Origin of the sequence: Nitrosovibrio tenuis, assembly GCF_900109785.1 — a bacterium.
In the GTDB taxonomy this organism is placed as follows: domain Bacteria; phylum Pseudomonadota; class Gammaproteobacteria; order Burkholderiales; family Nitrosomonadaceae; genus Nitrosospira; species Nitrosospira tenuis_A.
The window spans coordinates 1-230,686 of record NZ_FOBH01000003.1 but is presented as its reverse complement, the minus strand read 5'-3'; the positions used below and the strand labels follow the sequence as shown (position 1 = coordinate 230,686).

General features: G+C 53.9%; 201 protein-coding genes, 1 tRNA gene, 1 other RNA gene and 6 pseudogenes (1 of these 209 cut by a window edge). 105 read left to right on the top strand and 104 right to left on the bottom strand.

The window, feature by feature from the left end; translation table 11 throughout:
• Together BMX00_RS05850 and BMX00_RS05845 are read left to right on the top strand one after the other, a co-directional pair.
• Window positions 1-962, top strand: partial view of a cation-translocating P-type ATPase gene (locus BMX00_RS05850; RefSeq protein WP_090828064.1) — the end only. 1,702 nt of this gene lie to the left of the window's left edge; 962 of the gene's 2,664 nt are visible here — the last part of the coding sequence; the start codon falls outside the window, past its left edge; its stop codon occupies window positions 960-962.
• A gap of 240 nt (window positions 963-1,202) precedes the next feature.
• The gene (locus BMX00_RS05845) at window positions 1,203-3,638 is read left to right on the top strand and encodes a Lon protease family protein (protein ID WP_245727777.1); all 2,436 of its coding nucleotides are present in this window, start codon (window positions 1,203-1,205) and stop codon (window positions 3,636-3,638) included.
• Window positions 3,639-3,695: 57 nt separating this feature from the next.
• Here BMX00_RS05845 and BMX00_RS05840 read toward each other — a convergent pair whose 3' ends face one another.
• Window positions 3,696-4,256, bottom strand: a complete 561-nt coding sequence (locus BMX00_RS05840; RefSeq protein ID WP_090828063.1) for an HPF/RaiA family ribosome-associated protein — start codon at window positions 4,254-4,256, stop codon at window positions 3,696-3,698.
• A 251-nt stretch (window positions 4,257-4,507) separates the two neighbouring features.
• Between BMX00_RS05840 and polX the strand changes: the two genes are divergently transcribed.
• The 3 genes from polX (at window position 4,508) to BMX00_RS05825 (ending at window position 7,526) form a co-directional block, all read left to right on the top strand.
• The gene (gene polX, locus BMX00_RS05835; RefSeq protein ID WP_090828062.1) at window positions 4,508-6,289 is read left to right on the top strand and encodes a DNA polymerase/3'-5' exonuclease PolX; all 1,782 of its coding nucleotides are present in this window, start codon (window positions 4,508-4,510) and stop codon (window positions 6,287-6,289) included.
• A gap of 69 nt (window positions 6,290-6,358) precedes the next feature.
• Window positions 6,359-7,003 carry a phosphoribosyltransferase gene (locus tag BMX00_RS05830; protein ID WP_090828061.1) on the top strand — a complete coding sequence of 215 codons (645 nt, stop codon included), beginning with the start codon at window positions 6,359-6,361 and terminating at the stop codon, window positions 7,001-7,003.
• Window positions 7,004-7,025: 22 nt separating this feature from the next.
• Entirely contained in the window at window positions 7,026-7,526 is a 501-nt protein-coding gene (locus BMX00_RS05825) for a hypothetical protein (protein ID WP_090828060.1), read from the top strand.
• A gap of 63 nt (window positions 7,527-7,589) precedes the next feature.
• On the opposite strand, the gene BMX00_RS05820 is transcribed toward BMX00_RS05825, so the two are convergent.
• From BMX00_RS05820 to BMX00_RS05815, 3 genes are all read right to left on the bottom strand, one after another.
• Window positions 7,590-8,144, bottom strand: a complete 555-nt coding sequence (locus BMX00_RS05820; RefSeq protein WP_090828224.1) for a YMGG-like glycine zipper-containing protein — start codon at window positions 8,142-8,144, stop codon at window positions 7,590-7,592.
• A gap of 7 nt (window positions 8,145-8,151) precedes the next feature.
• The gene (locus tag BMX00_RS14975; protein ID WP_177171780.1) at window positions 8,152-8,733 is read right to left on the bottom strand and encodes a hypothetical protein; all 582 of its coding nucleotides are present in this window, start codon (window positions 8,731-8,733) and stop codon (window positions 8,152-8,154) included.
• A 178-nt stretch (window positions 8,734-8,911) separates the two neighbouring features.
• Window positions 8,912-9,322, bottom strand: coding sequence for a hypothetical protein (locus BMX00_RS05815; protein ID WP_090828059.1), 411 nt, complete (start codon window positions 9,320-9,322; stop codon window positions 8,912-8,914).
• Window positions 9,323-9,963: 641 nt separating this feature from the next.
• Here BMX00_RS05815 and BMX00_RS05805 point away from each other — a divergent pair.
• The 5 genes from BMX00_RS05805 (at window position 9,964) to BMX00_RS05785 (ending at window position 16,965) form a co-directional block, all read left to right on the top strand.
• The gene (locus tag BMX00_RS05805; protein WP_090828057.1) at window positions 9,964-11,187 is read left to right on the top strand and encodes an MFS transporter; all 1,224 of its coding nucleotides are present in this window, start codon (window positions 9,964-9,966) and stop codon (window positions 11,185-11,187) included.
• A 77-nt stretch (window positions 11,188-11,264) separates the two neighbouring features.
• A complete protein-coding gene (locus tag BMX00_RS05800) occupies window positions 11,265-12,284 on the top strand; it encodes a molybdate ABC transporter substrate-binding protein (RefSeq protein ID WP_090828056.1) in 1,020 nt (339 codons plus the stop codon).
• Window positions 12,285-12,567: 283 nt separating this feature from the next.
• The gene (locus BMX00_RS05795) at window positions 12,568-13,275 is read left to right on the top strand and encodes an ABC transporter ATP-binding protein (RefSeq protein WP_090828055.1); all 708 of its coding nucleotides are present in this window, start codon (window positions 12,568-12,570) and stop codon (window positions 13,273-13,275) included.
• Between the two features lie 7 nt (window positions 13,276-13,282).
• Window positions 13,283-15,847 (top strand): FtsX-like permease family protein, encoded by a 2,565-nt coding sequence (locus tag BMX00_RS05790; protein WP_090828054.1) that lies wholly within the window; start codon window positions 13,283-13,285, stop codon window positions 15,845-15,847.
• A complete protein-coding gene (locus tag BMX00_RS05785; RefSeq protein ID WP_342707146.1) occupies window positions 15,847-16,965 on the top strand; it encodes a lipocalin-like domain-containing protein in 1,119 nt (372 codons plus the stop codon). The genes BMX00_RS05790 and BMX00_RS05785 overlap by 1 nt, the downstream gene beginning before the upstream one ends.
• A 372-nt stretch (window positions 16,966-17,337) precedes the next feature.
• Here the strand turns inward: BMX00_RS05785 and BMX00_RS14720 are convergent, their stop codons facing one another.
• Complete coding sequence (locus BMX00_RS14720; RefSeq protein WP_218141501.1) at window positions 17,338-17,481, bottom strand: hypothetical protein; 144 nt, start codon at window positions 17,479-17,481, stop codon at window positions 17,338-17,340.
• Here BMX00_RS14720 and BMX00_RS05780 point away from each other — a divergent pair.
• The gene (locus BMX00_RS05780; protein WP_218141500.1) at window positions 17,471-18,934 is read left to right on the top strand and encodes an MFS transporter; all 1,464 of its coding nucleotides are present in this window, start codon (window positions 17,471-17,473) and stop codon (window positions 18,932-18,934) included. The two genes, BMX00_RS14720 and BMX00_RS05780, sit on opposite strands and share 11 nt — an antisense overlap.
• Window positions 18,935-19,063: 129 nt before the next feature.
• Here BMX00_RS05780 and BMX00_RS14970 read toward each other — a convergent pair whose 3' ends face one another.
• The 16 genes from BMX00_RS14970 to BMX00_RS05705 form a co-directional block, all read right to left on the bottom strand.
• On the bottom strand, window positions 19,064-19,198 hold the full coding sequence (locus BMX00_RS14970; RefSeq protein ID WP_281245894.1) for a hypothetical protein: 135 nt from the start codon (window positions 19,196-19,198) through the stop codon (window positions 19,064-19,066).
• 52 nt (window positions 19,199-19,250) lie between these two features.
• Window positions 19,251-19,529, bottom strand: coding sequence for a hypothetical protein (locus BMX00_RS05775; RefSeq protein ID WP_090828053.1), 279 nt, complete (start codon window positions 19,527-19,529; stop codon window positions 19,251-19,253).
• Window positions 19,530-19,628: 99 nt separating this feature from the next.
• Complete coding sequence (locus BMX00_RS05770) at window positions 19,629-19,799, bottom strand: DUF3330 domain-containing protein (RefSeq protein WP_090828052.1); 171 nt, start codon at window positions 19,797-19,799, stop codon at window positions 19,629-19,631.
• Window positions 19,800-19,880: 81 nt separating this feature from the next.
• On the bottom strand, window positions 19,881-21,377 hold the full coding sequence (locus tag BMX00_RS05765) for an NADH-quinone oxidoreductase subunit N (protein ID WP_090828051.1): 1,497 nt from the start codon (window positions 21,375-21,377) through the stop codon (window positions 19,881-19,883).
• On the bottom strand, window positions 21,374-22,876 hold the full coding sequence (gene nuoM, locus BMX00_RS05760; protein WP_090828050.1) for an NADH-quinone oxidoreductase subunit M: 1,503 nt from the start codon (window positions 22,874-22,876) through the stop codon (window positions 21,374-21,376). Before nuoM ends, BMX00_RS05765 begins: the two co-directional genes overlap by 4 nt.
• Window positions 22,873-24,846 (bottom strand): NADH-quinone oxidoreductase subunit L, encoded by a 1,974-nt coding sequence (gene nuoL, locus BMX00_RS05755; protein WP_090828049.1) that lies wholly within the window; start codon window positions 24,844-24,846, stop codon window positions 22,873-22,875. The genes nuoM and nuoL overlap by 4 nt, the downstream gene beginning before the upstream one ends.
• Before the next feature lies 1 nt (window position 24,847).
• Window positions 24,848-25,198, bottom strand: coding sequence for an NADH-quinone oxidoreductase subunit NuoK (gene nuoK / locus BMX00_RS05750; protein WP_090828048.1), 351 nt, complete (start codon window positions 25,196-25,198; stop codon window positions 24,848-24,850).
• The gene (gene nuoJ / locus BMX00_RS05745) at window positions 25,185-25,736 is read right to left on the bottom strand and encodes an NADH-quinone oxidoreductase subunit J (protein WP_090828047.1); all 552 of its coding nucleotides are present in this window, start codon (window positions 25,734-25,736) and stop codon (window positions 25,185-25,187) included. Before nuoJ ends, nuoK begins: the two co-directional genes overlap by 14 nt.
• Before the next feature lie 46 nt (window positions 25,737-25,782).
• Window positions 25,783-26,298 carry an NADH-quinone oxidoreductase subunit NuoI gene (gene nuoI, locus BMX00_RS05740; protein ID WP_090828046.1) on the bottom strand — a complete coding sequence of 172 codons (516 nt, stop codon included), beginning with the start codon at window positions 26,296-26,298 and terminating at the stop codon, window positions 25,783-25,785.
• Window positions 26,299-26,327: 29 nt separating this feature from the next.
• A complete protein-coding gene (nuoH, locus tag BMX00_RS05735; RefSeq protein ID WP_090828045.1) occupies window positions 26,328-27,281 on the bottom strand; it encodes an NADH-quinone oxidoreductase subunit NuoH in 954 nt (317 codons plus the stop codon).
• Window positions 27,274-30,165 (bottom strand): NADH-quinone oxidoreductase subunit NuoG, encoded by a 2,892-nt coding sequence (gene nuoG, locus BMX00_RS05730; protein ID WP_245727774.1) that lies wholly within the window; start codon window positions 30,163-30,165, stop codon window positions 27,274-27,276. Before nuoG ends, nuoH begins: the two co-directional genes overlap by 8 nt.
• A complete protein-coding gene (gene nuoF, locus BMX00_RS05725; protein ID WP_177171779.1) occupies window positions 30,116-31,411 on the bottom strand; it encodes an NADH-quinone oxidoreductase subunit NuoF in 1,296 nt (431 codons plus the stop codon). Before nuoF ends, nuoG begins: the two co-directional genes overlap by 50 nt.
• A complete protein-coding gene (gene nuoE / locus BMX00_RS05720) occupies window positions 31,389-31,895 on the bottom strand; it encodes an NADH-quinone oxidoreductase subunit NuoE (RefSeq protein WP_090828044.1) in 507 nt (168 codons plus the stop codon). The genes nuoF and nuoE overlap by 23 nt, the downstream gene beginning before the upstream one ends.
• 34 nt (window positions 31,896-31,929) lie before the next feature.
• On the bottom strand, window positions 31,930-33,711 hold the full coding sequence (gene nuoC, locus BMX00_RS05715) for an NADH-quinone oxidoreductase subunit C/D (RefSeq protein WP_090828043.1): 1,782 nt from the start codon (window positions 33,709-33,711) through the stop codon (window positions 31,930-31,932).
• 50 nt (window positions 33,712-33,761) lie between these two features.
• The gene (locus tag BMX00_RS05710; protein ID WP_425433871.1) at window positions 33,762-34,355 is read right to left on the bottom strand and encodes a NuoB/complex I 20 kDa subunit family protein; all 594 of its coding nucleotides are present in this window, start codon (window positions 34,353-34,355) and stop codon (window positions 33,762-33,764) included.
• 52 nt (window positions 34,356-34,407) lie between these two features.
• The gene (locus BMX00_RS05705) at window positions 34,408-34,851 is read right to left on the bottom strand and encodes an NADH-quinone oxidoreductase subunit A (RefSeq protein ID WP_090828219.1); all 444 of its coding nucleotides are present in this window, start codon (window positions 34,849-34,851) and stop codon (window positions 34,408-34,410) included.
• A 235-nt stretch (window positions 34,852-35,086) separates the two neighbouring features.
• On the opposite strand from BMX00_RS05705, the gene BMX00_RS05700 reads away from it, so the two are divergent.
• Entirely contained in the window at window positions 35,087-35,806 is a 720-nt protein-coding gene (locus BMX00_RS05700) for a hypothetical protein (protein WP_143053049.1), read from the top strand.
• 272 nt (window positions 35,807-36,078) lie between these two features.
• Here the strand turns inward: BMX00_RS05700 and BMX00_RS05695 are convergent, their stop codons facing one another.
• Window positions 36,079-37,422, bottom strand: a complete 1,344-nt coding sequence (locus BMX00_RS05695; RefSeq protein WP_090828041.1) for a cytochrome P450 — start codon at window positions 37,420-37,422, stop codon at window positions 36,079-36,081.
• Window positions 37,412-37,591, bottom strand: a complete 180-nt coding sequence (locus BMX00_RS05690; RefSeq protein WP_143053048.1) for a hypothetical protein — start codon at window positions 37,589-37,591, stop codon at window positions 37,412-37,414. The genes BMX00_RS05695 and BMX00_RS05690 overlap by 11 nt, the downstream gene beginning before the upstream one ends.
• Window positions 37,592-37,894: 303 nt before the next feature.
• On the opposite strand from BMX00_RS05690, the gene BMX00_RS05685 reads away from it, so the two are divergent.
• The gene (locus BMX00_RS05685; protein WP_090828039.1) at window positions 37,895-38,257 is read left to right on the top strand and encodes an MTH938/NDUFAF3 family protein; all 363 of its coding nucleotides are present in this window, start codon (window positions 37,895-37,897) and stop codon (window positions 38,255-38,257) included.
• Window positions 38,258-38,563: 306 nt separating this feature from the next.
• On the opposite strand, the gene BMX00_RS05680 is transcribed toward BMX00_RS05685, so the two are convergent.
• From BMX00_RS05680 to djlA, 3 genes are all read right to left on the bottom strand, one after another.
• Window positions 38,564-39,675 (bottom strand): IS3 family transposase gene (locus tag BMX00_RS05680; protein WP_090828038.1). Its coding sequence is split into 2 segments (ribosomal slippage): window positions 38,564-39,426 and window positions 39,426-39,675, totalling 1,113 coding nucleotides; the frame shifts between segments, so codons are not numbered across the junction.
• Window positions 39,676-39,780: 105 nt separating this feature from the next.
• Window positions 39,781-40,539, bottom strand: coding sequence for an MIP/aquaporin family protein (locus BMX00_RS05675; protein ID WP_245727772.1), 759 nt, complete (start codon window positions 40,537-40,539; stop codon window positions 39,781-39,783).
• Window positions 40,540-40,711: 172 nt separating this feature from the next.
• Entirely contained in the window at window positions 40,712-41,485 is a 774-nt protein-coding gene (gene djlA / locus BMX00_RS05670) for a co-chaperone DjlA (protein WP_090828037.1), read from the bottom strand.
• A gap of 156 nt (window positions 41,486-41,641) precedes the next feature.
• Between djlA and BMX00_RS05665 the strand changes: the two genes are divergently transcribed.
• The 4 genes from BMX00_RS05665 (at window position 41,642) to ettA (ending at window position 46,208) form a co-directional block, all read left to right on the top strand.
• The gene (locus BMX00_RS05665; RefSeq protein ID WP_090828216.1) at window positions 41,642-42,361 is read left to right on the top strand and encodes a glutathione S-transferase family protein; all 720 of its coding nucleotides are present in this window, start codon (window positions 41,642-41,644) and stop codon (window positions 42,359-42,361) included.
• 168 nt (window positions 42,362-42,529) lie between these two features.
• Window positions 42,530-43,699: a papain-like cysteine protease family protein gene (locus BMX00_RS05660; protein ID WP_090828036.1), complete on the top strand. Its 1,170-nt coding sequence runs from the start codon at window positions 42,530-42,532 to the stop codon at window positions 43,697-43,699.
• A gap of 223 nt (window positions 43,700-43,922) precedes the next feature.
• Complete coding sequence (locus BMX00_RS05655) at window positions 43,923-44,336, top strand: hypothetical protein (protein WP_218141498.1); 414 nt, start codon at window positions 43,923-43,925, stop codon at window positions 44,334-44,336.
• Between the two features lie 207 nt (window positions 44,337-44,543).
• On the top strand, window positions 44,544-46,208 hold the full coding sequence (gene ettA / locus BMX00_RS05650) for an energy-dependent translational throttle protein EttA (RefSeq protein WP_090828035.1): 1,665 nt from the start codon (window positions 44,544-44,546) through the stop codon (window positions 46,206-46,208).
• 69 nt (window positions 46,209-46,277) lie between these two features.
• On the opposite strand, the gene BMX00_RS05645 is transcribed toward ettA, so the two are convergent.
• Window positions 46,278-46,610, bottom strand: coding sequence for a hypothetical protein (locus tag BMX00_RS05645; protein ID WP_090828034.1), 333 nt, complete (start codon window positions 46,608-46,610; stop codon window positions 46,278-46,280).
• A gap of 351 nt (window positions 46,611-46,961) precedes the next feature.
• Here BMX00_RS05645 and BMX00_RS05635 point away from each other — a divergent pair, with 351 nt between their 5' ends.
• Entirely contained in the window at window positions 46,962-47,651 is a 690-nt protein-coding gene (locus BMX00_RS05635; protein WP_090828032.1) for a formylglycine-generating enzyme family protein, read from the top strand.
• A gap of 16 nt (window positions 47,652-47,667) precedes the next feature.
• Here BMX00_RS05635 and murA read toward each other — a convergent pair whose 3' ends face one another.
• The gene (murA, locus tag BMX00_RS05630) at window positions 47,668-48,918 is read right to left on the bottom strand and encodes a UDP-N-acetylglucosamine 1-carboxyvinyltransferase (RefSeq protein ID WP_090828031.1); all 1,251 of its coding nucleotides are present in this window, start codon (window positions 48,916-48,918) and stop codon (window positions 47,668-47,670) included.
• A 359-nt stretch (window positions 48,919-49,277) separates the two neighbouring features.
• Here murA and BMX00_RS05625 point away from each other — a divergent pair, with 359 nt between their 5' ends.
• From BMX00_RS05625 to BMX00_RS05585, 9 genes are all read left to right on the top strand, one after another.
• On the top strand, window positions 49,278-49,667 hold the full coding sequence (locus tag BMX00_RS05625; protein WP_090828030.1) for a RidA family protein: 390 nt from the start codon (window positions 49,278-49,280) through the stop codon (window positions 49,665-49,667).
• 30 nt (window positions 49,668-49,697) lie between these two features.
• A complete protein-coding gene (gene recG / locus BMX00_RS05620) occupies window positions 49,698-51,773 on the top strand; it encodes an ATP-dependent DNA helicase RecG (protein WP_090828029.1) in 2,076 nt (691 codons plus the stop codon).
• Window positions 51,737-52,681, top strand: coding sequence for an ABC transporter ATP-binding protein (locus BMX00_RS05615; protein ID WP_245727770.1), 945 nt, complete (start codon window positions 51,737-51,739; stop codon window positions 52,679-52,681). Before recG ends, BMX00_RS05615 begins: the two co-directional genes overlap by 37 nt.
• Window positions 52,682-52,829: 148 nt before the next feature.
• Window positions 52,830-54,236 (top strand): polynucleotide adenylyltransferase PcnB, encoded by a 1,407-nt coding sequence (gene pcnB, locus BMX00_RS05610; protein WP_090828028.1) that lies wholly within the window; start codon window positions 52,830-52,832, stop codon window positions 54,234-54,236.
• Window positions 54,237-54,239: 3 nt separating this feature from the next.
• Window positions 54,240-54,755, top strand: coding sequence for a 2-amino-4-hydroxy-6-hydroxymethyldihydropteridine diphosphokinase (gene folK, locus BMX00_RS05605; protein WP_090828027.1), 516 nt, complete (start codon window positions 54,240-54,242; stop codon window positions 54,753-54,755).
• Window positions 54,752-55,393, top strand: coding sequence for a deoxynucleoside kinase (locus BMX00_RS05600; protein WP_090828026.1), 642 nt, complete (start codon window positions 54,752-54,754; stop codon window positions 55,391-55,393). Before folK ends, BMX00_RS05600 begins: the two co-directional genes overlap by 4 nt.
• Before the next feature lie 48 nt (window positions 55,394-55,441).
• Window positions 55,442-56,233: a 3-methyl-2-oxobutanoate hydroxymethyltransferase gene (panB, locus tag BMX00_RS05595; protein WP_090828025.1), complete on the top strand. Its 792-nt coding sequence runs from the start codon at window positions 55,442-55,444 to the stop codon at window positions 56,231-56,233.
• A 13-nt stretch (window positions 56,234-56,246) separates the two neighbouring features.
• On the top strand, window positions 56,247-57,083 hold the full coding sequence (gene panC, locus BMX00_RS05590) for a pantoate--beta-alanine ligase (RefSeq protein ID WP_090828024.1): 837 nt from the start codon (window positions 56,247-56,249) through the stop codon (window positions 57,081-57,083).
• A gap of 742 nt (window positions 57,084-57,825) precedes the next feature.
• Window positions 57,826-58,599, top strand: coding sequence for a Crp/Fnr family transcriptional regulator (locus BMX00_RS05585; RefSeq protein ID WP_090828022.1), 774 nt, complete (start codon window positions 57,826-57,828; stop codon window positions 58,597-58,599).
• Window positions 58,600-58,700: 101 nt separating this feature from the next.
• On the opposite strand, the gene BMX00_RS05580 is transcribed toward BMX00_RS05585, so the two are convergent.
• Both BMX00_RS05580 and BMX00_RS05575 read right to left on the bottom strand, forming a co-directional pair.
• The gene (locus tag BMX00_RS05580) at window positions 58,701-61,598 is read right to left on the bottom strand and encodes an aconitate hydratase (protein WP_090828020.1); all 2,898 of its coding nucleotides are present in this window, start codon (window positions 61,596-61,598) and stop codon (window positions 58,701-58,703) included.
• Window positions 61,599-61,749: 151 nt separating this feature from the next.
• A complete protein-coding gene (locus BMX00_RS05575) occupies window positions 61,750-62,529 on the bottom strand; it encodes an SDR family oxidoreductase (protein ID WP_218141497.1) in 780 nt (259 codons plus the stop codon).
• Window positions 62,530-62,960: 431 nt separating this feature from the next.
• Between BMX00_RS05575 and BMX00_RS05570 the strand changes: the two genes are divergently transcribed.
• Window positions 62,961-63,689, top strand: a complete 729-nt coding sequence (locus tag BMX00_RS05570; protein ID WP_090828018.1) for a PGAP1-like alpha/beta domain-containing protein — start codon at window positions 62,961-62,963, stop codon at window positions 63,687-63,689.
• A gap of 14 nt (window positions 63,690-63,703) precedes the next feature.
• Window positions 63,704-65,152, top strand: coding sequence for a hypothetical protein (locus tag BMX00_RS05565; protein WP_177171778.1), 1,449 nt, complete (start codon window positions 63,704-63,706; stop codon window positions 65,150-65,152).
• Here the strand turns inward: BMX00_RS05565 and BMX00_RS05560 are convergent.
• Together BMX00_RS05560 and BMX00_RS05555 are read right to left on the bottom strand one after the other, a co-directional pair.
• Complete coding sequence (locus BMX00_RS05560) at window positions 65,149-66,639, bottom strand: bifunctional 2-methylcitrate dehydratase/aconitate hydratase (RefSeq protein ID WP_090828016.1); 1,491 nt, start codon at window positions 66,637-66,639, stop codon at window positions 65,149-65,151. The genes BMX00_RS05565 and BMX00_RS05560 overlap by 4 nt on opposite strands.
• A gap of 178 nt (window positions 66,640-66,817) precedes the next feature.
• A complete protein-coding gene (locus tag BMX00_RS05555; RefSeq protein WP_090828014.1) occupies window positions 66,818-67,297 on the bottom strand; it encodes a hypothetical protein in 480 nt (159 codons plus the stop codon).
• A gap of 345 nt (window positions 67,298-67,642) precedes the next feature.
• On the opposite strand from BMX00_RS05555, the gene BMX00_RS05550 reads away from it, so the two are divergent.
• On the top strand, window positions 67,643-69,292 hold the full coding sequence (locus tag BMX00_RS05550) for a tetratricopeptide repeat protein (protein WP_090828012.1): 1,650 nt from the start codon (window positions 67,643-67,645) through the stop codon (window positions 69,290-69,292).
• Between the two features lie 558 nt (window positions 69,293-69,850).
• On the opposite strand, the gene prpC is transcribed toward BMX00_RS05550, so the two are convergent.
• From prpC to BMX00_RS05535, 3 genes are read right to left on the bottom strand one after another with little or no spacing between them, the layout of a single operon-like run.
• On the bottom strand, window positions 69,851-71,005 hold the full coding sequence (gene prpC, locus BMX00_RS05545) for a bifunctional 2-methylcitrate synthase/citrate synthase (RefSeq protein ID WP_090828011.1): 1,155 nt from the start codon (window positions 71,003-71,005) through the stop codon (window positions 69,851-69,853).
• Window positions 70,998-71,900: a methylisocitrate lyase gene (gene prpB, locus BMX00_RS05540; protein ID WP_177171777.1), complete on the bottom strand. Its 903-nt coding sequence runs from the start codon at window positions 71,898-71,900 to the stop codon at window positions 70,998-71,000. Before prpB ends, prpC begins: the two co-directional genes overlap by 8 nt.
• Before the next feature lie 30 nt (window positions 71,901-71,930).
• Window positions 71,931-72,920 (bottom strand): malate dehydrogenase, encoded by a 990-nt coding sequence (locus tag BMX00_RS05535; protein ID WP_090828006.1) that lies wholly within the window; start codon window positions 72,918-72,920, stop codon window positions 71,931-71,933.
• 393 nt (window positions 72,921-73,313) lie between these two features.
• Here BMX00_RS05535 and sdhC point away from each other — a divergent pair, with 393 nt between their 5' ends.
• The 23 genes from sdhC to tatC all read left to right on the top strand — a co-directional run bounded on the left by sdhC (window position 73,314) and on the right by tatC (window position 95,010).
• Entirely contained in the window at window positions 73,314-73,691 is a 378-nt protein-coding gene (sdhC, locus tag BMX00_RS05530) for a succinate dehydrogenase, cytochrome b556 subunit (RefSeq protein ID WP_090828004.1), read from the top strand.
• Window positions 73,685-74,032, top strand: a complete 348-nt coding sequence (sdhD, locus tag BMX00_RS05525; RefSeq protein ID WP_090828002.1) for a succinate dehydrogenase, hydrophobic membrane anchor protein — start codon at window positions 73,685-73,687, stop codon at window positions 74,030-74,032. Before sdhC ends, sdhD begins: the two co-directional genes overlap by 7 nt.
• Before the next feature lie 73 nt (window positions 74,033-74,105).
• Window positions 74,106-75,869: a succinate dehydrogenase flavoprotein subunit gene (gene sdhA, locus BMX00_RS05520; RefSeq protein ID WP_090828000.1), complete on the top strand. Its 1,764-nt coding sequence runs from the start codon at window positions 74,106-74,108 to the stop codon at window positions 75,867-75,869.
• An 87-nt stretch (window positions 75,870-75,956) separates the two neighbouring features.
• Window positions 75,957-77,462: a glucose-6-phosphate dehydrogenase gene (gene zwf / locus BMX00_RS05515; protein ID WP_090828212.1), complete on the top strand. Its 1,506-nt coding sequence runs from the start codon at window positions 75,957-75,959 to the stop codon at window positions 77,460-77,462.
• Window positions 77,463-77,529: 67 nt separating this feature from the next.
• Window positions 77,530-78,225 (top strand): succinate dehydrogenase iron-sulfur subunit, encoded by a 696-nt coding sequence (locus BMX00_RS05510; protein ID WP_090827998.1) that lies wholly within the window; start codon window positions 77,530-77,532, stop codon window positions 78,223-78,225.
• Window positions 78,222-78,458: an FAD assembly factor SdhE gene (locus tag BMX00_RS05505; RefSeq protein ID WP_090827996.1), complete on the top strand. Its 237-nt coding sequence runs from the start codon at window positions 78,222-78,224 to the stop codon at window positions 78,456-78,458. The genes BMX00_RS05510 and BMX00_RS05505 overlap by 4 nt, the downstream gene beginning before the upstream one ends.
• Window positions 78,459-78,489: 31 nt before the next feature.
• Window positions 78,490-79,791: a citrate synthase gene (gene gltA / locus BMX00_RS05500; RefSeq protein WP_090827993.1), complete on the top strand. Its 1,302-nt coding sequence runs from the start codon at window positions 78,490-78,492 to the stop codon at window positions 79,789-79,791.
• A gap of 16 nt (window positions 79,792-79,807) precedes the next feature.
• Entirely contained in the window at window positions 79,808-82,639 is a 2,832-nt protein-coding gene (locus BMX00_RS05495) for a 2-oxoglutarate dehydrogenase E1 component (protein WP_218141509.1), read from the top strand.
• A 14-nt stretch (window positions 82,640-82,653) separates the two neighbouring features.
• Window positions 82,654-84,021, top strand: a complete 1,368-nt coding sequence (gene odhB, locus BMX00_RS05490) for a 2-oxoglutarate dehydrogenase complex dihydrolipoyllysine-residue succinyltransferase (protein WP_090827989.1) — start codon at window positions 82,654-82,656, stop codon at window positions 84,019-84,021.
• Between the two features lie 71 nt (window positions 84,022-84,092).
• Complete coding sequence (gene lpdA / locus BMX00_RS05485) at window positions 84,093-85,556, top strand: dihydrolipoyl dehydrogenase (protein WP_090827987.1); 1,464 nt, start codon at window positions 84,093-84,095, stop codon at window positions 85,554-85,556.
• Between the two features lie 268 nt (window positions 85,557-85,824).
• Window positions 85,825-86,469 carry an ATP phosphoribosyltransferase gene (gene hisG, locus BMX00_RS05480; RefSeq protein WP_090827984.1) on the top strand — a complete coding sequence of 215 codons (645 nt, stop codon included), beginning with the start codon at window positions 85,825-85,827 and terminating at the stop codon, window positions 86,467-86,469.
• A 42-nt stretch (window positions 86,470-86,511) separates the two neighbouring features.
• Window positions 86,512-87,831 (top strand): histidinol dehydrogenase, encoded by a 1,320-nt coding sequence (gene hisD, locus BMX00_RS05475; RefSeq protein ID WP_177171776.1) that lies wholly within the window; start codon window positions 86,512-86,514, stop codon window positions 87,829-87,831.
• A gap of 68 nt (window positions 87,832-87,899) precedes the next feature.
• Window positions 87,900-88,982 carry a histidinol-phosphate transaminase gene (hisC, locus tag BMX00_RS05470; protein ID WP_090827982.1) on the top strand — a complete coding sequence of 361 codons (1,083 nt, stop codon included), beginning with the start codon at window positions 87,900-87,902 and terminating at the stop codon, window positions 88,980-88,982.
• Window positions 88,983-89,029: 47 nt separating this feature from the next.
• On the top strand, window positions 89,030-89,617 hold the full coding sequence (hisB, locus tag BMX00_RS05465) for an imidazoleglycerol-phosphate dehydratase HisB (RefSeq protein ID WP_090827980.1): 588 nt from the start codon (window positions 89,030-89,032) through the stop codon (window positions 89,615-89,617).
• 25 nt (window positions 89,618-89,642) lie between these two features.
• A complete protein-coding gene (gene hisH, locus BMX00_RS05460; RefSeq protein ID WP_090827978.1) occupies window positions 89,643-90,359 on the top strand; it encodes an imidazole glycerol phosphate synthase subunit HisH in 717 nt (238 codons plus the stop codon).
• Between the two features lie 41 nt (window positions 90,360-90,400).
• Entirely contained in the window at window positions 90,401-91,177 is a 777-nt protein-coding gene (hisA, locus tag BMX00_RS05455) for a 1-(5-phosphoribosyl)-5-[(5-phosphoribosylamino)methylideneamino]imidazole-4-carboxamide isomerase (protein WP_090827976.1), read from the top strand.
• A gap of 243 nt (window positions 91,178-91,420) precedes the next feature.
• The gene (gene hisF / locus BMX00_RS05450) at window positions 91,421-92,179 is read left to right on the top strand and encodes an imidazole glycerol phosphate synthase subunit HisF (RefSeq protein ID WP_090827974.1); all 759 of its coding nucleotides are present in this window, start codon (window positions 91,421-91,423) and stop codon (window positions 92,177-92,179) included.
• 31 nt (window positions 92,180-92,210) lie between these two features.
• On the top strand, window positions 92,211-92,600 hold the full coding sequence (gene hisI, locus BMX00_RS05445) for a phosphoribosyl-AMP cyclohydrolase (RefSeq protein ID WP_090827973.1): 390 nt from the start codon (window positions 92,211-92,213) through the stop codon (window positions 92,598-92,600).
• Window positions 92,597-92,923, top strand: coding sequence for a phosphoribosyl-ATP diphosphatase (locus BMX00_RS05440; protein WP_090827971.1), 327 nt, complete (start codon window positions 92,597-92,599; stop codon window positions 92,921-92,923). Before hisI ends, BMX00_RS05440 begins: the two co-directional genes overlap by 4 nt.
• Window positions 92,924-92,925: 2 nt before the next feature.
• Entirely contained in the window at window positions 92,926-93,279 is a 354-nt protein-coding gene (locus BMX00_RS05435) for a histidine triad nucleotide-binding protein (RefSeq protein WP_090827969.1), read from the top strand.
• A 9-nt stretch (window positions 93,280-93,288) separates the two neighbouring features.
• Complete coding sequence (gene tatA, locus BMX00_RS05430; RefSeq protein ID WP_090827967.1) at window positions 93,289-93,516, top strand: Sec-independent protein translocase subunit TatA; 228 nt, start codon at window positions 93,289-93,291, stop codon at window positions 93,514-93,516.
• A 152-nt stretch (window positions 93,517-93,668) separates the two neighbouring features.
• Entirely contained in the window at window positions 93,669-94,100 is a 432-nt protein-coding gene (gene tatB / locus BMX00_RS05425; RefSeq protein ID WP_090827965.1) for a Sec-independent protein translocase protein TatB, read from the top strand.
• 103 nt (window positions 94,101-94,203) lie between these two features.
• Window positions 94,204-95,010, top strand: a complete 807-nt coding sequence (gene tatC / locus BMX00_RS05420; protein ID WP_090827963.1) for a twin-arginine translocase subunit TatC — start codon at window positions 94,204-94,206, stop codon at window positions 95,008-95,010.
• A 220-nt stretch (window positions 95,011-95,230) separates the two neighbouring features.
• Here the strand turns inward: tatC and BMX00_RS05415 are convergent, their stop codons facing one another.
• Window positions 95,231-96,424 carry a Do family serine endopeptidase gene (locus BMX00_RS05415; RefSeq protein WP_090827961.1) on the bottom strand — a complete coding sequence of 398 codons (1,194 nt, stop codon included), beginning with the start codon at window positions 96,422-96,424 and terminating at the stop codon, window positions 95,231-95,233.
• A gap of 54 nt (window positions 96,425-96,478) precedes the next feature.
• Between BMX00_RS05415 and BMX00_RS05410 the strand changes: the two genes are divergently transcribed.
• On the top strand, window positions 96,479-97,228 hold the full coding sequence (locus BMX00_RS05410) for a Nif3-like dinuclear metal center hexameric protein (RefSeq protein ID WP_090827959.1): 750 nt from the start codon (window positions 96,479-96,481) through the stop codon (window positions 97,226-97,228).
• A 155-nt stretch (window positions 97,229-97,383) separates the two neighbouring features.
• Here the strand turns inward: BMX00_RS05410 and BMX00_RS05405 are convergent, their stop codons facing one another.
• Window positions 97,384-97,848 (bottom strand): DUF2269 family protein, encoded by a 465-nt coding sequence (locus BMX00_RS05405; RefSeq protein ID WP_090827957.1) that lies wholly within the window; start codon window positions 97,846-97,848, stop codon window positions 97,384-97,386.
• Window positions 97,848-99,125 (bottom strand): SDR family oxidoreductase, encoded by a 1,278-nt coding sequence (locus BMX00_RS05400; protein ID WP_090827955.1) that lies wholly within the window; start codon window positions 99,123-99,125, stop codon window positions 97,848-97,850. Before BMX00_RS05400 ends, BMX00_RS05405 begins: the two co-directional genes overlap by 1 nt.
• A gap of 200 nt (window positions 99,126-99,325) precedes the next feature.
• Between BMX00_RS05400 and BMX00_RS05395 the strand changes: the two genes are divergently transcribed.
• The 10 genes from BMX00_RS05395 to BMX00_RS05350 all read left to right on the top strand — a co-directional run bounded on the left by BMX00_RS05395 (window position 99,326) and on the right by BMX00_RS05350 (window position 112,097).
• Window positions 99,326-99,838, top strand: coding sequence for a hypothetical protein (locus tag BMX00_RS05395; protein WP_177171775.1), 513 nt, complete (start codon window positions 99,326-99,328; stop codon window positions 99,836-99,838).
• A 340-nt stretch (window positions 99,839-100,178) separates the two neighbouring features.
• Window positions 100,179-101,504 carry an ergothioneine biosynthesis protein EgtB gene (egtB, locus tag BMX00_RS05390; RefSeq protein ID WP_090827954.1) on the top strand — a complete coding sequence of 442 codons (1,326 nt, stop codon included), beginning with the start codon at window positions 100,179-100,181 and terminating at the stop codon, window positions 101,502-101,504.
• 96 nt (window positions 101,505-101,600) lie between these two features.
• Window positions 101,601-102,143 (top strand): inorganic diphosphatase, encoded by a 543-nt coding sequence (locus tag BMX00_RS05385; protein WP_090827952.1) that lies wholly within the window; start codon window positions 101,601-101,603, stop codon window positions 102,141-102,143.
• Complete coding sequence (locus tag BMX00_RS05380; RefSeq protein WP_090827949.1) at window positions 102,140-103,078, top strand: CHAD domain-containing protein; 939 nt, start codon at window positions 102,140-102,142, stop codon at window positions 103,076-103,078. Before BMX00_RS05385 ends, BMX00_RS05380 begins: the two co-directional genes overlap by 4 nt.
• Window positions 103,079-103,124: 46 nt before the next feature.
• A complete protein-coding gene (locus BMX00_RS05375; RefSeq protein ID WP_090827946.1) occupies window positions 103,125-103,925 on the top strand; it encodes an inositol monophosphatase family protein in 801 nt (266 codons plus the stop codon).
• A 151-nt stretch (window positions 103,926-104,076) separates the two neighbouring features.
• Window positions 104,077-104,457: a hypothetical protein gene (locus tag BMX00_RS05370; protein WP_090827944.1), complete on the top strand. Its 381-nt coding sequence runs from the start codon at window positions 104,077-104,079 to the stop codon at window positions 104,455-104,457.
• Between the two features lie 142 nt (window positions 104,458-104,599).
• Window positions 104,600-105,760: a zinc-dependent alcohol dehydrogenase gene (locus BMX00_RS05365; RefSeq protein WP_090827942.1), complete on the top strand. Its 1,161-nt coding sequence runs from the start codon at window positions 104,600-104,602 to the stop codon at window positions 105,758-105,760.
• Window positions 105,761-106,231: 471 nt separating this feature from the next.
• Window positions 106,232-110,131, top strand: coding sequence for an NAD(P)-binding protein (locus BMX00_RS05360; protein ID WP_245727768.1), 3,900 nt, complete (start codon window positions 106,232-106,234; stop codon window positions 110,129-110,131).
• Between the two features lie 15 nt (window positions 110,132-110,146).
• Entirely contained in the window at window positions 110,147-110,953 is an 807-nt protein-coding gene (locus tag BMX00_RS05355; RefSeq protein ID WP_090827940.1) for an amidohydrolase family protein, read from the top strand.
• Between the two features lies 1 nt (window position 110,954).
• Entirely contained in the window at window positions 110,955-112,097 is a 1,143-nt protein-coding gene (locus BMX00_RS05350) for a glycosyltransferase (RefSeq protein WP_090827938.1), read from the top strand.
• On the opposite strand, the gene BMX00_RS05345 is transcribed toward BMX00_RS05350, so the two are convergent.
• The 8 genes from BMX00_RS05345 to rtcA form a co-directional block, all read right to left on the bottom strand.
• A complete protein-coding gene (locus BMX00_RS05345; RefSeq protein ID WP_090827936.1) occupies window positions 112,094-113,068 on the bottom strand; it encodes a YihY/virulence factor BrkB family protein in 975 nt (324 codons plus the stop codon). The two genes, BMX00_RS05350 and BMX00_RS05345, sit on opposite strands and share 4 nt — an antisense overlap.
• Before the next feature lie 772 nt (window positions 113,069-113,840).
• Window positions 113,841-114,146, bottom strand: a complete 306-nt coding sequence (locus BMX00_RS05335; protein ID WP_090827932.1) for a hypothetical protein — start codon at window positions 114,144-114,146, stop codon at window positions 113,841-113,843.
• Between the two features lie 36 nt (window positions 114,147-114,182).
• Complete coding sequence (locus tag BMX00_RS05330; protein WP_090827930.1) at window positions 114,183-114,548, bottom strand: hypothetical protein; 366 nt, start codon at window positions 114,546-114,548, stop codon at window positions 114,183-114,185.
• Between the two features lie 152 nt (window positions 114,549-114,700).
• Window positions 114,701-115,081, bottom strand: coding sequence for a hypothetical protein (locus BMX00_RS05325; RefSeq protein WP_090827928.1), 381 nt, complete (start codon window positions 115,079-115,081; stop codon window positions 114,701-114,703).
• Window positions 115,078-115,686 (bottom strand): hypothetical protein, encoded by a 609-nt coding sequence (locus BMX00_RS05320; RefSeq protein WP_090827926.1) that lies wholly within the window; start codon window positions 115,684-115,686, stop codon window positions 115,078-115,080. Before BMX00_RS05320 ends, BMX00_RS05325 begins: the two co-directional genes overlap by 4 nt.
• A gap of 197 nt (window positions 115,687-115,883) precedes the next feature.
• A complete protein-coding gene (locus BMX00_RS05315; protein ID WP_090827924.1) occupies window positions 115,884-117,368 on the bottom strand; it encodes a tyrosinase family protein in 1,485 nt (494 codons plus the stop codon).
• A gap of 1 nt (window position 117,369) precedes the next feature.
• Window positions 117,370-117,633 carry a hypothetical protein gene (locus tag BMX00_RS05310; RefSeq protein WP_090827922.1) on the bottom strand — a complete coding sequence of 88 codons (264 nt, stop codon included), beginning with the start codon at window positions 117,631-117,633 and terminating at the stop codon, window positions 117,370-117,372.
• A 228-nt stretch (window positions 117,634-117,861) separates the two neighbouring features.
• Window positions 117,862-118,911, bottom strand: coding sequence for an RNA 3'-terminal phosphate cyclase (rtcA, locus tag BMX00_RS05305; RefSeq protein ID WP_090827920.1), 1,050 nt, complete (start codon window positions 118,909-118,911; stop codon window positions 117,862-117,864).
• A gap of 218 nt (window positions 118,912-119,129) precedes the next feature.
• Here rtcA and BMX00_RS05300 point away from each other — a divergent pair, with 218 nt between their 5' ends.
• Window positions 119,130-119,384, top strand: a complete 255-nt coding sequence (locus BMX00_RS05300) for a DUF504 domain-containing protein (RefSeq protein WP_090828209.1) — start codon at window positions 119,130-119,132, stop codon at window positions 119,382-119,384.
• Window positions 119,385-119,491: 107 nt separating this feature from the next.
• Here BMX00_RS05300 and BMX00_RS05295 read toward each other — a convergent pair whose 3' ends face one another.
• On the bottom strand, window positions 119,492-119,812 hold the full coding sequence (locus BMX00_RS05295) for a YacL family protein (RefSeq protein WP_090827918.1): 321 nt from the start codon (window positions 119,810-119,812) through the stop codon (window positions 119,492-119,494).
• Window positions 119,809-120,393, bottom strand: coding sequence for an EndoU domain-containing protein (locus tag BMX00_RS05290; protein WP_090827916.1), 585 nt, complete (start codon window positions 120,391-120,393; stop codon window positions 119,809-119,811). Before BMX00_RS05290 ends, BMX00_RS05295 begins: the two co-directional genes overlap by 4 nt.
• Window positions 120,394-120,535: 142 nt before the next feature.
• Between BMX00_RS05290 and nfi the strand changes: the two genes are divergently transcribed.
• The gene (gene nfi / locus BMX00_RS05285; RefSeq protein WP_245727765.1) at window positions 120,536-121,282 is read left to right on the top strand and encodes a deoxyribonuclease V; all 747 of its coding nucleotides are present in this window, start codon (window positions 120,536-120,538) and stop codon (window positions 121,280-121,282) included.
• A 59-nt stretch (window positions 121,283-121,341) separates the two neighbouring features.
• Here nfi and BMX00_RS05280 read toward each other — a convergent pair whose 3' ends face one another.
• Entirely contained in the window at window positions 121,342-122,247 is a 906-nt protein-coding gene (locus tag BMX00_RS05280) for a M28 family peptidase (RefSeq protein ID WP_090827914.1), read from the bottom strand.
• Between the two features lie 242 nt (window positions 122,248-122,489).
• Here BMX00_RS05280 and BMX00_RS05275 point away from each other — a divergent pair, with 242 nt between their 5' ends.
• The 3 genes and pseudogenes from BMX00_RS05275 (at window position 122,490) to BMX00_RS05265 (ending at window position 124,125) form a co-directional block, all read left to right on the top strand.
• Window positions 122,490-123,032 carry a THUMP domain-containing protein gene (locus BMX00_RS05275; protein WP_218141496.1) on the top strand — a complete coding sequence of 181 codons (543 nt, stop codon included), beginning with the start codon at window positions 122,490-122,492 and terminating at the stop codon, window positions 123,030-123,032.
• Window positions 123,033-123,125: 93 nt separating this feature from the next.
• The gene (locus BMX00_RS05270) at window positions 123,126-123,470 is read left to right on the top strand and encodes a hypothetical protein (RefSeq protein WP_218141495.1); all 345 of its coding nucleotides are present in this window, start codon (window positions 123,126-123,128) and stop codon (window positions 123,468-123,470) included.
• A gap of 182 nt (window positions 123,471-123,652) precedes the next feature.
• Window positions 123,653-124,125 (top strand): annotated as a pseudogene (locus BMX00_RS05265) (putative molybdenum carrier protein).
• Window positions 124,126-124,217: 92 nt separating this feature from the next.
• Here BMX00_RS05265 and BMX00_RS14835 read toward each other — a convergent pair.
• From BMX00_RS14835 to BMX00_RS05250, 4 genes and pseudogenes are all read right to left on the bottom strand, one after another.
• Complete coding sequence (locus BMX00_RS14835; RefSeq protein WP_245727763.1) at window positions 124,218-124,364, bottom strand: hypothetical protein; 147 nt, start codon at window positions 124,362-124,364, stop codon at window positions 124,218-124,220.
• A 2-nt stretch (window positions 124,365-124,366) separates the two neighbouring features.
• Window positions 124,367-125,218 carry a Fic family protein gene (locus tag BMX00_RS05260; RefSeq protein WP_245727755.1) on the bottom strand — a complete coding sequence of 284 codons (852 nt, stop codon included), beginning with the start codon at window positions 125,216-125,218 and terminating at the stop codon, window positions 124,367-124,369.
• 81 nt (window positions 125,219-125,299) lie between these two features.
• Window positions 125,300-125,785: pseudogene (locus BMX00_RS05255) on the bottom strand (VOC family protein).
• Window positions 125,786-126,090: 305 nt separating this feature from the next.
• A complete protein-coding gene (locus BMX00_RS05250) occupies window positions 126,091-126,810 on the bottom strand; it encodes a PEP-CTERM sorting domain-containing protein (protein ID WP_090827908.1) in 720 nt (239 codons plus the stop codon).
• Between the two features lie 386 nt (window positions 126,811-127,196).
• Between BMX00_RS05250 and hflX the strand changes: the two genes are divergently transcribed.
• Window positions 127,197-128,549: a GTPase HflX gene (hflX, locus tag BMX00_RS05245; RefSeq protein WP_090828207.1), complete on the top strand. Its 1,353-nt coding sequence runs from the start codon at window positions 127,197-127,199 to the stop codon at window positions 128,547-128,549.
• Between the two features lie 203 nt (window positions 128,550-128,752).
• On the opposite strand, the gene BMX00_RS05240 is transcribed toward hflX, so the two are convergent.
• From BMX00_RS05240 to BMX00_RS05185, 12 genes are all read right to left on the bottom strand, one after another.
• On the bottom strand, window positions 128,753-130,981 hold the full coding sequence (locus BMX00_RS05240) for a sensor domain-containing protein (protein ID WP_245727746.1): 2,229 nt from the start codon (window positions 130,979-130,981) through the stop codon (window positions 128,753-128,755).
• Between the two features lie 454 nt (window positions 130,982-131,435).
• Window positions 131,436-134,225, bottom strand: a complete 2,790-nt coding sequence (locus BMX00_RS05235) for a restriction endonuclease (RefSeq protein WP_090828205.1) — start codon at window positions 134,223-134,225, stop codon at window positions 131,436-131,438.
• Between the two features lie 8 nt (window positions 134,226-134,233).
• A complete protein-coding gene (locus tag BMX00_RS05230) occupies window positions 134,234-136,228 on the bottom strand; it encodes a site-specific DNA-methyltransferase (RefSeq protein ID WP_090828204.1) in 1,995 nt (664 codons plus the stop codon).
• Between the two features lie 670 nt (window positions 136,229-136,898).
• Entirely contained in the window at window positions 136,899-138,665 is a 1,767-nt protein-coding gene (locus BMX00_RS05225) for a DUF927 domain-containing protein (protein WP_090827906.1), read from the bottom strand.
• A gap of 10 nt (window positions 138,666-138,675) precedes the next feature.
• Window positions 138,676-138,927, bottom strand: a complete 252-nt coding sequence (locus BMX00_RS05220; RefSeq protein WP_090827904.1) for a helix-turn-helix transcriptional regulator — start codon at window positions 138,925-138,927, stop codon at window positions 138,676-138,678.
• 144 nt (window positions 138,928-139,071) lie between these two features.
• Window positions 139,072-139,689 carry a hypothetical protein gene (locus BMX00_RS05215; protein ID WP_090827902.1) on the bottom strand — a complete coding sequence of 206 codons (618 nt, stop codon included), beginning with the start codon at window positions 139,687-139,689 and terminating at the stop codon, window positions 139,072-139,074.
• Between the two features lie 8 nt (window positions 139,690-139,697).
• Window positions 139,698-140,909, bottom strand: coding sequence for a tyrosine-type recombinase/integrase (locus tag BMX00_RS05210; protein ID WP_090827900.1), 1,212 nt, complete (start codon window positions 140,907-140,909; stop codon window positions 139,698-139,700).
• Between the two features lie 163 nt (window positions 140,910-141,072).
• Window positions 141,073-141,434, bottom strand: a transfer-messenger RNA (tmRNA) gene (ssrA, locus tag BMX00_RS05205).
• Between the two features lie 226 nt (window positions 141,435-141,660).
• A complete protein-coding gene (locus BMX00_RS05200; protein ID WP_090827898.1) occupies window positions 141,661-142,308 on the bottom strand; it encodes an HAD-IA family hydrolase in 648 nt (215 codons plus the stop codon).
• 141 nt (window positions 142,309-142,449) lie between these two features.
• Window positions 142,450-143,154 carry a bifunctional 2-polyprenyl-6-hydroxyphenol methylase/3-demethylubiquinol 3-O-methyltransferase UbiG gene (gene ubiG / locus BMX00_RS05195; RefSeq protein ID WP_090827896.1) on the bottom strand — a complete coding sequence of 235 codons (705 nt, stop codon included), beginning with the start codon at window positions 143,152-143,154 and terminating at the stop codon, window positions 142,450-142,452.
• Window positions 143,155-143,158: 4 nt separating this feature from the next.
• Window positions 143,159-144,511, bottom strand: coding sequence for a TRZ/ATZ family hydrolase (locus tag BMX00_RS05190; RefSeq protein WP_090827894.1), 1,353 nt, complete (start codon window positions 144,509-144,511; stop codon window positions 143,159-143,161).
• Between the two features lie 67 nt (window positions 144,512-144,578).
• On the bottom strand, window positions 144,579-145,253 hold the full coding sequence (locus BMX00_RS05185) for an OmpA family protein (protein WP_090827892.1): 675 nt from the start codon (window positions 145,251-145,253) through the stop codon (window positions 144,579-144,581).
• A gap of 312 nt (window positions 145,254-145,565) precedes the next feature.
• Between BMX00_RS05185 and gyrA the strand changes: the two genes are divergently transcribed.
• The 7 genes from gyrA to BMX00_RS05150 all read left to right on the top strand — a co-directional run bounded on the left by gyrA (window position 145,566) and on the right by BMX00_RS05150 (window position 155,103).
• On the top strand, window positions 145,566-148,139 hold the full coding sequence (gene gyrA, locus BMX00_RS05180) for a DNA gyrase subunit A (protein ID WP_090827890.1): 2,574 nt from the start codon (window positions 145,566-145,568) through the stop codon (window positions 148,137-148,139).
• 123 nt (window positions 148,140-148,262) lie between these two features.
• Window positions 148,263-149,357, top strand: coding sequence for a 3-phosphoserine/phosphohydroxythreonine transaminase (gene serC, locus BMX00_RS05175; RefSeq protein ID WP_090827888.1), 1,095 nt, complete (start codon window positions 148,263-148,265; stop codon window positions 149,355-149,357).
• A complete protein-coding gene (locus tag BMX00_RS05170) occupies window positions 149,350-150,549 on the top strand; it encodes a phosphoglycerate dehydrogenase (protein WP_090827886.1) in 1,200 nt (399 codons plus the stop codon). Before serC ends, BMX00_RS05170 begins: the two co-directional genes overlap by 8 nt.
• 47 nt (window positions 150,550-150,596) lie before the next feature.
• Window positions 150,597-151,664, top strand: a complete 1,068-nt coding sequence (pheA, locus tag BMX00_RS05165; protein ID WP_090827884.1) for a prephenate dehydratase — start codon at window positions 150,597-150,599, stop codon at window positions 151,662-151,664.
• Window positions 151,665-151,725: 61 nt separating this feature from the next.
• Window positions 151,726-152,907 carry a histidinol-phosphate transaminase gene (gene hisC / locus BMX00_RS05160; protein WP_245727744.1) on the top strand — a complete coding sequence of 394 codons (1,182 nt, stop codon included), beginning with the start codon at window positions 151,726-151,728 and terminating at the stop codon, window positions 152,905-152,907.
• Window positions 152,904-153,920 (top strand): 3-deoxy-7-phosphoheptulonate synthase, encoded by a 1,017-nt coding sequence (gene aroF, locus BMX00_RS05155; RefSeq protein ID WP_090827881.1) that lies wholly within the window; start codon window positions 152,904-152,906, stop codon window positions 153,918-153,920. Before hisC (BMX00_RS05160) ends, aroF begins: the two co-directional genes overlap by 4 nt.
• 235 nt (window positions 153,921-154,155) lie before the next feature.
• Window positions 154,156-155,103, top strand: a complete 948-nt coding sequence (locus BMX00_RS05150) for a prephenate dehydrogenase (RefSeq protein ID WP_177171774.1) — start codon at window positions 154,156-154,158, stop codon at window positions 155,101-155,103.
• Window positions 155,104-155,147: 44 nt separating this feature from the next.
• Here the strand turns inward: BMX00_RS05150 and lpxA are convergent, their stop codons facing one another.
• A complete protein-coding gene (gene lpxA, locus BMX00_RS05145) occupies window positions 155,148-155,930 on the bottom strand; it encodes an acyl-ACP--UDP-N-acetylglucosamine O-acyltransferase (RefSeq protein WP_090827880.1) in 783 nt (260 codons plus the stop codon).
• A gap of 148 nt (window positions 155,931-156,078) precedes the next feature.
• On the opposite strand from lpxA, the gene BMX00_RS05140 reads away from it, so the two are divergent.
• The 6 genes from BMX00_RS05140 (at window position 156,079) to BMX00_RS05115 (ending at window position 162,648) form a co-directional block, all read left to right on the top strand.
• Window positions 156,079-156,348, top strand: a complete 270-nt coding sequence (locus BMX00_RS05140; protein ID WP_090827878.1) for a Wzt carbohydrate-binding domain-containing protein — start codon at window positions 156,079-156,081, stop codon at window positions 156,346-156,348.
• Between the two features lie 8 nt (window positions 156,349-156,356).
• Entirely contained in the window at window positions 156,357-157,199 is an 843-nt protein-coding gene (locus BMX00_RS05135; protein ID WP_090827876.1) for a PIG-L deacetylase family protein, read from the top strand.
• Between the two features lie 7 nt (window positions 157,200-157,206).
• Window positions 157,207-159,075: a glycosyltransferase gene (locus tag BMX00_RS05130; RefSeq protein WP_090827874.1), complete on the top strand. Its 1,869-nt coding sequence runs from the start codon at window positions 157,207-157,209 to the stop codon at window positions 159,073-159,075.
• Window positions 159,072-160,088 carry a Gfo/Idh/MocA family oxidoreductase gene (locus BMX00_RS05125; RefSeq protein ID WP_177171771.1) on the top strand — a complete coding sequence of 339 codons (1,017 nt, stop codon included), beginning with the start codon at window positions 159,072-159,074 and terminating at the stop codon, window positions 160,086-160,088. Before BMX00_RS05130 ends, BMX00_RS05125 begins: the two co-directional genes overlap by 4 nt.
• Entirely contained in the window at window positions 160,085-161,200 is a 1,116-nt protein-coding gene (locus BMX00_RS05120) for a DegT/DnrJ/EryC1/StrS family aminotransferase (RefSeq protein WP_090827867.1), read from the top strand. Before BMX00_RS05125 ends, BMX00_RS05120 begins: the two co-directional genes overlap by 4 nt.
• Window positions 161,201-161,427: 227 nt before the next feature.
• Entirely contained in the window at window positions 161,428-162,648 is a 1,221-nt protein-coding gene (locus BMX00_RS05115; protein ID WP_090827865.1) for a nidogen-like domain-containing protein, read from the top strand.
• 188 nt (window positions 162,649-162,836) lie between these two features.
• On the opposite strand, the gene BMX00_RS05110 is transcribed toward BMX00_RS05115, so the two are convergent.
• A complete protein-coding gene (locus BMX00_RS05110; protein ID WP_090827863.1) occupies window positions 162,837-163,124 on the bottom strand; it encodes an encapsulin-associated ferritin-like protein in 288 nt (95 codons plus the stop codon).
• A gap of 826 nt (window positions 163,125-163,950) precedes the next feature.
• Entirely contained in the window at window positions 163,951-165,267 is a 1,317-nt protein-coding gene (locus BMX00_RS05100; RefSeq protein ID WP_218141494.1) for a class-III pyridoxal-phosphate-dependent aminotransferase, read from the bottom strand.
• 154 nt (window positions 165,268-165,421) lie between these two features.
• Here BMX00_RS05100 and BMX00_RS14830 point away from each other — a divergent pair.
• Window positions 165,422-165,579: pseudogene (locus BMX00_RS14830) on the top strand (transposase); the annotation flags it as partial.
• Between the two features lie 22 nt (window positions 165,580-165,601).
• Here BMX00_RS14830 and BMX00_RS05095 read toward each other — a convergent pair.
• Complete coding sequence (locus tag BMX00_RS05095) at window positions 165,602-167,014, bottom strand: aminotransferase-like domain-containing protein (protein ID WP_090828202.1); 1,413 nt, start codon at window positions 167,012-167,014, stop codon at window positions 165,602-165,604.
• 213 nt (window positions 167,015-167,227) lie between these two features.
• Between BMX00_RS05095 and BMX00_RS05090 the strand changes: the two genes are divergently transcribed.
• Together BMX00_RS05090 and BMX00_RS14715 are read left to right on the top strand one after the other, a co-directional pair.
• Window positions 167,228-169,543, top strand: a complete 2,316-nt coding sequence (locus BMX00_RS05090; protein WP_090827859.1) for a sensor domain-containing protein — start codon at window positions 167,228-167,230, stop codon at window positions 169,541-169,543.
• Window positions 169,544-169,838: 295 nt separating this feature from the next.
• Window positions 169,839-170,087 (top strand): hypothetical protein, encoded by a 249-nt coding sequence (locus BMX00_RS14715; RefSeq protein WP_218141493.1) that lies wholly within the window; start codon window positions 169,839-169,841, stop codon window positions 170,085-170,087.
• 252 nt (window positions 170,088-170,339) lie between these two features.
• Here BMX00_RS14715 and BMX00_RS05080 read toward each other — a convergent pair whose 3' ends face one another.
• Complete coding sequence (locus BMX00_RS05080; protein ID WP_090827855.1) at window positions 170,340-171,716, bottom strand: hypothetical protein; 1,377 nt, start codon at window positions 171,714-171,716, stop codon at window positions 170,340-170,342.
• A 190-nt stretch (window positions 171,717-171,906) separates the two neighbouring features.
• Window positions 171,907-172,117: pseudogene (locus BMX00_RS15090) on the bottom strand (integrase core domain-containing protein); the annotation flags it as partial.
• A gap of 38 nt (window positions 172,118-172,155) precedes the next feature.
• On the opposite strand from BMX00_RS15090, the gene BMX00_RS14315 reads away from it, so the two are divergent.
• Window positions 172,156-172,302: a CBS domain-containing protein gene (locus tag BMX00_RS14315; RefSeq protein ID WP_143053047.1), complete on the top strand. Its 147-nt coding sequence runs from the start codon at window positions 172,156-172,158 to the stop codon at window positions 172,300-172,302.
• Window positions 172,303-172,601: 299 nt separating this feature from the next.
• On the opposite strand, the gene BMX00_RS05070 is transcribed toward BMX00_RS14315, so the two are convergent.
• The gene (locus BMX00_RS05070) at window positions 172,602-172,835 is read right to left on the bottom strand and encodes a helix-turn-helix domain-containing protein (protein WP_218141492.1); all 234 of its coding nucleotides are present in this window, start codon (window positions 172,833-172,835) and stop codon (window positions 172,602-172,604) included.
• Between the two features lie 379 nt (window positions 172,836-173,214).
• On the opposite strand from BMX00_RS05070, the gene BMX00_RS05065 reads away from it, so the two are divergent.
• A complete protein-coding gene (locus BMX00_RS05065) occupies window positions 173,215-174,036 on the top strand; it encodes an SDR family NAD(P)-dependent oxidoreductase (protein ID WP_090827847.1) in 822 nt (273 codons plus the stop codon).
• A gap of 100 nt (window positions 174,037-174,136) precedes the next feature.
• Here BMX00_RS05065 and BMX00_RS05060 read toward each other — a convergent pair.
• Window positions 174,137-174,892 (bottom strand): annotated as a pseudogene (locus BMX00_RS05060) (IS3 family transposase); the annotation flags it as partial.
• A gap of 71 nt (window positions 174,893-174,963) precedes the next feature.
• On the opposite strand from BMX00_RS05060, the gene BMX00_RS05055 reads away from it, so the two are divergent.
• Window positions 174,964-175,245 carry a hypothetical protein gene (locus BMX00_RS05055; protein ID WP_090827845.1) on the top strand — a complete coding sequence of 94 codons (282 nt, stop codon included), beginning with the start codon at window positions 174,964-174,966 and terminating at the stop codon, window positions 175,243-175,245.
• Window positions 175,246-175,338: 93 nt separating this feature from the next.
• Window positions 175,339-175,728, top strand: coding sequence for a hypothetical protein (locus BMX00_RS05050; protein WP_090827843.1), 390 nt, complete (start codon window positions 175,339-175,341; stop codon window positions 175,726-175,728).
• Between the two features lie 257 nt (window positions 175,729-175,985).
• On the opposite strand, the gene BMX00_RS05045 is transcribed toward BMX00_RS05050, so the two are convergent.
• Window positions 175,986-176,072 (bottom strand) — tRNA-Ser (locus BMX00_RS05045).
• A gap of 134 nt (window positions 176,073-176,206) precedes the next feature.
• Here BMX00_RS05045 and BMX00_RS05040 point away from each other — a divergent pair.
• Window positions 176,207-176,902, top strand: coding sequence for a Bax inhibitor-1/YccA family protein (locus tag BMX00_RS05040; protein WP_090827840.1), 696 nt, complete (start codon window positions 176,207-176,209; stop codon window positions 176,900-176,902).
• Between the two features lie 183 nt (window positions 176,903-177,085).
• On the opposite strand, the gene rlmD is transcribed toward BMX00_RS05040, so the two are convergent.
• The 6 genes from rlmD to BMX00_RS05010 all read right to left on the bottom strand — a co-directional run bounded on the left by rlmD (window position 177,086) and on the right by BMX00_RS05010 (window position 182,632).
• Complete coding sequence (gene rlmD / locus BMX00_RS05035) at window positions 177,086-178,399, bottom strand: 23S rRNA (uracil(1939)-C(5))-methyltransferase RlmD (RefSeq protein ID WP_090828201.1); 1,314 nt, start codon at window positions 178,397-178,399, stop codon at window positions 177,086-177,088.
• Window positions 178,400-178,413: 14 nt separating this feature from the next.
• Complete coding sequence (locus BMX00_RS05030; RefSeq protein ID WP_090827838.1) at window positions 178,414-179,187, bottom strand: 3'-5' exonuclease; 774 nt, start codon at window positions 179,185-179,187, stop codon at window positions 178,414-178,416.
• Window positions 179,188-179,328: 141 nt separating this feature from the next.
• Window positions 179,329-180,216: a cysteine synthase CysM gene (gene cysM, locus BMX00_RS05025; RefSeq protein ID WP_090827836.1), complete on the bottom strand. Its 888-nt coding sequence runs from the start codon at window positions 180,214-180,216 to the stop codon at window positions 179,329-179,331.
• Window positions 180,217-180,435: 219 nt separating this feature from the next.
• Window positions 180,436-180,726 carry a ComEA family DNA-binding protein gene (locus tag BMX00_RS05020; protein WP_090827834.1) on the bottom strand — a complete coding sequence of 97 codons (291 nt, stop codon included), beginning with the start codon at window positions 180,724-180,726 and terminating at the stop codon, window positions 180,436-180,438.
• 88 nt (window positions 180,727-180,814) lie between these two features.
• Entirely contained in the window at window positions 180,815-181,273 is a 459-nt protein-coding gene (gene ssb / locus BMX00_RS05015; RefSeq protein ID WP_090827832.1) for a single-stranded DNA-binding protein, read from the bottom strand.
• Window positions 181,274-182,632: an MFS transporter gene (locus tag BMX00_RS05010; protein ID WP_090827830.1), complete on the bottom strand. Its 1,359-nt coding sequence runs from the start codon at window positions 182,630-182,632 to the stop codon at window positions 181,274-181,276.
• Between the two features lie 140 nt (window positions 182,633-182,772).
• Here BMX00_RS05010 and uvrA point away from each other — a divergent pair, with 140 nt between their 5' ends.
• From uvrA to BMX00_RS04985, 5 genes are all read left to right on the top strand, one after another.
• Complete coding sequence (gene uvrA / locus BMX00_RS05005) at window positions 182,773-185,619, top strand: excinuclease ABC subunit UvrA (RefSeq protein WP_090827828.1); 2,847 nt, start codon at window positions 182,773-182,775, stop codon at window positions 185,617-185,619.
• Between the two features lies 1 nt (window position 185,620).
• A complete protein-coding gene (locus BMX00_RS05000; protein ID WP_090827826.1) occupies window positions 185,621-186,937 on the top strand; it encodes a glycerate kinase type-2 family protein in 1,317 nt (438 codons plus the stop codon).
• 150 nt (window positions 186,938-187,087) lie between these two features.
• A complete protein-coding gene (phoB, locus tag BMX00_RS04995) occupies window positions 187,088-187,792 on the top strand; it encodes a phosphate regulon transcriptional regulator PhoB (RefSeq protein WP_090827824.1) in 705 nt (234 codons plus the stop codon).
• Window positions 187,793-187,831: 39 nt separating this feature from the next.
• Window positions 187,832-189,151, top strand: coding sequence for a phosphate regulon sensor histidine kinase PhoR (phoR, locus tag BMX00_RS04990; RefSeq protein WP_090827819.1), 1,320 nt, complete (start codon window positions 187,832-187,834; stop codon window positions 189,149-189,151).
• Window positions 189,152-189,203: 52 nt separating this feature from the next.
• A complete protein-coding gene (locus BMX00_RS04985) occupies window positions 189,204-189,761 on the top strand; it encodes an NUDIX domain-containing protein (protein WP_090827817.1) in 558 nt (185 codons plus the stop codon).
• A 208-nt stretch (window positions 189,762-189,969) separates the two neighbouring features.
• On the opposite strand, the gene dnaJ is transcribed toward BMX00_RS04985, so the two are convergent.
• From dnaJ to purB, 4 genes are all read right to left on the bottom strand, one after another.
• Window positions 189,970-191,079: a molecular chaperone DnaJ gene (dnaJ, locus tag BMX00_RS04980; protein WP_090828200.1), complete on the bottom strand. Its 1,110-nt coding sequence runs from the start codon at window positions 191,077-191,079 to the stop codon at window positions 189,970-189,972.
• A 240-nt stretch (window positions 191,080-191,319) separates the two neighbouring features.
• Window positions 191,320-193,251, bottom strand: a complete 1,932-nt coding sequence (gene dnaK / locus BMX00_RS04975; RefSeq protein ID WP_090827815.1) for a molecular chaperone DnaK — start codon at window positions 193,249-193,251, stop codon at window positions 191,320-191,322.
• Window positions 193,252-193,343: 92 nt separating this feature from the next.
• Entirely contained in the window at window positions 193,344-193,925 is a 582-nt protein-coding gene (grpE, locus tag BMX00_RS04970; protein ID WP_090827813.1) for a nucleotide exchange factor GrpE, read from the bottom strand.
• Between the two features lie 238 nt (window positions 193,926-194,163).
• On the bottom strand, window positions 194,164-195,534 hold the full coding sequence (gene purB, locus BMX00_RS04965; protein ID WP_090827811.1) for an adenylosuccinate lyase: 1,371 nt from the start codon (window positions 195,532-195,534) through the stop codon (window positions 194,164-194,166).
• Between the two features lie 341 nt (window positions 195,535-195,875).
• On the opposite strand from purB, the gene BMX00_RS04960 reads away from it, so the two are divergent.
• The gene (locus BMX00_RS04960) at window positions 195,876-196,484 is read left to right on the top strand and encodes a glutathione S-transferase (protein ID WP_090827807.1); all 609 of its coding nucleotides are present in this window, start codon (window positions 195,876-195,878) and stop codon (window positions 196,482-196,484) included.
• Between the two features lie 9 nt (window positions 196,485-196,493).
• On the opposite strand, the gene mnmA is transcribed toward BMX00_RS04960, so the two are convergent.
• Together mnmA and BMX00_RS04950 are read right to left on the bottom strand one after the other, a co-directional pair.
• Complete coding sequence (mnmA, locus tag BMX00_RS04955; protein ID WP_090827805.1) at window positions 196,494-197,582, bottom strand: tRNA 2-thiouridine(34) synthase MnmA; 1,089 nt, start codon at window positions 197,580-197,582, stop codon at window positions 196,494-196,496.
• A 5-nt stretch (window positions 197,583-197,587) separates the two neighbouring features.
• Window positions 197,588-198,034: an NUDIX hydrolase gene (locus BMX00_RS04950; RefSeq protein WP_090827803.1), complete on the bottom strand. Its 447-nt coding sequence runs from the start codon at window positions 198,032-198,034 to the stop codon at window positions 197,588-197,590.
• A gap of 350 nt (window positions 198,035-198,384) precedes the next feature.
• Here BMX00_RS04950 and icd point away from each other — a divergent pair, with 350 nt between their 5' ends.
• Window positions 198,385-199,638: an NADP-dependent isocitrate dehydrogenase gene (icd, locus tag BMX00_RS04945; RefSeq protein WP_090827801.1), complete on the top strand. Its 1,254-nt coding sequence runs from the start codon at window positions 198,385-198,387 to the stop codon at window positions 199,636-199,638.
• A gap of 101 nt (window positions 199,639-199,739) precedes the next feature.
• Here icd and cspE read toward each other — a convergent pair whose 3' ends face one another.
• Entirely contained in the window at window positions 199,740-199,943 is a 204-nt protein-coding gene (gene cspE / locus BMX00_RS04940) for a transcription antiterminator/RNA stability regulator CspE (protein ID WP_090827798.1), read from the bottom strand.
• A 299-nt stretch (window positions 199,944-200,242) separates the two neighbouring features.
• Here cspE and clpS point away from each other — a divergent pair, with 299 nt between their 5' ends.
• Window positions 200,243-200,551, top strand: a complete 309-nt coding sequence (clpS, locus tag BMX00_RS04935) for an ATP-dependent Clp protease adapter ClpS (RefSeq protein WP_090827796.1) — start codon at window positions 200,243-200,245, stop codon at window positions 200,549-200,551.
• Between the two features lies 1 nt (window position 200,552).
• Window positions 200,553-202,811, top strand: a complete 2,259-nt coding sequence (clpA, locus tag BMX00_RS04930; RefSeq protein ID WP_090827794.1) for an ATP-dependent Clp protease ATP-binding subunit ClpA — start codon at window positions 200,553-200,555, stop codon at window positions 202,809-202,811.
• A 97-nt stretch (window positions 202,812-202,908) separates the two neighbouring features.
• On the opposite strand, the gene BMX00_RS04925 is transcribed toward clpA, so the two are convergent.
• From BMX00_RS04925 to ovoA, 8 genes are all read right to left on the bottom strand, one after another.
• Entirely contained in the window at window positions 202,909-203,130 is a 222-nt protein-coding gene (locus BMX00_RS04925) for a dodecin family protein (protein WP_090827792.1), read from the bottom strand.
• Window positions 203,131-203,688: 558 nt separating this feature from the next.
• A complete protein-coding gene (gene cphA, locus BMX00_RS04920; protein ID WP_090827791.1) occupies window positions 203,689-206,256 on the bottom strand; it encodes a cyanophycin synthetase in 2,568 nt (855 codons plus the stop codon).
• Window positions 206,253-208,553: a cyanophycin synthetase gene (locus BMX00_RS04915; protein ID WP_218141491.1), complete on the bottom strand. Its 2,301-nt coding sequence runs from the start codon at window positions 208,551-208,553 to the stop codon at window positions 206,253-206,255. The genes cphA and BMX00_RS04915 overlap by 4 nt, the downstream gene beginning before the upstream one ends.
• A 613-nt stretch (window positions 208,554-209,166) precedes the next feature.
• Window positions 209,167-209,640 carry a cyanophycin metabolism-associated DUF1854 family protein gene (locus tag BMX00_RS04910; RefSeq protein WP_090827789.1) on the bottom strand — a complete coding sequence of 158 codons (474 nt, stop codon included), beginning with the start codon at window positions 209,638-209,640 and terminating at the stop codon, window positions 209,167-209,169.
• Window positions 209,637-211,919, bottom strand: coding sequence for a cyanophycin metabolism-associated ABC transporter (locus BMX00_RS04905; RefSeq protein WP_090828198.1), 2,283 nt, complete (start codon window positions 211,917-211,919; stop codon window positions 209,637-209,639). Before BMX00_RS04905 ends, BMX00_RS04910 begins: the two co-directional genes overlap by 4 nt.
• A gap of 226 nt (window positions 211,920-212,145) precedes the next feature.
• Window positions 212,146-213,051, bottom strand: coding sequence for a DMT family transporter (locus BMX00_RS04900; RefSeq protein ID WP_090827787.1), 906 nt, complete (start codon window positions 213,049-213,051; stop codon window positions 212,146-212,148).
• Entirely contained in the window at window positions 213,048-214,292 is a 1,245-nt protein-coding gene (locus BMX00_RS04895) for a MalY/PatB family protein (RefSeq protein ID WP_245727741.1), read from the bottom strand. Before BMX00_RS04895 ends, BMX00_RS04900 begins: the two co-directional genes overlap by 4 nt.
• Window positions 214,289-216,442, bottom strand: coding sequence for a 5-histidylcysteine sulfoxide synthase (gene ovoA, locus BMX00_RS04890; protein ID WP_245727725.1), 2,154 nt, complete (start codon window positions 216,440-216,442; stop codon window positions 214,289-214,291). Before ovoA ends, BMX00_RS04895 begins: the two co-directional genes overlap by 4 nt.
• Window positions 216,443-217,482: 1,040 nt before the next feature.
• On the opposite strand from ovoA, the gene BMX00_RS04885 reads away from it, so the two are divergent.
• The 3 genes from BMX00_RS04885 (at window position 217,483) to BMX00_RS04875 (ending at window position 220,528) form a co-directional block, all read left to right on the top strand.
• Complete coding sequence (locus BMX00_RS04885) at window positions 217,483-218,355, top strand: alpha/beta fold hydrolase (RefSeq protein ID WP_090827781.1); 873 nt, start codon at window positions 217,483-217,485, stop codon at window positions 218,353-218,355.
• 65 nt (window positions 218,356-218,420) lie between these two features.
• Window positions 218,421-219,032, top strand: coding sequence for a Slp family lipoprotein (locus BMX00_RS04880; protein ID WP_245727723.1), 612 nt, complete (start codon window positions 218,421-218,423; stop codon window positions 219,030-219,032).
• Window positions 219,033-219,259: 227 nt separating this feature from the next.
• The gene (locus BMX00_RS04875; protein ID WP_090827779.1) at window positions 219,260-220,528 is read left to right on the top strand and encodes a hypothetical protein; all 1,269 of its coding nucleotides are present in this window, start codon (window positions 219,260-219,262) and stop codon (window positions 220,526-220,528) included.
• A gap of 247 nt (window positions 220,529-220,775) precedes the next feature.
• Here BMX00_RS04875 and BMX00_RS04870 read toward each other — a convergent pair whose 3' ends face one another.
• From BMX00_RS04870 to BMX00_RS04860, 3 genes are all read right to left on the bottom strand, one after another.
• Window positions 220,776-221,165, bottom strand: a complete 390-nt coding sequence (locus BMX00_RS04870) for a TIR domain-containing protein (protein ID WP_090827777.1) — start codon at window positions 221,163-221,165, stop codon at window positions 220,776-220,778.
• A gap of 88 nt (window positions 221,166-221,253) precedes the next feature.
• The gene (locus BMX00_RS04865) at window positions 221,254-221,643 is read right to left on the bottom strand and encodes a RidA family protein (protein ID WP_090827775.1); all 390 of its coding nucleotides are present in this window, start codon (window positions 221,641-221,643) and stop codon (window positions 221,254-221,256) included.
• 55 nt (window positions 221,644-221,698) lie between these two features.
• Window positions 221,699-222,136, bottom strand: a complete 438-nt coding sequence (locus tag BMX00_RS04860; RefSeq protein WP_090827774.1) for a hypothetical protein — start codon at window positions 222,134-222,136, stop codon at window positions 221,699-221,701.
• A gap of 657 nt (window positions 222,137-222,793) precedes the next feature.
• Here BMX00_RS04860 and epsA point away from each other — a divergent pair.
• A complete protein-coding gene (epsA, locus tag BMX00_RS04855; RefSeq protein ID WP_090827772.1) occupies window positions 222,794-223,522 on the top strand; it encodes an XrtB/PEP-CTERM-associated transcriptional regulator EpsA in 729 nt (242 codons plus the stop codon).
• Between the two features lie 116 nt (window positions 223,523-223,638).
• Here epsA and BMX00_RS04850 read toward each other — a convergent pair whose 3' ends face one another.
• The 6 genes from BMX00_RS04850 to BMX00_RS04825 all read right to left on the bottom strand — a co-directional run bounded on the left by BMX00_RS04850 (window position 223,639) and on the right by BMX00_RS04825 (window position 229,041).
• Window positions 223,639-224,550 carry a PfkB family carbohydrate kinase gene (locus BMX00_RS04850; RefSeq protein WP_090827770.1) on the bottom strand — a complete coding sequence of 304 codons (912 nt, stop codon included), beginning with the start codon at window positions 224,548-224,550 and terminating at the stop codon, window positions 223,639-223,641.
• A gap of 95 nt (window positions 224,551-224,645) precedes the next feature.
• A complete protein-coding gene (locus BMX00_RS04845) occupies window positions 224,646-225,998 on the bottom strand; it encodes a nicotinate phosphoribosyltransferase (protein WP_090827768.1) in 1,353 nt (450 codons plus the stop codon).
• Window positions 225,967-226,572: a nicotinamidase gene (locus tag BMX00_RS04840; RefSeq protein WP_090827766.1), complete on the bottom strand. Its 606-nt coding sequence runs from the start codon at window positions 226,570-226,572 to the stop codon at window positions 225,967-225,969. The genes BMX00_RS04845 and BMX00_RS04840 overlap by 32 nt, the downstream gene beginning before the upstream one ends.
• Window positions 226,573-226,630: 58 nt before the next feature.
• Window positions 226,631-227,071 (bottom strand): universal stress protein, encoded by a 441-nt coding sequence (locus BMX00_RS04835; RefSeq protein WP_090827764.1) that lies wholly within the window; start codon window positions 227,069-227,071, stop codon window positions 226,631-226,633.
• A gap of 37 nt (window positions 227,072-227,108) precedes the next feature.
• Window positions 227,109-228,536 (bottom strand): RtcB family protein, encoded by a 1,428-nt coding sequence (locus tag BMX00_RS04830; RefSeq protein WP_090827762.1) that lies wholly within the window; start codon window positions 228,534-228,536, stop codon window positions 227,109-227,111.
• An 88-nt stretch (window positions 228,537-228,624) separates the two neighbouring features.
• The gene (locus tag BMX00_RS04825) at window positions 228,625-229,041 is read right to left on the bottom strand and encodes an archease (RefSeq protein WP_090827760.1); all 417 of its coding nucleotides are present in this window, start codon (window positions 229,039-229,041) and stop codon (window positions 228,625-228,627) included.
• A 388-nt stretch (window positions 229,042-229,429) separates the two neighbouring features.
• Here BMX00_RS04825 and BMX00_RS04820 point away from each other — a divergent pair.
• A pseudogene (locus tag BMX00_RS04820) lies at window positions 229,430-230,466 on the top strand (IS3 family transposase); the annotation flags it as partial.
• Between the last annotated feature and the right edge of the window lie 220 nt (window positions 230,467-230,686).

Here is a 230,686-nt window from a genome sequence, read left to right as displayed (position 1 = left end):
GCATGTCACAAATCCAGCTTCAATTGGCATTGGATGCAGAGGAAATCATCTTTGCCAGGGTAGGTGCGGATCAGAAAATCCGCATCGTACAAGCGTTGAAGAACAAGGGCGAAATCGTGGCGGTAACCGGCGACGGCGTCAACGATGCGCCAGCGCTGAAAGCTGCAGACGTCGGAATCAGCATGGGTATCTCCGGCACGGACGTTGCCAAGGAATCTGCCGACATCATCTTGCTCGATGACAATTTTGCCAGCATTGTCGCGGCGATCGAGGAAGGCCGGACGGTGTTCGAAAACATCCGCAAATTCATGACATATATTTTTACCTCGCTTGTTCCCGAGCTCATTCCGTATCTGGCATTCGCTCTGTTCAAAATCCCTTTGCCCCTCACTGTCGTGCAAATCCTCGCGGTTGATCTCGGCACTAATATGCTACCCGCATTGGCGCTGGGGGCCGAGGCGCCTCGCGATGACGTGATGCGCAGGCCGCCGCGCGCGCGCAGCGAGCGGCTGCTGAGCTGGCCGCTATTGTTGCGTGCTTATCTTTTTCTGGGCTTGCTGGAAGCGGCGGCGGCGATGGCTGCGTTCTTTTATGTGCTACACGGGGGCGGCTGGCACTACGGGCAACCACTGGATTCCGATAGTACGCTGTACCTGCAGGCCACCACTGCATGCCTGTCAACCATTATCGTGATGCAGGTGATGAATGTATTTCTTTGCCGTCACCCCAGAGAATCCGTTTTTCATTTCCCATGGTTTGCCAATCGCTTGCTGCTGCTGGGTATCGCATTGGAAATTACCTTGATCCTGTTGATTGTTTACACGCCCCTGGGCAACAGTTTGTTCGGTACTGCGCCTATAAGCGCCGCTGTCTGGCTACATGCTATCCCGTTTGCCTTTGCCATGCTCGCTCTAGACGAGTTGCGCAAGGTGTTATTGCGACGTTTCTCCAAACCAGTCTGATCATCGGTAGGAAAAACGGATTAATACCCGACTTGCACCGGTTTTCGGCCGACTCTTATATTGAAAGAGAGCAGTTGGAGCCAGCCAGAAACACGTTCTCAGGGCGGTGTGCAATAAGACGCTTAGCACGATTTATGCTTGAAGCTGCACGAAGCCATTGCGTGAGCTATTATTGAACAAACCTCTGAATAAATCGTTCATCGAGCACGCCTCGCCTGTAGATTAGCCCCAAGCCGACCTTTGCCAACAATCTTTCCTCCCCTAGACCCCAAACTGCTGCACCACCCCTGCGATCCGGATCAGTTCAAATTTGACACCACGGCAGATTTGGAAGATCTGACGGAAATCATCGGACAGGTACGCGCCATGGATGCGCTGCGCTTTGGCGCCGGCATCCGCCACGAAGGCTACAATCTTTTTGTGCTCGGCCCTTCAGGCATGGGCAAACGCAGCGCCGTGCGCCAGTTTCTGGAAAAAAAAGCCAGCGATGCGCATAAGCCGGACGACTGGTGCTATATCCATAACTTTAGTCAGCCACACCGCCCCCGGGCACTCAGACTGCCCTTCGGGAGGGGCACCGAATTGCGCCGGGATATGGAGGAGTTGGTGGATTATCTGCGTAGCGCGATCCCCACGCTATTCGAGAGCGATGAGTATCGCGCAAAGGTTGCAGCAATTCAGGCGGAGTTTCAGAAGCAACAGGAGCAGATAATCAAGGGGTTGAGCGATGACGCGGAAAAGCAGGGAATAGCCCTGCTGCGCACTTCAGAGGGGTTTGCATTCGCGCCGACGCGGAACGATGAAGTGATTGCGCCGGAGGAATATGAAAAACTGCAGGAAGAGGACAAGGAGCGGATAGAGGCCGCCATCGCCGGGTTACAGGAACGACTTGAAAAGATTCTAAGCCACATGCCGCAATGGCGACGAGAGCGCAGCGAACGCATCAAACAATTCAACCGGGAAATTGCGCTGTCTGCGGTCGGGCATCTGATAGATGAATTACGCGCCAGCTATGCCGATCTGCCCGAGGTGCTGAACTATTTCGACGATGTGCAAAAGGACATGGTCGAACATGTGGAGAATTTTCGAAAAAAAGAGGAGTCCGCGAACATTTCCGCCATGACTTTTGCGGGTCACCGTTTCCACAATTATGAGGTGAACGTACTGGTTTCGAATGGCAAAAAATCCGGAGCACCCATCATAACCGAGGAAAACCCCACCTACACCAACCTTATTGGGCGTGTGGAACATCTCGCCCATCTCGGCGCCCTGGTCACGGATTTCACGCTGATCAAACCGGGCGCCCTGCACCGCGCGAACGGGGGCTACCTGCTGCTGGATGTACGCAGGGTGCTGCTGCAACCATTTGCCTGGGAAGGCCTGAAGCGAGCATTGCAGTCGCGCGAAATTCGTATTGAATCTCCAGGGCAGATGTACAGCCTGATCAGCACTGTATCGCTGGAGCCGGAGCCTATTCCCCTGGATGTCAAAATAGTCCTGTTCGGCGATCGCATCTTTTATTACCTGTTGCAGGAATACGATCCCGATTTCTCAGAGCTGTTCAAGGTTGCGGCGGACTTTGAGGAGCACATCGAGCGCAATGCAGATACTCTTCTGATGTATGCCCGCCTGGTATCGACGCTGGCTCGCAAGGACACCCTGTTGCCCTTCCATCGCGACGCGGTGGCAAGAATCGTCGAGCATAGTGCGCGTCTGGCGGGCGATTCTGAGCGGCTATCCACGCATATGCGCAGCGTGGCCGATCTGCTGCGCGAGGCTAATTACTGGGCCCGTGAAGCGGATCACGAAGCGGTGGCCGCCGGCGACGTGCAACGAGCAATCGATGCCCAAATTCGCCGCCAGGACCGCGTGAGAGATCGGCTGCATGAAGCGATCCTGCGCGGTACTTTAATGATAGATACGCAGGGTGCGGTAGCGGGACAGGTCAACGGTCTTTCGGTAATTGAGCTGGGCAGTTTCGCCTTTGCCCAGCCAACCCGCATTACCGCCACGACGCGATTTGGTGAAGGCGAACTCGTCAATATCGAACGGGAAGTGAAGCTCTCCGGCCCTATCCATTCCAAGGGCGTGCTGATCCTGTCCTCTTTTCTCGCAGCACGTTATGCTAGGAACCAGCCGCTGGCGCTCTCCGCCAGCCTGGTGTTCGAGCAATCATATGGCGCGGTGGAAGGCGATAGCGCCTCAATGGCTGAATTGTGCGCGCTGATTTCCGATCTGGCCAATGCGCCGGTCAAGCAATCGCTGGCAGTGACCGGCTCGGTAAACCAGCTTGGCCAGGCGCAGGCGATCGGCGCGGTGAACGAAAAAATCGAGGGATTCTTCGATATCTGCGCGGCACGCGGATTAACCGGAGAACAGGGTGTGATAATCCCTTCCGCCAACGTCAAGCATTTGATGCTGCGCCAAGATGTGGTAGCGGCTGCCACGGCGGGGCAATTCCGGATATATGCCATTGAACACGTGGATCAGGCTATTGCGATCTTGACCGGCTTGCCAGCCGGGGAGCTCGCCGCAAACGGCGAATATTCCGAGGGAAGCATCAATCGCAGCGTTGCGGCGCGGCTGAGCGAACTGACCGAGATCAGCAAGTCATTTATGCGACGGTCTCAAAAAAATCGGAAGAGGAGGAAAATCGGGTTTAGTATTCCGGCGTAAATCCAGATACTGCCCTGCCTGATTCAAAAGCAGATAATTCGATTTATGTCGTCAGAATTATCCCTCCTCTCCTTCTCCACCGTGATGTTTGCCGGTGCTTACACGTTTTGCCTGAAAACCCTCGCCGCCAATATCCTCCAGGAACTGGACCTCGCTGCCTTCCGCCAGTTTGTCAAAATCATGGCCGGCAAGATTGTCGCTGTGAAAATATAATTCCTGCCCGGCCGGTGTTTCGATAAAACCGTAACCCTCCCCTGGAACCAGGCGTTTTACCCTGCCGTGCAACACGGGCGCATGCGCCTTGATATTGCCGCGCTGGCGACGCCCGTAGTCCTCGAGTTGACGCTTGGCGGCATCGAAGGTATCGCGCAGCGCGACATACACGTCCTCATCCGCTTCGCGGTTCACCGCCATTTCTTTACCCGGCACGGTGATATCGAGGCGCACATTGAATGCGCGGCCTTGATGTTTGTGCTTGTGGGGAACTTCAATCACTACCCGGCAACTCATGATATGCGGGTAAAACGCCGCAAGCTTCTCCGCTTTTTGCCGGACGTGACTCTCCAGTGCTTCAGAATGAGGTACATCGCGCGCAGTAATCTGGAATATGAAATTCATAAGTGTTTCCTCTGGATGAGATGACTCCTGTTTGTCGGCTATTCCGATGGAACAGGCTGGACGGATGGCTTCTGCATGTCAAACGGCGCATTGGCGCAACCATAATTCATTATAGTAGCTTCAGGAGCCACCTCCAGCCCACCCCGTCAAAGTGGATGATTCCCTGGAATGTACTAGACTGAAAGGGATGAAAAACCGTATGGCGCCGTTGATAAATGTCAAAACGAGTATTAAGTCCCCGTTAATATCCCATGCCGAGCCATAACGCCGACATTGCCGCCGTCTTCGAGGAAATTGCCGACCTGTTGGAAATCGAGGGAGCAAATCCATTCCGCATACGCGCCTACCGAAATGCCGCGCGCACTATTGGCCAGCTTGCCACCGAAGCATACGTACTGTTGGAAAAGCATGAGGATCTGACAACCCTTCCGGGGATCGGCCGCGACCTTTCCGACAAGATAAAAGAAATCATCTCTACCAATCGGTGCGGATTGCTGGAACGTCTGCGCACGGAATTCCCTCCCGCAGTCGCTGAGCTTCTGAGAATACCGGGTCTGGGCCCCAAGCGCGTCAGGCATCTCTATCACGATCTCGACGTACAAACCGTTGAGCAACTCTATTGCGCCGCTCGAGACGGTCGTATTTGCGCATTGCCCGGTTTTGGCGAAAAAATGGAACTCAAAATCCTGCAGGCGATTGAAGCGCACGGCAATCAGGTACGCCGCTTCAAGCTGGCGGTGGCAGCACAATATGCCGAAGCGTTAAAAGCCTTCCTGGAAGGGGTGCCTGGAGTCACGCAGATAACTATTGCTGGCAGTTACAGGCGCATGCGCGAGACAGTCGGCGATCTCGATATCGTCGCGGCGGCAACATCTGCTGGCGCTGTAATGCAGCGTTTTTTAACCTATGATGAAATCGCCGAAACGCTGGCGGTCGGCTCCACGCGCGCCAGCGTCATCCTCAAATGCGGCATGCAGGTCGATCTGCGCGTAGTAGCCGATGAAAGTTACGGAGCCGCCCTTCACTACTTCACCGGCTCCAAGGCACATAACATTGCCATCCGGCACATGGCACAAAAACGCGGACTGAAAATCAACGAATACGGCGTATACCGAGGCACGACCCGTATTGCGGGCGAAAGTGAGGATTCGATCTATCGCGCCGTCGGGCTGTCTTATATCCCGCCTGAATTGCGGGAAAACCGCGGCGAACTCGAGATGGCACGCGGGGGGCTCCTACCCCGCCTGGTGGAGCTGAGCGATTTGCGAGGGGATTTGCATGTCCATACCAAAGCGACTGACGGCCACAATACACTGCGTGAAATGGCGCTTGCAGCCAGATCGCATGGCTGGGAATACATTGCCATCACAGACCATTCACGCCGCATTACCGTCGCACACGGTCTCGACCCATTGCGGCTGGCACGGCAGTGTACTGAAATCGATGCCCTTAACCAGGAGCTGGAAGGCATTACGGTGCTCAAGGGGATCGAAGTGGATATTTTGGAAGATGGCAACCTCGACCTGCCCGACCATGTCCTGGCAAAACTCGATCTGGTTCTGGGTGCCGTACACAGCAAATTCGAGCTCTCGCGAGCGAGACAGACTGACCGAATACTGCGCGCCATGAACCATCCGCATTTCACCATGCTCGCGCATCCGACCGGAAGGCTTATCCAACAGCGCGAACCTTACGATGTGGACATGCCCCGTATCATTCGTGAAGCAGGTCGCCGCGGCTGTTTCCTGGAACTGAACAGCCAGCCGGATCGCCTCGACATGCTTGATACTTATTGCCAGATGGCGAAGGAGGAAGGCGTGCTGGTCAGCATCAATTCCGATGCGCACAGCACTTTTCAGTTCGATAACCTGCGCTTCGGCATCGGCCAGGCGCGGCGTGGCTGGCTGGAAAAACAACACGTGCTCAACGCTCGTCCGCTCAGCGAGCTGAATGCCTTCATTAACCGGACCCATAAGGAAAGCACAGTAGCAGGCAGGAAGACATCTACCTACCGCTATAACGAGAAAATATGAATTAGGCTGGACAAAGGCTTAATCCATTGGCGCGGGCCCGTGCGGAACAGACATACATTGGAGGTGCCTATGATATTTGAAAATCGCACCGCGGCAGCCAGGCAGCTTGCCACGGCGCTCTCCGAATACCGCAGTAAAAATCCCCTGGTTCTGGCAATTCCCCGGGGCGCGGTGCCAATGGCCAAGATCATTGCCGATGAGCTGAATGGAGAATTCGATGTGGTACTTGTGCGTAAGTTGGGAGCACCCGGCAATCCTGAGTTTGCCGTTGGTTCAGTGGATGAGTCCGGCTGGGTTTACGTTGCGGATTACGCCGAGCGAGTAGGAGCGAGCAAAGAATATATAAAAAAAGAAGTTGCCCGGCAACTCGAAACCATACGGCAGCGCCGCAACGAGTACACTCCAGTGCGCCCGCCCATCGACCCAGCGGGGCGTATCGTGATCGTGGTGGATGATGGACTTGCTACCGGTTCCACCATGATTTCGGCACTGCATGCGCTCCGGGCAAAGAATCCGGCTGAGCTGATTTGCGCAGTTCCCGTAGCGCCGCCCGATACGGTGGAAAAAGTGAGCGACCATGCGGATCGCGTCGTGTGCCTGTCCTCTCCCCTTAATTTTCAGGCAGTAGCTCAATTCTACCGGGAGTTTCCGCAGGTGACGGACGAAGAGGTTATTGCTCTGCTTTCCGCTGAACGTCACCCATCCACGCGTTAGGTTAACGCCGAGGAGAAAAGCCATGATTCGTTATCCTGTTGATGTGTCCGCTCGCGTCAGCCCCAATCTTTCATCGCTGATCGAAAGCCGGGTAGCCGACCCGGATGCCGAGCAACCCGTAACGCTCGCTTCGGTGCGCGCCTTTATAGCGGGCTTGCTGCCCCCTTCATTGGATGAGACGGAAAGATTGCATCACTTCGACATTGATGAATCCCTACTTGATGAGCTCGACGCACTGATTGCGGAATATGGCGGTGATGTGCTTGCCATCGATTTCGCGGAGAGTAACGCAAGCGAACCGCTATCCCGAGTGATCGATGCGGTACTGGGCGACGAAAACCGGGAAAATCCGCCCACTCTCGGAGCTATCAGAGATGCAATCGCTTCAGGTCTGCCCGCTAAGCTGGTCGGTGACGGCGATCTGGAAGATGATGAAGATGAAACCCTGCTTGCAGAGATTGAAGCGTTGATCAGGCGCCACGGTGAAGACGCCTTGGCAGAGCAGTTTTTACGCTATGAGTAATTGCAAATCCGCGCCCCGAAGTACTCTACTCACTGGCATTCCACTGCCATTCTATGTCCCGCTTCATCTTGGCGGCGGTGGGGGTGAGTAGCCTGAAGGCGGTGGAGGAGGCGGATTGCCTGTGGGTGGCGGGGGAGGAGGAGAACTCATACTTTGTCCACGGCCACCGGCGGCAGAGTTGTCCATAATTTGTCCCGCTATGGGCACACGATGACCTTTGGCATACATGCACTGCACATAACCCATATCATAGCGTTGCTGACCTATCTCTCCTGAAGCCCTGGCACTACTGCTTCCCGTCAGTCCGCCCAGCGCGAAACCACTGCCCGCACCAATAGCGGCCCCGGTTCCTCCTCCAATTGCCGCACCTGCGGCCGCCCCGAGCGCCGTGCCTACAGCGGCGCTTCCTACCCCGCTGGATATGGAAGCCTCATTCGGCGTAATCCCCTTCACCTGTTCGGTGGCATACTGTTTGCAACTCAAGTCATCGACGCGGAATTGATCGAAATTTTTACCGGAACCTGGCAGAACCATCACGCTGGGACCGGAAGGGATGCTTACGCAGGCACCCAGCGATAATGCTGCCAGCAAAGTGGATAATCTGAACATTTTGCGCATGAGGATCCTATGGTTGATCAGAGGGCCGGGGCGCCACCTGCAGCCAGCCTTCGACGCATTCGTTGACGTAGGGATAATACCCCTCCGGATTTCGACAGTAATACCAGTAATTATTGGGTTGCTGTGCAGATGGCTCCAAGTCCTGGCGCTGGACATACACTGGCGGCGCGGAAGGCACGGGCGGATAATAAGGTGCACCCCAACCATAATAAGACGCACCCCAACCATAATAAGGCCCGCCCCAACCCCAACCATAATAAGGCCAGCCCAAACCATACCCCAAGCCCAATCCCAGGCCCACGCCAGGGAAGAAACCAAAACCGCGATGATGATGGCCGCCCCAGTGACCGCCCCAGTGACCTCCGCCAGGGTGTCCCCCGCCCCAATGACCTCCTCCTCCAAAGTGTCCACCTCCCCCATGCCCGCCCCCTCCACCACCGCCACCATGCCCGCCGCCACCACCATGCCCGCCGCCGCCACCACCGCCACCACCGCCACCACCACGCGCCCATACGGAATCATAGGGGGTGCACGCGAGCAGGATCAGGGCAATGCATATCGATCCCATCTTCTTGGCATGACTTTTCATAAAATGCGCTGGTCTGTTAAGAGGAACAAGAAAGAGGAACAAGAGGAACCCGTAAATGAATTTTAAATATCAATTAGACCAGGTCAGGTCAATACGAGTTTCCACGCTGCCAAAATAGGTATTTAGGTATTGTCCGTTATGCGACGAGCCGAGAAGTTTAAGCAAGCCGCCATATAAATCATCGCAACCAGAATCCGCTTACCTTTCCATCTTTCATGGCTATAGTGACAAGAATGTCGTCATTGTTGTCCTTGAACTCCACTTTCCATAAATAGACTATGAATCCCTGCTGATTGAGGCTGGTTAGAAATTTGCTGGTGTATCCTTGCTTGAGGCGCGAGGCAAGTGCCTGGCGGACGCTGTCGAGCATTTCTTGCGTCATTCCGCTTCGGAACGTTGGATCTCCAGATGCCACAAAGTCAGTCAACGAGTTATCTTGAATGGCGGAGAGCATGTTTTTCATCGTCGTTTCAACTGACGATGGCGCTTGTGCCAACGCAACGTGCGATGCCGATCCAATGAGCAACAAAACAAAAAAAATAAGGCGGCGTGCGAATGGGAACAGTGATCCGGGAGAGGGCTGTCTCATAGGATTCTCCACTGCATAAAATTGAAAGGAACAGGTCTTGGTGGAACCAGTCAAGCTGACCGCTCTGGGTTTAAAGTAAGGTGTTTCTGTTTTATAGGTTATGGAATTTTGAATAGCAAATTATCCATACGACTGCGGAAAAATGGGGCGCATTCACTGTAACGTTTCTTGACACCGCTATCATCGTTGAAACGCAAGCGAGGCCTCCGGCGTGCCCCTGCATCGCGCGCGACCATTCCTGATCTGCCATGCCGGTTGGCAATCTGTTGCCACTCATTTGCCAACCGAGTGCTCCATGAGGAACTTGTTCAGAGGTCCTTAAATCGCGTTTCCATCCGGATGGTACGCCATCCCAACCATGAAACTTTCAGGGTGAGAAACGTGGACAACATCATTTTAGATGGCAAGAAGGGGTCAACATGCTCATGATAACGGTGAGACAGGTTTTGTTATTGACGTAATGTCCGATAATTTCAGTCACGTGACCGCTCCGAACCCAAATCCAGCAGTTGACTGTTTATCTTGCAGATTATCGCTCTGATCCAAAATGAGTTTTTGCAACACTCGACCTTCACTTTTTTGATGAGTTCGCTACAGGGTTCGCCACAGGATTCGCTACAAGGCTCATTTAGATTGAATAGATGAAATCACCAATTCTTAACCGTGTTTTATGGGTCCGGGGCCTACGGGCATTTGCCGACGGATACGTCAGCCTGCTTCTGCCAATTTACCTGATCGAGCTGGGCATGAGCCCGTTCCAGGTTGGCGTCATCACGACCGCAACATTGATCGGCTCCGGCTTGCTGACTTTCCTGGCTGGTTTTCAGGCCTATCGTTTTGCATATCGAACTTTGCTTCTGATTGCCGCCATGCTTATGGCTGCAACCGGGTTCGGGTTTGCCGTACTATCAAGCTTCTGGCCTTTATTGCTGATCGCTTTCGTTGGTACATTGAATCCTTCCAGTGGGGATGTGAGTGTATTTTTGCCGCTCGAGCATGCGGTGCTTTCCCAATTTGTCGAAGATCGGCAGCGCACCGCAGTTTTCGCGCGCTATAGCCTGGTCGGCGCATTGGTAGCAGCCGTCGGGGCGCTAGCAGCCGGGTTGCCTGGCGTGATGAGCTCCGCTATAAAAGTAGAAACTCCAGTTGCGCTGCAAATGATGTTCGCGCTCTACGGCGTAATCGGCTTGCTATCCATGGCAATTTACGGGACCCTGCCGGGCGATGCGGTTACCGCGAAGACACAAGCTGCGCGCAAGCCGCACCATGTTCCATTGCAGAAATCCAGAAAGCTGGTCTATACGCTCGCCGGGTTATTCAGTCTGGATGCCTTTGGCGGCGGCTTTATCGTTCAGTCGATGCTGGCCTTATGGCTGTTCCAGAAGTTCGAGCTTTCCGTCGCGGTGGCCGGAACTATTTTTTTCTGGGCAGGCCTATTCTCTGCCGTCTCTTACCTGGCGGCGGTTCGCATTGCCGACCGGTTCGGATTGGTCAATACCATGGTCTTTACGCATTTGCCCGCAAATATACTGTTGATTCTCATACCCTTCATGCCTACATTGGGCTGGGCTATCACATTGTTGCTTATACGAAGCCTTCTTTCTCAAATGGATGTGCCAACGCGAAGCTCATATGTCATGGCCATCGTGCCTCCGTCGGAGCGCGCGGCTGCAGCGAGTATCACGACCGTTCCGCGCAGTCTGGCATCTGCTGCCGGTCCCCTTCTGGCTGGATATCTGCTGACCATTTCCTCTTTTGGCTGGCCGCTGGTGATCGCAGGGGGCTTGAAAATAACCTATGATTTATTGCTGCTGAGAATGTTTCGAACGGTGCGTCCACCCGAGGAACGCGTCTTGCATGACTAGCATTTGGACGCGTCACTGCTCCGAGATCCGCCAAAAGAGCTCAGTCAGCAGCGCAGCTCCGACTGGAGGGGTATTCAATGACATGCCGATTACACTGCCTGTTCATCATTACCGCACTCATGATCAGCAATGTGGAGGCGTCGGACACATATGATCCAACCGAAGCCATTCCGTGGCGAGCGGAACGCCCTGGTCCCTTGAAGCCGAATGCCACCCACTATGAAGTGGCCAAATCGAACTATCTACTAGATTTTCATGGCAATCCGAACGAGCCGGACCTGGCGATTTTCATGGCAGGAAATCAATATCGCGCGGTACCAGATTTAATCGCCGCATTTCGTGAATGGGCCCGCCAGCAAGATTCATTCAAAATGCTCAAACTGGATAACATCTTTTATGCAACGCTACCGCCAGGCCGATTGCTGGACGCGATGGCATCGGGTCAGTTGGTGGTGGGTAATATGTGGTTCGATGTGAGACCTGGACGATTGTGGCCCGACGTATTCATGACTGGACCGCGCCAGCAGAAACGTCTGTTCGACGATGGCCACATCGACAGTTATACGATTTATGCCCGCAATCGAGGCATTGTGCTTCTGGTCAGAGCGGGGAACCCGAAGAACATCACATCAGTGAAAGACCTACTGCGTAATGACGTGCGGGTTGCAATTTCCTCGCCTCAGCGTGAACCGGCATCCTTTGAGAATTATGCCAAGACGTTGCGAGGACAGGGCGGAACGGAGTTGCCACGACAGGTGCTGGCAAAATCCACGACAATTTCTCCCCGTGCAGTTCAACATCGAGAAAATCCACAATTCATCGCCGATGGGAAAGCCGATGTGGCGCCGATGTATTTTCACCTTGGCGACTATTTGAAGAGAACAATGCCGCACTTATTTGATTATGTTGTGTTGCCGCCCGAAAGTAATTACGTTGATTCGCTCGGAATTGCCAAGATCAAAGGTACGAAGCGAGAAACCGCGGCACAGGCATTTATCGAATTCATCCGCACTGACGCGGCGGCGGCAATTTATGAACAGCACGGCTTCGATTTCGTCGCACCAGCGGAACGTGCAAACATCATTCAGTCCAACTAAGCCGCGGCCGCTTTCATGGGTAGAGCTCGGCAAGTCCGCTCGGGCACCCTTCGCTGTTCGCTCCGCTTCTGAGCAGACCCTCGGCTATGCTGCTGCGGGCTACCCACGCAGCGGAATACGGGCGCTCGAGCGCCAACGAGGTACAATAAGCCTTTCCGGCGCTCACCCATCTCATGCGACAACTCACCATCATCGTCAGCTATGTCCGCTGCGCGGACGCAACAAAACTATCCTTAACCACAACGGCCAAGCATCGCGCCGCGCGGTCTGGGTGCTGAAATCCATGCTGGAACTGCGCCATATTGGCAAAGCCTACGCTAATGGGCGACAGGTGCTGACAGATTTGTCCTACACGTTTGCCGCGGGTGAGTATGTGGCCATAATGGGCGAGTCCGGCGTCGGAAAATCGACACTATTGAATCTGATTGCCGGCCTGGATGCGCCTGATACCGGTGAGATATTGATTGACGGCATCGCGATCGCTTCGTTGGATGACGATGCGGCCACCCGCCTCCGGCGCAAGGAATTTGGATTTGTTTTTCAGGCATTTCATATCCTGCCGCATCTGACGCTGAGCCAGAATATCGCCCTGCCCTTGCTGCTGAATAGCGTCCCGGTGGAACGCGCTATGGAACGCACCGAACAAATGCTTGACGCTGTGGGCCTGCACGGCAGAGGCGACCATTTTTCCCGCCAGCTGTCGGGCGGTGAGCTGCAACGGGTCGCGATCGCGAGGGCGCTGGTGCATCGTCCCAACTTGATTCTGGCTGACGAACCGACGGGCAACCTGGACCCGGATACCGCACAGGATATCCTCAGGCTGATGCGCGCCGAGATCAAGGCAAACGGTGCGTCCGGCATCATGGTCACCCATTCGCATGCGGCCGCTGCCACGGCGGACCGCGTTCTGGTGCTGGCAAAAGACGGACTGCATCCGGTGGCATCGGAAGACCAGGCGGATTCCTACCGTACCGCGCAAGGCACCGGGTGAACAGGGGATGAATAAGAGTACGCTGTCTCGCTGGCTGTTGTCGGGCGAATGGCAGGCTCATCGGACACAGGCCGCTGTTGCAATTATTGCGATTGCCCTAGGGGTGACGCTTGGCTTTGCGATTCACCTGATCAACGCAGCCGCCTTCAACGAATTTTCTGCCGCCGCCAGGAGTATTTCAGGTCAATCCGACCTGCAAGTGCGCAGCCCGCGAGCGACCTTCGATGAATCGCTATATCCCTTTCTTGCACAGCATGATGGTGTCGAGCTTGCCAACCCGGTACTGGAGCTCGACGTTGCTATTCCTGCCGCTTCGGACGAACGAAAAGCCGCCACTTTGAAAATTCTCGGACTGGATATTTTTCGCGCTTCAGTCATGGCACCGGATCTGATCGGGATTCCGGGTGAAGACAAGTTGTTCGACGTCCTGGGGGATGACGCCATTTTTCTTTCCGCCGCAGCAATGGAATGGCTGGGGGTCAAGCAAGGCGATACCCTTCAATTGCGCGTCGGAACCCAAACTATCACGCTACGGATTGCCGGCGGCCTGAGACGCGTCCAGGCGGGCCGGCGCCTCGGCGTTATGGATATCGGCGCGGCGCAATGGCGCTTTCGGCGTATGGCGCAATTGTCGCGTATCGAGCTGAAACTGATGCCGGGTGTCGATCGAGGCGCTTTTAAAGCGGCACTGGAAAAGGAGCTCGAGCCGCGCGGGCAGTATCTGATCACTGAAACCGCCGATCAGGAAGCGCGGGTCGCCAACATGTCACGCGCATACCGCGTGAACCTGAACATGCTTGCAATGGTTGCGCTGTTTACCGGCACGTTTCTGGTATTCTCGACGCAGGCATTATCGGTCGTACGGCGGCGTCATCAGTTCGCACTGTTGCGAGTGCTGGGGCTGACACGAGGTCAACTTCTGGGGCAGGTGTTATTCGAGGGAGCCGTCCTCGGCGTTATCGGTTCCCTCGCCGGACTCGCCTTGGGCTATGCAACCGCTGCAGCCGCACTGCATTATTTTGGCGGAGATCTTGGCGGCGGGTTTTTCCCCGGGGTGAAACCGAGCGTCCATTTCGACCCGCTGGCTGCGGTGATCTTTTTTATCGTGGGATTGAGCATTACATTGCTAGGCAGCGCTGTTCCGGCTTGGGAAGCCGCAAGCACGCAGCCCGCGCCGGCGCTCAAATCGGGAAGTGAGAATGTGGCGCTCTCCAAGCTGGGCAGCCCCTGGCCCGGATTGCTCTGCCTGGCCTCTGGGGTCCTGTTGACGCAATTGCCGCCGGTTTCGGATTTACCGGTTTTTGGCTATCTGGCAGTGGCGCAGTTACTGGTAGGGGGTATTGCCCTCATGCCCCGCCTTTCCGCATTGATTTTCTCCGCGGTATTTTCGATGATGAACCGGCGCACGTCCGGGACCATGCCCACCCTGACAACCGTGGCACTGGCACGGCTTGCCAACGCACCCAATCAGGCAGCGATCGCACTGGGAGGCGTGCTGGCAAGCTTTACCCTGATCGTTGCAATGGGAATCATGGTGGCCAGTTTCCGCGTATCGGTCGACGATTGGCTGAAGCATATCCTTCCTGCGGATCTCTATTTACGCACGGCCACGGGCGGGGACGCGCGCGGCCTCACTCGCGACGAAATGGAAGCGCTCGCGCACACGCCCGGCATCGTCCGCGCCGACTTTCTTCGCACGTCGCAACTGACGCTCAATCCGGACCGTCCTAACGTCGCACTGATTGCCCGCCCTATTGATGTTGCGGAACCGGAAAACATTTTACCTTTGACGGGTGAGGTGATTGCGCCCGGCCTGCTTCCCAAGAATGCCATACCTATCTGGGTATCCGAAGCAATGGTTGATCTATATGGTTATACGCTAGGCAAACAGGTGACGCTACCGATAGCCATTCCCGCGCCGACTTTCATTGTCGCGGGGGTTTGGCGGGATTATGGCCGGCAATTCGGCGCGATACAGATACGGCTGGGAGATTATCAGGCGCTTACGGACGACCCATTGGTAAATGACGCCGCCCTCTGGCTGCAAAAAGGTGTAACGCCTGAACAGGTGATTGCATCGATGAAACACTTACCATTTGGCGATGCGCTGGAGTTTTCGGAGCCGGGACAGATACGCGCGTTAAGCCTGAATATATTCGACCGCAGCTTTGCTGTGACATACCTGCTCGAAGGTGTCGCGACCATCATAGGACTTCTCGGTGTGGCGACCAGTTTTTCAGCACAAGCGCTGTCACGCATCAGGGAGTTCGGCATGCTGCGCCACATCGGCATGACGCGCCGTCAGATCCTCGGTATGCTGGCCGTCGAAGGCGGCCTTCTGACCGCGCTGGGAACCATCCTGGGCTTTACGCTCGGCTGGTGCATCAGCCTGATCCTCGTCTTTATCGTAAATCCGCAGTCGTTCCACTGGACAATGCAGATGAGCCTGCCGTGGAAAGAATTGCTGGCCGTGGCTTTTATATTAATGGCGTCAGCCGCCATGACCGCGTTGGCGTCTGGACGCCGTGCGGTATCGGGAAATGCAATACGAGCGGTGCGGGAAGATTGGTAATGCGATTTTTAAAACGTAATCTCAGAATGATGCCAACCTCACCGCAGTATTTGTTCACTATGTGTTTTATTGTTTGCTGCCTGGCTGGTACGGCCGGCTTTGCGGCGCCACCCCAGTTCTCGCCAGTGGTTCAAACCATACCGCTCACTTTTCCCCGAGACTTCGGCGCCCATCCCGATTTCCGCAACGAATGGTGGTATGTGACAGGCTGGCTGGAAACTCCCGACAAAAAACCGCTCGGTTTCCAGATCACGTTTTTCCGCGTGGCAACCGAACACGACCGGGCTAACCCGAGCCGTTTCGCACCGAACCAACTCATCATTGCGCATGCGGCGTTGTCCGACCCGGCCCTCGGCAAACTGCTGCACGATCAAAAGGGCGCGCGCGAGGGTTTTGGCTTGGCCTACACCAGGCAAGGCAATACTGATGTAAAGCTGGACGATTGGACCATGCTGCGCGAAGAAAATGGGCGCTATCAGACGAGTATAAAAGGACGGGACTTTACGCTGAATTTCACGCTGTCTCCCCCCCAGCCGCCGATGCTGCAAGACTACCAGGGCTTTTCCCGAAAAGGACCGCGACCGGAACAAGCCAGCTATTACTACAGTGAACCTCAGCTAAAGGTCACCGGTACCGTTACGCGCAACGGCAAGGAAGCAGCCATCAATGGCATAGCCTGGCTCGATCACGAGTGGTCCACCGCTTACCTCGACCCGAGCGCCACCGGATGGGATTGGGTCGGTGCCAATCTCGACGATGGTTCTGCCCTGATGGCATTTCAAATCCGTGGAAAAGATGGTGGCAAAGTGTGGGCATACGCGGGAATTCGCGATGCTTCCGGCCGCTTCACCCGGTTCGAGCCGGATCAGGTGCAATTCGAACCGCAGCGCACCTGGCAATCACCCCATACCGATGCAACCTATCCTGTTGCAATGCGGATTCAAACCGGCTCGACCACATGGCTGCTCACTCCATTAATGGATGACCAGGAACTCGACTCCCGACAATCGACCGGGGCGGTCTATTGGGAAGGCGCGGTGACCATCACACGCGATGGCCAACCCGCCGGCCGCGGCTATCTGGAATTGACCGGATATGTGGAACCCCTGAAGCTTTGAATGCGACAGGGTCGAAAATCTTCGCTGATCGACAAACGCTTGCCTCAAAGTACTGGGTGAGAGCCTCAGGTCCCCGATGAGCGCACGTCCGCTCCTGCCAGGTTTCAAATGCCCCACGACGAGCCATGCGATAGTCTTGGCCACCGTGAGTGGGGATGGAGAATGCAAAACAGGTCGCCGATGGAATAATGAAGCTTATCCCCGATCTGTATTCGCAGCGGAAGCCAGCCAAATTCGCTCGCCAGCCAGGAACAAATGCCTCGCCAGGCAGGCCTACTGAGCTGGAATTTTCCATTTTAGACCGGTACTGAAACCAACCGATGCGGATCACAGACACAGCAGTCGGGACCGAATGCCCCGTCGGCGCAACGATCACGACATGCCGATGATCAGTCTAACGCGGGGGCCATGTGATGAGGGAGTCATCCGCAGTGCGGCGGATACGACCGGCTGCGCCGAGCGCGCCCGGCCTTGGGTCCTGGCCACGACCATTCTGGGCTCGAGCATGGCTTTCATCGATAGCTCTGTAGTCAACGTAGCCCTTCCGGCTATTCAAGCCGATCTGGCGATCACTGTCGGGGGAGCGCAGTGGGTCGCGAACGCGTATCTGCTGATGCTGGGCTCGCTCATCCTGGTCGGCGGTTCGGCAGGCGACCGTTTCGGACGGCGCCGCGTGTTTGCGCTCGGGATCGCCATCTTTACGGCTGCTTCCATCAGCTGCGGATTGGCGCCAAACATCGGCGCTCTGGTTGCGGCGCGTGCTGTGCAAGGCGTTGGCGGCGCGCTTCTCGTCCCCGGTAGCCTCGCCATCATCAGCGCGGCCTTTCCGGCCGATGAACGAGGCAAGGCGATCGGCACCTGGGCCGGATTTTCGGCCCTCACCACGGCTGCCGGGCCGGTGCTCGGAGGCTGGCTGGTGGACGCACTGTCCTGGCGCGCGATCTTCTTCATCAACGCTCCAATCGCCTTGCTCACGCTCGCACTCGCTTTCCGGCATGTGCCGGGGAGCCGCGGCACCTCCGATGGCAGGGATGTCGATTGGGTCGGAGGTGTTCTAGTGACGCTCGGGCTGGCGGGGTTGGTCTATGGTCTCACCGCCGCACCCGATTCCGGCTGGACGGACCCGTTGGTCCTCGGCGGCATCATCGGCGGTGTGCTGATAATCGCCCTGTTCGTCCGACACGAAGCGGCGACACCGTTGCCGATAATGCCGCTCGAGCTGTTCCGGTCTGAGGTGTTCAGCGGCGCCAACGCGATGACGTTGTTGCTCTATTTCGCACTGGGTGGCGCCATGTTCTTCCTGCCCTTCAATTTGATCCAAATCCAGGGCTATTCAGCGACGCTCGCCGGCGCCGCCTTTCTGCCCTTCACTCTGATCATGGGCATGACGTCGCAGTGGTCGGGCGGCCTCGTCGGCCGCTATGGCGCGCGAAAACCGCTGACGATCGGGCCGATTATTGCGGCAGCTGGTTTCGCGCTCTTTGCTGTTCCTGGCAGCGACGCATCCTATTGGACGACGTTTTTCCCCGCGATGGCGGTGCTCGGATTAGGCATGGCGGTCAGCGTAGCCCCGCTGACGACGACCATCATGGGCGCCGTCGAGGAGCGATATGCGGGCACAGCATCGGGCATCAACAACGCGGTCTCGCGTGTCGCCGGAATGCTGGCGATCGCGCTCCTCGGCGCGCTCGCCAACGGCGTCTTCGGATCAACATTGGATGCACACATGACCCGGATGCAAGTGCCTGCGGAAATCCGAGTCGCTTTGGATGCCGAGGTTCCGAAGCTGGCGGAAGCGAAGGTGCCGCCGCAGGTCGTTGGAGAGCAGCGACGGGCGCTCGAAGAGGAGCTGAAACAAGCCTTCGTGCAAAGCTTTCGCGTCGTGATGCTCGTGGCAGCCGGCCTTGCACTGACAAGCGCGCTGTGCGCTTTCCTGACGGTCGGCCCGCACGGCAAGACTACCCGGTAATCGAGGGAAAGCTGCGTTCTCGCTGGCATCCGTTGGCTCTCAGTGTGCCTTTCCGCTCTGCCTGAGGCGCGATTTGCTCGTTCAGTTCACAATGAAACACGTCCGCGTGTACTAGCCGGCCGAAGTTTCTTATTCGCTCACGCGCATAAGCAGATCGAGCGTTGCTTCAAGTCTGATGATACGCTTCGTCAGATTTTCAATCTTTCCCTGCTGAGTGTTGATTATGGTACTTTGGCGGACCACTTCATCCTCCAGCTTTATCATTGAGGTCAGGACACCTCATACGCGATCCGTAACGCCTATAAAACATCCCTCTCTATATTTTAAGATGCTTTATAGCTTCCATTACGGCTATCCGCTTATTGCTGGCTTCCACAAACGCCAGCACGTCGCCAATGGAGTCAGATTCCCAGCCTGCCGCAGCGTTGGCCTTATCGTCAAGAATGCCTAATGCTTCATCCGCTTTGACATGCTCATCTGAGTGATCCTGAGACGCATCAATTCCCCAACAGAAATTCCCAGTTTTTTTAGCTTTAAGCAGATCACTTTTCGGGGTGGCCTGAACCACAATTCTTTCAGCCGCCGTCGCTGCCATGGTCCACCTCCTTTTCACGACCGTCATCCCTCGTCCATGTACGGTACCTATATATTTTCCGGCCTGCAAAGTGGGCTGGTGGGTCCTGACCCGATGTCCTCATTCCGAAGCTCTTCCTTGCTTCCTCCATTCCGAGTAACACTCCAGCCCGCAAAAATGCAGGACGTAGTCGGTCGCTTCTTCGTTCACTGCCTCGGATACAGGGATCTCCTTGAAGCATACTTCACATGAAATCGTATCGGGGTCGGACGGTATTTCCGGGTCACGCATTTTTACATTTCCCTTTTCCTTTTCCTTACCTTCTAAAAGCCCCTCATGTTATGTTGGAACAGAGCAACCGAATACGGGCAATCAACTTAAATTAACAACCGTTCCTTCAAGCACATCAATAAGCTGAGCCGGAAAGACGCCCAGCCATATAAGTAATAACGCCAGCGCCGCCAGCATCACACTTTCCACAAGAGAGGGTGATGCAACGGGCCTCATGGTTGGTTCAGTGATTGCCTGCGAGCCCGGCGCACACATCACTGCGATAATACGCAGGTAATAGAAGAGCCCGATGGTGCTACCAATAACCAATGCAATCACGGGTATCCACAACGATGCTTCCACGCCAGCAGCCAATATATAGAACTTGCCGATAAAGCCCATCGTCAGCGGAATTCCGGCCAGCGATAATAGCATGGCGGTAAAAACCCCCGCCAGCCACGGTCTATGCCAGAACAGACCGGCATAATCCGCAAGCCTGTCGCTATCCCGTTCCGCTACGCCACCGGACCCATCATTGTCCCCGCCATTGAACCCGCCGGACCGTACCGTTACCACGCCGAACGCACCCAGCATGGTGACAAAATAGGCCGTAAGAAAATAAGCTACCGCCTCGATTGCCAGCGGATCAAAAGCCAGAAACCCGACCAGCAGATAGCCAAGCTGGGCAATGGAAGAATATGCAAGAATCCGCTTGATGTTATCCTGTAACAGGGCGAGCAGGTTGCCAACCAGGATCGACGTGACGGCAACCAGGCTCAATGCGAATGTGATCTGATGCGACTGGTACGCTCCCGCCATCAGGAAATAGCGCAGCAGCAGGGCAAGCATGGCGCCCTTTGAAACAGTGGCGATGAATGCGGTAATGGGCGCGGGTGCACCTTCATAGACATCCGGAGTCCACATATGGAAGGGCACCAGGGCCAGCTTGAATCCGACACCTGTCACAATCAGCGCGAGCCCCGCCAACCCGTAGAGCTCCAACGCCTGATCCGGCGCGGTAAGCATTGTTCCGATTTTCGCAAACTGCATCGTTCCAAGCTGGGCGTAGACCAGCGCCATGCCGAACAAAAGCAATCCGGATGAGAACCCTGCCAGGATCAGGTACTTGATTCCCGCTTCGAGAGGACGCTCTGTGAACCGCGGATAGGCGATCAATGCAAACAACGAAATGCTGAGCAGTTCCAGACCCAGGAGAAACGAAGCAAAATGGCTGCTTGCCACGAGAACCCCACCGCCAAGGGCGGCCAGCAGTAACAGGATGTAAAGCGCTTCATGCCGGCTTTCGTTTCCGCCGAAGTAGCGGTAACACAACACCGCGACGACAAAGGTCGCGACAACGATGAGCCCGATAAAAAACAGCGCATAGTGATCCAGTACCAGCAGAGCTGTGACCTGACGAGACGCGATGCTCTGAGGCAGAAACAATGATGTAAATGACAGAATCAATCCGAGGAGCGTCAACATTATGACTGGCCGGGGATTGCGATAAAATGCCGCGGCCAGCATCACCACTACCGCGGATACAGCAAGAAGGATGAGCGGCGACAAGGCTATCAGATCAGGATATATTGAATTCATTCCATGTTCGCCTGATGCTGACTGACAACAATCGCAGGCGGACTATTTGCGGTGTTTGGCGCGGCATCCAGCACCGGCTGCGGGTACAACCCCAGCCATAGGGTAATGGCCGCCATTGAATACAAGGTCGCCATTTCCCGGCCTGACAGATCATGTAGTTGCCAACCATGCGTATTCTCGCCATGAAAAGTTTTCTGCACCAGCGCAAGCGCATACACGACACTGGCGACAAATGCCACGGCCGCGACGGACGCCAGCACGCTGCTGGCGCGGTATAATCCCATCAGTATCAGGAATTCCCCGACGAAATTACCCATTCCCGGCAGCCCAAGCGCGGCAATGGCAAAAAACAATCCCATTGCCGCCAGCCGCGGCATGACGCTCCACAGGCCTTCAAAGCGACGCATATCGCGTGTGTGGGTCCGCTCCTGCAAAATTCCTGCGATTACAAACAGTGCCCCCGTACTGATGCCATGCGCGATCATTTGCATTACCGCGCCTCCAAGCGACCAGGGATTCCAGGCGAATATTCCAAGCACCACGAAACCCAGGTGACTCACGCTGGTGTAGGCCACGAGGCGCTTGAAATCCGTCTGGGCGAACGCCAGGAAAGCGCCATAGAGAACTCCGGCTGCTCCCAACGCCATCGCCACCGGGGCAAAATACCCCGCCGCCTCGGGAAATAGCGGAACAACGAAGCGCAATAGCCCGTAGGCTCCGGTTTTCAGCAGCACCCCTGCAAGAATCACGCTTCCTGCTGTCGGCGCCTCGGTATGTGCGTCCGGCAGCCAGCTGTGAAATGGCACGATGGGCGTCTTGACTGCGAACGCAATGAAAAAGCCGAGCATGATCCACAGCTCGGTGGAGGGAGACATGGCCGTATTCAACAGCTCGAAATAATCGAATGTCAGGACTCCAGTGCTGCGGTAGTGGACGAATACCAGCGCAAGAATTGCCACCAGCATGAGCAGACCGCTCCCCTCGACGAAAATGAAGAACTTGATCGATGCATACAGCCGCTTCTCATGGCCCCAGATCGCAATCATGAAATACATCGGCACCAGCATCAGCTCCCAGAAGAAGAAAAATAGAAATAGGTCCAGCGCAAGGAATACGCCGACCGCCCCTGCCAGAGTCCATAGCAGGTTGAAGTAAAAGAACCCGGCACGCTCCTGGATTTCCGTCCAGGAACATGCCACCGATACCATCCCCAGAAAAGCGGTCAGCACGACCAGGATGAGGCTTATTCCATCCATGGCCAGATGAAAGCTCACTCCGAAACGCGGAATCCACTCCGCCCTGATCTCGCCAAGCCACCCCACGTGAGCGGGAAGAGCCATAGCGCTGGCAGACTGCAGCCAAAGCCATATCGCCAATACGAGCTCGACCCCCACCGTGGCCAATGCGAGCCACTTTGCCGCGCCTGGATGCCAGCGATCCGCCATCCACGACAGCAAACCGCCCGCTACCAGGATGAAAATTAATGCAGTGAGGATCATGCGAATACCCCCATGAATATAATACCGATCGATCCGGCGGCAATCGCCGCCGCGTAGCGGCGTACCTGTCCGCTTTGCGTTGCACTCAAGGCACGATAGAGAAACAGACAAAGCTCGGCCAGGCCGCTGTAGATATTGTCGATCACGTCGTGCCGATCGATCTTCTGGAGCCACCTGAGGGTGCATGAAATCGCCATGCTGTAGATATTGTCGATCACGTCATGCCGATCGGCGTACGCAAGCCAGAGATAGGGCCGTATGATCAGATTGTCATAAAGCCAGTCGAAACCCCAGCCGGATCCCCAAAACTTCCTGATTCTTGCCAATACTGGAATCAGCATCAGGCTATGGATAAAGTATGGATACCGCAGGAACAGCAGATATGCCAAAGCGATACTGCCAAGAGAAGCAGCAATTGCGAGCAGCTCCAGAATGGTTTGGTCATTTTTACCGTCATGAATGACCTGAGCCGGCGGCAAGGCATGCTGAACAAAGTCGGAAAACAGCGTTAAATTGCCGAGAAAAGGTGGGGTTTCAATCCATCCGCCAGTCAGAGAGAGGGTTGCAAGGACTACGAGCGGTATGGTTATGCGCAAGCCCGGCCGCTTGGTTTCGAGAGGCACGGCAGTCCTCGCTTCGCCAAAAAAAACGAGAAACACCACGCGAAAGATGTAGAAGCCGGTAAGTATCGCGCCCGCCCAACCCGCCACCCATAGCCATGAATTTCCTTGCGCCGATGACCAGACTTGCCACAGGATCAGGTCCTTGCTGTAGAAGCCCGCAGTAACGAGCGGCAGCGCCGCGAGCGATGCGCTGCCAATCAGAAAAGTCCAGAATGCGACGGGCAGTTTTTTTCTCAGTCCACCCATCCGGAAAATGTTATGTTCCTCGTGCAGACTCCTGATGACCACCCCTGCGCTCAGGAACAGCAAAGCCTTGAAGAAGGCGTGCGTCATCAGGTGAAAGATCGCTGCGGACCAGGCGCCCACTCCTAGCGCGAGGAACATATAGCCGATCTGGCTGATGGTCGAATACGCGAGCACGCGCTTGATGTCTTTTTGGGCAAGTGCACTGAACCCTGCCAGCAGCAGGGTAAGGGCGCCTATTACTGCTACCGCCAGTTGTACGGGTGGCGCAAGCGAAAAGAGCGCATGCGTGCGGGCGATCAGATATACACCTGCCGTTACCATCGTCGCAGCATGGATCAGCGCGCTCACCGGCGTGGGGCCGGCCATTGCGTCAGGCAGCCACGTCTGTAGCGGGAGCTGGGCAGATTTGCCCACCGCACCGGCAAGCAAAAGCGCTGCAGCGAGAATAGCGAGCTCCGACCCCTCCGGCCACTGCTGCGTCACGCGCTGCATCAACGGCTGGATATCAAGGGTTCCCAGATGAGTAAACAGCAGAGAAAGGCCGAGCGCCATAGCGGTATCGCCGATCCGGGTCACGATAAACGCTTTGCGCGCCGCGCGCCCGTTATCAGGGTCCCGATACCAGAATCCGATCAGCAGATAGCTGCACAATCCCACTCCTTCCCAGCCCAAGTAAAGAAACAGCAGGTTGTCAGCAAGCACAAGGATGCACATCGAGCCGACAAAGAGATTCATGTAGGCGAAGAAGCGCGCGTAGCCTTCATCGTTAATCATGAATTCTGTGGAATACAGATGGATCAGAAAGCTGACGACAGTCACAACCAGCACCATCACTAGCGATAACGCATCGAGGTAAAAGCCAATCTTCGGTGAGAAATCGGCTGTGGCGATCCAGACCCATGCTTCCTGCTGAAAAGCGAGACCCGGCGGTCTTGCAGCGATGAAGTCGATCGCGATCAGAATGGCGATGAGTGCCGAGAGAGCCACGGAGCCAGTTCCAATTACCGCGACACTGCGCCGGCTCAAGTGGCTTCCGCCCAGTGCCAGCATCAGGAAACCGGCCAGAGGCAGCGTGGGAATAAGCCAGAGCAGGGGTAACACGTTATCCCCGCATCTTGCTCACCGCGTCTGCATCGAGCGTCTGGAAGCGGCGATGCAACAGCAGCAGCAATGCCAGGCCGACAGAGACTTCAGCCGCCGCCACAGACAGGATAAAGATGAACATTACCTGACCGTCGGCCTGCGCCCAGTGCGAACCGGCGACCACGAAGGCAAGCCCGGCGGCGTTCAGCATGATCTCGATCGACATCAGGATGAAGATCAGGTTGCGTCTGACCAGGATGCCGACCATTCCCAGCACGAAAAGGATTGCGGCGAGCAGCAGGCCGTGATGCATGGGAATAGCGGCCGCAACAGTGGTAGCGGCGGACGCGACAGCCTCAGCCGTGCTCATGGCCGTGGCTGTCCGAAAGGGACTCAGAATGTGAACTCCAAGCTGACTCGGTGTGCCAGCCGAGATGACATGCGCCGACCAACCCCGCCAGTAACAGCAGCGAAGCCAGCTCGACACCGAGGAGATAGGGTCCGAAGAGCGTAATACCTACTTCCCGGGAGTCGACCGCTGCCCTGCCGGCGATTGCGGCGCCTTCGTTCCCCACAAGGATATAAATCAGTTCAGCCAGCAGTAACGCCGACAGTATGGCGGGGCCCATCCACATGCCGGGCCTCAACCATTCGCGCTCCTTAACCGCTGCGGCATTGCCGAGGTTAAGCATCATTATCACGAACACGAACAGCACCATGATGGCGCCTGCGTAAATGATGACCTCCAGTGCAGCGACAAACGGCGCCCCCAGCACAAAAAAAACCACCGCAACGGCGAGCAGGGACACGATCAGGTAGAGCAGCGCATGCACGGCACTCGCCCGTGTAACGACCATCAGCGTGGCTGCAACGGCAACTGCTGCGGATAAGTAGAATGTCGCTTCCATGGCCTCCCTCCCAATCAGGAATCAAGATACTCATTAAGGTACGGGATCAAGGCAACAGCGAACGTGGGTCTACGGGCGGCGCCTCGTTCTCGGCATCACCCTTGTGCTTGCCGCCGATTCCAACCCCGGCTACCCGGTAGAAGTTATAGCCAGGGTATTTGCCGGTGCCATCGATTAAAAGGTCCTCTTTTTCGTACACCAGGTTTTTCCGGTTGTATTCGCCCATTTCGAAGTCGGGTGTAAGCTGGATCGCATCGGTAGGGCATGCTTCCTCGCAATACCCGCAGAAAATGCAACGCGAAAAATTGATCCGGAAGAATTCAGGGTAGCGCCGCCCATGCTCATCCTCGGTTGCCTGCAGTGCGATGCAATCCACCGGACAGGCCGCCGCGCAGAGGTAGCATGCAACGCATCGTTCCTCCCCATCCGGATCGCGGCTCAGGATGATGCGTCCGCGCCAGCGCGGCGGAATCTTGGGCTTCTCGTCCGGATACTGAATGGTCACCCGGCGGTGGAACATGTGCAGAAAGATGATCCACATTGTCTTCAGGGAATTCCACATGCAATCTTCTCCCGAGCTACCTGAACAGGTTATGCCGCAGACAATACGACCGCGCCGGTGATCAACAAATTGACAAGCGTGAGCGGTAGCATGACTTTCCAGCCGTAGGCCATCAGTTGATCATAGCGGGGCCGTGGCAATGCCGCCCGCAGCAGGACGAAGCAGGCGATGACGATAAAAGTCTTGAGCAGAAACCAGACCAATGGAGGCAGTAGCGGTCCCAGCCACCCACCGAAGAATAAGGTGACGATCATTGCCGAGATAAGGGTGATGCCGACGTATTCACCAATGAAAAACAGGCCGAACTTCATGCTGGAGTATTCGGTGTGAAAGCCAGCCACCAGCTCGTTCTCCGACTCGGGCAGATCGAAAGGTAGCCGGCGCGCTTCGGCGATGCCCGCTACGGTAAAAGTTGCCAGGCCAAGGATCTGGGGTACGCAGAACCAGAGATTTTCCTGCGCGGCGACGATATCGCGCAGGTTGAACGAACCGGCGAGCATGACAACGCCCATCAGCGCCAGGCCCATGAAAACCTCGTAGCTCAACATCTGTGCCGCCGCGCGAAAACCGCCGAGCAGCGAATATTTGTTGTTGGACGCCCATCCGCCCAGTACGACGCTGTAAACGCCAAGCGAAGACATGGCGAGAAAAAACAGTAACCCGATGTTCAGGTCGACCACACCGATGTCCGGCGCGATCGGCACCACGGCAAATGCAAGCAGCGCAGTGACGGCAACTATTGTCGGCGCCAGCACGAACACCGCCTTGTCGGCGAATGGCGGCACCCAGTCCTCCTTGGTAAGGAGCTTGATCGAATCGGCAACAATTTGCAGAATACCGAACGGCCCCACCCGGTTCGGGCCGTAGCGGTCCTGCCAGACGCCGAGCAAACGGCGTTCGATCCAGGACAGCAGCGCCGAGAAAGCAAACACGGCAGCGAGAATCAAGATCAGGTTCGCCCAGATACGCGCCGATTCACTCATGGCGTCCCTCTTCTATCCGGTTCTCCTTCCTCGCCCTTCTTATCTTGCCGAATGCCGGCAATCCGATGCCCGCAAGACCGCCCGGACTTGGCAGACCGACGGGCAGCCCAGCAGTGCCGCGTTGCAATTCTGGTTTCAACCGCACCGGCAGCCAGTACGCTCGCGGAATTTCCTCGGGGAAGCCGGGTGAAATTTCCATAAGCTCGGGCCCAAACAGCAACTGCGCGTCATCCCCCGCAGCCAGGCGAAGATCGACCGCATCGTCGGGGTTGAGCGCCAGATACGGTTCAGTACTGAGCTCGGCGATAGGAGGCGCCAGGATACTCAACTCCTCCGAACCAAAGATGTGGTGCAGCGGCAACAGCAGCCATTCGCCCGCGCGCAGCTTGAAGCCAGCCGGTACATTTTGAAAATAGGCGACTTTTTTTCCTTGCAGCGGCTCGATCAGGCGCTCGCCCGGGTCGCCGCCCTTGAGCGGGCCGCCCACTTCGTCCTGGAACTTGTTTAACGCCTGCACTGAATTCCAGCCGGGCGCCCAGAACCGGGGAATAAGCGACGGCGGTGGATGGCCCGGATAGCCTTCCATGGAAAATGACAGAGGGCTATCCGGATCACCCGGCTGTTCGGGTTCCTGGATGCTTACGTTGGCATGCATGGCGGTGCGCCCGCTATACCGATGAGGCTCGCGTGGAATCTTCTGTCCCTCTATACGGAAAGCCGCCGGGGGAGCAGCGCGCAAAATGGGTTCGAGGTTCGGAATTGCCGCGGCACACGCGGCAGTGACGTCATCCAGGCTTGGCCATCGCGCTTCATCCCCGCGGCCGACTGAAACCATAATGTCGCGCAGCCAGCGCCAGCTCTCCTGGATATCGCCCGCAATGCCGCCCCAAATATCATCCTTGATATCATTCCCAGGTACGAATACCTGAAAAAAGCGCTGCGCCCGGCCTTCGTTATTCAAAAGTGTGCCATCCGCCTCGGCAAAGGTTGCTGCCGGTACCACCACGTCAGCCTTCGCGCTGGTCGCATGCTCGATATGATCCACGACCACAACATTTCGGGCCGCGGCGAGAAGCCGATCGACCATGGCGGCATCCGTTCGCCGGTAAAGATCATTTTCCAGAATGATGAGCGTGTCCACCGCGCCGTCGTCCAACGCTTCCAGTGCGTTTTCGAGACTGCCACCTCCGAGCATCACGGCGCCCAGGCTGTTGCATTCGGGAACCGCGTAGCAGAGCCCGGCAGCGTGGCCGGTGCTGCAAAGCGCCCATGCCACATTGGCTGCCGCCTCAACAACAGCTCTATCCCCGCAACCCATGCCGGAAATGATCAGCGGACGCTCAGCCGCCTTCAGCTTTTGAGCAATTGCGTCGGCGAGTGCCTGGGTCGTATTGGATACGTCCGATACTTGCGGCGCGGATGGATCGAGTGCGTGCGCTACTGCAAAACCCAGACGGGCGAGCTCCTCAGGGGGACCGCGGAAGGTCCGGGTGGCGATATCATCGATTCGGGTATCCGCCACGGTGGCGATAAACAATGGCCCGCGCTCTTCCTGCACCGCCTCGCGCACCGCATGATCATTCCAGAGCGGAATACCCATTTTTTTCGCCATCTTTTCCGGTTGCCGGCGCACCGCCTGGCGCAGAGCCAGCCCGAGCCGCGGTGCGGTATTGGCCACATCCTCACCCAATACCAGCACCGCATCCGCCAATTCCACTTCATGCAATGATGGCGTGCGAGCAGGACCTTTTTTTAAAATATCCAGAATGGAAGCAAGCAGGCGGGAATCCCTTTCAGATAGTCCGAGATAAAACTGGTCGCGTCCAACGAGAGTGCGCAGCGCAAAATTGGCTTCGATCGAAGCCCGGGGAGAACCGATGCCGATCGCCCGGGCTCCGCTGGACAGGATTTCGCCTAAAAGCTGGAGCGCGTCGCGTTTGCTGGCAAGTTGCAGCGGTGCGATTCCATGTTTTCGCAGCAAGGGTTGCCTGATCCGGCGCCTGCTGTTGACGAAGTCATAACCGTAGCGGCCGCGGTCGCACAGGAAGTAACCATTTACCGCGCCGTTGAAGCGGTTGCGGATACGGCGCAGCGTGCCGTAACGCTCGCCCGGAATCGTGTTGCAACCGAGTCCGCAGTGCACACACACCGATGGCGCCGTTTGCAAATCCCACTTGCGCGTATAGTGCCGCTTCAATGTCTTGTCGGTAAAAACGCCTGTAGGGCAAACCTCCACTAGGTTACCGCTGAATTCGCTTTCGAGAACCCCATCCTGATAGCGACCGAAATAAACCTGGTTGCGCAGCACTAACGCGTCAAAGTCGCGTCCGCCCGCATAGTCCCGGTAGAACCGCGTACAGCGATAGCATTGAATGCAGCGATTCATCTCGTGGTTAACGAGAGGCCCGAGGTCCTGATTATGGAACGTGCGCTTGCGGCCATGGTAGCGGCGATAAACATGGCCGTTCATCACGGTCATGTCCTGCAAATGGCATTCGCCGCCTTCGTCGCACACCGGGCAATCATGCGGGTGATCCACCATCAGCCATTCCACAACGCTGGCGCGAAACTCTCGCGCCTCGGAATCATCAATGGAAATCCGAATCCCGTCTTTGGCGGCAGTCATGCACGCCATGACAACCTTGCCACGCTTGTCTTCCTCATTCTTGAACTGCTTGATTGCGCACTGGCGGCATGCGCCTACCGACCCGAGCGCGGGATGCCAGCAGAAATAAGGCAGGTTGAATCCCAGCGAAAGGCACTCCTGCAACAAGTTCTCGCCATCTTTCGCGGGATAGGGACGGTCGTCGATATGGATAGTCGTCACCTTCGCCTCACATTTGCATACCGTGGCCGTGTTCACGCCAGGGACAGCGCTTTTCATGGATATGGCGCTGAAAATCATCGCGGAAATACTTGAGACCGCTTTGCAGGGGCTCGGCTGCGCCCGGTGCCAGGGCGCAGAAGGTATGGCCGGGACCCAGGAGATGCGTATGGGATTCCAGCAGTTCAAGGTCGGAAGTCTTGCCGCGGCCCTCCTCCATGTCCTGTAATATCTGTTCGATCCAGGAAAGCCCCGACCAGCAGGGGGTGCACCAGCCGCATGATTCCTGGGCGAAGAAATGCTCTAGATTGAGCAGCATGCCAACCGGGCAAGTCTTGTCATCAAGGACAATCATGGTGCCGGTGCCGAGACGGCTTCCCACTGCCTGCATCGAGTCGAAATCCATTACCGCGTCGAGGTGCTCGGTGAGGACAAAGTCGGTCGAGGCGCCGCCCGGAAGCAACCCGCGAAACTGGTATCCATCGCGCATGCCCCCCGCGTGTTCTTCCAGAATCTCCCGCAGAGGGGTGCCCATGGGCAATTCCCATAACCCCGGATTCTTCACTCTCCCGCTTGCCCCGTACAGCTTGGTGCCGCCATCGCCGCTGCGGCTCAAGCTCTTGAACCATGCGGCGCCGTGATTCAAGATATGCGGAAGGTTGCATAAGGTTTCCACGTTATTGACAATGGTGGGCTTGCCCCACAGGCCGCTCACCTGGGGATACGGGGGCTTGGCGCGTGGATTGGCGCGCTTGCCTTCGAGAGCATTGAGCAACGCAGTCTCCTCTCCGCACATGTAACGCCCGGCACTGACGTGAAGGTGCATCTCCAGGCTGTATGCCGAGCCCAGGATGTTTTTACCCACGTAGCCGTGGCGGTACGCTTCCGCAATCGCCCGCTCCATCCTCCGGGCGGGCAGCTTGTATGCCCAGCGCAGAAATACGTAGGCCACATCGGCCTGGATCGCATAGGCGCTGATAATGATGCCTTCGATCAACTGGTGAGGATCGCCTTCAAGCAGCAGGCGGTCCTTGAATGTGCCCGGCTCCATCTCGTCGGCATTGCAAACAAGATACTTCGGGCGCGGCGCATCGTCGCCCATCGGTACGAAACTCCACTTCTGCGCGGTTGGAAACCCTGCCCCACCGCGGCCGCGCAGGTTTGATTCCTTCACCATTGCCTGAACTTCCGCGGGAGACATACGCAGAGCCTTGCGCAGCGCGGCATAACCGCCGGTCTTCTCGTACTGTACGAGATCAGGCGGCTCCTTGCCCGGTGAAATGTTACGGGTCAGCGGTGTTTCCATCGGTTGATTTTTTTTCTTCCTGTTGATAACTGGCAAGAATTTCATCGAGCCTGGCGGGATCCAGGTCCTGGTAATGCGCGTCATCCACCATCATGACAGGAGCATGGTCACAAGCGCCGAGGCACACATTCGGCAACAGGGTAAAGCGGCCATCGGCAGTGGTCTGGCCCAGCCCGATGCCCAGCCGATTCGTCAGATGCTGGCGCAGGCGTTCGTAACCCATGATCCAGCAACTGACGCTATCGCATAGCAGAATGACGTGCTTGCCCACTGGCTTGCGGAAAATCATGTTGTAGAAGGTAGCAACACTCTCCAGCTCAGCCGGCGTTATCTGTAACGCCTCGGCCACGTCCGCAATGCCCTCATCCGATACCCAGCCGCGATGCTGCTGTACGACCTTGAGCGCCTCGATGCATGCCGCCCGATTATTAGGGTAGTGCCGCGCGTGCGCCTCTATTTCTCTCCTCTCCTGTGCACTCAGCATTTGTTCCCCTCAGCGTCCATATTAACGATCCACCTCAGCGGTCCACGTCGGCCATGACAAAATCGATGCTGCCCAGAATGGCGATCAAATCGGAAATCATCAGCCCGCGGCTGATCAAAGGGATCATCTGCAGATGTGGAAAGGAGGGCGTGCGAATCCGCACGCGGTAAGCCATGGTATTGCCGTCGCTAACCAGGTAATAGCCATTGTTCCCCTTGGTCGCTTCGATGCCCACGAATGCTTCCCCGGGAGGAATGACTGGCCCCCAGCTCACACCCAGGAAATGGTCGATGAGCGTTTCGATGTCATGCAAGGTTTGCTTCCTGAGCGGCGGTGTGGTGAGCGGATGGTCCGCTTTATGCGCGCCAGCCGGCATGTTCTCCAGGCACTGCTCGATAATGCGCAGGCTCTGGCGAATCTCCTCAGCGCGAACGGCACAGCGGTCGTAGCAATCGCCATGCTGGCCGGTGGGTATGTCGAACTCGAACTGGTCGTATCCTGAATACGGCCGTGTCTTCCTGAAATCCCATTCGAAGCCGCAGGCGCGCAGGTTGGGGCCTGTTACTCCCCATTCGATCGCCTCATCCGCCGAGTAGCTGCCGACGCCGCGCGTTCGGGCTTTCAGGATGCGGTTCCCCAGGGCGATCTTGTCATACTCATCAAGCCTCGACGGCATATAGTCCAGGAAGTCCCGCACCAGACGATCCCATCCTTGCGGCAAATCCTGAGCCACGCCGCCGATGCGATACCAGCTCGGGTGCATGCGCCCTCCACAGATAGCCTCGACGACATCGAATACTCGCTCGCGATCGGTGAACATAAAAAATACCGGCGACAGCGCTCCCAGATCCTGGGCAAAAGTACCGTAGAACACCAGATGGCTTGCAACGCGAAAAAATTCGGCCATCATCACGCGCATCACCTTTACCCGGTCAGGCACTTCAATGCCCGCCAATTTTTCCACCGCCAGCACGTAGGGAAGGTTGTTCATCACCCCTCCTAGGTAATCCACGCGGTCGGTGTAGGGGATGTAGGTATGCCAGGATTGGCGTTCGCCCATCTTTTCCGCTCCGCGATGGTGGAAGCCAATTTCTGGCACAGCGTCAATAATTTCCTCACCGTCGAGCTGCAGCACAATACGAAATACGCCGTGCACCGCGGGATGGTTCGGCCCCAGGTTGAGGAACATGAAATCGGTGCCGTCGTGAACCCGGCGCATTCCCCATTCTTCAGGGTGAAAACGCAGCGTCTCCTGCTCGGCTTCTTCCTTCCCCTCGGACAAATGGAATGGTTCCATCTCAGTCGCACGAGCCGGATGGTCCTTGCGCAGGGCGTGTCCCTGCCACCAGGGGGGTAGCAGAATTCGACGCAAATGCGGGTGTCCGTCAAAGACGATCCCGAACATGTCCCATATCTCACGCTCGTACCAATTAGCGGCGGGCCAGATATCGGTAATCGTGGGCATTGCCAAGTCCGGTTCGACGAGCGCAACCTTGAGACGGATGTCCGCATTACGCTCGAACGACAGCAGGTGATAGATGACTGTGAACTGGCTTGCTGGCTGGTCGTCGCGATACGCTCGCGTACGCTCGTCGATCGCCGTCAGATCGTACAGCATGCGGTAAGGCCGTTCCGCTTCCAGCTTCAGGTAGCGCAGCACGTCGCGTACCCTGTTCCTGGAAACCCATTGTGTGGGAAGGCCATCTCCGGTCTTTTGCACCAAACCCATCGGCCCGCCCGGATTGCCGGTGCTTGGGGCACCGAAGCGGTCCTTCAGTTCCTCCAGCACATCTGAAGCGCCTCGTACATTGGGCATATTCGGCATATCCCGCTTTAAAGCAACGTTGGAGGCTGCGCTCACTTCTTTTATACTTCGTCCGGACTGCGCAGCGTGGTGACCCGCATTCGGCTGGCCCGCTTGAGATCCCGCTGCGATCCCCCGGCCGGCCGCTCGATCCCCTGCGGACCGATCACCCAGCTCAACGGGCGCTTTTCCTTGCCGATTGCATCCTGAAGCAGATTGAGCCCCTGCATGAATGCGTCGGGCCGGGGCGGGCAACCGGGAACATAAACATCCACGGGAAGGAATCTGTCTACGCCCTGCACCACACTGTAAATGTCATACATTCCGCCCGAATTCGCGCACGAACCCATCGAAATCACCCAACGCGGTTCAAGCATCTGATCGTAAAGCCGCTGGAGCACAGGCGCCATCTTGATAAACACCGTGCCGGAAATAACGATGAGATCAGCCTGACGGGGAGAGGCGCGGATAACTTCGGCACCGAACCGGGCAAGGTCATACTTGCTGGTGAAGCTGGTCGCCATTTCCACATAACAACACGACAGGCCAAAGTTGTAAGGCCAGACGGAATTCTTGCGGCCCCATGCGACAAGGTCTTGCAATCGCGTCAGCAACACGCTGCGGCGGCCATCTTCTTCGAAACCGTTATCACGGATTATTGAAGACCCTGACGACCCAGGGACTGCCTCAGCCGGCTTGTCCGAAGGCTTACTTAGAGACCATCGCATGGTTTGGGCTCCTTGCATCTTTGGCAGACCTGCGGGTTGAATGTCTGGCGGGACCCCAATCCAGGGCACCCAGCCGCCATAAATAAGCGAGGGCCGCTCCCAGAACAGCTATGAAAATGACAGCCTCGATATAACCGGCCCAGCCCAACTCACGAAAAGCGATGGCCCAGGCAAAAAGGAACACGGCTTCCACATCGAAAATCACAAAAAACACCGCGATCAGATAGAATTTGGCGGACAGGCGCAAGCGCGCAAGACCAACAGTGACAATACCGCTTTCAAAGGGCTCATCCGCTGCGCCTGCCTTATGGCGTTCCCCAATGACATACGAAAGCGCCATGATTCCCGCAACCAGCGTGACGACGAGGAAGAAGTATGCAACCAGGGGCCAGATTTCTGTTGCTTGTGTTGCGGAAGCATTCAAGGATTAGGCTCCTTTGGGCTTGGTCCTTTGATTGATCGCACGGACCGGCAGGGGAGCCGGGGAGGAGGCGAGACTTCAGAGTGAAGCTCAGTATTTACGATCACGCAGCAAACTTCTGTACGATAGCCAACAAAAAAGTTGGCCGCCCGTTACGTCGCTCGATTCCCCGATGTGAAGATCCCGGGTTTCGCGAGCCTGCACTTTCTACCTTATTCTCTACTTATCCTTTAATCAGTTGAGACCCATCAAGGGCGATCAGAACCGGAAAGATTGGACGAACAGACTTTTCGTCTGGTCGCTATTGCTGTTTTTGATGCCGGGCCGGGTGGCTTCGGCAAACGATGACCGGTTTAAGGCCGATTGCGAAAAACTGATCGGGGCCGGCAAGGTGGTGGTTACATATACGGATATCGTTCCGGCCGAGGACAGTTCGCATACGATCAAATCGCTTCAATCAATGTCGGGAAAGGCCAATGATGCGTATCACAGTGTGTATGGTTTGACGCATGCCGAACCGGCCTTCAGATACGAAATCAACACGAGATGGCGGATCAGCCCGGAAGGTCAAACCTGCATGGTTGCCGATGTTTCGGTCAAACTGGGGTTTTCGGCAATGCGCGTATACCTCGCCCGGGAGCTTCAGGATAGCTGCAGGAAAAATATCGTGCGCGAACATGAATTGGAGCATGTGTCGACGTGGAGGTCGCATTTCCGGATCGCGGCTAAAATGCTGGAAGACCCGTTGCGCACGGCCTTTTCTCAACCGCGTTATTACCCATCCCAAACTCAGGCGCAAGCCGATCTGAAACCCTGGGTGGAAGGCGTGCTTCAGCCTTTTCAAAAACAGTTGATGAATGGCGCCGCAGCTGCTCAACGCGCGATCGACTCACCGGCTGCCTACCAGCGCGTAACGCAGCGCCTGCGCACCTGTCCCCCGAGCGCTAATGGCTCATGATATTCCACCCTTTGAGACCTCATCCGACAAACAATTCAGATTCGAATTGCCGCTAAGTGCCGATTGCAACTTTCGCCGCGGGACGAAATGTGCCAGTTTCGGACCTTCGCTCATAACCGGGCGACTGTCTGATTTTGTATAGCGAAAGCGTTCCATCCAACCCCGGCAAATGAGGCGAAGGGGTACTTGAAAGGGTACTTTAGAGCCAGTGCATCTGGCTCGGCGCCAAGCCCCAGCTTGGGTAGATAACAGAGCAGAACTGAAGATTGATTTTATCGCCACGTTATCCGGACTGGAATTCCACCTTTGGGCCGAAGGGTGACCGCCATTTCAATCTCGACTTCATCAGTGTCAAGCAACTGTAAATCACAGTGCTGAACTATCATGCTTAGCAAAAGTTGGCTTTCCAGTAATGCAAAATGACTACCGATACAGATGCGCTCCCCTGTCCCGAAAGGCATAAACGAAAACCTCCGATTTTCGGGTATTAAAAAACGTTCAGGGTCAAACTGCTCCGGTCGTCGCCAAAAATCAGGATGATGATGAAGATTGAAAATGCTGAATATTACAAGTCTGCCAGCCTTTAAAAAATAGCCATCAACCTCGGTATCTTTCTTAACTTTACGCAGCAGAATGCCAGCAGGCGGACGAAAACGCATCGATTCATTTAATACGGCTCTGGTATAAACAAACTGCTGCAAATCTTCGGCGTTCGGTATTCTTCCTTGCAGCAAACCGTCAAGCTCCTGATGCAGTTTAGCGAGTACGTCTGGATGCCGGGCGAGTAAATATAAGGTCCAGCTCAATAAATTCGCGGTGGTTTCATGGCCTGCACTAAAAATGGTAATGACTTCATCACGAATCTGCCTGTCAGTCATTTTTTCACCAGTGTTGTCATGTGCTTTTAACAACATATCCAGCAAGTCGTTCTGCGCAGATGATGCGGTGCGGCGTTGATCGATGATTCCGTAAGTGACATCATCAATTATTCCCAATGCCTGTTTGAATTTTTGATTGGCGGGGGTGGGTACATACAACGGGAGAGTCAAAGGATTCAGGAGGGTTTTAGAGGCATACTTTAGTAAAGTTTCCAAAGATGGAGCGATATGCTCTATTCTGTCCAGAACACTGGTGCTGAACATGGTCTGGGTGATCACCTCCAATGTCAGCCGCGTCATTTCCTCTGCGAGGTTAATCTCGGCGCCGTCACCCAACTTCCGCCATCTATCCAGCATATTGCTGCCGGCGATGGCGATTTGTGGCAACAGCGCGGTTATGTTGCTTCTCTGAAAAACCGGCTGCATTAATCGCCGCTGTCTTTGCCATACATCCCCCTGGCTTGTTACTAATCCCTGACCTAAAACCAATGCCAGACCAATTGGTTTTTTAGGATGGTAGTTTTTTATAAAAACATCGCCTTGTTTGATCAAGGCTTGCTCAATCAGCTTTGGGTGACTGAATAGATAAAATTGGCGGGTAGCCAATCTGAAGCTGACCAGGTCGCCATAGTCTCGCTGCCAGTCACAAAGGGCTTGAAACGGATTCGCAATCATCTGGCTTAAATTGCCCAGCAGATAATCGCCTTTGACCTGTGGAATTGTTTTGTTATGCGGCATCGTCAATGCAGTTATAAATTTTGATGACGGTTTCATTAGCATTCAATTCAGCGTATGCATCAATCAGATGCAATAAGCCAAACAAAAGTAAACTCACTGTCTGTTCTTGTTCAGTTTTCCAATTTGTTGCTTCTAGCGGCAAATGAGTATAGCCGACATTCAAAGCCATCAAGTCTCGGTAAGTCATGGACACCATATGACCCAAAGCCGCCATCGGAGACCGTAGAGTCCACACTGTCAAAACCTCCGTCGTCCGTATGCTATATTGAGTAGCTGGGTAGCACGACATGCCGAAGTTCTTCCAGATTTCCCGCTACGTAGATAGAAATGCCGAGATACAAAACGCTCGAAAACTTGGGAACTCAGGCGAGATTCGGGCGTCACCTATGCCCGAAATATGTAGGTCTGCCGCACACATGAGCCGCGCACATGAGCCGCCCCAGAATACAGAGCATCCTCAGGAGTGCCATCATTGAAACCCACAATTGACGGTACCAAATTTGGCTCCATCACCATAGATGGGTCTGATATCGAACATGATGTTCTCATCCCGCTTTCAGGTGAGATCAAGAAGAGAAAGAAAAAGCTATCCAAGGCAGTGTTCGGGACATCTCACATCATCTCACTTGAAGAGGCTGAGCATATATTCGAAAAGGGGGCTGAACGGCTTATCATTGGCTCAGGCCATAGTGGCAATGTAACGCTCTCTAAAGAGGCGTCCCAGTACTTCAGGAAAGAGGAGGTCCGGGTTGATCTCTCACCCACTCCCGATGCCATCCACGAGTGGAACAAGGCCAAAGGCTCAACCATCGGACTCTTTCATGTTACTTGCTGATCTCTGGTAATCGAGCATAAGAGTCAGGTTGACAGTTGTGCTCCCCGCCGATACTTCCACCGCCCCTATGCACCGCTTGTGTTTCCCATAGCACCGGTTGATCTCGACCCAATGATGGCAAACAAGTGCCGTCGTTGCCCATGAAGTCAACATGACATTGGAGGCTTAACCATATCTGTGTTTCCACGAGTATGGTCATCAATGAATCAAGTGAGAATTTATATTGACGTTTCCCCGGAAACTGGACAGTTCCAAACTACAGGCGGACCGCTTCTGACGTTTCCCCGGAAACTGGACAGTTCCAAACTACAGGCGGACCGCTTCGTTGGTTTGCACTGACCTTTTTTTGACGAACTCGCTCGGGGTCAGGTGGCCGAGTGAGCCATGAGGGCGGTGATGATTATAGTCGTCCTGCCAGGCCTTCAGTTTCTCACGGGCATCGTACAGCGTGATGAATTCGTGGACGTTAAGGAACTCATCGCGCAGCCGCCCGTTGAACGACTCGATCAACCCATTATCCGTGGGTTTACCCGGCCGCGTGTAATCGAACTTGACGCCCCGGCGATATGCCCACTCATCTAGAGCCTTGGACGTGAACTCCGTGCCGTTGTCCACGGTAATTGCCTTGGGCCATCCACGCTGTGCTGCAAGCCGGTCCAGGGCTTGGCCAACGCATCGCCCAGACAGCCTGAAGTTGGCCTCCAGGCACACACTCTCGCGACTCCACTGATCAATGACGGTGAGGATGCGAAATGCCCGGCCGTCGAGCATCTGGTCGTGGACAAAATCCATGCTCCAATGCTGATTCGGGCCGGTGGGTGCCTGAGGCTTGCCGCGCAGTAGCGCGATGCGCTTGCGGCGTTTGACCTTCATGCGCAGTTGCAGCCCCTGCTGGCGGTACAGCCGATACACGCGCTTCTTCCCCACCTGCCAGCCTTCGCGCTTGAGCATCACCAGCACCCGCAGGTAGCCGAACCTGGGACGACTCATCGCGATGTCGCGAATACGCTGGCACAGCGCGCTTTGATCACGCGCCGTGCTCCTGGCATACCACACCGAGCGCCGCAGTAGCGCCAGGCCACATGATCGCTGCACACTGATCTTGAAGCGCTCCTGCATCCAGGCTGCCAACTCGCGCCGTTTGGCAGCCTTCAGAGTTTTTTTCGCACCACCTCCTGCAGGATCTGCTTGTCCAGCGTCAGGTCGGACACAATGCGCCGCAGCCTTGCATTCTCATCCTCGAGCTGCTTGAGCCTGCGCAACTCGCTCACCCCCAAGTCGGCGTACTTCTTCTTCCACGTATAGAACGTGGCCTCCGACACACCGAGCTGCCGGCACACATCAACCACCGCACTGCCGCTGTCGGCCAGCCGCAGTGCGTAGGCAATCTGCTCCTCCGTGAATCTCGACTTCTTCATCGCTTCTCCTTGCCCCTTCGGGCCTCGGGAAGCAATCCTACCTCCAGTTTTAACCTGTATCAATTTTCCGGGAGAACGTCACTATTATTTATTGTGTGTCGCACTTCACAACAGTGTAAAAACAAAAGCAGCCACAAGCCCGCCAATGATGGGACCGATTACTGGAACGTACGCGTAACCCCAATCACTATCCCTTTTGTTGGATATTGGCAGTATGGCATGCATAATGCGCGGCCCCAGATCGCGCGCAGGGTTCACGGCAAAACCTGTTGGTCCACCCAGCGACAAGCCAATACCGAAAAGCAGCAAAGCCACAGGCAATGCATCCAATGCGCCGAGACTAGCCTGTGGCGAAGCAATGCTCATAATGCCGAATACCAGTACGAATGTGCCAACAGCTTCTGCAACAAGATTGTCAATCGGGCTTCTTATCGCTGGCCCCGTACAAAACGCAGCCAGTTGCGCGTCTGAATCCGTTGTTTGATCGAAATGTTGGCGGTATGTAATCCATACGATAAGTGCGCCCAGCATGGCGCCCAACAATTGCCCCACAGCATCAACCGGTACTTCGCCCCATGAAAATTTGCCAGCGGCAGCTAAACCAATGCTTACTGCGGGGTTCAAGTGCGCGCCACTGCTCGTCGCGACTGCATAAACGCCAACGAATAGCGCAACACCCCAACCCGCTGCAATCGTCAGCCAGCCGCTATTGTTGCCTTTTGCTTTACTCAATACCACATTGGCTACTACACCATTGCCCAATAAGACTAACAGGCAGGTCCCAATCAATTCACCGAGAACAGGAGTCATCATCATAATCACCCTTAAGTTAAGTGCGAAATACCCATCTTCGATTCCGTTCATGGAATATACCTTTCCATGAAGTTTGCCTACTCATAAACCCGCGCCATTGCGCGAAACACGGAAGTTGCCTCAGGGAAGCCCTACATCAAGCGCACACTCGGCACCTACTGGTACATATTCAGATTCACTTCCTTGAACCAAAACCGGGAAAAATTGTGCTTGTCTATCCCATCTATATATTTCGACTCTTTTTAATCAGGTCATAAGCGGCTTGCACCTCCTGCGCCTGGGCGGTAGCCACCTTAATCATATCTTCGGGAAGACCTTGGCCCATCAATTTGTCAGGGTGATACTGGCTCATCAGTTTCCGATAGGCGCGTTTGATTTCCTGATCGCTGCTTTCCTTGGTTACGCCCAATGCCTTGTAAGCATCATCCAAAGCACTGGCGGAAGTAGGCTGCCCGCCCGCAAAGTGCGACTGGTTTAGAATCATATCCAGCAGTTGCCTGAACGCAAGCTGATCATAACCCAGGCGAAGGGCAAAACTCTTCAACAAGCTCTCCTCGGCCGGGTCCAGGCGCGCATCCGATACAGCCATGACGATGAGATAAACCAGCAGCATTTGCTTCAGGCTGTTCGTATGTCCGCAAACGGCCATGAATTCGTTCAGTTGCGGTTCAAAATCAAAGTCCGCCGCCGCGCCCTGCTTGAACAGCGCGATGGCCTGTTGCCGATGCTCCGGGGTCATCCCCAGCTTTTGTATGAAATCCTCCACATGCGAAATTTCAGTCTGGGAAATATGCCCATCCGCCTTGGCAAGTTTTCCCATCAGGATAAAAACCGTTTGGATAAAAACGGTTTGCCGATGAGCGTTCGTGAGTGGGTTAATCGCGCCGGCGCCGTATGCAATGTAGCGGTCGATAAAACTCCCGACGATATAGCCGAGCAATGCACCAAAAATACCGAGGAAGTAATAGCCTAACAAGGCGCCTATTATTTTGAACAAGGGAATATTCCTGCGATTAGATGTAAAAAGATGCAATCATGAGTTCACGTGATTATCATGCAATGGCGCAGCAAAATAATATCAGGATATGATGGGGTAAACGATCCGCCGCCACACAATTCAGTGCATGCGAAATATCCATTAAAGGAGAGAACCATGATTGAGTTGCATTCCAGCCCTACGCCCAACGGTCAAAAAGTGATGATCATGCTCGAGGAAACCGGTCTCGAGTGGAGACACATCGATGTCAATATCGCGCTTGGCGAACAATTTCAGCCTGACCACTTGAAACTCAACCCCAATAACAAGATTCCCGCGATTGTGGATACGGATGGCCCTGGTGGCGGGCCGTACGTCGTGATGGAGTCGGGCGCTATCCTTTTCTATCTCGCGGAAAAAACCGGGAAGTTTCTGCCCAGGGACGCGCGCAAGCGCTATGACACGCTGCAATGGCTATTTTTTCAGGTGGCGCACATCGGGCCGATGTTTGGCCAGGCCAATCACTTCAACAGGCAGGCCAGGAATAATGAATACGCCAGAGACCGGTACAACAATGAGTCGCTGCGCCTGTACCAGGTGCTGGATAATCGTTTGCGCGGGTGCGCATGGATAGCTGGTGATGAATATACCATTGCTGACATTGCCACCTATCCATGGTGCAAAGGGCACGCGGATCGAGGCGTGAACAGGGCTACTTTTCCCCATTTCATGCGCTGGTTCGAAGCCATGGAAGCGCGGCCCTCAGTGCAACGCAACAACGAATTGGCAGCCGAGATTCGCGCGCGCATGGATAAGGCGGCGGAAGGGCGCCAGGCAATCGACATCTACGATACGAAGGATAATTCCCAGCGCCTTGCCCGTGCCACGTCGCGCTAGATGAAAAGCGGGCGATAGCCCGAACCCAATGAATTTGCTTTTTGTATGGCCTGAACTATAACAATTCATGAGCTTCACTCAATGGCAGGACGATCAGGACCGATGGTATCCTGTTGTGTCTGCCTGCCCAGCAGGAAGCTCGTCAATGCCAGCTAACATGGGAGATAAATGATGAATCTGTCCGAATACATTTCTGTAACCAGCCGCCCCTATGGCTCCCTGTTGCAGGAAATCAACATATCCGGGAAGCTTTTCGTATCGAAGCGGTTGGCTTTCAATATGCAGATGCAGACCCAATCCAACTGGTGCTGGGCCGCCACATCCACAAGCGTATCGCATTTTTACTGGTTCTGGAGCACATGGTCGCAATGCCGCATGGCGAATGGGGAACTCGGGCATAGCGATTGCTGCAACAGTCCGGTTCCTTCGGCATGCAATGTCCCGTGGTATCTTGATAAGGCTTTAACGCGCACAAATAATTTTGTAAGCATTACCGGACAAGTGAGCTTTCAGCAGGTACGCGATGAAATCAATGCCGGTCGTCCGGTAGGCGCCCGAATCGGCTGGAACGGCGGCGGCGGCCACTTCATGGTGATCTACGGGTACAGCCGATTTTTTGGCATGGAGTATTTCGATATCGATGACCCGATATATGGAAAAACGCACCTTGCCGTATCGGATTTTGCGAGTAATTATCAGGGAAGCGGCACCTGGACCCATACTTATTTTACGAAGAGCTATTTCAAAATGCCCATTAAATACCTGATCCCGGCCGAACCGGTACTCCAGCTTATCCGCGAGGCTCGCCCACTACTGAGGTTGAAACAGGATGCCATCTCAACGCCCGAACGTGATGCCGCTGATGAAGGCCGTGCGGCTCTTGGAATGGCCCAGCGCGTCTATACCCTTGGCCTGGATGCGCTAACCGGAAGACAGGCGGGAACACCCCAGCCCGTTGGCCTTCGAGTTTTTGAAACAGCCGCGGATACGCCCCGAGCCTTTTTTGATGTCAGCGAGGAGGAACAACCGCGTCTGCTGCAAATGTCCGCGTCAGAGTCCCAGTTATCTCTGTTCACGCGCGGCTTGGCGGCAGCGCTTGCCGCCGCGGGCGAGAATGAACAGTCGAGCGAACTGAGACTGTTCCGCGTCCCGGCCCTCAATTTCGAGGCATTATGGATTCATCACGAAGGCGAGACCGAAGGTAAGGATATGCTCATCCCGCTGCATACCGTCGGCCAGTTGCCACAATTCAGAGCCGTACCCTTGCAGGACGCGCTGAGCGCTTTGCGCGAGGCAGCGCGGCCACTGACGAATATGGATGACACGATGGGAGCCTGAGCGTTGGAGCCTGTCGGGGCCTCATACTCTTCAACGTGAGTGAACAACTTTTGAAAAATGTTATCTAAGAAAAGCAGCCTGCCGCAGCCTGCCGAACTTACTGTTGTATGTCTGCCATTAGTATTGCCAGGGCAAGCTGTTTTGTTTTAATTTTGGAGCATATGAAAAGAGCGTACACCGGAATACGATAAGCATCCCCAGTGAATAAACGGATGAGGAGGCTATGACATCTTTCAAAAGATTCATGCTTTTTGGGTCTCTGTCGGCATTGTTGAGCATGCCCCATTTTGGCTGCGCTCCCTACATGGCTGCAACACAGCCAAGCGCCAAGAACACTGAGTTGTTCAGGGTCGGAACATCTCGAAACGCGCTACTCGCTGAGTTCGGTGCGCCCGCTGTGACTGAAGTCAGGAACGGCAGGCAGCATGAAGTATTCAGGTTTGTTCAAGGGTACAGCACGGCAGCGAGAAGTGGCAGAGCGCTTCTTCACGGTGTCGCGGATGTGGCCACGCTCGGGTTATGGGAGGTGGTCGGCACCCCTACCGAAGCAATTTTTAGCGGAGACGAGATGGCTTACGACGTCACTTATGATAAGGACGATGTCGTGGATCAGGTAACGGTTCTGAAATTGAAATAAAATCCTCAAAGACAACTCGACCGCCATTTTTTCGGTATCTCCATCCTCAAGGTCAGCTCAAAGTCTGCTTAAGTCGACCTAGGGACGTAGGTCAACTTGGGTCGCCGTAAGTCAACTTAGGCCGCTGCGCTTGCCTCAACTATAAAATTCCGGAAGCGGGCCCTAATGCGTTAAACTTGGACCATTCTCTTACGCTGGCATCTTCCTATGGCTCAATATGTTCTCACCATGAATCGCGTGGGCAAGATCGTCCCGCCCAGGCGAACAATTCTCAAGGATATTTCCATCAGCTTTTTTCCCGGCGCGAAGATTGGTCTGCTGGGTCTGAACGGCTCCGGCAAATCCACCGTCCTGAAAATCATGGCGGGAGTGGATAAGGACATCGAGGGGGAAGTTACAGCGATGCCCAACCTCAATATTGGCTATCTTCCCCAGGAACCTCAACTCAACCTCGAGCAGACGGTACGCGATGCAGTGCAGGAAGGGCTGGGTGAGCTATTCAGCGCCCAACAGAAGCTGGACGAGATATATGCCGCTTATGCCGAGCCGGATGCGGACTTCGACGCACTGGCCACCGAACAAAGCCGGCTGGAAGCCATCATTGCCACGAGTGGGGGAGACACCGGTCAACAGATGGAAATCGCTGCCGATGCGCTACGCCTGCCCGAATGGGACGCAATTATCAAGGATCTGTCAGGTGGCGAAAAACGCCGTGTGGCGTTGTGCAAGCTATTGTTGTCCAAGCCTGACATGTTATTGCTGGATGAGCCCACCAATCATCTGGATGCCGAGTCGGTGGAGTGGCTGGAGCAATTTCTCACCCGCTTTCCTGGCACTGTAGTAGCTGTCACGCATGACCGTTATTTTCTCGACAATGCGGCGGAGTGGATTCTGGAGCTTGACCGCGGTCACGGCATTCCATGGAAAGGAAACTACAGTTCCTGGCTGGAGCAGAAGGAAAACCGTCTGAAACAGGAAGAGTCGACCGAGTCCGCGCGCCAGAAAGCGCTGAAAAAAGAACTCGAATGGGTGCGGCAGAATCCCAAGGGACGCCAAGCGAAATCGAAGGCGCGTATTGCGCGCTTTGAAGAACTTAATTCTCAGGAATATCAGAAACGCAACGAAACCCAGGAAATATTCGTTCCCGTTGCCGACAGGCTGGGCAATGAAGTCATCGAGTTCAAAAATGTTTCCAAAGCCTACGGCGATCGGCTGCTGATCGATAATTTAAACTTCAAGGTACCGCCTGGAGCCATTGTGGGGATCATCGGCCCCAACGGCGCGGGTAAATCCACGCTGTTCCGCATGATCACAGGAAAGGAACAGCCGGACTCCGGCGAAATTGAGATGGGTACAACCGTCAAAATAGCGCACGTGGATCAGTCGCGCGACGCCCTGGAGGGCGGCAAAACCGTATTTGATACGATTTCAGGCGGCCATGACATTCTTACCGTCGGTAAGTATGAAACGCCGGCGCGCGCTTACCTTGGCCGTTTTAACTTCAAGGGAGCGGATCAGCAGAAAATCGTCGGCAACCTTTCCGGCGGAGAACGCGGGCGACTTCACCTCGCGAAAATGCTCATTTCCGGCGGTAACGTGTTATTGCTCGACGAACCTTCCAATGACCTGGACGTGGAAACCCTGCGCGCGCTGGAAGACGCACTGCTGGAGTTCGCAGGTTGCGTACTGGTTATCTCGCACGACCGCTGGTTCCTCGATCGTATAGCCACGCATATCCTCTCTTTCGAAGGCAATTCCCAGGTTGCGTTTTTCAACGGGAATTATCAGGAGTATGAAGCCGATAAGCGCAAGCGTCTCGGTGAGGAAGGCGCGAAGCCCAAACGGATCAGGTATAAACCAATTAACCGATGACCTGACTTATCGGCATATACCCTGGATGCCGGCAGTATGGCTAGGCTATAGCTTGAGTCCCAGGCTCGGCTAATAGCGGTCCTCGCGCTTGGGACCCGTGCCGCTACTTCCTTTATCCTCCTCATACCGCTCGATCCCGTCGGTACTATATCGTGAATTGTCCCGCTTTTTGGTACTGGTGCTGGTTGAACTCTTACCTTCTTTCATGTGCAGTCTTTCCTTTATGCTTCTGTCCGTGTTCCTGCCGTCCGTATCCCTCACACCTACGTCGGTGGGCGATATCTCATCCGGTATGTCACGCTCCCCTGCACCCCCTGCATGAACCAACCCGGCGCTGGTCATGGTAAAGACCAACGTGCTGGCCAGTACTAATGATTTTGCTTTTACTATCGAAGATTTCATGGCTTCCCACTCCTCTGTCAGACCTCAGCGATATTGCTGCCTTTAAATAATACCATCACTGTAAAAAGATTCCGTACGCCAGCCCACGCAGGCGCCAGGCATAGGGCATGACCAGACAGTTATATCGGCCTCGCCAGGCTGGCCGATCGCGTAAAGAGAAGGAAGGATTGCCATTAGACGAGTAGCTCAACCACTGCCAAAAGACAGGCCGTCCCACCGATACCGAGCGGTCTGTACGCCTTTCCGCAAGCCATACGGGCTAACTGGTCTGTTATCATCCGGTTTACCCGCTTGGCGTAGCTGAGCGTTAATAAATGGTGGGGCTCGTCAAATTTAAAGGGTTTTTTGTTCATGAAATCGGTTTATTTCGCATCTCTGCTTGCCTCTATCTTTATCTTTGCCGCATCTGCTGAAGTTGAAGTATTTGCATCCAACAAAGATACCAAAGCGTGTGCGGATTGCCCCGAAATGGTACCCATTCCGGGCAATAAATTCGCCATCGGAAAATATGCAATAACTTACAAGGAATGGGACGCCTGTGTGGCAGACGGTGGCTGTGGCGGATATCAGCCATCAGACAATGGTTGGGGACGCGGCAGCCGGCCTGTGGTCAATGTGAGCTGGAACGATGCACAAGCCTTCATTCAATGGCTGTCGCGAAAAACCGGCAATACCTACCGCCTCCCGACTGAAGCGGAATGGGAAATCGCCGCTCGAGCCGGCGCCACTACTGATTATTACTGGGGCAATGATGTGGGCCGCAATAATGCCAACTGCGATGGATGCGGAAGCGAATGGGATAACAGGAAAACCGCGCCGGTGGGCAGCTTCAAGCCCAATGCATACGGTCTATACGATACGATGGGTAATGTATGGCAATGGACGGACAGTTGCTGGAAAAGCAATTGCGCAAAGCGCATGCTGTGCGGAGGCTCGTGGAACCACAGGCCGGAGGACATGCGCGCCGGCATGTGCAACTGGTTCGATGCCAACAAGCGTATGCGTTACCTGGGGTTTCGCCCTGCCGTGGCTCTCCCCTGAGATATTAACGCGAGTGCTAGTTCGCGCGCCTGATCGTCGCGCCCAACAGTGACAGCTTGTGCTCGATATGCTCGTAGCCGCGGTCGAGGTGGTAGATGCGATCGATGATGGTTTCCCCTCTGGCGATCAATCCGGCAAGCACCAGGCTCGCGGATGCACGCAAATCCGTAGCCATGACATTTGCGCCATCCAGGCTGGCCACGCCGCAGACCACGGCGGTGTTACCCTCTACCTTGATGTCCGCATTCATGCGTTTGAGTTCCTGTACATGCATGAAGCGATTTTCGAATATGGTCTCGGTAATAATTGCGGTCCCAGCCGCAATGCTGTTCAGTACCATGAATTGCGCTTGCATGTCAGTCGGAAAAGCCGGATAGGGTGCAGTCCGCAGATTCACGGACTTCAACGGATTATTCATTTTCAGGTGTATCCAGTCGTCGCCAGACTCGATCGCAGCGCCCGCTTCCATCAGCTTGTCGAGTACCGAGTCGAGGGTATCGGTGCGCGTTTCCTTGAGCTGGATTTCGCCCCCGCTGGCCGCAGCCGCGACTAGAAATGTTCCGGTCTCGATCCGGTCGGGCATGACGCGATATGCAGTAGCATGCAATGCCTTAACCCCTTCAATCGTAATGATGTCCGTGCCAACACCGTGAATTTTTGCTCCCATTGAAATGAGACAGTGTGCAAGATCCGATACTTCCGGTTCGCGCGCCGCGTTTTCCAATACCGTTATCCCATCGGCCAGGGTGGCTGCCATCATCAGGTTTTCGGTGCCTGTAACGGTTACGATGTCCATGACAATATGTGCACCGTTTAAACGTTTTGCCTTGGCATGAATGTAGCCGTGTTCGATATCAATCTCGGCGCCCATCGCCTGCAAACCCTTGATATGCTGATCAACCGGCCTCAAGCCGATCGCACAACCACCCGGTAGAGATACTTTCGCCTCACCGGCGCGAGCCAGCATCGGCCCCAACACTAAAATTGCCGCTCGCATGGTTTTGACCATCTCGTAAGGCGCAACCAGATTGGAAAGATGCGCAGCCGCCAGTTCGGTCCTTTTACCGTCCACCGCGATACTTATGCCCATCTGTCGAAGGAGGCTCAACATCGTCGTGACGTCATTAAGATAGGGGACGTTATCGATACTGAGCGTTTCCCGAGTAAGCAGGGAAGCGCACAGGATAGGAAGTGCCGCGTTTTTTGCACCTGAAATGCGGACTTCGCCGGAAAGAGGCACGCCGCCGCGGATAATCAGTTTTTGCATGGCTATAAGCTTGTTGGACGAGTGTTCACATACTTCTGAATAACAATTCCGGCTCGAAAAGGATGGGTTTCAGTTTTTTGGCGATCATTCAATTCGATTTGATATCCCAGTGAGGCTGCTTCCGTGAGTTATATGTGAGTTCTTTGCGATTTTGCGGAGTTAATGGAAGAGTTGATGGATGTGCCTGCGATTCAGGAAACCACAAAATTCCACAGAATGACTTGCTGGGTTTATGCTTGGGGTTAACGAGTTGAAATATGCCAGAGTTCCCTTCATCATATCGCAAAGGACATCTTCATGGTTTTCAAATTTGCAATCTAATGACGCCGGACGGCGTCAACTATAACTCAGGAGATCAAATGAAAAAAAATACAGTCCAAACAAATGATGCGCCCCGGCCCATCGGCCCCTATTCACAGGGAATACGTGTAAGCGGTGGAGCCACAGTTTACCTTTCTGGCCAGATCGGCCTGGACCCCTCCACGATGCAGATGGCGACCGGAATCGAGGAACAAACCCAGCAGGTGTTTTCAAATCTCCAGGCGGTGGCTGTGGCCAGCGGAGGCAATCTGAGCGATATAGTCAAACTGAACGTATATCTAACCGATCTTTCGAACTTTGAAAAAGTAAACGGAATTATGGCAACGCACTTTAAGGCGCCATATCCCGCGCGAGCAGCGATAGGGGTAGCGGCCCTGCCGCGCGGAGCACTGGTGGAGGTCGATGCGGTTCTGGTATTACAGGAGTGAGCGGTCGCATCCCCCATACGTCGGAGCCCAATGCCACCGCTCACGCAATTTCCCATCAGCAAGGTGGTAGAGGAGAAACTCATCAAGCTTGGCATTACGGATGAGTTCGACCTGTTGATGCATTTGCCGTTGCGCTATGAAGACGAAACGCATCTTTACCCGATCAATGATGTGCCCTTAAGCAGGATAGTACAGATAGAGGGCATCATTTGCCGCAGCGAAATCATATATCGTCCACGGCGGCAGCTCGTATGTCAGGTAGAGGACGGCAGCGGCGTGCTCTTCATGCGCTTCCTCAATTTTTATGGCAGTCAGGTCAAAGCGTACTCCCCCGGCACGCGCGTGCGCTTGCTGGGAGAAGCGCGCCCCGGTTTCTTCGGAACTGAAATGGTTCATCCAAAATGCCGCGTCGTTCGCGAACAGGAACCGTTAGCCGACGCGTTGACACCGGTTTACTCAACCACTGCGGGTCTTTCCTCCGAGACGATACGCAAGCTGATCCGCGGCATGCTGGGGCGAACGTTGAGTAACGGCGACCCGCACTTGGCAGAGACCCTGCCTGATCCGATTTTGGAGCGATTGGAACTGCCTGGTTTCAGGAACAGTGTTATTTTTTTGCATCAACCCTCGGCGGACGCGCCAGCGGCCTTATTGGAGCGGCGTACCCATCCCGCCTGGCGTCGGATCAAGTTTGATGAATTGCTGGCACAGCAACTGTCGATGCGCATGCACTACCGTCGCCGCCGCAGCGGCAGCGCGCCTGTTCTCCTCGCGAGAAATCAATTGACAAATATGCTATTGGAATCATTGCCTTTTGAACTCACTGGCGGACAGAAGAAGGTTGTTTTCGAAATCAGCCGCGACTTGGCTGCAACCCATCCAATGCAGCGCCTGTTGCAAGGCGACGTGGCAAGCGGTAAAACCGTTGTTGCGGCGCTGGCTGTGCTACAAGCTGTTGAAAATAACTATCAGGCGGCGTTGATGGCGCCTACCGAGATTCTGTCCGAGCAGCATTATCAGAAACTTTCCGCCTGGCTTGCTCCCCTGCTCGCTCCACTCGGTGCGACTATCGCCTGGGTGTCCGGCAACCAGAAAAAGAAACAGCGGGAAATCATGCTCGCCAACATTGCCGAGGGGCGCGCCATGCTTGCCATTGGCACCCATGCATTGTTCCAGGAACAGGTCGAATTCAATAAGCTGGGCCTTGTCATTATTGATGAGCAGCATCGCTTTGGGGTACACCAACGCCTCTCCTTGAGAAAAAAAGGCAGCGGGGCCTTCGAGACGCCGCACCAGTTAATGATGAGCGCGACCCCCATTCCGCGCACGCTCTCGATGAGCTACTACGCAGACCTGGATGTATCGGTTATAGATGAAATGCCTCCTGGTAGAATCCCCGTGGTGACCAGGCTGGTGGCGGATATTCGGCGCGATGAGGTTACCAGCCGCGTCCAGGATGCTTGCCGAGCCGGAAAGCAGGCCTACTGGGTATGCCCGCTCATCGAAGAATCCGAAGCTCTGCAGTTAAAAACTGCCCTGGAGACAAGGGAAAGACTGAGCCTGACTTTTCCTGATTTAAAGATCGGTTTGGTACACGGGCGGCTCCCGCTCCGCGAAAAATCGGCCGTGATGGAGTCGTTCACCCGAGGTGAGATTCAACTATTGGTCGCGACCACCGTCATAGAGGTAGGCGTTGACGTGCCCAACGCGTCGCTGATGGTGATTGAACATGCCGAGCGCATGGGATTGGCGCAATTGCATCAATTGCGAGGCCGGGTGGGGCGAAGCGGTGCAAGCGGAACATGCATATTGCTGTATCAGAAGCCTTTGTCAGAAAATGCCCGGGAACGCCTCAAGGTTATTTTTGAACATACCGATGGTTTTGAGATCGCCCGTCAGGACTTGCGGCTTCGCGGCCCCGGCGAATTCCTGGGTTCGCGCCAGAGCGGCGTCCCCATGCTGCGTTTTGCCGATCTGGAGCAGGATATGGATTTGCTCGATGCCGCCCGCGCCGTTGCAGAGGATTTACTGTGCAATCATCCCGAAGCTGCAAGAAAACATCTTGAGCGATGGCTTGGAAGAAAAAGCGAGTACCTCCAGGTATAAATCCATTATCGATATCTTTTTTCGTATTCAGTCTTCGAAGCACCGGCTTCGTCAGCCTGGTTGCAATCCGGTATATTGCTGAGAACCTGATCGAACTTTCCGACGCTAGATATTGCTGCTCGATGGTATTGCAAGCCCATAATCTAACCCTGAAATATCCTGGCAAAATACTATGCCGGGGCCTGAGCTTGAACATTGATGCGGGTCAGTGCTGGGCCGTACTCGGGCAAAATGGTTGCGGAAAGAGTACCTTGTTGCATGCGCTCGGAGGCCTGCATAACGTAAGTGGCACGGAGTCACCTGTAACGGTGGCAGGAAAAGCGCAGCATGCCTGGTCTCGGCGCGAACTCTCACGCAATCTGGGCATCCTCCTGCAGGAGGAACCAGGCGAGTTCTGGGGAAGCGTGCGCGATTATGTGTTGCTGGGCCGCTATCCACATGTCAGGAGCATGCTCGGCTGGCAAGCCGTGGATCATGATATCGCTACTCAAGCTATCGAGCGCATGGAATTGACCGGCCTTACCCATCGCCCCCTTTCCACGCTTTCCGGCGGCGAACGCCAGCGTGCGCGCATTGCCTTGTTGCTCGCGCAATCGCCGTTTTGCTATCTGCTGGATGAACCGCTGCAACATCTCGATTTGCGCCATCAATTTGCCGTCATGATGCTGTTTAGCGAATTGGCGAGGCAGGGAAAGGCAGTTGTGATGGTGCTACATGATATTGCGTGGGCCAGCCGTTACTGCAGCCACGTGCTCATGCTGTTCGATAATGACGGAGCGATTGCCGGACCCACCGCGCAAGTACTCAACCAGGTCAATCTCGAAGCACTTTATCAGTGCGATATGAATGAAATCAGGGTGAACGGCGAGCGTCATTTTGTGCCGGCGCATGCGATGCCGAGTGTATAATCCTACATCCGGCGGTTGATCGCTTATTTTTTGTTTAGCGCCATGGTTCGCAAAGACTTTTTGCGTCACTTGACCTTCACCTTTTTGGTGAGTTCGCCGCAGGGCGGATTTAGGATAGTTTGGAGCTTGATGCCATTTATAGTTCGTAATGATCCGTAAACTTCTTCGCCGCGTTTTCAACCGCAACACACCTGCTTCCACCTCCGCTGGGCAATCCCCTTCTTCCGGGCTGCGTATCATTCCTCGTGAACAACACGGCATCTCACGCGACCATATCAATGCATGCGCGTTGAAAGTTACAGCGGCGTTGCAGGAGGCAGGGCATTCCGCCTTTATTGTGGGTGGTGCGGCACGCGACCTGATCCTGGGATTGGAGCCCAAAGACTTTGATGTCGCAACAAATGCCACGCCTGAGGACGTGAGGGCGATATTCCGGCGCTCGCGCATTATCGGGCGCCGTTTCCGGCTGGTACATGTCATGTGCGGAGCTGAGACGGTCGAAGTGTCCACTTTCCGCGGCGGCGCGTCCGGCAACGGGGGTGACGATGTCGCACCGGATACGCATATTGACGAACATGGACGCCTGCTGCACGACAATGTGTTTGGTACCCAGGAAGAGGATGCGAGGCGGCGCGATTTTACTGTCAATGCACTGTTTTTCGATCCCATCCATGAAGAGATCTGGGATTACCTGAACGGCTACGAAGACATCACGGCGCGACGCTTGCGCATCATTGGCGACCCCGTGCGGCGGTATCGTGAAGATCCCATCAGGATGCTCCGGGCCGTCCGGCTGGCAGCCAAGCTGGAGATGCAGCTCGACCCCGATACCGCCGCACCTATTGGAGATCTTGCTCCGCTGTTACGCAACGTGCCTCCGTCGCGGCTGTTTGATGAAATGTTGAAGCTGCTGCTATCGGGCCACGCACTCACTTGTGTAGCCGAATTACGGAAACGCGGACTCCATCATGGCTTGCTTCCCATGCTGGACGTCATACTGGAGCAGCCGTTGGGCGAACGATTTATTACGCTCGCGCTTAAAAATACCGACGAACGCGTACGTCTGGAAAAACCGGTATCCCCCGGTTTCCTGTTCGCCGCGCTGTTGTGGCATGAAGTGCTCGCGGCCTGGAACATTCGTCAGGCTGCGGGGGAAAAACCGATTCCCGCTCTATATCAAGTCATGGATGACGTGCTGGCGGTACAAAACAAAAATCTCGCGATTCCGCGCCGGTATGACGCTATCATGAAAGAAATCTGGGCAATGCAGCCGCGTTTCGTGGGCCGATCGGGCCGCAAGCCATTTCGTCTGTTGGAGCACCCGCGCTTTCGAGCCGCATATGACTTCATGCTGTTGCGTTGCGAGAGCGGCGAGGTGGATATGGAACTGGGCAAATGGTGGGAATCGTTCCAGCGCGCCAGTTCCAGCGAGCGCGAAGCCATGCTGATCAAGGACGAACTTACGAAAAAACGCAGGAGAAGCCGCGGGCGTCGCAAATCCCCACCTATCGACACGGCAGACACCACTCGTTCAGCGGCGGATTTGCCGGAATAATCGATGGGGTGTATCAGTTCCTCGCATCATGCCGGTTGCCGGGCTTTTATAGCGCTGGGCAGCAATCTGGATGACCCGGTATCCCAGGTGCGCAGAGCTTTTGACGAGCTGGCGCGGCTTCCTTCAAGCCGCCTGCTCATGCATTCCTCACTTTATCGCAGTGCGCCGATGGAGCGTCTCGATCAGCCCGATTTCATCAATGCGGTGGCACAAATTGAAACCGGCCTTTCACCTTATGACCTGCTTAACGCCCTGCTCGAAATTGAACATCGCCACGGGCGTGTGCGAGAGTATTCCAATGCACCGCGAACACTGGATCTGGACATACTGATGTATGACGATCTGCAATGCAATGATCGCTACCTGGTTCTGCCGCATCCGCGCATGCACCAAAGGGCGTTCGTTCTGCAGCCGCTCCTGGAAATTGCTCCAGACGTCCGCATTCCGGGCCATGGCGCTGCTGCGGAATTGCTGGCCGCATGCGCAGGACAGTGGCTCGAACGAGAACAGCACCAATGAAGCTGGAAGAATATCGCCATATCATTATTGAGGGTCCGATAGGAGTAGGGAAAACCAGCCTGGCGCGGCGGATGGCGGACCATTTGCGCGGCGAACTCCTGCTGGAAAAACCGGGCGAGAATCCGTTTCTGGGAAAATTCTACGAGGATATTCCCCGGTACGCGCTACCGACGCAATTGTTTTTTCTGTTCCAGCGCGCTGATCAATTGGGCGGGTTGTCTCAGGGAGACATGTTCGCCAAGCCGATCATCAGCGATTTTATGTTCGACAAGGATCCGCTATTCGCCCGGCTTACACTGAATGATGCGGAGTACGACTTATACCGTAAGATCTATTGTCATCTCCAGCCTAAAGCGCCCCCCCCTGGATTGGTTATTTATTTACAGGCATCTCCCTCCACCCTGATTGAGCGGGTGAAACGGCGTGGCAATGCGTTCGAGAAATATATTTCCGAGGAATATTTGCGGCGACTGGCCGACAGCTATGCCCGTTTTTTTCATCTGTACGAAGATGCGCCACTCGTGGTAATCAACAGTGAAAATCTCAATTTTGCCGATAGCCAGGCGGACTTTGACTTATTGTTACAGCAGATAGACAAGATGCGCGGTCACAGGGAATATTTCAATCGCGGAATTTAAGGAATTTTTAATGGCCCTTACGCGATCAAACTAAATGAGGAGTCCGATATGCGTACTACACAGGATGCTTTGCAAAAAATGCGGGATGATGGCGAGAAAATTGCCATTCTCACCTGTTATGACTCAAGTTTTGCCACGTTGCTGGAAAACGCGGGCGTAGATATTCTGCTGGTGGGCGATTCGCTGGGCAACGTGTTGCAAGGTGAAGAGAGCACTTTGCCGGTAACGCTCGATGACATGGTATACCACACCCATTGCGTGACGCGTGGTTCAAGTAAAGCATTTATTATGGCTGACATGCCCTTCGGTACCTCCCAGGTGAGTCCGGAGGACACGTTCGAGAATGCCGCCGAACTCATGGCGGCTGGAGCGAGTATGGTCAAGATCGAGGGCGGCTGCGTGATGGCGGAAACGGTTGAATTTCTCACCCGCCGTGGAATCCCCGTTTGCGGCCACATCGGTTTGACGCCCCAGTCGGTACACCAGTTGGGCGGTTATAAACTACAGGGCAGAACTGACTATCAGGCAAAACAGTTGTTGGAAGATGCGGTTGCCCTGGAAAATGCGGGTGCCGGCATGCTATTGATGGAAGTGGTCCCCGCCTCGGTTGCAAAACAGGTTACCGAAAAGCTATCCATTCCTACCATTGGTATTGGCGCGGGCAGGGATTGCTCTGCGCAAGTGCTGGTCCTGTACGATATGCTCGGCATCTATTCCGGCAAGAAGGCCCGATTCATGAAAAATTTCATGAGCGGAGCAGGAAGTATCCACGAGGCAGCGGCTAATTACGTCAAGGCGGTGAAGACTGGAGAATTTCCCGGGCCCGAACATATTTTCTGATTCCAGGTCGAGCGTGGAAATCATCACTGACATCGCATCTTTGCGCGCTCGCCTCAAACACGAGTCTTCCATTGGCTTCGTGCCGACTATGGGCAACCTGCACGAGGGCCATTTATCCCTTGTCCAAACCGCGCAACAGAAAGCGGATCGCGTGGTAGTGAGCATTTTTGTGAACCGTCTGCAATTCGCGCCGGCGGAGGATTTTGACCAATATCCTCGAACGCTGGCCGATGACTGCAAACTGCTCAAAAATCGCGACGTCCATATCGTGTTCGCACCAGGCGAAAAAAGCCTGTATCCAGTGAAGCAGGAGTTCATGCTCGATCCTCCCCCGGTAACGGACATGCTGGAAGGCCAGTTTCGCCCGGGATTTTTCCGCGGCGTATCGACCGTGGTATTAAAACTTTTCAATATCGTACAACCGCAAGTGGCAATATTTGGGAAAAAGGATTATCAGCAACTGCATCTTATGCGTGAATTGGTACAGCAATTAAACGTACCAGTGGAAATTGTGGCGGGAGAAACGGTACGCGCCGCGGATAACCTGGCGTTGAGCTCTCGCAACCGTTATTTGACGCATGAGGAACGTGCCGAGGCAACGCGGTTGTATCAGGTTTTATCGCAGGTCAAACAGAGAGTAGAGGGTGGCCGCCGGAATTTTCATGATTTAGAGGAAAATGCAAAGAAAATTCTATGTGGACACGGGTGGAAGGTTGATTATATCGCCCTTCGGCATCGCGATACCCTGGCTCCAGCGTCCGAGTGCGACCAAAATATAGTGGTACTCGGAGCAGCAAGGCTGGGTAAGACCCGGCTGATAGATAATTTGGAAATAGACGTCAAGACCTGATCGAAAAGATCAGCGTTTTGAATAAGGCCGGTTTTTTTGGCAGAGTTGCCGTATTCCCCCCCTCACTGCTCTACTATCCATTCGGTTTCCCTGTATGTTTCCCTATCCCCGCTTCCATCCCTGCCATCTAAGAGCTGTTAAGTTGCCCCTTTCCTTGGCAGTCATTTTTCGTTGCTCGTTTAATCACCTCATTTAAATTTTTTGAAAAGCTGCTCAAGGCCACCAATAAGCCAGCTTCCGGGGCCGGCCTGTAAAGGTTGCTCAATAGCCTATCCGAGTCTATCCCACGTTTCGATTTCTGCGATTAAGTAATTGATTCATAATTACATAATGGTATGTCGGTAGCTGAGTCATAATCCTGTCATGGTACGTCGTGATTTAACGACATATAATAATCGGTTGTTATCAACGAATTACTACTTCCCACGGATCTTGTGTTGCTGAAAAGCAACAGCAATCCGCCTATTGTTAGTCATCCGTAATTTAAGCTCTTGTTTAAGCGTGCTTTATTATCCTGGCACGAAAAATGCTTTTAAGTAACTAAGTGCCGGGTTGCTGACCGCTGGAACAAACCAGACCTTACCCGTGTACCGAATCTCGAATAGAGGATCCTCTAAGCGGGGAAGAAAGCGAACAAAAATACCGAACAAGAATACGCCGATAAAAATATGTTGAGATAGAGGCGTTTCGTAATAGCCCCGACCTGGGGCTTATCCAGAGATTCTCTTACAGGAGGTGTTTTATGTTTCTCTTGCAAAGCCCAAAGCAAAACCGAATCCTTGCAGCCCTGCCCCCGGAAGATTATGCACGGCTTCTTCCGTATCTCGAATTTGTATCAATGCCGTTGGGGCAAACCATTTATGAACCACGCGCCGCTGTTACTCATATGTATTTCCCCACCAGCAGTATTGTGGCGCCGTTATATGCCATAGAGAACGGGGCATCGGTACGGCTTGCAATTATCGGCAATGAGGGGCTAACCGGTATATCCGCTCTTTTGGGCGGTGGCGGCACGCCAGCCGGAATCGTGGTGCAAAGCGCGGGAAATGGTTACCGGATCAAGGCGAACACTTTAAAAAAGGAATTCGACCGGGGCGGTAATTTACAGCATGTGATATTGCGCTATACCCAGGCGTTGATTACTCAAACCTCGCAGAATGCGGTATGCAATCGTCACCATAATATAGAGCAGCAGTTGTGCCGTTTCCTGTTAATGAGTTTAGACCGGCTGTCAGGCGAAGAAATGCAAATGACACACGAGCAGATAGCGATCATGTTGGGCGTTCGGCGGGAAAGCGTAACCCAAGCTGCTCTTAAATTGCAAACGATCGGAGCGATCCGGTATAGCCGTGGCCATATCACTGTACTGGACCGTGAAGAGCTGGAGGACACCGTATGCGAGTGCTATGCCGTCGTTAATGACGAATATGACCGGTTGTTATGGAATCATGTTCCCGACACTGTTCAGGAGCCCGCTAAGCCAAGCACAAGCAAGCAATTGTGGTCAGTAAACTGAGGAGAGCCCCGGGCTACTCGGCGGGAACCAATTCCGCCCTCCCCTAAACGTGGTTCAAGCTGAGTAGCCCGGCTTGTCGTATGAAAGCCGTGATGATAATGTCACTTTGTCATAAGATGTCTGAGAACGTATGGCAGTATCCCGCCATGCATGTAATAGTCTACCTCTATACCCGTATCTATTCTGCATAATAAGTCCACTTCTCGGCGCGAACCATCGGCGCCGCGAATAACAAGTGACACGCTCTGCTGAGGGCGAATGTCTCTCAACCCCAGAAGGTCAAACTGTTCATTGCCTTTGATGCCCAATGACTGAACGCTGTCATTTTCCTTGAATTGCAGCGGCAGCACACCCATGCCCACGAGATTGCTCCGATGTATGCGTTCGAAGCTCTTCGCGATTACCGCCTTGACACCGAGCAGCTGAGTTCCTTTTGCTGCCCAGTCGCGGCTTGATCCCGTGCCATATTCTTCGCCTCCAAATACCACTGTCGATACGCCATCCGCAATATATTTCATGGCTGCATCATAAATACTCATCTGCTGGCCATCCGGCTGATGCAGGGTAATTCCACCTTCACTGCCCGGTATCATCAGGTTTTTGATGCGCACATTGGCAAAAGTGCCGCGCATCATCACCTCATGGTTGCCCCGGCGCGCCCCATAACTGTTGAAGTTCATCCTGGATACGCCATTTGCAAGCAGATACTTGCCCGCGGGGGAAGTTTCTTTTATTGAGCCAGCAGGGCTGATGTGATCGGTGGTTAATGAATCGCCAAATATGGCCAGCGCGCGGGCATCTTGTATTCCCCCCGGTTGCGAGGGCTGCATGGAAAAATCCTGAAAGAATGGCGGCTCGGCAATATAGGTGGATTTCGGCCAACTATAGATCTGCCCCGAGACTGATGGAACATTGTTCCACAACAGCTGATTCTGGGTAAGGTTGCTGTAGAGCCGGCGAAACGTTTCCCCATCGGCGGCAAATTTGATCAGTGCGCGGACTTCGTCGTCGCTCGGCCAGACGTCCTTGAGCCAAACGGGTTTTTCGCCCTCGCCGAGCCCCAGCGGCTCGTTCGTCAAATCCTTCAGCATGGTACCTGCGATGGCATACGCCACGACCAGGGGGGGAGACGCCAGAAAATTGGCGCGGATGTTTGGGTGAATTCGTGCTTCGAAGTTGCGGTTGCCCGAAAGTACCGCGGCACAGACCAGATCATTCGTCACCACGGCTTCCTCGATCGGTTCTGATAGCGGTCCAGAGTTGCCGATGCAAGTGGTGCAACCATAGCCTGCGAGATTAAAACCGAGCTTCTCCAGATAAGGTAACAGGCCCGTAGCCGTCAGATACTCCGTCACGACGCGCGATCCAGGCGCAAGCGAGGTCTTGATGTGCCGTTTAACCGCCAGCCCTTTTTCTACCGCTTTCTTTGCCAGTAACCCCGCTGCCAGCAGCACACTGGGGTTGGAGGTATTCGTACAGGATGTGATGGCCGCAATCAGAACATCGCCATTGCCCAGGTCGAAGGGTCCATTTGATATGCATTGCGGCGCCTCTTCCATATTCAGTATCGGGCGATTACTGACCATTTCAGTGAGGTTCCGCGCACTTCCAGGTTGCAGGTTATTACCCATCTCCGCCTGCTTCCGTGCACTCCCGGGTTGCGATGAAACATCGCCTGTGCCTCCGTTATCCGGCCCTGCGCCAGCAATACCCGTTTCGCCATGTATATCTTTTTCCACGCAATTGCGCACCGGATAGCGTTGGTCCAGACCCGCCGTATCTTTTCCATAACCCCCACCTGTGACGGGCTTGGCAAAGAGTTCGACAAACCTTGATTTTACGTTGCCGATTTCGATTCGATCCTGAGGCCGCCGGGGTCCTGCCAGCGAAGGCGCAACCGTACCCAGATCAAGCTCCAGTTCCCGTGTGTAGTCGATGTCGCCTTTGCGCGGAACACCATACAGATTCTGGGCCTTGAAATAAGACTGAAATGCCGCGATTTCCTCTTCGCTACGTCCGGTGTCCCTGAAATACCCGATTGTGGCGTCATCCACCGGAAAAAAACCCATCGTGGCGCCGTACTCAGGTGACATGTTGGCGATCGTGGCACGATCGGGCACGGTTAGCGATGCAGTCCCTTCGCCAAAAAATTCGACGAACTTGCCCACTACATTCGCTTTACGCAACATTTCCGTAATAGTCAGCACCAGATCGGTAGCGGTAACACCGGCAGGCAAACGACCCGTCAAATTAACCCCAACGACGTCCGGTGTGAGAAAGTAAACCGGCTGCCCCAGCATTCCGGCTTCGGCCTCGATTCCGCCGACGCCCCAGCCTACCACGCCGATGCCATTGATCATCGTGGTATGAGAATCGGTACCAACAAGGGTGTCGGGATATGCCACGCCATCTTTCATGTGCACGCCGTGGGCAAGATATTCGAGGTTCACCTGATGCACAATTCCGATTCCGGGAGGGACAACCTTGAATGTATTAAATGCCTGCATGCCCCATTTTATGAATTGGTAGCGCTCATTGTTGCGGCGGAACTCGATTTCCATGTTGATTTCGAGCGCCTGTTTGTCGCCGTAATGATCGACTTGGACCGAATGATCAACCACCAGGTCAACGGGCACTAGCGGTTCAATAAGCTTGGGATCCTTTCCCATCCTTTGCGCCACACTGCGCATGGCCGCCAGATCGACCAGGAGCGGTACACCGGTAAAGTCTTGTAACACGATGCGCGACACGACAAACGGAATCTCATCCATACGCGCCGCGTTGGGTTTCCAGTCGGCCAACCGTTTCACATGGGCGTCAGTGATCTTATCGCCATCGCAATTGCGCAAGACGGACTCGAGCACAATGCGAATGGAAACGGGCAGCCGTGAAATCTTCCCCAAGCCGGCTGTTTCCAAAGCAGGAAGAGAATAGAACTTTGCTTTTCCACCTGCCGGAAGAGAAATGTCTTGAAGCGAATTGAAAATATTATGGTTCATGGTGATACTCCTGGGATCTCAGCGAGATCGGTTATTCGGGTATGCCTCAATGCGGTTTCTGCAAATGAAGCGAAGGATAATTGCGGAGTGCAGGAATAATTAATAGTTCTGCAAATGCTCAGACCGAAAACTGTTTATAGGGCATAGCGGGCTACTTCTCAACCGAAACCATGATTCTCGGTCTGTATTCTGGAATCCCGGCTTCTACCACGCTGCCAGCGAAACTTTGATAAGCGCTTCCCACACGTTTAGCCATTGAATCGGGAAATAGATGAAAATCCCCCGCTTTCAGCGCGGCAACTATTCCCTCGGCAACAACTGAAGGGGGTTCGGCGGATCCTGTCAAGCCAGCAGCGTTACCCATGTCAGACCCGATAAGGCCAGGGTGCACGCTCAGCACTGCAATGCCCTGCTGCCCCAGCAATTCGTGCAATGCCTGTGTGAGGGAATACGCGGCAGCCTTGCAAGCGGAGTGAGTCGCGAAGTTGGGAGCGCACACCAACGATGCAACGGAGTTGAGCTGAACTAAGGCCCCGCCGCCGTTTTGCTTGAGAGCGGGGACAAAGGCCTGAGCCATTCGGATAAGGCCGAGTACGTTGATCTTCATCCCAAGCTCTAGCGCATCAATGGCATTGCCGTCCAGCGGAGTCGAAGCCATGAACACAGCCGCGCTATTGACCACCACTTGGATATCCGCCGCCCTGCCGGCCATTGCTGTGATGGTCTCGGGCCTAGCCAGGTCTAATTGGACAGGAAGAACCCTGTCACCGTAACGCTCGATCAGGGGTGCAGCAGAGTCGAGGCGGCGAACTGCCACATAGACTCTAGCTGCTCCATGATCCAGGAAGGCATCGACTATGGCCTTGCCGATACCCCTATTCGCTCCTGTGACGAGCGCTATCTTATCCTTGATGTCACAAGTTATTTTCAATTCAGCTGTTCACGTCGATTTAGAGAATCATTGCAGCGCCTGCCTGGTTTAATCCCTGATATGTCGTTTAATTATATTCCCATCGACCCATGCGACTCTACCTATTGCCGGAAATTTTTTCGTTAAACGGCTCTTGTGCTCGTGCATGTCGGCAATAATCCATCTACACCTATAGCATGCCGCACGGGCATGCCTATCAAACAATTATCGAGTGAGGAGATATCCCCTCGAAGAGAACTGCGCGCGGCCATGTTACACGCATAACGGCCATCCAGAATCAAAAAATCGTGTAATATGAAACAGATGGCGGCCGAAATACTCATCTGAACCGTGAGCTATATGCGGTCCGAGTCAACCTCAACACAAAAACGGCATTCTCCGCAGCAGAGCCGCCACATTCTCTATCTGATGATTTCTTATGAGCTGGACTTATGGTCCGTCCGGTAGTCGTGCTGCTGCACGGTTTCCTCGGTTTCGTGAAATGGGGGCCTTTCGAATATTTTCGGGGCGTAAAAGACGCGTTGTGTCACGTGGATATTGACCCGCTTACGCCGGAAGTGCCGACCGCCGGCACAATAGCGGAGCGTGCGGAGGTGCTGGCCCACAAACTCTTTCGGAGCAACACTCCTGCTTTCGCATTGGTTGGACACAGCATGGGGGGGCTGGATGCCCGGTATTTGATTACCCATCTTGATCCGGATCGGCGTATCAAAAGCTTGATTACCGTTTCCACCCCGCATCAGGGTTCACCTCTGGCACGATGGTTCCTCGAATCGCGCGGACCGATTCAAGCTTACATTCGACACATCGGCGACCCAGGTCTGCGCGAACTGACCCCGGAAGCCTGCAGGGCGATGCACATTCCCGACCGCGATGATGTGCATTATATGTCTTATGCGAGTTGCCGCCCGCCTGGCGAGCTTCCGTTCTGGCTCCGGCCCTACGGGCGTGCGATTGATGAAGATAACGATGGACTGGTGCCCGTCAGTTCCGCCCAATGGGGACAATTCCGTGGTGTGGTACGCTCGGATCACATCGAGCTTATCGGTTGGAGCCTGGGATTACCTGATGCTCAATCCGGGCGGCCATTTGATCACCTGGCTTTCTGGACGCGAGTCGCCGCCGAAGCAACCGCTGCTGCAGAGCGCGACAACATTTAATAAAGGATAAAAGCATGGACCAGCCAGAGGATAGGAAAGGGGGGAAAAAATGGCATATGCCCTGGTTCGACTGGCTGGTATTTGTGCTGCCCGCAGCGCTTTTCATTGGTCTCGGGCTGGAATCCGCCTTGGTCCCCGCGCCACCTGCGGGGAGCCCTCAACATTCCGATTTTCGAGCGGTAGCGCACTGGTTTGATCCGGTATTTTTCCAATACAACCTGGTCATGGCCTTGCTGGTGGTATTGGTCGTGCCATCGCTTGCGCTAAGCTATATCCAGGCCATGGCAAATCGGAAAGAGCGCCGCTTGTATCGCGATGTTCCACCCGAGCGCCGCAGCGAGGTACGCAGGAGGATGGGACGCCGGGCTTCCTTCAGCACATACCGCGGCAGCGTCTGGCTGACCATGACTGTCGTGCTGCTTGGCGTGTCGATCCTGCTCCTGTTCAAACCCGTTTCTTCAGCTGCCGGGATGGGTTTGAATTTCAGCCTGGGCTCGAATATGTTGACGATGGGGCCGTTCGTCGAGCTGTTCGAGAAAGACCCCCAAGCCTACTATTCCCATCTCGTTCGCAACATGATCGCTTTCCAGTTCGGCTTTCTGGGGGCCTATGTATATTTTATCGGATCTGTTGTGCGCGCCTATTTCACGCTCGATCTGACCTCCCACACCTTTGTGGACGGCGCCATTCGCATGATCGTCGCCAGCATCCTCGCCCTCGTACTCTCCTTCGCTTTTGATTTTTTTGCGTTCACCGCTGACGCCAGGCCCGCTGTCTCAGGCGCCACAACGAATAATCATCACGCCGAGTCCACTCCTGCTACTGAATCTACCGCCGCCACAGCCTCAAGTGGTGCGAGCGGCTCAACGACCGAGTCTAATATGGCAGGGTTAGCGATACCGGCTAGCCTGAGCCTGTTGCCGGTCGTCGCCTTTTTCTTCGGCTTCTATCCCAAACGCGCGTCGCTGGCAATCGAACGAATAGCGCTCAAAACGATGAGGAATATTATTCCCACAGATAGCTACCGCGCATTGCCTCTCTCCATGCTTGCAGGAATGAGCTATACCCATGAATTGAGGTTGGAGCGGGAGGGTTTCGACAACGTTGAAAACCTGAGCACCGCGGATGCGGTGGATCTCGCCGTGCGCACCTGTTTCAGCTACACCCAGTTGCAGCAATGGATAGATCAGGCCTGGCTCGCGTCTCACCTGCGCGAAGATTATCCAGACTTTGTCCGCCGGACAGGCATTTCAACCAGTGAGGAGTTGCGCTGCTTTTTGTACGCCAGCGATTCCGCCAAGGTTGATGGAGTGGACCAACTCGTATCAGCGCTGACGACCGACCCCGTGGCCGCTGCGTCCTGGAAAGTGCGGCTGACTGCCCTTAAAACGCTGCTCGAGGCGCGTCAAGCCCCTTCACAGAAGGTAGAGGTTCCGCGCCCGGACGGGCCGAAAGCGGATTAAGATCTCGCTAATGGCGCCGGCGGTTCTCGGAAAACGTCAGGGTTCCACATGTCAACAAACTCGTTGACCGCCATCTTTTCCAGGCCTTCTCGATCGAGGTAGAGATCGATTATCTTTTTTTGCTGCTCTGCCGAAAAGACGCGCGCAAGGTTGGTTTCGAATTTCGCTTCCAGTAAGGGAATGCCTTCCTTGCGACGAAGCCGATGGCCAATGGGATATTCCATCACGACCTCATCCAGTCTTTCTCCATCCTTGAATTCCACCGTTAGACCGTTGGCTATGGAGCGTTTTGCGGGATCGTGGTAGTCGCGGGTGAATTGCGGGTCCTCGACGCAGGTTATCTTTTCACGCAACGCGTCGATGCGCGGATCGGCGGCAACGGTGTCTTCATAATCCGCAGCGGCAAGCCGGCCAAAAATAAGCGCCACCGCAACAATATACTGGATACAGTGATCGCGGTCGGCATAATTGTTGAGCGGCCCTTTCTTGTCGATAATGCGTATTGCGGCCTCGTGCGTGCGTATGGTAATCCTCTCAATATCGCTTATTCGGTCTTTCACCCAGGGGTGTAATTGCATAGCGCACTCCGCCGCGGTCTGGGAGTGAAATTCCGCAGGAAAAGAAACCTTGAACAAGATGTTTTCCATTACGTATGAGTCCCACTGCTCGATCCGCCTTTGAAACCTGAACGGCTGTCCCTTGAACAGTACATCGTAAAACCCCCAGGTTTTGGCAGTGAGTGCTGTGGAATAACCCATTTCTCCCTTGAGCGTCATCAGCGCAAGCCAGACCGCGCGGCTGGTGGCATCGCCCGCCGCCCAGGACTTGCGTGAACCCGTATTGGGCGCATGGCGATAAGTGCGCAGAGCTTGTCCGTCTACCCAAGCCTGTGAAAGCGCATCGGTAATCTGATCACGGCTGCCGCCCAGCAGATGCGTGATCACCGCAACCGACGCAACCTTCACCAATACCACGTGATCCAACCCGACCTTGTTGAAACTGTTTTCCAACGCGAGGCAACCCTGGATTTCATGTGCCTTGATCATTGCCGTCAGAACATCCCTCATCATTAACGGCTGTCCACCCTCAGCCACGGCATTACGCGCGGACCAGTCCGCAACCGCGAGGATGCCACCCAGATTATCCGAAGGATGCCCCCACTCGGCTGCAAGCCAGGTATCGTTGAAATCCAGCCAGCGAATGATCGTCCCGAGGTTGAATGCAGCCTGTACCGGATCGAGCTGGAACCGCGTGCCAGGCACTCTCGCTCCATTCGGGACAATTGTGCCGTTCACAACAGGGCCAAGCAGCCTGCTACAGGCGGGATAAGTGAGCGCTTCCATTGCGCACCCAAGCGAATCCATCAAACAATAATGCGCGGTCTCGTACGCCAAGTCACTTTCAATTTTGCGATTGACGACGTAGTCGGCAATATCGACAAGCACCTGATCGGGCTGGGGACGTGTATCAGGGATAAGGGATGACATTGAGGAATATCTGGGATTATTTTGCGCCGGCGACCCGGCTCGCGCGCTTCGGTCGCCGCGAACTTCTCAGTTGACGCGATACTTATCGAAATATCTCGTATATCTCGTTATCAGACCTGAGGGCGGGATCCGGGATATGATTGAACGAATATATATTGGCTAATGTAGACCAAGTAATTCAGTCGGCAATATGCTCGGCTTCGCGTTCCGGACATTGGCACAGCTCATCCAATATCTCTCGCTTGAATATATAAAATGACAATGGTATTAACCCCTTGTCAAAAACAATAGCGAGCGCACCAATCAGGTATTCAACGATGCGCCACCCCTTGCTCTTTTTCAAATTGCAGTAATCCAGGTCAACGCAGACCTTCTGCCGGAACATTTCGCTGAACCGTAGAAGCTGCGAATCAATTACCAGAACCATATCGTTTTTTAAGTTATTAAACGAGTCCGTAGGCAAATCGACAATCGCCTCAATATCCGTAAGGTCGATCTCGAATCTGGACTCTATTTCATCTCTTGCGCTTCGGAATTCCTCCAACTCCACTAGGCTTTGACGAGCGAGTTCCCAGTCTTCGGTGGCAAGGTATTCCATGGCCACGTCGGCCGAAATGCTGTGGATAACCAGTTCCTGGGTAGCGGTACCGTTTGCCATTTTCTACTCCTACAAAAATACGCAGCGGATATCTGGAATAATTTTTTCTTATTCCACAGCCTCAGCATAGCATATGCCCATCCATCCAACATCAGCTTACCGATTACTCAGCTTTACAAGGGACGTCGTATGCTCTTCTTCAATATTAGAAATGAGCTCATCGCCGGCCTTTCTGGTACCGATCACCCCACCTGAGCCATATAATGACGAGCTTGACTTATAGGCGGGATGCGCTATAAAAATTAGCGGATACAAAGCAATGCACCGCCCGCTTCCCGAACCCTTTCCCTACAGCTTTGCCCGCGAAACGAGGCTCGCCTGGGATCACTGTTAAGGAAAAATAACATGATTTTGCCAAAAACGATGCCATGGATGCTAGCCATAATACTCTGCATTGGAGCATCCGGAGGGCGGGGACATGATGAGCACGACGCCTTAGGCAATGTTCCACCTGAGAAATTAGGCAAGGTGAGCTTCCCGGTCAGTTGTAACATCGCGGCGCAGAAGGAATTCAACCGGGGCATGGCACTATTTCATTCCTTCTGGTTCGACCCGGCAATTAAGTCATTTGGCAGAGTGCTCCACCACGATCCGGAATGCGGCATGGCTTACTGGGCCATTGCCATCACGTCGATGGGTAACCCGTTTACGTGGCCGCCCATACCAAAAGCGTGGACAGCGGGCGCATCGGCCGTGGCCGACGCCCAGCACCTGGGCGTCAAGACCGAACGCGAAGGTGATTATATCGCCGCGCTGGCCGCACTATTCAAGAATTGGGAAACGACCGACTACCGACCGCGGGTATTGGCCTTCCAGAAAGCGATGGAAGGTGTGGCAGCACGCTACCCCGAAGATATTGAAGCACAAATCCTTTATGCTCTCGCGCTCGACGCTACAGCGCTGCCTACCGATAAAACTTTCGCTAATCAGCTCAAGGCAGCAAATATCCTGGAACCATTATTCGAGAAATATCCGGATCATCCGGGGGTCGCTCACTATCTGATCCACACCTACGATTATGCCGAGCTGGCCGAAAGAGGTCTCCCCGCAGCCCGAGCCTATGCCAGGATCGCACCCTCGGTGCCGCATGCGCTGCACATGCCGTCACACATCTTTAGCCGCGTCGGTCTGTGGCATGAGATGGCGGAGAGCAATCGCGCCTCTTATCTTGCAGCCAAGAGTGAGCTCAAGGAAGCGACCCTTGGCATTGGCACATACGACGCGCTGCACGCAATGGATTACATGGTTTTCGCCTATCTCCAGCAAGCGCAAGATAAGGCAGCCAAACGCCTTGTGGATGAAGCCGCGTCGACCCGCAAGGTCAATGTGGAAAATTTTCCCGCTGCTTATGCCTTCGCCGCTATTCCAGCACGCTTTGCGGTGGAACGCGCTGACTGGAAAGGCGCTGCTGCGCTCGAGCTGTCCCCCGCCGGGCTTGCCTGGAGCAAGTTTCCTCAAGCTGAAGCAATTCTCGTCTTCGCCCGGGGCATGGGTGCCGCGCGCAGCAGAGATAATGCGGCTGCGCGGAAGGACGTCGCACGACTGAAGGCACTCAAGGACGCCATGGCAGCGACCAAACTGGACTATTGGGCGGGTCAGACAGACTTTCAAATCAAAGCAGTCAATGCCTGGCTTGCCCTCGCGGAGAACAGAAACGACGAGGCGGTGTCGCTGATGCGTGCCGCCGCAGAAGCTGAAGAAGCAAGCGACAAACACCCGGTGACTCCGGGAAATGTCGCGCCTTCTCGCGAGCTGCTCGGAGAAATGTTGCTAGCGCTCGGCCGTCCGGCACAAGCGTTCGCCGAGTTCGAACGTTCCCTGAAGCGCGATCCCAACCGCTTCCGCAGCACTTACGGTGCCGCTCGCGCTGCGGAAGCGTCAGGCAACCAAAAAGTAGCCCGCAACTATTACGCCAAACTTCGAACCATGGCGGCCGATCATGATACCGAGCGTCCCGAACTGGAGCAGGCCAAGGCCTTTCTGGTAAAACATTGACCACAGCGCATCGTTCTTTAAGGTTCGGCACAGTGGGCTGACGTGAAGGAAAAATCAAACCCTGTAATAACAATTCAGCCTGAGCCGCAAGCATTCGCAATGCTGAAAGCCTTCACGCAAACCGACGGACTCCACTTTCATCAGTATCGTGATTGTCCTTGCAATGCGTCTTCCGAGCATCCATTACCGGCGGATCAGGTGTAGCAGTCCCCAGATCAAAGTCACAGTGACTTGGATATTGGGAGCTGACTGCGGCGGTAATTCCGTAATGTGGGCTTCAAGTTCCAGGAGTGGCATCGGTCTTGTCGCACGGGCTGTTAATCAAGACACCTGAGATGGGGAAAACTTTATGATCTTGCCCGGAAGTTCCTTCCAAATTTCATGCGAAGAAGCCAATATCCGCGTGCACAGATCCGACAATAAGGGTCATAAAAGATGCATGAAGGAAGATCTAGCCCATTCAGTCCGAGACATACATGTAACGATGAGAATGTATTAATTTCAAACTTGAAAATCAGCTCATTATTAGACAATTAAGGCAAATTAATCTACCTAGGATTATGCTCGTATCGAAACCGGCTCAAACTCCCGCTCTTCCGGGCCGATGTAATTTGCCGAGGGCCGGATGATCTTGTTATCGACCCGCTGCTCGATGATGTGCGCCGCCCAGCCGCCGGTCCGGGCAATCGCGAACAGTGGCGTGAACATGGCAGTTGGCACGCCCATCATGTGGTAGCTCACTGCGGAGTACCAGTCGAGGTTGGGGAACATTTTCTTGATGTCCCACATCACTGATTCCAATCTTGCGGCCACATCGAACATTTTCGTATCCCCCGCCTCCATCGAGAGTTTTCTCGCCACTTCGCGGATGACTCTGTTGCGAGGATCCGCGATGGTATAAACCGGGTGGCCGAAGCCGATAATGATTTCCTTTTCGGCCACGCGCCGGCGAATATCCGCCTCGGCCTCATCCGGGTTGCTGTAGCGCTTCTGGATATCGAACGCGGCCTCGTTGGCACCGCCATGTTTGGGTCCCCGCAGGGCGCCGATGGCGCCAGTGATGGCCGAGTAGAAATCAGACCCGGTGCTTGCGATCACGCGCGCGGTAAAAGTGGATGCATTAAACTCATGCTCGGCGTACAGGATCAGCGAGGTGTGCATCGCTCTCACCCAGGATGGAGGCGGCGGCTTGCCATGCAGCAGGTGCAGAAAGTGCCCGCCAATGGAATCATCATCGGTCGCTACTTCTATGCGTTGATGTTGATGGGAATGATGGTACCAGTAGAGCAACATGGAGCCGAGGCAGGCCAAGAGCTTGTCCGCCAAGTCGCGCGCACCCTCGATAGAGTGTTTTTCCGCTTCCGGCAGCACCGTCCCTAATGCGGAAACACCGGTACGCAGAACATCCATAGGATGAGCCGTTGCCGGGATCGCTTCCAGGACAACCTTCAAACTCTCGGGCAGATTGCGCAGATTCTTGAGTTTTGCCTTGTATGCATCCAGCTCTGCCTGAGTCGGCAACTTCTCATGTATCAGCAGATAGGCGATTTCTTCAAATTCGCAGGTATCGGCTACGTCGAGAATGTCGTAACCGCGATAATGCAGATCATTGCCCGTTCTGCCAACGCTCGAGATGGCGGTATTGCCGGCCATCACTCCCGACAACACTACAGATTTCTTGGCTCTGGGCAGGCTACTATCAGCTTTATTCATTCTCTGGTTTTATTATGTGGGGACTGGAAAACAGCTTGTTCAGTTTCTCTTCGTACGCATGGTAATCGATAAGGTCATACAGTTCAGCCCGAGTCTGCATCTCGGCAATCATATTTTTCTGAGAGCCCTCGGTGCGTATTGTCCGGTACACGTTCAGCGCGGCCGCACTCATGGCGCGAAAGGCGGAGAGCGGATAAAGCGCTATCGCCACATCAACCTGGGCCAACTCCTCGACAGTATAAAGAGGCGTTACGCCAAACTCGGTCATATTTGCGAGAACAGGCACGTTGATGGCGGCTGCAAACTTCCGGTACGTTTCCAGCTCGGTTACCGCTTCGGGAAAGATCATGTCCGCGCCCGCCTCCACATAAGCGCATGACCGCTCGATTGCTGACTGCATTCCCTCCGCCGCAAGCGCATCGGTTCGTGCCATGATGACAAAGTCAGGGTCGGTCCGTGCGTCCACTGCGGCCTTGATGCGATCCACCATTTCGGCTGCGCTAACAAGCGCCTTGCCCGGACGGTGCCCGCAGCGCTTGGCCTGCACCTGATCCTCGATATGCATTGCTCCTGCCCCGGATTTTATGAGCAACTTCACCGTGCGAGCGATATTGAACGCGCTTGCCCCAAATCCCGTATCCGCGTCCACCAACAGCGGCAGCTCGGCCGCATCCGTAATCCGGCGCACGTCCGTCAGCACATCGTCGAGAGTGGAAATGCCCAGATCGGGTACTCCGAGCGAGGCAACCGCTACACCAGCGCCTGAAAGATATATCGCTCTGAAGCCGGCTGCTTCCGCGAGGCGCGCGGAATAGGCATTGATGCAGCCCGCCACCTGCAAGGGCCTCTCCTGGCTAAGCGCGGCGCGAAAACGGAAACCCGCTGAGGCGATCATGGAAGTTATGGTGAAATGCCGAGGAAAACGTCAGGAGTTAAGAAGCAAGTGCTTCACGGATTCTCGCTCTTCCATCAGTTCGCGATAAGTGATATCCATTTTTGTCCTGTCGAATTCGCTTATCTCCAGAGCGGGCACGAGCTGATAAGCGGATCCGCTGCAAGTTACCGGGAAACCGTACATGACGCCCTCCGGAATACCGTAACTGCCATCCGATGGAATGCCCATCGATACCCAATCGTCTTCGCGCGTCCCGAAGACCCAATCCCGGACATGGCCGATAGCAGCATTTGCGGCGCTGGCGGCACTCGACAGACCCCGTGCAGCAATGACTTCGGTGCCACGGTTTTGCATATGGGGAATAAAATAGTTTTCCACCCATTCTGGATCGTTGACGAGATCCCTGACTTTGCCATCATCCGCCTCCGCATGATTAAGGTCGGGATACTGCGTGGGCGAATGGTTGCCCCAGACGATCATCTTTCTTATGCTGGAGACCGGCCTCCCGATTTTGGCAGCAACCTGCGATAAGGCCCGGTTGTGGTCAAGCCGCATCATCGCTGAAAAGTTGCCGGGGTTCAGGCCAGGCGCGTTTTTCATCGCTATGTAGGCGTTGGTATTGGCGGGATTGCCGACGACTAAGACCTTGACGTCCCGGCAGGCGGCTTCATCCAGCGCCCTGCCCTGGGTCGAGAATATCACGCCATTCGCTTCCAGAAGATCCCTGCGCTCCATACCCTTGCTGCGGGGGCGCGCACCGACCAGCATGGCTATGCCCGCATCCCGAAAAGCACTTCTCGGATCGTCGGTTGTCGTAACGCCAGTCAGTAGCGGGAACGCGCAATCCTCCAACTCCATCAATACACCTTTGAGTGAAGGCAACGATTGCGGTATATCCAACAATTGCAGAATGATGGGCTGATCCCTACCCAGCATCTCGCCAGCCGCTATTCGGAACAACAGACTGTAACCGATCTGGCCAGCGGCACCTGTAACCGCGATGCGAACGGGAGGTTTCATTCTTGCGCTCCTGTAGGAGATTTGTCAGAAATTTCCTGAGCTACTTTCCACGAACCGGTTGCTTAATAGCCCGAGAGTCCCCCGGATTTCCGCTGGATTTCCGTTTTCCGGGAAAAGGCGACACGTTCATTTGGGTCCGGCTCATCATACGTCACGGATAGTCAAGAACGAGCCAGAAGAGCGAACCCTCCCTCCCATTTCATGCTCGAGTCATACCTGGAACAACATGCTCAGCGGCTGACTATAGAAACATTCACCTGGACTGTCAATTGAGTGAAGGCTCGCGTTGTGCTGAAACGAGATCGCGACAGCCAGTTTTGGTCCTGCTCAGTTGTATCCCCCCGTGTAACGGTCTAAACTTGAACAGCTTCGTACCGGCACGGAAACGAACAATTGCAAAAAAAACCCCCAAAGCACCTTAATCTGCTGGAAATCAAGCAGCCGCTACCGGCTGTGGTTTCAATACTGCATCGCGTAAGTGGCGCGCTGCTGTTTTTCCCCGGCATCCCCCTGCTCCTTTCCAACCTGGAACTGCTCCTGGATTCCCCTCAAGGTTACGCACAGTTTCAATCTCTTTTCGAAAATCCCTTATTCAAAACCGGGCTGATACTTGCCTTGTGGGTTTTTCTCCTCCATCTCTTTGCGGGCATTCGTTTTCTCGGTCTGGATCTACACTATGGGATTAAGCTTGAGCAAGCGCGTTTGACCAGCAAAATCGTCCTGGCAGCCGGATTTATCCTCACATTGCTGATCGGAATGTCCATATGGTGAAGCGCATGGTTACCGGTGCGCATTATGGCCTGCGTGACTGGCTGGCGCAGCGCATAACCGCCGTGGTAATGGTCGTCTTTATCTTGTGTCTGGCCGGGATACTGCTGATCTCGCCACCCCATGATTATGCCGGGTGGAAAGCCGTATTCAGTAACCAATGGATGCGTATTGCGTCTTTTCTATTTCTTGTCAGCCTATTCTGGCATGCTTGGGTGGGTGTGCGAAACATTCTGATGGACTACGTTCACGCGACCGGCATCCGCCTGAGCTTACAGATACTTGTTATATTGTCGTTGCTGTTTTATACCGTCTGGTCTGTGGAGATTCTGTGGGAACTGTAAATTATTCGGGCTGGCATAAGGGACGGCAAGAGGGAAGGCATGAGGATGGGCATCGAATTGGCGTGGAGTTTGTGTGGCGATAGCTAAGAGAAAGTTTGATGCGGTCATTGTAGGCGCTGGCGGTGCCGGCATGCGCGCCGCGTTGCAATTGTCTGAAGCGGGGCTTAAGGTCGCAGTGCTATCTAAAGTATTCCCCACGCGTTCCCACACGGTGGCGGCGCAAGGGGGTATCGCAGCCGCCCTCGGGAATGTCACTGAGGACAATTGGCACTGGCATATGTACGATACCGTGAAAGGTTCCGATTATCTCGGGGATCAAGACGCCATCGAATTCATGTGCCGCCAGGCCAGCGAAGTGGTGTACGAACTGGAACATTTCGGCATGCCATTCGATCGCCTGGAGAACGGCAAGATCTACCAACGTCCATTTGGCGGCCAGTCGCAGAATTTTGGTGGAGCGCAGGCTACCCGCTCGTGTGCAGCGGCGGACCGCACTGGCCATGCCATGCTGCACACGCTCTATCAGCGCAATGTGCAAGCCAATACCCAGTTTTTTGTCGAATGGATGGGCCTGGACCTGATTCGCGATGAAGAGGGCGATGTATGCGGCATTACAGCGCTGGATATCGAAACGGGCGAAGTCATGGTGCTTCAGGCAAGAGCCACGCTGTTCGCAACCGGCGGAGCCGCGCGCATATTCAGCGCCAGCACGAACGCATTCATCAATACCGGCGATGGACTCGGCATGGCGGCGCGCGCCGGGATTCCGCTGGAAGACATGGAGTTTTGGCAGTTTCATCCTACTGGCGTATACGGAGTAGGCGTTCTTATCAGCGAGGCGGTGCGCGGAGAAGGTGGCTACCTGCTCAATAAGGATGGCGAGCGCTTCATGGAACGCTATGCACCGCATGCCAAGGATCTGGCCAGCAGAGACGTGGTATCCCGTGCGCTAACCATGGAAATAAAGGAAGGACGAGGATGTGGCAGGGACGGCGATCATCTGCTGCTAAAGCTCGACCACCTGGGCGCAGACGTCATCAAGACACGGTTGCCGGGCATCCGGGAAATCGCAATGAAATTTGCCAATGCCGACCCGATTCATGATCCGATTCCGGTTGTGCCCACCGCCCATTATATGATGGGTGGGATTCCGACCAATTTTTACGGACAAGTGGTGGCGCCCTACAAGACAGGACCCGAGGAGGTGGTGCAGGGACTGTACGCTGCCGGGGAATGTGCCTGCGTTTCCGTGCACGGCGCCAACCGCCTTGGAACCAACTCCCTCCTGGACATTCTGGTGTTCGGCCGCGCCGCCGCCAGTCAGATGGTTGAAGATCTGAAAAAGTCCCCGCATCATAAGCAGCTCCCCGCGAATGCCGTTGACAACGCGCTCGCCCGGCTTGCCCGCCTGGATGGGCAAAAAGATGGCGAAAGCGTAGCCCAGGTCAGCGATGCCATGCGAAGGACCATGCAAGCGCATTGTGGCGTATTTCGCTTCGCGGACATGCTCAAACAGGGCGTTATAAAGATCGGTGAAGTGGCGGAACGCGCCAGGCATACCGAGATCAGGGACAAGAGCAGAGTGTTCAATACCGCCCGTGTGGAAGCGCTGGAGCTCGACAATCTGATCGAGGTAGCCATAGCGACCATGGTATCGGCCGAGGCGCGCACTGAAAGCCGCGGTGCTCACGCGCGCGATGATTTTCCGCAGCGGGATGACGATAAATGGCTCAAACATACCTTGTATTTCAGGGAGGACCGGCATCTGGATTACAAGCCCGTCCGTTTAAAACCGCTGACGGTGGAATCGTTTCCTCCCAGCGCGAGGACATATTGATAACAATATATGAGCGGTATGGGCAGTGCCACTACTCACGCTTCACGATGCGCGCAGGTCGGCGATGAGGGATAAAACATGCTGGACATGAAAACTATCGAGCCATGTGTTGTGGTGATTTTCGGAGCAAACGGAAATTTGTCACGGCGGAAGCTGATCCCTGCTCTGTTCCGGCTGGATGTTGCCAAACGACTGCCTGAAAAAATGGCCATAGTGGGTTGCAGCCTGGAGCCGTGGAACGATGACCAGTGGATCGAAGAAGTTTCTGGCATGTTGCAGTCACGTTTTCCCGGCGGGCTCGACGAGGAGGTGTTCAAGCGTTTCCGCGCCAGGCTGCACTATCATCCCAATCCCCCCGGGAGCGGTGATGCTTATCAGAATCTACAGAAAAAACTGGAAGAAACTCCGGGGTTCTCTCCCAATCTCGTCTTTTATATGGCGGTACGACCTTCCGAGTTTCCGTCAATTATCGACAAGCTTGGTACGGTAGGCCTCCTCAAGCAGAATAAGGGCTGGTGCCGTGTAGTGATCGAAAAACCGTTCGGCTATGACCTGCTCAGTGCCCAGACCCTGCAAAGGAGCCTGTACCATCACTTGAATGAGCCGCAAATTTATCGCATCGACCATTATCTCGGCAAAGGCACTGTCCAGAACGTGATCGTGTTTCGCTTCGCCAATATATTGTTTGAGCCGCTATGGAATAACCACTATATCGACCACGTGCAGATTACCCATTCCGAAACATTGGGCGTCGAGGGGCGGGCCGATTATTACGAGGGAGTCGGCGCATTGCGCGATATGATTCAGAGTCATTTGTTGCAGTTGCTGGCATTGGTGGCCATGGAACCACCGGTAACGCTATCCGCAGAGCATTTGCGGGATGAGAAAGTAAAAGTGCTGAAAGCAATACGGCCGATCACGCAGAATTCAGTACACGCCCATGCGTTCCGCGGACAATATACCGCGGGAATTATTGACGGCAAACCCGTGCCTGGCTATCTGGATGAGCCGGGCGTGGCGCCGGATAGTACTACCGAAACGTATGCAGCGCTGAAACTGTTCATCGACAACTGGCGTTGGGCGGGAGTCCCATTCTACCTGCGCACTGGCAAACGCATGGCGGAAAACAGTTCAGCAATCTGCATCCGCTTCAAAAGTCCTCCACGTGATTTACTGCGCCACTCGCATCGCGAATTGCCGCATCCGAACTGGATCCTGCTGGGCATTCAACCTGATGATTGTCTAAAGATGGAGATCCAGGTCAAAGTACCGGGACTTGACCTGAACACCCGTACTCTCAGTTTGGACGCAACCTATCGCAAGAGCAGCGAAGAGGATTATGACGCCTACGAAGGCTTGTTGCTGGATGTCATGCAGGGCGATCACTCCCTGTTTCTCCGCATCGATGAAGTGGAATGGGCATGGCGCGCGGTGGACCCCATCATCAAGGTATGGGCAATGGAACGTGGTTTTATCAATGGCTATCAGGCGGGAAGCTGGGGCCCGCGAGGCACATACCGTTTGTTCGACAATGAGGATCAGTTCTGGCGCCACTCCCTGAATCCGGAAGGCGGCGACCTGCAGGCCTACTGAATTTCACCCTTCCACTGATTTCAAGCCGGTATTCTTTGCAACACGTTAGATAACCGAGGTATCAGACATGAATTTCTCGATCTACCGTTTCGATCCCGACAAGGACGAAAGACCGTACATGCAGAATTATGACATTATGCTGGAGCCGGCAGACAGAATGCTGCTGGATGCGCTGGTGCGGATAAAGACCGTGGACGACAGTTTGAGCTTGCGCCGTTCCTGCCGGGAAGGAGTATGCGGATCGGACGCAATGAACATTAACGGCCGCAATGGATTGGCATGCATCACTCCGGTAGCGGGACTGAAGGAGCCGGTAACATTGCGCCCCTTGCCCGGATTGCCGGTGATACGCGACCTGATCGTGGACATGACGCAATTCTTCAAGCAATATCATTCTATCAAGCCTTATCTCATCAATAATGATCCGCCGCCGGAAACCGAGCGGTTGCAATCACCCGAAGAAAGGGCCGAGCTGGATGGACTCTACGAATGCATCTTGTGCGCATGTTGCTCTACCGCATGCCCCTCATTCTGGTGGAATCCTGACAAATTCGTCGGGCCAGCGGGATTGTTGCAGGCGTATCGCTTTCTCGCAGATAGCCGCGACCAGGCTACCGCCGAGCGGCTGGATTACCTCGAAGATCCGTATCGTCTGTTCCGCTGCCACTCCATTATGAATTGCGTGGACGTATGTCCCAAGGGTTTGAACCCAACCAGTGCTATTGAGAGTATTAAGGATATGATGATCAAACGGACAGTATGAGGGAACTGGAGCGTGCCCGCTGGCGCTGCCGGCGCGGGCTACTGGAACTGGATGTTATCCTGCAACGCTTCGTGGATGAGCATTACGCTCGACTGGATGAAGCCGAGCTCCGGCAATTCGAGACTTTGCTGAACCTTTCGGATAGTGACTTATGGGATATGATTGTGCAGAAGGAGGCAGACGATGAAAGTTCACAATCGGTACTGCGCCTGTTGCGAACGGTTAGACAGTAGTCTTTGAGAAATAAAAATACTAGGGAACAATATGGAAAATAAACGTGCAGCGGTACTCGATCTAGGCAATGGCAGCCAGCCGCTTGAATTTCCCATCCTGGCCGGGACCATGGGCCCGGACGTAGTGGATATTCGCACTCTATATTCTAGAGCCGGCGTATTTACTTACGACCCCGGTTTTCTTTCCACCGCCAGCAGCAGCTCCAAAATAACGTTTATAGACGGCGATAAAGGCATTCTCCTTTATCGCGGTTATCCGATCGAACAGCTGGCAGTACAGTGCGATTTTATGGAAGTGTGTTATTTGCTGCTGAACGGAGAGTTGCCCAACGCCCAGCAAAAAACTTCTTTCGACCTCACCATCAAGGAACATACGATGGTGCATGAGCAACTGGCGCGTTTTTACACGGGCTTCAGGCGGGATGCTCATCCGATGGCGGTCATGGTTGGCGTGGTCGGCGCGCTGTCGGCTTTTTACCATGACGCGATGGATATTTCGGATGCCTCGCACCGCGAGCTGTCGGCTTTTCGCCTGATAGCGAAGTTGCCGACAATTACCGCAATGGCATACAAATACAATATTGGCCAGCCATTCGTCTATCCGCGCAATAGTCTTAATTACGCGGAAAATTTCATGCATATGATGTTCGCCACGCCTGCTGAGGAATATAAGCCCAACCCGGTGCTGGCACGGGCGCTGGATCGTATATTGATTCTGCATGCCGATCACGAGCAGAATGCTTCGACTTCGACCGTGCGGCTTGCCGGCTCCAGCGGGGCGAACCCATTTGCCTGCATTTCCGCAGGTATTGCATGCCTTTGGGGACCGGCACATGGCGGAGCAAACGAGGCCTGCCTGAATATGCTGGAAGAGATCGGCGATGAATCCCGCATTGGCGAGTATATTAACCGCGCCAAAGACAAAAATGACCCCTTCAGACTGGTAGGATTTGGGCACCGGGTATATAAGAACTTCGATCCACGCGCGAAACTGATGCGTGAAACCTGCCATGAGGTGCTGGATGAACTTGGGTTGCATGACGACCGTTTATTCAAGCTGGCACTCAGATTGGAGAAAATCGCGCTGGAGGATGAGTATTTCATTGCCAGAAAACTCTACCCCAATGTCGATTTTTATTCAGGCATCGTGCAGCGCGCATTGGGCATCCCCCCTTCGATGTTCACCGCCATATTTACCATGGCGCGCACGGCAGGCTGGATTGCTCAATGGAATGAAATGATTTCCGATCCCGAATACAAAATAGGACGACCGCGCCAGCTTTACACGGGTGCCACCACGCGTGATGTGGTGCCCCTTGCATTACGCACGTAAACCGCTTTTACCAATGATGAGCTCCTCGGGCCAGCAGTTGCTTATGGACGTGAACCACTCTCTCCTGTCAGGCGGGAATGCACCCTTCATTGAAGGACTATACGAAGCATATCGGCGGCAACCGGAATCTGTTCCGCCGGAATGGCATGACTATTTCGATCAGTTGGAAAAAGCGGAGGAAGCGGCGGGCCCCGCTGGTTCTAATACGGAGGCGGTGCGTCGCCGGCCCGCTGCGGCTACTGGAGCAGCGCAAGACGAGCTCATCCTGACAACCGAGCGTAAGCAGATAGCGGTACTGCAGCTGATCAATGCTTACCGCTTTCTCGGTGTGCGCAACGCCGATCTCGACCCTCTCAAGCATCAGGAAAAACCCCACGTCCCGGAACTCGACCCCGCATACTACGGCTTGACTGAAGCGGATATGAGCACTGTTTTTGGCACCGGTTCATTGGTGGGCGCCCCCCGTGCGCCGCTTGGTGAAATCCTGCAAACGCTCCGGCAAACCTACTGCGGCACTATCGGGGTCGAGTATATGTATATTACCGACACCGAGCATAAGCGCTGGATACAGAACCGCATTGAGGGTTCCCGCGCGCAACCCCGTTACTCCGCTGAGTATAAAAGGCATATCCTTGAACGCCTCAGCGCGGCGGAAGGTTTGGAAAAATACCTGCACACCCGCTATGTCGGCCAGAAACGCTTCTCTGGCGAAGGCGCCGAGAGTCTGATTCCGCTATTGGATAACTTGCTGCAACGCGCCGGCGGGATGGGCGTGCAGCAGCTGATTATCGGCATGGCTCACCGGGCACGGCTCAACGTATTGGTTAATACCCTGGGTAAACTACCAGCCGATCTGTTCCAGGAATTCGAAGGCAAGCATGCGCAGGAGTTGACCGAGGGCGATGTGAAATACCACCAGGGCTTCTCCTCGGCGGTGTCCACTCCAGGCGGCGTGATGCGTCTCTCGCTGGCATTCAATCCCTCACATCTGGAAATCGTGGATCCGGTGGTAGAGGGCTCGGTACGCGCCCGCCAGCACCGCCTGAAGGACAGAGATGGCGACTTGGTTTTGCCGGTGCTGTTGCATGGCGATGCTGCATATTCGGCTCAGGGGGTAGTAATGGAAACCCTGAATCTTTCGCAGACGCGCGGTTTTGGCACCGGGGGCACGGTGCACATCATCATTAACAACCAGATCGGTTTCACAACCTCCGATCCGCGCGACGCACGCTCCACGCTGTATTGCACTGACGTGTCAAAAATGATCGAGGCGCCTATTTTTCATGTCAATGGCGATGATCCGGAAGCGGTCGTCATGGTGACAGAAATCGCGCTCGATTTTCGGATGAAGTTCCACAAGGATGTGGTCGTGGACATGGTCTGTTTCCGCACGCTCGGCCACAATGAGCAGGATGAACCGATGGTGACTCAGCCTCTTATGTACAAGCTGATTGCCAGGCATCCCGGTACGCGCAAGCGCTATGCCGACAAACTGGAAGCTGAAGGCGTCATCAAACCCGGCGAGGCTGAGCGGATGGTAAAAGCCTATCGCGACGATATGGATGCGGGCCGCAACCCTAACAAGACCATAGTGTATGGCTACAAATCGCCGGATGCGGTGGACTGGACGCCTTTCCTGAAGAACAGCAAGTGGGATATGCAGGTCGAAACCGGCCTTCCTATTGCGGATTTGAAGAATCTGGCCGAACGGCTAACCGACATTCCAGGCAAATTCAAGTTACACCCGCGCGTGGAAAAAATCACCGCTGACCGCCGCTCAATGGCCGAGGGAAAGCTCCCGCTGGATTGGGGAATGGCGGAAAACCTGGCGTACGCGGCGCTTTTGAAAGATGGGTATGCGGTACGCATTTCAGGGCAGGACTCGGCGCGAGGAACATTTTTTCACCGCCACGCCGTACTGCACGACCAGAACCGGGAACGATGGAACGAAGGCGCGTATATTCCTCTGCGCCATATCGCGCCGGGGCAACCCGATTTCACCGTGATCGATTCGGTATTGTCGGAGGAAGCAGTGCTCGGCTTTGAATATGGTTACGCCACCGCGGAACCGGATGAGCTGGTGGTATGGGAAGCGCAGTTTGGTGATTTTGCCAATGGGGCGCAGGTCGTGATAGACCAGTTCATCGCATCCGGTGAAGCCAAGTGGGGGCGGCTATGCGGCCTGGTCATGATGCTTCCGCACGGCTATGAGGGTCAGGGACCGGAACACTCCTCAGCCCGGCTGGAGCGCTATCTGCAATTATGTGCCGAATATAATATTCAGGTATGTGTCCCCTCCACGCCGGCGCAGATGTTTCATGTGCTGCGGCGGCAGATGCTCCGCCCGCTGCGCAAACCTCTCGTCCTCATGAGCCCGAAAAGCCTGCTGCGCCATAAGGAATCGGTATCGAGCCTCACGGATCTCGCCGATGGCAGGTTTCAGCCCATCATTCCCGAAACCGAAAAGCTCGATTCCTCAAATGTCCGACGTATGATCGCCTGCTGCGGCAAGATTTATTATGATCTGGTGGCTTATCGCCGCGAACAAAAAATCGAAGATGTTGCGATTATCCGGATCGAGCAGTTATATCCTTTTCCGCATGATGATTTCCAGGTTGAGGTCGAGCGCTACCCGCGAGCCAGAGATATACTCTGGTGTCAGGAGGAACCTGGCAATCAGGGGGCCTGGCACCGCATACAGCATTATCTGCTGAGGCACATGCGCCCCGATCAAGTGCTGGGTTATGCATTGCGGTCATCGTCCGCCTCCCCGGCGGTAGGATATCTGGCCAAACACAATCTTCAGCAGAAAGAATTGGTCGCGGCGGCGTTTCGCGAGGAAATTTAATAAGAGGAGAGCTTATGCTCGTCGACGTCAAAGTTCCATTGTTATCCGAATCGGTCGCAGAAGCTACACTGCTCTCGTGGAAAAAAAAAGAGGGTGAACGCGTCGAACGCGACGAAAATCTGATCGAAATTGAAACCGATAAAGTCGTATTGGAACTCCCCTCTCCTGCCACAGGCGTGCTGGCCAAAATCATCAAGGGCGACGGAGCGACTGTAACGAGCGGCGAGGTCATTGCCTCAATCGATACCGAAGCCGCAGCCTTATCGGCCGCTATGGGTGCGGAGCCCGTTTCGGTCCCGCCCGCTCCTGCCGCCGCAGAGCCTGCCCAACCGTCCCAAGTGAAACTTGAGCCCGAGCCGAAGCCCGAGCCCGTATCTGAGCCTAAGCCGGAAGCGAAGCCTAAGCCCGTGCCGGAGCCTGTGGAGCTTCCCTCGGCAGGTGCGCCAACCGCGGCGATGATGCCCGCCGCGCGGAGCGCCGCGGCGCAGGCACACCTTGAAGCAGGAGAAGTAAGTTCGATCCAGGGCACTGGCCGCGGCGGCCGGATCACCAAAGAAGACGTATCGGCCCATGTGGAACATAAAGCCGCACCACCCATGCCCCCTGCGCCCTCCCCCCAGCCCGTTCCTTCTGTTCCCCCTGTTTCAGCCAAGCCCGTCTCCCCGCCGGTACCAGCGGGCGATCGGCTTGAACGGCGGGTTCGAATGTCGCGGCTGCGGGCGCGTATCGCCGAGCGACTGGTGCAGTCCCAATCCACCGCGGCAATCCTCACCACCTTCAACGAAGTCAACATGCAACCGATCATGGACTTGCGTGCCCGCTATAAGGAAAAATTCGAGAAAGAGCACGGTGTCAAGCTCGGCCTCACGTCGTTTTTCGTCAAGGCAGCGGTCGCCGCGCTCAAAAAATTCCCCATTGTCAACGCATCGGTGGAAGGGGAGGACATCATCTATCACGATTATTATGATATTGGAATTGCAGTGAGCAGCCCACGCGGGCTGGTTGTTCCTATTCTGCGTAACGCGGAATCCCTGTCGCGGGCCGAAATTGAAAAGAAAATCGCCGATTTTGGCAAGCGTGCTCAGGACGGCAAACTTACCATTGAGGAATTGACCGGCGGCACCTTCTCAATCACCAATGGTGGCGTATTCGGTTCAATGCTTTCCACCCCCATTATCAATCCGCCGCAAAGCGCCATTCTAGGCATACACGCCACCAAGGATCGCCCGGTGGCCGAGAATGGCCAGGTGGTGATACGTCCAATGTGTTACCTCGCGTTATCCTATGATCATCGAATCATAGACGGGCGCGAGGCTGTGCTTTCCCTGGTGGCGATGAAAGAAGCACTGGAATATCCGATGAGCCCATTGCTCGAAGGCTGAGCGCATCGCAGCCCACCTTGCTCCTTAAAGGAATTATTTCACCATTTTATGTTATTTTCATAATCAGGAATATGTCACAATCTTTTGATGTAGCAGTAATAGGCGCTGGTCCGGGCGGCTATGTGGCGGCGATTCGTTGCGCCCAGCTAGGGCTCAATACGGTCTGTATAGACGAGTGGAAAAACCCTCAGGGAAAACCCAGCCTGGGCGGCACCTGCCTGAATGTCGGCTGCATACCGTCCAAGGCGCTGCTGGAGTCGTCGGAGAATTACGAACGCGCCGCGCGTAAGTTCTCGGCTCATGGTATTACGGTGGAAGGACTATCGATGAGTGTTCCCGTGATGATTTCGCGCAAGGACAAGATCGTCTCCAACTTCACCGGCGGGGTCGCCATGCTGTTCAAGAAAAATAAAGTAACCTCGATGCATGGGCGTGCGATGCTGCTTGAGAGTAAAAAAAATGAGAATGACGAGAACAGCATCTTCTGGCGGATCGAGGTAAAGGACGGGGATAAGGCGGAGACCATTCAGGCAAAACACATTATCATTGCCACCGGTTCAACGCCCCGCACGTTATCGTTCGCACCTGTGGACAATAAGCGAATACTGGACAATACCGGTGCACTGGCGCTGACAGAAGTGCCCCAACGGCTGGGTGTGATTGGCGGTGGGGTGATCGGCCTGGAAATGGGTAGCCTATGGCGAAGGCTCGGCGCGGATGTCACCATTCTGGAAGCCCTGCCCCAGTTTCTGATGGCAGCCGACGAGCAGGTGGCGAAAGAAGCGCGGAAAATCTTCACCCGGGAATCGGGCCTGGTGATAAGGACTGGCATCCAGATAAGCAGTATCAGGACGAGTGAAGGAAATATTACGGTCGAGTATACTGATGCCGCGGATGCCGAGGGTAATCTACAAAAACTCGAAGTGGATAAACTGATCGTCGCAGTCGGCCGGGTTCCAAATACCGCCGGCCTGGGCGCGGAAAACGTCGGCCTGAAACTGGATGATCGTGGTTATATTGAGGTCGATGCCAGTTGCCGCACGAACCTGCCCAACATATACGCTGTCGGCGACGTGGTACGCGGGCCCATGCTGGCGCACAAGGCGTCCGAGGAAGGCGTCGCGGTGGCCGAATCCATTGCCGGCCAGGCGGGCCATGCGAACCTGGACGCTATCCCTTGGGTGATCTATACCTCGCCCGAAATTGCCTGGGTGGGCAAGACCGAGCAGGAATTGAAAGCAGCCGGGATTCAATATAAATCAGGGCAGTTTCCTTTCATGGCAAACGGACGCGCGCGCGCGCTTGGGGAGACGGGTGGTTTCGTCAAGATGCTGGCAGATGCGGACACGGACCGCATCCTCGGCGTTCACATGATCGGCCCCTACGTTTCCGAAATGATTGCCGAAGCCGTAGTGGCAATGGAATTCTCCGCTACCAGCGAGGATATCGCCCGCATTGTTCATGCTCATCCTTCCCTATCCGAAGTGCTGCACGAGGCGGCGTTGGGCGTGGACAAACGGGCGATCCATATATAAAACCAACTTTCTGTGGAACTACGAGCGATACGCCTTTGCGAAAAGCGGGAATCCTGTGGATTTTCGCCCCTGCCAAATCCCATTTTTTACCATTTTCCCAGGGAATATCCCCTGAGATTCTGTTTTCGCGGAACGACCATTCGTATGGACGGATGGGGACTTTTGGAGACGCTATCTGGAGCCCTCGGCATAGCCATTGCATCCTGCAGCTGTCCAGCGCGCCGACGTACCTGCTTTAGAGTAAAATGCGGCTTTTCCCAAATTGCCCATGATGAGTATCACGATTGCCCTTTCCAAGGGCCGTATTTTTGACGATACTGCGCCGCTCCTGAAAGCGGCAGGAATTGTCGCGCTGGATGATCCCGAGACTTCACGCAAGCTGATCCTCGCCACCAATCGCGATAATGTACGGCTTATCATCGTACGCGCTTCGGATGTGCCTACCTATGTGCAATATGGCGCGGCGGACATGGGCATTGCCGGCAAGGACGTATTGCTGGAGCACGGTGGCGCCGGACTTTATCAGCCGCTCGACTTGAATATCGCCCGCTGCCGTATGATGGTAGCGGTACGGGATGATTTCGATTACGAATCCGCAGTCGGCAGAGGAGCCCGAGTGCGTGTGGCGACTAAATATTTCCAAACCGCGCGCGAACACTTTGCAGAAAAAGGTATGCACGTGGATCTCATCAAGCTCTATGGTTCGATGGAACTTGCCCCGCTGGTAGGGTTGGCGGATGCGATTGTGGATCTGGTGTCAAGCGGGAACACGCTCAAGGCTAACCATCTCAAGGCTGTGGAAGAGATCAGGCCGATTTCCGCGCGCCTCGTCATCAACCAGGCGGCTTTGAAATTGAAGCGGGAGATAATACAGCCGATGCTGGATGCTTTTTCAGCCGCAATCCCGCAATAAAACAGAAAACAGCGCTACGAAAGAAACCTGAAACCTTTTCCCATGATTCAGATTAAACGATTACGCTCCACCGACGTTGGTTTTAACGATGCGGTGGAGAAACTGCTGGCCTTTGAAGATGCTCAGGATGCGTTAATATACGCGACGGTTTCGGCTATTCTTGCAGACATAAAAAAACGTGGCGACAAAGCCCTGCTGGAGTATACCCTCCGTTTCGATCACCTGGACGCGACGGCGGTGGCGGAGCTTGAATTGCCTCATGACCGCTTGCAGGAATCCCTGCGGAAATTGCCTGTGGAGAGGCGTGACGCGCTGGAGTACGCCGCCAGGCGAGTACGCGCCTATCATGAAAAACAATTATTGCAATCGTGGAGCTATACGGAGCCTGATGGTACGCTGCTCGGCCAGAAGATAACACCTCTGGATCGTGTCGGGCTCTACGTTCCAGGCGGAAAAGCATCCTATCCTTCTTCCGTACTGATGAATGCAATCCCGGCTAAGGTGGCCGGGGTGAGTGAGCTCATTATGGTGGTTCCCACGCCCGGCGGTGATACCAACGATCTGGTGCTGGCTGCGGCAGCGATTTGCGGGGTGGACCGGGTATTTACCGTTGGCGGCGCTCAAGCTGTCGGCGCCCTCGCCTATGGCACCCAAACCGTGCCGCGAGTGGACAAGATTGTCGGTCCCGGTAATGCGTACGTGGCAGCAGCCAAGCGCTGCGTATTCGGCATTGTGGGCATCGACATGCTCGCGGGCCCCTCCGAAATTCTCGTCATTTGTGATGGCAAGACGAATCCGGACTGGATCGCGATGGATTTGTTTTCTCAAGCTGAACATGATGAGCTGGCGCAAGCCATCCTCCTGTCCCCTGATGCCCGCTTTATCGATGACGTGGCAACAAGCATTGCCCGTCAATTGGAAGCCATGCCGCGCAAAACGGTTATACGCGCCTCGCTCGAAAACCGCGGCGCCTTGATCCAGGTGCGCGATCTGGATGACGCCTGCGCCATCGCCAATCGCATCGCTCCGGAACACCTGGAACTATCCGTCGGCCAACCGGAAAAATGGCTCGATAAAATCAGGCACGCAGGCGCGATTTTCCTGGGGCGCCATACTTCGGAAGCACTCGGCGATTATTGTGCCGGCCCCAACCACGTACTGCCCACTTCACGTACCGCGCGTTTCTCGTCGCCGTTGGGCGTTTACGATTTCCAGAAACGCAGCAGCATCATCCAGGTGTCAGAGTCTGGTTCGGCAGAGCTCGGCAAAATAGCTTCCATCCTGGCGCGTGGTGAGGGTCTGCAAGCTCATGCGATGTCGGCGGAATACCGATTCATGAATCTCACCGAGAGAAACGATTAACCGCTGTTCCATAGCTTAGCTTCCGCCATTCCTCTTCCGCATGCACTGCATGCATATCAATAAACATAATGTCGATCTCCCCTGATCAGGTTATCCGCCCCGAAATTCTCGCGCTTTCGGGCTATCACGTCCCGCACGCAGTCGGCATGGTTAAGCTGGATGCAATGGAAAACCCTTATCCGCTGCCTCTCGAATTACGCGAGGAAATTGCGCGGCTTGCCGCGGATGCGCCGCTCAACCGCTATCCCGATGCTGGGGCCGTCGCGCTCAAGGCCACCCTCCGGGAAGCGCTCTCGGTTCCCGCCGGGATGGACATCATGCTGGGCAATGGTTCGGACGAGATCATTCAGATTATTGCTTTGGCCTGCGCCAAACCGGGAGCCGTGCTGATGAGTGTCGAACCCGCGTTCGTCATGTTTCGGATGATTGCGACGTTCGCGCGGATAGATTACAGGGGTGTGCCGTTAAACACGGATTTTTCGCTCGACCTGGATGCGGTGCTTGAATCCATGGCGCGCCACCAGCCAGCGGTAATTTTTATTGCCTATCCAAACAACCCTACTGGCAACCTGTTTGACACCGGGGCGATCTCACGTATTATTAAAGCTGCACCCGGCCTCGTGGTAGTGGATGAAGCTTATCATGCTTTCGCCGGCGCAAGCTTCATGGACAAGCTGACGCAATATCCCAATCTTCTGGTGATGCGCACGCTGTCAAAGCTTGGACTGGCTGGATTGAGGCTTGGAATCCTGGCGGGGCGGCCGGAATGGGTTGCGCAATTGGAAAAGCTGCGCTTGCCGTATAATGTAGGCATTGCGACTCAACTGATCGCTGAAAAGGTGCTACAGCATTCTGAGGTTCTGCTGCAACAAGCCGCGGCGATCAAGCGCGAACGAACAGCAATGGGCGAGCGCTTGGCGGCGCTGGAAGGCACTGAGGTTTTTTCATCCGATGCGAACTTCATCTTGTTCCGGGTGACTCACCAACATGAGGCCGGACAGGTGTTCCAGCAACTTAAAAAACGGGGCATATTGATCAAAAATCTAGACGGCTCTCATCCATTGTTGAGAAATTGCTTGCGTGTCACGGTCGGAACACCGGACGAAAACAACCAATTTTTGATGGCATTACAGGCTTCACTTAAAACCTGACAGGAATAACTGATTTTTTTCATTCTGCTCTGTTCAACGGAATCGTCATGCGTGAGGCCCAAGTCAACCGTAACACACTGGAAACCCAGATCAGCCTCACTATCAATCTGGATGGAACCGGCAAGGCAACATTGGCAACCGGTGTGCCATTCCTGGACCACATGCTGGATCAGGTGGCACGCCATGGCATGGTAGACCTGGAGATTGTCGCCAAGGGAGACCTGCATATCGATGCGCATCATACGGTGGAAGATATCGGCATTACCCTGGGGCAGGCATTTATGCAAGCGATTGGGGATAAGAAGGGCTTGCGCCGTTACGGGCACGCTTATGTGCCGCTGGATGAAGCGTTATCGCGCGTGGTGGTGGATCTCTCCGGGCGCCCGGGCATGGAATTTAACGTCGAGTTTGTGCGTGCCCGCATCGGCGAATTCGATGTCGATTTGATCAAGGAATTCTTTCAAGGTTTTGTGAATCACGCTCTGCTAACGCTGCACGTCGACAATCTCACCGGCCGCAACGCGCACCACCAGGCGGAAACGGTCTTCAAGGCGTTTGGGCGCGCGCTGCGCATGGCGATCGAAGCCGACCCGCGCGCGACGGGCACCATTCCATCCACAAAAGGCGCATTGTAGCTCCTCTCATTTTTATTTGCGTAGGATGACCGACATCGCGATCGTTGATTATGGCATGGGCAACCTGCGTTCCGTGTCCAAAGCGCTGGAGCATGTGGCCCCGGCTGTATCCATCTCCGTTACCGGCGATCCTGAGGTAGTGCGGAGTGCTGGCCGTGTGGTGGTTCCCGGCCAGGGGGCGATGCCCGACTGTTTGCGGGAGCTGGACACGCACGGATTGCGCGCCGCAGTGCTGGATGCTGCGATGAACAAACCTTTTCTCGGTATCTGCCTTGGTCTGCAAATGCTGTTCGATAGCAGCGAGGAAGGCAACGTCACGGGCTTGGGCGTTGTGCCGGGCCAGGTGCGGCGTTTTCCCCCCACCTCAACGGCAGATACCGGTAACACCGATGGAGCCAACGAGCATGTGAAGCCCAGATTCAAGGTACCGCACATGGGATGGAACCAGGTCCATCAGATCACCGCGCATCCTTTGTGGGAGGGTATCCCTCAGGATGCACGATTTTATTTCGTGCACAGTTACTATGTCGAAACTGCCGATCCAGGGTCCGCGGCGGCTTACAGTCTTTATCCTTTTCCGTTTACTTGCGCTGTAGCAAGAGATAATATTTTCGCCGTCCAGTTTCATCCCGAAAAAAGCCAAGAAGCGGGTTTGATGCTGCTGCGTAACTTTGTACATTGGGAGCCCGCTTCAGCTATGGATAAGCAAGTACGGATAAGCGAATCCGGATGTAATGTTTGACGCAATATCGAAACTCAATCTCATTTTAATCCTGACTTACTATGCTGATCATTCCTGCGATAGACCTGAAAGACGGCCACTGCGTCCGTCTCAAACAAGGCGTGATGGAAAATGCCACGGTGTTTTCGGAAGATCCTGGAGCAATGGCCAGACATTGGCTGGACCAGGGCGCTCGGAGGCTGCATCTGGTTGACCTCAATGGCGCCTTTGCAGGAAAGCCAAAAAATGAGGCAGCCATCCGCGAGATCGTTGAAGCCATTGGCGATGAAATTCCGACTCAACTTGGCGGTGGCATACGCGATCTCGAGACTATCGAGCGCTATCTCGATGACGGCATCACCTATATTATCATTGGGACGGCGGCAGTAAAGACGCCCGGGTTTCTCCACGACGCCTGCAACGCATTCCCGGGTCACATCATGGTCGGGCTGGATGCCAAGGACGGTAAAGTTGCCGTCAACGGGTGGTCTAAAGTCACAGGCCATGATGTGGTGGATCTTGCGAAAAAATTCGAGGATTACGGCGTTGAAGCCATCATTTATACCGATATCGGGCGTGACGGCATGTTAAGCGGTGTCAATATCGAGGCTACAATGGAACTGGCCAGGGCGCTCACCGTTCCGGTAATTGCGAGCGGCGGGATCAGCAACCTCGATGACGTCAAGGCGCTCTGCGAAATCGAATTGGAAGGTATTGCGGGCGCTATCACGGGACGCGCCATTTACGAGGGCGCGCTGGACTTTAGATCGGCACAGGCGCTGGCGGATGATTTGAGCATGAAAATGAGAATGCGGGACGCGAGCTTTTCCTCATCCTGATGACTTTAGCCTATTTTGCAAGCCGTCTCGGGTCTTCCGAACCGTGCATGAATTTTTCCGATTTTACCTCTGCTGCAGTGACTTAATTCTGGGCGGCCTTCACACATCCCCAAAGGGCCTCAAAGGGCGGGCTTCTTTCAAGGGTCAGGCTTATGGATAACTCTATAAATCGAAATTTCTGTGGGGCGTGGTAAATCGGCAATTCACCTGAGAATGCCTGGAATTTTGCTATAGAGATATTTTATGGGTCTTGCCAAACGTATTATCCCTTGCCTTGACGTAACAAATGGACGCGTGGTCAAGGGCGTCAATTTTGTCGGGCTCAGGGATGCGGGTGATCCCGTCGAGGTATCGCGGCGCTATGATGACCAGGGAGCGGATGAACTGACTTTTCTTGATATTACCGCCAGTTCCGATAACCGTGACTTGATCCTGCATATTATCGAGGAGGTGGCAGCCCAGGTGTTTATTCCACTAACGGTGGGCGGCGGCGTTCGTAAAGTCGAAGATGTCCGCCGGTTACTGAACGCAGGGGCTGATAAAGTCAGTATCAACACTTCAGCGGTGCAGAATCCCCAGCTGGTGGAGGCTGCATCGGATCGCTATGGCTCACAATGCATAGTCGTGGCGATAGACGCGAAGCGGATGGGAAATGGCTGGGAAGTGTTTATTCATGGAGGACGCACGGCCACGGGTCTGGATGCGGTGGGGTGGGCAAAGAAAATGCAGTCGCTGGGCGCGGGCGAAATACTGCTGACCAGTATGGATAGGGATGGTACGCGTAACGGTTTTGACCTGGCGCTGATGCGCGCAGTTTCGGACGCGGTAGAGGTGCCGGTAATCGCGAGTGGTGGCGTGGGAAATTTGAATCATTTGGTGGAAGGAATCACCGAGGGCCATGCTGATGCAGTGCTGGCAGCCAGTATTTTCCATTATGGTGAATATACCGTACGCCAAGCCAAAGAGTGTATGGCGCAGCATGGCATTGAAGTACGGCTATAGTCGAAGAACAATCTGATCCTCAAACATGTCTATGTCCGATATTTGGCTTAATAAGATAAACTGGTCCGATGACGGACTGGTACAGGTGGTGGCGCAGGAAGCGAACAGCAAAAAAGTTTTAATGGTCGCCTGGATGAACCGTGAAGCATTGAAACTTACTGTCGAAACCAGCGAAGCCCATTATTGGTCGCGTTCCCGCAAGAAACTCTGGCATAAGGGCGAAGAATCGGGTCATGTACAAAAGGTGAAGGAAATTCATCTGGATTGTGACGAGGATGTTCTGCTGCTGGCGGTGGAACAAGTTGGCGGTATATCCTGTCATACCGGCAGGCACAACTGCTTTTTCAATAAATTCGAAAATGGTCAATGGGTCGTTGACGCGCCTGTAATCAAGAGTCCGGGGGAAATTTACAAAAAATGACGGATCCTGCGGTTCTTTATCGGGTGGCAGAAGTCATCGAAAGCCGCAAGAGCGCCGACCCTACGGCTTCTTATGTAGCGAAGCTTTTGCATGAAGGGCAGGACAAGATCCTGAAAAAAGTAGCGGAAGAGTCGGCCGAGGTATTATTGGCCTCGAAAGAAGGTGACAAGTCCCATATTACGCGTGAGGTGGCGGATCTATGGTTCCATTGTCTGGTATTGCTGGCTCACCACAACCTGCAACCCCAGGATGTACTGGATGAATTGCGCCGCCGGGAGGGCATCTCGGGAATAGATGAAAAAGCCGCACGGAAAGAGGCGTAAAAATGGAGAATTGCATTTTCTGTAAAATCGCGCGGGGGGAGGTTCCCAGCAGTAAGATTTATGAGGACACGGATGTTTTTGCATTTCACGATATCCATCCCGCAGCTCCGGTACATTTCATGCTGATACCCAAGCTTCATATCGGCTCGCTGGCAGAAGTCGAGGACAAGCACCGCAGTTTACTGGGAGATATGATGGTTCTGATTCCCAGGCTCGCCTCGGAACAGGGCTGTAGCAATGGTTTCCGTACCATTATCAATACCGGCCATGTGGGAGGACAGGAAATTCACCATCTGCATATTCACATCATAGGAGGCAGGGAACGCCTGCCCGGCATGATTCCACACCCAGGATAAGGAGTAAAAATGGGATCATTAAGTATTTGGCATTGGCTGATCGTTCTGCTGGTTGTTGTTTTGGTATTCGGTACCAAGAAACTTCGCAATCTCGGCAGCGATCTTGGGAGTGCCGTGAAGGGTTTCAAGGATGGAATGAAAACCGCTGATGAAGAGGATACACCGCCATCTGCTCAACAAACCAGCGCTCGAACCATCGAGTCCGAGGTCAAGGACAGCGCTCAGCCCAAGCCCTGATTTGGCGATTGCAATTCAGACGACACCAGGCAGGGCGAATGCACGTGCCGGTCGCCTGGCAGGTGGCTTGATAGGTATATCATTTATCTCTTACTCATCCCTACCATTTCGTTGCCTTTGCTTTTCCTCCGTAACCAGTAATTCAGGCTAAAATGTTCGATATCAGCTTTACGGAAATGGTCGTTATAGGAGTGGTAGCGCTGGTTGTACTCGGGCCAGAGCGGCTTCCGGGCGTCGCGCGCACTCTAGGGCATCTGTTTGGGCGGGCACAACGTTACGTCAATAACGTTAAAAACGATATTCAACGGGAAATGGAACTGGAAGAATTGAAGAAATTCAAAACTTCGGTTGAAGGAACCGCTCATTCCATTGAAACCTCGGTTCGAACAGAAATACGTCAGTTCCAGGAAGCCATGGAAGGGGTGGAAACGAGGTCCTCTTCCACGTCTTCCATTATAGAGTCGGACACCGTGGCAGAAAACGCTTCGCCATCAGATTCAACTGTCACTCCAGCTAATAAAGCAAGCTCCTCAGCGGTCTCGTCAAAGTCAAATCATGAAGTGCCGGGTGCCGCCAGCCATTGAGTGCGACGGATAACGTGTACTTTTCCGATTATTTCCCCTTCCATTTTCTTTACACGACTCAGTATTACGTGGACTGGTTCCACTGCCCGCTCCTTTTCACAGCATGAGTACCGATGAAACGTTTATCTCGCATCTCGTCGAACTGCGGGCCAGACTGATACGTGTATTTTTAGGGTTCGTACTCGGCTTTCTGCCGTGTGCTTACTACGCACGAGAATTGTATTCCCTGCTTGCACAGCCTCTGCTGGACAAGCTCCCGCAGGGCGGGCAGATGATCGCCACCGAAGTGGTAACACCATTTTTCGTGCCGATGAAGGTTGCCATGATGGTGGCTTTTATCCTTACTCTCCCCCACACCCTCTATCAATTATGGGCATTTGTCGCGCCGGGGTTATATTCCCATGAAAAACGCCTGATATTGCCGCTGGTTCTCGCCAGCAGTTTTCTGTTCATTTGCGGCATGGCTTTCGCTTATTTTGCCGCGCTGCCCCTGGTGTTCGAATTCGTTACCCATTTCGCACCCGAGGGTGTAGCCGTCATGACAGATATCGGCAGATATCTCGACTTTGTTTTGGCCATGTTCATCGCTTTCGGCATCACTTTCGAAGTACCCATACTTGTTGTGATACTGGTCAGGATGGGGATCGTCTCGATTGATAAGTTAAAGGATATACGCCGCTATGTTCTCGTTGGCGCATTCGTGATCGGGGCGATCTTTACTCCCCCCGATGTCGTCTCGCAATTCATGCTGGCGGTACCGCTTTACCTGCTTTACGAATTGGGGATATTGGCGGCAAGTTTGATCGCAAAGCCGGTTTCGGCGTTAGCTTATCAACCAACCCAGCCAATGAGCAGTGATAACGCCAGTTACGAGAAAGGTACGCCCGATAACGAAAAAGGAAACCGCTGAGTTGCAGCTCCTGGATTGCAGCTCCTTTCCCATCACTGTAACGACTGCAGCAAGATTTGATCCCTTCCTCAAATTGACGTCAGTAACAGGAGGGAACCAGCCATTTTGGGGATCGGGCAGCGTCGGGGATGTGGCAACCACGCTTATGGATTGCTGGGGGCGCGCATCCCACCACCCGAACAGCCGTCGTCGCGCCCGCCTGGGACTTGTTCAGGGATTTCTATTCCATATCAGGCCCTTCATATTGCTCCTGAGCCGTGGGTTTCGGGCGCTTGCCGACGTTGATTTTGATCGATTTCTCCGCCCCGTTGCGGATCACCGTAATCGCAGCAGTTTTTCCGGGCGACAAGGCAGCGATCAGGTTGAGCATCGTGGACGAATCGATTACCGGCTTACCGTCCACGGCAACAAGTATATCTCCCGGTTTCACTCCGGCCCGGTCCGCAGGACCGCCTTTTAGCACCCCAGCGATCAACGCCCCATTGATGTTAGGTCGCTTGAATGATTCCGCCAGCTCCGGGGTCAAGTCTTGCACTTCCACACCGATCCAGCCACGGGTTACGCCGCCGCTCTGAATGATCTGTTCCATGATCTGCTTTGCAACGTTCGCTGTAATGGCAAAGCCGATACCAAGCGATCCACCCGTGCGCGACACAATCGCAGTGTTGATGCCTATCAGATTGCCTGAGGTATCAACCAGGGCTCCGCCCGAATTCCCGGGGTTGATGGCGGCATCAGTCTGGATGAAATCTTCAAACGTGTTGATGCCCAGATGTGTCCGCCCCAGCGCACTGATTATGCCCATGGTTACTGTCTGACCCACACCGAAGGGATTGCCGATAGCGAGCACGATATCACCGACCCGCGCGCTCTCGGAATGTCCGAAGGTCATCGTGGGAAGTCCCTGCATATCCACTTTCACCACGGCAAGATCAGTCTCGGGATCTGAGCCGATTACGCGCGCCTTGGCCTTTCTGCCATCAGCAAGTGCAATCTCGATTTCGTCCGCGGCCTCTATCACATGATGATTGGTGAGAACATAGCCTTCAGGACTGACGATCACACCGGACCCAAGACTCGATGCCCGCCGGCTCTGCGGTGACGATTCGAGGCGATCACCAAAGAAACGCCGGAAAAAGGGGTCTTCCATAAATGGATGAGGGGCAACCTTGACCTCTTTGCTGGTAAAGACATTCACCACCGATGGCATGGCTCTCTGAGCAGCGTCAGCGAAGCTGTTAGGGCGGAGCGCGTTTGGCCCGGCTTCAAGAGGCGCTTCTCTTACAGTCACCATCGCACCACCGGGTCCGGGTGATTTCCATGGCAAAAGGTCGGGCCGCAAAGTGGAAACGACAAACAGTGCCGCAAGGACTATCGTTGTCGTTTGTGCGAAAATCAACCAGAGTTTGTGCATCGAGAATCCGATTTCGAGCGGAAAAATATCTTTATAAGGATAGGATAAATACTGATGAAATTAAATGAACTCGAAATCTATTTGAATCAATTTCTAGACGTCGCCCGCTTTCGCGATTATTGCCCAAATGGCCTGCAAGTGGAAGGCAGAAGTGAAATTCGTCAACTGATCAGCGGGGTAACCGCTTCGTTCGAATTCCTTCAAGCCGCGATACAAGCGGGTGCAGACGCCGTCATTGTCCATCATGGCTATTTCTGGCGTGGAGAGGACCCGTGTATTGTTGGCATGAAGCACCGCCGTATTTCATATCTGTTGGCACACGACATCGGCTTGCTCGCCTATCATTTACCGCTGGATGCCCATCCGGAGCTGGGGAATAATGCACAACTCGGCCGCAAACTGGGTTTTGTTGAAACCGGCCGCTTTGGTGAACAGGGAATTGCCATGCAAGGATCACTTCTCTCAGAGGTGTCGAGCCTCAAGGCGCTGCGCAGGAACATTGAATGCCTGCTGTCTCGTAAACCCCTGGTAATTGGTGACGATGAGCGCCTCGTGCGGCGCATAGCCTGGTGTACCGGGGGTGCTCAGGATTATTTCGAAGAGGCTATCCGCCTGGGCGTGGATACGTTTATCACGGGAGAAATTTCCGAGCGGATGGTCCATGCCGCCCGTGAATCCGGCGTGGCATTTATCTCGGCTGGGCATCACGCCACGGAGCGGTATGGCATACAGGCATTAGGCGAGCATATATCCCGAAAATTTGGTGTTGCCCATCGATTCATAGATATAGACAGCCCTGTATGAGGAGTCCGGTGCATCCGGGCTTCCGGGTATGCCAAAGATAAATTCTCCCCATGGAGAAACCTCGAGCTCGAACCAGAGCGCGAGTTCCATTTTGAATTTGGAGGGCGTGGCTCAAGAAATGGGCCGGAAAGACCACACAAGGGACGGCCGGCAGCTCATACTGGTTTGGCAACCATGAGATAAAAGACAATGAGAAGCGCGATAAGAGCGGGAATGCCAAGCGCGATCCAGAAGCGGAAATAACGCCAATATAGATCAGGCAAAGCCGTCTTATTTTCACTCGCCTTCGCAGCCAGCTGCCGCATGCGGATCTGCAGCCACACTACCGGAAGCCAGCAAGCCGCCATAAGCAGATACAAGCCAATGGACCAGGCAATCCAGCGGCTTGCCAGCGGAATGTCGGCCAGATAGATGAGATAAAAGCCGGTAAGGGGCTGGATAATGATAGAGGTTGCGGTAAACAGCCAGTCAGCGTTGACGACATTCCTGGCAACCGCCGCTATAATCAATGGGTTCTTGGTCAAGGTAGCTGAAAATAGATAAAACGCTGTGCCGATCCCCGTCCCAAAAAGTAATGTCGAAGAAAGTATGTGAAGCCATTTGGCTGTAACATAGTCCATCAACGCTTCTCCAACTCATACAGCAACCAGATGACCGCGAGGATAGTGAGATTTTTTGCCAGCGGCCCAAAGGGATGCAACCAGAATTCCGGTAGGTAAGTAGTAATGGTAAGTGTATAAACAGCGATGAGTGTTGCCTGAGCGATCCAGAGCGGCCTGCGATTCCGGAGGAACAGCGTGCCCAGGCCGAAAGCGATGTCCAGCGCGGCTGCGCCATAGAGTGCTATCGGAGCAAGCGGGCCGGTTATCCCCACGCGCGCAAGCAAAACGTAGCTCTCCTCTACAGGATAAACCCCAAGCGATACGATGCCCGCAATTAACCATACCGCGGCAATGGAAAGGCGCAGTACGAGCTGCAGCCAACCAAGAAGCGCCGCCAGTCGTAACTCAGTAACATTCCATTGGGATAAAAATTGGCTGGCCGGCCGGGGTTCGCGGCCGAGAAGATCCCGGGTTGAGCGAGCATCTGCCGTGTTTCCTCGCTGAAGCATTTGCCATGATTCAGGATCGAGCAAGCCCTTCCCCAACCATTGGCCCGCTCGCGCGGCCATATCGACGAATAGTACCGGAACATGCAAGAATGTACCTTGCCCCAGCCTCATCGAATGCCGCAGTTCACTTAAGTAACGTTGCAGTGTAAGTGGTTCCGGGCCGACGAGCGGTACGCGCTGCCCTTGATACCGATCAGTTTCGATCAATTTGACAATGGCACGGGTTAGATCGTCAATATGGATGGGCTGGATTTGCTGATCACCCCGCCCAGGCAAGGGAATAACGGGCAAACTTGCCATGAGGTTGAACAACCGGGCGCTCACCCCCCCTTGTCCATATACCAATGACGGCTGTACGACCACCGCCTTGGTTCCCGAGGCCAGCAAGGCGTCATCCGCAATTTTTTTGCTCAGATGATAACGGCTACGCGCTTTCTCATCCGCTCCCAGCGCGGATATCTGTACAACCTTGATCCCTTCCGCGGCACACGCTGCGAAAAGGGCGCGCGGCGCGCGATCATGGAGCGACTCGAATGTTTGCCGGCCATGCTCTCGTAATATTCCTACGGCGTTGATCACGACATCGATCCCCGCGAGCCGTGGTATCCAGGTATTGATATCGAAGTCCCGGGTATAATCGACAGGAATCAAACGAAATCGGCTCATCCCGTTATTCTTGGGAGGCGCTGTCACTGTACAGACAACGGGATACCCGCTGTCCGCCAGCGCGGCGACCACATGGCTTCCAATAAAACCGGTGGCTCCCGTGATCAATACAGTCGGCATTGTTCAGATCTCATCCAAATGTATGCCAAGGTTACGCCGGGGTTGCGTTGAATAATTCCCATAAATTCCATAGGAATGGTTTCCTGGGACTCCCTCACATTCGTGTCAGACTCCGCTTATACTTTATCAATGCGACGAAAAGTCAGATACTATTTTTAAGTCCTAATAAGAATTAATTATTATTTTTTTACGACATTGCCATGGCACATCCTCATAAAACCTGGAGTCAAACAATTTACGATGGATGGGTTTCAGGTAGCGTAGCGAGCATTGCGTCAACCATTTGCCTCTCACTGGTGGGCAAGGCAGAACTGGATAAATCGGCCGCACCCATCAATGGGCCTAGCCAATGGATCTGGGGCAGACACGCGCCTTATGAGAATCGCTTCAGCCTGCGGTACACTATCGTTGGCTACCTGATACATCACGCAGCATCCGTCTTTTGGGCAGTCTTGCACGAAAAACTTCGGCAGCGTCTGGCTCGGGCTGATGCCGTAACAGCCGTGATCGTGCCCGCGGTCGTTACAACCGCGGCAGCTTATACCGTCGATTTTCACTTTACACCCAAGCGCTTGACGCCCGGTTTCGAACGTCGTCTGTCAAAGAACGGCTTGCTGATGGTGTATGGTAGCTTTGCTCTTGGATTAGCTGCTGCCGCTTTCGCGGCGGATCGATACAAAGGCGCCCATCACCGTTCCTCATCTGACAGCTGAAGCCAGCTATAAATGCAGCATCAAACCCAGACCTAGACTTGCCAGTTGTAACCAATTGTAACAATCGTTAGAAGTAGGTCCTTGGCGCCCTACCATCCGCTGTCTTGGGTTTATCAAGAGCCTTACTGAACGGTTCACGGCGGCCGCCCGCTTCGCGCTTCGCTTAGGTACCAAGTATGTACTATTACTGTACCTCAAAGGGCAAAGCGCAGAACGTGCGTTATCGCACGGAATGGGCTTAGTCGACCGCTTATCATCTGTATGATAGATACGTACTGTTTGCTTTCACTCTGTTTGTTTTTATCTTTATCAATTCCGACACAGCCGTTGTCTATATCGTATGCATGTACACGCTCAGGCCGAGATTAGCAAAACGGGACGTCAATCAGCCAGCGATCTTTATGCCGAATACGCGAGCATTCGCGACCGTACGGCCCAATTGATAGCTCCGTTATCCACCGAGGACTGCTGTGTCCACTCATTGCCGGATGCCAGCCCGGTCAAATGGCATTTGGGACACATAGCCTGGTTTTTCGAAACTTTCGTGCTGTCACCTTACGAGCCCGCATTTAAACCGTTCCACCCGGCTTTTCGCTCCATGTTCAGTTCCTATAATGCGGAGGGAGAAACTCATCCTGATCCCAAGCGCGGATTGTTCACACGGCCATCACTGTCAGTAATTCAGGATTATTGCGGGAGTGTGGATGAGCGTTTACAAAGGCTTCTGCATTCGCCTCCTTATGATGATGAAATGCTGTATGCCCTGACAGTTCTGGGCCTTAATCATGAACAACAACATCAGGAACTGATGCTGACCGATATAAAGCATCTTCTATCGCAAAATCCGCTGGAGCCAAGCTATCAATTGCCCGGACAACAGTTGCCTGCAACTCCGACAGTGATGGATTGGCGTGACTTTGAAGGCGGCATTGTTGAAATCGGATATGCCGGCCAAGGGTTTTGTTATGACAATGAATCGCCCCGGCATAAAGAATATGTTGAGCCCTACCGCCTCGCTTCACGCCTCGTCACTAATGGGGATTATCTTCAGTTCGTTGAGGCGGGCGGCTATCGCGATCCAGGCGTATGGCTATCGGAGGGATGGGATTGGCTGAGAGCTCATAATCATAGCCATCCCTTGTACTGGCACAGGAAGGGTAACGAATGGCAGGAGTTCACCCTTATGGGCATGCAGCCATTGAATGCCGATCTACCTGTAGTCCATGTTTCATATTATGAAGCTGATGCCTACGCGCGATGGGCCGGCGCCCGGCTGCCCACCGAAGCCGAGTGGGAAAATGCAGCTTGGAGGCAGCAAATTGATGGAAATTTTGCGGAGAACGGGCGCTTTCATCCTTTCGCCAGTCCCCGTAATTCCATGGGCTTGGCTCAGCTTTATGGTGATGTATGGGAATGGACGCAGTCCAGCTATTCGCCGTATCCGGGGTACAGTCCGGCGAAAGCGAATGCCAGCAAGCCGATGTCCACAGTCTGGGATGAGGCGGTAGGTGAATATAACAGCAGATCGATGGTAAACCAGTATGTGCTTCGCGGCGGATCGTGTATCACGCCTTTAAAGCGCATCCGTCCGAGTTTTCGCAATTTTTTCCCTGCCGAGACCTGTTGGCAGTTTTCAGGCATCCGCTTGGCGCGGGACGCCCGTTGATCGCGAAAACACAGCTGGGCAAAGTAACGGGTGACGTTGTGGGCAATAGTAAATCTTGTAACCTGTAAATTGAGATAAATTAAAAGGAGCGATCGCATGACCACGCCTTTTGATACTATCCTGCCCAGAACGGGATCGGGACTCATCAATATTATTATTGACACGCCCAAAGGCAGCCGTAATAAGTTTAAATATGATGAGGAAGTACAATGCTTTCGCTTGAGCCGGATTCTGCCTACCGGTGCTGCGTTCCCGTTTGATTTTGGCTCCATCCCTAAGACTCTCGCTGAGGATGGGGATGCGCTGGACGTTCTTTTAATCACCGAAGCGCCAAGCTTTCCCGGATGCCTTGTGAGCGGGAAACTGATCGGTATAATTTCCGCGGAGCAGACCGAGAAAAACAAGACTATCCGTAACGATCGGCTCCTGGCCGTGCCGGTAACCCCGGCGAATCCAGCCTTGTTTTCAAGTATAGATGAACTGCCCGACGCCTGGTTAACCGAAATTGAGCATTTTTTTATTTCTTATAACCGCATACAGGGGCGCGAATATAAGCCGCTCAATCGCGGCGGGCCTGAAGAAGCCGACAAGGCATTGTCCACAGCGGAGCGGCGCTACAAGCGCCAAGAGAAGCAATGAAACAGGCAACCCGCTCAGCGCGTCCTGCCAACCCGGCATACAGGCTGCTGCATGAAACGATCGAAGAAGCATTGGGACAACTTGATTCTGCGCAACCCATCCCGGATGAAAATATTCACGCTGCGCGAAAGGCATTGAAGAGGGCGCGCGCAGCGCTGAAGCTGTTGCGGGACGGAATGAGCAATGCGGCTTACCGGATGGAAAACTCGGGTCTGCGCGACGCGGGCCGGATCCTATCGCCAATACGAGACGCCAGGTCGCTGGTCGATGCTTTTGATTCCCTGCATGACCGATATTCGAATGAATTGCAAGGGGTCGAGCTTGCACCGCTTCAGAAGATTTTGCACTCGAATTTAACGAAAGCGCGACGCCATCTTCATCTGGACCTGCCGGCCAAGTCGGCAGAATTGAAGCGTTGCATCCGATTACTCGAGGATAGCCTGGTGTTGGCAAAACGTGAGGACTTTTTATCCATTGACTCTGCAGTGATTGGTTCAGGACTCCAGCGCATCTATCGGACGGGCCGCAAGGCGTTCGCAGAAGCGAAGGCGGCGAGGACCACCGAAGCACTTCATGAATATAGGAAGCAGGTCAAATATCTGTTCAATTCAATCGATGGGCTTACGTCTTCAGAAGATGGCCGTACCCCCAAAAAAATCCTGAAGCGGGCCGATCGTCTTGGAGACCGCTTGGGGGACGATCATGAGCTTGCGGTGCTATCCGTGGAGATCTCCCGAGCTACGTATACGCCAGTTGATTCCGCCGCAATAAGAATATTGCATGAGTTGATCGAACGCCGGCGGGTGAAACTGGAAAAGAGCGCGTTCAAGTTAGGGAAGAAACTCTACGAACAGAAGGCAGGAAAGTTTAGAAAGGGATTGATGAAGCGTATGCCGCTTCCCTCCAGCGCACCCTCGAGCTCAAGTCCGCAATGATTCCGCCGGAGATGTCCGCCTTTGAGCAGGATCTCCTTAATTTTTCATGAACCCCGAGCGTTTAGCAATGAATGCCGAGCAAGTATTAGGGTTTGCACATCATCTAGCCGACCGCGCGCGGCCAATTGCTCTACGCTACTTTCGCACTCCTCTGGACATTATGCCCAAGGCTGACGAAAGCCCTGTAACCGTAGCTGATCGGGAGATCGAAAACATACTCCGCCACGTGATCCGGGAACGGTATCCTCATCACGGCATTATCGGTGAAGAATACGGCAGTATACCACGCGAAAACAGTTGGGTTCTCGACCCTATCGATGGTACGGCGAGTTTCGTCATCGGAAATCCTCTTTTTGGCACGCTTATCGGCTTGCTCCGCTCGGATGAGCCTTTTGCCGGGTTGATCGATATTCCTGTGATGAGAGAGCGATGGGCAGGAGATGGCAAACAACACACAACGTACTATGACCAGCATACCGCCCACGCGGCAATGGTCAGCGCATGCAGGTCGCTCAGCCGGGCACGGCTGTACCACGCCACGTACAACGCTTCGCATACCGGCGAGTCAGATGCAGTTGATGCACTCAGCGAACGAGTAGCGGTATCGCGCCCGTCGTGTGATTGTTACGCATATGGCTTGCTTGCGTCCGGATACTGCGACCTGGTATTGGAAGATGGCCTCGAACCGTTTGATTATCTGCCGATTGTTCCGGTTGTCCTGGGTGCGGGGGGATGGATGAGCGATTGGAGCGGAAATCCTCTCGGTTTGCATTCCGATGGCCGCGTCATTGCTGCAGCCACAAAGACGCTATTGGACGCAACGATTGATGCTTTGAGGAACTCCTGAATAAGGCCCGGGTTACAAGACGTCAGTTCATCCGCCAGTTCCGCGGCAGCTCCGGGATAGTGCGGTGCCGCACCGAAAATGAAGAAGTGTCCGGGTAACATTCGGGCAGCTTGCCGAACTTATCTTCGCTTTGCTTTTCCCGGAGTATCTCATGAAATCCTCTTTAATATTTTTCGCTCATCCATTGGCACTCGCCATCACTCTGATGGTTTCAGGAATAGGTGCCATTCATGCTCAAGTCACACCGGGGCCGGCAGGTTCCATTGTCGGGCAGCCACCCGGGCAAGCGGGTTCCATCATCGGGCAACCCCCCGCACCAGGACAGAGCGGCACAGGCTCCATGCAATCCAATTATCCCGGCACCGGCTCAACAGCTGGCCGCGATGTGGTAAGGGATAAGCTGGATCGGGCCAACAGAGAAGCCGCGGACATCGACCGCGACGGGAGAATCAGCCCAGAAGAGGCATCAAGATTACCGGGTGGAAGTCTCCCACCGCCAACTCCACCGGGCGGCACACCGCTGCCGCGATAGTTGGCTGGCCAGGAATCCGGCAACCGTACACCCATTTTTATGCTCTGGTTTTCTTTGGGCCTGCTTAGGCGACAGTTACCTCCATGCCAGCAAAACGCCGGAGAAGCGAAGTCCACCGGGAACTCACTCTTGGAGAAGTCAAATGCATGCACTTACCTATCACGGCAGTTACGACGTTCGCGTAGAGACGGTGCCCGATCCGGTACTGCAGGAGCCGGATGACATCATTCTAAAAATTACGGCCACTGCGATTTGCGGTTCAGACCTGCACCTGTATCGCGGAAAAATGCCGGAACTCAAGGATGGGGATATTCTGGGTCATGAGTTCATGGGAGTGGTTGTCGACAGCGGATCAGAGATAGCGCAGCTCAAGAAAGGCGATAAAGTGGTTGTTCCGTTCGTCATTGCATGCGGGCACTGTTTCTTTTGTGAGAAACAGCTATTTGCCGCGTGTGAAACCACCAACCCGGACCGTGGCGCAATAATGAACAAAAAGGAAATCCGGCCGGGTGCGGCGCTTTTTGGCTATACCCATCTGTATGGCGGCGTCCCGGGGGGCCAGGCCGAATATGTGCGAGTGCCCAGGGCGAACGTCGGGCCGATAAAAGTTCCCGATACACTTGCCGATGAGCGTGTACTTTTCCTGAGCGATATTTTACCGACAGGATATCAGGCGGTTGTGAACGCCGAGGTGGGGCCCGGGTCGAGTATCGCTATCTTTGGTGCAGGTCCGGTCGGTTTAATGACAGCCGCCTGCGCTCGCATGTTGGGTGTAGAAAAAATTTTCATGGTCGATCATCATTCATATCGGCTCGAATTTGCACGCCATACGTATGATGTGATACCTATCAATTTCGACGAAGTCGACCCCGCTGAAGTCATTATCGAAAATACAGCCTTCAGAGGGGTGGACGCAACGATCGATGCCATAGGGTTTGAAGCCAAAGGCAGTGCGCTCGAAACCGTATTGACCAACCTCAAGCTTGAAGGCAGCAGTGGCACGGCCTTGCGCCAATGTATCGCGGCGGTGCGCCGCGGCGGCACGGTCAGCGTCCCCGGCGTTTATGCCGGGTTCATCCACGGGTTCCTTTTTGGGGATGCGTTCGATAAAGGTCTGGTATTCAAAATGGGCCAGACTCATGTGCAACGCTTCCTGCCGGAACTGCTGGGATATATCGAATCAGGCAAACTGCATCCCGACGTCATCATCAGCCATCGTTTGCCGCTCGCTGAAGCCGCCAACGGATACAAGATTTTCGAAAAGAAAGAAGATGGCTGCCGTAAAGTTGTCCTGACTCCATAGGGGTTGTGGACCCCTGTTTCTGTACCGGCCAAAGTTCGATTGCTCAGTTTTTGAGTTCGCGGCAAGCGGGCGGTATTCCGTTGAAACAGGTTCCGACGGCGTTGCTTTTCTCGAACCACCCGGCATTCACATCGCGCAGGTAAGCGGGCTAGTGGGCGGGTTATCAATGTCCGGTTGACCGTATATAAAGTTGTCATATCTCCGGACTTGTCCAGGTTCCCGGTGCGTATCAGCCCTTTTATCCCTTTTTAGCCTTTTTGCCTTGGTAATCCCAAACTGGGCAGGCCAATTGTCTCGCAGCTCGTCACACGGGAAACGAGGAGTCGTCAGTTTCTTACACGCCCCGTATGTCGGTGAGCCGAAATCCCTTCCTCTAATGCGTGGCTCCTATACAGCTGAACCAAAAAGCTGAATGTACGTTATCGCACAGTCGCCCTCTGCAAAAACAACGATTATGACGAGCACAAATAAATGATGGACCTTACTGCAAAAATCCCCATGAGCAATCGCAAGGAATTATTTTTGTCCTACTGGCAGGCAGGCTACGAAGGGGCGGATCACATCAATAGCCTCGGCCTGCCCTTATCCATGAATAAAATTACGCAACACGCCGATCGCGCATATGACGACTATCTTCTGTTAAGAGATTTCGAAATCAAAACGGTGAGGGAAAGCGTTGGCTGGCGATCGGTCGAAAAGAATGGGCGCTTTGATTTTTCTTCGGTTGAATCGCGCGCACGCGCAGCAAGGGAGCTTGGGTTACAGGTGATATGGACACTGTGCCATTACGGGTGGCCTGACGACGTTGACGTCTATTCCCCCGCCTTTATTGACCGGTTTTCGCTGTATTGCCGACATGCAGTAGCTTATTTGGAGTCACTCTCCCATGCCGGATGCGTTTCCGTTTATTCACCCATTAACGAGATTTCCTTCGCAAGTTGGGCCCTTGCAAAAAATCAATTTATGTGCGGCAATCTTAAGGAGGATGGCGGCACAGAACTGAAACGCCAATTGGTGCGTGCCGCCCTGAAGAGCTGTGAAGTAATCTGGGAAATCAATCCTTCTGCCCGCATCCTGCACTGTGATCCTCTGATACACGTCGCAGCGCATCATGACCGGCCTGATCTTGAGGATCACGCAACGGCATACCGCGAATGCCAATTCGATGCGTGGGATATGCTATGCGGAAACAAGGAGCCGGAACTGGGCGGAGCTCCCCGCTTTCTGGATGTGATTGGAGTCAACTATTACCACAGTAATCAATGGCAAATTGAAGATCAACTGCAGCTCGAAGGCGAAAGCCTCTGGTGGCATCTGGATCATCCCCATCGAATCCCTCTGTACAGTCTGTTAACCGAAGCTTATCACCGCTACGGCCGGCCCGTTTTACTGTCCGAAACCAGCCATGTTGGGAGCGGCCGGGGCGCATGGATCAAAGACGTAGCTCAGCAAGCCGTCATGGCTCAACAATTCGGCGTGGACCTGCATGGCATATGCGTGTATCCGATACTGGATCGACCTGATTGGGACGACCCTCATCGGTGGCATAAGAGCGGCTTATGGGAAATAGATATTAACGGCAAAGAAGAAAAACATTATCAGCGGGTTTTATCCGAGCCGTATGCCGGTGGATTACGTGACGCTCAACGGCTGACAAGACAGCTGTCCTCACATCCTTTTCCAAATCAAGCCCCACCCATCATTGAAGGAGCTGCAATGACAACAATTATTGTTTTTTCCCACCTCCGCTGGGACTTTGTGTATCAGCGCCCACAACATCTTCTGTCGAGACTGGCTGAAAACCATAAAATTGTTTTCATCGAGGAACCGATATTCCACGAGCATGACAGCTTTCTGGAAATATCCGTGCCCGGACCCAACATAACCGTGCTCAAGCCTCACACACCCGTAAACGTGGTGGGGTTTCATGATGAGCAATTACCTCATTTGATCAAGCTGATGCGCCAATTCGTGGGTATCGAGGAAGAGCATATGGCCTGGTTTTACACGCCAATGGCATTACCACTATTGCAGGAGTTGAATCCTTCCCTAGTGATCTATGATTGCATGGACGAACTTGCAAATTTCAAGAACTCGCCGAAACAAATGCTTCAACGTGAGAATGCATTACTGAAAGTAGCAGACCTCGTTTTTACCGGAGGCCCAAGCCTCTATCGCGCAAAGCGCGAACGCCACCCGAACGTTCACTGCTTCCCAAGCAGTGTCGATGTGGTGCATTTCGAACAAGCACGCGACCGCAACAATGGTCACCCCGCGCACGAAGACATCCCGGGACCCCGCCTCGGTTATTACGGTGTCATAGATGAGCGGATCGATACAGAACTTATCGCCCGGATTGCCGATGCCCATCCACAATGGCAGATCGTTCTAGTAGGTCCGGTGGTCAAAATAGATCCAGCCACATTGCCACGCCGGCACAACATTCACTACCTGGGTCAGCAGCCGTACAAGGCACTTCCGCATTTTCTGGCCGGATGGAACGTATGCTTGCTGCCATTCGCGTTGAACGAATCAACCCGCTTCATCAGCCCCACCAAAACCCTCGAGTACATGGCCGCTGAACTCCCTATTGTAAGTACTGCTATTAATGACGTTGTGGATCTCTATGGGAAGGTGGTAGCGATCGCTGCCTCGCCGCAAGCTTTTATTAGAGCCTGCGAGGATGCGTTATTGACCACGCCCGAGGAGCATAAGCGAACTGTGGTAAAGATGAGGGAAATGGTGCTGGAAACCTCCTGGAACACGACAGCGGAAAAGATGCAGGAGCTGATGCAGCTGACAACCGCACAAAAGGAAGAAACAATGAATCTGGCACAATCACAATTGAAGCCCGGCGCACTCACCCATTGCGAACCTCAAACATTGCCGGCGCCGGCACCGGTGGAAAACAAACAGTGCATCATAATTGGTGCTGGACCTACGGGGTTGAGCGCAGCTTATCATCTTGACGAAGATACGCTTTTACTGGAAAAAAATTCCACCGTCGGAGGATGGTGCCGCTCAATTGAGGATAAGGGTTTTACCTTCGATCATGCCGGACACATCATGTTTTCGAATGACGAGTATGTCCAGAAGTTGTACAAGACCCTGCTCGGCAACAATGTCCACTGGCAAAATCGTGAGGCTTGGGTATACAGCAAGGGCGTCCATACCCGTTATCCATTCCAAGGTGCTCTGTACGGGCTGCCGCCAAACGTAATCAAGGAGTGCATAATCGGCGCCATGGAATCGCGTTATGGCGCGTTGAAAAAGCCGGACTCCAGGTCTGCGTCTGCAGCCTGCCCGGTCATAGACGGCGCGGCGACCCCCTTATCGGACTGCTGCGCTGACGGAACAGTGCCGGATACTGGAAAAACCGTTGTACATCAGGAATCCGGGCATGCCGCGAGTAAATCGGAAAATTTTGAAAAGTTCATTTATAGAATGTGGGGTGCCGGTATCGCCAAGCATTTTGCGATACCCTACAATCAAAAACTCTGGACGGTTCCCTTGTCCGAAATGGAAACTTCCTGGCTTGGAGGACGCGTCCCCTTACCTGACCTAGACGAAATCATCGAGGGCGCGCTCCAGCCCGTGGCTAAACCGATGGGTCCCAACGCACGCTTTGGCTATCCTTTACGCGGCGGTTTCCAGGCGATGATGTCGGGGTTTCTTCCCCATATCAAGGGCACCGTTGAACTTAACGCCGAAGTGGTGAACATATCGCCGGATCAGCATTTAATTACGCTGGCGGATGGGCGGCGCTTTCATTATGAAAATATGATCAGCACGATGCCCTTGCCGGAGTTGATCCGCCGTATAGGCGACGAAGCGCCTCAATCGATTAAGGACGTTGCGGCTGCGCTACGCCATGTTTCGGTGCGCTGCGTGAATCTCGGTATTGGCCGAGAAAATATTTCGGACAAGCACTGGATTTACTACCCGGAAGATACAATTTTCCATCGCATTTTTCTCCAGGGCAACGCCAGTCCCGGCTGCAACCCGCCGGGTGGATTCGGCCTGACATGCGAGATATCCTATTCACCCGCAAAGCCGCTTCCTTTCGATGGTCAAAAATTGATCGACCGGTGCGTTGAAGACTCCATCAGAGTGGGTCTACTGAAACAGGACGATAAAGTAATTACCGCCAACCTCGTAGATATGCCCTATGCTTATGTCATATACGACCATGCACGGGCGCATAACGTCGAAAAAGCCAAAAAGTGGCTTGCTGAACGCGACATCATCTTGTCGGGCCGCTACAGCGAATGGGAATATTACAACTCAGATCATGCATTTTTAGCCGGAAAAAAAGCGGCGGATGTCATCAAGCAATTGATGCCCAGACAGAAAATCTCGGCAGCGGAGTGAACCGCATTTCACCCCATGATGATAATAGACGCCCACATCCACTGTTCCGGCGAAGAAAACGCTGCCGATGTTCTACAGGCACTGGATTGGGCGGGGGTAGACAAGGCGATCGTCCTTGCGCCGTTTTTGAGCGGGAGCTATTCCCTGCATGATAGAGAATCCTTGCGGTCGGCAAATCAGTATCTGGCCCGGCTGATTGCCCACGATAAGGATCGGCTGATCGGTTTTGCGGTAATCAATCCATCGCTCGACAATGCAAGTGAAGATTTAACTCATGCGCATGACCTGGGTCTTTCCGGTCTTAAGATGGTGCCTGCCGGATGGTATCCCTATGATGACTGCGCACACCGACTTTATGACACGGCATCTCATCTCGGCATGCCGATACTGTTTCACAGCGGTATTTTCATAGACGGAAAATCCGGCCGCTTCTGCCGTCCCACGTTTTTTGAAGCGATACGGGAACATCCCGGCTTGCGGGTCACCCTGGCTCACTTGGGATGGCCATGGACTGATGAGGCAAATGCCGTCGGTCTGATTGACCTTATCAATGGGGTTCCCTCGGACAACAGCCAGTTCCGGTTTGACATTTCCTTCGGAGCGCCTCCCGCGTATCGCCTGGACGTTTTGAGAAAAGCTATCGCTGTCCTGACACCTGAATTATTGCAGTTCGGCAGCGACGTATTTTTGCCTTGCCCCGGTGAACTGATCAAAAGCCGGATTGATGATGTTTTAGCGCTCCTGGAGCGTCTAGATATCGATACACGCAGCCGCGAACGGATTATGGGAGGAACAGCCGCCGCCTGGCTAGGAATTAATTGACATGAAAATAATTTCGACTGCCGAACGTCCGATTAATCTGTTGCAAATCATTGGGGGTTCTATCGTTGGCGGTATGGAAATCTACGTGTTGCGCCTGCTTGAGCATCTGCCGCGGGACCTCTTTCATGTCACATGCTTGTGTATATCCGAGAGCCACTTCACATCACAATTACGAGAAATGGGTTGCAGCGTCCATCTGGCGCCAATGACTGATGAAACTGACTGGCAATCTATCCAGCTTGGGGTCGGCCTTATTCGCGCGGATGCGATTGATGTAATTCATGCGCATCTTCCCAACGCGCACTTATTGGCAGGTATGCTGAGCAGGTTGACCGAAACACCGGCGTTAGCCACTATTCATGGCCGTTACCTTAGCATACGCGATCTTGAAGTTCATAAACTGATGCAGACCCATATCAGCGTGGTCGCCAAATCAGCTTATTTTCAAGCATTAAGCCTGGGCATCCCCGCCAGCAAATTGCGCTTCATCGCAAATGGAGTGGACACCGGAATTTTCCGGCCAACAGACAAGAGTGCCTATCTCCACTCGATTATCAAGGGTTCGCCGGATGCCCAACTGGTGGGCTTCATTGGACGCCTTGCACCGGAAAAAGGCCCGGACGTGTTTATAAAAGTTGCCAGCATCGTACTTAAGACATTAAAAAACTGTCACTTCGTTTTGGTGGGCGACGGACCCCTGCGGGAAAAGCTGAAGGACGACATCGATAATCTCGGCCTGAATAAATATGTTCATATGGTTGGCCTTCAAAGCGATATGCCTCAGGTTTATGCTTCTCTTGACCTTGTGGTGTCGACTTCATATTCCGAAGCAATGCCCCTCGCAATAATCGAAGGAATGGCGTCGGGCTTGCCAGTGATCTCAACGAATGTTGGCGGCGTCATCGATATTGTCGAGGTGGGACGAACCGGATTCCTGAACAATTTGAATGACCTGAACGGTATTGCCGATAACGTTGTAACCCTGATGTCAGACCGATCCATGCGCCAAGCCATGGGAAGCGCTGCCCGGAAGCGAGCCGAGAAAAATTTTGAACTCAGCAGTAGCGTCAACCAGACGATAGATTTATTGAAATCTCTCACGCAGACTGGATTTCGTAGCGAGCGAGGTATTGAGCAACGCTAATGTTTTACCGAAACAGGCGTACCCATGTCTTTCATTGCTCTTTCCTGCATTGCTCCGCCATCCGCATCCGCACTGTGGCCTTTGACAGGGACCGTTGCGGCTTCTGTTTCGGAGACAAACTGGTCTTTCCGTGAACCACGAGCATGGGAATACACCCGCGTAAACTCAGCTCCAAGCAGAAAAATCTGGGCAGAATAGTAGACCCACACCAGCACGACAACCAGCGAACCGGCGGCGCCAAACCCTGAACTGATAGCGCTTTTACCGATGTAGATCCCGATCAGAAGCTTGCCCACCATAAACAGCAGCGCAGTTACGGTCGCCCCAGCCCAGACATCCCGCCACTTAAGCTCGACCTTCGGCATGAATTTGTAAAGCATCGCGAATAGCACGGACATAAACAGCAAGCTGAAGAAGAAATTCACCACTGTAGCCAGCATCTCGAGCTCTGAAAAGGCGGGTCCCCACCACTTACCCAGCGCCGCCATTACGGCGCTGAACACGAGCGACACGATTAACAGGAAACCGATGCCAAGAATGATCCCGAGCGATAATAGCCGTGTCCGGATCAGGCTCCATATACCCCCGCTTTTATCTCTGGCGGGGACACGCCAGATGCGATCGAATGCATCCTGCAACTCGCCCAGTACGGTCGTTGCGCCGATCACCAGTAAAACTGTTCCGATGGCTGTTCCTGCGGCCCCCTTTTTTGGCTCGCTGACACTCTCAAGCAGGCTTTGTACCGCCTGGGCTCCCTGATCACCCATTAAGTCGCGCAATTGACCAAAAATTTCCCCGCGCACCGCTTGCTCGCCGAAGACGAGCCCGGCGGTCGAAATGACGATCAGCAAAAGCGGCGCTATTGAAAACAGCGTATAATAAGCCAACGCCGCACCCATGCTCGGTGCATAATCGTCGAGCCACGACGAAAAAGTGGCTTTGATCAGAGCCCATATCTGCTTGATTTCCATATGGCCCTCCTTCGCTATCCGGCGGAAGCAGCATTGGAGCTCTTGCGCAGGAAATGGAAGTCTAAAACGAAAACTCGAAGTACGTACCATAGAGGAAGTGGTTGCGTCGGTATGTACGGCAAAGCACTAACCCAAAGTACTAACCTCTCCCAGCACGAAATCAACGATTTCATCGATGGATTAGATGGGGACGGTTTTTCTTCGGCTATTATCCCTTTCGCCTGTGTTGGGTGCCCGGCTCCAAGCCCGAAACTGTGGAAGTCAACAGTGGGAGTCTACAGAGGGGTCTTAGGTCAACGATGCAACCTTTTCTCAGGCTATGCCTTGGCTTTGAATATGTGTTGGAAGGGTTGGGCGAACCGGGCAATAACTCGAAGGGTTCGGGAATATATAGAGGAATCAGGGATGGGTATACGGAAGCGCAACCCCTCTCGTCCATCGAGAAAAAACTCGTATGCAGGTCAACAGAATAACGTCCTTTTCAACGGATCGGAATACCTTGAAGTAAAAAATTAAAAAGCCATCCCACTACTTTTCAGGACAGCCATGGAATGACCGGGATGAGAACCAGCCATTGTTCGACAGCATCTCTTCCGCTTCCCAATCTCGGCATGACCGCGCGAGCCCTAGCATGCCCGAACCCGGCGATCTTTCCGATAACCTTGGCACTAACTGCTAAGTTCCTGCTTGTAAGTTTCCCGCGCAGCCGCTGCCGCTCGCGCGCAAGAGACTGCAAACCCTAAGCTAAAAGACAGCTAAAAGACCGGGGACACTATTGTTTGTACGGTTTTTTGTTCATTTTCTCCTGATGGTCCGTACTCTTGTCTCCCTTGTCAGGCTTACCCATCGTTTCCTTACGCATCATTTCGCGATCCTTTTCAGAGACGGGGCCGCCTTTGGTATCGTATTTATGTCCTTCCTCCTTGCTTACGTTCTGCGGATCACTAGGGTTCCTAAGGGACTCTTTGCGCATTGTTTCCTTATCCTTTTCCGAAACATCCGATCCAGCGGCAGCAGCTCCGAAGCTGCAAACAGCCATCGAAGCTGCAATGATACCGGTTGAGATGAATTTGAACATTTGATGGCTCCTTGTTAAGTGGTGATGAGTTTGTTATCAGGCTAGTGCCCGCCGGACTTTCCGTGGGATTTCCTGATCCCGGTCAATAAAGGGCGCGGCCCTGGCCTTTTCCCCTTGTTCTATTTCCTGCTTGATGTTCGAGCGCTGCAGATTTTTCTTGACACCGCTTTTATGAGACTGGCCCTCCCTGATGCGGTCCCGCCCCGTTGAGGTTACCGCGGACCTGGCTTGCATGCCCGCAGGCTGCCCGGATGTGGCGCTGCGCTGGATTGATGTTCCCTGAGCATGAACTGTGTTGGACGCGGAGAAGGCCACTATTAAAGCTGCCACACTGAATGTCAGCCCAACGGTAAGTGGCAGGGGATGTGGCGTTGCCTTTCCGGATATTGAAGGATGGTTCATAAATGGCTCTCCTTAATCGGTCCAACAACACCGCTATTTGGAAACGATACGTCATGCCCTTCGGCTTTATCGGTGCGCTACCGCACGAGACCGGAAGTCGGGCAGCAAAAAAAGGAACGGATCAGCTGTTGTGCAATCCGCGAGTTCTCCCGCTATGGAGCATTCGCTCTCTCGGTTTGTTGTAAACACTTGATTTTCCATATAAGCCGCGAATCCGTCACTTCTCCCAGGTAATTCATGATTGGAACTGTTTCTTCGGATATGAGCGTATAGTCCGAGGCGCATATATTTCTGGCCTCGGTATCCAGCCATTTGGCGGCCCGCTCCCTTGATCCCGTGTCCCCGTCATACAAAGTTGTGATGGAGTACGTACCTGAGGCCGCCGCGCTATCTTTTCCTTGTCCCTGTTTGTTATCGACCAGTACCGAAGCACAACCCGCAAGTACAAAAGCAGTGAACAGGATGCCTCTCATATTTTTTAAGTCCGGAGGATAACTTTCAGCGATGAAGGCAAACGTCCGTGCTGCGCTCACAACGTGTACTTCAACTCACCCTCCAATCGATAATCTGTCGTTTTCTTCGTGAAGCGAAAATTCAGCTCTTTTGTATCATGCTCCTGAAGAAAGAGAAGACAATTGGCGGAGCCGATGTTGTGATCGGCAACGAGCTGAAAAATTGTCCAGCCATCGCGGATCGTATCCCGAACATCCTCCTCGATCTGCGCAGCGAGCGCGTCAAGTTCGCCCCCTGTCGGAGGTTGCAAATTTGCAGACTCCACGCGTTTTCTAATGAACTCATTAATGGCGTCCGCCGCGGCATCATAGGCGTCAGCGATTACGCGATCAGTAGTCATCGCGTTTTCCCAGGCAATGACTATCACACCGCATACCGCAAAACCCAGAATCGGTTTCACCTCTTCATCAATGTTCAATTTCTTGGGCACGGCGGTCGATTCGCCCTTCTTGAACTTGCCCCCGAGATTGTCGTGACCGCTGGGTTTGCGTATGACGAAGTTTTTGGAGGATAAGGTATTCGCATCGACAAGAACACCGATTACCCACAAGTACGGCGCATCCCTATCAATATCGTGCTTTTTGATTACCGTGAATTTGTCCCAGTTAACGGAAAACTTAGCCATGAGGATTTCCTTTCAATGGATAAATTCACGAAAATATGTATCTCTTTCTGCGTTTTCGACAAAGCGGCACGAGCGAGGACGAGTCAGGCCTAGGCATTTATCTGCATTTGTCCCCCATTCCTTCCATCCACACGTGAGGACAGCGTATGCAGTATCAGGATGATTGGTCAGGGTGAAGCTCCACCATGAATTTTTTCTCAGCTTCTGACCGAAATGCTGTAGGGACCGGTTCCGGTCGGACTGTAATGCCTGACTTGGACAAAATATGTACCAAGGCCAAGGTTGCGCACGAGCCTCGAGTTAGCACCGGGACCGCTATCGTCATCCTGTGCGATGAAGGTAGCCGGGCTGTCCGGACCGAATAATGTAATAAAGCAATCCGTGCTGCCCCCTGTCTCGATCGTGTACGTACCGGCCGTGGTAACTGCAAATGTGTACATATCCCTCTCGTTCGCGGCACTGATCGTTCCCTGCACTGCCGGGCCGTTCACCTGAATGGTTTGAACACCCGGTTGTGGTGCCGATCTTCTCACCGAGATACCGTAATTTCCGGTTGATGAGCCGCTGTAGTGCCGAACGCGTACGTAGTAGTTCCCTGCCGCCAGATTGCGTTCAATTCGCGAATTTGCGCCTGGTCCGCTGTCATCATCTTCAGTAATGAGGGTCGCCAGGTCGTTTGGGCCATACAGGGCCGTCACCACATCGGTCGAACCCTGAGTCTCGATGATATGGTTCCCGGGCATAGTGACAACGAAGCTGTACATATCAACTTCCCCTGCCTGGGCTATTGAAGCGGAAAGCGGAGGCGCATCAATGGTAATTTGTACAACTCCGGGGGACACAGGCTCATCGTCATATGTATACCCGAGCGCATGGTGATCGAGAACGCTTTGAGGCGTCGGCGGCGACGCTTCGTTGTTCCACGGCGGCATCGGATCATCCCGGCCGTGGCCCGCCACTACATTGGGCGTACCGCTGGGCGGCAGATAAATTGCTGTGGGGTTTTCCCTTTGCCACTCCGCCCATAGCCGGTCAATATTGCAATGGTGCAGCCAGAAAACGGGATCATTCGGGGACGACATGGCCATCATCGATCCGCCGACCCACATGTGTCCCGGATTGTGGATCACCACCTCCAGTCGGCTCCGGAAACTTGTGTTTGTGCTGGTAGTGGAGTTCCAAGGTGCGGAATCATACGGGACCACATTGAGGGCGGCACTGACGCCCTGTTGAGTCGGCAAGGATCCCATCGCACCAAACGCCCGGGTAAGAAAAGTGGTCGTATCGCCAGGATCCCTGACCGTAAGGGTCCATTCACCGGTAGAAAAGGCAAAAGGGCCCGTAGTAACCTGCCGGCTGGCACCCGTTCCATTGCCACCCATGAAGTCAGGACTCCACAGTGAGGCTCCAGTCGTCCTGTCGACTGTCCAATCCCAATAAGGGATGGAAACAGTGGCATCGATTTCCTGGAGAGCGCGTTCGAACCGGCGAAGATATTCCCGGTGCCACGGCAAAAAGGCTGGCCCCCGGTGTGCAGGGTCATTGGGGCTAGCCATAAAAGCAGCTCGGTGTTGAGCAACGAATACGTCGTAGGCACCGTTTGCCTTTAGGGTTTTTACTGCGGCAACGAATGCTGCTTTCTCGGAGGCCGTCAGGCTGGACTGATTCTTTCGGATGCCCATGTTATTCCCCCGTCTGCCTGTAGTCGATAATCTTCTTGGCTAAATCAATGGGTGAGGGCTGCGGGTCAAAGGCAAAGCCGGACGCAATATATGCCCCGCCGGCGTCGCGTACGGTGAAGATTCGCTCCCCATCGATATATAGCTCAACGTCTTCCGCTCCTGCCTCCTCTGCCGGAATTCCTGCCGCAGCTTTTGCGGCGGAAGCTTCTGCCCCGGTTCGAAGGATAATTTCCCTACCCTTATAAGTTTCGCGCTGTTCCGCCATTTTTTCCTCGCATGTGGGTTTTGTTTTAGCCAGTCAGAAATCTCAAATCGGAATATGCTGTTTTTCTGTCTTCCTGTTTTGAATATAGCCCGTTTTATCAAAAGTGCCAGAGAGCCCACGCCCGCATCATCAGCTCACCAAGAACCATAAGCCCAACCACATTCGCGTCGGATCACCCCAAGCCAGGTCACCTGACTCTTCCAGGAAGCGGAAGGAAGGCGATAAGGATTAACTGCGTCTGTTCGGCTCAACCCTGATACGAATCAAATTTTCCTGCTCGCTAATGTAGAAGCAGATTGGCAGGAACTGCTCTAATAACCAGATCGCGGTAGCTGCATGGGATGAAAGGCTTCTTGCAAGGAAGATGGAGGCGCCCCCTTTCATCGCACCGAGCGCGAGATAAATCAGAACCTGATCGGAGGCATGAATGTCAAGGGTCGCGCCGGCTAAAATTTCCTCGCGCAGGAGTTGGCCCGCCAAAGACCCAAGCCGTTCGGCGGGAATCCCTCTCTGCGCTATGGCCGACGCGCCGAGGCTGGCATTGGTCATATCCGCCGCGAGTAAGATTGCCCCACCACAGCCGATCGCCTTGTCCTTGCCGAGTTCAGCACGATCGATCGCTGGAGCAGGGAAACCGGAAAGTTCCTCCAGTGCCGAAACGGTCATTCGATGGATAATATGGCTGGGAAGATTGGATATATGCGCGAACCCCCGAATTCCAGCAAGCGCCCCTGACTTATCCAGGACCAGGGACTTGAGAGCGGGCGAGGGTTCCACTTCCACGGCAATACTCCCTCCCCCGCGTGGATAATAACCCCGACACAGCACGTCAATTTTCGCCTTGATGCCCATATGCAAAAGCAATGGCAGCAGGATGCAACGAAAATAATCAAGCGGTGGGGCGGCGCGGACGTCTGTGCCTCCGGTGATATTCATCAGCACGCGCTCACCGCACGTGGCGGCAACAGGCAGCACCGCCTGAAGCACCAGCGTGATACTGCCCGCCGTGCCTATGTGAAAATTGAACTGGCCGCCTCGCAATGAACCCGGTAGAAATACGATTTCCCTGCTTTTAACTTCCAGCCCCTCGACCACCGCGCCGCAAAGCGCCGCGACTGCCTTGACCGCAGTGAGATGCTGGGGCGCAAGACCAGGGTTGTTTCGTTTAGCGCGAATATTGTACAGATGGACGGATTGCCCGGTTATCGCTGCAAGCGCCACTGAAGTCCGCACCAACTGCCCGCCGCCCTCCCCGTAGGAACCGTCGATTTCGCGCATGCCTGCCTCTTATTCGACTGAATACGATGACGCTTGAACTACAATCATGTGAAAGCATCCTCATCTTGTCATTCCGGGGCCCGACCCGGCGTGCGGTGCAAAAGCGTCACTCCGGACATGGTCCGGAATTCAGCCTGATCCAATAATCGATATACTGATCGGGTCTGCCGGATAATCGAATGGCGGCTCCATGCCTAAAGGAAACTTCGGAAACTTCGATGATCCCCATACAGGAACTGCTCAATCGAATTCGCTGGGATGAATCGTTCGGAAAGGGCGATTTCGAGATTGGGTATTATGACCGGGTGGACGGGGCAATTAACCGTATCCCGTTAAGCGATATTCATATTATGCCAGGCGACCATTTTTTCTTCAGCACCGTCGGTCCGGATGGGGCAATTCATGAAATTCCTTTTCACCGTGTCAAGCAGGTCTACAAGAACGGGAAGTTGATCTGGCATAGGGAGCATTAGGAGCCTCTGGACCGCGATGCGGCTGCGACGCATGTATGCGATTGCGGCCGATGTACGCGGCTGGTGCGTATCACGCCGATAACAAATTTGCGATGCTGGACGGCAATTTAAGCCTCTTGGCCTACAAACTCTCGCCACGCCGTGGCCGCCGCTTCAAAATCGTCGATTGAAATTATGGCTGCTTCCCCTGGTTCCTCTGCATAGTCCTCCTCGATTTCAACATGATCCGGAAATAAGCGAAGCCAATACGCGTTTCCGATCCGTTCCCATGAAGAAATTTGTCCTGATTTAACTTCCCTGGTTTTCTGAAGCAATTCGTTCGCCCAGTTTGGGTTTTTTTGTATGTCAATGGCAAGGTAAGCTGCTATGAGGTCGTGGGCCGGATTGTCATGACGGCGCCCTGGCCAGGTAAAGCTAGTTGCGTTCATTGACGTATTGGAAATGCTGTGTTGATTTTATTGTCTTTGGGCGCAGCAAAACCAATCAGGAAAAACTCTTCGTTGTAAGTGCAGTAACCCGACAGTTTTTCTTTTGTATCGGAACCAGGCCTATTTTTGCCGCATTTCACCCAGCGTGGCGAGCCTTCGGGGCAATTGCGCTCGGGATACGCCGATGCATGGGAAATTGAATTGAGTACCTGCTCGGTTGAGCAGTTGTCGGGAAACATCGAAGAAAATTTGCGTCTGCCGGCAGCATTTGTATATGACCATTTGCCGGAATATACTCCCGTTGTATCGGGGAAGTCTTGTACCGTGAAAGCCTTTACGGTTATCGGGTTGACTCCTCCGGGACGCGAGTGGAAACCTTTTGGGCGATTATCTTTCCACTCCCCACAAAAAACATGCTTCTGGTTCATTTGTAAGCCATTTTTGAGCGTAACCCAGTGAGGTAGGGTCGCGCAATCGATGTCAGCCAATGCGGAAAGCGGGAACAAAAAAAGTATTGATAATTCCGCAAGAAAACTCTTTTTCAATTGAATGTCATACATCATCCTTCCTTCTTCCTTCATAAAAGTAAACCGAAAACCTTGTCAGTCTACCACTGGATTCTGGCGCCTTTGGTCAGATGGAGCCATTCGTATATATATCCCACCACCCCCTATATGCCGGCATGCCGCTGGGCGTTGTTAGTACCCGACGGGATATTGGCTGTTGGACCAGTCAGCAGTGGTTATCCAGCCGCCTGGCTCTGCCATGATGCCTGCGTTGCATCCGCATGACTGGAACGTGACGCCGCAGGAGGCGGTCGCTATACAGGAACGCATGCGCCACCTGGTGGAAACGGCTGATCGTCTGCCGCAGATTTATCGCGTTGCAGGGGTTGATGCGTGTTTTGACGCGGACAGTCAAATCGTGCGCGCGGCGGCGATTGTGCTTTCTTTCCCCGATCTCAAGCTCATGGATCACGCCGTGGCGCAGCGTGCTGTGAAATTTCCCTATGTTTCAGGCTTGTTTGCCTTCCGAGAGTTGCCCGCCGTGCTCGACGCGCTGGGGCGGTTGCACAAATCACCCGATATCATTATTTGTGACGGTCACGGAATTGCTCATCCGCGCCGTTTCGGCATTGCCAGCCATCTGGGAGTGCTGCTGGGTCAGCCCACCATCGGCGTGGGCAAGACCCTTCTCGTTGGGCACCACATCGAGTTGCCGCGCGAAAAAGGAAGTTGGGTTTCTTTGGATGACGGCAATGAAGTAATCGGGGCGGTACTTCGAACCCAGACCGGGGTGAAGCCGGTCTATGTATCGATCGGCCATCGGATCGCTCTACAGACCGCCGTCCGGCTGGTCCTAGCCTGCACGACGCGTTACCGGCTGCCGGAGACCACGCGCGAAGCCCACAGGCTGGCCTCCGGCAAGCCTCGTTTGTACAGTTTAGATCCCCCGCCGAGTAACGGGTGATAAGCTCGTCCCGTCGCGTTCGAAAGGTTAGCCCGACGGCTGCCCGGATGATATGAATTTTATAGACACTCGTCATCGGCCAGCCTGATCAGCATTCGCGCCAGCCCTTCCACCACCGCCGCCATGCGGCGGTAATCCAGTTTTTCCGGGGTATCCTGAAGCGAGTGGTAGTGGGGATAACGGAAGAAGGCAGTATCAGTAATCATGAGGGCGGGGTAGCCCTGGCGCCAAAAATTTATGTGATCGCTCCAGCTCACTCCGGGCAGCCAGCCGAACGTGGCCGTGCCCTCTACCGGGAAATCGGTGCCCACCTTGAACGCGGCTAAAGCATACTTGAGCAGCCGACGTGAGCGGATATTTGTCACAAAGGCGATAAAGTTTCCCCGGTCCGGGCGGCCGCGACCCAAGAAGGGCGGGTATTGCTGGCTTCGGGGTTCGTCTCTGTAACAACCCAGCATCTCCAGCGAGAACATGGCGCGGATGTCCACCCCGCGCTGCCTGGCCGCACGGGCGTAGATCGCGCTGCCCATCTGTTCCCAGAAGAAGAACGGGGGCTCCTCATTCACGGAGGCCACCAGACGGATCGTCCGGCTAGGCCTGCATCCGGACAGGCGCCGGCTCAACTGCAGCAGGGCGGCCACCCCGCTGGCATTGTCGTCGGCGCCAGGGGAACGGGGCACTGTGTCGTAATGGGCGCCCATCAGCACCACCTGTCCAGGCCAACGGATGCCGGGCAAGGCAACACTCAGGTTGGCGCAGGGGACACCCAGGGCGTCATATTCCTGGAACTCGACGGCATGCCCTTCAGTCTGCCACTGACTGCTGATATAGTCGCGGGCGGCCGCCAAGGATTGGGGACGTCCCACATGGCGCTCACCGATGTCCTCCGCCAGTTCGCGTACATGGCCCTCCAAGGCCGAGGCCGAAACAGGGATGATGACCGCGTCTACGTGGTTCGCAGGCATGAATTTCTCAATGAGGTGCTTCGCGGCGGAAGAATAGCGCCCACAGGCCCCTTTCGATGCGAGAATGGCGCTGCCGGATCAGTGCAAACAGGCTGCGCTAACTCCACCAAGCTTCCGTGGCCGCCTCATTCAGGTGAAGGATAAAAGCTGAGCAGCAGAAAATGCAACGGCTCCCTCCCAAACAACTAATATAGAAGAAATCTCTCCGTCTATCCATGTCGCTTTACGCGCAGGAGAAAAAAGTGGGAAGCTGGAACGTGATCGTGACCGTAGCGCCCGGGCCGGGCCGCGAATCCCGGCTGCTGCGACAACTGCGCCGCCTGGGTTATTTTAAGCCTACCGAATTCAAGAATGTGTGTTCGGGGCATGTCGAGGATACAGCCCAGTTCCTGGAGGGACTGCGGGCCGCGCGCGAAAACCAGGAGCCGTGGTTGTCCGACCTGGGACGTGTAATTCCCGTCGAGCAAACCTTTTCCTTTACTCCGGAAACCCTGACCGGGCAGCTCAAGCAGGCGATGATACCTTTGGTCGCCCGCATGACGGAGGGAACTTTCCACGTGCGGCTGGAGCGGCGCGGTCTGCCCGGCCAAGTGATGAGCCAGGAAGTTGAACGCCAGGTGGGTGAACACTTACAAGCATTGGCGGAAGCAGCAGGGAAAAGGCTGCAGGTCTCTTTCGCACATGCCGACTACGTCGTGGCAGTGGAAACGATAGGTACCCGGTGCGGCATCGCCCTGCTCGACCGCACCTTTAGGGAACGCTTTCCGTTCGTGCTGCCGCACTGAAAGATTGCCCACCCTGGAGACGATCGTGACCGAACCGCAAATTTACATCGCTCATACACCGATACTGGTAGGATAGTTACGGCTGGTGAACGTGTGACACACAAGGAGGATGAGATGGAATACAGTGAGCAACTGATTCAGCAAGTGTGGGAGAAAGCCCGCGTAAATGCCGACGTCGAGATGGCTCAGTGGCGCGAGGATGAATGCGGTGCCTGGATCGCACGCGAGCATTATCGCGACACAAGTTCGAACTTTGGCTGGTTGATCCTCAATGTTTCACCCGGCGGACCGGATATCCTGGAGAACCTCCGGCCGTTCAACCACCGCAATAGTTATGATATTGCCAACCAGAACGCCCAATGCCACGTCACGGCAGATCGTACCGATCTGCCCCCCTTCGAGCATAGTCCCGATTATCTGCGCAACCGGGACGTCTGAAAACGTAGAACTGTTCCAAACATTAAACTGTCCGGCGTTTTGCATCCTGTTCCTTGTTTGGAGGCAACGGCGCAGAAGCCGCTTGTTGCTATGCTTGCACGCTGACTAACGAGCTGCCCCACCCGTAGTCGCTTGAATTCAACGGGAACATTATCTATTGCCGACTCGGAACCTGAAGCGTAATGATTCAGAAAATCATATCAGGCGGACAGACTGGCGCCGACCGCGCGGCATTGGACTGGGCCATACGCATGATGTTGAACATGGCGGATGGTGCCCCGCCGGGCGGCGCGCGGAAGATGGAGTAATACCAGAGCGTTATTCTTTGCGGGAGACGCCCGCCCGCCGCTACGCGCAGCGCACACAATGGAACGTGCGCGACAGCGATGCCACGCTGATTATCTCGTTATCGGCGGAGTTGGCCGGGGGATCGCTGGCCACTCAGGAATGGGCAAACAAGATGAACCGGCCACGTCTGCACGTCTATCCTTGTAATGAGTGGCGCGCCTGGCTCCGCACCTTTACCGAAACACACCCGATCCGGGTCTTGAATGTAGCGGGACCGCGCCTCTCAGGCGCGGCGAACATTGAACAATTCGTGGATGAAGTTCTGGATGAAATATTCATCCATTGTTTCCATCGCAATCAGGTTTAATTTGGTGGCCCTCCTCTTCCCGGCCTGAGCTGCCGTCTTGTCTTCGGCTCAGCGCGGTTCATACCAGATACCGCGTCCGCTACCGTGCTGATTCAAGTGCCCATGTTCGACAGTACACAGAAATGCCGCTTTAGCGTATTGCGGCTTCCCCGGTCAGCTTTAGGCTTCGCCGATGGGATGCGGCCATGCTCATGGGCAAATTCGACGATTTTGAGCGAGAGATCGGGTAGAGAGGCCAAAATCAGTTTTCACGCTCGACTTTCCTCTCCAGCCCGGTAACTTGTTCCGCCAGTGACCGCAGGAAAAACACCAGCCAAGGCTGCCAGTTCGGCGTATCGGTGCGGATCGTTCCCAAGGTTTGTTGCAGCGCCAAGTAGTAGGCTTCCTTATTTTGCTCGATTACGTTTTCCAGAGAACCGTATTGCACGTAGGTATAACCCGACTGTAAAAGCAACAGGGTGGTAAGCACCCGGGAGAGCCGGCCATTGCCGTGCTGGAACGGATGAATTTCCAGGAATACCGCTATCGACAGGGCAATGATGAGCAACGGATGCAAGCGTCCCGCAGTGCGTTCCTCCTGAACCCAGCTCACCAATTCGGACATCAGGCGTGGCGTATCGAAGGGCGTAGCGGTTTGAGGAACGACGCCGGTCTGCACACCATTCTCTTCGAAAGCCGCGGCACTGTTGGATGTGGTTTTGTAATGCCCGCGGTGCCAGGCATCCTTTTCGCTATAAGCGAGCAGGTCCCGATGCAACTGCTTGATGTGGTTCACGGTAAACGGGATGTGTTGCCAGAATGAAAATATTCGCTCCATCAGCTCCGCGTAGCCGGCGACCTCCTGCTCGTCACCGGCAGCGAACGTCCTTATTTGGGCGTTGCTCAAAAGCCGCTCGACTTCCCGGTCGGTAAGCTTGCTGCCCTCGATCCGGATAGACGAGCCGATACTCTCAATCAGGGCGACTCTGCGCAGACCCCTCAGCCGCTCGGGCGCAAGTGTGCCCATGGCTCGCCACGCCCCCTTGAATTCGTTGAGCCTGGCAATCAGCGCCAGAATCTCCGGGGTAATCTGGATTGTGTCTGAACGGATCATTTACCAAACGCCGGTTCCTGAGAACCAACCGTTATTGAAGAAGCTCTGGAAAGGCGGGGCTTGGCCGACAATCACTTTTGACTATATTTCTTGCACGCTCGCGCGCTGCAATTGTTCAATATCGATTTTACCCATCTGAAGCATTGCTTCCATAACGCGCTGGGATCTCACAGGATCAGGATCACTTAACAGGTCGATCAGCACGGCCGGAACGATTTGCCATGAAACACCGAATCTGTCTGTAAGCCATCCGCATTGATGCTGGTGTCCTCCAGAGGAGAGCTTTTCCCAATAATAGTCCACTTCATCTTGAGCTCCACACTTCACGACAAATTAAATGGCAGGCGAGAAAGTAAAGTGCGGACCACCATTGATTGCCGTGAATTCCTCCCCATCGAGTTCAAAGGATATCGTCATTACTGTTCCTTCCGGACCGGGCCCAGCCTTGCCATAGCGGAGGACTCTATTAATCCTTGAATTCTGAAAGACCGATATGTAGAAGTTGACCGCTTCTTCAGCATTGTTATCAAACCATAAAGCTGGCGAGATTTTTTGCTCAAACTGCATGGGTCATGTTCCTTTTAGAGATCAAACGATGGGATCACCTCCTGCCAGTCAGCACGATTAGAAGTATGCATCAGATCGGAACATACCGAGAGTGGAGTTAAGGTGAAAATCGTTCGATACTCTCACCAACCGAACGTAAAAAGCCGACTCATGAGGTAATCGATGGTCGGTTTATTATTAAGGTTATTGGTTATGAGGTTCTAACGGTGAATAAACCCCTGCTATGGCACAGGCTCATGGGCACAAACGGTGCTGGCCCCTGCTCATCGTGGAGAGGAGACTCCTAATCAACGCACGTTTGTTTATCAGGAAGCCAGTCTGTGACGGCCTATCATAAGACTCAGCAGACCAAGGCCAGCCAAAAACAGGGCATATGTTTCCGGCTCGGGTATGGGCGCTATAGCCGAGACAGTGTTGGCGATGAATGCTGTTCGAAGGGCTCCAGTTCTTTGATCGCCGAAAGTATAGGTAAACGACACATCGAAATTTTTCGTTTCGTTCGGCGCGAACGCTCCTAACGCAATCACAGGAATACGGTCGTCCAAATTACGAGTTTCCGAAGGATAAGGCGCCGGGGTACAACTGGGCGACCCGCTTTGACACGGCTCGGTTAATGGAAGTTGTTGGCTGCCGGTTAAATCGGCAATTTCACTCATGGCAACCGAGCTTGAGGCTGGGGCAGTCAAGCTAACGGTCAGGCTAGTCCCCATATTGTTGAAATCGTTGGTATACCAGCCATTCAGGTCGTTGCGCCATTGCATGGGTATCGCACCCGATTCCGCGAGCGGCCATATGAAAGGAATGGCAAAGCTCAACCCCGGCAGAGAGTTGGCAGTCAGGTTCTGGGCATAAAGGTTTTGGTAAGTGATGGTATTTCCCACAAAAGTGTGAGGAATCGATGAGTCGCCGCCCCAAGTCGAGGAGGGGTCATCCTGGAACGTAAATGCCGCGGCAGGCACTGCAAAGGCAGCGGATGAGGTTGCTAGGAACAAGCTGAATAGCATGCGTGCGGGATTGATACTCATCGCCGAGCCCTCCGTTTATATTTAGTCATCGTAATACCCATCTTTTCAACATAGGCTTTAGGCCCGGACCATGCAATAGACCAAGCGGACTATTTAAACCATGAGGAATAGGAACTGGGGCGGTGAGAACGAGGTATGCCTCTGGCTTGCTGCGCAGAAACGCTTCAAGTGGATCGAGCGGATCAAGCGAACGCGGGGCGAAATTCGACAAGCCAGCGTACGATCTTCAGGTATGTGTCCAACAGCGACGATCTGCTACCGCCTTTCCGAAGCGCTGAAGGGAGCGTAATGCAAAATATTTTCAGAACTGATGTTTGTTTCTTCTAGGGGCCTTTATCGATGATAATGGCTATCCGACTTTACTCACCGAAGAGAACAATCTGCGAATACGAAGAGAAACCCAAGAGAAGCCCAGGCGAGCAGTCGTCGCAGCCGTTCAATTGCCAAATGTGACCGACATCGAGTTTGAAGCGTCGCTGACCGAGCTACGCGAACTGGCGAAAACACTGGGGTTCGAGGTCATGCGTACGTTCACGCAGAAGCGCTCTGGCTTCGACTCAACGGGATATTTAGGTGCTGGAAAGCGGGAGGAAATACACCAGTTCGTGAACAACGAATTTGGGGCCGCCAAGTGGATGGAAACAGAGCATACTGCCGCGCCTGAAGCAGGCCATATCGACGTCATCCTGGTCGACCACGAGATCTCACCTACACAGGCACGCAATCTCGAAAAGGAGATTGGCTGCGAGGTAATGGACCGCACGATGGTCATCCTCGAAATATTTCATCGCAACGCGCGCTCTCCCGCCGCGCGTGCACAGGTGGAGATCGCGCGCCTCGGCTACATGGCGCCTCGTCTGCGCGAGATGGCAAAGCTCGCGGGGCCGCAAGGTCGGCAGCGCAGCGGCGTCGGTGGCCGGGGCGCTGGCGAGTCGCACACTGAGCTGGACCGACGCAAGATCCGTGATCGGATCGCTGAGCTGCAGCTGGAGATCGTCGCGATGGATGCCGAACGCCAGACACAGCGCGCGCGGCGGCAAGAGCGCCGAGGGCTCGCTTGCGTGACGCTCGTCGGCTACACTAACGCAGGCAAGTCCACCTTGATGCGAGCACTCACAGGAAGCGAGGTGCTCGTTGCCAACAAACTCTTCGCTACGCTCGACACCACTGTGCGTGCCCTCCACCCCGAGAGCGTGCCACGCGTGCTCGTCAGCGACACGGTCGGATTCATCAAGAACCTGCCGCACGGGCTCGTCGCATCGTTCAAATCAACGCTCGACGAGGCGCTTGATGCATCGCTGTTGCTTCATGTCATCGATGCGAGCGATCCCGGATTTGAACGCCAGCTCGAGGTAACCAATGAAGTGCTTGACGAGATCGGTGCGCAGGACGTTCCGCGCATCCGCATCTTTAACAAGATCGACCACGTCGGGGACTCCGTGGCGCAAGCTGAATGCGAAGCTGCGCTACGCGCAAAGTATCCTTCCTGCATTGTGATGAGCGCGCGCCGCGCTGAAGACATCGCGAAGCTGCACAAGGCGATAGTCGCATTTTTCCAGCAGGATCTCGTCGAGGACGAGCTTTTCCTTCCTTGGTCGGCACAGCAACTTCGCAGTAAGATATACGAGAGCTGTAAGGTACTGGAGGAGCGGGCAGATGGTGAGGGGGCTTTCTTTCGAGTCCGAGGCGAGCCCACCGTCGTGAAGGGCCTGCGCGAGCAGTTCGCTCAAGCGCGGTGAAGTTAGCGCATCTACCACACAATCGCACACGATGCGGTGGAGATTTCCTAGGAGGGTATGATGGGTTAGGCGCGGGTTATACATGAGGCCAAACATGATTGATTCCAGTCTGACCCTATTGATTGAGCTGGAATTGCTCCGGCAATCAACAAAGGCTGGAGCACGAGATTAACATGCGCGACAGACGAGATTCAGTGACAGGATCATGTTTTTTTATTCCCGTCCTGAACAATAGATAACCCTCCATTTTGTTTGCGCGAACTCCAGCGCGTTAACCATGCTTCAAGCTCACTTGCCACCATGGGTTTTGCGTACAGATAACCTTGGCTTTCATTGCACTCGACATTTTGAAGAAATTTTTCCTGTGCTTCCGTCTCCACACCTTCAGCAATCACGCGCAAGCTGAGGCTGCGGCCCATCGTTACAATGGCGCAAACGATAGCTTCGGCGTCTTTATCCGGAAGGTCATGGATAAAAGACTTATCTATTTTCAACCTGTTAACAGAAAATTGCCGCAAATAGGATAAGCTGGAATAGCCGGTACCGAAGTCGTCAATCGCTATTTTTATCCCCTGTGCACCAAGTGTTCGCAATTTGTGCACCGCTGATTCAACCCCTCGCATTACAACGCTTTCTGTCACCTCGAGCTCCAGGCATTCGGGACGAAGCCCGGTCTCGGCGACCACGCTCAGTACAACATCTGTAAAGTTTTTTTGACGGAATTGTACGGCTGAGACATTTACCGCCACGCTCCCAACCCCATGGTCGTCACACCACCGACGCGCCTGTAAGCAGGAATCGCGCATGATGCGTTCCCCGAGAGATAGGATTAACCCGTTGTCCTCGGCTACAGGAATAAAATCTGCCGGAGAAACCAGCCCGAGCCTGGGATGTTGCCAACGCATAAGCGCTTCCACGCCGATAACCTGCCCGGTTGTGAGCTCTATCTGTGGCTGGTAGACGGTAAAAATTTCCTCACGCTCAATAGCACCCCGCAGTTCGCGTTCCAGGGAAAGCCGATCGGTTGCCGAAGAGGTCATATCTTCGGAATGGAACTGATACCGGTTGCGGCCGGCCTCTTTGGCGGAATACATGGACGCATCCGCATTGCGCATCAAGCTGCCTTCATCCCGCCCGTCGTCCGGGTATACACTGATCCCGACACTTGCAGTCACCGTCAGCTCATGCCCCTCTATTCTATAAGGCTTTGATACCACGTTAATAAGCTTCTCGGCGATACGCGCCGGAACCTCTGCGGATGGGACCTGGCTCAGCAAGACAATAAACTCGTCACCTCCCACCCGGCTAATCGTATCGGTGGCACGCACAGTGGATTGCATGCGCTTCGCGACATTTTTAAGGAGCTGGTCCCCAATTTCATGACCGAGTGAATCGTTGACCAGCTTGAAACGATCCAGGTCCACGAACAGCAATGCCAAACGGTGGGAATACCGGGCAGCATCCGCGATTGCACTTTTCAGACGGTCAGCAAGCAAGATGCGGTTTGGCAGCCCGGTGAGTGAATCGTAATGCGCCAGATGCTGCATGCGCGCTTGCGACTCCTTGGCTTCCGTAATGTCGCGCGCTATTTTGGATGCGCCAATAACATTGCCTGCACCATCCTTTATTGGCGAAATTGTAAGAGAAACATCAATAGGCTTATTGCCCTTACCCAAGCGTACGGTCTCAAAATGTTCTGTGAGCATTCCACGCTTGATAAGACTCATGATTTTGCTTTCTTCTTCCAGCCGGTCCGGTGGAATCAACCCGAATATGGAGCAACCCACGATTTCGCTTGCACGATACCCGAAAAGCCTTTCGGCGCCAGCATTCCAATCGGTAATGATACCGTTGAGATCCTTGCTGATAATTGCATCGTTCGAATACTCCACGATTGACGCCAACCTGGCCTTATAGGTTTCCGCCTGCCTGCGCCCGGTGACATCTCTAAAGCTCCAGACGCGGCCCACCTTTCGGCTGCCTATAGTACTGGCCTTGGTGTATCGTTCAAAAATGCGGCCATCATTAAACTGGAGCACATCAAAGCTCTCTGGTGGCCATTCCGAATAAATTTTTTTCGTTGTCCACACGTACTGCTGAGCATTTTTTAAATGGGTAGAACAATACTGCATGAGTACTTCATGGCTTGCTGGGTCCAAGAGCTCGGCCGGGATTGGCCACATGTCCAGATAAAGCTGGTTGTAGCAAAGTACTTTGCCATTCTCGTCCGTAACCAGAAGCCCGTCGGCCGTAGACTCTATAGTTGCCCGCAATAATGACAAAGAACGATCGAGCTCTGCCGTTTTTTCCTCCAGCGTCTTTTTTGCCTGGTTGAGTTCGCCTTCAGCACGCTCCCCCGCCGCGAGGATGGTGCTGGAAGTCTGCATGGCAGTGGAGCGCATCGATGCCTCTTCACGACTTTTATCCATCATTTCCCGCCCACTCTTGCGCCTGTTCCTCTTTATCCCGATAGCGAAAGCTCAGCCGATTTAAGTGGAGATTGCGCTTGGTTGTCATCAGCAGGATTTGGCTCGCGAATTGAAAAATCCTCCGCAGCTTTCAAGAAAAGCCGAGGGATATGTGGCGGCAACTGTTTATATGAATGTTGGGGTCATCCTAAACCGGAGTGAACCCAAGGGAGCAGTATGATTTGGTTGAGATGACACGTTATCATCCCTTCTACTGCTAATCAAGAACCACCTTGAGGTGGTTTCTTATTGGGCGGCGTCAATTGAATAATGCCCTGCAATGCCCGTATATACGGGATTACTGTAGTTGGAGAATATTCAGTTACCGTCAAAGTTACCGACACATTATAGGCGTTGCTCGGGTTCGAGTCCGAAGCCGCGAGCCTAGTCACTCCAAATTGAGTGTTCGTGATAGCCGTCAACTAACCAGTTCTATTAGAGAACTGACTACCCTGAACTGTACCTCTTCGAAATTTTTGAAGTGACGCTTGCCGCATTCTATCCGCAAATCTTCGATAGGGCGAAGCAGGTCTAGCCGAACGTGGTCACCGTTTGTTTTCTTTGTTTCAGCCACGAAGTACAGTGTCTTGTCATTGCGGTAGGTAAGCGCCCAATCAGGGTTATATGAGCCTACTGGTGTTTCAATTTGGAACCAACGCGGCAGCTTGATATAGAACAGCACGTCGTCGTTGTCCTCGCAGGCCTGCGCAAACAGACGTTCCGGGCTAGAGTTCGAGTCGATGATAATGTGGGAGAACAGCGTTTTCTCTTGCTTTTGGACAGCCAGCACGTTGGATGCAAACACGTCCATCAAGTCGTCGTTCTCGAAGTGTCGCATCTCGTAGAACGCATTGGCCAGCTTTACGTACTTGACGCCACTACCCTCCGAACCGTCCCCGTACACCAGAAATTCGCGCTTTACGGCATTTACCAGTTCCGCCACGCGATCCACAAATGCTTGGGGGTTTTTTACCGCGTCTTCCAGTCGTCCAGAATCGAGCAGAATACGCGCGACTGTCGACTTCGCTAGCCCCGTCTTACCCTGTACTTGCCCGACGAAATCGGGCATAACATACTTGTTTTCCACGTTCTGAGTGCGGAATCCCGTCTGCTTGCTCACCACACCGGACGGGCCGATGACAATGTCGGCTCGTGTCAGCGCCACCTTGGGCCGCTCCATGGGCGGCATCGTGTCCTTAATCCGGCTGACGGCCTTGGCAATCAGGTCGCTCGTCTTGTACTCGACGCGGTAGCGTGTACGCGCTCGAATATTTTCCCATAGCGATAAGAAATGGTTATCGGGATGGTCGGCGTCGTATCCCTTCTTCAGTCGTACCGTCACTTTATCACGCTCGTTCTGCACCATCTCCCGCTTGAACTTCACCCCGGCCTCTACCATCTCGGTCTGTAACTGGTTCGCAAAGTCCTCGTAGCTCTCATTCGCAATCACCGTCAGGCGGTTGATAGCCCGACCGCGCACGCGCTCGCCGTTCTTGTTCACGCACAGGCGCAGGCCGCGGCCAATCTCCTGCCGCTTTTTGATATCTGAGCTGGACTCGGCTAGCGTGCAAATCTGGAATACGTTCGGATTATCCCAGCCCTCGCGTAGTGCGGAATGGCTGAAGATGAAAGCCAACGGCTCGGCAAGGTCCAATAGTCGCTCTTTATCGCGCATAATCAACTCGAAGGTGCTGGCCTCGGCATCGGCATTGGTCTTACCTGTGACGGTTTCGAAGGGCGACACGGCTCGCCTATCCTGCGAGAAGTAGCCGTTGTGAACCTTCGCAGCATCAAACGTGAACAGGCCGTCGAAATCGTCCTTAGTGCGGTACTGTTCGTAGATTTCCTCGAACCACTGACCAAACTTACCTTTGCCAGCGCTGCCGTCCTCGCCATACACGCGGTAATTCGCAACCCGGTCGATGAAGAACACTGACAACACCTTGACGCCTAGCGGGTGTAATTTTTGTGCCTTCTCGAAGTGGCGCCGGACCGTAGCCTCGATCTGCAAGCGCAAGATCGCATCTGTCAGTGTGCCGTGCGGGCTACCCACCCGTACCCGAACATCATTGGCAAAAGTCACGAAGCCTTCACCTGCGTCGATCTCGTTGACAATAAAGCTATCCCGGTAAATCTCGCGTCGGTTCGACAGGACGTAGAGGTCATCCCCGTTCTTTACCGTCACGCTTTTCTTTGCTGGGCCTTGCGCCTGATTGACCCAGATGGACAACTTTGCCTTCACGGAACGTGCCGCCGTTCTGAACTCTTGCACCTCGACAAAAGCTTGGTTAGCATCCTTCAGCTCGATTACTGAATCCACGCCGATCTGCTTCACCAGTCCCATCTCATAGGCCCGCACCGGGTCCAGAGAATAGATTAGGTTGTAGGCGTTGCGGTGCGTGGCTGAATAGCGTAGCGTGCACGTGGGAATCAGCCGGGCGATGGCCTGTTTGCGGTTATCCGTCTCCAGATTCTGCGGCTCATCCAAGATTACGATGGGGTGCGCCGCCTGGATGAACTCGATGGGCTTCACGCCTGTCTCGCGTACCTGATTGATGACGTTGCCCTTGCCCTTTTTCTTTGCCTTCCCCAAATCCATGCTGCCCTTCACCTCGGTTGAATCTTTCGCAAAGGCATCGATGTTGATCACCAGAATCTGGATCGCGTCCGACAGCGCGAAGTTGCGTAGTTGATTGACCCTTGACGAGTCATATACTGTGAACTCAACACGCTCATAGTTGTAGAGCGTCTGGAAGTGCTCTCTGGTGATTTTGAGGCTTTTGACGACGCCCTCGCGGATAGCAACCGAGGGCACCACGATCACAAATTTTTTGAAGCCATAAGTCTTAGAAAGCTCATGGATGGTGCGCAGGTAAACGTACGTCTTGCCGGTGCCTGTTTCCATTTCAATTGTGAAGTTGGGGAAGGTGCCGACCGGTGTGCCGTCGTCCAACTCCATTTGCTCTAGCGCGTCCGATTGATCGATGCCGTGCGCCCTCTGCACCGCTTGAAGGTTGATTAACCACTGTTCGTCGGTAATTACGCGCTGATTCGCCACGCCGGCCTCAGATAGCTTCAGGCTCGACAGCCCCTCGTCGACCATTGGCACGTCGTTCTGCGAGGCATCAGGCTGGCCCACGAACAGCGCAATCACGGCCCGAATGGCTTCAAGTTGGTAGTCCTGGTTCGCATCGAATTGCAGCTTCATCTGCACCCCTATAGGCAAGTGAACTTGATACCCATGTCGCGGCACTGTAAGTCCAGATTGCTCTTCAACGAGTCCGAATCCTGGAACACACCGTCGATAGCAATGATCTCACGCGGCTTCAAATCCACCAGCGGCTGGATCATGGCCTCAGTGAAGGATGCCAACACGAACAGCATATTGCGCTGACGGATGGCGAACACCTGCCCACCGGCCATATCTAGCGTTTCTACAGGCGTGGTTAGCTCCTGGCCGCACTTCAGCAGCAGCTCGTAGAGCAGGTGCTCCACCGCTGCGCCATCTTTCTCGGTCTGGACGAACACCTGCATCTGCTCGGCCAGTTGCTCGGCTGAGTCGATTCCGTCACCACGCCATTGTTTGAAATTAGAGGGAGTAAGAAGGAAGGACTTGAAACCGAGGTTCGCCGTAGAGGGGGTGGCAAGGTCAGCAGCAGTCTCTACGTGCCTAATGCTCCGCTTAATCCGCTCCCGGCATACTTCTGCGAGGGTGCCAAAACCGGCTTTCCCCGCGTCACTCTCGGGTTCAATTAGTTCTGGCAATTGGACGCAAACAAATCGACGGGCAGTCCCTTCTGTCTGATTTATATCCAAGACCGCTTGTGCCATAGTTCCAGTTCCCGCAAAGAAGTCCAGGATCAAATCGTTTCCACGTGTGGTCATCTGGATAATGCGCCGCATCAAAAACGGAGACTTCGGATAGTCAAAGAATCCACCTTGAAATAGTTCCTTGAATTCGCGCTTACCTACGTCTGTGGAAATCTCACCGCCTCTCCAAAAGGACTTGGACTTTGATGTACGCTCATAGAGTTCGTCATCATCGTCTTCTTCTTCATCGATTTCTGTCTCAGCTGCATCTGGTTCAAGATAGATCCGATAGTCCACATCCCACCGGCGTTTTGATTCCGAATATCTCGCCTCTAAGATACCCAGGTTTTTTAGAACCGAGTCCTTACCCCAACGCCAACGACCATCACTACCATCCCCGCGCTTCGGCAGAATCTCTACATCATCTGGAGACTGCCGCGTCAATGAGAGTTTTTTCGTGCTTTCGTTGTACAAGATCGGGAAGAACATCTTCGGCCTATCCTTCCGCTGGTCCTGAGAACCGCGCTTCCGAAGGTCGCGCAAGGCGTATTTCTTACCGCGTGCGTCTGTGTACTTGTAGTTCTTGAGTTGCTCTTGAGTGAGCGGCAGCCCGTACGATTCGAATCCATTGCGCGAAAAGACAAGCATGTACTCGTGGCAAGTTGCAACGTTTTTCTTGTCGTTTCTACCCTTGAGATTGTTGATAATAACGAGCTGGGAAACAAAATGTTCTTCGCCGAACACCTCGTTCATCAACAACCGCAGATTGTGCATCTCGTTGTCATCACAGGACACGAAGATCACCCCATCCGCGCTCAGCAGGTTACGCGCGATGTACAGGCGAGGTAGCATCATCGACAACCAGTTGCTATGATAATGGCCGTTTTCCTTGCTGTTCTTGCGGAAGAATCCTTCGCGCATCAGCGTACCGTCGTCCGCCAAGTCATTAATGCGGCGCAGGTAGTCTTCTTTGCTTTCGAGAAAACGGTCGGGGTAGATGAAACTATCTGAGCCGGTGTTATACGGTGGATCGATATAGATCAGCTTAACCTTGCCGAAATAGGCTTTCTGCAACACTTTGAGTACTTCCAGATTTTCGCCCTCAATGAAGACATGCGGTGCATCGTCAAAATTCACTGACAAGTCACGTTGCGGTCGGAGCGTAGCCGTTGATGGGGATTGCAGCACCTTATAGGCGTTGGCCTTACCCGCCCAAGTGAGCGCGTAACGCTCGCCACCTTCGATGATGGCTTCCCCGCCCAATGCACGTTTGAGCGCGGCAATATCCAGCGTCCCCTCAGAAAATGCTTCGGGAATAAGCGCAGCCAGTTGTGCGCGGCGATCAAACACTGGGTTTGGCGATAGAACAGTTTCTTTGGTGTTGTTTGTCGGATCGGTCATGATTTCGGTTACGAGATTAGCTCCATTATTTCCATTTGCGATTGCCCCCGTAATGTTACGGTTTACGTGTATTGTAATCGCCCTCAATCAACATGGCTGTATTGATGCAAATTCGCCTTCAAACTAGAGCGGGGGGTCAACAGAATATGTCGATTTGGGATTGTCGCTACAGGCAGAAATGTGTCGGGAGTAGACCGTCACCATATGCAAAAATGTGACGAAAGCTGACTGACCTCCAGTAGTCCCCGATTGATCGGTAACAGCGGTTACAGTTGATGTGCTTGCGGGGATCGCTCAATCCATGCGGCCCTTCGCGTTACCGCTAAGTGTTACCGATATGAAGTATTCTCGGTAATGGCGGTAACAATATTAGCTTGACTGTGCTCGTGCAGTAGACAGAGTTGAACTGCATAGGCTGTTGCGGAAGGTTTACTGTTACTGTAAGAGTAACAGTAACAGGGTCGCAATGCGTCACGATTCTCTGTAACGGTAACAGGAATACGATACAGCGGCGACTTCCTGTAACGGTAACGGGAATACGATGCAGCGGAGATTTCCTGTAACGGTAGATGTGTTACCGGCGGGCACAGCCCGGTAACATCGGAGTTACGCGAAGAACTTAACCCATATTGGATGTTACCGTGTTACCGTCGTTACATCGATAATGCGCTTACTCCTCCCCATCCCGGTACCGGATAACATAGACTCTGGATGAACCCAATCCGGGGAGTCGTACAACCTGTGAGGGCTTCTTGTCCTTACCGGGAAGCAACAATCCCGCTTGTATCAGAGTTTTCTTGACGGTCTTTTCGTCAAAGCCTTGGCATATTTCATTGCAAAATGTTTCAGGCAATACCAAAAATTCGCGCCCCTCATTTGTCCCGTTCCGGTAAAAGCCTGCTCGTTTATGAATACGCAGGTCGATTGTCGCGCCTATATCTTCAAAGCGGCTTGCGCCGTGTATCTCGAAGAAACCGCGAACCTGGGCAAGTATCGCGCGTTCTTCGCGGTTGCCACACCCGCCAAAGGCTTCCATCCAGGCGGTAAAGCACTTGCGGGCCGCCTGAGTAGCCTCACCTTCCAGCCAGCCGGTCAAGTTAGAGTGAGTCGCAAGTTCACCTGCTATGGCAACCAGTGCAAAGCGCCGGGCCACCCGCCCTACTTGCCCTGCCGCATTCGCCGGTACTACCGCAGTTACGAATCGCTTGATTTCCTCTTCGAGGAGGCTTACAAGGCTCGCATGATTCGCTACGAGGTAACGCAACCATTCCTTGCCCGTAGCGCCATGATACTTAGCAGAAGCTTCCTTGATTGCTAACGCCAGTGAAGCGGCGTTGGGATGTCCATGCAACGTCTCAAATATTCCCATACCCGCGCCAGCATCGGCTTCTACGTCGGCAAGGCGGATTTCCTGTCCGGCAGTTGATTGCTTGCCTGCTTGCGCCATGACAGCGGAAAGGGATGCTTCGCCTGCGCTCAGGAACAGCAGCCGCCAGCGTTGGGCTGAACGGGCAAGTCCATTGCGTGACGCCCTTGCCTTGCCTTGACCATTTGCCAGAAGGTATGCCGCCTCTCCGGCATCATTCGGGTCTATCTGCCCGATCTCATCCAGAATCAGCAAACTGTCGTTGTGCAGCGTTGCTAATGCTTCTAATCCATTGACTGTCCCGCGCCATAGGCGCACATAAGTTGAGGGATTGCCCCATACGGAAGCAGCCAGCTTCAATGCAGTGGATTTGCCACAAGATGAAGCGCCGCGCAAATGAAAACCGCCGGAGTCTTCACCTGCAACTTCAGCCAATGCGCCAGCAAAAGCTACAGAAAGAGCAAATACCAGCCGCGTGTTTCCTGCCGCCAAAGCTGCGACAGAATCTCGCCATTCATCTGCCGTGCCTGACTCGATATAAGCGGGCTCAATCGCATGTGAGTTTTGAAACACGACAAGTTCTTCAGCGTCGCCAATCGAACCGCTAGGAGTAACAAAAATATTGCCGTGCCAGCCCAAACGATCTACACAACGCGCTCTGGCCTCTACTGACCATAGCTTGATGTATGCAGCCAGCAGGCCACGTGCTGACTGATTAGGCGAGATATGCAGCCCAAGACGGGCAAGCTCGCGCCTCACCTCAGAGCCATCTCCTTCCAAGAGTTCAAGCGGCATCGGCCATTGATGGATGTGATTGTCATCATCCTGCCATTCCAGTAGCCGCCCCCATTCCCCGTTCTTCTCGTCCCTGGTTTTGGCGATGACGTGTAAAGGTGTGCAAACCCATTGTGGCGATTGCTCGTTGCCGTCCTTGTCCTTACCAAGGAAGTACACACCCATTTCCGACAGTTCGAACCGCCCGCCACCATAGCGGCATGAGGCTATGGGCGGATTAGCTGAGTTCTGCCGGGGTGTTAGCACAGTGACTTGCGCTCTACTGGTGTTTTGCATTGTTATCCCCTCAAAACGCACTAGCAGCAGCTTTGCGAGCAGCTTCCAGCTTGATTACCAAGGTGCGGATTTCCTGATCAGTCATCCCTGCAATACGGGCAGTATTGATAGCGGCAACTTCGCTAGCGGGCCAACCCACCGAGCGTGGGCCAAGTCTTACAGGCTTGGGCCAAAGTCCTTGCTGGATGCGAAGATAAATTGTTGAGCGCGAAGCGCCAGATTCGGCCTTGACGGCGGGAAGCCGTAGGATTGCTTGAACCATGTTTGTACCTCTTTAAATGTTGTTGAGCATGGTTGGCAATTAAATAGCATAAGGAAGTACGTTAATACGCGCGGAGGGGCGCGGGGATTAGGTGCGGATTACGTGGAATCTCGCGCCAGTATTGGCGCAGATGGGTGCGGTGAACTATTTACGCGGGCCGGGCGGCAAACGGTCAGCACGAAGAATGGTTGCCATGACTTCAGCTGTGCGTGCAGATACCTCTTGCTCTTTTAACCAGTCAATGACGTGCTGATTAGTAGGAGCTGTACTTGGCTCGGTGGGATCGTAGTTACTCCAGAAACGCTGTGCGGCAGCGGCGAGCTTCCGCAGTAGATCGGTTTCATGCCTGCCCCACGGCCAATCCATGTTACTGAGAGTGACGGGTTCGGGCAGCCAGGAGAATTGTGCAGGAGGTTTGTGCTGTACGCTTTTAAGCCAAGTGGCAAAGTTCGAAAGCTTGACCTCGCTTTCTTCCAACCCTTCATTGCTTCGAGAAATTAGTTTCAAAATACCGTTTGCTCCAATGCTGCCTTTAGCCATGACAAGCAAGTCGTCAAATTGCCTTGGAGGTTCCTTTAACAGCTTCGCGAGCTGAGGATTATGGAAAAGCTGGAAGTTGCCCGGATCAAGATCGCAAGCCAGTGCAACAGCGTGCCAAAGTCTTGCTTGTTTAACCGATTTCCACATGTCCCAATTAGGCTTGCGCAGCGCCCAAGGGTCTTGTTCGGCTGAAAAAAGATTAGGGGCGTTATCGTCGCTCATGGTTTGCTTTAAGCCACGTTACTCAAGGGAATGATCTCCGCACCGGCTTTCAGCTTATCCAGATAATCAGCCCATTGTTGCATCATCTTGCGGCGTTCTCCAAGGTGGGCCGTGCGATTATAGGCACGTCCATTAGGGTCTTTTACAGCATGGGCTAATTGGTGTTCGATAAAATCGGGACGAAAACCCAGCACTTCATCCAGGATGGTTCGCGCCATCGCGCGGAAGCCGTGACCGCTCATTTCTTCCTTGTCTATGCCCATGCGCCGCATAGCGGCGAGGATTGCATTGTCGCTCATGGGTCGGCCATTGGTACGCGCACCGGGAAAGACGAAGCGCCCTCTACCGGTGAGTGCTTGCAGTTCCGTGAGTATTTCCACTGCTTGCCGTGAAAGCGGAACAATGTGGGGCGTATTGGTCTTGGTGACCGTATAACGCCACTCCGCCCCATCCATGTCTATGTCTTTCCATTCGGCTTTGCGTAACTCGCCAGGGCGCACGAATACGAGCGGGGCAAGGCGCAATGCGCACCGCACGATCTGCGAGCCTGTATAGCCATCCATTGCCCGAAGTAATGCCCCTACCAGCTTGGGTTCGGTAATCGCCGCAAAATGCTCGCCTTTCACAGGAGGAAGAGCGCCCCTTAGATCAGCGGAAATATCCCTTGTGGCACGCCCGGTTGCGATTGCATAGCGGAATACTTGCCCACAGTTACCGAGTGCGCGGTGCGCAGTTTCCAATGCACCCCGACTCTCTATCCGGCGTACCGCTGCCAGCAATTCGGGTGCAGCTAACTCTGCAATGGGTTTGCTGCCTATCCAAGGGAATATGTCGCGCTCAAAACGGCGAATAATGCGTTCTCCATGGCTGGCATTCCACGTTACGGAATACTTGGCGTACCACTCCCGCGTGATAACTTCGAAACTGTTTGCTGCTTGTTCCATCTTGGCGGCTCTGACCGCTTTACGATTTGCGCCAGGATCGGCGCCTGACGCAAGCAGCTTGCGTGCTTCATCACGCCGGTTGCGGGCTTCCTTCAAGCCTACATCTGGATAGACGCCCATCGAGAGGGTTTTGCGTTTGCCGCCATAGCGGTAATCAAACCGCCACCAGCGCGAGCCGTTCGGCTTGAGCAACAGATAAAGCCCGCGCTCGTCAGTTAGCTTGATGGGTTTTTCCGAGGGCTTGGTACTGCGAATGGCTGTGTCGGTGAGGGCCATGACGGTAACTCCATTTGCCGGTAAGTCGATTACCGTCAAGTTTACCGTCAGTTACCGTCGGATTGCAACAGCCGAGTTTGGACGTGTTTGGACAACAAAAAACCCGCAAGCGTTTATTCATGCGGGTTTCTTGGATTTCTTAGGACGTTGTTAAACGTTTAATTGGTGGAGGCGGCGGGAATCGAACCCGCGTCCGCAAGTCCTCTACAGGCAGTTCTACATACTTAGCCATGTTATTTGATTTAACCCGGCATCCGCCAACCGGCGGGCTGATGACAGGCGAGTCACCTATTGTTTAACGCTCTATAAAGTAACCCTATGGAGCGCGATCCTCGTTAATGGCTCCGCTGTCTGTTGCCAAACCCGGCGTTGAGGCCCACCGGTGCGGAGTCCAGCCGGATTTAAGCGGCTAGAGCGTAACGTTCGTCGTTTGCGACTATGGTTTTCCAGATGTATTTACGAGGTAACTGGTCCTCGGTATGCCCTGCTCTGCTTTGCAACCCACGTCGAAGCCAGGTCGCCCCCGGCATTCTGTATTACAGCTATTTAGATGGTATTGAATCGGAAGAGTTCAATTCCCTGTAAGAGCTTGGTAAAGCCTCTTTTCGCTCTTTCACAGCACATGGATAAAAGGCCGGCAAGCGCGGATATTGTCACGATCTTCGCTCAGCATCAATGACATATCGGTGGGTTGCGCTCCACTCCACCCACCTACCCGCTCCAGCCAGTACCCAGCCCACTATAACAGAAACTAGAGGTAGCCGAGCAGTTCTTGCGGCTGGTCTATGAGATATCTGGCACCCCAGGATTCGGGGGGGCTTGCGCTTCCCAGGTAGCCATATCTGGCGATGACTGGTTCCATACCGGCAGCCAGACTGGCCTGGACGTCGCGTATGTCATCGCCCAGGTAGATGCACTCTGCGGGCGCGACAGCCATCGCGCCGGTCGCGGCCAGCAGTGGCTCGGGATGAGGCTTGGAATGGGCTGTGTCGCCACCGCTGACAATGCACGCGGCACGGCGGCTCAGGCCCAGCTCCTGCATCAGGGGTATGGTAAAACGGGCGGGTTTATTGGTAACGATCCCCCAGGGAAGGCCGCGAGCATCAAGCTGATCGAGCAATTCCGCCACGCCTGAAAAAAGGCATGTCTCGCGGCATAGGTGTTCCGCATAGAAATCGAGGAATTCAACGCGCATTGCGTCATACCCGGCATCGCCCGGTTTGATGTTGAACCCGAGGCCGAGCAGGCCGCGCGCGCCGGCCGATGCTTCGGTGCGGATAAGCTCGATCGGCAAGGCAGCGAGTCCGCGCGCAATGCGCTGCCGGTTGAGGGCGTGACCGAGATCGGGAGCTGTATTGGCGAGTGTTCCGTCGAGATCGAAAAGAACTGCCTTTATCATGGCAAGGTAACTGAGGGGAATCTGAATCGGTTGGAAGTGCTAAATAATAGAAACCGAGCTGAGACTGAGACTGAGTCGCGACCGAGTCGAAAACCAGGTCATGACTGAGCAACGACCGGGCCTGCGGCGCCCGGCAATGGCTCAAGCACGGAAGGCCATGATGTAGTTCACGTCCGAGTCAGGCTCTAGCGCATAAACCTTGGTGATGGGGTTGTAAGTCATGCCGATGATCTCATGCACGGCAAGATCGGCGTCCCGCGCCATGCGCGCGAGTTCGGAGGGCTTGATGAACTTCGCATAGTCATGGGTGCCTTTCGGCAGAAGACCCAGCACATACTCGGCGCCTATCACCGCGAACAAATACGATTTCGGGTTGCGATTGATGGTCGAGAAAAATACCCAGCCGCCGGGCTTGGCGAGTTTAGCGCAAGCCCTGACGGTACTCGACGGATCGGGTACGTGCTCCAACATTTCCATGCAAGTCACGACATCATAATGATGGGGTTGTTCCTTGGCCAGATCTTCCACCGCAATCTTGCGATACGTTACCCGCTTGCCGCTTTCCAGGAGATGCAGTTTCGCCACCTTCAAGGCCTTGTCGCCAAGGTCGATCCCCGTGACATGCGCGCCGCGCCCCGCCATGCTTTCCGATAAAATGCCGCCGCCACAGCCCACGTCCAGCACCGCCTTTCCCGCCAGGCTGGCAAACCGGTCAATATAGTCCAGACGCAACGGATTGATTTCATGCAAGGGCTTGAATTCACTGCTGGGGTCCCACCAGCGGTGAGCCAACTGATTGAACTTATCCAATTCCAGCAGATCGACATTCACGCTCTTTTTTTCCATTTTATTACTCAATTACCTTCGTTTCTTGTCCTTCATTCGGCGTCATCCTTTCCTGCCAGCGTTGCGCCCCGTGCAATAGCTCCCGCTCATCCAGGGTGGTGAGTTCCCCGTTATCCAGAAGCATTCTACCATTTACCCAAACGTGGCTCACGTGTTCGCGTCCGGCGACATAGACGAGGTGGGAAATCGGATCGTAGCAAGGCGCCAGTTCAAGGCTGGAAAAATCCACAGCGGTGATGTCGGCCGTCTTGCCCGGAACCAGGGAGCCGGTGAGCGCGCCCAGACCCAGCGCTCTGGCGCCGTTGAGCGTTGCCATTTGCAGTGCCTGCCATGCCGGCAATGCATGCGCTCTGCCACTCTGGCCTTTTGCGAGCAACGCGGCAAAACGCATTTCCTCGAACATATCAAGGCGATTATTGCTGGCGGCCCCATCCGTACCCAAGCCGACATTAACGCCTGCACTCAGCAGGGAAACCACCGGTGCCAGTCCGCTCGCAAGTTTCAGGTTGGACGAAGGACAATGTGCTACCGAACAACCTTGCTGCGCCATCAGTTCGATTTCACCGCCGGTCAGGTGAGCCATATGTACCGCGATCAGATTGGGGCTGAGCAGCCCGAGCTTATGCAAACGCTCTATCGGGCGCATGCCGCTTGCTTTCAGGCTATCTGCAATTTCATCGCCCGTTTCGTGCAGATGAATGTGGATAGGCAGGTCAAGCTGCTCGGCGTATGTAAGTACATTGGCTAATGATTTATCGCTGACTGTATAAGGAGCGTGTGGCGCGAAGCAGAACGACAGCAGGGAATGAGGATTGAATTCATCACGCAGGGCCAGACCTTTTGCCAAATAATCATCGGCATCGCTGGCGTAAGCGGTAGGGAGATCAATAGCGATCATGCCTATGGCGGCGCGCATGCCCGATTCCAGCACTGCGCGGACGGATGCCTCGGGAAAGAAATACATGTCGTTAAAGGTGGTAATGCCACCCTTGAGCATCTCTGCGCACGCTAACCGGGTCCCATCAAAAACAAAGCCTGAATCGACGTGCCTGGTTTCAGCAGGCCAAATATATTTATTCAGCCAATCCATCAGGGGCAGATCGTCTGCCAGACCGCGCATCAGCGACATGGCCGCGTGAATGTGCAGATTGACGAGACCCGGAATCAGGACATGATTGCCCAGCACGATCCGTTCATTTGCCGAGAATCGCGCATGGGCTTCAGTACTGGGCATAATTGCCCGGATCATTCCTTGATCGATCGCGATGGCATGATTGCGCAACACCAGACCAGCAGGTTCGACGGGAATGATCCAGCGCGCTTCCAGTAACGTATCAATTTTTACAGGATCGTTCATGTATCGAAAGCTTAGCAAAAAAAAACCCTGCGCGACGGCAGGGTTTTAATTTTTTGCTTGAACAGAATTAGTATGAAGATTCCCGAGTGCCGGATACTTCCACTTCAACGCGACGGTCAGGCGCCAGGCATGCAATCAATGCCTTGGTTTTCTTGGTGCCTTTGCATGTGTCGCCCGTTACCGGATTGGCCTTACCTTTACCATCTGTAAAGATGCGGTCGGGATCTATGCCTTTCTCCTTCACCAGGTAGTTCTTGACAGACTCAGCACGGCGCAGGGAGAGCTTCTTGTTGTAGGCGTCAGAGCCAATACGATCGGTATATCCGATGGCGACGATCGTGTCGTATTTGACTCCCTTAAGCTGGGATACAAGGTCATCCAGCGCTTGCTTGCCGGCGGGCTTCAGGTCGGCTTTATTGAAATCGAACAGCTCATCAGCGGATAACGAAACTTTTTCAGGCTCCGCAGTAGGAGCGGGAGCAGGAGCGGGAGCAGGAGCGGGAGCGGGAGCTTCGACTTTTTTCTCGGGCTTGGGCAGCAGGTCGGGATCGCATTCGTATATTGCCATTGCAGGCGTCCAATAGCCCGTGCGCCAACAGTCACCGGATGAATCTTTGGCCACTCCGCCGCGGCCATCGCTTGCGTAACCTTCAGGTTGTTCCTCCGCCATTGCCACCCCTGAAAACAGCACTGGCAAAACAACCGCTCCAAGCAAGAGTTTTTTCATTACCGTATTTTTCATGCTATGCCCCTTTTTCAGAAAAACTTCAATTCAGATTGAATCATCCCTAGTCGTGCGAAAATTCATGCAAATAACAAAAGCACCATTTTATTTGTCAATGGCAATTTATTACACACCCACGTTTCGATTATGTATTTATATAGCTGTCCTTGTCAAATCATGTTGTTGCAGACGGCATGAATACTGGAATATCCAGAGTGGCTTGAATACAGCCGGCATGGTAAAATCATCGGTTTTACATATTGTCATCTGTGCCGGCATCTGAGGCGGGATTTTGGCTATAAGTCTTTGTCCCAGATTGAAAAATAAATAATGGATCAATTCGCGAAAGAAACCCTGCCCATCAGCCTCGAAGAGGAGATGCGCCGTTCCTATCTCGACTACGCCATGAGCGTAATTGTAGGGCGGGCACTACCGGATGTACGCGATGGCTTGAAGCCGGTACACCGCCGGGTGCTTTTCGCCATGCATGAGCTTTCCAACGACTGGAACCGTCCCTACAAGAAATCCGCGCGTATCGTTGGCGATGTGATCGGCAAATATCATCCCCACGGCGACAATGCCGTGTATGACACCATCGTACGCATGGCGCAAAACTTTTCGCTGCGCTACATGCTGGTGGACGGCCAGGGCAATTTCGGCTCGGTGGACGGCGATAACGCGGCAGCGATGCGTTATACCGAAATCCGCATGTCGCGCATTTCGCATGAGCTGTTGGCGGATCTTGATAAGGAAACGGTGGATTTCGGGCCGAATTACGATGGTTCAGAAAAAGAGCCATTGATTCTGCCCGCAAAAATTCCCAACCTGCTCATTAATGGCTCTTCCGGCATCGCGGTCGGCATGGCGACCAATATACCGCCACATAATCTGAATGAAGTGGTGGACGCCTGCCTGGCAATACTGAAGAACCCGGAAATCGGCGTGGAAGAATTGATCGAGATCATTCCTGCGCCCGATTTTCCAACCGCCGGCATTATCTACGGCGTCGCTGGAGTAAGAGAGGGTTATCGGAGCGGACGCGGCCGTGTTGTGATGCGCGCACGCACTCACTTTGAGGACATGGAGAAAGGCAGCCGCCAAAGCATCATCATTGACGAGCTTCCCTACCAGGTGAACAAGGCCAACCTCTTGATCCGTATCGGCGAATTGGTACGCGACAAGAAAATCGAGGGCATTTCCGACTTGCGCGATGAGTCGGATAAATCCGGAATGCGCGTGGTAATCGAATTGCGGCGCGGCGAAGTTGCTGAAGTGGTGCTGAACAATTTATATAAAGAGACGCAAATGCAGGACACCTTTGGCATGAATATGGTGGCCCTGCTCGACGGACAGCCGCGTCTGTTGAACCTGAAGCAAATGCTGGACGCGTTCCTGCGCCATCGTCGCGAGGTCGTGACCCGGCGAACTGTGTTCGAGCTGAAAAAATCCCGGGAACGCGGCCATGTATTGGAAGGCTTGGCGGTGGCGCTGTCAAACGTGGATGAAGTGATTGCGCTTATCAAGGCGGCGCCTACGCCCGCGGTAGCGAAAGAATCCTTGATGGCAAAGGTTTGGCGTTCCCAGCTGGTGGAGGAAATGCTCGTCCGCGCCTCGGTTGACACACAGGCGTTCCGTCCTGAGGGATTGGCGCCCGAGTTCGGTTTGTCAAAAGATGGTTATCATCTGTCCGACGCGCAAGCCCAGGCAATTCTGGAGTTGCGCCTGCAACGGCTGACCGGGCTCGAGCAGGACAAGATTGTCGGCGAGTATAAGGAGATCATGGAAAAGATAGCCGATCTTCTCGATATACTGGCCAAGCCGGAACGTATCACGGTCATTATCAACGAGGAACTTGTTGCCATGAAGCAACAGTTCGGTGATAAACGCCGCAGCGAAATCGTCGTCAATACTCAGGACTTGAGTATGGAAGATTTGATCGCACCGGAAGATGTGGTCGTGACACTGTCGCATGGTGGCTATATCAAGTCGCAACCGCTGGATGACTATCGAGCGCAAAAACGCGGCGGACGCGGCAAGCAGGCAACCGGCACCAAAGATGACGACTTCATCGACAATCTCTTTATCGCTAATACGCATGACTACATCCTGTGCTTTTCAAGCCGCGGACGGGTGTACTGGATCAAGGTTTATTCCATACCGCAAGGAGGCCGCGCTTCGCGCGGCAAGCCGATCGTCAACCTGGTTCAACTGGAACAAGGCGAAAAAATCAATGCCATACTTCCAGTCAAGGCATTCGACGAAAACCGCTATATATTTATGGCAACCTCATTCGGCACGGTGAAAAAAACCCCTTTGTCGGAATTTTCCCGTCCGCGCGCCACTGGCATCATCGCCGTAGGCCTTGATGAGGATGATTATCTGATCGGCGTCGCGCTGACCGAAGGCAAGCACGACGTGATGCTTTTTTCCGATGGCGGAAAAGCAGTCCGTTTCGATGAAAATGATGTGCGTCCCATGGGGCGCGGCGCACGCGGCGTACGTGGAATGAAACTGGGCAAAGGGCAAAAGGTTATATCCCTGCTGGTGGCTGAGCGGGAGGAAGTAGCGGTTTTAACCGCGACGGAAAACGGCTATGGCAAGCGCACTCCGATAGGCGAATACACGCGGCATGGCCGCGGCAGCCAGGGAATGACCGCCATCAAGACCAGCCAGCGTAACGGCAAGGTCGTGGCGGCGAAGCTGGTGAGAGAGGATGACGAAATCATGCTAATCACTACCGGAGGCGTATTGATCCGCACCCGCGTCAACGAAGTTCGCGAAATGAGCCGTGCCACCCAGGGCGTGATCCTGATCAACCTGGACGAGGGGGAGAAACTTGCCGGACTGGAACGGGTGGTTGAGACCGACGATGGACTGGAACGGGTGGCAGAGACCAACGAATAAGGGTTTCTCATAAATATATCTTACCGGACCATTTGGGCCATTTGAACCATTTGCAACCGTCGGAACCCATTTTGAAGCCGGAAGTATTACGATGGTAAGCGGTGGGTGAGATAAAGGAATTCCATGAAACATATCTATAACTTCAGTGCGGGCCCAGCGGTATTGCCGGCAGAGGTTTTGCAACAAGCGCGGGATGAGATGGTCGACTGGCATGGAAGCGGCATGTCGGTTATGGAAATGAGCCATCGCGGCAAGGAGTTCATGTCGATCGCGGCGAAGACCGAAGCTGATCTGCGAGAACTGGCGGGCATCCCGGATAATTATAAGGTTCTTTTTCTATCGGGTGGTGCCTCCAGCCAGTTTGCCATGGTGCCGATGAACCTGCTGCGCGGGAAAAAAAGTGCGAACTATATCAATACTGGGGAATGGTCCAAAAAAGCCATCAAAGAAGCCAAGAGATATTGCGCCGTACATATCGCGGCCTCATCCGAGGACGCGAATTTCACGTACGTACCCCCACAGAACGTCTGGAATATCGATCGCGAAGCAGCCTATTTGCATTACACGCCCAATGAGACGATTGGAGGGGTAGAGTTCAACTGGACGCCGGATTTGGCGCATCTGGGCGTTGAAATGCCATTGGTCGCGGACATGTCCTCCAGCTTCATGTCGCGCCCGCTGGATGTGGCCCGGTTCGGGATGATTTATGCAGGAGCGCAAAAAAATGTCGGCCCGGCGGGATTATGCATTGTCATCGTAAGGGAAGACTTGCTGGGAACAACCGTCCCCGGCACCCCGACCATGTTTGACTATAAGACCCATGCTGATAACGACTCAATGTATAACACACCGCCGACCTATCCGATGTATATTTGCGGTTTGGTACTCGAGTGGTTGAAAAAAAAGGGCGGGTTGGCGGAGATGGAGCGCATCAACATTGCCAAAGCCAATCTGTTATACGACTTCCTGGACAAAACCGATTTTTATCATTGTCCGGTAGGCAAAGCAGACCGCTCCCGCATGAATGTACCTTTCACGCTAAAAGATACCGGTTTGGATGAAGAATTTTTGAAGCAGGCAAAAGAGCAGGGCCTGGTTCAATTGAAAGGACATCGTTCGGTGGGCGGAATGCGCGCCTCGATATATAACGCCATGCCGCCCGAAGGGGTAAAGGTCCTGGTGGAATTCATGAAAGAGTTCGCGAGAACCCATGCCTGAACGCGCACATAAAATCTTCAGGATACAGACGCTCAATCAGATTTCGCCATTGGGCCTGAAGCTTTTCGCACCGAATCGCTACATCGTGGGCAACGATGTTACCGAGCCCGATGCGATCCTGGTGCGTTCGCACAATATGCTCCAAATGGATATTCCTTCCAGCGTCAAGGCGATAGGCCGGGCGGGCGCCGGTACCAATAATGTCCCGGTGAAAGATATGAATCTGCGCGGCGTCCCGGTATTCAATGCACCGGGTGCAAATGCCAATGCGGTGAAGGAGCTGGTGCTGGCCGGCTTGCTGATGGCATCGCGCAATCTGATCCCGGCAATCCGCTTTACTGAAAATTTAAAGGGTGATGACGCAGCCCTCAACAAGCTGGCGGAAGACGGCAAGAAGCAGTTCGCCGGTATTGAGTTGCCCAGGCGTACCCTGGGTATCATAGGCTTGGGTGCGATAGGCCGGCTCGTTGCCGATGCGGCAATCAGGCTCGGCATGAAAGTCATGGGTTATGACCCGAATATAACCGTGGATGCAGCGTGGAATCTCTCGTCCGAGGTAAAACGGGCCGAAAGCCTCGAGGATCTGCTCCGCAACAGCGAGTTTGTAACATTGCACGTGCCTTTGCTGGACACAACGCGCCGCCTGATTAATCACGAACGCGTGCAGCATATGAAAAAGGACGCGATCCTGCTCAATTTCTCCCGTGACGGCATCATTGACGAGAATGCGGTACTCGAAGGAATCGAATCCGGCAAAATAAAATACTACGTCTGCGACTTTCCCAGCCAGAGATTACAGCATCACCCCGGGGTGATTACGCTGCCGCACCTGGGTGCTTCCACGCTGGAAGCGGAAGAGAATTGTGCGGTAATGGTGGTCAACCAGATGATAGATCACCTGGAAAACGGCAACATCGTCAATGCGGTGAATTTCCCCAATATAACAATGGAACGCGAATCCCCTTATCGGCTGGCGGTTGCCAATGCCAATGTGCCCAACATGCTGGGGCAAATCTCCACTAGCATGGCCAAGGCCGGCCTCAATATCCATAACATGGGGAATAAATCTCGCGGCGAAATGGCCTACACCCTGGTCGACGTGGACAGTCCGGTGCCGCAAGAAGCACTGGATGAGATTGCTGCGATCAAGGGTGTACTAATGGTGCGTTACCTGCCCGTACCGGCTGGGTAGCGCTCTGCTAGCGATAAGCAGAATGAATTCATCCTAGGAATCCCTAGATGATCGATCAACTCAAACATCTGCGCGATAGAATAGATGTAATTGACAGTGAGCTGCTCCGATTAATGAGCGCGCGCGCCAGTCTTGCGCGTGAAATCGGGCAAATCAAAAACGGCATGGCATATCGGCCCGAGCGCGAAGCTCAGGTGTTGGCGCGGTTATGCAAATTGAATCCGGGACCACTGGCAAATGAACATATTGTACGGTTATTCACTGAAATCATGTCACTGTGCCGATCCATGGAAGAACCTCTGACCGTTGCATACCTGGGACCGCAAGGAACCTTTTCTGAAGAAGCTGCGCTGAAGCGTTTTGGCACCGTGGTAACGACCCTGCCATGCACCTCTATAGATGATGTGTTTCGTAAAGTGGAGTCCGGGGGGGCGGGCTATGGCGTAGTGCCGGTCGAGAATTCCACTGAAGGCGCGGTCGGCAGGACGCTCGACCTGTTGCTGCAAACGCCATTGAAAGTATGTGGTGAAATTGCGCTGCCCATACATCAACTCTTGCTCGCGCACCATCGCGACCTTACACGTATCAGAAAAATTTACTCTCATCCTCAATCCTTCTCTCAATGTCATGAGTGGCTTAACGTTCATCTGCCCCATCTGACCGGTGAGGCACGGATTAACGCAGCAAGCAATGCGGATGCGGCTAGATTGGCCGCCGAGGATGAAAATGCCGCCGCCGTAGCCGGCAGGAAAGCGGGGGAAGTATTCGGACTCACCGTATGCGCGGAAAACATCGAGGATGATCCCAACAACACTACGCGCTTTCTGGTGATCGGCGCGCAGGAGGTCGCCGCCTCAGGCAGGGATAAAACGTCTCTGGTTATATCAGCCAGGAACCGCCCCGGTGCAATACATGAATTACTGGCTCCCTTGGCGGAACACGGAGTAAGCATGAGCCGCCTGGAGTCCCGCCCTTCTCGAGCGGGTCTGTGGGAATATGTGTTCTTCGTGGATATCGAGGGGCATCAGCAGGATCCAAAAATTGCCCAAGCGCTGCAAAAATTACGAGAGGTGGCGGCATTCCTCAAAGTGCTGGGTTCATATCCTGTCATATAACGTATAAGTTTGCCTGCTTTCCCTTACTTGTTCTGTATCTCTGCATTTCAGGGCCTTTATTATGAATCTTTGCGAACTTGCTCCCGAGTACATCCGCGCTATCAGTCCCTACCAGCCCGGCAAGCCGATTTCGGAATTGGCTCGCGAGATGGGTATGGACGAGCGTTTCATTATCAAGCTTGCATCGAATGAGAACCCCTTGGGGACGAGCCCGCTTGCGCTTGAGGCGATGAGCAAGGCGCTTGATGAAGTCGCGTTATATCCGGATGGAAGTGGCTTCGAGTTGAAAGCTGCGCTGTCGCGCCGTTACGGGGTGACCAGCAGCCAGATTGTGCTGGGCAACGGTTCCAATGATGTTCTGGAACTGGCAGCCCGCGTGTTCTTGAAGCCGGGTGCTTCAGCGGTTTATTCGCAACACGCCTTTGCGGTTTATCCTCTTGTGACGCAGGCGGTCGGCGCGAGCGGCATTTCAGTCCCTGCCAGAAATTATGGTCACGACCTCGATGCCATGCTGGATGCTGTCACACCCGAAACGCGTATTGTATTTATCGCCAACCCAAACAACCCTACTGGCACGCTGCTGGCCGCCTCTGCCGTGTTGCGCTTTCTGGAGCGCGTATCGCCCGATGTATTGGTCGTGCTGGACGAAGCGTATAACGAATATTTGCCAAACACGGTCAAGGCGGACAGCATTGGCTGGCTGAAGCGTTTCCCGAATCTTTTGATCACCCGAACTTTTTCCAAAGCGTACGGCATGGCAGGCGTGCGCGTAGGCTTCGGACTTGCGCATGAGGAAGTGAGCGGCCTGATGAATCGCGTGCGCCAGCCCTTCAATGTAAACAGCATAGGCCTTGCCGGCGCTGCTGCCGCACTGGAAGATGTGGAATTCGTGAAACGCTCGTATGCACTCAACCAGGCGGGAATGCTGCAGATCACCACTGGCTTGCGTCAACTCGGCATCGAATACATTCCATCCTATGGTAATTTTCTGAGCTTCCACGTTCCGGGCGATGTCAAGGCAATCAACCAAAGCCTCCTGAAACAAGGCGTTATTGTGCGCCCCATCGGTATTTACGAAATGCCTCAGCATCTTCGAGTCACTGTCGGGCTCGAATCGGAGAATAGAAAATTCTTGAAATCGCTTGAAATAGCCCTCGGGTTGTCTCCTGAAACGACTTCTGAGGCGCAGCCGGAACAAATCACTGCAATAGATCCCGAAATAGTAACTGGAGAATCAGCTTGATCATCGTCATGAACAGCGGTGCCACCGACGAACAAATCGGTGGAGTAGTATCAAAAATACAAAGCTTCGGCCTCGACGCCAACGTTTCGCGCGGCATGGAACGCACGGTCATCGGTGCCTTGGGCGACGAGCGCACACTCGATCCGGAAATGTTCAATTCCCTGGGCGGCGTCGAATATTCCATGCACGTCGTCAAGCAATATAAGATCGTGTCGCGCGAATCACACAAGCACGATTCGATAATCAACATAGGGGGAACTCTTCTTGGCGGCGCTAAGGTGCAGGTTATCGGCGGCCCGTGCTCGGTTGAAACTCAGGAGCAAATGGATGTGGCGGCGCAACATGTATCCGATACAGGCTGCAAACTGATGCGCGGCGGGGCTTTCAAGCCTCGTACAAGTCCTTATACCTTTCAGGGTAATGGCGAAGAAGGCCTGCGAATGTTCCGCAAGGCTGCGGATAAATATAATCTCCGCATCGTTACCGAACTGATGGATGCGCGCATGCTGGACACATTTATGAAATATGACGTGGATGTGATCCAGATTGGTACCCGCAGCATGCAGAACTTCGAACTGCTGAAAGAAGTGGGACGCATCAACAAGCCGGTGATACTCAAACGAGGCATGTCCGCGACCATTTCCGAGTGGTTGATGGCGGCGGAATATATTGCCGCGGGCGGCAATCACAACATCATCTTCTGCGAGCGCGGAATACGGACGTTTGAAACAGCCTACCGGAATGTAATGGATGTGACCTGTATCCCCGTGCTGAAAAAAGAAACGCATATGCCGGTTATCGTCGATCCTTCTCATGCCGGGGGCAAGACGTGGATGGTTCCCGCACTGGCGCGCGCGGCAATTGCCGCTGGCGCCGATGGCTTATTGGTAGAAATGCACCCAAATCCATGCGAAGCCTGGTGTGACGCAGACCAGGCGCTAAATCCCCAGGAATTCGCCTCCCTGATGGGATCGCTGAGAGGAATAGCGGAAGTTATCGGACGAAGTTTGTAGGGTCGCAGGCCTGCAGCTCACAGGAGCAACTTTATCGCTGCCCCCGTACCATGGCCTCTGCCATGCCGGTAGAATGGCCTGTTTTTGCCTGTCCGTTGACAATCCGATTGTCATCCGATTGTCATCCGGTTGCCATTAATAAATGCGATCATTAAACGCGAATGCGTTCCATTAAAACTCATGCAGAGCTTTTATCTATCGAGCATGAACGGAACTGGCCTATAATGGCAGGCGCATGATCAACAAACTGGTGATTATCGGTGTCGGGCTGATCGGCGGCTCATTTGCGCTTGCGCTCCGCAAAGCCGGTCTCGTTCGGCATATCACAGGGGTGGGGCGCAGCCGGGAAAACCTGCAGCGAGCACTGAAGCTGGGAGCGATCGATGAAATAGCCATCGATGTTCCATCAGCGTTGAAAAACGCGGAGATTGTCTTCCTCTCTATTCCCGTTGGGCAAACCGGCGTGATCATGAGACAACTGGCATCCTGCCTCGAACCCGACACAATCGTGACCGACGCGGGCAGCACCAAGCAGGACGTCATCGCCGCAGCGCGCAGCCATTTGGCTGAACATCTGAAAAATTTTGTCCCAGGGCACCCAATCGCAGGAGCCGAACGCAGCGGTGCAAGCGCAGCTCATGCGAACTTGTTCCGCGATAAGAATATCGTGCTGACGCCTCTGGACGAGACCGGCGCCCAGGCGACCAGGCGCGTGACCGAACTGTGGCAGGCCTGCGGTGCACGCGTCTCGCTAATGAGCGCCGCCCGGCACGATAAAATCCTTGCCACAGTAAGCCATCTTCCCCATGTGCTGGCATTCGCGCTCATGCATCATGTCGCCAGTTCCCGAGACAATCCGGATGACATGCGACCTGTAGAGGATACGCCGTCTCCAAGCGATCTGCTGCGCTTTGCCGGCAGCGGATTTCGGGATTTTACCCGCATCGCGGGCAGTTCTCCGGAAATGTGGCGCGACATCTGCCTGGGCAATCGTGAAACGCTATCCCGCCAGATCGACGCTTATCAACGGGAACTTGCAGAACTGCGAGAACTGGTGGCGCAGGGTGACGGCAATGCGCTCGAACGCATCTTTGCCGAAGCGCGCGAAGCCCGACGGCAATGGTTGAAAAGCAGTCTTGCCAGTATGCCTGAGGCGAGTGGCACAGACCGGTCCACCGACTAGTTCTTCGGTATGTAAGCCAAAATTGCATCGCATCGGCACGAGTTTCAACGAATAATGCCTCGACCGCGTACATGAATAAAATCAAGAAAATGTCGGACTTCCGGTACATCAGCCGCTAACGGCATAATCCGGGATTCTGCTTCCTTTAAAGCAAGTCCGGATCGATAAACCAACTTATATGCGCGTTTCAATGCAATGACGGTTTCTTCCGAAAAACCTCTGCGCTTGAGTTCCCTTAGATTGAGACCATGAGGTTTAGCTGTGTTACCCGCTGCGAGAACATACGGTGGCAGATCCTGAGTTAGCACGGTGCCCATAGCGGTAAAGCTATAGGCGCCCACGCGAACGAATTGATGAACGGCAGTGAATCCACCCAGACCCGCATAGTCTCCAACTTGCACATGGCCGGCCAACGAAGCATTGTTTGTGAAGGTGGTGTAATTACCAACCCGGCAATCGTGCGCCAAATGAACGTAGGCCATCATGAAGTTATCATTTCCCAACCGGGTTATCCCGGCGCCCTGAGCGGTGCCGCGGTTAAAGGTGCAAAACTCTCGAATGGTATTGCGATCGCCGATTTCCAGTTTCGTCGGCTCATTGCCGTATTTCTTGTCCTGAGGTTCATCTCCCAGCGAGCAGAACGGGAAAATACGATTTTCGCGCCCGATACGGGTATGGCCGGTTATGATAACCTGCGACCCTATCCGGGTGCCGTCCCCGATGTCGACGTATTCTCCTACGACGGAATACGCACCGATAGTGACTCCCATGCCCAACCGGGCTCCGGGATGAATAATTGCCGTTTGATGAATCCTGTTTTCATTCATGGAATATGCCGAAATGGTGGATGATAATTGTCACCCGGTCTGTTCAGCGGAATTCGGGCAACAGGTAACTATATGGATCAGCGAAACCGTCCGCACGTGTACATTTTCAGTTAACTATAAGATTTTGCGATAAAATCGAACCTCGGTGATGGGCGCTGACTTTCCGATGCAAGGTCAGGAGTTACTGACATTGGCTTCGAAACAACAGGCCGGGATCATCTACCGAACCTCGCTTCCGCTAACTGCTGGCAAATATAGCCTGAGAATCTCATTGACGCACCCGATCAATGCACATCAGCAGGCGCTGTTTTTCGATATTGTGGAGACTGCGCATGTATTCGAGGTGCTACCCAACGCGACGGCAAAATTCCGGACCCGGGTCTATCTTCCACATACTCTGAATATAAAGGTTTCGTGATAAACCTTATGCCGGACAAACGCAGTTTGCTCGTAATCAGCCATCCTGGACATGAGCTGCGCCTCTACGGCTGGATTGACCAGGTACAACCTGTGATCTGCATTCTTACCGATGGGTCTGGCGGCGAAGGCGTGCCCAGGCTGGACAAAACCCTTGACGTCCTGCGCGCGTTGGGAGCAGAGATCGGACCCATCTGCGGCGAACTCAGCGATCGCCGGATTTACGAAAAAATACTGCACCATAAATATTATCTGTTCGACAGGTTGTGCAAGCGTCTGGCAAGACTCATCGTCACTTATGACATCGATATCGTTGTCAGCGATGCCATGGAGGGCTACAACCCGACTCATGATTTGTGCGAAGTATTGGTCCAGGCGGCGGTCGCCATCGCCAACAAAAAAAAACATCCCATAACCCGGCACTACACTTTTCCCCTGATGGGTGATCCGCGCCAGGCCGCGCGGGACGGGGAAAATGCTCAGACAGCACCTCGTGCAATTGCACGCCATACGATCGAACTGATCCCGTTGCAGTTCAAGCACAAGCTGGAGACGATACGGGACTATGCGAGCAGCGCAGGAGAAAAGCTGCAGCAGGAAATTGAACATGCGTTCCATACTTACGGCGAACATGCGTTCGCCTGCGAGTACCTGTTTAGGGCTCCTGTGCCGAAGCAAGCGCTGGAACAGAGCTTCACGCAAGCAAAACCCTTTTACGAAACTTATGGGGAAAAACAGGTTGCAGCCGGCCGCTACCAGTGCGTCATCCGTTTCCGCGAGCATATCCTGCCACTGATGAATCGGCTCTACGCAAGAATACCGGCCGCCCTACCCGCGGATCAGCAGCAATGAGAGCGCTATGAGAATTTTGATAACCAACAATACGCTGGATACCCGAGCTGGCTCGGAGCTTTACGTCCGGGATATTGCCCTGGCGCTGTTGCGGCGCGGTCATCAACCCATAGCCTACAGCACCCGGCTTGGAACGGTTGCGAACGAATTACGCGCGGCCACTATCCCGGTAATCGACGACCTCAGATTGCTGACGGTGGCGCCGGATATCATTCATGGTCAACATCATATGGATGCAATGACGGCCATGCTGCATTTTCCCCAAACGCCGGCGGTCTACTTCTGTCACGGCTGGCTGCCCTGGGAAGAAATGGCGCCTCATTTTCCGACCATACAGCGATATGTGGCAGTTGATGATCTCTGCCGCGAGCGCTTGCAATGCATGCACGGGGTTTCACCCGAGCACATCCGAATGATCCGCAATTTTGTCGATCTGCAACGATTTACGCTGCGCGACGATCTGCCCGCAGCGCCCCGCCGCGCAGTGGTATTCAGCAATTACGTCAGTGAGAATGGTTGCCTCGGAATCCTGCGCCAGGCTTGTGCCACCCGCGGAATCGAACTCGATGCAATCGGACTTTCCGTCGGGCGTAGCGAAGCCCGGCCTGAACGGATTCTCGGTCAGTATGACATCGTATTTGCGAAAGCACGTTGCGCGCTGGAAGCGCTCGCCTGTGGGACTGGCCTGATCGCCTGTGACGCCGCTGGCCTCGGTGGCATGGTTACACCTGGCAACTACGATAAATTTCGTGCGCTGAATTTTGGCATTCGCACCCTGCGTGATCCCATTACCGTGGAAACCGTTACAGCGGAACTTGACCGGTACGACGCGAGCGGAGCGCGCGAAGTTGCGCAACGTGCGCGATCAGAAGCCGGAATGGAGCAAGCGATCGATCAGATCATCCATGTTTATCAGGAAGCAATCGATGCGCAGCACCGCACACCTGTAGAGAAAAATGCGGTAAACGGACATCACCCAGACCCACGCTTTCACGCCGCGAGCGATTATCTCCGCCAGATTGCGGACTTTACCAAAGGCCGACATTTGGCCGAACATGAACGGGAACGGGCTCGAGCTGAAGTCACGACGCAGCGCTTGCGCGCGGAGCAGGCTGAGCTTGCACTGGCCCGAATTTACAATTCGCGCGTCTGGCCCGTGGTTACTGCGCTCTCCCGATTGAAGCATGCCGTATGGAACCGGCCATTGACTGAAACAAGGACACACCGACGACACCGGGCAGACCAGACAAAGCGTGCCGATCATGGCAATCATGATGCCCCAAGCGGACGTGCGAAGGTATTCGGCCAGATATATCGAAATAATTCATGGCAGAATTCGGAGTCCCGGTCTGGCCCCGGCTCAACACTGGAACGGACCGAAGCGCTGCGCCGCGAACTGCCCTCCGTGCTTACCCGGCTGGGCGTTCGCACCTTGGTCGATGCCCCATGCGGCGACTGCAACTGGCGCCAGCATGTTGAGATCGATGTGGACGCCTATATCGGGGTCGATATTGTCCCCGCGCTGATCGAGGAGAACCGCCGGCGCTACCAGCGCGCAAACTGGAAGTTCGAGGTTGCCGATCTGATCAATGATCCATTACCTCCAGGCGATGCCGTACTCTGCCGCGATGCCCTGATCCACCTGTCACTTGCCGATATCGAGCACGCTCTGTCCAACATCCGGCGCTCGGGCGCAAAATATCTGCTGGCGACCAGCCATGAAACCATTAGCGTCAATACCGACATCACGACTGGGGAGTGGCGTTCAGTGAATCTCATGCTGGCGCCTTTCAATCTTCCTGTGCCGTTAACACGCATTGTGGAAAATCCGCAAACCGGAAAAATACTCGGCGTATGGTCGCTAGCCGAGCTATGAAGCAGATCGCCGGTAACCTCGCACTGTCGGTCTGCGCCGCTGAACCAATTCTTCCCATTGGTACCGCCGTGGTGGGCGCGGGGTATTTCGGGCGCCGCCATGCGCTATGCTACGCCCGGCTGGCCGGTAGCCAGTTACAGGCGTTGATCGATCCTGATCCGGTGACACAATCCCTGGCGGAACAACTGGGCGTACCCTGGTACAGCCACGTTGCCCATCTTCCATCCACGGTAGGCGCCGTATCCGTCGCAACACCCATCGCTTCGCACTATGAACTGGCCAAGGCACTGCTCGAACGCGGGTTGGACGTACTACTTGAAAAGCCCATTGCGGAAACCGTGGCGCAGGCAATGGAACTACAAATGCTGGCGAAAGCAAAAAATTGCATTCTGCAGATCGGTCACATCGAGCGCTTCAATCCGGCTTTCAAGGCCGGCCCGGCATTGCTGCCCCGCGCCCGTACGATTCGGACGAAACGTACGACACAACGTCCGCCGCGCATCGGTGCACTGGATGTAGTAATCGACTTGATGATCCACGATCTTGACTTGATTCTATACGGTGTGGCCTGCCCGCTGATTGAACTTGACGCCTATGGCCTCAGCCACGGCCTGACCCCGATCGATGAAGCACAAGTTGAATTGGTCCTCGCCAATGGCTGCCGCGCGCACCTGAGCGCATATTGGGGCTCTGCCACAGCACAGGAAGAACGGCACATGATTGCGGAACTGGACAATAATGAAATCTGGATGATGGATTTTAATCGCCGAGCCAGCTATCACATGGCACCCGCCAACTCGTCCCGCAACCTTGGCAATGTCGGCAACCCCGCCCCCGCATCTCCCGGGCAGGCTTCGGAAGGCGTGGAGCACGACACGCTGAGTCTTCAGCTCGCTTCCTTCCTGGACGCGTCCCGGCATCGCGCTGCGCCCAGGGTTACATCGGAAGATGGCTATGCGGCACTTGGCTTGGCGCAGCGGATCCGGCAACGAATACTCGAAAGCGCACAATGACAGTGCCGCTGTTAGACTTGGGTAGTCAGTACCGGCAGTTGCGCGGCGAGATCGACGCGGCAATCCAGGGCGTGCTTGCGAGCGGCAATTTCATTGATGGCGCCGAGAACGAGGCGCTGGAACGTGAACTTGCTGACTATATAGGCGTTGCCGAGGTGATCAGCGTCAACTCCGGAACCGATGCGCTGTTACTCTCGCTGAAGGCATTGGGAATAGGCGTCGGCGATGAGGTAATCGTACCCAGCTTTACTTTTTTCGCCACCGCGGAGGCAGTTTGTCTGGCAGGGGCGCAGCCGCGTTTTGCCGATTGCTCATCCCGGCGTTACAACATCGATATCGACAGTATTCGACGCGCCCTGACTTCGCGAACGAAAGCAATTATTGCTGTTCATCTTTTTGGAGAACCGGCTGATCTGGCGCCGTTGCAAGAACTCTGTGCGAGGCACGGCCTGTGGTTGATCGAAGACGCGGCGCAGGCCATCGGGGCACGATATCGCGGTGGCGGCGTTGGATCGTTCGGCATCACCGGAGCTTTCAGCTTCTACCCGACTAAAAATCTCGGAGCTTACGGCGATGCCGGTGCGATTTCCTGTAATGACCCAGCCTTGTCCAAACGGCTGCGCCGCCTGCGAAATCATGGCCGGGAAAGCCGCTATCGGCATGGCGAAATCGGTTACAACAGCCGCCTCGACGAAATTCAGGCAGCCGTTTTGCGAGTCAAGCTTCCTTACCTGAACAGTTGGAATGCACAGCGACGGCAAATCGCCGCACAATACCAAACTGCCTTACGCGATACCGTCTGTCGCTGGCCGACGCCCCTTGAGAACAGCGTGCCGGTCTACCACCAGTTTGTCGTTACCCATCCACAACGTGATGCGCTACAGGTATTTCTGGCTGAACAGGGTATTGCGACTGGCGTGTTTTATGCCATACCCTGTCATTTGCAGCCCGTTTTTTCGGCATTCCATGCGAGCTTGGCGCTACCACAGGCCGAGCGTTTGGCCGCCCAAGTGCTAGCTCTGCCTATCTACCCCGAATTGCTCGAAGAAACGGTCGCACACATCGCGAACTGGATACAGGTCTTCGAACGGCGCCGTCCGGCTCAAGCCTAGATTTTCGTTGAAGTGTTATCTGAGTTCATAGGATGACTATGAACGTATCTTTACCGGAGGGCGTGAAGCCCGGCAGCAATGGTTGAAGAATATAAAAGTCAGCAGACGTGCTTTTTATAAACTAAGGTGATATTGCTGAGGCACTGTTCGCGGCTATTTATCTTATTGAACCCTTGCCTTTGCTCACACCTTCATAAGCAAATGACCTCATCCTTTTAGGAAAAAAAATGAAAAACTCATGGTTATTAAGCTCCATGTTTTTAGCGGGAGTGCTTACTTTCAATGCGGCATATGCAATAGAGTTGCGCAATGGCTTCGGAGGGCCGGCGGGCTACGGCGATCTCTCCCAATTACCGAATGACGATGAGTCTTCAAGTCAACTCAACCTGCCGTTCACGTTGAACTTTTTTGGACACCATTACAGCAGTTTCTGGGCGAACAATAACGGTAATATCACTTTTGGGGGACCAGTTGATACTTATACTCCGCAGCGATTTCCGGTATCTAGTCAGCCGATGATCGCCCCGTTTTGGGCGGATGTGGATACACAAGGCGGAGGTGCAGTGTACACTGCATCCCCCAATTCAAATACTCTGGTTACAACATGGAACAACGTCGGTTATTTCGACCTGCATAATGACAAAGTCAACGATTTCCAGATGACGCTGCTCAATCGCCCAGATACCGGCGCGGGCAACTTCGACATCGAGTTCCGTTATAGGCAGCTGCAATGGACTACGGGCGACTTCAGTGGAGGCGTTCGCGGCTTGGGAGGCATACCGGCACAGGCGGGATATGATGCTGGGGACAATGCCCATTTTTTTGCGCTCCCAGGTTCATTCAATTCATCTATCCTTCAACTTGCCAACACCAGCAATGTAGGGCAGGACACCCCGGGTCTTTGGACCATGGCAATTCGCAATGGCAAGATCTCCGACGGCTCGTCAGCTGACGCTCCCCTGTTACCGAATATTGTCCAGGCCGATGGCTGGCACTTCAATTTCAATATTCAGCTCCATCAAACGATCTTTATTGATCCCCTTGTCGCAACCGGTTACGACTTTGTGGTGAATTCAGGTCCGAACATTGAAAGTGCCCTGTTTCCGGTCCTGGCTGCCGATACAGATGGATATGATATTTATGGCTTCGATAATAGCAATAACACCTATGACATTAGCCTCGGCCATGTGCATGGAGGTGACGTGTTCAGTTTCGGCGCGGCTGGCGTCAGCAGATTTGAATTACGCGATATAGATATCGGTGCCGGATTGGATCCTTCCAACACCCAGGCATTCGTGACAGGTTTAACATTCGTGACTGCGGGGGATGTAAGCATGACACAGACACCGCTTACCGTAATGGCACCTATACCCGAGCCCGAAACCTATGCCTTGCTGCTTGCTGGATTGGGCCTTATAAGCGCCGTAGCTCGCCGCGCTCGTACCTGAGTTTCTAAGCCGCCCCGAAATGAAGAGGGGCGGCGTAATTTCTCCAATAGCGATCAGGTCGCTGATTATACTTTCGCACGAGCGTCGTCTCTGCCTTCATGCGAAACGAATCCCTCTTCCGTAGGTGCCATGAAGCTGTTTGAGCGCACCGTTGTACGACCGAAAAGGCTCAGCACTTAGGGTGCGTCTCATTCGTGCACGATCGGGTTCTCGTTAAACAGATATTCTTTCAGTTCCTTGGAAAACGTTGCATCCCTTCGCCGGATCCATTCCAGCAACATTGAGGCGTGTTCTTTCTCCTCGTCACGGTTGTGCGTAAGAATGACCTTGAGCTGATCATCTTTGCAGGCGTTTATACGCTGGTTGTACCAATCGACAGCCTCCAGCTCTTCCATCAGCGAAACAATCGCTCTATGCATGTCCCGCGTTTCATCAGAGAGCTCCTCAACGGGCTCGTGGTAACCAACACTCGACATCGCTTACTCCTCTTTGAGTGGAAAATTTATATATGCCTATGAATGGGTTGCATTGGCGGAGAACTCAAAGTTCATTTTTAGGCTTTATCCTACCACTGGCGCATACCAAACTGTTGACCCTTCCCCCCACATCCTCAGGCGGCCCGCTTTCCCGATAACTCGACCTTTTTCCCAAAATGCCAACTTTAATTGATGCAATTGTCCAGTTTGGACGAAAAAATATGACAAGCATCCGCAACCTCCTCCAAGGGAACCCTATGCGTAACAATTTTTTTCGGTTCTATACGCCCGGCCTCAATATGTTCAATCAAACGGGGAGATGTTGCTTGACGCTCCCCTAGTTCATGCGCAATGTCAGGCCCTTATTGAGGGCATTTCCAATCGGGACGGCATCAAACGTGGGACCCGTAAACCCCGACAATGGAAACAACGCCGGCTTTACGTACCGAATTGATAGCCCAATGGAGGGCTGTGGCAGAACCTGCTTGTAATTTCAGAGCTCGGCCAGTAAGGCTCTGCGCAAAGCTTCCGTCAGCTTCACACCCAACAGCACCGATACAGACGTCGGCTCCTAACCGGTTCGTCATTCTTTTATGTCAGTGGCATTATCATCCACTTCCCTATAACCGTGCGGCCGCAACGCGGAAGGTTGCGATTGGAACGGCCGTTCTGGGAATGGCAATTTACCTGATAAAATGAAAAAAAAGATCGGGTAAAACCAAAACCGGAACGGATGGAATGGACAAAATGGGGTGTAACGATCATAAAAGTGGTGACGTTCGTCCCGGCAAACTCAAGATCCCGACGTCGACCAATCATCTACCGATTAAATGCATCTTTCCAGGATGTCCAGACCCTGTTTGGCGATTGCTTGATCGATATTTAATGAAGGAAGTAAAAGTAGCGTTGAGCCTTCGGCTGTAATTAAAAGACCGTTTCGTTGACACTTGGCTTGGATGTCATAAGCATAACCGTCGGTGTCCAATTCTAAGCCAATAGCCATACCAGCAATGCTGTGGTTTGCGACGCCTTTAAAGCGCATCTGTGACAAGCGGGAGCGGAAATATTCGCTCATCTCATCGACTTTTCCCAGGAGCTGTTTCTGATGTGTCGTTACGTAATGAATCGTGGCAATCGCAACATGCACGCTTCGAGGATGCCACCCATAGGTAGAGTAGTAACTGCCATTTTCTTCCATTGATTTTGCAACCGCTGCCGTAGTTATAGTCGCCCCCAATCCTCCCAGACCACCTGTGACTGCTTTGGCGATGCACATGATATCAGGCTCAAGATGATAACGTTCTGAAGCGAATAATGTTCCTGTCCTTCCGAAGCCAGTTGCCACCTCGTCCATAATTAATAGCGTACCGTATCTCCTGCATAACTTGGCGAGCTCGGTCATGAATTCCATCTCGGGAATAAGCACTCCGAGATTGACGCTGATCGGCTCCATGATGAATGCCGCAAACTCTTCAGTTTTCAGAAACTTGTCAATACGCTCGAGGGCTTCATTATTCAGCGGTAGTTCGACCTTGTAGCAATGAGGCAGCAGATTCCTGCATTGCTGCCTATTCTTCGAATCCGCTACACTCAACCCGCCAATCGCATTTCCATGATAGCTGCCCTCCAGGGAGAGAAATTTCTGACGGCCCGTATGCACCATGGCCGCCTGCAACGCGATATCCACGGCTTCTGAGCCCCCGGTAGCCCGGAAGCTTTTCATAAGCTTGCCCGGCGATATTGAAGCCAGTAATTCAGCAAGTTCGGTCCAAGGCCCATATGAGTGCCCAGGAAACACATAATCTGGCCCATCGAACCCCGCGGAGGCGTTTATAAGCACTTCATTGCCCCAACCGAAGTTGCCGACACACCAGCCCATTACGAAATCGATATATTTCCTGCCCCGATCATCAAAGATAAAGCTCCCTTCCGCCTTCGTTACTTGTAGCGCGCCGGGTATTTTTCTGCCCAAAAAACGTTGTTCTCTGGAAGCCATCACATGCTCAGTCTTGTCATTTTTCCTGCCAATGTTGAGCCTTCTCGCTTTCTCGATGTAATCATTACGCCAGCTGTCTCTAACAGAGAACCTCCCGGCATGGTTATCGTTCCGCAGACAAACCCGCCGCGGCCACTCAACCATCATCGGTTAATTCAATATAGATAACCCGAAAAGGATTACAAGCGTATTGATGACGAGGCTGACTCTGGGAAAACCCTAAGCTTCCCCGTCAAATAGACAGTTCAGACGGTCTAGTGGACAAACCGGGGCTATGATTTTGAGCTTAGGAGGAAATCCCATGAGGACGCCGCGTTTTACCCAGCATTTAAGGAAGAAGCAGTTCGGCAAGTTACTGAACGGGGATACTGAACAGGGATATCGTGTCAGCGAAGTTGCCACCCCGTGTCGGTGTCGACTCACAGTCTGTACAAATGGGCTTGGGCTGTCGCGCCAAACAGACAGGTCAGCAGCCCGGATTTCAGGCTAAGGCAGTGACAATTCCACCGAGCGTGGTGACGGCGGCTTCCGTCGGTGATGACCACATTTGCCCACAGTTCAATCGAATACAGTTTTCGAATTTCCGCCGTGGCGAAAAAATCTGCCCCGGTGCCACGGTGATCTTTCTTTCCATCGCGAGCCGATATACTTCCAGGGCATTCACCGATTCGGGCATTTCAATCCACAGGAAATAACCGCCCGCAGGACGGGTTACGCGGGTGCCCTGCGGAAACTTCTGCCCGACCGCCTGCAGCATCTGATTTTGCCGAGCCTGCAATTCCTGCCGTAGTTTGCGCAGATGATGTTTGTAGCCGAAATGTTTGAGAAATTCCACAATCGCAGCCTGGATCGGAGCGCTGGTCGCGATGGTGGTCATGTGTTTTGCCTCTTCCACCTGTTTCACGTATCGCCCGGGCGCCGTCCAGCCCACACGATATCCGGGGGCTAGGCACTTCGAAAACGAGGAACAATGCATGACGAGACCTTTGTGGTCGAAAGCTTTGGCCGGCTTGGGCCGATCTCGGTCATAGTAGAGCTCGCCGTAGACGTCATCCTCGATCAAGGGCACATCATGCAAAGCCAAAAGCTTTACCAGCTCCTGCTTCTTTTCTTCGGGCATGAGACAGCCGAGCGGGTTCTGGAAATTGGTCATGAGCCAGCAGGCCTTGATCGAATGCCGGTCCAGCGCCGTCGCCAATGCAGCCAGGTTCATCCCTTCTCGTGGAGAGGTGGCGATTTCAACCGCCTTTAATCCCAGGCGCTCAATGGCCACAAGTGCAGCATAGAACGCGGGACTTTCGATTGCCACGAGATCGCCAGCTCGAGTCACTGCCTGCAGGCATAGGTTCAAACCTTCAAGGGCGCCGGTCGTAATCACTATCTCTTCCGTCGGTACGCTGCATCCCAGTTCAACGTACTGCCGCGCGATCAAGCGTCTCAACTCAGGATTGCCGGGAGGCAGGCTTTCGTAGATGCCAAGTGGATTCATTCGACATGCAGCGGTATGCAGCGCGCGCGCAAGTTTTGTAAAGGGAAAAAGATCCGGGGCGGGGAAGGCCGATCCGAACTGTACGAAGTCCTCTGATTTTGTCGTCTCGAGCAGTTCAAAGATCAGATCACGAACATTTACTGGTGTGGATGTCTCAGGGGGCCGCGACGGTTCAGGCTCCGGAGGAAAGCCCTTCCAGTTGGCGCTGACATAATAGCCGGAGCGAGCCCGCGTGTAGATCTGCCCACGATCCTCAAGCAAACGGTAAGCCTGGAGCACCGTGGCCGGACTGAGATGACGGCTGCGGCAGGCCTCGCGCACGGAGGGGAGGCGATCTCCGGGGCGCAGTATGCCCTGATCGATATTGCGTGAAATCTCGTCTGCATACTGCTCGTACAGCTTCATGACGGCCTTTCTGATGCGTTGGTCGGCAGTTATGCGGGCGAGGCTGCACGCATCCCATTTCATACTAGCTCAAATCTGTGACACCCACTAAATAAGTCTACTGTGCCTGTCTGCTTCCTCTGTGACAGGCGAACGCCGTACTTTCTGTATCTGTTCTGTTTACGACGTCGCTCGCATAGTTGGGTCAAACCCCGATGTTTGCCCGGAGGAGTCATGCCAACACAATTTAAACAGCTTATGGCTGAGCGTGCGCAATCTGTGGAGTCGAACGTCGAGCTCGAGACGTTTCGCCAACACATACGTAGTGTAGTGTCCACGTTGCCGGATGTGGTCTGGTCAGTTGAGATACCCTCGCGCGAGATTTGCTATGTCAGCCCGGCAGTCGCTGCGGTTTTCGGGCGCACTCAAGAGGAGATCTGCGATAAGGCCATTGTCTGGGATGATTTCATCCATCCCGATGACAACCCACGGGTGCTGCGCGCATGGGCTCAGGCGGCCAAGGGTGGCATTTTCGAATCCGAATATAGAGCATTGACCCCGGGCGGGGAGATACGCTGGATCCACAGCCGTGGTCATACTGCCACCGACGCAAGCGGCGGGATCGTTCGCATGGACGGCATTTCACGGGATATCACCGAGCGGCGCGAGCAGGAACAAAAAATTGCCCACCTGAGCCGTCTTCACGCCGTTCTGAGTAAGATCAATTCGACTATCCTACGGGTGCGTGATCGTCACGAACTATTTCGTGACACCTGCAGAATTGCCGTGGAACAGGGCGGATTCGGCATGGTATGGATTGGCATGATCGATCGGAATAATGGCTTGGTGCGGGCGGTTGCCCATCACGGATTCGAGATGGATGCGCCCGATGAATACGTTGTTTTGCCTAATACACCCGGCGCGGCGTCAAACCTTATATCCCGGGCTATCGCGGAGAACAAGCCGCGCTTTGACAATAACATAGCACTCAATCCGCCCGCTATTCGGTTCAGGAAACTGGCGCTCCAGCACGGATACCGGTCGGGCATTGCTCTGCCGATGATAGTTGAGGGTGTCTGTGTTGGCGTGATGCTGATGTACAGCAAAGAGCCCAACTTTTTCAACAAGGATGAACTGAACCTGATGAGCGAATTGGCAGGCGATATATCCTTCGCACTCGAACATATTGCCAAGGATGAGCAGATTACTTATCTCACGCATTACGACTCGCTGACGGGGCTGCCCAACAGAGCGCTGTTTCAGGAACGAGTGACACAATTGTTGGACGCAGCCAGGCACAACCAGACCCAGGTAGCCATTGTGATCGGTGATATCAAGCGCTTCCGCCAAATTAACGAAACATTCGGTCGGCAAGGGGGTGACGCATTGCTACACCAACTGGCGCAGCGCATCAAGACCGTTTGGCCGCAACCGGCGAATCTTGCGCGGATTTCAGCCGATTGCTTCGCTGGTGCGCTTGCTCTTCCCGAAGTTTGCGATGCCGAAAATGTGGCGTATGTGATCAATAAGGCGGTCACCGCAGTTCACCGGACGCCATTTTTGATCGAAGGCGAGGAAGTCCGGGTTATGCCGGCATTAGGTGTGGCAGTGTTTCCGGAGGATGGCAACGATGCCGATACGCTATACAAGAATGCAGAGGCTGCGCAGAAGAAGGCCAAGTCAACAGCGGAGCGACTCCTGTTCTACAGGCCTGAGATCAATGCGCAAGTCGCGGAAACCCTGTTGCTTGAGAATAAGCTGCGCAAGGCGATCGACCAGGACCAATTCGTCCTGCACTACCAGCCTAAGATACATGCCGGAAAAGGGGGGATCTCCGGTTTTGAAGCACTCATCCGTTGGCAAGACCCGGAGAGTGGTTTGGTACCGCCCGGTCGCTTCATCCCCTTACTTGAAAATACCCACATGATCCTTGAGGTCGGGCCGTGGGCGATACGCAAGGCGTTAACAGATGCCCAGAACTGGTGTCTGCCCGACGGGACCAGACCGCGTATCGCAGTTAATGTGTCACCGATTGAGTTGCAGCAACGGGATTTCGTCAAGGACGTGGAGCATGCCATGGGAGATTTCGCCGCCAGAGGCTGCGAGCTCGATCTCGAAATCACAGAGAACCTGATCATGAACGACATTGACGAAAATATGAAAAAACTCGCCGCGATCGGGGAAATGGGGGTAAAAATCGCCATCGACGATTTCGGCACCGGATATTCTTCACTGGAATATCTGGCGAAGCTCCCGGTCCACGCGCTCAAGATCGACCGGTCCTTCATTGATACGATGACGACCAACTCCCACAGCATGACAATCGTTTCGACCATCATTTCGCTAGCCCATGCGATCGGTCTGACGGTGATCGCTGAGGGTGTGGAAGATGAAGAACAGGCCAGGTTTCTGCGGCTGCTTAGATGCGACGAATTACAGGGGTACCTCTACAGCTCTCCGATGCCGCCCAATGCGGTCGAGACTTTCCTGCGGCCAGAAAGGAAAACCAAACGAATGCACCACGCTGCCACAGCATCACGTATAACCTAATACCTAAGCTCAGCATATTTAGAGGCTCATGATATACGGCCTCCGCCCGATCACTTTTGACACCTCCGTATCGGCACAAGCATTGGACGAATCCTTACTCCGAATCTTTTACTCCGCCCTTTTACTCTTTTATCCAGATTTTGTAAGAAATAAAAAATCCGCTCAGTGGCGGGTATATATAAAATCCGCTCAGTGGCGGGTATATATAAGAAAAGTTGATCAGGTTATATAATTATATTGCAACAAAGCCACGGTACATTTGGAGAGCCTCATCTCACAATAGAAGGAGACCGCCATGTATGAATATGCTGTGTATATACGGACCAAAGAAGGTTATATCAAGCGCATGAAGAATATTGTTTCTGGTTTCCCTAATATTCTGCAAGCTCCCTATGGTTCCCTGGCTCCGTACGTGCATGAAGAACAGCTCGTAGGCTTCCCCGAATCGACAGTGCTCTGGACCGCCAGTAAGGGCCCCAGCGTAGGTATAGCCCCCCTCACCCCTCATTGCTCAGAAGAAACCCCCGAGTTAGGGGTATGTTAACGGGCGTTTCCGGATGAATGCCTGAACGACCATTGGTTTCTGAGCCTCTATCTTTATGAAGCACGTATATTTATCGAGGCGTGAAGGGAGAACGATAATTCAGATCGCCGTACAGCTCGCTTGGCGATATCACGCCAGTTGAATTTGTGGCTCAACATCTCTGTAAACTAGATCCTGCTGACTCATGCTGCTAATTCTGGGAAGCAGGCCAAGTAAAACGACTATCCCAGCAACGGGATTAGATTCTCAGCTTTATTTAAACCAAGTTTTAAAACCGGCCTTTATTGCGCGCATAGGAGAGGTAATACGCCAACTGGTTGATTGCCGCATGCTGGCGGCCTCCATTGTCAGGTTCAGAATCTCCCCGTGCCGTCTCTGAATCTCTGCTTGCAGAGCAACAACCTCTCCATGCTGCCTCTGAATCTCCGCTTGTAGAGCAACAACCTCCCCCTGCTGCCTCTGAATCTCCGCTTGTAGAGCAGCAATCTCCCCGTGCCGCCTCTGAATCTCTGTTTGTAGAGCAGTAAACTCCCCGTGCTGCCTCTGAATCTCCCCTTGTAGCCCAGCAATCGCCGCATGCTGCCTCTCGATTTCTGCGTGTTGCGTAGCTATTTCTGACTGTTGGCTGGCGAGTTGTTCTGTTTTGCGGTTTGCTAGCTGAACCAACGGTCCAGCATAACGCCAATAATTTCTATATTCAGATACTAAATCATTGACAACCTTCTCTCCAAACTTGATTCCGTCCGGTGTCCGTGCAGATTTCTGTATTTGGGGAAAAGCATTGATCGTATCGCTAAGTACTCGCTCGCTACCAATATCCACCAGAGAAAAAGCCATGCTTTGCCGGGCTTCTGAAAAATCCACTTCAAGTCCAGTGTGATCACGGATTAGATGCTCTAGCGAAGCTCTAACTCCGCTATTCGTACTGAGCTCGTCTATATCAATAATAAAAGTCGCTACATTACCTGCTCGAGCATAAAGATAGGTATGCAGTAAAACGAAAGCGAAGAAATTATTTGGATCGAGTGCTGAGCGGTTATCTGACGCAAAAATTCGTGCGATATCAGAAGTTATTTTTTCGTTGTGCGCACCTTTTAACGTAAGCCATACGGTTTCAATAAAAGAGGGGTTCCCACGCAACCATTGCTCAGTGTAGGAGCACCATTGATGAAAAATGTTTCGGTACAGAAGTATGTGCAACCCCCCAAATGCTTTTTTCAGCGCTGCTAATCTTCCGAGGCTCCGCGTAGCAGTTAGCACCGGAATGCGTCCAAGCTCTCTTGCATGCTCGATAAGCGAGGTAACATAGCTCACCTCAGCATTGGTCAAATCGTCGCTCTCGCCTGGGAAGAAACTATCGTACGACATGGATGCCTGATAGCCCTTTACGCCACCTTCGGGTGCAATAAGGGGATGAAATTCCAGAAAGTACGGAGCTATCAACGGGTGCTTGGAATGCCAATTCCCAGAATTAAAAGAACCTATATTCTCCGGTTGGAGGTTTGCAAGATTTTCATTGAAGATTTCCTGATAAGTCAGGGCCTTCGGGTTCTTGCGGAAGCAAGATCGAATATAAGTACTCCCCGTTCGAAAAGACGAATGAACAAATATAAGAGGATTAGAATCCATTTTATTTTCAGCAGCTTGCGTTAGTTTGCGTAAGTTTTATCAAACAGTGCAGTCTACGAAGCGACCTGATCTGAACGTAGACACCCGAAACTCCCGAGTTACGCAAGCAACATGCTACTGATCCGCTTGAGTTTTCCGGGATAAAGTCCTGAGTTAGTTTTCGGCGTCCAAATGCCAGCTTAGGATCCGATAGACTCACAGCTTGGGCAAATTCGGCCGGCGACCGGTCGTTGAGAGCCATGCGGGGGCGACTCTCATTGTAATCCGTCTCCATATTTCGATAATCGCTTTGCCTCCTTCAATGTATCGCAGCAATGCAAGTTCAGACATTCATCACGAAATGTTTCATTAAATGTCTCAACATAACAATTGTCGGTCGGCTTGCCGGGCCGGCTGAAGTGTACATGAAGATGCCTCTGTAGAAGAGGCTGCCCAAGTAATGAGTGACCATCAGATACGCCGTTTGCCAGTTGTCGATGCTGAGAACAAGCTTGTGGGAATCGTATCGCTTGGGGATTTTGCTGTAGAGAGCTCCGACCTGGGCCCGGTTGTCGAAGCGCTCTCCGACGTTTCAAGTCCAGCTTGAGTAATCAGTGGCTGGTTGGCAAAGCCGTAAAAACGGGAAGAGTCACTATGCGAGGATGGAAATGGATAACCGTCTCGTATTTTAGGTGGCTTATTTATTAATTCTTGTTGTGGGATTGGGGCTCGTTGTAATAGGTTGATTTGCTGTCATGAGGAAAAAATGGCTCGACGGTATCTTCCTCGAGCTATTTTTTTGAAGCCCCCACCCAGCTATCGAATTGTCTTGCTTGAGCTCCCTCGCTCATAATCACATTAAAGAAAGGTGATCATATTCCTCCCAAAAGCACAAGCAACCGCTCGTCAGTCGTCATGCATCTGCTTTCTCTTCAAGGCTTGCACTTCTTGCATGGGAGTATGGCGATACAGCGTGGATGCAGCTATGTTCAACCTGGTGGCGAGGGACGCAACGGTAATGGTCGGGTCCTTCAGCATGGCCTTGGCTACCCGAAGATCCTTAGCTGAAAGTGAGGGCGGCCTGCCTCCCACACGCGCCCGCGCCCGCGCGGCTCTCAAAGCCGGCATTGGTTCATTCACGGATGACGCCGCGTTCAAATTCGGCAAGTGCAGCAAAGATGTGGAAGACCATTTTCCCGCTCGGTAGCTCGTATCGATGGGATCTCGCAAGCATTAAAGCCCTATCCCCCGGTCCTGTGTGTATTGTTAGAAGCTGAACCTTTTCTTTTCCAAAATTTGCTGTAGGCTTCACAGGCTTAACACTTCGCTTTTTTTTAGGGATCAGGCGTTTCCAGTTCGGCAACCTTTGTACAAGCGATTTGGCAGGTCGAAGGGCCTGCCCGGTTTTCTACCGTTACAGTTTGGTAACGAGCTGCGTGTTCGGCTGGCGAAACTTATACACAGCAATTTACAAGATCGATGTAGAGTTAGTGCCGGGAAGAAAAGGAGAGGAGAAAACATGACTCAGCGAATAGCGTTAGTTACCGGAGCATCAAGCGGTATCGGGCGAGCGACGGCCCAACTGCTGGCGGACAGGGGGTATTATGTGTTTGCGGGAGCGCGGCGCATGGACAGGCTCGAACAGATACGTTCCGCTAACATCGAGCCTATCGAGCTTGATGTTAGCGATGATCATGCCATCCATCGCATGGTGAACCATATTATATCGAACCGAGGAAGAATCGACGTGCTAGTGAACAATGCAGGATTTGGTCAACTAGGCACAATAGAATGCGTCTCAATGGAAGCCGCTCATAGACAGTTTGAGGTAAATGTTTTTGGCTACGCCAGATTCATGCAAGCGGTGCTTCCGCATATGAGAAAGCAGAAGTCAGGGCATATCGTAAATATAACTTCAGTAATGGGCAGGATATCGACCCCAGGTTTCGGTTGGTATGCGGCTTCAAAACATGCTGTTGAGGCGCTCAGCGATGCGGTGCGTGGCGAAGTGATGGACTTTGGAATTGAAGTGGTGCTTATTGCTCCAGGCCTGATCAAGACGGAGTTTGTTCCCAAGCAGCTGGACTTGCTCAGAACGGTTGCCCATCCATTGGCTTATCAGAAGATTCTTAAGGGCCTTCATATCCTCTTGGCCAATGAACCCAAGTCGCCCGGCCCCGCCATTATTGCCCAGGCAGTACTCGATACGGTAACGAAGCCGAATCCGCCTATACGCTATGCATTGCCTCTCGATTCTAAAGCCTCTGTGATTGCCAGATGGCTACTTGGGGCTCGCCTCTTTGCCCGGGCAGTCAGGCATCAGATGAAACTGAATTTCTAGCAAAGCGGTTGATTGAAATTATTCCGGAAACCTTAGCCACTTTTGCAAACCGACGGGTTTTACCCATTTTCACGGACGGTTTGGTTAAGTCTAAATTGCATTACTGGCCCATTTCCATGTGTCGACGTTTTCTTGGGTTGTGGAATCGCTCGATATAGTCGAAGATATCTGTCCTTGCTTCAGCACGAGTTCGATACTGTCGACGATATATTCGCTCCCGCTTGAGGACTCCAAAGAAGCCCTCCGCCGCGGCGTTGTCGGCGCAGCTTCCCACCGCACTCATGCTGCAAATCAGGTTGTGCCCCTTCAGGAAGCGCTGGTACTCGTTGCTGGTAAACTGGCAGCCGCGATCCGAATGCAGGATGACTGGGGTTTTGGCCTCGCGTTGCCACAACGCCATGAGAACAGCCTGGAGCACCAGTTGCCTGTCCTGGCAGTGGCTCATGGACCAACCCACTACCATGCCTGAGTACAGATCGATCACCACGCACAGATAAAGCCAGCTTTCCTGGGTGCGGACATAAGTAATGTCCGTCACCCATCGGGTGTTGGGCTCGCTTGCCGTAAAGTCGCGCTGCAGGTGATTGCGTACATCATCCGGTCGCTGGCCACACACCTTCTTGCGCCAGCGTTTACGCTGGGGAATCCCCTTTAGTCCCTGTTGACGCATCGGCCGCGCCACACGGTTCAGCCCGCATGGCTCGCCTTCATAACGCAACTCCTTCCAGATACGGGGACTACCCACCACCCCATCGCTCCCATCGTGAATCTTCTTGATGCGCTCAAGCAAACGCCGGTTATCCCGTGCCCGGCAACTCAAGAGGCGATCTTGCCAGTCATAGTAGCTGCTGGACGAACCTGCAGGCAACGCGCCTTGGGAATGGCGAAAAACGAGACGACGTACTACCATACAGTTGGGGGTAAGCTATGCCTGACATGGAAAAGATCGAGCAGTACATGGCACTCGTGGACACGCTGGTCCAGATCGCCGATAAACAAGAGTTGGTGGCGTGCGCCAAATTGCTGGCCATGAACGTTGCGCATTATGCAGTTAAGTATGGGGAATTGCCTCTGGAAGAACGGGTCGCGAAGGTAGATCCCAACGAGCTCAATTATGAGCAGGCAGAGCTCGTGATCGCAGGCATGGCAACACTGATTGGCGTATTAGGTAGCGTAATTCAAGGGCTGGACGAGAAGACTGAGCATTAATTAGGTGCGGCTGCTTTGAACAATCATGAGTAACCCCCTTCTCGACCGCCTCAACGCTAACCTGGTCGCCATCGAAGCGGTAGCGCAGCGGTAATGCCCATCTCATCCCTGCACAAGATCATTGCTCGGCTAAACGAGATCGGGTGGATTGCAGAGAACCTTTATAAAGTAGAAAAGCGGTCTATCCTGCATACAAAGGCTACAAAAATATCTGAGGCCGCCTTACAGGCAAGAGAATGGGCGATAAGACTTGAGAGCGATCGGGACGAACTTGAGAAAAAAGTACTTGCCCTTGAACAGGAGTTGGCCAGGATAAAGGGAGGGACTCCTCCGGGCGCAGACGATAAGTACACGCCTGATTTTGGGAATTATGGGGGGGAGAAAGTGAGGGCATCTGGGGATCACTCGAATTGTCGAGTTGAGCAGCACGTATTTGCATCTGCCTTATCTCACTTTCCTGAACAACTTCGTGGACACGAATAACAGTATAGTGGGCCACTACCTCGCCGTCATACCCATACTCAACATCAATACGCACGCTCGCGCGAAGCGCATCTCCTGGCCGGACCCAACAATATTTTTTCTTGTAATGACTTCAATTCAGAACGATCCGAGATCTGAGTCTTTTCCGAAGTAAAGTCGATTAGCAAATACTTGGCCTTAACGTATATTTATTTGTAGAGCAAAACTCTATCTTATAACAAGTACTTTTAAAATCAAATAATTGAATACACTTGCGGCGGAGGCGGTGAGATTCGAACTCACGGTAGAGTTGCCCCTACGGCAGTTTTCAAGACTGCTGCCTTAAACCGCTCGGCCACGCCTCCAGATACTGGACGGATAATACCGTTTTAAAACGGGTTTTTCCAGCAAGACCCTTGTTGTAACATTGATATTGGTTGCAACTTTATGGAAAGATGAGTAGTCTTATATAAGTTGTTAGTAAACCAAGGAGACTTTCATGCAACCTGAACTTCGATATTCTAGCCCGACCGCGCAAACGGGGCTTGCTGTTGTTCGCAACAAGGTCCTGCGCAATACCTACTGGATGCTTGGCTTGACCATGATTCCGACGGTAATCGGAGCCATGATCGGGGTAAGCACCAATTTTGCTTTTCTCGCACAATCTCCAATCATGGGGCCGCTGGTCATGCTGGCCGTCATGATGGGTCTGTTGTTTGGGGTTAGCGCAACCCGCAACAGCCCAATGGGCATTGCTTTACTGTTCGTATTCACGTTCGTTGCGGGCTGGTGGCTGGGCCCCATGCTGCAATATGCGCTTCACTTTAAAAATGGCGCGCAAATCGTTGGGACCGCAGCGGCTGGAACGGGCGCAATCTTCTTCGTCCTGGCAGGAATCGCCACGGTGACCAAGAAGGATTTTGGCTTCATGGGAAATTTCCTGTTCGTGGGATTGATCCTGCTGATGATCGCTTCGATCGCCAACCTGTTTTTCGCCGTACCGGCGGCCTCACTCGCCATCTCGGCGGTTGCAGTACTGCTGTTTTCCGGCTTCATTCTGTTTGACGTAAGCCGTATTGTCAACGGCGGGGAAACGAACTACGTGATGGCAACGATGGGCATTTATCTCAGCCTGTATAACCTCTTCACCAGTCTGCTGCACCTGTTGTTGGCTTTCTCGGGTGAAAAGGACTAATAGGAACAAAAGGGGACTGATACCCTAGAAGGTTTCTGATGCACAAGGGCGACGAAATGTCGCCCTTTTCATTTCTGAGGCGACGAAATGTCGCCCTTTTCATTTCTGGGGGCGACGAAACGTCGCCCTTTTCATTTCCGCGGCTGATAGTCGTCCTTTCTACTTGCACCCTCCCCTGTTTTTCTAACCAGGCGCTTTCTCGAACAGCGCAACGGATTCGATATGCGCGGTGTGCGGAAACATGTTCACAATGCCCGCCGCTTTTAGCCAATATCCGTTCCGATGCACCAGTACGCTCGCGTCGCGGGACAGCGTAGCCGGGTTGCAGGATACATAAACGATTCGCCAGGGCGTAGCCTTATCTTTTTGCAATGCGGTCACCGCCGCGATTGCGCCCTCCCGCGGCGGGTCGATCAGCATTTTGTCGAAATACCCCTGCCCTTGCATCCAGGCTTCATTTATCTCAAACAGATTGGCTTCCGCGAATTGCGTACGGTGCGCGAGCCCATTGCGTCTGGAATTCTCCTGCGCTCTGCTTACCAAAGCCGCGCTGCCCTCGTAACCTACTCCCTGCGCACCGCGCCGAGCGATTGGCAGGGTAAAGTTTCCCAACCCGCAGAATAGATCTGCAATGCGTTCCCCCGGCTGCGGATCGAGCAAGCTCAGCGCACGTCTCACCAGTACCCGATTCATGGAAGGGTTGACCTGGGTAAACTCGGTGGGATGAAACGGCATCACGATATCGAATTCCGGAAGAGTGTAAGTCAATTCCGGTGCTGTTTCCGGGTAAAAAGGATAAGCGGTCTTGGGGCCGCCGGGTTGCAGAAAAAACTGAATGCGGTGCTGAGCCGCAAAACTTTTGAGCAGTGCTTCGTCGTTCAAATTGAGCGAATCCAGGATGCGCAATACCAGTACATCCACATCCTCGCCCAATGATACTTCGATCTGGGGCAGGCGTTCGCGAATGGACAAGCTGTTCACCAGTTCCCGCAACGGTGTGATGAGGCGGGAAATATGCACGGGCACCACTTCGCAAGACTGCATGTCGGCCACGAAACTGCTGCGTTTTTCGTGAAAACCTACCAGCACCGTATTTTTCTTGGCAACATAGCGCACCGACAGCCGCGCGCGGTGCCGATAACCCCAGCCTGCTCCATAGATAGCGGGCAATATTAATTCGGGCTCGACCTTGCCGATATGCTTGAGATTATCTTCCAGGATGCGCTGTTTTGCCGCCACCTGAGCGCGGATATCCATGTGCTGCAAGCTGCATCCGCCGCATAGTCCGAAATACCGGCACTGCGGCGCTACCCGCGTAAACCCCGGCTTGAGAATCTGCCCGGCCTGTGCCAATTCAAAACTTGGTTTCTTGCGGTAGGGATTAAAGGTGACGACCTCACCCGGCAGCGCACCCTCGATGAAGATGACTTTACCGTCTGCGTGGGCAACCCCGCGGCCTTCCTGATCGAGCGATTCGACAGTGACAGAAGCGGCCATATTGCGGGGATCCCCTACAGCCATCGGCCAAGGAATTCCTGCCAGTGGAGCTCGGTGGATTTGCCCAAAGTAATGCGTACTAGTTCGCATTCGCGTTCGTACTGTTCACTGGTGAAAATACCGCGCATGAGCTGGAAGCGTAAAAATACGAGGTAGGTATTCACCACATCCGTTTCGCAATAGTTCCGGATCGCCGTAATCTCCCCCTTCTGGAAAGCATTCCAGACTTGAGAGCCGTCCATGCCCAGCTTTCCAGGAAAGCCCATCAGCTTTGCCAGCTCGTCCAAGGGCACGTTAGCGCGTGATTGGTACAACGCGAGCAAATCCATTAAATCGAGATGGCGGATATGGTAGCGGCTAAGGTAGTTATTCCATTTGAACTCGCGGTCGTCATCACCCATTTCCCAATAACGGCATGCCTGCACACCATGGATCAGGCTGCGGTAATGGAGCACCGGCAGATCGAAGCCCCCACCGTTCCACGAGACCAGTTGGGGAGTAAATTTGTCAACGCCATCGAAAAACCTGCGGATGAGTTCAGCTTCGGAATCCACTGGGCTGCCCAGCGACCATACGCAAAAATCGTTCTTGTCGCGCAGGGCACATGAAATTGCCACGACCTTCTGTACATGCAATGGAAGAAAATCGTTGCCGACAGCCTGGCGCCGCAACTGAAACGCCATTTCGGCAATATCCGCAGGCGCAAGCTGCGGGCCGAGACCGTAGAGCTTGCGCAATCCCTCTACGTCGGGAACGGTCTCGATATCGAAAACCAATACAGGCGTCACCTAAGCGATCTCACACTAATTACGAGTTGGGATTTGACGGGGTTCCACCGCCTTTGACTGGCAAGATAATCGTGCGATTGCGCACATATATGGGTTTACGGCGAATTCCACTCGGCTACCGGGCGTGACATTCACGCAGGCTCAGGCAGGGAACACCCCCGTGGAAAGATAACGGTCGCCGCGGTCGCAAACGATGGAAACGATGACCGCGTTATGCACCTCGGCGGAAATCTTCAGTGCCGCCGCCAGGGCGCCCCCTGATGAAATTCCGGCAAAAATCCCTTCCTCGCCCGCCAGCCGCCGAGTCATATCCTCAGCTTCAGCCTGGGAAACCCGCATAAGGCAGTCCACCCGGCTGGCATCATAAATTTTTGGCAAATACGCTTCAGGCCATTTGCGAATACCCGGAATCTGCGCACCCTCCTCCGGCTGCACGCCTATGATCTGAATTTCAGGATTTTTTTCCTTGAAGTATTTCGAACAACCCATGATGGTGCCGGTAGTGCCCATGCTGCTCACAAAATGGGTAATGTTCCCTCCGGTATCCCGCCAGATCTCGGGGCCCGTACCTTCGTAGTGGGCTCTGGGGTTATCGGGACTGGCAAACTGATCCAGAATGATTCCGCGACCTTCGTCGCGCATGCGCTCGGCCACATCCCGCGCTTCTTCCATGCTGCCTTCTTTTGAAGTCAGCACGATCTCGGCGCCATAAGCCTTCATGGCTTGCCTGCGTTCTATGCTGAGATGCTCCGGCATCACCAGGATAAGAGGATACCCCATGATCGCCGCAGCCATTGCCAAGGCTATCCCGGTATTGCCACTGGTGGCTTCGATCAACGTATCGCCCGGCCTGATGTCGCCGCGCTCCTGCGCGTGCGTAATCATTGATAACGCCGGGCGATCCTTTACCGAACCTGCGGGATTGTTACCCTCCAGCTTGACGAGGACGGCATTGCTGGTCACCCCCGGCAAGTGTTTGAGTTTTACCAGAGGCGTATTACCGACAAAATCTTCTATGGTTTTGAACATGACCGCCCGATACACAAAAGGTTATGCTGGATTATCGCACACACGGCAGGCGTCGAAATGCCCGCGTAGCACCAATACAGCGGCTAAAAGAAAAATGCCGAAGTACTGCTTGGGTGAGAGAAAGCGAAGTGATCTTTATAGACTGGGCTACAAAGCGCAACCCATCAATTGTTGATGAGTTGCGGCCTGAGGCCTCCATCCACCGTACAAATTTTCTTCTTATTTGCCAACGGATTTATTTTCCTTCTTGACCGTGGTGCCGCCGACCGTAATATCCTTGCGCACCCGCTTCATGATAGCCGGACCAATCCCACTCACTTTCTCCAGGTCGTCGGGCGACTTAAACGGACCACGCTTCTTGCGATATTCAACGATGGCCTTGGCTTTGGCAGGGCCAATTCCCTGAAGCGTTTCCAGCTCTGCCTGGGAAGCGGTATTGATGTTAACTGCGGCATAGGCTCCGCCGGTAAAGGCGACTAGCATAATGAGAAGCAGAAACAGTTTTTTCATATCTATCGAGGTACGGCTAGCGTTGCCCAGATTGCGCCACTGCAAGCCATTGCAAAAACACTTCTGTTCCCTAGCAGGTCATTCCACATCAAAATGGAATATCATCATCCATATCATCAAAGCCGCTGCTGCTTCTGGCTGGGGCTTTATTGCTGGGTGCACTCGGCGCGAAACTGCCCTCCTCTCTGTCCGGTGCTTCAAAACCAGCGCTGCCGGGTTTGCTGCCGAGCATTTTCATATCGGTGGCGATAATGTCGGTGGTATAGCGCTCAACGCCCGCCTTGTCGGTCCATTTACGCGTCTCCAATCGTCCTTCGACATATACCGAACGGCCTTTCTTCAGATATTCACCTGCGATTTCGGCAAGCTTGCGATAAAACGTGACGCGATGCCATTCGGTTTTTTCCTGCTTTTCGCCGTTTTTGTCCTTCCAGTTTTCGGTGGTTGCCAATGTGATATTGGTCACCGCTTCGCCGTTGGGCATATAGCGTGTTTCAGGATCCTTTCCAAGGTTGCCGATGAGTATAACTTTGTTGACTGATGCCATTTATGCCTCTCCTCCTAATAACTGAGCAACGCCTTGTTCGTCAAAACCTCTCATATCCACCTTCAGGTAAGCCACGCCCTCGCTCGCGAGCACCAGCGCTTCATGCACACCGGGCAGTGCCGCCAATTGACGCGATAATCCGCTCGCCTTGCCGGTATCCATTTCTCGTACGTGATACATTCTGGTGCGCACCGCGGCGGGTGCTTTCATGGTAACGGCAAACATCAGCCAGAGCATGAGAAGTGCGCCACTGAACGCAAACAATGCGGAACTGCCATGGTTCCCGTACAGGTAGCCACCCACGCTTGCGCCTACGAACGTGCCCAGAAATTGAACGCTGCTATAGACACCAATAGCTGTGCCCTTGGCGCCGACGGGTGCAATTTTGGAAATCAGCGAGGGCAGCGTCGCTTCCAGCAGATTGAAAGCGGCAAAGAACACCAACAGCGCCGCAGTGGTGCCCCATAATGAATTAAACATATAGGCGAGCAATGCCTGGCTGACCAGCAGCACCGCGACCGAGGCGACAAACACCTGCTTGAGTTTCGCTTTTTTTTCCCCGTAGATAATTGCGGGAACGACCAGCACCATGGATAGAAGCAAGACAGGTAAATATACCTGCCAGTGTTGGTCCGCCGCCAGCCCGGCCGTGCGTAACGACAAGGGCACCACCAGCCAAAGCGCCATCAGAACCGCGTGCAATGCAAAGACGCCGAAATCCAGGCGCAGCAGTTCGCCATTGCGCAGCACATTGTGGAATCTTCCGGCCGATGCTTCGGTATCCGAATGAAAACGGCTGATAGCCGGGTCGGGAACGATCCTGGAAACCACCGCCATCGCCAGCAGTGCCAGCACTCCGGTCATGATGAAAATTCCGGGGACGCCGATCAGGCGGTTTAGCGCGGGCGCGACCACCAGGGAAAGCGCAAAGGTGGCGCCTATGGTCATGCCGATTGCAGCCATCGCCTTGGTGCGATGCTCTTCCCGGGTCAGGTCGGCGGCAAGCGCCATGATAGCCGCCGAAATCGCTCCCGCGCCCTGGATGATTCTGCCGAAAATGACCCCATATATATCGCTGGCGGAGGCCGCGATAAAGCTGCCGATTGCAAACAGGATCAAGCCGCCATAGATGACGGGTTTGCGCCCGAAACGATCGGATAGCCAGCCGAAAGGAATTTGCAGTATCGCCTGGGTCAAGCCGTATGCACCGAGCGCAATGCCAACCAGCGTATAGTTGCTGCCGCCCGGTAGATCCTCGGCGTAAAACGCGAATACGGGCAGGATGATGAACATCCCCAGCATGCGCAGCCCATAGATGCTGGCGAGGCCCACGGTAGCGCGCATCTCTGTCGGTGACATTTTCTCGGGCAACGGGGAAGGGGACATGAATCAGATTGGGAAAAGGAGGGAAACTTGCGTATATTAGCAGGTTTGACCAGTGCTCAGATAGCCTCAGGCATTGCCGGGCCTTCAATGGATAGTGGCGGCAAAATCAATCGATGGAACTCATAAGAATTCGCGGTGCGCGCACGCACAACCTCAAAAACATCAGTCTCGATCTTCCACGGAACAAACTGATCGTCATTACCGGTTTGTCGGGGTCCGGCAAGTCGTCGCTCGCATTCGATACGCTTTATGCGGAAGGCCAGCGGCGTTATGTCGAATCGCTATCGGCCTATGCGCGGCAATTCCTCCAGTTGATGGAGAAGCCCGACGTCGATCTGATAGAAGGACTATCTCCCGCAATAGCGATAGAGCAAAAGGCGACCTCGCACAATCCGCGCTCTACCGTCGGCACTGTCACGGAAATACACGATTACATGCGTCTGTTGTTCGCGCGCGTGGGCGATCCGCAGTGCCCCGATCACGGCATTACGCTTACAGCACAAAGCGTTTCGCAAATGGTCGATCACGTTTTGCGGCTGCCGCCGGATACCCGGCTGATGATTCTTGCGCCACTCGTGGTCGGACGCAAGGGCGAGCAGATGGATTTAATCGATGAACTGCGTGCGCAGGGATTCATACGCCTGCGGATCGACGGAAAGGTTCATGAAATCGATGAGCTGCCGAAACTGCAAAAAAATAAGAAACACACGGTGGAAGTGGTGGTTGACAGACTCAAAGTCTCCCCGGATTCCAAGCAGCGATTGGCAGAGTCGTTTGAAACCGCGTTGCGCCATGCCGATGGACGCGCTTTGGCCGTCGAGATGGACACCGGCATCGAGCATCTGTTTTCCGCCAAGTTCAGTTGCCCGGTTTGCAGCTATTCACTTCCGGAACTCGAACCCCGATTATTTTCATTCAATAATCCGATGGGTGCCTGTCCTAAATGCGATGGGTTGGGTAAAATTACGTTCTTCGATCCCAAGCGTATCGTCGCCTTCCCGCATTTGTCCCTGGCTTCCGGCGCGATCAAGGGTTGGGATCGCCGCAACCAGTTCTATTATCAATTGCTGGCAAGCCTTGCCAACCACTACGATTTCGACCTGGAAGTCCCTTTTGAGCAGTTGGCCGCGCCCATCCAAAACATCGTTTTGAATGGATCAGCCAGGGAAAAGATCACGTTTGCATACCTGAACGAAAACGGAACCCGAAGCCATCGGAAGCACACGTTTGAAGGTATTATTCCCAATCTGGAGCGGCGCTACAAGGAAACCGAATCCGTTACTGTGCGCGAGGAATTGGCGAAATACCTCAATTCCCAGATATGTCCGGAATGCGCGGGAACGCGGCTACGCCGCGAGGCGCGCCACGTCCGCGTAGGCGGCCTCGCCATATATGAAATTAATTCGCTGCCTCTCAAGGAGGCAAAAGCCTTTTTCGATCAGGTAAAACTGACGGGGCATAAATTTGCCATTGCCGAAAAAATCATCAAGGAAATTTCCAGCCGTATCTCTTTTTTAAACAACGTCGGGCTCGATTATCTGTCACTGGAGCGCTCGGCGGAGACCTTATCTGGCGGAGAATCCCAGCGCATTCGGCTCGCCAGCCAGATCGGCTCAGGACTGACCGGCGTCATGTATGTCCTGGATGAACCTTCAATCGGTTTGCATCAGCGTGACAATGGTCGCCTGCTGGAAACGCTGAAAAGCCTGCGTGACCTGAGCAATAGCGTCATTGTAGTGGAACACGACCAGGACGCGATTCTTTCCGCCGATCACGTCGTTGACATGGGTCCGGGCGCGGGCGAGCATGGCGGCGCGGTTATCGCGCAAGGGACGCCAGCGGCTATTCAGCAGAATCCCGATTCGCTCACCGGCCAATATCTTTCCGGCGGGCTGGCCATTAGCATGCCGGAAAAACGCACCGAACCGAAAAGTGACCGCTGGCTCAAAATAGAGGGTGCAACTGGCAATAATCTGAAGAACGTCAATCTCAGTCTTCCGGTGGGATTATTCGTTTGCATTACCGGCGTATCCGGCTCCGGCAAGTCCACCCTCATCAATGAAACACTCTACAACGCCATGGCCCAGTATCTCTATGGCAGTGCCGCAGAGCCTGCGCCGCACCAAAGCGTCGATGGCTTGGCGTTCTTCGACAAGGTCATCAATATGGACCAGAGCCCGATCGGGCGCACGCCGCGTTCAAACCCGGCCACTTATACGGGCCTGTTCACGCCTATCCGCGAACTATTCGCGGGCGTACCCCAGGCGCGCGAACGGGGCTATGGGCCAGGAAGATTCTCGTTTAACGTCAGGGGCGGACGCTGCGAGGCCTGCCAGGGCGACGGCATGATCAAGGTGGAAATGCATTTTCTGCCCGACATATATGTGACATGCGATGTCTGCCATGGCAAGCGTTATAATCGGGAAACCCTGGAGATTCAGTACAAGGGGAAAAATATCACCGAAATCCTGCAAATGACAGTGGAGCACGCGCATGAATTTTTCAGCCCCGTGCCGGTGGTCGCGCGCAAACTGCGAACCCTGCTGGATGTCGGACTTGGCTATATCACCCTTGGCCAGTCCGCAACCACGCTGTCCGGCGGAGAAGCCCAACGTGTGAAGCTGTCCCTGGAACTCTCCAAACGCGATACCGGCCGCACGCTCTATATTCTCGACGAACCCACTACCGGTCTTCATTTCCAGGATATCGATTTACTGCTGAAAGTGCTGCATCGCCTGCGCGATCATGGCAATACGGTGGTGGTAATCGAGCATAACCTGGATGTGATCAAGACTGCCGATTGGATCGTCGATCTCGGACCCGAGGGTGGCGACGGAGGTGGAGAGATCATAGCCGAAGGCACGCCCGAACAAATCGCAGCGAATGAGAAAAGCTTCACCGGACGTTACCTGAAAACGACGCTCGGCTCACCAGGCCATAATTCCGGGCGACAAAAATAATATGGGCGCGCAGGAGTATGCCCGCAATCTTCTGCTCAATAGCTTCCACGCCGCGCTCGCCGCAGCCGATCCTCTGCGTATTGTGCCCCGGCATTTACCGCCCCGCCTTTGCAAAGGCGGAATTAGCACTCCGGGCCGGACCCTCGTGGTTGGCGCGGGCAAAGCTGCTGCATCGATGGCTCTGGCAGTGGAGAACCATTGGCAAAAAGGCGCGCGACAGGATGCCCCGCTGGACGGTATTGTTCTCACCCGCTATGGTCATGGATTGCCATTAAAAAAAATACATGTGGTTGAGGCAGGGCATCCCCTGCCTGATGAACATGGTGAACAGGCAACACGGGCCATTTTGGGTGAAGTGAAAAACCTCGATGCCAACGATTTTCTGCTGTGCCTGCTAAGCGGCGGCGGTTCAAGTCTGCTGTCACTGCCCGTTGATGGCGTATCGATCAACGATCTGAGAAACGTCACCGCGGGATTGCTCCGATGCGGCGCGACGATCCAGGAGATCAATACGGTGCGCAAACATCTTTCCGCCGTCCTGGGTGGCAGGCTTGCAGCGTCATGCCGGGCTCCGATACTGGCATTAATCATCTCCGATGTGACTGGGGACGATCCAACACATATCGCCTCCGGTCCGTGCGCGCCGGACCCGACAACCTACTCGGATGCATTGGCGATTCTCGACTATTATGGAATAAATGCGCCCGCTGCCGTGATGGAAACATTGATGACAGGCACTCGAGGAGAGCTCAGCGAGACGCCCAAACCTGGCAGCGCAGCGTTCCACAAGGTTGAAAATCGTGTGATCGCGAATGCCTACGGCTCGCTGCTGGCGGCAAAAGAATACTTGGAACGCCAAGGCATACCGACTGTCATATTGAGCGATGCCATTACAGGAGAAGCGCGCGAAGTTGCCAAAGTATTGGCTTCCATCGCCAAGGAAATTCGCTGTCATAAGCAGCCGTGGAAACCGCCAGTGGCCTTGATCTCCGGTGGTGAGACGACCGTCACAGTGCATAGGAATGGACGTGGTGGCCGCAATACGGAATTCCTCCTGTCCCTGGCTACCCAACTTGAGGGAACGGAGAAAATCTACGCGCTCGCCTGCGATACTGACGGAATAGACGGTACGGAACACAACGCCGGCGCGATCGCCACATCTGATTCACTGCGCCGGGCAAAACAGGAAGGCATTAACGCCGCCGCCTTGCTTGCTGGTAATGACGCCTACACTTTCTTTGAGCGACTGGATGACCTGATCGTCATGGGCCCGACCCGCACTAATGTCAACGACTACCGGGCAATATTAATTTTTTAAAATTCCTGTATCGTAGTTCTGTCTCGATCGGCTTGGTTCTTTTGAATCATGTCACGAAATCGCAATATTCTGTACATATGATAGAAATACCGACAAAATCGAAACATATGAAAACAGATGGCAGAGAATCCTGTTAGAAGGAACGAACGGATGGCAGCAACAATTTTAGTGGTAGAAGATGAACCGGCGATTCAGGAACTGATCGCATTTAGCCTGCGGCAAGCGCGGCACGACGTGTTTTGCGCAAAAAATGCGGAAGAGGCCATGGAGATCATCAACAACGCCCTGCCCAACCTCGTGTTGCTCGACTGGATGCTGCCGGGAATGAGCGGTGCCGAGTTTGCCCGCGTGTTGCGGCGCACAGTCCGGACTAAAACTATTCCTATTATCATGCTCACCGCTCGCGCCGAGGAAACTGACAAGGTGACGGGATTGGAAATCGGCGCCGACGATTATATTACCAAGCCTTTTTCTCCACGTGAACTACTCGCAAGGATTAAGGCGGTGCTGCGGCGGCGTTCACCGGAAGCGGCTGACGATATTGTCGAAATCGGCGGGCTGCGGCTTGACTCGGCGACCCACCGGGTAACTGCAAGAGACAGCGAAGTGCCTTTGGGCCCTACCGAATTCCGCTTGCTGCATTTTCTTATGACTCACTCCGAGCGGGTGCATACGCGTTCACAGTTGCTCGATCAGGTATGGGGCGACCACGTGTTTGTCGAGGACCGTACCGTGGATGTGCACATCCGCAGATTACGCAAGGCCTTGGAAACCGTAAACAAGGATGGCCTGGTGCAAACTGTACGAGGGTCCGGTTATCGATTGTCGGCGGGACAGACGGCGAGCGTGGAATAACGGAGAATATGATTCTGCTTCTTCATTCGAAATAACTACGTGGCCGGTTTTTGGGAGCGCCTCGCCACCGTTGTTCTGATTACTGTTGTAACCGGAATACTGCTGGGGGCGTTAGGCGCTGTTGCAACATTAGCGCTCTGTTGCGGCGTACTGCTGCTGATACTCATTCATCAGCAGCGCAATCTGGCAGCACTGGAAAAATGGCTCAGGGCTGAAAAGTCTTCATTGCCGAACAGTTCCGGCAAATGGGGTGATGTTTTCGCGCGCCTGGCGCGCCTCGTGCGTGAGCAGAAACACAGCCACCAGCAAATCAGTTCCGCTTTGGAACGCCTGCGCCGCGCCACCTCGGCCATGCCGGAAGGTGTGGTCATCATGGATGAGGTGGATCGTATCGAATGGTGCAACCCCGTAGCGGAAAAACATTTAAGTATAAACTCCAGCCTCGATGCCGGTCAGCATATCACCCATCTGGTGCGTCAGACACAGTTTGCTCAATATCTCGCGGCCCACAATTACAATGAGCCACTGGTAATCAAGCAATCCCGCCATCAAGGTCTGACGCTTTCACTACAGTTAGTGCCTTATGGTGACAAACAGAAACTGCTCCTCAGCCGTGACGTCACCCGCCTGGAAAGAATTCAAACCATGCGGCGGGATTTTGTGGCGAATGTATCGCACGAGTTGCGTACGCCGTTGACCGTGATAGGCGGATTTCTCGAAACGCTAACGGATGAGAGCCACGCGGATCCTGAGACACAGAAGTGGGCGCTTGGGCTGATGACCGATCAGACCAGGCGGATGCAGCACTTGGTGGAGGATTTGTTGACTTTATCCCGGCTGGAAGATACCGAGAACCAGGTTCGCGAGGACACTGTCGATGTGCCGGGGATGTTGCGCAAGTTGTATGATGAAGCGCAGTCCTTGAGCGCCCGACGCCATCTTGTCATCCTCAGTCTCGAAACAGATGCAAAATTACTGGGGAATAACGATGAGTTGCGCAGCGCTTTCAGCAACCTAATCAGCAATGCCATACGCTATACGCCAGATAGCGGCGTTATTACATTGAGCTGGATCATTCGTGATGGACAGGGTGTATTTTCGGTGCAGGACAGCGGCATCGGCATTGACCCGGAACATATCCCGCGCCTGACAGAACGCTTCTACCGGGTTGACCGTGGCCGTTCACGTGAAACCGGGGGTACCGGCCTGGGCCTTGCCATTGTCAAGCATGTGCTCACCTGCCACGAGGCCAAGCTGGAGATTACCAGCGAGCTGGGCAAGGGTAGCTGTTTTAGCGTCTGGTTTCCCGAAACGCGACTGCTGACGCAGAAGATGAGTAAACCTGATGCTGGTGTATAATCGCCGTTAATGGCGGTAGCCTGTTTGCATTTTTCAGGAATTGCTCCACTTCATGTCCAAGCCGCCCCTCGACCTCACCGAAATACCGGTCACCAGCCTCAGCGTTTATGATGGCGATCTTCTGCACGTGCGCGTGGACCGGGCGCGTCTGCCAGATGGCAAATTAGCGGTACGCGAATACATTACGCACCCTGGGGCAGTCGTTATCATTCCGCTGCTGCCCAACGGAGAGCTGGTGATGGAGCGCCAGCATCGCTACCCGCTGCATCGCGATTTCTATGAACTGCCGGCAGGGAAAATCGATGGTGGCGAAGATCCTCTGCTGTGCGCGAAGCGGGAGTTGCTGGAGGAAACAGGATATATGGCGAAAAGCTGGCGATATATCACGACATTGCATCCCTGCATTGGTTACTCGGACGAGAAGCTCATCTATTATCTTGCGGAGGATCTCGCCTTCGAAGGCGCCAGCCTGGATGACGGTGAGCACCTGGAAGTGTTCACCTTGTCACTTCCTGCGGCTCTGGGATGGGTCAGGGATGGAAAAATTACTGATAACAAAACCGTCTCCGGCTTATTCTGGGCTGAGAAGCTGTTGCGCGGAGAATGGTAGGTCACTTCTTGTTAATCGGCTTGGTACCAGAAACAATAATAGCGTTGGCCACACCTTGGGCCCTCACCCTGCCACTTACCCTGCCATAACCTCGTTACCGCCTTATCTCGCCGCCCTTCCTGATACGAATTGGTGTGAGCAATTGAGCAAGTGAGCACATTGGTACAGCGTGCTTGAACCCTCGCTAAAGAAGATATCTATAGAAGTATTACTCCGCAAAGAACTGGCGCACCTTGTCCATCCAGGATTTAGCCCGAGGACTGTGGCGCGAACCATCCTCCTGACTCATCGATTCCTCCAATTCCTGCAACAACTCTCTCTGGCGCGTGGTCAGCTTGATGGGTGTCTCCACCATTACGTGGCACAACAGATCTCCGGGCGCGTTGCTGCGCACGCCTTTGATCCCTTTGCCACGCAGGCGAAAAACCTTTCCGCTCTGGGTTTCGGCTGGAATCTTGATTTTGGCATGACCATCGAGCGTGGGAATTTCGATGTCGCCACCCAGCGCGGCAGTCGTGAAACTTATCGGCATTTCACAGTGCAAATCATTATGATCGCGCTGGAAAACGCTGTGAGGCGACAGATTAATTACCACATACAAATCCCCAGGCGGGCCATTGTTGACCCCGGCTTCGCCTTCGCCGGATAAACGAATCCGATCGCCTTCATCCACTCCCGCAGGAATTTTTACAGATAATGTCTTGTGCTGCCTGACGCGTCCCGAGCCACTACATGTCACGCAAGGGCTTGAAATAAATTTTCCGCTGCCATGGCATTTGGGGCACGTTTGCTGGATCGAGAAAAAACCCTGTTGCATTCGAACTTGACCGTGTCCGTTGCAGGTAGGGCATGTGATGGGGGAAGTGCCAGGCTTGGCGCCACTGCCGTGGCAGGTTTCGCAAACATCCATTGTGGGAATGCGAATTTTGGTTTCAGTTCCGCGTGCCGCCTGCTCGAGCGAAATTTCCAGGTTATAACGTAAATCGGCGCCGCGATAGACATTGGCATGACCGCGACCACCGCCGAAGAGATCTCCGAATATATCACTGAATGCGTCGGTGAAGCCTTCATGGCCTGTTCCGCCCATGCTGGAATCGACGCCAGCATGGCCATGCTGGTCGTATGCCGCACGCTTCCTTGGATCTGACAGCATCTCGTAGGCTTCTTTGGCTTCCTTGAAATGCTCTTCTGCTTTTGGATTATCCGGGTTGCGATCCGGATGATATTTCATGGCCAGCTTGCGATAGGCCCTTTTGATGTCATCTTCGCTGCAGTCGCGGTTGATGCCCAGCACTTCGTAATAATCGCGTTTGCTCATATGAATTATTATATTATTGAAATCTGGAAGAGCAGGAGATAGGCCCGCCAATCAAACCGGAGCAACGTTTTCCGGTGAAAGAAAGACGTCATCTCCCCCAAGCTTCTCCAACGTAGTAAGGGTCGCTCTTCAATTCAATATCAGATGCTTTTTCCGATAAACCAAAACGCAGGATATGCAGAAATTTTTACTTTCCGCCCTATCGCTGCGTCGGGTTGGTAATTTCTTGTCTAATGGACTTTATTTCTTGTCCTTGACTTCCTCAAATTCCGCATCCACCACTTCGCCTTCAACAGGTTTTTCGCTTCCGCCTTGCGAACCCGGTTCGCCGCCTGGCTGAGCCTGCTGGGCCTGCTCTTGCGAATACATCTTCTCCGCCAGTTTATGCGAGACCTCTGCCAGCGCCTGGGTCTTGGCCTCAATGACATCCTTGCTGTCGGATTTGAGCGCTTCTTCAGCCTCCTTCAGCGCAGCTTCTATTTTTGATTTCTCGTCGTCGCTCAGTTTGTCGCCGTGTTCCTTTAATGATTTTCTCACTGAATGGATCATCGCATCGCACTGGTTGCGGCTGGTAACCAATTCCATCGCCTTGTGATCTTCCTCGGCATGCGCCTCGGCATCCTTGACCATGCGCTGAACTTCCTCGTCGGATAAGCCGGAGCTTGCCTGAATCTTGATTTTATTTTCCTTGCCTGTGGCCTTGTCCTTGGCGGATACGTGGAGTATGCCGTTCGAATCAATATCGAACGCCACCTCGATTTGCGGCAAGCCCCGCGGCGCCGGCGGAATATCGCTCAGATTGAATTGACCCAGACTTTTGTTACCGGACGCCATTTCCCGCTCACCTTGCAACACATGGATGGTCACAGCAGTCTGATTGTCGTCGGCGGTTGAAAATACCTGTTGCGCCTTCGTTGGAATGGTCGTGTTTTTCTGGATCAGTTTGGTCATTACACCCCCGAGCGTTTCGATGCCCAATGATAAGGGGGTAACGTCCAGCAGCAGCACGTCCTTCACCGCGCCCTGCAGCACACCGCCCTGAATAGCCGCGCCCACCGCAACCGCTTCGTCGGGATTGACGTCCTTGCGCGGCTCTTTGCCGAAAATCTCCCTGACCTTATCCTGCACCTTGGGCATACGGGTCTGCCCACCCACCAGGATAACGTCGTCAATATCGGAAACCTTCACGCCGGCATCCTTGATGGCGATACGGCAGGGTTCTACCGTCCGTTCAATCAACTCTTCCACCAAGCTTTCCAGCTTGGCCCGTGTGATTCTTACCGCCAAATGTTTGGGGCCAGAAGCATCCGCTGTAATGTAAGGCAAGTTGACCTCGGTCTGCTGGCTGGAAGAAAGTTCGATTTTGGCTTTTTCCGCGGCATCTTTCAGCCGCTGCAGGGCAAGCATATCCTTCTTGAGGTCTATGCCGCTTTCCTTTTTGAATTCGTCCACCAGGTATTCGATGACGCGCGAGTCGAAGTCCTCGCCACCGAGGAAAGTGTCACCATTTGTGGCCAGTACTTCGAACTGGTGCTCGCCCTCCACTTCCGCGATTTCAATAATGGAAATATCGAAAGTGCCTCCACCCAGGTCATACACCGCTATCTTGCGGTCCCCTTCTTTTTTATCCATACCGAATGCCAGGGCGGCCGCTGTCGGTTCGTTGATGATTCGTTTGACTTCCAGGCCGGCGATACGCCCGGCGTCCTTGGTCGCCTGGCGCTGCGAATCGTTGAAATAAGCCGGAACCGTAATGACCGCTTCGGTTACCGACTCCCCGAGATAGTCCTCGGCGGTCTTTTTCATTTTTTTCAGCACTTGTGCGGAAACTTCTGGCGGCGCAATTTTTTTACCCCGCACTTCTATCCATGCATCACCGTTATCAGCCTTGATGATGTGGTACGGCACCATCTTGATGTCCCGCTGCACCATTTCTTCGTCGAAACGGCGGCCAATCAGGCGCTTGACGGCAAACAAGGTGTTTTTTGGATTAGTGACCGCCTGGCGCTTGGCGGATGCACCCACCAGGATCTCTCCATCTTCCGTGTAAGCAACAATCGAAGGGGTCGTGCGAGCACCCTCGGAATTCTCTATTACCTTGGGCTTGCCGTTCTCCATGACGGCCACGCATGAGTTGGTGGTACCGAGGTCAATGCCGATGATTTTTGCCATGATTTAATCCTTATTGATAGTTAGTTTCTGGTACGAATATTCGTCTGCGCGCGATATCATCTTTGCCACACATGGGGATCAAGACGTCGATTTCAAGTTCCTTTGGCCTTCGAGACCACCACAAGAGCAGGTCGAATGACGCGATCATTCAAAACATAGCCTTTTTGCATTACCTGCACCACGGTATTGGGTGGAAGATCGGACTCTACTGTGGAAATCGCCTGATGCAAATGCGGATCAAATTTCTCACCCAGCGGATCGATCACCTTGATATTGAATTTTTCAAAAGCCGAGGCAAGCTGCTTACGCGTCAATTCCATTCCACTTTTGAAGTTTTCGACTGTCGCGTTTTCCACTGCCAAGGCCGCCTCAAGGCTGTCCATGACAGCCAGTAGTTCCGTGGAAAAATTTTCGATCGCATATTTATGGGCATTGGCAATGTCCATCTGCGCCCGTTTCCTAATGTTCTCAGCATCTGCCTTGGCGCGTAACCAGGCGTCGCGATGTTCCTCTGCCTGGAGCTCAGCTTGCCTAAGCGATTGTTCCAGGCTTGGCATTGTTTCTACCGCCGGTTCCGCCGCCTTGCTTTCACCGTTGGTGGCTGGGGACGCATTGGTCTCGTTGTGCGCCGTGACGTCAGGTTGATGTGGTTGAGGGGAATCTTTATCCGTCATGAGTCTCTCCTAATTTTTGGCTCTCCTGATTTTTATTCAGGAGCATGTGGGGATGGTTTTGCTAATTTCAAGCATCAGAAAATTGCGCAGGCTATTCCTTCCCGGCATTCCGAATCGTAGTTTAAAAGTTGTTGAAATTCCGTGATTCTGCCAAGCAGAATTTAGAGTGTAGTCTGTTGCTGCCCGTGTAGTCTGTTGCTGCCCGTGTAGTCTGTTGCTGCCCTAAGTTCAGACTCGTTCAGATCCTTCGGGTCAGCGCAGCAGCCTTTCCGATATAGCTCTGTGGCGTCATTTCCCGAAGCCGCCTTTTTTCGGCTTCCGGGAGAGCAAGGCGGCCGATAAATTCATGTAGCGTATCCTTGGTAATGCCGCCCCTGCCGCGAGTCAATTCTTTCAGTTGCTCATAGGAGTCGGGTATACCATAGCGGCGCATCACTGTCTGGATCGGCTCGGCCAGAACTTCCCATGCGTCTTCAAGATCTTCGATCAAGCGTTCGGTATTGATTTCGAGCTTGTCCAGTCCCTTGCTGCATGAATCGTATGCCAGCATAGTATGCCCCAATGCCACACCCATGTTACGAAGAACGGTTGAGTCCGTGAGGTCCCGCTGCCAGCGCGATATTGGCAGTTTTTCGCTCAGATGGCGCAGCAGCGCATTGGCAATGCCGAGATTGCCTTCGGAGTTTTCAAAATCTATTGGATTGACTTTGTGCGGCATGGTTGATGAGCCCACTTCACCTTCTCTGACTTTTTGCTTGAAGTAAGCCAGGGCGATATATCCCCATATGTCGCGGTTAAGATCCAGCAATATGGTATTGATTCGCGCATAGGCGTCAAATAGTTCAGCCATGGCATCATGCGGCTCGATCTGGGTGGTGTAGGGATTGAATGTCAGACCCAGCTTTTCCACGAAGTTCTGCGCAAAGGTTTCCCAGTCAAATGCTGGATAAGCCGCCAGATGTGCGTTGTAATTGCCCACCGCCCCATTGATTTTGCCAAGTATGGGCACCTCGGCCAGCCGCTCCCGGGCCTGTAACAGGCGATATGCGAAGTTGGCAAATTCCTTGCCAACTGTCGTAGGCGTTGCAGGTTGACCATGAGTACGGGCTAGCATGGGTGCATCCGACAATTGATGCGCTATCCGGACGAGTGTGCTGATGATTTTGTCCAATCCGGGCAACATCACGCAGTCGCGGCTATGCATCAGCATCAATCCATGGGAAAGGTTGTTGATATCCTCCGATGTACAGGCAAAATGGATGAATTGGGCGATTCTGGCGATCTCGGCATTCTTCGTCAGATGCTGCCGGAGCCAATACTCGATGGCCTTGACGTCGTGGTTAGTGCGCGTTTCGATAAGTTTGACCGCTTCTGCGTCCGTTTCGGAAAAATTTGCCGCGATACTATCAAGTTGGGAAATAGTAGCCTCGGAAAATGGCGGAGCTTCAGCAATCTCGGGTGTGCAGCTCAAGGCTTTGAGCCATTCGATTTCCAGCTGGATGCGGTAACGAATCAGGGCAAATTCACTGAAATAACGCCTGAGATCAGAGACTTTCCCATGGTACCGTCCATCCAGAGGAGAGAGTGCGGTAAGATAAGATGAATTCATATTTTAATTGTGGATTCCGAGGCTAAGGATGTCTGAATAAGCCCCACGCGAGCACGACAACGGACCTTGGGGATGAGATGCCCAAAGGCCGAGAAGGCCTGCGACGCGACTGGGACGACCGCGCAGTGCGGAGCAATGCTCCTTCCCAAGAAGGCTCGACCTGAGAGTGAGCATAGCGGCCCCAAACAAGCCCAGCAACATGGTCTTGGCATCCCCGCCGCTTCCCGATCAATTTTAGCACAGGTAAGTAGTCACCCCAGACTATGCGCCGCCCCTATGCCCTACCGCCGAGAAAGCCGATATAATGCCGACTGACAATTGTTCCCCCTCCAGAGGTTGTCATGAAGCTTATTGGTTCAACCACCAGCCCATACGTGCGCAAGGCGCGCATTGTTTTGGCAGAAAAGCATATCGGTTACAATTTTGAATTGGATGGCCCCTGGAATGCGGATAGCCATGTACCGGACTATAACCCGCTCGGCAAAGTACCGGTATTGATTATGGACGATGGCACCAGCCTGTTCGATTCACGCGTCATTGTCGAATATCTCGATAGCGTCAATCCCGTATCTCGTCTGATCCCGGAATCCAACCGGCGGCGAATCATGGTAAAGCGCTGGGAGGCATTGGCCGATGGTATCTGTGACGCCGCCGCGGCGGTATACCTGGAACACAAACGCCAGGGGATGCAGCAAAGTCAGGAATGGATTTCCCGTCAACAGAACAAAGTCGCGCGGGGCCTGGAAATGGCGTCGCGCGAACTGGGTGATAAGAAATGGTGTGACGGTAATGTCTATACACTCGCTGATATTGCCCTGGGCTGTGCGCTGGGCTACTTGGCGTTTCGTTTTCCTGAAATCGAATGGCGCAACAACTTATCCAATCTTGCAGAACTTTTTGAAAGGCTGGAAAAGCGCCCGCCATTCATGGAAACAACCCCCCATGACTAATGGGGCGGCTCAGGGCGTTTTATCGGTAATAACCCCGCCCCCAAGACACACCTTGCTTTCATAAACCACCACAGATTGTCCCGGTGCTACAGCCCATTGCGGCTGGGCAAATTCGATTTCGCATTTGTCATGATCGATGTGGGTGATAGCACATGGCGCATCAGGTTGACGATAACGGATTTTGCCGGCGTAAACCCAGTTGCAATGGGGTGCCCGGCCGCTTATCCAGGTCAAATCGACCGCGGTAAGAGACGACCGGAATAGAACGGGATGATCGTGACCTTGTACGACCACCAGTGTATTGCTTGCCATATTCTTGTTTGACACAAACCACGGCTCCCCATCACCGGCTCTGGTTCCGCCAATACCCAATCCCTGCCGTTGCCCAATGGTGTAGTACATCAGGCCGGCATGCCTGCCCATGACTGTACCGCCTGGGGTTCGTATCTCTCCGGGCTCGTACGGCAAGTAGCGTCTTAGAAATTCCCTGAACGGGCGTTCGCCGATAAAACAAATTCCTGTGCTGTCTTTCTTGGAAAAGTTCGGCAGACCGTGCTCCTTCGCGATCTTGCGCACCTCGCGCTTGTAAAGGTGGCCGATAGGAAACAATGTCCTGCACAATTGAGCCTGATTTAAGCGGTAGAGAAAGTAGCTTTGATCCTTGGCGCCATCCTCGCCTTTCAGCAACTGGTAAATCCCATTCCGTTCCTGTACCTGAGCATAATGCCCGGTCGCGATAAACTGTGCGCCAAGCTCGACCGCATGCTCAAGAAAGGCTTTGAACTTGATCTCGGCGTTGCACAATACATCCGGATTGGGCGTCCGCCCGGCTTTGTATTCAGCAAGAAAATGGCTGAATACGCGCTCTTTGTATTCTGCCGAGAAGTTGACTGCTTCCAGCGGAATGCCAATGATATCCGCCACGGAGGCGGCATCGATCAGGTCCTGTCGGGATGAGCAATACTCGTCCGTATCGTCATCTTCCCAATTCTTCATGAAGAGGCCGAGCACGTCATAGCCCTGCTGTTTTAACAGCAACGCGGCTACCGATGAATCAACCCCGCCAGACATACCGACCACCACGCGCGCCTTGCTCATCGTATTCAATCGCAATACGTAAGAATATCCAGAGGATAGCGCTTGCCCGCAAGATGGTCTTCGATACACTTCATTACAAGCGGACTACGGTGACAGTACGTCATTTTGCGGATTTCATCCGTGCCAAACCATCCGGCGCTTAATATTCCCTCATCCAATGCGCGACCCGGATCGTGACCGACGACAGTACCGATAAACGCAAAGCGGAGGAAAACGGTGTTGTCAGCCCGGGAGTGCCAGTGGTATATGCCCAGCACAGATTGCGGAATAAAAACGTAGCCCGTTTCTTCCAGAGTTTCGCGAACGGCGCCCTGAATGATCGATTCGTTCGGCTCGAGATGGCCGGCCGGTTGGTTGAAGAGGATACCGTTACTGGTTTGTTCCTCAACCAACAGGTATTTCCCTTCGTTTTCGATAATTGCTGCAACTGTGACATTGGGTTTCCAGATCATAAATCCTTATACAGCTTGATTATCAGAAATGACATTCAGTAGAAACGCGGCCCATTAGCATTCGTAACGCCCTACCAACGTAAGCTACTGGAACTGCACTTTATCTTTTCGATGGGCACAAGAAACAAAAGGCCTGATTAACAGCAAAAGGCCGGACTCCAGCGGAACCCAACCCTGCTGCCTCAGCCCTAAGCGCATTAGCCCATCTCTTTAAAAGGCGGGTAAAATATACAGATTTTTATTCGCTCAGGTGTTTATTTTAAATAACACGTCTGTTATTTATTACCGCAAACTCCGCGAAAAACTCCACCATTACTATTTTACTCTAGCTATCTATTTAGGGAGATACCATGTACCAGCATATCAGGACGCCAACCGAAGGCGCCAAAATCCGCGTGAATGCAGATTTCGCCCTGGAGGTTCCGGATAATCCCATTATTCCTTTTATCGAGGGCGACGGTATTGGAGTCGACATTACTCCCGTCATGAAAAAAGTGGTGGATGCGGCAGTAAACAGAGCTTACCGCGGCAAGCGAAAGATATCGTGGATAGAAATTTATGCCGGCGAAAAAGCCCGCGATATTTATGGCAATGATGCGTGGCTGCCGGACGAGACGTTGCAGGCTGCCAGGGAATATGTGGTGTCTATCAAGGGTCCACTCACCACCCCGGTGGGGGGAGGCATTCGCTCTATTAACGTGGCCTTGCGCCAAGAGCTTGACCTGTATGTTTGTTTGCGTCCTGTGCGCTACTTTCAGGGCGTTCCCAGTCCGTTAAAGAATCCCGAAAAAACGGATATGGTGATTTTTCGCGAGAATTCGGAAGACATCTATGCAGGTATTGAATGGGAAGCCGAGTCGGATAGCGCAAAAAAGATCATCGGCTTTTTAACGACGGACATGAATGTCACCAAGATACGCTTCCCCCAGACATCGGGAATCGGCATCAAACCCGTATCGAAAGAGGGCACTGAGCGACTTGTCCGCAGAGCAATACAGTATGCAATCGATAACAACCGCCGCTCGGTCACGCTGGTGCACAAAGGCAACATCATGAAATTTACGGAGGGGGCATTTAAAAATTGGGGCTACGAACTGGCGAAACGAGAATTTGGAGCCAGTTTGCTGGATGGTGGACCATGGATGAAGCTGCCTGCCGAAAACGGAGGACTCGTTATCAAGGACGTGATTGCTGACGCCTTTCTGCAACAGATTTTGCTGCGCCCGCAGGAATATGATGTGATCGCCACGCTGAATCTGAACGGCGATTATATTTCTGATGCCTTGGCGGCTCAAGTCGGGGGTATTGGAATAGCTCCGGGTGCGAACCTCAGCGACTCGATAGCAATTTTTGAGGCAACACATGGCACTGCGCCCAAATATGCCGGTAAGGATCAGGTAAACCCGGGTTCAATTATCTTATCGGCGGAAATGATGCTGCGGCACATGGGATGGAACGAGGCTGCCGATCTGATTATCGCGGCAATGGAAAAAACTATCCAGGCCAAAATCGTGACTTATGATTTTGCACGGCAAATGACCGGCGCGCGGGAAGTTTCATGTTCGGCATTTGGTCAGGCACTGATTGAGCATATGGATAGCTGATCCAATAAAAAGAAAACCCCTTGCCAGGATCCCTGGCAAGGGGCGTCGATAATTCTGTAATTACTAACTGACTTCGGGTTGGCCGCGCCAGCGAGAAATGATTAAACCGACTGAATATTTGATGCTTGTTTGCCCTTCGGACCTTGCGTTACCTCAAAGCTGACTTTTTGGCCTTCTTTGAGAGTCTTAAATCCAGACATATTAATTGCAGAGAAGTGTGCAAATAAGTCTTCGCTACCATCATCCGGGGTAATGAAACCGAAACCCTTGGAATCGTTGAACCATTTTACTGTACCTGTCGCCATTTTTACTTCCTATAAAAAAACGGGCCGGAAACCCGAACACTGTTTGAGTTTCAAGACCGCAAAACGGCTGTAACCGGTACTGCAGAGAACTTGAAGCCAAACGCCAAGAGTGTTTTACTTAAATCCTGTTTTCAAGTCAAGTACTCAACGTAACTATTTTGTCAAATTACAACAGAATAATTTGCAATAATTTGCTTGGGGTACTTGAATATTTGCCTGCAATCATCAAATATATCAGTAAGAGACAGAAATTAATTTGGTTCTATTCACGCTATAGAAGGTGAAAGCTGGGCAGTAAAATGGCTACAGAAACTCATGGTGATGTTGTACTGGAGGCTGAAAAGAGTAAACTCAAGCCGCCACCAATGTTTAAGGTAATTTTGCTCAACGATGATTTCACGCCTATGGATTTTGTCGTTGCTGTGTTACAGACTTTTTTTTCCATGAACCGCGAACAGGCGACGAAAATCATGCTCAAAGTTCATATGGATGGAGCGGGGGTATGTGGTGTTTATACCAGTGATGTGGCTACCGCCAAGGTTGAGCAGGTGGTTACGTTTGCGAGAAAGCATGAACATCCGCTACGGTGCGTGATGGAGGAAACCTGAAATGATTGCGCAAGAATTGGAAGTAAGTTTGCATATGGCCTTTGTCGAATCGCGACAAAAGCGCCATGAGTTCATTACCGTGGAACACTTGTTGCTGGCGATGCTCGACAATCCCACCGCCGCCGAGGTACTGCGCGCCTGTTCGGTTGATATAGACGATTTGCGCAGACTTCTGACCGAACATGTGACGGAAAATACCCCGACAGTTGGCGGTACTGGCGAAGTGGACACCCAGCCTACGCTTGGTTTCCAGCGTGTGATCCAGCGCGCCATTCTGCATGTCCAGTCTTCGGGAAAGAAAGAAGTCACCGGAGCCAATGTCCTGGTCGCCATATTCGGGGAAAAGGATTCGCATGCAGTGTATTTCCTTCACCAGAAAGGTGTAACTCGGCTCGATGTCGTTAATTATATTTCTCACGGCATCAGTAAAGTACCACAGGGGGGCAATGCAAAAACAGAAGGCGAAGGGGATTCGGAGCAGGAATTGGGTGCGGGTGGCGCATTGGAAAGTTATGCGGTAAATCTGAATTCCCAGGCACTTGCGGGCAAGATCGATCCGTTGATCGGACGGGAACAGGAACTGGAACGCCTGATACAGACACTATGCCGCCGCCGCAAGAATAATCCCCTGTTGGTTGGCGAAGCAGGCGTCGGCAAAACGGCTATAGCCGAGGGCCTGGCACGTCGAATTATTGAAAATGACGTGCCTGAGGTTCTGGCCCACCATCAGGTTTACGCGCTCGATATGGGCGCCCTGCTGGCAGGTACCAAATACCGTGGCGATTTCGAACAACGCCTGAAGGCCGTGCTGAAACAGCTACTGGACAATTCCAACGCCATTCTCTTTATTGATGAGATACATACGCTCATTGGTGCGGGTGCAGCATCGGGAGGCACGCTTGATGCGTCCAATCTACTGAAACCGATACTTAATACGGGTCAGTTGAAATGCATCGGCGCTACCACCTACAGTGAATACCGCGGGATTTTCGAAAAGGACCATGCCTTGTCCCGCCGCTTTCAAAAAATTGATGTGCCTGAGCCGAGCGTGGATCAGACGGTTGCCATCCTCCGCGGCCTGAAGGCTCGCTATGAGGCGCATCACGGCGTCAAGTACACGGCGGTTGCGCTGAGCACTGCGGCCGAATTATCGGCTCGCTTTATCAATGACCGGCACCTGCCGGACAAGGCGATCGATGTGATCGACGAAGCCGGCGCAGCACAGCGTATCCTGCCCAAATCAAGGCAGCGCAAAATTATCAGCAAGCACGAGATCGAAAGTATTATCGCGAAGATCGCACGTATTCCGGCACAAAATGTTTCAAGCGATGACCGGAATACACTAAAGACGCTGGATCGGGATCTGAAAGCAGTGGTGTTCGGCCAGGACAAGGCCATCAATGCGCTGACAGCGGCCATCAAGATGGCGAGAAGCGGATTGGGCAATCCACAAAAGCCAGTCGGCTCATTCCTGTTTTCCGGGCCTACCGGGGTCGGCAAAACCGAGGTGGCAAGGCAGCTCGCTTATGCGCTGGGCATTCACTTGCACCGCTTCGATATGTCTGAATACATGGAACGGCATGCGGTATCCCGCTTGATCGGCGCACCGCCGGGATATGTCGGTTTTGATCAGGGTGGTTTACTCACCGAGGCGATCATCAAGCAGCCGTACTCGGTCCTACTACTGGATGAAATTGAAAAAGCTCACCCTGATATTTTCAATATTCTCCTGCAGGTCATGGATCACGGCACTCTGACCGATAACAATGGCCGCAAGGCGGATTTCCGCAATGTCGTGATCATCATGACCACCAACGCAGGCGCCGAAGCGCTTACCAAAGCTTCCATGGGCTTCACCAAGGCAGCCCAGGCTGGCGACGAGATGGCCGATATCAAGCGCATGTTCACGCCTGAGTTCCGTAATCGGCTGGATGCGATTATTTCCTTCGCATCGCTGGATAAGGACATTATTTTACGGGTAGTGGACAAGTTCCTGATGCAGCTTGAAGCACAACTGCATGAAAAGAAGGTGGAAGCCACGTTTACTGATGCGCTGAGAGAATATCTCGCCGCGAATGGAGTCGATCCTCTCATGGGCGCTCGGCCCATGGCTCGGCTCATCCAGGATATTATTCGTAGTGCTTTGGCGGATGAGTTGCTGTTCGGACGTCTGGCCAACGGTGGCAAAGTAACCGTGGACATAGGCTCCGATAACAAAGTAAAGCTTCAGTTTGAGGAAGAAGCGGCGGCTGCTGTATAAGCAAGGTGACCGAACATGAAAGAAAAGGCGCGAATGCGCCTTTTCTTTTTTAGCAGGCAACTCTTGGGATTGGGCAAGCCTGCTCTATTAGGCCCCGCTATTTGCCCGTAGTCTCGTACTTGAAAGACAGATTCACGCGTGCGCGATATGCAACGACCTGCCCCTCTTCAACCACCATATCAAGCTTTACTATTTCTGCAACCCTGAGATCCCTCAAAGTTTTCGAGGCAGTCTCGACCGCATTTTTAGCAGCGTCTTCCCAAGAAACCTTGCTGGTTCCGATTATCTCGGTAATTCGATAAACGCTATCTCCTGACATCATCGTTCTCCTTCTTGTGGATAAGAGATAAAAACGAACCGCTAAGCAAGCCATCGCCGCTGCTTCGCACAATACGTAAGTCCGCCTGGTGAATGCAGTTTAGAACAGCCCGCGTAAATTGCAAGGGCCTCCATTCTCATCCTTGTTAGCGCTGCGCTCTCCTGCTCGATCCCGTAGCGGGCATAATAAGATAGAAGAGGGCCGCGCAAGGGAGGGGACGGGGTGGCATGAGGAAAAAGCCGCGCCCGCGCTTCCGGCGTCTACACGAGACTCATTTATAGGTCTAATAAAAAATCCATTTACAGTTTTATGGCACAGCTCGCTGCCTTTTCTGGGCCTCTCTCATAAAAATATCCGATTTTCCGCTGAGAAGGATGATGAATGAGAGTGAAGATACCGGACGGAAGTAATTGCCGCGTGTAAAACCGACAAAGCATAAAACCAGCGCGTCAACCTCCGCTTTCGCGACGTTAGGCCATATGGCGAGCAGGTCGCGCGTACTGTATGTTCAGGTCCGGCTTCACAAATGGTCAATACGTTAGTGTACGGGTCAACGCATCAGCCGGCGGTTACCCTGTTGGTAATGTATCTGAGCGACTCTTCCACTTGATTGATAAGGATAAGGCATAGCTCGCCAGCCTTCAGGCCGGCGAAGGCAGCATCGATGGCTACGAGTTCGCCGTAGATTTCCTTGACTTCACGGGTACGCTTCGCGTTCTCCAGACCCTGTCGCAGCAGGTCAAGCACTTCCCCATCGGGACGGCCGCGTTGGTCCGGGCCCTCGTAAATCACCACCTTGTCAAAAGCGTCCCCCAGTATCTCGGTCTGCCTGCGGATGTCTTCATCACGCCTGTCGCCTGTACCGCTGATAGCGACTGAACGCCATTTGGCAGGCATATTATCGATTGCACGCACAAGTTCGCGGATCGCGTCCGCGTTATGACCATAATCGGCAATTAGCGTAGCGCCACGATGCTTGAAAAGATTGAAACGGCCTGGTGCCGTCTGAAAGTCATTCACAAAACTTGCCAGACCGGCGCGGATGATCTCCCAATCGAGGCCCAGCGCCCAGCCCGCGCCAGTAGCGGCCATCGCGTTCTCGATCTGAAATGCGACCGTTCCATTTTGCGTAACGGGGATTCCAATTAACGATATCCGATGCTCGACACCGCCTTCGGAGGCGACAATCGAATCACCGTCAAGATAGACAACGCGTTTGCGTTGCGAACGATGCTTGGCTATTACCGGGTGATCGGCATCGCGAGCAAAGAAGGTAACCGAGCCGGGACAGTGGCTAGCCATGCCGGCCACCAGCGGGTCCGCCGCGTTAAGCACGGCAATACCGGTATCGGGCATAACATTTTGCACGACGACTCGTTTGACTGCAGCCAGATCCTCAACCGTATTGATGTGTGAAAGGCCGAGATGGTCGCCCATGCCAATATTAGTGACCACTGCAACGTGGCACCGGTCGAAGCCCAGCCCTTCACGCAGTATCCCGCCACGCGCCGTCTCCAGTACCGCGGCATCGACATCAGGATGAAAAAGGACGTTTTTTGCACTCTTGGGGCCGCTACAATCGCCACTATCGATGCGCTGGTCATTGACATAGACCCCGTCGGTGTTGGTCATCCCGACACGCAGTCCGCTGCAACCAAGAATGCTGGCGATCAGACGGACTGTAGTGGTTTTACCATTGGTGCCTGTTACCGCGATAACCGGGATGCGCGCATCCTCTCCATCCTTGAACATATTGGCGATAATTGCCTCGCCCACCGCGCGGCCTTTGCCGAACGAAGGCTGCAGATGCATGCGCAAACCCGGGGTGGCGTTAATTTCGATGACGCCGCCGCCTTGATCTTCGAGGGGATGCAATACGCTGTCGCAAACGACATCGACACCGCAAATGTCGAGGCCGGTCATTTGCGCGGCCGTCACTACGCGTGCGGCAAGCTCGGGATGAACGTCATCAGTGACATCGGTAGCCGTTCCGCCAGTAGAAAGATTGGCATTATTGCGCAGGTAAACACGCATATTTTTGGCCGGTATCGATTCTTTGGTCAAGCCTTGGGTTGCTAAATGAGCAAGTACAATTTCATCAAGACTGATTTTCGTTAATAGAGTAGCGTGCCCCTCACCGCGCCGCGGGTCACTGTTGATCTGCGCCACCAGTTGACTGATACTGTGTACGCCATCACCGGTTACTTGAGGCGGGTCGCGCCGCGCAGCAGCGACCAGCTTGTTGCCGACCACCAATATACGATGGTCATGGCCGGGAATATAACGCTCGACTATGACTGCACCGCTGATTTTAGCCGCTACCGCGTAAGCTGATTCCACTTGCTCGCGGCTCGTAAGATTGACGCCTACGCCCTTGCCCTGATTGCCGTCTCGCGGCTTAACGACAACCGGACCGCCGATTTCGAGAGTAGCGGCCCATGCATCCTCGGCATTCGCTACCGGCCGACCACAGGGAACCGGAATACCGGCGGTCCGCAGCAGCATCCTAGTCAGCTCCTTATCCTGCGCGACCGACTCGGCAATGACACTCGTTAGAGAGGTTTCGGCCGCCTGTATGCGGCATTGCCTGCTACCCCATCCAAATTGGACCAGGCTGCCGTTGGTCAACCGGCGGAAGGGAATACCGCGCGCAATGGCAGCCTCGACAATTGCACTGGTGCTCGGCCCAAGGCGTATGTCTTCATTCAGTTCGCGCAAGCGGCCCAACGCATCAGCCAGATCAAACGGGCCGTCATCGAGTGCTGAACGACATAACGTTTCTGAAAGCTCAAGAGCGAGCCGGCCAACCAGCTCTTCACTATACTCGACAATAACCTGGTAAGTGCCGGGTTCCAGCGTTTTCACCAAGCGGCTGAAGGTTACCGGGCACCCAGCCTGCACTTGCAGAGCAAGGGCAGCACGCTCGAAAGCATGCACCACAGCCCGGTAACGGCCAATTGGCTGCGTCAAGGAAATTTCCGGAAAGCGTGCACGCAGCCGGGCCGCGAAAGCGGGCAGTTCGTCAATGGCAAGCTCCGTTTCACCACAGGAAACGATCGCCTCCATGCTTGTACGCTGACTCCACAAATTAGGGCCGCGCAGTGCGCGGATGCGTGATACTCTCATTGATGGTTTCTCCTGCGTTTCTCGTTGGATCCGGAAGCTTGACATATGTCGTTCATGCAACTGGATGCTTGTAGCTTAAATGGAGCGGAGGTTTCGATTCCAGCACGTATAAGAGCAGGCGGAATACCAAGCGCCCAGGCGGCGCCGACCGCTGCTAAAAGATTTTCGATCTCTAGAACCGCATGCGCGCCGCCGGGCAGTGGAATGGATGCCAGGCTGGCGAGCGATACCTCATCCGAGCCGGTGGCAAGCAGAATTTCGCCGCCGCGAACGATTACGACGCGCTTACCCTTGACGCTACCCGAACCTTGTGCGCGATGCTCGACGACGGAAGACAAGTCGGGATCAAGGCTGAAATAGATGACTTCGCCGTCGCATAACGCGGCCATTTCCACGAGCATCGGCTCCCGGGCATTGAGCACGGCCGTACCGCCCGGCAACACTACGTCTACCTGGGTGCGCAATACCTTGAAAACCTGCTCCTGAGTTTCGATATAGTAGCGCCCATAATGCCGGGTTAACTCAACATTAGTTACGACGCCGACTTGGCAACGGTCGTACGCCAGTCCTTCGCTGAGCATGATGTCACTTCCGTTCTCAAACACCGCTGCTTCAACCGAGCGGTTCCTCAAGATGCGGTTGGCCGCTTCCCATTTGGCGTGATCACCCTTCTGGACTTGCCTGTGGTCGAGATAGAACCCGTCACTGCAGGCAAGGCCCGTGTGCTTCCCGGAAAGGATCAACAACCGGGCTACAAGGCGTGCTACTGTAGTTTTGCCATAGCTGCCGGTAATCCCTACAACGGGAATACGGCCATCGTCATCACTGGGAAAGAGATGATCGACAATGGCTTCACCAACCGGGCGGGGGATGCCAACGGCGGGCTTGATATGCATCAGCAGACCAGGGCCGGCGTTGACTTCGACGATCGCGCCTCCCTGTTCAGCGAGAGGGCGCGAGATATCGGTAGCGACAAGATCGATACCTGCAATATCCAGGCCGACAATACGCGCGGCTAGCGCGGCGGTTGCCGCGATGCTTGGGTGCACTTCATCGGTAACGTCGAATGCATGATTACCGTTGCGCTGAATCAGAACTTTCTGATTTAAAGTGGGGATCGAGTTACTGGTGAAGCCCTGACGGGCTATCTCCATCCGTGCTGCACTGTCCAGGCTAATTGTATTAAGTGGATGATGCTCGGTCGTTCCGCGACGCGGATCCGAATTGATCTGGTCGCTAATCAGCGCCGCAATGGTTGATTTACCGTCGCCGGTAACGGATACCGAATCACCCCGGCTAGCAGCAACTAGGCGGCCGCCAACAACCAGCAGCCGGTGCTCGGTACCAGGGATAAAACGTTCAACCAATACACCATCGCCCTCTTCGACTGCTACACGATAAGCCGATTCAACCTCCTGCTGCGTTGTCAGCTCAATAAAAACACCCCGTCCATGGTTGCCATCGCAGGGTTTAACGACGACCGGCAAACCAATATCCTGGGCAGCCTGCCAGGCGTTTTCCGCGCTAGTGACCATACGACCTTCAGGGACAGGAACTCCGCAAGACCGGAGCAGTGTCTTGGTGAGATCCTTGTCACGCGAGATACTCTCGGCAATCGCCGGGGTGCAGTCGGTTTCGGCTGTCCAAATACGTCTGCTGCAAGCGCCATAGCCGAGTTGTACAAGATTACCTTTGGCAAGAAGGCGGATGGCCGGAATTTTGCGGTTTGCGGCGGCATCAACAATACATGCCGTAGAAGGGCCCAACCAGAGCGAATCGACCATATCGCGCAGGCGCTCAATGGCACCCTTGACATCATAGGTTTTGTTACCGGGTTGCAACTCCATTGCCGATAGCATGAGTTCACGCGCCGCCAATAAGGCGCTATATGCAATATGTTCATCCCAGGCGCTGACCACCACTTTGTAGACGCCGCGTATGGAGGTTTCACGAGCCCTGCCAAAGCCTGCGGGCATACCCGCTAGATTTTGCAATTCAAGGGTTACATGTTCGAGAATATGACCCGGCCATGTTCCCTCCTCCAGTCGGCGCAGGAAGCCGCCGCGCTCTTCATAACTGCAGCGATGTTCAATCAGAGATGGCAGCCATGATGACAGCCGATCGTAATAACCGGGAATTACATTGGACGGAAAGTCTTCAAGTTCTCCGATGTCGACAACGGCTTCGAGAACAGGGTAGTAGGTCCACATATTCGGACCATTCAGATGGCGAACCTCAAGAAATTTGAGATCTTTTCTATTGATATGATCAGTATTCGCGTTGGCGCAGGCTAGCATACATGGTCGTACAGAGTAGACGAAGTGGAATTAACGCGGCTCAGATGAATTGGTTTACAGCCTCGTCATAAATTTGCTTCTCAAAAATGGATTGCGCACCGGCAGCTTAAGTCGTCACATATTCAAATTGAATACCCTTTGCGCGCGCTCAAGCCAGACCACCCCTAGATTGGCCTGTCTACTTACTACTAGATATCTGAACTTGTTTTATCGAGCTAGTAGTGATCCTTTTGCCGGACAATTGGCAAACTCGCGTTCGCTATTACGGCCGTGCACCTATCCAAAAAAATTAAGGCGTTAGCCCATTAAGGACCCGGGCTACATTCAGAAAATAGCGCATATCGAAAAAGCTCAAGCATATGTCATGCCAGAAAAATTCACCCAATAAAGCAATGACTTAGCAAAACTTCAAAAGGAAACCGAAGACAAGGTGTCGTCGCTTGTTAACATGGATTTCCGGATGAGCGACAACCCGTTGAAAACCCTACATATTATCTGTCGCCGTGTAGCGACAGAGCTCATAGGCAATAAACGGTGTCAGCTTCGATAGCCGTCAAGGCTCAGACCAGATCCCGCCCTCTGCAGTTGTCGGGCAGCAAACCGGAGATTGGCTTTATAGGAAGCGGTCCAGAATTTTACGGCTGTGATGATCGAGGGCAAAACGATCGCGAATGAGAAAATTAATACCGTGGCTGTCCGCGATCAGCAACGTTGGAGCGGTGAGCCGACGAATATCTTCCTCACCCTTGAGTATGAAAGCTGTCTCGCCACGGTCAGTTTCCACATGCCAGATGCTCGGCGTGACAAAACTGGAAACTTTCTGGATGCGTTTGATTTCAGGGCCAAATTCCCGACTAATCAAATTTCTTTCAATCAATGTGCGCAGCGCGTCCGGAAGATCGCTCAGCCGGTCTATCCACGCCAACTCATGACCATGCTGGTCGACCAGCGCGATGCCGGTATCGGGGGCCGTAATAGGAAATGCGCGGACCGGGACTATACCCTCGTGCGCCTCACCATCCTTCCCGGTGAACACCAGGCGTCCGAAGGCGTTTTGGCTTAGCAGGTAACCGGGCTGATCGATCATTGGCGAACCCCCGCCGCTTTATGCTCAAGCCTTGAGCCTCGCAAATCATCCTCGGTATCCACGTTGCGCGCCTGAGCCTGATAGAGGCGATAATAGTGGCCTTCCCGCGCCATCAGCTCATGATGGTTGCCAATCTCAACAATGCTGCCACGATCGAGCACGATCAACCGGGTGGCGTCCCGCAGTGTGGATAAACGGTGGGCGATCGCGATAGTAGTCCGGCCTTGCACCAAATTTTCAAGAGCCTTCTGAATTTCTTTCTCCGTGGTGGTATCAACGGAGGAGGTGGCTTCGTCGAGGATCAGGATGCGTGGATCGATAAGTAGCGCGCGTGCAATGGAGATACGCTGGCGTTCGCCACCCGAAAGAGCCTGACCACGCTCGCCAACCAAAGAATCATACCCATGCGGGAGGCGCAGGATGAACTCGTGGGCGTGAGCAGCGCGGGCCGCTGCAATAATCTCCTCCCGCTTCGCATTGGGACTGCCATAGGCGATGTTTTCGGCGATCGTCCCGAAAAACAGGAAAGGCTCCTGGAGCACCAGACCGATGTTCTTGCGGTATTCGGCGACCGGCAATGAGCGAATGTCGATCCCATCCAGTAATATCGCTCCTTCGGTAACATCATAGAAGCGGCAGATCAGGTTGACAATAGTACTCTTCCCTGAGCCGCTATGGCCAACAAGACCGATCATCTCGCCCGGTTGGATGGTGACGCTGATATCCCTGGTCACAGTGCGGGTACCGTAACGGAATCCAACACCGCGTAACTCTATACGACCCTCGACAACCGGCAGATGTACGGGGGTTACCGGTTCCGGCACACTGGAAATATGGTCAAGAATGTCAAAAATTCGCTTGGTGCCGGCCGCTGCTTTCTGCGTGAACGAAACGATGCGGCTCATCGAATCAAGCCTTAGATAGAAACGGCTGATATAGGCGAGAAATGCGGTGAGCACGCCAACCGTGATTTCATCGTTCGATACGAGCCAGATACCAAAAACCCACACCACCAGGAGCCCGACTTCAGTAAGCAGTGTCACCGTTGGCGTAAAAAGCGACCATACTTTATTGACCCGGTCGTTAACTTCGAGGTTGTGTTGGTTAGCCTTACGGAAGCGCGCCGCTTCACGCTTTTCCTGTGCAAAGGCCTTGACCACACGCATGCCGGGGATGGTATCGGCAAGCACATTAGTCACTTCGGCCCAGACGCGGTCAGCCTTTTCGAATCCGGTGCGCAATCTGTCGCGTACCAGGTGGATCAGCCAGCCTATGACCGGCAGGGGCAACAGGGTCACGAGCGCAAGCCAGGGTTGGATAGAAACCAAGATTACGGCAGTCATGACGATCATCAGCACATCGGTTGCAAAATCCAGCAGATGCACCGATATAAAAACATTGATGCGATCAGTTTCCGAGCCAATGCGAGCCATCAGGTCACCCGTGCGCTTACCTCCAAAGTATTGTTGCGAAAGTTTGAGAAGGTGCTCGTAGGTAGCAGTGCGCAGATCGGCGCCGATACGTTCTGAAACCAGCGCCAACAGATAAGTTCGCGACCATCCCAACACCCACGCCACTAATGCCGCGCCAAGCAGGCCGGTCAGATAGAATGTGACGAGACCGACATCGATCGGTTTGCCATTCTGATAGGGGATGAGCACGTTATCCATCAGCGGCATGGTTAAATACGGCGGCACCATTGTGGCGGCGGTACTGCCCAATGTCAGGAGAAAACCGGCTAGCAGCCGACCCTTGTAGGGCTTGGCGAAACGCCATAAGCGAAACAGTGTCCATGTCGAGGGCGGCGTAGCCGCTTCGCTGCTGCATACCGCGCATTCTTCCTGGCCAGGCGATAACGGAGCATCGAGTACCCTCTGGCATTTGGGACATAAAGAAAGAACAGGCGCGGGAGGCGGCTCCCCGGTGAGCTGATAGTCGAGCTGCTGCATAAAATGCTCGATCAGGCGGCCAGTTGCTACATCATTGCCGAGCGTGTAGCGCCAACGGGCAAGCAGCGAATTCTCATCAAGAAGCTCGAGGCTTCCTACCCCCAGGTGGTCATGGCGCACAAGCCTTATTCCGGGCCGATAGAACCATCCCTGCCAAACGCCTTCCCTCTCTGTCGTGGCCAATAAACGCTTGCTCGTAACAAGCACAAACCCCGGTACGAAATAGAGTTGGGCACTGAGATCAGTTTCAAGCCAGGCCAACACCTGTTCTCCATCCATAAGCTCTGATTCAACGCGGTTGGCCCATACGGGTGGCATGGCCGGCGACATGCCTCGCAAGGCAACAGCTGGGGAAGCCAGGGAAAACTCGGAGTCTTGCATCATTTCAGTGTAGAGCGTCAGGTATATTGAGGCAACGTCTGAATAACGCGCGCGTGCGCACGACAGCGGCTTTGCCGGAAGGACGCGCAAAAGGCGCCGACGCGAATGGTGCAATCGCGCAGGGCTAGCCCAACGGTTCCGGCGAATACATTATGCACTTATCGAAGGATATATATTACTTGCATTCATACTCCGCTCTCTTTCCATGAGATGCGCGCCCGCCTAATACCGCCCCTACGGTCACCGCGAGCAGTCCTCCCCAGGTAGCCAAAGATATCTGCTCGTCCAGCAAAGGCACAGCCGCGAGCGCCGAAATGACGGGCACAAAGGCCATCTGCAAAGCTACGATGTGGGAGCCCAGGCGACTTACTGCGAAGCTATAGAGCAGCATTGCGACAAAGACCACCAGTACACCCTGATATAGTGCTTGCGTGATGATTTCGCCGATAGGCGCTTGTGTGAGCTTGGTGGGCAGAAATAACCACCAGATAGGAAGGTAAACCACGGCACTTCCCAATGTAGTGGCTACCGTTGCGGCAAGCGGCTGCACAGGATAACGGCCAAGCAGCAGTGTAAACACCGCCCACGACGATGAGCCGCATAGAAAAAGCAGGTCGCCGGTTATTTGCGTGCGGGTAAGCTGAGGACCTCGTGAAAAGGAATCAGCCGCCGTCAGTATGACCCCGGCAACGACAACGACAAGAGCGGTGCGGTAGGACGGCAATGGCTTCTGGCCAAACCACAGCCATGCTATGACCGCAGTCGCAAAAGGCAGCGTGCCGGGCAGCAGAACAGAAGCATGGGCAGCAGGTGACATACGGAATGCGGCATACACGACAATAGCGTAACCGATGCCGCCAAAACACGAAAATAACGCGATCACCTTGAGCGGCGGCAGCGTGATGCGCGGCAGTAGAACGACGGCAATCAGCGCGCCTACGCCGAAACGCAGCGTTGCAATATCCCAACTGGTAAGCGTACCGGTAGCCCCATGGCGGGTGACGAGGATGAAACCGGTCCAGATGCACAACGTGGCAAAAACCGCAATCCAGCCGCTACGGGAACGCGACGCCGCATTCATGCATCAGGCCGAAGCTTCCTCAAGCCCTGAGGTGAAGCCATTCCCAGCTTTGCCTTCCTGATATTTTCCAGCGCCGTTTCGATGACCTGGCGCGGTGCGCCGATATTCATACGCATGAAGCCGCTGCCCGCCTCGCCGAACAGCGTGCCGGGGCTCATGCCTACGCCAGCTTCATGAATGAAGAAATGCCTGAGCTGTGCATCATTTATTCCCCATTCACGCTTCAGCGCGCGGCAGTCGAGCCAGAGCAGATATGTGCCTTCCGAATGAACGAGCCCGATTTCCGGGAGGTGGGCAGCAAGATAATCCCGAACGTGATCCCGTGTGCACGCAAGATAAACCAGCAACTCATCCAACCACCCCCCGCCCTCCCTGTAGGCTGCTTCGAACGCCGCAATACTAAAGGGATTGGATGCACTGACATGCATGGAGTCGAATGTCCGCATCAATTTTTTTCGACACCCGGCATCGGGCACGATAAGAGCGGAAAGGTTGAGTCCGGGAATATTGAATGTCTTGCTGGGCGCGATAGCGGTAATGACGGCGACATTGCCGGGGTCCGCTTGCGCCATCATCGAAAGCACATGATGTTTATTCCCGGGGTAGACCAGGTCGGCATGGATTTCGTCGGAGAAGATCACCAGATCGTACTTTCCGGCGATCCGAAGGATATGGCCCAGTTCCTGCCTGTTCCACACCCTGCCAACCGGGTTATGCGGCGAACATAGCAGTAACAACCGGGCTCTCTCTGCGCAATACTCGAAATGGTCGAAGTCGATCGTATACCCGCTTTTCCCCAGGCGCAATGGATTATGTATCAGTTCTCTGCCAGTGCTGGTGACGGACGAAAAAAAAGGAAAATATACCGGCGGTTGTACGATAACCGGTGCGCCTTCCCCGGCGAACGTCATTACAGCGGCATGCAGCGATGGCACTACACCAGGGGACATCACGATCCAGTCGCGGTGTACTTCCCAGCCATGGCGCTGCCTCAACCAGGCTATCAAGGATTCGTACAAACTGTCGGGATAGATCGTATACCCATACACAGGATGGGCGGCACGTCTGGCAAGCGCCTGGGTCACGGCCGGCGGCGCAGCGAAATCCATGTCTGCTACCCATAGAGGAACAACCTCCGGGGCGCCGAACATGCCCTGGCGGCCGTCGTATTTGAGGCTGGCGGTACCGGTACGACTGATTATGCTGTTGAAATCATATCGGCAAACCTGGCCTGAGCTCAAGCAACTCGCTCCCAGATTGTCACTTCTGATAGCGTATGCTGAAATTTCCGCCGGGTCTCACGGATGACAAACGGCACTTCCTTCGGCCCCTGAATCAGTTTGAAACGATCACCCAGAACCTCGTTCAGGCCGTCCAGCGTTCCAAAGCTTTCGCCATCACGCTTGAACCCACCAATCCAGGCTTCCCGCTTGGTATGTTCCTCCAGCCAGGTATAAGGCGAAGCCAACAGCAAAATCCCCCCCAGGTTAAGTCGCTCGTGAATGGATGTGAGCAGCTTGGCGGGATCATAAAGACGGTCAATCAGATTGGCTGCCAGGATAAGATCATAACCGGTAAAGAGGGGCTTGAGATTACATGCATCGCCCTGATAAAACGCTACTTTGTGCCTGACAGCATCCAGGCCGAGTCCCGTCAGCGTACGCTCTCTATAAACAACAAGATCACCCTCGTCCGTCAGCGTATAGCGCAACACGCCCGTTCCGGCAAGCTGGACACCTTGTCCGATGAAACGGGCCGAGAAATCGATACCGGTCACTTCATCGAACCGCCGTGCCAGCTCAAAAGTTGCACGCCCGGAAGCACAGCCAAGATCGAGCGCTTTGCGGCATGGTTTGCCGCCCATGGCGGCAATAGCCAGTTCAGCCAGTGACTTTGGAAAGTTTGGCACGTCAAAATATCTGTCACCATAATGGAATTCAGCGTACTCGGAGAGCAGCTTGTCGGTTTCGTAGTGGGAATCATGCTGGACGACTGCTGTATCGCCCACCACGTAGCGAAATCCGGCATGCTGAAAAAAATGACGTCTGAATGCATAGCGCGCGCTCTTCAGCGACTCATTACCACAAGAAATCCAGGAACCGCCTTTGATGAGATTATGCCGACCATCGAAAGTCGGCGTCGTGAAGTCGTCATAATGCGTATGGATATCGAAACCTTCAAAGGGATAGATCGGCGTTTCCGTCCACTGCCACACGTTCCCCACGACGTCATAGAATTCCCCCTGAGGGAATTCATTGACCGGGCAGCTCGAGGCAAAATAATCAAAATGTATATTCCCTGCGGCTTGTTCGGTATGAGGTACGTCGGATAATCCGGCTACGTCATAGAGTCGATACCACTCGTCTTCCGTTGGCAGTCTGAACGATTGGCCGCTTGTTGCCGCTTTCCAGTTGCAAAAGGCTTTTGCTTCGTGATAGTTCACTTCTGCCGGCCAATCCCACGGCATGGGTATTTCTTCGGTCATGAGCCGCAAGCGCCACTCAGCGCCTTGCCTGATCCAGAAAGTGGGATATTCCGCCCGAGTATGACATCGCCAGGCGCGACCTTCCTCTTCCCAGAAACTCTCTGTGCCGTAGCCGTTTGCATCGATAAAGGCGAGGAATTCCTGATTGCTGACTAGGTATTTGCTGGCTTGAAAAGCCGCAACTTCCGCTACATGACTGCCATATTCATTATCCCATCCATACGTGCGATCAGTTTTATTCTTACCAAGATATACGGTGCCTTCGGCAACATGAATTAGCTGATTTTGGGGCGCCTGTCCGGATTTTCCGCAAGGTCTCCAGGCCGGGTGAGCACTGACGTGTTCGAGTGTGTGCTGACGGATCAGCACTGAGGACGTTTCGAGATGGATGCGCTCATGCTCGATGCCCATTATGATTGTCCACCAGGGGCTGTCCCAACCAATCGGCAAGCTCAGTGGCACCTCACTGATGATCCGGTCAACAGTGTTCCGTATCTTGAGACGGTAAGCCCTCACTTCGTCAACGGAGGGCCAGTCATAATGAGTAGTGTTCAGGTCATCCCAGCTCATTTCGTCGACGCCCACTGCAAACATGGATTCCATCTTGGGATTGATTCGTTCCTTAATCAGCCCCGCAAGCATCAATTTGTTAGTGAAGAAAGTGGACGTATGACCTAAATAAAAGATGAGGGGATGGCGCAAGGAGATAGGTTTTTTGAAATAGGCTTCTTCACCTTGCAAAGTTTCGAAAAGTTGCTCGTAGCGATCAAGCGTAGCGTGAAAATAGCGTCGTATCTCCTCACGCTTCGCCTCAACATTACTCCCTGAAAGATCAGGGGTTCTTGGAAAAACCCGTTTCGGTAACGCGTGCAGCGTTGAATCTTCGGAAGCAGAGTGGGCGGGCATTATAATTTTTCGTGCATCATTCAAATTCATATTCAACCTCGGATATGAGTTGTCCCAAAATTAAATCAGACGAAGTGTAACACCTGATACGTTACCTCTGTAAATTAGCCAATCGAATAACATCAGCATGAATAGGGACTTAGCGGTACCCAGTCGAAGAGGCAGAGTATGCATAATGCAATCAAAATGCGTCAAGCCGGGGTAAGAATTTATGAATAATTCCGATGGCTCCGTGCGGCCGGCTGCACGCAAAAGCACATGGCTCATGCAGGGTGATGCTTTGACCCGACACGCTGCTGACACGCTTGAGCAGCGTTGCGGGATTCGATTACGATGACGGGAGCGAGTTCCTCAAATGCCCACTTTCTTCGTTATTTCGCTGCAAAATCTCTCCGCTTGGGTCTTTGTTTGACGCCTGCCCGCGCTCAAAAGATGCCACTGTTAAGAGCACCGCTTTTGAACCCCTTTGAAACCCCTTATGAACCCCTTGGAAATCCCTTACGAACCCCCTACGCAATCTCTACCAATTTCTACTAAAAGCGTCGACCCGAATTCAGGCCCGATGGGCAGCCCCAATAGGCAAGGCCATCTCATCAATCAGGTCAACGCGCTGTACAATGTGTCATCATGTGCCTGGGATGGGGTGCAACATTCTACTCACCCACTTATGGCAATATGGCAATTTTGGATAGTCGCTCTGATGGAGATTTTATAGCGCACTGCCTCGCGCGGCAGTGTACCTATAATGGATGACGAGCGTTTGACCAGTAGGAATTTCGAACTCGCGATGAGGCGTTTCGCCGCACTTGCGGTACCGGATAGATTGATAGCCCTCGACCCTCCCCTTCTAACTGTTCCAAGCGGGCTTTCATGGTCAGGAACTGAATAGGAAACCCTGACAGAGTCACCCGGAAACCCGGGCAGAGCCGTTCGGATACCGTCAAGGGAAACCCGGCCCCTGCATTGGCAGGCGTTCACTGCCCCATCCAAGAAATTCCTGTGAAATGATAGAAGCAGTTGAACCGACGCTAGGGGGTTAATTGGAAGAACCAGAGCTTCGTGATAAGTATATTGCAGGGGAAGCTGTAGATCTACATGTCATAGCCGTCGGGACAGGGCCGCCTGTCGTTCTTCTCCATGGCTTCCCCGAAAATTGGCGCTCCTGGCGATATCAAATCCCTGCACTGGTAGCCGCCGGCTTCTCGGTGCTGGCGCCAGACATGCGGGGGTACAATCTCTCGGGCAAACCGGCAGTGCAAAGCGCCTATCAATTAGATCATCTTGTTGCAGATGTCGTTGCTCTGGTAAACGCAACTGGCTATTGCCGCGCACATATCGTCGGGCACGACTGGGGTGGCATTGTCGCGTGGGCGTTCGCAGAACGACACCCCGAACTGGTGGATAAGCTCGTCATCCTCAACGCCCCCCATATGAAGATCTACCTCGAAAAGGTGAAATATCCGCGGCAAATGCTCAAGAGCTGGTACGTACTCTTCTTTCTATTGCCGCGCTTGCCCGAACTTGCACTGTCGGCCGGGAATTTCCGTGCTATACGTAAAATGTTCCGGTTGAGTCCGGCCAAAAAAGACGCCTTTAGCAGCCAGGATATTGAGGATCATATCGAGGCTCTTTCACAGCCCGGAGCGCTCACCGCAGCCCTCAATTACTACCGTGCCAACTTGACGATGGCAAATGCGCGCAAGTTTGCGCATTCGGCACCCATAAACTCGCAAACTCTTGTGATCTGGGGAGAACTTGATCCCGCCCTTGGTATCGAGCTGCTCGATGGACTCCATAAGATAGCGCCGCGCATTCAAATTCACCGGGTTCCAGGCGCGAGCCACTGGGTGCAAAATGAAGCGCCCATGGAAGTTAACCGCGTGCTGTTAAATTTTCTTATTGGGCGAAACTGAAAACCGTTTTGCTCACCCTCTTGCTCGAGGTCGCGGTTTTTTTTTGAAATTGATCTATGCTTGTAATGAGTTTGCCAAAACGCGAAGTCTTGGGCAGAAATGCGCTCCAGAGTCCTATTCTCATCGTTAAAGGAAAGACCATGAGACTCTATTTATTGTTGGCTTGTTTAGCATTGAGTGCTTGCGCCGGGCTGCCGTCAGCTGTCAGGGATGTGCCTGTAAAAGATATATCTTATAGCGAGGCAAGCCAGAACCCGAACAGTTATAAGGGCACGGCTGTGCGGTGGGGTGGAGTAATTATCGAGGTCGATAATGAAGAAAACTACACTCTTGTGCAAGTGTTGTCCTATCCGCTCAATTTTTACGGCCGACCCCAGCTCACAAAACCCAGCGAGGGACGTTTCGTCATCAAGAGTGCCGAGTTTCTTGATCCTGCCGTCTATGCGAAAGACAGGGAAATAACCGTTGCGGGAGTGCTTGAGGGTGATATTCAACGTACAATAGGCAAAAAAACAGTTCGACTGCCGTTGCTATCTTCGACAGCTATTTATTTATGGCCTGTTTATCAGAATAACCCTTCTGGCTATGGCTATGGCGGTTACGGCTTCTATCCGTATTTTGGATATGGATTCTATGGAACTCCTTATTGGGGAGGGTATTACAGACCATACTGGTGATAAAAGAACAACGTCCCTCCCCCACGCGGTCTACATAGGTAAATCTTTAAACCAGGCATTGGTTTCCACGATTGACCTGCAAAAAAGATTCTTGAGTACGCCGCGTCGTCAGTTTTCTTTCCCGATGCAGCATGGCTGATGCTCGCCGTCTGCTTCCATGCAATTTTCATCGCGCTTCCAACACCGGTTAATCCGAAGACACTTCGCAGGGTAACGACAGCCTTGTCATGCGTAAACTTTCGCTTATTTTCATTGGTTGCTTTTTTGCTATTCTGCTTGCCTTGGTGGTTATGTTGTCCCTCGCTATCGAAGAATCCCCACGCGTTGATCGCGTGGTCGTTCTTACACCGGAAGATGTGGCACGTGCGAAACGAATTGTTGATGCCCATCGCTATCTGGTTCGCCCAGGTATGCTTGCCGTGGCGCGGATAGCGCCCGCAGACGCTGATCTCGCGGCAAACTATTTGGCCCACCGATTTGGCAAAGGCAGCGCGCGGGTAACCGTCGTGGACCACAGGGCGACCATTAATCTGAGTCTGCCCGTAGCTTTAACTCCACTAGCCGCTACGAATGGTTATCTGAACCTTAAGGCAACATTAGCCGAAACAGGCAGCCTTCCGCGACTTCGATCGGTGCATATCGGAAAACTTTCGCTTCCCGATCCACTCACCGACATTATCGCATTTCAGCTTGAACACTGGTTACGGCGCAGTCCGGAGTATCGCGCGGGCTTTGACGCGTTGAGGCAGGTCAAGATATCAAGGAACGAATTAGCTGTCGTTTATCGCTGGACAGGCGGCTTTCCCCGCTTTTCTCGTGAAGTAAAATCATCCATTATTGGTGAGATGGAACGCGAGCGATTACTTCACTATCAGGCTTTATTGGCGGCACATACCCGGCAAAATGGCACAACGGTATCGCTTGCGAAAATCCTGCCGCCATTGATGCGTGAGGCGGCCGGGCGCTCCGTAACCGGGGATGTTTTAGCGGAAAATCGCGCGGTAATATTGATCGCCTCGTTTCATGTGCTGGGCATTTCCCTGGAACGAATTCTCCCTGATGCGGCCTCCTGGCCGCGTTCCATGCCTCAGCAAGTGACAGTCGACGGACGCGATGACTTTGCAAAACATTTTATGGTGTCTGCCGCAATTGCGGCCTATGCAGATACCGCATTATCCGATGTGATCGGCCTATATAAAGAGATCGAGGATTCGCGCGGCGGCAGTGGTTTCTCATTCAATGATATTGCGGCCGATCGCGCGGGTACGAAATTTGGTGAAAAAGCTGTGGCAAGCGAGGACTCGGCGCAGGCCCTGCAACGCAGGGTCGCGTCAGGACTTGAGGATGGCGATTTGATGCCGATTTGGTCGGATTTGCCCGAATTCATGCCCGAGGCAGAGTTCAAGCAGCGCTTCGGCGGAATCGATGCACCAGCCTATCGGGCGATGATGCAGAAGATCGAGCAACGTGTTGCAGCTCTGGGCGTCCTGCACTAATTCGCTCGAATAACTTATCCGCAACACGGTTGAGCAAGTTTAATTCCTGCGGCTAACCTGGAGGTGGATAATCCAAGGCCCGCTGTAGGCCGAAACCTCTCTACAAGTTCCGCATGAAGTCCCACTGTGTGCAACACAACGGCCACGCGGGCGCACGCCGGGGAGCAGCTGTCCAGAGAGCCCGCAGAGAGCTTACAGAGGCCCTTCCGAGGTCCCATACCTACGTATGCTTGGCCGCGCGGTTTTCTTACAGTCTGTTGAGGAACGCTGAAATGGTAGGCCAGGTCCAGGCGTCAATTTCGCGATTTCCCACCGGGTCGGGCAATTTGGAAGGCAATCGTTCAGCATCGCCGTGAATCAACAGCACAGGCATGCGGCCCTCATAAGCACAGCGTATTTCCCATAATTGGCCGTCCGCTCTGACGACATTTTTGGTAATAATGGCAATCACCCCATCACAGCCGGTAACCTTGGACCGGCATTCTTCCTTCCATGCGGGTTCCCATGATTGCTTGACTGGCATGTCCACAAACGAAAAAGTGGTTTGCTCTTTGTTCAATTGCTCAAGAAGCTGATCGCGCAGCTTGACATCCCTGAGTGCAAAGCTGATAAAGACCTTGTTCGTTTTTGCAGCCATTCATTACCTCCCCTCGAATAATTATTTTAGCCTGGTACAAACCTAAAGCTTTTCCCTAATATGGCTTGATTAATTTTTTTTCCGGATCTCAGCTTCCGGAGCTGCGGCGGGCCGTTACCTGGATCTCTATACGCATGCGGGGATCGGACAGCCCGGCAGAAATCATCATCGCCGCAGGTCTAACATCACCCAGGTATTTGCGAAAGATGGGCCAGCATTTGGGGAAATCCCCGGCGTCCGGCAATATGTAAGTCACCCGGACAATGTCTTCCAAATTGCCTCCCGCCTCGGTCAGAGCTGCCTGGATATTCCTGAAACATTGTTCAGCTTGCTCCAGCAGATCATCCGAAATGGTCATCTTTCCATAATCGAACCCGGTCGTTCCCGAGACAAAAATCCACTCGCCATCAACAACGGCTCTTGAATAGCCGATTTCCCGTTCGAAAGTGGAACCTGAACTTATCAGTCGGCGCGGCATAACGCTCCTTTTAGCAGCTCTGCAAATATATGTATTACTCCAAGGGAGTTAAAGATCAATGGGAAAAACACTGACTCTTGTCTGATACAACCGTGCAGGCATATCGCATCTCCTGTACATGTCCCGCACGGTTGAATATGTATTCGGCTCTCATGCCCTTGAATTGCGCGTCCGTGAAAGAAATAGCATTGGGTACAAGCCGTTCCTCATTCCAGAATCTCACCCTGCAGAAGTCAGGCTCGGATCTGCATATCTTGCTGAGCGCCGCCCCATAGACGGCCTTATCCATGTCCCGCTTACTATCGATCAGGACCATATGAATATAGTTTTTTGAACTTCCGAGTTGAAGTGACCGGATAAGCCGCCAACCATCGCCTTGCAGCAACGGTTGTGCCTGAGATTGCTGCTCGGGTTGTGGTTGCTGCAACGCGGCAGAAAGCGGCCACGATGAGATTAACGCGATGAGTGCGACACTAATAGCTCTCTTGTTCATTAAATAGTCCCTTGCCAAGTTCCCAGCCTAAAGCTCAAGCAAAAATGCCAACCCCAAACCCCAGTAACAACGCACCCATTCAGGGTTAATTAGCATTGCCCCTGAAGATGGTTAAACCCATGTAGCCGGCAATGTCGTCTTCACCTCTTTCCGCCCGTGCAGCAAATTCATTTTATCAATAAAGAAAGTCGCCAACAAGAAAATCAACCACTGCTGTGAAATCCGCCTTTACGCTCAGCATAATGAAACAACATATAGAATCCACCGATCTGGAGCATGGGAGAACTCAATAAATGTCGCTCAATTCCCCGGCACGTAATTCCTCATGACGCAGTTTCTTAGAAAGTCAGAGATATTCCTCAAGGATATAAATTTCCCGCCGTTGAGAGCCCATAAGGTATGTGAACCATCCCATACATATTTCCTCAGCCCGTGCCTGACCGATTTGCCGGAAAGTCCTCATTGTCGCGTCGGGATTACTTACATTAGCGACCGCAGCAGGTGTAATTAACATTACAAATCAAACTATAAGGTTATGGCATGGAACTTGCTTCACACCAGACAGATTGCGATAAATTATGGACTCTGCAGCACGGTTGCGGGTCACTGTCACGCAACAAAAACGATCCATCTTTATCTGAAACGGAAATATCTGAAATGGGTTTTAACCTTCCGCTTACTGCTGAACATGCCGAACGGTATGCCCGAATTATCGAGGAAGGCACAGCTGTACGTCGACATTACGACCTTCTCATATGGCTTCAGGGAGAGATCCAACACTACCTGCCTCACGAGATCATGCTCGGGGCCTGGGGCGATTTCAGTTCCAACCCGATTCGCTACGACATTGCCTCTGCTTTACTGGGAATAAGAACGAAGTGTTCTGATTCGAACGCGCTTTCGCCCTTGCTTCAAGGGCTTTTCAACCGCTGGGTATCACTGGGCCAAATGCCTTATACACTGGGACGCGGCGAATCGGTATTTTTGCTTGAGGAACATGGTCTGCAATGCTCTTTTGGTGTGGCATTGCGAGGCATGCGATCGATACTGATACATGGGGTCAGCGATAAACGCGGGCAGCATGATTGCCTTTATATAATACTCAGTTCAAGAACAAGGCTCGATACTTCCGCTTTCAACGCACTAAAGCTTCTGCTTCCCTATCTTGATACCGCGATGGGCCAGGTTGATCCCTTAATTTGCGACCCACGATCTGCTCCTACTTCCCCGGACATGAAAGACGAAGGATTAAGCATGTCGGAAGTGGAGATAATGAACTGGATCAAGGCCGGCAAAACCAATTCTGAAATTGCGGTCATACTCGGAATCAGCGCCGTCGCGCTCAAGAATCACTTGCGAAATATATTCAAGAAATTGCATGAATAAAAATCGAGCCGGTTCAAGGTAAACAAAATCCTTCTAATCATCAATACAGAAAACGCTTTACCGGCTTCCTCAATAGCTCGCCAGCTCGCCCGAGCCTTCAGAACATACCCATCGTTTCATGAGGATGGAAGCCATTCGCGGATGAAGGGGTCATAAAAATCACCGTAATCCGGCACTGCTCCGCGAATTTGGCAAATTGCTCCCGCGAAATGATGTGCTCGGCGCAATGTAACAGGCGTGGTCCAGCCATGCAAAAGCCCGAGCATGAAAATGGCGGAGAACGCATCACCGGCGCCCACGGTGTCGCGAATACCGGCCACCGGAGCAGATGGCATTGCTATCAGGCCTGATCCGTCCAGCCACCACGCACCGTCTGCTCCGCAAGTGATGAGTACTCCCCTTAGCGAATATCGCTGTGCTAATAACCCTGCCTGTGCTTCGGCTGAAGTAGCCTTGAGATCAAGCAACTGGTTCAGGAGTTCAAGCTCGGCATCATTTGCCTTCATGATATCCGCATGCTTCAGCGACCAGTGCAGCCGCTCGACACATATCCATGGGTTGCGCAGATTTACGTCGAAAAAACGCTGTCCACTGGCTGCACGCAACATATGACGCAATGCGCGATGCGAATCCGAACGCTGCGCCAATGTCCCGAAGTAAACCAGTTCGGGCTTGGCCGCTAGCGCAGCGATGCGTGCCAGCCGCGGATGAATATGGTCATAGGCTTGATCGGGAAGAATATCGAACCGGTGCCCGCGTTCCGAAGTGAAGTGCACCTGAACCACGCCAGTGGAATGGATGGAATCGAGCTGTACGCCATGTGTGGTGAGCCCCGAGCTCTCCAGGGACTGCAGCGCACGCCCCCCCGCCTCATCCAGACCAATACGGGTAATCAGCACCGGTGCGCAGCCAAAGGCGCACAGGTGTCTGGCAACATTGAATGGCGCGCCGCCCAACACTTCCCTGTCGGGAAACCGGTCTATCAAAATTTCGCCAAATAGGAGTACTACATGGCGAGCGTCGATCATCTTTATCCTTAAGGGATCCGGAATAAGTCCTGCGCGAGTACGACAATAAATTGGAACCAAAGGATGGATGAAGCTCTGCCTCGGCTGCTACCTCTCTATACGGATACAACTTGTGCCTGTTCCGCATCCAACTGGTTCGCCAACGCGCTCAATGCTGCGGAAATCTCGACTGGATACCCCGGAGCATGATCCAGACTGGTCATGAACCTAGGCAAGCGATCGTAACTCGCCAGCGTCCGCATGCGCATTTCATCCAGTGTGACACCCTGATTGATGCGCTTCCCCGCCCGCATGACCCGAGCCATAAGCGGCTCACCGTCGTGAAGGTCGTTTTCCTCCAGCGCGACAATATCCCCAGCCATGCAGCCGCCGGGCCCATTATATTTGCGATATACCTGTTTTTTTCCAGGCCAGGTAGCCTTCCCCTCGGACCGTTTGCGGCGCGCCTTCCCAGCGTATTCCTGTAACTTATAGGCACAGTCCAGTGAGGGCGCGTCGCTGGACACGTCAAGCGCTGTCCCTACACCGAAGCCATCTATTGGCGCCCCGGATGATAACAGTTCCCGCAGCCGGTATTCATCCAGGTTTCCGCTGGCAAAAATGGTCGTGTTTTCCAATCCGCCTTTGTTGAGTATGTGACGTACCTTGCGGGCATGAGCTCCGAGATCTCCACTATCTAACCGGACACCCTTGATGCTGATTCCCTGTACACCAAGTTTGCGGCCCAGGGAGACTACCTTGGCCGCGCCCGCCTCCGTGTCAAAGGTATCGATCAGCAAGACCACGTTATCCGGATGACAACGAGCAAAATGCTCAAAAGCAACCGCTTCGTCCCGATGTGCCTGAATATAGGAGTGGGCCATGGTACCGAATAGCGGAATTCCGTACAAAGCTCCGGCCATTACGGTGGCCGAGCCTGAAAATCCGGCGAGATAGCTTGCCCGCGCAGCGAGCAACGCCGCTTCCGCACCATGCGCACGCCTCATGCCGAAGTCCACCAGCAGTTTGCCAGGCGCTGCCAATACTGAGCGGGCAGCCTTGGTAGCGATCAAGGTTTCGAAGTGAAGCAGATTCATGACACGCGACTCGATCAGTTGGGCTTGTGGCAATGCTGCGGTTATCCGCAGGATAGGCTCGTCCGGAAAAAAAATGGTTCCCTCCGGTATGGCATGAACATCGCCATCGAAACGAAACTGCTCAAGGTACTCAATAAGCGAAGACCCGAAACGGGGGGCGAGCCAGGCCAGTTCTTCCGGCGAAAATCTCAGGTTCTCAAGGAAATCCAGAGCTTGTTCCAGCCCGGCCGCCACCAGGAAATTTCGTTCGCGCGGGAGCTTGCGAACGAAGAACTCGAACACCGCAGTTTCCTGCATGTTCTGCTCCAGGTAACTTTGCAACATCGTTAGCTGATAGTGATCAGTCAGCAGGGGGCTGGAAATCGGATTCATGCAAGAGCACTTCGTAATGGATGGGAATTGCGCCTAGGCGTCGCATTTCTTCAAGCGCATTCACTCCGTCAGCAACGCTTATGGCACGCACAGCGTCTTCGAGGACAAAGGTAGAGTAACGGTGCCGCAGAGCATCCTTCACCGTATTGAGCACACAGTATTCTGTAGCGAGGCCACCGATAAACAGGCGACGAATACCAAACGACCGCAGCAAAGTATCGAGTCGCGTGTCATCGAAGCCGGAGTACGCATCGTTTTCCCGAAGGGTAGCCTTGGAAATGATATGAGCATGGGTAGGCAGTTCAAGGCCGGTAGGGAACGCGGCACCCGGCGTCTCGGCAATACAATGCGGTGGCCAAGGACCGCCTTTCTGAAGAAAGGAGCAATGGTCTGGCGGATGCCAGTCGCGGGTCGCAAAAATTGGCAAATCATGAGCATGAAAAAGCGCAAGATACCGATTGAGTACTGGAACGACCTCGTTACCGTTGGGTACAGGCAGACTCCCTCCCGGCAGAAAATCATTCTGCACATCTACCAGGAGCAGGGCGTCCCCCGCAGCGAGTCCATCTTTCATGCAGGTCCTCACCGTTACAAGAGATTTAAAGTTCACCTGCAGCGTGCTTGAAAAGCTTCTAGCCGCCTCGAACCAGCAACACAGGTATATGTGCCGTACGCACGACCCCTTCAGCAACGCTGCCGAAGAGAATGCGGCTAAAACCCGAACGGCCGTGCGTGCCGATGACGATCAGGTCGGCCCCCCAGCGCCTTGCTTCCTCGATGATTATGCTGGCAATGCGCTCTCCTCGTGTTTCAAGCAGTTTTTGCTCCGCTGTCATACTGGCCTGCCGCACCAAGGCTTGAGCTTGTGCCAGAATTTTCTCCCCGCTGCTTCTGGCGCTTCTCTGGACTTCGGCATAATTGATATACGCTTCATTTTCCAGAAACAGGATCTCTTCCATCACATACACCAATTCCAGCTTTGCCATGAGCTGACGGGCAAGCCCGAGCGCTTCCTGTAACGCATGCTCGGAAGTGGCACTGCCGTCCACAGGAACCAGGATATGCCGATACATAAGAATGAGCCTGATTATCCCAACTATCCCTGTTCAACTACCCTTTTACGCACACTTTCGGCCGCAGGAAGGCAACCCGGCGCGCGAGCCCTGCTTGTTCCGTTGCCTCAGCAACCAGGTCGACATCCTTATAAGCGCCCGGAGCCTCTTCCGCTACCCCACGCATCGAGCGCGTACGTATCAGAATGCCTTGCCGGGCCAACTCGTCAACGAGCTGACGCCCGTGCCAGCGCGCCAGCGATTGGTGGCGGCTAAGGGCGCGACCTGCGCCATGGCTTGCGGATGAAAACGCCGGGTTTGCGCGGTTCCCCGCAAGAATATAAGAGCCGGTGCCCATGCTGCCGCCCATGACCACTGGCTGACCCACGTCGCGGTAGCGTTCCGGCAACATCGGATGCCCCGGCCCGAACGCACGCGTTGCGCCTTTGCGATGGACGTGCAATAGCCTGGGTTTACCATCGACTTCGTGCATTTCCGCCTTGCAGGTATTGTGTGAAACGTCAAACAGGGTTTCGAGATTTGCTTTGGGATATACTTGTGCGAAGGCCGTGCGGGCCAGATGAGTCAGAATTTGACGATTGGCCAAGGCACAGTTTATTCCTGCGTTCATCGCCCCGATATATTGCTGACCTTCCGGAGACTGGATAGGCGCGCAGGCCAGTTCGCGGTTAGGCACGCGAATGCCAAGGCGCGAGGCAGCCTTGGCGAGCATGACAAGATACTCGGTGCCAATTTGATGCCCCAGCCCGCGCGAGCCGCAGTGTATGGACACAATGATCTGGCCTTCTCGCAAGCCAAACGCCGACGCGGCAGCGACGTCGTAAATTTTTTCCACGCCCTGGATTTCGAGATAATGGTTGCCCGAACCAAGCGTACCCATCTCGCCCCGCTGTCGCTTTTTTGCCAGCTCCGATACGTTATCAGGCACCGAGCCACTCATGCGGCCGTGTTCTTCAATATACTCGAGGTCGGCAGCAAGGCCATATCCTTGGTTTACCGCCCAGTGCGCGCCTTCGCGCAGGACCTGATCAATCTGCGCCGGGTTCAGCTTCAGGTGGCCTTCTTCACCCACGCCAGCGGGTATTGCGTGGAACAGTGTGTCTGCAAGCCGGCCAAATTCCGGCAAAGCATTGCCTACATCGAGGTTGCTGCGCAGGCAGCGTATGCCGCACGAAATATCAAAGCCGACGCCCCCGGCAGAAATGACACCGCCTTGTTCTGCATCAAACGCGGCAACGCCACCGATGGGAAATCCGTAGCCCCAGTGAGCATCAGGCATAGTCATTGCGGCGCCCGCGAGGCCGGGCAGGCCGGCGACATTGGCAATTTGTTCCAGTACTTTATCATCCATGCTGCCCAGCAAAGGCGCGCTACCATAGAGCAGTACGTCCGCACGCTCCTCGCCCGGTTGGCGTGGCAAGCTCCAGAGATAGGGTTGCAGCTGACGTAATTGGCTTAGATTCATTTCTACGGCTCTCCGCGTCGCGAACCCTCAGTCATACTCAGCCATACGTCCACTCGTATGAACACTCGTCTGTCCACTGTCTGGCCACTCATACGTCCACAACGCAGCGCGCGTCCCAGGATCCGCCCGTTTGTTTTACGGAAAGCATGGTCAGGGTTGCGCCTTTTACTTCCACGCCCCGCTCCAGGCTGTCATTCCACCTTTCACCCGACACTTCGCCATTCCACTTATCGCCATGACGCTGCAAATGGAAACGGCTGAATACCATGTCCAATTCGCGCGCTTTCCCCAGCAATAGATTCAGCCACGTGACCAGCGCCAATTCGCTGTCGGCTTCCTCAAACTCAATCGATACCGTGGCTCGCGGCTGCACCGCATCCACAGGCGTCATAATGGCAAATACTGCTTGTGCCGCTGCCTCAAAAGCCTGCTCAACCGTTGCACCGCGCCCGATCACGCCGATATCGGCATCGTGCTCGAAATACGGTGGGGATTGCGTTGCCATTGATAAGTCCTCGGTCTGCCGGAATCATCATCAAGCCTTCCTCGATTCGTACATCCGGCAAAAAAGCATAATTCATTATAGTGGCTCTGGAAAAACCCGCTGGCTGACGTCACCGGAACTGAACAGGTCTACATTTTTACTGGGAACGCCACAGGCCATCCGGAACAGGATGTCCTCAGTGGAGTGAGCCCGGACTTCGGGGTTAATTGGGCTGCACTGAATGGAGCGGGGGGCCTGGCTTGACAGAAATGCCGCGCAGGTATTGCGCTTGCCTGAACGCTCAGGGGTACTCAGGGATATCTTGCGAACTCTGAAACTCTGAACAAGTCCCGCGCGGGCGCGACGGCGGCTTTATGGTAGGAACACGCAAAAGGCGATGACAAGAATGGTGCCGGTGGCCGATCTGATCCGGCAGGTGGGGATCTCGAACAGACGTTCTACCGCTGGAAGAAACAGTACGCGGGGATCAGTCGGATCAGGTGCGAGAGCTCAAGCAACTGCAGGAAGAGTATGGACGACTCAAGAAGCTGGTGCCGAGCTGAGCCTGGACAAGGCCATCCTGCAGGACGTTGCATCAAAAAAGTGGCCCGGCCCGCGCTGAGACGTGAAGTGGTCGACTACATTGTGAGCCACCATGACTTGAACATGCGGCGGGCCTGCAGGTTGATGAAGCAATCGCGCAGCGTCCAGTACTATCAGAGCGTCAAAGATCCGAAGCAGGCATTACGAGGGCGTATGCGGGAGATTGCCCAGACCCGGGTTCGCTACGGGTATCGGCGAATCCACGTGCTTCTCAAGCGTGAAGGCTGGCAGCTGGGCAAAAACCAGGCGTATCGGCTTTATAGCCAAGAGCAACTGCAGCTTCGCTCGAAACTGCCCAAGCGCCGCAAGATGGTCGTGACACGCTAGGCAAAGATAAAGCCGACCCAACCAAATGAAGCATGGAGCATGGACTTTGTGGCGGACCAGCAGGCCTTCGGCATGAAGTTTCGCACGCTGACGATTATGGATTCTTCAGCAAGGAAGCGCTGGCGATCGAAGTTGGCCAGCGCTTGCGAAGCGAACATGTGATCGCCGCGTTAAAACGGTTGGCCGCGCGCCGGGGTCCCCCTCAATATCTTTTTGTGGATAACGGCAGTGAATTTTCGGGGCAGTTGCTCGACTTTGGGCGTACCACCACCGGCACGGATCGACTTCATCCGTCCGGGAAAGCCAACAGACAATTGCCACATCGAAACGTTTAATGGATCATTCCGGGACGAGTGCCTGAACGTGCATTGGTTTGAAACGCTGGAAGAGGCCAAAGCGATCATCGAGGACTGGCGGCGGGACTACAACGAGAGTCGACCTCACTCGACTCTCAACAACCTGACACCAGCTGAATTTGTACGCCGGGCGGGCCTTCCAAGCCCTGTCCCGGTTTAACCAACGCCGAAAACTAACTCTCGGAATGGCCCTGGAAACCCAAGCGGATCACACTTAACATGAAGACTCACTCAGTGGATGGCTACAAAATTCTTAGCAGGTCAGCCCATCCTCCTATTTTCCTGGGGGAGAAAGCGGCAAAATCAGGATCTTTTTGCGCCTTCCAAGTCAGATGTAGCTGATTTGGGCCGCCAAAAATGGATTGCGGTACCCACTAGCG

Coding starts and splice junctions, on each gene's coding strand:
- BMX00_RS05840 (WP_090828063.1), bottom strand. CDS start 4,256: ATGAATTTCATATTCCAGATTACTGCGCGCGATGTACCTCATTCTGAA.
- polX (WP_090828062.1), top strand. CDS start 4,508: ATGCCGAGCCATAACGCCGACATTGCCGCCGTCTTCGAGGAAATTGCC.
- BMX00_RS05830 (WP_090828061.1), top strand. CDS start 6,359: ATGATATTTGAAAATCGCACCGCGGCAGCCAGGCAGCTTGCCACGGCG.
- BMX00_RS05825 (WP_090828060.1), top strand. CDS start 7,026: ATGATTCGTTATCCTGTTGATGTGTCCGCTCGCGTCAGCCCCAATCTT.
- BMX00_RS05820 (WP_090828224.1), bottom strand. CDS start 8,144: ATGCGCAAAATGTTCAGATTATCCACTTTGCTGGCAGCATTATCGCTG.
- BMX00_RS14975 (WP_177171780.1), bottom strand. CDS start 8,733: ATGAAAAGTCATGCCAAGAAGATGGGATCGATATGCATTGCCCTGATC.
- BMX00_RS05815 (WP_090828059.1), bottom strand. CDS start 9,322: ATGAGACAGCCCTCTCCCGGATCACTGTTCCCATTCGCACGCCGCCTT.
- BMX00_RS05805 (WP_090828057.1), top strand. CDS start 9,964: ATGAAATCACCAATTCTTAACCGTGTTTTATGGGTCCGGGGCCTACGG.
- BMX00_RS05800 (WP_090828056.1), top strand. CDS start 11,265: ATGACATGCCGATTACACTGCCTGTTCATCATTACCGCACTCATGATC.
- BMX00_RS05795 (WP_090828055.1), top strand. CDS start 12,568: ATGCTGGAACTGCGCCATATTGGCAAAGCCTACGCTAATGGGCGACAG.
- BMX00_RS05790 (WP_090828054.1), top strand. CDS start 13,283: ATGAATAAGAGTACGCTGTCTCGCTGGCTGTTGTCGGGCGAATGGCAG.
- BMX00_RS05785 (WP_342707146.1), top strand. CDS start 15,847: ATGCGATTTTTAAAACGTAATCTCAGAATGATGCCAACCTCACCGCAG.
- BMX00_RS05780 (WP_218141500.1), top strand. CDS start 17,471: ATGGCTTTCATCGATAGCTCTGTAGTCAACGTAGCCCTTCCGGCTATT.
- BMX00_RS14720 (WP_218141501.1), bottom strand. CDS start 17,481: ATGAAAGCCATGCTCGAGCCCAGAATGGTCGTGGCCAGGACCCAAGGC.
- BMX00_RS14970 (WP_281245894.1), bottom strand. CDS start 19,198: ATGATAAAGCTGGAGGATGAAGTGGTCCGCCAAAGTACCATAATCAAC.
- BMX00_RS05775 (WP_090828053.1), bottom strand. CDS start 19,529: ATGGCAGCGACGGCGGCTGAAAGAATTGTGGTTCAGGCCACCCCGAAA.
- BMX00_RS05770 (WP_090828052.1), bottom strand. CDS start 19,799: ATGCGTGACCCGGAAATACCGTCCGACCCCGATACGATTTCATGTGAA.
- BMX00_RS05765 (WP_090828051.1), bottom strand. CDS start 21,377: ATGAATTCAATATATCCTGATCTGATAGCCTTGTCGCCGCTCATCCTT.
- nuoM (WP_090828050.1), bottom strand. CDS start 22,876: ATGATCCTCACTGCATTAATTTTCATCCTGGTAGCGGGCGGTTTGCTG.
- nuoK (WP_090828048.1), bottom strand. CDS start 25,198: ATGAGCACGGCTGAGGCTGTCGCGTCCGCCGCTACCACTGTTGCGGCC.
- nuoJ (WP_090828047.1), bottom strand. CDS start 25,736: ATGGAAGCGACATTCTACTTATCCGCAGCAGTTGCCGTTGCAGCCACG.
- nuoI (WP_090828046.1), bottom strand. CDS start 26,298: ATGTGGAATTCCCTGAAGACAATGTGGATCATCTTTCTGCACATGTTC.
- nuoH (WP_090828045.1), bottom strand. CDS start 27,281: ATGAGTGAATCGGCGCGTATCTGGGCGAACCTGATCTTGATTCTCGCT.
- nuoG (WP_245727774.1), bottom strand. CDS start 30,165: ATGAAAAGCGCTGTCCCTGGCGTGAACACGGCCACGGTATGCAAATGT.
- nuoF (WP_177171779.1), bottom strand. CDS start 31,411: ATGGAAACACCGCTGACCCGTAACATTTCACCGGGCAAGGAGCCGCCT.
- nuoE (WP_090828044.1), bottom strand. CDS start 31,895: ATGCTGAGTGCACAGGAGAGGAGAGAAATAGAGGCGCACGCGCGGCAC.
- nuoC (WP_090828043.1), bottom strand. CDS start 33,711: ATGCCCAATGTACGAGGCGCTTCAGATGTGCTGGAGGAACTGAAGGAC.
- BMX00_RS05695 (WP_090828041.1), bottom strand. CDS start 37,422: ATGCCGCATAACAAAACAATTCCACAGGTCAAAGGCGATTATCTGCTG.
- BMX00_RS05690 (WP_143053048.1), bottom strand. CDS start 37,591: ATGGCTTTGAATGTCGGCTATACTCATTTGCCGCTAGAAGCAACAAAT.
- BMX00_RS05675 (WP_245727772.1), bottom strand. CDS start 40,539: ATGAACGGAATCGAAGATGGGTATTTCGCACTTAACTTAAGGGTGATT.
- BMX00_RS05665 (WP_090828216.1), top strand. CDS start 41,642: ATGATTGAGTTGCATTCCAGCCCTACGCCCAACGGTCAAAAAGTGATG.
- BMX00_RS05660 (WP_090828036.1), top strand. CDS start 42,530: ATGATGAATCTGTCCGAATACATTTCTGTAACCAGCCGCCCCTATGGC.
- BMX00_RS05655 (WP_218141498.1), top strand. CDS start 43,923: ATGACATCTTTCAAAAGATTCATGCTTTTTGGGTCTCTGTCGGCATTG.
- ettA (WP_090828035.1), top strand. CDS start 44,544: ATGGCTCAATATGTTCTCACCATGAATCGCGTGGGCAAGATCGTCCCG.
- BMX00_RS05645 (WP_090828034.1), bottom strand. CDS start 46,610: ATGAAATCTTCGATAGTAAAAGCAAAATCATTAGTACTGGCCAGCACG.
- BMX00_RS05635 (WP_090828032.1), top strand. CDS start 46,962: ATGAAATCGGTTTATTTCGCATCTCTGCTTGCCTCTATCTTTATCTTT.
- murA (WP_090828031.1), bottom strand. CDS start 48,918: ATGCAAAAACTGATTATCCGCGGCGGCGTGCCTCTTTCCGGCGAAGTC.
- BMX00_RS05625 (WP_090828030.1), top strand. CDS start 49,278: ATGAAAAAAAATACAGTCCAAACAAATGATGCGCCCCGGCCCATCGGC.
- recG (WP_090828029.1), top strand. CDS start 49,698: ATGCCACCGCTCACGCAATTTCCCATCAGCAAGGTGGTAGAGGAGAAA.
- BMX00_RS05615 (WP_245727770.1), top strand. CDS start 51,737: ATGGCTTGGAAGAAAAAGCGAGTACCTCCAGGTATAAATCCATTATCG.
- pcnB (WP_090828028.1), top strand. CDS start 52,830: ATGATCCGTAAACTTCTTCGCCGCGTTTTCAACCGCAACACACCTGCT.
- folK (WP_090828027.1), top strand. CDS start 54,240: ATGGGGTGTATCAGTTCCTCGCATCATGCCGGTTGCCGGGCTTTTATA.
- BMX00_RS05600 (WP_090828026.1), top strand. CDS start 54,752: ATGAAGCTGGAAGAATATCGCCATATCATTATTGAGGGTCCGATAGGA.
- panB (WP_090828025.1), top strand. CDS start 55,442: ATGCGTACTACACAGGATGCTTTGCAAAAAATGCGGGATGATGGCGAG.
- BMX00_RS05585 (WP_090828022.1), top strand. CDS start 57,826: ATGTTTCTCTTGCAAAGCCCAAAGCAAAACCGAATCCTTGCAGCCCTG.
- BMX00_RS05580 (WP_090828020.1), bottom strand. CDS start 61,598: ATGAACCATAATATTTTCAATTCGCTTCAAGACATTTCTCTTCCGGCA.
- BMX00_RS05570 (WP_090828018.1), top strand. CDS start 62,961: ATGGTCCGTCCGGTAGTCGTGCTGCTGCACGGTTTCCTCGGTTTCGTG.
- BMX00_RS05565 (WP_177171778.1), top strand. CDS start 63,704: ATGGACCAGCCAGAGGATAGGAAAGGGGGGAAAAAATGGCATATGCCC.
- BMX00_RS05560 (WP_090828016.1), bottom strand. CDS start 66,639: ATGTCATCCCTTATCCCTGATACACGTCCCCAGCCCGATCAGGTGCTT.
- BMX00_RS05555 (WP_090828014.1), bottom strand. CDS start 67,297: ATGGCAAACGGTACCGCTACCCAGGAACTGGTTATCCACAGCATTTCG.
- BMX00_RS05550 (WP_090828012.1), top strand. CDS start 67,643: ATGATTTTGCCAAAAACGATGCCATGGATGCTAGCCATAATACTCTGC.
- prpC (WP_090828011.1), bottom strand. CDS start 71,005: ATGAATAAAGCTGATAGTAGCCTGCCCAGAGCCAAGAAATCTGTAGTG.
- prpB (WP_177171777.1), bottom strand. CDS start 71,900: ATGATCGCCTCAGCGGGTTTCCGTTTTCGCGCCGCGCTTAGCCAGGAG.
- BMX00_RS05535 (WP_090828006.1), bottom strand. CDS start 72,920: ATGAAACCTCCCGTTCGCATCGCGGTTACAGGTGCCGCTGGCCAGATC.
- sdhD (WP_090828002.1), top strand. CDS start 73,685: ATGGTGAAGCGCATGGTTACCGGTGCGCATTATGGCCTGCGTGACTGG.
- zwf (WP_090828212.1), top strand. CDS start 75,957: ATGAAAACTATCGAGCCATGTGTTGTGGTGATTTTCGGAGCAAACGGA.
- BMX00_RS05510 (WP_090827998.1), top strand. CDS start 77,530: ATGAATTTCTCGATCTACCGTTTCGATCCCGACAAGGACGAAAGACCG.
- BMX00_RS05505 (WP_090827996.1), top strand. CDS start 78,222: ATGAGGGAACTGGAGCGTGCCCGCTGGCGCTGCCGGCGCGGGCTACTG.
- gltA (WP_090827993.1), top strand. CDS start 78,490: ATGGAAAATAAACGTGCAGCGGTACTCGATCTAGGCAATGGCAGCCAG.
- BMX00_RS05495 (WP_218141509.1), top strand. CDS start 79,808: ATGAGCTCCTCGGGCCAGCAGTTGCTTATGGACGTGAACCACTCTCTC.
- odhB (WP_090827989.1), top strand. CDS start 82,654: ATGCTCGTCGACGTCAAAGTTCCATTGTTATCCGAATCGGTCGCAGAA.
- lpdA (WP_090827987.1), top strand. CDS start 84,093: ATGTCACAATCTTTTGATGTAGCAGTAATAGGCGCTGGTCCGGGCGGC.
- hisG (WP_090827984.1), top strand. CDS start 85,825: ATGATGAGTATCACGATTGCCCTTTCCAAGGGCCGTATTTTTGACGAT.
- hisD (WP_177171776.1), top strand. CDS start 86,512: ATGATTCAGATTAAACGATTACGCTCCACCGACGTTGGTTTTAACGAT.
- hisC (WP_090827982.1), top strand. CDS start 87,900: ATGTCGATCTCCCCTGATCAGGTTATCCGCCCCGAAATTCTCGCGCTT.
- hisB (WP_090827980.1), top strand. CDS start 89,030: ATGCGTGAGGCCCAAGTCAACCGTAACACACTGGAAACCCAGATCAGC.
- hisH (WP_090827978.1), top strand. CDS start 89,643: ATGACCGACATCGCGATCGTTGATTATGGCATGGGCAACCTGCGTTCC.
- hisA (WP_090827976.1), top strand. CDS start 90,401: ATGCTGATCATTCCTGCGATAGACCTGAAAGACGGCCACTGCGTCCGT.
- hisF (WP_090827974.1), top strand. CDS start 91,421: ATGGGTCTTGCCAAACGTATTATCCCTTGCCTTGACGTAACAAATGGA.
- hisI (WP_090827973.1), top strand. CDS start 92,211: ATGTCCGATATTTGGCTTAATAAGATAAACTGGTCCGATGACGGACTG.
- BMX00_RS05440 (WP_090827971.1), top strand. CDS start 92,597: ATGACGGATCCTGCGGTTCTTTATCGGGTGGCAGAAGTCATCGAAAGC.
- BMX00_RS05435 (WP_090827969.1), top strand. CDS start 92,926: ATGGAGAATTGCATTTTCTGTAAAATCGCGCGGGGGGAGGTTCCCAGC.
- tatA (WP_090827967.1), top strand. CDS start 93,289: ATGGGATCATTAAGTATTTGGCATTGGCTGATCGTTCTGCTGGTTGTT.
- tatB (WP_090827965.1), top strand. CDS start 93,669: ATGTTCGATATCAGCTTTACGGAAATGGTCGTTATAGGAGTGGTAGCG.
- tatC (WP_090827963.1), top strand. CDS start 94,204: ATGAGTACCGATGAAACGTTTATCTCGCATCTCGTCGAACTGCGGGCC.
- BMX00_RS05415 (WP_090827961.1), bottom strand. CDS start 96,424: ATGCACAAACTCTGGTTGATTTTCGCACAAACGACAACGATAGTCCTT.
- BMX00_RS05410 (WP_090827959.1), top strand. CDS start 96,479: ATGAAATTAAATGAACTCGAAATCTATTTGAATCAATTTCTAGACGTC.
- BMX00_RS05405 (WP_090827957.1), bottom strand. CDS start 97,848: ATGGACTATGTTACAGCCAAATGGCTTCACATACTTTCTTCGACATTA.
- BMX00_RS05400 (WP_090827955.1), bottom strand. CDS start 99,125: ATGCCGACTGTATTGATCACGGGAGCCACCGGTTTTATTGGAAGCCAT.
- BMX00_RS05395 (WP_177171775.1), top strand. CDS start 99,326: ATGGCACATCCTCATAAAACCTGGAGTCAAACAATTTACGATGGATGG.
- egtB (WP_090827954.1), top strand. CDS start 100,179: ATGCATGTACACGCTCAGGCCGAGATTAGCAAAACGGGACGTCAATCA.
- BMX00_RS05385 (WP_090827952.1), top strand. CDS start 101,601: ATGACCACGCCTTTTGATACTATCCTGCCCAGAACGGGATCGGGACTC.
- BMX00_RS05380 (WP_090827949.1), top strand. CDS start 102,140: ATGAAACAGGCAACCCGCTCAGCGCGTCCTGCCAACCCGGCATACAGG.
- BMX00_RS05375 (WP_090827946.1), top strand. CDS start 103,125: ATGAACCCCGAGCGTTTAGCAATGAATGCCGAGCAAGTATTAGGGTTT.
- BMX00_RS05370 (WP_090827944.1), top strand. CDS start 104,077: ATGAAATCCTCTTTAATATTTTTCGCTCATCCATTGGCACTCGCCATC.
- BMX00_RS05365 (WP_090827942.1), top strand. CDS start 104,600: ATGCATGCACTTACCTATCACGGCAGTTACGACGTTCGCGTAGAGACG.
- BMX00_RS05360 (WP_245727768.1), top strand. CDS start 106,232: ATGATGGACCTTACTGCAAAAATCCCCATGAGCAATCGCAAGGAATTA.
- BMX00_RS05355 (WP_090827940.1), top strand. CDS start 110,147: ATGATGATAATAGACGCCCACATCCACTGTTCCGGCGAAGAAAACGCT.
- BMX00_RS05350 (WP_090827938.1), top strand. CDS start 110,955: ATGAAAATAATTTCGACTGCCGAACGTCCGATTAATCTGTTGCAAATC.
- BMX00_RS05345 (WP_090827936.1), bottom strand. CDS start 113,068: ATGGAAATCAAGCAGATATGGGCTCTGATCAAAGCCACTTTTTCGTCG.
- BMX00_RS05335 (WP_090827932.1), bottom strand. CDS start 114,146: ATGTTCAAATTCATCTCAACCGGTATCATTGCAGCTTCGATGGCTGTT.
- BMX00_RS05330 (WP_090827930.1), bottom strand. CDS start 114,548: ATGAACCATCCTTCAATATCCGGAAAGGCAACGCCACATCCCCTGCCA.
- BMX00_RS05320 (WP_090827926.1), bottom strand. CDS start 115,686: ATGGCTAAGTTTTCCGTTAACTGGGACAAATTCACGGTAATCAAAAAG.
- BMX00_RS05315 (WP_090827924.1), bottom strand. CDS start 117,368: ATGGGCATCCGAAAGAATCAGTCCAGCCTGACGGCCTCCGAGAAAGCA.
- BMX00_RS05310 (WP_090827922.1), bottom strand. CDS start 117,633: ATGGCGGAACAGCGCGAAACTTATAAGGGTAGGGAAATTATCCTTCGA.
- rtcA (WP_090827920.1), bottom strand. CDS start 118,911: ATGCGCGAAATCGACGGTTCCTACGGGGAGGGCGGCGGGCAGTTGGTG.
- BMX00_RS05300 (WP_090828209.1), top strand. CDS start 119,130: ATGATCCCCATACAGGAACTGCTCAATCGAATTCGCTGGGATGAATCG.
- BMX00_RS05295 (WP_090827918.1), bottom strand. CDS start 119,812: ATGAACGCAACTAGCTTTACCTGGCCAGGGCGCCGTCATGACAATCCG.
- BMX00_RS05290 (WP_090827916.1), bottom strand. CDS start 120,393: ATGAAGGAAGAAGGAAGGATGATGTATGACATTCAATTGAAAAAGAGT.
- BMX00_RS05280 (WP_090827914.1), bottom strand. CDS start 122,247: ATGCCTGCGAACCACGTAGACGCGGTCATCATCCCTGTTTCGGCCTCG.
- BMX00_RS05260 (WP_245727755.1), bottom strand. CDS start 125,218: ATGATCCGTTCAGACACAATCCAGATTACCCCGGAGATTCTGGCGCTG.
- BMX00_RS05250 (WP_090827908.1), bottom strand. CDS start 126,810: ATGAGTATCAATCCCGCACGCATGCTATTCAGCTTGTTCCTAGCAACC.
- BMX00_RS05240 (WP_245727746.1), bottom strand. CDS start 130,981: ATGATGGATAAAAGTCGTGAAGAGGCATCGATGCGCTCCACTGCCATG.
- BMX00_RS05235 (WP_090828205.1), bottom strand. CDS start 134,225: ATGAAGCTGCAATTCGATGCGAACCAGGACTACCAACTTGAAGCCATT.
- BMX00_RS05230 (WP_090828204.1), bottom strand. CDS start 136,228: ATGACCGATCCGACAAACAACACCAAAGAAACTGTTCTATCGCCAAAC.
- BMX00_RS05225 (WP_090827906.1), bottom strand. CDS start 138,665: ATGCAAAACACCAGTAGAGCGCAAGTCACTGTGCTAACACCCCGGCAG.
- BMX00_RS05220 (WP_090827904.1), bottom strand. CDS start 138,927: ATGGTTCAAGCAATCCTACGGCTTCCCGCCGTCAAGGCCGAATCTGGC.
- BMX00_RS05215 (WP_090827902.1), bottom strand. CDS start 139,689: ATGAGCGACGATAACGCCCCTAATCTTTTTTCAGCCGAACAAGACCCT.
- BMX00_RS05210 (WP_090827900.1), bottom strand. CDS start 140,909: ATGGCCCTCACCGACACAGCCATTCGCAGTACCAAGCCCTCGGAAAAA.
- BMX00_RS05200 (WP_090827898.1), bottom strand. CDS start 142,308: ATGATAAAGGCAGTTCTTTTCGATCTCGACGGAACACTCGCCAATACA.
- ubiG (WP_090827896.1), bottom strand. CDS start 143,154: ATGGAAAAAAAGAGCGTGAATGTCGATCTGCTGGAATTGGATAAGTTC.
- BMX00_RS05190 (WP_090827894.1), bottom strand. CDS start 144,511: ATGAACGATCCTGTAAAAATTGATACGTTACTGGAAGCGCGCTGGATC.
- BMX00_RS05185 (WP_090827892.1), bottom strand. CDS start 145,253: ATGAAAAATACGGTAATGAAAAAACTCTTGCTTGGAGCGGTTGTTTTG.
- gyrA (WP_090827890.1), top strand. CDS start 145,566: ATGGATCAATTCGCGAAAGAAACCCTGCCCATCAGCCTCGAAGAGGAG.
- serC (WP_090827888.1), top strand. CDS start 148,263: ATGAAACATATCTATAACTTCAGTGCGGGCCCAGCGGTATTGCCGGCA.
- BMX00_RS05170 (WP_090827886.1), top strand. CDS start 149,350: ATGCCTGAACGCGCACATAAAATCTTCAGGATACAGACGCTCAATCAG.
- pheA (WP_090827884.1), top strand. CDS start 150,597: ATGATCGATCAACTCAAACATCTGCGCGATAGAATAGATGTAATTGAC.
- hisC (WP_245727744.1), top strand. CDS start 151,726: ATGAATCTTTGCGAACTTGCTCCCGAGTACATCCGCGCTATCAGTCCC.
- BMX00_RS05150 (WP_177171774.1), top strand. CDS start 154,156: ATGATCAACAAACTGGTGATTATCGGTGTCGGGCTGATCGGCGGCTCA.
- lpxA (WP_090827880.1), bottom strand. CDS start 155,930: ATGAATGAAAACAGGATTCATCAAACGGCAATTATTCATCCCGGAGCC.
- BMX00_RS05140 (WP_090827878.1), top strand. CDS start 156,079: ATGGGCGCTGACTTTCCGATGCAAGGTCAGGAGTTACTGACATTGGCT.
- BMX00_RS05135 (WP_090827876.1), top strand. CDS start 156,357: ATGCCGGACAAACGCAGTTTGCTCGTAATCAGCCATCCTGGACATGAG.
- BMX00_RS05130 (WP_090827874.1), top strand. CDS start 157,207: ATGAGAATTTTGATAACCAACAATACGCTGGATACCCGAGCTGGCTCG.
- BMX00_RS05125 (WP_177171771.1), top strand. CDS start 159,072: ATGAAGCAGATCGCCGGTAACCTCGCACTGTCGGTCTGCGCCGCTGAA.
- BMX00_RS05120 (WP_090827867.1), top strand. CDS start 160,085: ATGACAGTGCCGCTGTTAGACTTGGGTAGTCAGTACCGGCAGTTGCGC.
- BMX00_RS05115 (WP_090827865.1), top strand. CDS start 161,428: ATGAAAAACTCATGGTTATTAAGCTCCATGTTTTTAGCGGGAGTGCTT.
- BMX00_RS05110 (WP_090827863.1), bottom strand. CDS start 163,124: ATGTCGAGTGTTGGTTACCACGAGCCCGTTGAGGAGCTCTCTGATGAA.
- BMX00_RS05100 (WP_218141494.1), bottom strand. CDS start 165,267: ATGATGGTTGAGTGGCCGCGGCGGGTTTGTCTGCGGAACGATAACCAT.
- BMX00_RS05095 (WP_090828202.1), bottom strand. CDS start 167,014: ATGAAGCTGTACGAGCAGTATGCAGACGAGATTTCACGCAATATCGAT.
- BMX00_RS05090 (WP_090827859.1), top strand. CDS start 167,228: ATGCCAACACAATTTAAACAGCTTATGGCTGAGCGTGCGCAATCTGTG.
- BMX00_RS14715 (WP_218141493.1), top strand. CDS start 169,839: ATGTATGAATATGCTGTGTATATACGGACCAAAGAAGGTTATATCAAG.
- BMX00_RS05080 (WP_090827855.1), bottom strand. CDS start 171,716: ATGGATTCTAATCCTCTTATATTTGTTCATTCGTCTTTTCGAACGGGG.
- BMX00_RS14315 (WP_143053047.1), top strand. CDS start 172,156: ATGAGTGACCATCAGATACGCCGTTTGCCAGTTGTCGATGCTGAGAAC.
- BMX00_RS05065 (WP_090827847.1), top strand. CDS start 173,215: ATGACTCAGCGAATAGCGTTAGTTACCGGAGCATCAAGCGGTATCGGG.
- BMX00_RS05055 (WP_090827845.1), top strand. CDS start 174,964: ATGCCTGACATGGAAAAGATCGAGCAGTACATGGCACTCGTGGACACG.
- BMX00_RS05050 (WP_090827843.1), top strand. CDS start 175,339: ATGCCCATCTCATCCCTGCACAAGATCATTGCTCGGCTAAACGAGATC.
- BMX00_RS05040 (WP_090827840.1), top strand. CDS start 176,207: ATGCAACCTGAACTTCGATATTCTAGCCCGACCGCGCAAACGGGGCTT.
- rlmD (WP_090828201.1), bottom strand. CDS start 178,399: ATGGCCGCTTCTGTCACTGTCGAATCGCTCGATCAGGAAGGCCGCGGG.
- cysM (WP_090827836.1), bottom strand. CDS start 180,216: ATGTTCAAAACCATAGAAGATTTTGTCGGTAATACGCCTCTGGTAAAA.
- BMX00_RS05020 (WP_090827834.1), bottom strand. CDS start 180,726: ATGAAAAAACTGTTTCTGCTTCTCATTATGCTAGTCGCCTTTACCGGC.
- ssb (WP_090827832.1), bottom strand. CDS start 181,273: ATGGCATCAGTCAACAAAGTTATACTCATCGGCAACCTTGGAAAGGAT.
- BMX00_RS05010 (WP_090827830.1), bottom strand. CDS start 182,632: ATGTCACCGACAGAGATGCGCGCTACCGTGGGCCTCGCCAGCATCTAT.
- uvrA (WP_090827828.1), top strand. CDS start 182,773: ATGGAACTCATAAGAATTCGCGGTGCGCGCACGCACAACCTCAAAAAC.
- BMX00_RS05000 (WP_090827826.1), top strand. CDS start 185,621: ATGGGCGCGCAGGAGTATGCCCGCAATCTTCTGCTCAATAGCTTCCAC.
- phoB (WP_090827824.1), top strand. CDS start 187,088: ATGGCAGCAACAATTTTAGTGGTAGAAGATGAACCGGCGATTCAGGAA.
- BMX00_RS04985 (WP_090827817.1), top strand. CDS start 189,204: ATGTCCAAGCCGCCCCTCGACCTCACCGAAATACCGGTCACCAGCCTC.
- dnaJ (WP_090828200.1), bottom strand. CDS start 191,079: ATGAGCAAACGCGATTATTACGAAGTGCTGGGCATCAACCGCGACTGC.
- dnaK (WP_090827815.1), bottom strand. CDS start 193,251: ATGGCAAAAATCATCGGCATTGACCTCGGTACCACCAACTCATGCGTG.
- grpE (WP_090827813.1), bottom strand. CDS start 193,925: ATGACGGATAAAGATTCCCCTCAACCACATCAACCTGACGTCACGGCG.
- purB (WP_090827811.1), bottom strand. CDS start 195,534: ATGAATTCATCTTATCTTACCGCACTCTCTCCTCTGGATGGACGGTAC.
- BMX00_RS04960 (WP_090827807.1), top strand. CDS start 195,876: ATGAAGCTTATTGGTTCAACCACCAGCCCATACGTGCGCAAGGCGCGC.
- mnmA (WP_090827805.1), bottom strand. CDS start 197,582: ATGAGCAAGGCGCGCGTGGTGGTCGGTATGTCTGGCGGGGTTGATTCA.
- BMX00_RS04950 (WP_090827803.1), bottom strand. CDS start 198,034: ATGATCTGGAAACCCAATGTCACAGTTGCAGCAATTATCGAAAACGAA.
- icd (WP_090827801.1), top strand. CDS start 198,385: ATGTACCAGCATATCAGGACGCCAACCGAAGGCGCCAAAATCCGCGTG.
- cspE (WP_090827798.1), bottom strand. CDS start 199,943: ATGGCGACAGGTACAGTAAAATGGTTCAACGATTCCAAGGGTTTCGGT.
- clpS (WP_090827796.1), top strand. CDS start 200,243: ATGGCTACAGAAACTCATGGTGATGTTGTACTGGAGGCTGAAAAGAGT.
- clpA (WP_090827794.1), top strand. CDS start 200,553: ATGATTGCGCAAGAATTGGAAGTAAGTTTGCATATGGCCTTTGTCGAA.
- BMX00_RS04925 (WP_090827792.1), bottom strand. CDS start 203,130: ATGTCAGGAGATAGCGTTTATCGAATTACCGAGATAATCGGAACCAGC.
- cphA (WP_090827791.1), bottom strand. CDS start 206,256: ATGAGAGTATCACGCATCCGCGCACTGCGCGGCCCTAATTTGTGGAGT.
- BMX00_RS04915 (WP_218141491.1), bottom strand. CDS start 208,553: ATGCTAGCCTGCGCCAACGCGAATACTGATCATATCAATAGAAAAGAT.
- BMX00_RS04910 (WP_090827789.1), bottom strand. CDS start 209,640: ATGATCGATCAGCCCGGTTACCTGCTAAGCCAAAACGCCTTCGGACGC.
- BMX00_RS04905 (WP_090828198.1), bottom strand. CDS start 211,919: ATGTCGCCGGCCATGCCACCCGTATGGGCCAACCGCGTTGAATCAGAG.
- BMX00_RS04900 (WP_090827787.1), bottom strand. CDS start 213,051: ATGAATGCGGCGTCGCGTTCCCGTAGCGGCTGGATTGCGGTTTTTGCC.
- ovoA (WP_245727725.1), bottom strand. CDS start 216,442: ATGCCCGCCCACTCTGCTTCCGAAGATTCAACGCTGCACGCGTTACCG.
- BMX00_RS04880 (WP_245727723.1), top strand. CDS start 218,421: ATGAGTTTGCCAAAACGCGAAGTCTTGGGCAGAAATGCGCTCCAGAGT.
- BMX00_RS04875 (WP_090827779.1), top strand. CDS start 219,260: ATGCGTAAACTTTCGCTTATTTTCATTGGTTGCTTTTTTGCTATTCTG.
- BMX00_RS04870 (WP_090827777.1), bottom strand. CDS start 221,165: ATGGCTGCAAAAACGAACAAGGTCTTTATCAGCTTTGCACTCAGGGAT.
- BMX00_RS04865 (WP_090827775.1), bottom strand. CDS start 221,643: ATGCCGCGCCGACTGATAAGTTCAGGTTCCACTTTCGAACGGGAAATC.
- BMX00_RS04860 (WP_090827774.1), bottom strand. CDS start 222,136: ATGAACAAGAGAGCTATTAGTGTCGCACTCATCGCGTTAATCTCATCG.
- epsA (WP_090827772.1), top strand. CDS start 222,794: ATGGGTTTTAACCTTCCGCTTACTGCTGAACATGCCGAACGGTATGCC.
- BMX00_RS04850 (WP_090827770.1), bottom strand. CDS start 224,550: ATGATCGACGCTCGCCATGTAGTACTCCTATTTGGCGAAATTTTGATA.
- BMX00_RS04845 (WP_090827768.1), bottom strand. CDS start 225,998: ATGAATCCGATTTCCAGCCCCCTGCTGACTGATCACTATCAGCTAACG.
- BMX00_RS04840 (WP_090827766.1), bottom strand. CDS start 226,572: ATGAAAGATGGACTCGCTGCGGGGGACGCCCTGCTCCTGGTAGATGTG.
- BMX00_RS04835 (WP_090827764.1), bottom strand. CDS start 227,071: ATGTATCGGCATATCCTGGTTCCTGTGGACGGCAGTGCCACTTCCGAG.
- BMX00_RS04830 (WP_090827762.1), bottom strand. CDS start 228,536: ATGAATCTAAGCCAATTACGTCAGCTGCAACCCTATCTCTGGAGCTTG.
- BMX00_RS04825 (WP_090827760.1), bottom strand. CDS start 229,041: ATGGCAACGCAATCCCCACCGTATTTCGAGCACGATGCCGATATCGGC.